The 227,421-nt window shown below is 56.8% G+C and carries 213 protein-coding genes, 1 tRNA gene, 1 other RNA gene, 20 pseudogenes and 1 other annotated feature (2 of these 236 only partly in view); of the genes and pseudogenes, 137 read left to right on the forward strand and 98 right to left on the reverse strand.

The genetic code is table 11. The features are described from left to right. The 5 genes from lon to ACJ69_RS00570 form a co-directional block, all read left to right on the forward strand. Positions 1-1,324, forward strand: the 3' portion of a protein-coding gene (gene lon / locus ACJ69_RS00550; RefSeq protein WP_023334706.1) for an endopeptidase La. 1,031 nt of this gene lie to the left of the window's left edge; 1,324 of the gene's 2,355 nt are visible here — the last part of the coding sequence; its start codon lies beyond the left edge, outside the window; the stop codon is at positions 1,322-1,324. Between the two features lie 210 nt (positions 1,325-1,534). Further along, positions 1,535-1,807 (forward strand): nucleoid-associated protein HU-beta, encoded by a 273-nt coding sequence (hupB, locus tag ACJ69_RS00555; RefSeq protein ID WP_002444653.1) that lies wholly within the window; start codon positions 1,535-1,537, stop codon positions 1,805-1,807. A gap of 212 nt (positions 1,808-2,019) precedes the next feature. Beyond that, positions 2,020-3,891 carry a peptidylprolyl isomerase gene (gene ppiD, locus ACJ69_RS00560; protein ID WP_033144773.1) on the forward strand — a complete coding sequence of 624 codons (1,872 nt, stop codon included), beginning with the start codon at positions 2,020-2,022 and terminating at the stop codon, positions 3,889-3,891. Positions 3,892-4,039: 148 nt separating this feature from the next. Continuing rightward, positions 4,040-4,420, forward strand: coding sequence for a helix-hairpin-helix domain-containing protein (locus ACJ69_RS00565; RefSeq protein WP_047648556.1), 381 nt, complete (start codon positions 4,040-4,042; stop codon positions 4,418-4,420). A gap of 99 nt (positions 4,421-4,519) precedes the next feature. After that, entirely contained in the window at positions 4,520-4,918 is a 399-nt protein-coding gene (locus ACJ69_RS00570; protein WP_024906822.1) for a YbgC/FadM family acyl-CoA thioesterase, read from the forward strand. Between the two features lie 60 nt (positions 4,919-4,978). On the opposite strand, the gene queC is transcribed toward ACJ69_RS00570, so the two are convergent. Then, positions 4,979-5,674, reverse strand: a complete 696-nt coding sequence (gene queC, locus ACJ69_RS00575) for a 7-cyano-7-deazaguanine synthase QueC (protein ID WP_029739901.1) — start codon at positions 5,672-5,674, stop codon at positions 4,979-4,981. A 66-nt stretch (positions 5,675-5,740) separates the two neighbouring features. Beyond that, on the reverse strand, positions 5,741-7,441 hold the full coding sequence (locus tag ACJ69_RS00580) for an SgrR family transcriptional regulator (protein ID WP_059346254.1): 1,701 nt from the start codon (positions 7,439-7,441) through the stop codon (positions 5,741-5,743). 101 nt (positions 7,442-7,542) lie between these two features. Between ACJ69_RS00580 and cof the strand changes: the two genes are divergently transcribed. Further along, positions 7,543-8,361, forward strand: a complete 819-nt coding sequence (gene cof, locus ACJ69_RS00585; protein ID WP_032661517.1) for an HMP-PP phosphatase — start codon at positions 7,543-7,545, stop codon at positions 8,359-8,361. Positions 8,362-8,401: 40 nt separating this feature from the next. Here the strand turns inward: cof and ACJ69_RS00590 are convergent, their stop codons facing one another. Continuing rightward, positions 8,402-9,451 (reverse strand): PLP-dependent cysteine synthase family protein, encoded by a 1,050-nt coding sequence (locus ACJ69_RS00590; RefSeq protein WP_220131464.1) that lies wholly within the window; start codon positions 9,449-9,451, stop codon positions 8,402-8,404. A 112-nt stretch (positions 9,452-9,563) separates the two neighbouring features. Here ACJ69_RS00590 and ACJ69_RS00595 point away from each other — a divergent pair, with 112 nt between their 5' ends. The 5 genes from ACJ69_RS00595 to amtB all read left to right on the forward strand — a co-directional run bounded on the left by ACJ69_RS00595 (position 9,564) and on the right by amtB (position 15,484). Next, positions 9,564-10,022 (forward strand): Lrp/AsnC family transcriptional regulator, encoded by a 459-nt coding sequence (locus tag ACJ69_RS00595; protein WP_023310581.1) that lies wholly within the window; start codon positions 9,564-9,566, stop codon positions 10,020-10,022. Positions 10,023-10,052: 30 nt separating this feature from the next. Then, positions 10,053-11,825, forward strand: coding sequence for a SmdA family multidrug ABC transporter permease/ATP-binding protein (locus ACJ69_RS00600; protein WP_059346256.1), 1,773 nt, complete (start codon positions 10,053-10,055; stop codon positions 11,823-11,825). Beyond that, positions 11,818-13,599: a SmdB family multidrug efflux ABC transporter permease/ATP-binding protein gene (locus tag ACJ69_RS00605; RefSeq protein WP_054829744.1), complete on the forward strand. Its 1,782-nt coding sequence runs from the start codon at positions 11,818-11,820 to the stop codon at positions 13,597-13,599. Before ACJ69_RS00600 ends, ACJ69_RS00605 begins: the two co-directional genes overlap by 8 nt. Before the next feature lie 221 nt (positions 13,600-13,820). Next, a complete protein-coding gene (gene glnK / locus ACJ69_RS00610; protein ID WP_008503304.1) occupies positions 13,821-14,159 on the forward strand; it encodes a P-II family nitrogen regulator in 339 nt (112 codons plus the stop codon). 35 nt (positions 14,160-14,194) lie between these two features. After that, complete coding sequence (gene amtB / locus ACJ69_RS00615; RefSeq protein WP_059346257.1) at positions 14,195-15,484, forward strand: ammonium transporter AmtB; 1,290 nt, start codon at positions 14,195-14,197, stop codon at positions 15,482-15,484. A 95-nt stretch (positions 15,485-15,579) separates the two neighbouring features. On the opposite strand, the gene tesB is transcribed toward amtB, so the two are convergent. After that, positions 15,580-16,440, reverse strand: coding sequence for an acyl-CoA thioesterase II (gene tesB / locus ACJ69_RS00620; RefSeq protein WP_059346258.1), 861 nt, complete (start codon positions 16,438-16,440; stop codon positions 15,580-15,582). A 200-nt stretch (positions 16,441-16,640) separates the two neighbouring features. On the opposite strand from tesB, the gene ACJ69_RS00625 reads away from it, so the two are divergent. Next, positions 16,641-17,168, forward strand: a complete 528-nt coding sequence (locus ACJ69_RS00625; RefSeq protein WP_029741632.1) for a YbaY family lipoprotein — start codon at positions 16,641-16,643, stop codon at positions 17,166-17,168. Positions 17,169-17,201: 33 nt separating this feature from the next. Here ACJ69_RS00625 and ACJ69_RS00630 read toward each other — a convergent pair whose 3' ends face one another. After that, positions 17,202-17,513, reverse strand: coding sequence for an MGMT family protein (locus ACJ69_RS00630; RefSeq protein ID WP_054829745.1), 312 nt, complete (start codon positions 17,511-17,513; stop codon positions 17,202-17,204). A 170-nt stretch (positions 17,514-17,683) separates the two neighbouring features. Between ACJ69_RS00630 and ffs the strand changes: the two genes are divergently transcribed. The 3 genes from ffs to ACJ69_RS00645 all read left to right on the forward strand — a co-directional run bounded on the left by ffs (position 17,684) and on the right by ACJ69_RS00645 (position 18,506). Beyond that, positions 17,684-17,780: signal recognition particle sRNA small type (gene ffs / locus ACJ69_RS00635), an RNA gene on the forward strand. A 262-nt stretch (positions 17,781-18,042) separates the two neighbouring features. After that, positions 18,043-18,294: a hypothetical protein gene (locus tag ACJ69_RS00640; protein WP_029741630.1), complete on the forward strand. Its 252-nt coding sequence runs from the start codon at positions 18,043-18,045 to the stop codon at positions 18,292-18,294. Beyond that, positions 18,291-18,506 (forward strand): hypothetical protein, encoded by a 216-nt coding sequence (locus tag ACJ69_RS00645; RefSeq protein WP_023310588.1) that lies wholly within the window; start codon positions 18,291-18,293, stop codon positions 18,504-18,506. Before ACJ69_RS00640 ends, ACJ69_RS00645 begins: the two co-directional genes overlap by 4 nt. 81 nt (positions 18,507-18,587) lie before the next feature. On the opposite strand, the gene yczR is transcribed toward ACJ69_RS00645, so the two are convergent. Continuing rightward, the gene (gene yczR, locus ACJ69_RS00650; protein WP_059346259.1) at positions 18,588-20,009 is read right to left on the reverse strand and encodes a MocR-like transcription factor YczR; all 1,422 of its coding nucleotides are present in this window, start codon (positions 20,007-20,009) and stop codon (positions 18,588-18,590) included. Positions 20,010-20,095: 86 nt separating this feature from the next. Here yczR and yczE point away from each other — a divergent pair, with 86 nt between their 5' ends. The 3 genes from yczE to ACJ69_RS00665 all read left to right on the forward strand — a co-directional run bounded on the left by yczE (position 20,096) and on the right by ACJ69_RS00665 (position 25,047). Further along, complete coding sequence (yczE, locus tag ACJ69_RS00655) at positions 20,096-20,707, forward strand: membrane protein YczE (RefSeq protein WP_029741628.1); 612 nt, start codon at positions 20,096-20,098, stop codon at positions 20,705-20,707. Positions 20,708-20,784: 77 nt separating this feature from the next. After that, complete coding sequence (locus ACJ69_RS00660; RefSeq protein WP_038417619.1) at positions 20,785-21,855, forward strand: LacI family DNA-binding transcriptional regulator; 1,071 nt, start codon at positions 20,785-20,787, stop codon at positions 21,853-21,855. A gap of 102 nt (positions 21,856-21,957) precedes the next feature. Further along, positions 21,958-25,047, forward strand: a complete 3,090-nt coding sequence (locus ACJ69_RS00665) for a beta-galactosidase (RefSeq protein ID WP_059346260.1) — start codon at positions 21,958-21,960, stop codon at positions 25,045-25,047. A 39-nt stretch (positions 25,048-25,086) separates the two neighbouring features. Here ACJ69_RS00665 and ACJ69_RS00670 read toward each other — a convergent pair whose 3' ends face one another. Further along, entirely contained in the window at positions 25,087-25,926 is an 840-nt protein-coding gene (locus tag ACJ69_RS00670; RefSeq protein WP_054829746.1) for a nickel/cobalt efflux protein RcnA, read from the reverse strand. A gap of 135 nt (positions 25,927-26,061) precedes the next feature. Here ACJ69_RS00670 and ACJ69_RS00675 point away from each other — a divergent pair, with 135 nt between their 5' ends. After that, positions 26,062-26,334: a metal-sensing transcriptional repressor gene (locus ACJ69_RS00675; protein WP_029741968.1), complete on the forward strand. Its 273-nt coding sequence runs from the start codon at positions 26,062-26,064 to the stop codon at positions 26,332-26,334. Here the strand turns inward: ACJ69_RS00675 and ACJ69_RS00680 are convergent. Continuing rightward, positions 26,327-27,892, reverse strand: a complete 1,566-nt coding sequence (locus ACJ69_RS00680; protein WP_059346261.1) for an EAL domain-containing protein — start codon at positions 27,890-27,892, stop codon at positions 26,327-26,329. The two genes, ACJ69_RS00675 and ACJ69_RS00680, sit on opposite strands and share 8 nt — an antisense overlap. A gap of 218 nt (positions 27,893-28,110) precedes the next feature. Between ACJ69_RS00680 and ACJ69_RS00685 the strand changes: the two genes are divergently transcribed. Further along, positions 28,111-28,371: a type B 50S ribosomal protein L31 gene (locus ACJ69_RS00685; RefSeq protein WP_010428154.1), complete on the forward strand. Its 261-nt coding sequence runs from the start codon at positions 28,111-28,113 to the stop codon at positions 28,369-28,371. 2 nt (positions 28,372-28,373) lie between these two features. Next, entirely contained in the window at positions 28,374-28,514 is a 141-nt protein-coding gene (gene ykgO / locus ACJ69_RS00690; RefSeq protein ID WP_003859006.1) for a type B 50S ribosomal protein L36, read from the forward strand. Here ykgO and ACJ69_RS00695 read toward each other — a convergent pair. Then, positions 28,511-29,221 (reverse strand): GNAT family N-acetyltransferase, encoded by a 711-nt coding sequence (locus ACJ69_RS00695; protein WP_059346262.1) that lies wholly within the window; start codon positions 29,219-29,221, stop codon positions 28,511-28,513. The two genes, ykgO and ACJ69_RS00695, sit on opposite strands and share 4 nt — an antisense overlap. 101 nt (positions 29,222-29,322) lie before the next feature. Between ACJ69_RS00695 and pdxR the strand changes: the two genes are divergently transcribed. Then, entirely contained in the window at positions 29,323-30,783 is a 1,461-nt protein-coding gene (gene pdxR / locus ACJ69_RS00700) for a MocR-like pyridoxine biosynthesis transcription factor PdxR (protein WP_059346263.1), read from the forward strand. On the opposite strand, the gene ACJ69_RS00705 is transcribed toward pdxR, so the two are convergent. From ACJ69_RS00705 to acrA, 6 genes are all read right to left on the reverse strand, one after another. Continuing rightward, positions 30,755-31,222, reverse strand: a complete 468-nt coding sequence (locus ACJ69_RS00705; protein ID WP_029741965.1) for a YlaC family protein — start codon at positions 31,220-31,222, stop codon at positions 30,755-30,757. The genes pdxR and ACJ69_RS00705 overlap by 29 nt on opposite strands. 117 nt (positions 31,223-31,339) lie before the next feature. Beyond that, positions 31,340-31,891 carry a maltose O-acetyltransferase gene (maa, locus tag ACJ69_RS00710; RefSeq protein WP_023310599.1) on the reverse strand — a complete coding sequence of 184 codons (552 nt, stop codon included), beginning with the start codon at positions 31,889-31,891 and terminating at the stop codon, positions 31,340-31,342. A gap of 205 nt (positions 31,892-32,096) precedes the next feature. Then, on the reverse strand, positions 32,097-32,315 hold the full coding sequence (locus tag ACJ69_RS00715) for an HHA domain-containing protein (protein ID WP_008499287.1): 219 nt from the start codon (positions 32,313-32,315) through the stop codon (positions 32,097-32,099). A 27-nt stretch (positions 32,316-32,342) separates the two neighbouring features. Then, entirely contained in the window at positions 32,343-32,717 is a 375-nt protein-coding gene (gene tomB / locus ACJ69_RS00720; RefSeq protein ID WP_008499288.1) for an Hha toxicity modulator TomB, read from the reverse strand. 510 nt (positions 32,718-33,227) lie between these two features. Beyond that, a complete protein-coding gene (gene acrB / locus ACJ69_RS00725; protein ID WP_029741964.1) occupies positions 33,228-36,374 on the reverse strand; it encodes a multidrug efflux RND transporter permease subunit AcrB in 3,147 nt (1,048 codons plus the stop codon). 22 nt (positions 36,375-36,396) lie between these two features. Further along, a complete protein-coding gene (gene acrA / locus ACJ69_RS00730; protein WP_029741963.1) occupies positions 36,397-37,590 on the reverse strand; it encodes a multidrug efflux RND transporter periplasmic adaptor subunit AcrA in 1,194 nt (397 codons plus the stop codon). A gap of 141 nt (positions 37,591-37,731) precedes the next feature. Between acrA and ACJ69_RS00735 the strand changes: the two are divergent. From ACJ69_RS00735 to mscK, 4 genes and pseudogenes are all read left to right on the forward strand, one after another. Beyond that, positions 37,732-38,010, forward strand: a pseudogene (locus ACJ69_RS00735) (TetR family transcriptional regulator); the annotation flags it as partial. A 69-nt stretch (positions 38,011-38,079) separates the two neighbouring features. After that, positions 38,080-39,060 carry an IS5-like element IS5 family transposase gene (locus ACJ69_RS00740; protein WP_059346264.1) on the forward strand — a complete coding sequence of 327 codons (981 nt, stop codon included), beginning with the start codon at positions 38,080-38,082 and terminating at the stop codon, positions 39,058-39,060. Positions 39,061-39,206: 146 nt separating this feature from the next. Continuing rightward, positions 39,207-39,584, forward strand: a pseudogene (locus tag ACJ69_RS00745) (multidrug efflux transporter transcriptional repressor AcrR); the annotation flags it as partial. Between the two features lie 113 nt (positions 39,585-39,697). Continuing rightward, positions 39,698-43,045 carry a mechanosensitive channel MscK gene (mscK, locus tag ACJ69_RS00750; RefSeq protein WP_059346265.1) on the forward strand — a complete coding sequence of 1,116 codons (3,348 nt, stop codon included), beginning with the start codon at positions 39,698-39,700 and terminating at the stop codon, positions 43,043-43,045. Between the two features lie 44 nt (positions 43,046-43,089). Here the strand turns inward: mscK and rsmS are convergent. Further along, a pseudogene (rsmS, locus tag ACJ69_RS00755) lies at positions 43,090-43,258 on the reverse strand (pleiotropic regulatory protein RsmS); the annotation flags it as partial. 14 nt (positions 43,259-43,272) lie between these two features. Continuing rightward, positions 43,273-43,800 (reverse strand): primosomal replication protein N'', encoded by a 528-nt coding sequence (priC, locus tag ACJ69_RS00760; RefSeq protein WP_033144793.1) that lies wholly within the window; start codon positions 43,798-43,800, stop codon positions 43,273-43,275. A gap of 50 nt (positions 43,801-43,850) precedes the next feature. Here priC and ACJ69_RS00765 point away from each other — a divergent pair, with 50 nt between their 5' ends. From ACJ69_RS00765 to ACJ69_RS00805, 9 genes and pseudogenes are all read left to right on the forward strand, one after another. Continuing rightward, positions 43,851-44,228 carry a DUF454 family protein gene (locus ACJ69_RS00765; RefSeq protein WP_029741960.1) on the forward strand — a complete coding sequence of 126 codons (378 nt, stop codon included), beginning with the start codon at positions 43,851-43,853 and terminating at the stop codon, positions 44,226-44,228. Between the two features lie 150 nt (positions 44,229-44,378). After that, positions 44,379-44,930 (forward strand): adenine phosphoribosyltransferase, encoded by a 552-nt coding sequence (gene apt, locus ACJ69_RS00770; RefSeq protein ID WP_000127359.1) that lies wholly within the window; start codon positions 44,379-44,381, stop codon positions 44,928-44,930. An 88-nt stretch (positions 44,931-45,018) separates the two neighbouring features. Next, positions 45,019-46,947, forward strand: coding sequence for a DNA polymerase III subunit gamma/tau (gene dnaX / locus ACJ69_RS00775; protein ID WP_059346266.1), 1,929 nt, complete (start codon positions 45,019-45,021; stop codon positions 46,945-46,947). Continuing rightward, positions 46,277-46,341 (forward strand) — a sequence feature (DnaX frameshifting element). (Overlaps the previous gene by 65 nt.) A 54-nt stretch (positions 46,948-47,001) precedes the next feature. Next, on the forward strand, positions 47,002-47,334 hold the full coding sequence (locus ACJ69_RS00780) for a YbaB/EbfC family nucleoid-associated protein (protein WP_003858972.1): 333 nt from the start codon (positions 47,002-47,004) through the stop codon (positions 47,332-47,334). After that, positions 47,334-47,939, forward strand: a complete 606-nt coding sequence (gene recR / locus ACJ69_RS00785) for a recombination mediator RecR (protein WP_059346267.1) — start codon at positions 47,334-47,336, stop codon at positions 47,937-47,939. The genes ACJ69_RS00780 and recR overlap by 1 nt, the downstream gene beginning before the upstream one ends. 110 nt (positions 47,940-48,049) lie before the next feature. After that, positions 48,050-49,923 (forward strand): annotated as a pseudogene (htpG, locus tag ACJ69_RS00790) (molecular chaperone HtpG). 194 nt (positions 49,924-50,117) lie between these two features. Continuing rightward, entirely contained in the window at positions 50,118-50,762 is a 645-nt protein-coding gene (gene adk / locus ACJ69_RS00795) for an adenylate kinase (protein WP_006809841.1), read from the forward strand. A gap of 124 nt (positions 50,763-50,886) precedes the next feature. Beyond that, positions 50,887-51,849 carry a ferrochelatase gene (gene hemH / locus ACJ69_RS00800; RefSeq protein ID WP_029741031.1) on the forward strand — a complete coding sequence of 321 codons (963 nt, stop codon included), beginning with the start codon at positions 50,887-50,889 and terminating at the stop codon, positions 51,847-51,849. A gap of 62 nt (positions 51,850-51,911) precedes the next feature. Beyond that, complete coding sequence (locus tag ACJ69_RS00805; protein ID WP_059346268.1) at positions 51,912-53,216, forward strand: inosine/guanosine kinase; 1,305 nt, start codon at positions 51,912-51,914, stop codon at positions 53,214-53,216. An 89-nt stretch (positions 53,217-53,305) separates the two neighbouring features. Here ACJ69_RS00805 and ybaL read toward each other — a convergent pair whose 3' ends face one another. Together ybaL and ACJ69_RS00815 are read right to left on the reverse strand one after the other, a co-directional pair. After that, positions 53,306-54,997 (reverse strand): YbaL family putative K(+) efflux transporter, encoded by a 1,692-nt coding sequence (gene ybaL / locus ACJ69_RS00810; protein ID WP_059346269.1) that lies wholly within the window; start codon positions 54,995-54,997, stop codon positions 53,306-53,308. Between the two features lie 228 nt (positions 54,998-55,225). Next, positions 55,226-56,434, reverse strand: coding sequence for an MFS transporter (locus ACJ69_RS00815; RefSeq protein ID WP_045887946.1), 1,209 nt, complete (start codon positions 56,432-56,434; stop codon positions 55,226-55,228). 169 nt (positions 56,435-56,603) lie between these two features. Here ACJ69_RS00815 and ACJ69_RS00820 point away from each other — a divergent pair. After that, a pseudogene (locus tag ACJ69_RS00820) lies at positions 56,604-57,122 on the forward strand (metallophosphoesterase); the annotation flags it as partial. Positions 57,123-57,261: 139 nt separating this feature from the next. Here ACJ69_RS00820 and ACJ69_RS23675 read toward each other — a convergent pair. Both ACJ69_RS23675 and ACJ69_RS23685 read right to left on the reverse strand, forming a co-directional pair. After that, on the reverse strand, positions 57,262-57,591 hold the full coding sequence (locus ACJ69_RS23675; protein WP_071886538.1) for a phage protein Gp27 family protein: 330 nt from the start codon (positions 57,589-57,591) through the stop codon (positions 57,262-57,264). A 1,635-nt stretch (positions 57,592-59,226) separates the two neighbouring features. Beyond that, positions 59,227-59,418 (reverse strand): toxin-antitoxin system HicB family antitoxin, encoded by a 192-nt coding sequence (locus tag ACJ69_RS23685; protein WP_032155344.1) that lies wholly within the window; start codon positions 59,416-59,418, stop codon positions 59,227-59,229. Positions 59,419-59,553: 135 nt separating this feature from the next. Here ACJ69_RS23685 and ACJ69_RS00830 point away from each other — a divergent pair, with 135 nt between their 5' ends. The 7 genes and pseudogenes from ACJ69_RS00830 to ushA all read left to right on the forward strand — a co-directional run. Beyond that, entirely contained in the window at positions 59,554-60,291 is a 738-nt protein-coding gene (locus ACJ69_RS00830) for a hypothetical protein (RefSeq protein ID WP_059346272.1), read from the forward strand. Further along, positions 60,288-60,563 (forward strand): hypothetical protein, encoded by a 276-nt coding sequence (locus ACJ69_RS00835; protein WP_054829839.1) that lies wholly within the window; start codon positions 60,288-60,290, stop codon positions 60,561-60,563. The genes ACJ69_RS00830 and ACJ69_RS00835 overlap by 4 nt, the downstream gene beginning before the upstream one ends. A gap of 249 nt (positions 60,564-60,812) precedes the next feature. Next, positions 60,813-61,340 carry a Mor transcription activator family protein gene (locus ACJ69_RS00840; protein ID WP_059346273.1) on the forward strand — a complete coding sequence of 176 codons (528 nt, stop codon included), beginning with the start codon at positions 60,813-60,815 and terminating at the stop codon, positions 61,338-61,340. Between the two features lies 1 nt (position 61,341). Beyond that, positions 61,342-61,956, forward strand: a complete 615-nt coding sequence (locus ACJ69_RS00845; RefSeq protein WP_054829838.1) for a hypothetical protein — start codon at positions 61,342-61,344, stop codon at positions 61,954-61,956. A 1-nt stretch (position 61,957) separates the two neighbouring features. Beyond that, positions 61,958-62,551 carry a hypothetical protein gene (locus ACJ69_RS00850; RefSeq protein WP_054829837.1) on the forward strand — a complete coding sequence of 198 codons (594 nt, stop codon included), beginning with the start codon at positions 61,958-61,960 and terminating at the stop codon, positions 62,549-62,551. 31 nt (positions 62,552-62,582) lie between these two features. Next, entirely contained in the window at positions 62,583-65,069 is a 2,487-nt protein-coding gene (locus ACJ69_RS00855; RefSeq protein ID WP_059346274.1) for a phage tail tape measure protein, read from the forward strand. A gap of 21 nt (positions 65,070-65,090) precedes the next feature. Then, a pseudogene (ushA, locus tag ACJ69_RS00860) lies at positions 65,091-66,296 on the forward strand (bifunctional UDP-sugar hydrolase/5'-nucleotidase UshA); the annotation flags it as partial. Positions 66,297-66,417: 121 nt separating this feature from the next. Here ushA and ybaK read toward each other — a convergent pair. From ybaK to copA, 3 genes are all read right to left on the reverse strand, one after another. Then, positions 66,418-66,897 (reverse strand): Cys-tRNA(Pro)/Cys-tRNA(Cys) deacylase YbaK, encoded by a 480-nt coding sequence (gene ybaK / locus ACJ69_RS00865; RefSeq protein WP_023343509.1) that lies wholly within the window; start codon positions 66,895-66,897, stop codon positions 66,418-66,420. A gap of 199 nt (positions 66,898-67,096) precedes the next feature. Continuing rightward, complete coding sequence (locus tag ACJ69_RS00870) at positions 67,097-67,891, reverse strand: TraB/GumN family protein (protein WP_054829836.1); 795 nt, start codon at positions 67,889-67,891, stop codon at positions 67,097-67,099. A gap of 50 nt (positions 67,892-67,941) precedes the next feature. Next, on the reverse strand, positions 67,942-70,440 hold the full coding sequence (gene copA / locus ACJ69_RS00875) for a copper-exporting P-type ATPase CopA (protein WP_059346275.1): 2,499 nt from the start codon (positions 70,438-70,440) through the stop codon (positions 67,942-67,944). A gap of 108 nt (positions 70,441-70,548) precedes the next feature. On the opposite strand from copA, the gene cueR reads away from it, so the two are divergent. Then, positions 70,549-70,959: a Cu(I)-responsive transcriptional regulator gene (gene cueR, locus ACJ69_RS00880; RefSeq protein WP_029741038.1), complete on the forward strand. Its 411-nt coding sequence runs from the start codon at positions 70,549-70,551 to the stop codon at positions 70,957-70,959. Here the strand turns inward: cueR and ACJ69_RS00885 are convergent. From ACJ69_RS00885 to ACJ69_RS00895, 3 genes are read right to left on the reverse strand one after another with little or no spacing between them, the layout of a single operon-like run. Further along, complete coding sequence (locus ACJ69_RS00885) at positions 70,956-71,408, reverse strand: NfeD family protein (RefSeq protein ID WP_023310619.1); 453 nt, start codon at positions 71,406-71,408, stop codon at positions 70,956-70,958. The two genes, cueR and ACJ69_RS00885, sit on opposite strands and share 4 nt — an antisense overlap. After that, on the reverse strand, positions 71,405-72,319 hold the full coding sequence (locus ACJ69_RS00890; RefSeq protein ID WP_023310620.1) for an SPFH domain-containing protein: 915 nt from the start codon (positions 72,317-72,319) through the stop codon (positions 71,405-71,407). The genes ACJ69_RS00885 and ACJ69_RS00890 overlap by 4 nt, the downstream gene beginning before the upstream one ends. Positions 72,320-72,363: 44 nt before the next feature. Next, a complete protein-coding gene (locus ACJ69_RS00895; protein ID WP_029741040.1) occupies positions 72,364-73,215 on the reverse strand; it encodes a hypothetical protein in 852 nt (283 codons plus the stop codon). A 143-nt stretch (positions 73,216-73,358) separates the two neighbouring features. Between ACJ69_RS00895 and fetA the strand changes: the two genes are divergently transcribed. Together fetA and fetB are read left to right on the forward strand one after the other, a co-directional pair. After that, a complete protein-coding gene (fetA, locus tag ACJ69_RS00900; RefSeq protein WP_059346276.1) occupies positions 73,359-74,030 on the forward strand; it encodes an iron efflux ABC transporter ATP-binding subunit FetA in 672 nt (223 codons plus the stop codon). Continuing rightward, entirely contained in the window at positions 73,972-74,805 is an 834-nt protein-coding gene (gene fetB / locus ACJ69_RS00905; RefSeq protein WP_233458396.1) for an iron efflux ABC transporter permease subunit FetB, read from the forward strand. Before fetA ends, fetB begins: the two co-directional genes overlap by 59 nt. A 49-nt stretch (positions 74,806-74,854) precedes the next feature. Here fetB and ACJ69_RS00910 read toward each other — a convergent pair whose 3' ends face one another. The 3 genes from ACJ69_RS00910 to tesA are packed head-to-tail and all read right to left on the reverse strand — an operon-like array spanning position 74,855 to position 77,193. Then, positions 74,855-75,709 (reverse strand): co-chaperone YbbN, encoded by an 855-nt coding sequence (locus ACJ69_RS00910; protein WP_023310624.1) that lies wholly within the window; start codon positions 75,707-75,709, stop codon positions 74,855-74,857. 58 nt (positions 75,710-75,767) lie between these two features. Beyond that, positions 75,768-76,538 (reverse strand): SDR family oxidoreductase, encoded by a 771-nt coding sequence (locus ACJ69_RS00915; RefSeq protein WP_014882827.1) that lies wholly within the window; start codon positions 76,536-76,538, stop codon positions 75,768-75,770. 28 nt (positions 76,539-76,566) lie between these two features. Then, positions 76,567-77,193: a multifunctional acyl-CoA thioesterase I/protease I/lysophospholipase L1 gene (gene tesA / locus ACJ69_RS00920; protein ID WP_133549871.1), complete on the reverse strand. Its 627-nt coding sequence runs from the start codon at positions 77,191-77,193 to the stop codon at positions 76,567-76,569. On the opposite strand from tesA, the gene ybbA reads away from it, so the two are divergent. The 3 genes from ybbA to ACJ69_RS00935 all read left to right on the forward strand — a co-directional run bounded on the left by ybbA (position 77,161) and on the right by ACJ69_RS00935 (position 81,587). Then, on the forward strand, positions 77,161-77,847 hold the full coding sequence (gene ybbA, locus ACJ69_RS00925) for a putative ABC transporter ATP-binding protein YbbA (RefSeq protein ID WP_054829843.1): 687 nt from the start codon (positions 77,161-77,163) through the stop codon (positions 77,845-77,847). The two genes, tesA and ybbA, sit on opposite strands and share 33 nt — an antisense overlap. Then, positions 77,844-80,258: a putative ABC transporter permease subunit YbbP gene (gene ybbP, locus ACJ69_RS00930; protein WP_059346277.1), complete on the forward strand. Its 2,415-nt coding sequence runs from the start codon at positions 77,844-77,846 to the stop codon at positions 80,256-80,258. Before ybbA ends, ybbP begins: the two co-directional genes overlap by 4 nt. Before the next feature lie 183 nt (positions 80,259-80,441). Next, positions 80,442-81,587, forward strand: coding sequence for a porin (locus tag ACJ69_RS00935; protein ID WP_023310628.1), 1,146 nt, complete (start codon positions 80,442-80,444; stop codon positions 81,585-81,587). Positions 81,588-81,710: 123 nt separating this feature from the next. Here ACJ69_RS00935 and mnmH read toward each other — a convergent pair whose 3' ends face one another. The 7 genes and pseudogenes from mnmH to ppiB all read right to left on the reverse strand — a co-directional run bounded on the left by mnmH (position 81,711) and on the right by ppiB (position 86,421). After that, positions 81,711-82,781, reverse strand: coding sequence for a tRNA 2-selenouridine(34) synthase MnmH (mnmH, locus tag ACJ69_RS00940; protein WP_059346278.1), 1,071 nt, complete (start codon positions 82,779-82,781; stop codon positions 81,711-81,713). An 84-nt stretch (positions 82,782-82,865) separates the two neighbouring features. Further along, positions 82,866-83,933 (reverse strand): 5-(carboxyamino)imidazole ribonucleotide synthase, encoded by a 1,068-nt coding sequence (gene purK, locus ACJ69_RS00945; RefSeq protein WP_059346279.1) that lies wholly within the window; start codon positions 83,931-83,933, stop codon positions 82,866-82,868. Continuing rightward, the gene (gene purE / locus ACJ69_RS00950) at positions 83,930-84,439 is read right to left on the reverse strand and encodes a 5-(carboxyamino)imidazole ribonucleotide mutase (protein WP_014882834.1); all 510 of its coding nucleotides are present in this window, start codon (positions 84,437-84,439) and stop codon (positions 83,930-83,932) included. The genes purK and purE overlap by 4 nt, the downstream gene beginning before the upstream one ends. A 161-nt stretch (positions 84,440-84,600) precedes the next feature. Then, positions 84,601-84,786, reverse strand: a complete 186-nt coding sequence (locus ACJ69_RS00955; RefSeq protein ID WP_029741050.1) for a hypothetical protein — start codon at positions 84,784-84,786, stop codon at positions 84,601-84,603. Between the two features lie 68 nt (positions 84,787-84,854). Further along, positions 84,855-85,064, reverse strand: a complete 210-nt coding sequence (locus ACJ69_RS00960) for a YdgH/BhsA/McbA-like domain containing protein (RefSeq protein WP_023310633.1) — start codon at positions 85,062-85,064, stop codon at positions 84,855-84,857. A 137-nt stretch (positions 85,065-85,201) separates the two neighbouring features. Beyond that, positions 85,202-85,923 (reverse strand): annotated as a pseudogene (gene lpxH, locus ACJ69_RS00965) (UDP-2,3-diacylglucosamine diphosphatase). 3 nt (positions 85,924-85,926) lie between these two features. Next, complete coding sequence (ppiB, locus tag ACJ69_RS00970) at positions 85,927-86,421, reverse strand: peptidylprolyl isomerase B (protein ID WP_023310635.1); 495 nt, start codon at positions 86,419-86,421, stop codon at positions 85,927-85,929. Positions 86,422-86,595: 174 nt separating this feature from the next. Here ppiB and cysS point away from each other — a divergent pair, with 174 nt between their 5' ends. Then, on the forward strand, positions 86,596-87,981 hold the full coding sequence (gene cysS / locus ACJ69_RS00975; protein ID WP_059346280.1) for a cysteine--tRNA ligase: 1,386 nt from the start codon (positions 86,596-86,598) through the stop codon (positions 87,979-87,981). Between the two features lie 90 nt (positions 87,982-88,071). Here the strand turns inward: cysS and ACJ69_RS00980 are convergent, their stop codons facing one another. From ACJ69_RS00980 to folD, 5 genes are all read right to left on the reverse strand, one after another. After that, positions 88,072-88,593 carry a metal-dependent hydrolase gene (locus ACJ69_RS00980; protein WP_059346281.1) on the reverse strand — a complete coding sequence of 174 codons (522 nt, stop codon included), beginning with the start codon at positions 88,591-88,593 and terminating at the stop codon, positions 88,072-88,074. 74 nt (positions 88,594-88,667) lie between these two features. Continuing rightward, positions 88,668-89,684, reverse strand: a complete 1,017-nt coding sequence (gene malI, locus ACJ69_RS00985; RefSeq protein WP_023310638.1) for a Mal regulon transcriptional regulator MalI — start codon at positions 89,682-89,684, stop codon at positions 88,668-88,670. A gap of 86 nt (positions 89,685-89,770) precedes the next feature. Beyond that, the gene (locus ACJ69_RS00990; RefSeq protein WP_059346282.1) at positions 89,771-91,270 is read right to left on the reverse strand and encodes a PTS transporter subunit EIIC; all 1,500 of its coding nucleotides are present in this window, start codon (positions 91,268-91,270) and stop codon (positions 89,771-89,773) included. A 233-nt stretch (positions 91,271-91,503) separates the two neighbouring features. Then, positions 91,504-91,716, reverse strand: coding sequence for a ribosome-associated protein YbcJ (gene ybcJ / locus ACJ69_RS00995; protein WP_023334767.1), 213 nt, complete (start codon positions 91,714-91,716; stop codon positions 91,504-91,506). A 1-nt stretch (position 91,717) separates the two neighbouring features. Next, positions 91,718-92,584 carry a bifunctional methylenetetrahydrofolate dehydrogenase/methenyltetrahydrofolate cyclohydrolase FolD gene (folD, locus tag ACJ69_RS01000; RefSeq protein ID WP_008499332.1) on the reverse strand — a complete coding sequence of 289 codons (867 nt, stop codon included), beginning with the start codon at positions 92,582-92,584 and terminating at the stop codon, positions 91,718-91,720. 310 nt (positions 92,585-92,894) lie between these two features. Here folD and fimA point away from each other — a divergent pair, with 310 nt between their 5' ends. The 6 genes and pseudogenes from fimA (at position 92,895) to sfmF (ending at position 98,914) form a co-directional block, all read left to right on the forward strand. After that, positions 92,895-93,458, forward strand: coding sequence for a type 1 fimbrial major subunit FimA (gene fimA / locus ACJ69_RS01005; protein WP_023310641.1), 564 nt, complete (start codon positions 92,895-92,897; stop codon positions 93,456-93,458). Positions 93,459-93,526: 68 nt separating this feature from the next. Continuing rightward, the gene (gene fimI, locus ACJ69_RS01010; RefSeq protein WP_023310642.1) at positions 93,527-94,072 is read left to right on the forward strand and encodes a type 1 fimbrial protein subunit FimI; all 546 of its coding nucleotides are present in this window, start codon (positions 93,527-93,529) and stop codon (positions 94,070-94,072) included. Positions 94,073-94,106: 34 nt separating this feature from the next. Further along, entirely contained in the window at positions 94,107-94,799 is a 693-nt protein-coding gene (fimC, locus tag ACJ69_RS01015; protein WP_023310643.1) for a type 1 fimbria chaperone FimC, read from the forward strand. Between the two features lie 14 nt (positions 94,800-94,813). Further along, a complete protein-coding gene (locus ACJ69_RS01020; RefSeq protein WP_059346283.1) occupies positions 94,814-97,375 on the forward strand; it encodes a fimbrial biogenesis usher protein in 2,562 nt (853 codons plus the stop codon). Beyond that, the gene (gene fimH, locus ACJ69_RS01025) at positions 97,368-98,375 is read left to right on the forward strand and encodes a type 1 fimbria D-mannose specific adhesin FimH (protein ID WP_029741057.1); all 1,008 of its coding nucleotides are present in this window, start codon (positions 97,368-97,370) and stop codon (positions 98,373-98,375) included. Before ACJ69_RS01020 ends, fimH begins: the two co-directional genes overlap by 8 nt. A 9-nt stretch (positions 98,376-98,384) precedes the next feature. Then, positions 98,385-98,914, forward strand: a pseudogene (sfmF, locus tag ACJ69_RS01030) (fimbria assembly protein). Positions 98,915-98,965: 51 nt separating this feature from the next. Here the strand turns inward: sfmF and fimZ are convergent. After that, positions 98,966-99,517 (reverse strand): annotated as a pseudogene (gene fimZ / locus ACJ69_RS01035) (fimbria biosynthesis transcriptional regulator FimZ); the annotation flags it as partial. A gap of 46 nt (positions 99,518-99,563) precedes the next feature. Here fimZ and ACJ69_RS01040 point away from each other — a divergent pair. Continuing rightward, positions 99,564-100,261 (forward strand): IS1-like element IS1A family transposase gene (locus ACJ69_RS01040; RefSeq protein WP_103215986.1). Its coding sequence is split into 2 segments (ribosomal slippage): positions 99,564-99,813 and positions 99,813-100,261, totalling 699 coding nucleotides; the frame shifts between segments, so codons are not numbered across the junction. An 11-nt stretch (positions 100,262-100,272) separates the two neighbouring features. On the opposite strand, the pseudogene ACJ69_RS25100 reads toward ACJ69_RS01040, so the two are convergent. The 3 genes and pseudogenes from ACJ69_RS25100 to ACJ69_RS01050 all read right to left on the reverse strand — a co-directional run. Then, positions 100,273-100,375 (reverse strand): annotated as a pseudogene (locus tag ACJ69_RS25100) (fimbria biosynthesis transcriptional regulator FimZ); the annotation flags it as partial. An 800-nt stretch (positions 100,376-101,175) separates the two neighbouring features. Beyond that, positions 101,176-101,904: a helix-turn-helix transcriptional regulator gene (locus ACJ69_RS01045; RefSeq protein WP_059346284.1), complete on the reverse strand. Its 729-nt coding sequence runs from the start codon at positions 101,902-101,904 to the stop codon at positions 101,176-101,178. 24 nt (positions 101,905-101,928) lie between these two features. Next, complete coding sequence (locus tag ACJ69_RS01050) at positions 101,929-102,627, reverse strand: EAL domain-containing protein (RefSeq protein WP_029741059.1); 699 nt, start codon at positions 102,625-102,627, stop codon at positions 101,929-101,931. A gap of 278 nt (positions 102,628-102,905) precedes the next feature. Between ACJ69_RS01050 and ACJ69_RS01055 the strand changes: the two genes are divergently transcribed. From ACJ69_RS01055 to pheP, 9 genes are all read left to right on the forward strand, one after another. Further along, positions 102,906-102,982, forward strand: a tRNA-Arg gene (locus ACJ69_RS01055). 195 nt (positions 102,983-103,177) lie between these two features. Continuing rightward, a protein-coding gene (locus ACJ69_RS01060; RefSeq protein ID WP_223274117.1) for an IS1 family transposase occupies positions 103,178-103,875 on the forward strand; the annotation gives its coding sequence in 2 pieces (ribosomal slippage) (positions 103,178-103,427 and positions 103,427-103,875; 699 coding nt in all). Positions 103,876-103,922: 47 nt separating this feature from the next. Beyond that, positions 103,923-104,690: a CPBP family intramembrane glutamic endopeptidase gene (locus ACJ69_RS01065; protein WP_232248414.1), complete on the forward strand. Its 768-nt coding sequence runs from the start codon at positions 103,923-103,925 to the stop codon at positions 104,688-104,690. 356 nt (positions 104,691-105,046) lie between these two features. Beyond that, positions 105,047-106,063 carry an iron ABC transporter substrate-binding protein gene (locus tag ACJ69_RS01070; RefSeq protein ID WP_029741061.1) on the forward strand — a complete coding sequence of 339 codons (1,017 nt, stop codon included), beginning with the start codon at positions 105,047-105,049 and terminating at the stop codon, positions 106,061-106,063. Between the two features lie 24 nt (positions 106,064-106,087). Continuing rightward, positions 106,088-107,662, forward strand: coding sequence for an ABC transporter permease (locus ACJ69_RS01075; protein WP_059346285.1), 1,575 nt, complete (start codon positions 106,088-106,090; stop codon positions 107,660-107,662). A 1-nt stretch (position 107,663) separates the two neighbouring features. Then, entirely contained in the window at positions 107,664-108,695 is a 1,032-nt protein-coding gene (locus ACJ69_RS01080; protein ID WP_054830358.1) for an ABC transporter ATP-binding protein, read from the forward strand. 149 nt (positions 108,696-108,844) lie between these two features. Next, on the forward strand, positions 108,845-109,120 hold the full coding sequence (yahO, locus tag ACJ69_RS01085) for a DUF1471 family periplasmic protein YahO (RefSeq protein ID WP_023310654.1): 276 nt from the start codon (positions 108,845-108,847) through the stop codon (positions 109,118-109,120). Between the two features lie 185 nt (positions 109,121-109,305). Next, a complete protein-coding gene (locus tag ACJ69_RS01090) occupies positions 109,306-111,489 on the forward strand; it encodes a TonB-dependent receptor (protein WP_059346286.1) in 2,184 nt (727 codons plus the stop codon). A gap of 103 nt (positions 111,490-111,592) precedes the next feature. Then, the gene (gene pheP, locus ACJ69_RS01095; RefSeq protein WP_029741065.1) at positions 111,593-112,981 is read left to right on the forward strand and encodes a phenylalanine transporter; all 1,389 of its coding nucleotides are present in this window, start codon (positions 111,593-111,595) and stop codon (positions 112,979-112,981) included. Positions 112,982-113,067: 86 nt separating this feature from the next. On the opposite strand, the gene ACJ69_RS01100 is transcribed toward pheP, so the two are convergent. Continuing rightward, positions 113,068-114,312: a mechanosensitive ion channel family protein gene (locus tag ACJ69_RS01100; RefSeq protein ID WP_059346287.1), complete on the reverse strand. Its 1,245-nt coding sequence runs from the start codon at positions 114,310-114,312 to the stop codon at positions 113,068-113,070. 65 nt (positions 114,313-114,377) lie between these two features. Further along, positions 114,378-115,814, reverse strand: a complete 1,437-nt coding sequence (locus ACJ69_RS01105) for an MFS transporter (RefSeq protein ID WP_059346288.1) — start codon at positions 115,812-115,814, stop codon at positions 114,378-114,380. 107 nt (positions 115,815-115,921) lie between these two features. On the opposite strand from ACJ69_RS01105, the gene ACJ69_RS01110 reads away from it, so the two are divergent. Then, positions 115,922-116,794, forward strand: a complete 873-nt coding sequence (locus ACJ69_RS01110) for a helix-turn-helix transcriptional regulator (RefSeq protein WP_059346289.1) — start codon at positions 115,922-115,924, stop codon at positions 116,792-116,794. 38 nt (positions 116,795-116,832) lie between these two features. Here ACJ69_RS01110 and ACJ69_RS01115 read toward each other — a convergent pair. Next, positions 116,833-118,092: pseudogene (locus ACJ69_RS01115) on the reverse strand (ShlB/FhaC/HecB family hemolysin secretion/activation protein); the annotation flags it as partial. Positions 118,093-118,148: 56 nt separating this feature from the next. Between ACJ69_RS01115 and ACJ69_RS01120 the strand changes: the two are divergent. Continuing rightward, positions 118,149-118,846 (forward strand): IS1 family transposase gene (locus tag ACJ69_RS01120; protein ID WP_223274117.1). Its coding sequence is split into 2 segments (ribosomal slippage): positions 118,149-118,398 and positions 118,398-118,846, totalling 699 coding nucleotides; the frame shifts between segments, so codons are not numbered across the junction. Positions 118,847-119,000: 154 nt separating this feature from the next. On the opposite strand, the gene nfsB is transcribed toward ACJ69_RS01120, so the two are convergent. The 3 genes from nfsB to ACJ69_RS01135 all read right to left on the reverse strand — a co-directional run bounded on the left by nfsB (position 119,001) and on the right by ACJ69_RS01135 (position 120,723). After that, complete coding sequence (nfsB, locus tag ACJ69_RS01125; RefSeq protein ID WP_024906901.1) at positions 119,001-119,654, reverse strand: oxygen-insensitive NAD(P)H nitroreductase; 654 nt, start codon at positions 119,652-119,654, stop codon at positions 119,001-119,003. Positions 119,655-119,774: 120 nt separating this feature from the next. After that, positions 119,775-120,143 carry an MmcQ/YjbR family DNA-binding protein gene (locus ACJ69_RS01130; protein ID WP_032662927.1) on the reverse strand — a complete coding sequence of 123 codons (369 nt, stop codon included), beginning with the start codon at positions 120,141-120,143 and terminating at the stop codon, positions 119,775-119,777. Next, complete coding sequence (locus tag ACJ69_RS01135) at positions 120,133-120,723, reverse strand: TetR/AcrR family transcriptional regulator (protein WP_039264021.1); 591 nt, start codon at positions 120,721-120,723, stop codon at positions 120,133-120,135. Before ACJ69_RS01135 ends, ACJ69_RS01130 begins: the two co-directional genes overlap by 11 nt. Positions 120,724-120,913: 190 nt before the next feature. On the opposite strand from ACJ69_RS01135, the gene ACJ69_RS01140 reads away from it, so the two are divergent. Together ACJ69_RS01140 and ACJ69_RS01145 are read left to right on the forward strand one after the other, a co-directional pair. Next, the gene (locus tag ACJ69_RS01140; protein WP_059346290.1) at positions 120,914-122,017 is read left to right on the forward strand and encodes an MBL fold metallo-hydrolase; all 1,104 of its coding nucleotides are present in this window, start codon (positions 120,914-120,916) and stop codon (positions 122,015-122,017) included. 32 nt (positions 122,018-122,049) lie between these two features. Continuing rightward, positions 122,050-122,391, forward strand: coding sequence for a RamA family antibiotic efflux transcriptional regulator (locus ACJ69_RS01145; protein ID WP_029741711.1), 342 nt, complete (start codon positions 122,050-122,052; stop codon positions 122,389-122,391). An 82-nt stretch (positions 122,392-122,473) separates the two neighbouring features. Here the strand turns inward: ACJ69_RS01145 and ACJ69_RS01150 are convergent, their stop codons facing one another. Next, positions 122,474-122,722, reverse strand: a complete 249-nt coding sequence (locus ACJ69_RS01150; RefSeq protein WP_013097677.1) for a DUF1158 domain-containing protein — start codon at positions 122,720-122,722, stop codon at positions 122,474-122,476. Between the two features lie 478 nt (positions 122,723-123,200). Between ACJ69_RS01150 and ACJ69_RS01155 the strand changes: the two genes are divergently transcribed. The 3 genes from ACJ69_RS01155 to ACJ69_RS01165 all read left to right on the forward strand — a co-directional run bounded on the left by ACJ69_RS01155 (position 123,201) and on the right by ACJ69_RS01165 (position 130,245). Continuing rightward, positions 123,201-125,909, forward strand: a complete 2,709-nt coding sequence (locus ACJ69_RS01155) for a cation-transporting P-type ATPase (protein WP_059346291.1) — start codon at positions 123,201-123,203, stop codon at positions 125,907-125,909. 107 nt (positions 125,910-126,016) lie between these two features. Next, complete coding sequence (locus tag ACJ69_RS01160) at positions 126,017-127,096, forward strand: efflux RND transporter periplasmic adaptor subunit (RefSeq protein WP_059346292.1); 1,080 nt, start codon at positions 126,017-126,019, stop codon at positions 127,094-127,096. Then, entirely contained in the window at positions 127,090-130,245 is a 3,156-nt protein-coding gene (locus tag ACJ69_RS01165; protein ID WP_059346293.1) for an efflux RND transporter permease subunit, read from the forward strand. The genes ACJ69_RS01160 and ACJ69_RS01165 overlap by 7 nt, the downstream gene beginning before the upstream one ends. Here the strand turns inward: ACJ69_RS01165 and ACJ69_RS01170 are convergent. Further along, the gene (locus ACJ69_RS01170; protein WP_029741715.1) at positions 130,175-131,296 is read right to left on the reverse strand and encodes a YbdK family carboxylate-amine ligase; all 1,122 of its coding nucleotides are present in this window, start codon (positions 131,294-131,296) and stop codon (positions 130,175-130,177) included. The genes ACJ69_RS01165 and ACJ69_RS01170 overlap by 71 nt on opposite strands. A 105-nt stretch (positions 131,297-131,401) precedes the next feature. Between ACJ69_RS01170 and ACJ69_RS01175 the strand changes: the two genes are divergently transcribed. Beyond that, positions 131,402-132,292 carry an oxidoreductase gene (locus ACJ69_RS01175; RefSeq protein ID WP_059346294.1) on the forward strand — a complete coding sequence of 297 codons (891 nt, stop codon included), beginning with the start codon at positions 131,402-131,404 and terminating at the stop codon, positions 132,290-132,292. Here ACJ69_RS01175 and ACJ69_RS01180 read toward each other — a convergent pair. After that, positions 132,289-133,083 (reverse strand): AraC family transcriptional regulator, encoded by a 795-nt coding sequence (locus ACJ69_RS01180; RefSeq protein ID WP_054830399.1) that lies wholly within the window; start codon positions 133,081-133,083, stop codon positions 132,289-132,291. The genes ACJ69_RS01175 and ACJ69_RS01180 overlap by 4 nt on opposite strands. A gap of 76 nt (positions 133,084-133,159) precedes the next feature. Between ACJ69_RS01180 and ACJ69_RS01185 the strand changes: the two genes are divergently transcribed. The 4 genes and pseudogenes from ACJ69_RS01185 to ACJ69_RS23710 all read left to right on the forward strand — a co-directional run. Beyond that, positions 133,160-135,142 carry an FUSC family protein gene (locus ACJ69_RS01185; protein ID WP_059346295.1) on the forward strand — a complete coding sequence of 661 codons (1,983 nt, stop codon included), beginning with the start codon at positions 133,160-133,162 and terminating at the stop codon, positions 135,140-135,142. After that, the gene (locus tag ACJ69_RS01190; protein WP_047650509.1) at positions 135,135-135,350 is read left to right on the forward strand and encodes a DUF1656 domain-containing protein; all 216 of its coding nucleotides are present in this window, start codon (positions 135,135-135,137) and stop codon (positions 135,348-135,350) included. The genes ACJ69_RS01185 and ACJ69_RS01190 overlap by 8 nt, the downstream gene beginning before the upstream one ends. Further along, a complete protein-coding gene (locus ACJ69_RS01195; RefSeq protein ID WP_059346296.1) occupies positions 135,347-136,225 on the forward strand; it encodes an efflux RND transporter periplasmic adaptor subunit in 879 nt (292 codons plus the stop codon). Before ACJ69_RS01190 ends, ACJ69_RS01195 begins: the two co-directional genes overlap by 4 nt. Before the next feature lie 174 nt (positions 136,226-136,399). Beyond that, positions 136,400-136,683 (forward strand): annotated as a pseudogene (locus ACJ69_RS23710) (hypothetical protein); the annotation flags it as partial. A 17-nt stretch (positions 136,684-136,700) separates the two neighbouring features. Here ACJ69_RS23710 and ACJ69_RS01200 read toward each other — a convergent pair. The 3 genes from ACJ69_RS01200 to ACJ69_RS01210 all read right to left on the reverse strand — a co-directional run bounded on the left by ACJ69_RS01200 (position 136,701) and on the right by ACJ69_RS01210 (position 139,484). Next, positions 136,701-137,684, reverse strand: a complete 984-nt coding sequence (locus ACJ69_RS01200) for an MAE_28990/MAE_18760 family HEPN-like nuclease (protein WP_059346297.1) — start codon at positions 137,682-137,684, stop codon at positions 136,701-136,703. Further along, entirely contained in the window at positions 137,684-138,841 is a 1,158-nt protein-coding gene (locus tag ACJ69_RS01205) for a GmrSD restriction endonuclease domain-containing protein (protein ID WP_059346298.1), read from the reverse strand. Before ACJ69_RS01205 ends, ACJ69_RS01200 begins: the two co-directional genes overlap by 1 nt. A gap of 187 nt (positions 138,842-139,028) precedes the next feature. Next, a complete protein-coding gene (locus ACJ69_RS01210; protein ID WP_059346299.1) occupies positions 139,029-139,484 on the reverse strand; it encodes a hypothetical protein in 456 nt (151 codons plus the stop codon). A gap of 645 nt (positions 139,485-140,129) precedes the next feature. On the opposite strand from ACJ69_RS01210, the gene cspE (ACJ69_RS01215) reads away from it, so the two are divergent. Further along, a complete protein-coding gene (gene cspE, locus ACJ69_RS01215) occupies positions 140,130-140,342 on the forward strand; it encodes a transcription antiterminator/RNA stability regulator CspE (RefSeq protein ID WP_022647355.1) in 213 nt (70 codons plus the stop codon). Between the two features lie 308 nt (positions 140,343-140,650). Here cspE (ACJ69_RS01215) and ACJ69_RS01220 read toward each other — a convergent pair whose 3' ends face one another. Further along, complete coding sequence (locus ACJ69_RS01220; RefSeq protein WP_054830359.1) at positions 140,651-141,241, reverse strand: hypothetical protein; 591 nt, start codon at positions 141,239-141,241, stop codon at positions 140,651-140,653. A gap of 205 nt (positions 141,242-141,446) precedes the next feature. Here ACJ69_RS01220 and ACJ69_RS01225 point away from each other — a divergent pair, with 205 nt between their 5' ends. Continuing rightward, positions 141,447-142,265 (forward strand): AraC family transcriptional regulator, encoded by an 819-nt coding sequence (locus tag ACJ69_RS01225; RefSeq protein WP_059346300.1) that lies wholly within the window; start codon positions 141,447-141,449, stop codon positions 142,263-142,265. A 75-nt stretch (positions 142,266-142,340) separates the two neighbouring features. After that, a complete protein-coding gene (locus ACJ69_RS01230; RefSeq protein ID WP_047648474.1) occupies positions 142,341-142,703 on the forward strand; it encodes a cupin domain-containing protein in 363 nt (120 codons plus the stop codon). Positions 142,704-142,777: 74 nt separating this feature from the next. On the opposite strand, the pseudogene ACJ69_RS01235 reads toward ACJ69_RS01230, so the two are convergent. Then, positions 142,778-143,580, reverse strand: a pseudogene (locus tag ACJ69_RS01235) (LysR substrate-binding domain-containing protein). Between the two features lie 105 nt (positions 143,581-143,685). On the opposite strand from ACJ69_RS01235, the gene budA reads away from it, so the two are divergent. The 4 genes and pseudogenes from budA to ACJ69_RS01255 all read left to right on the forward strand — a co-directional run bounded on the left by budA (position 143,686) and on the right by ACJ69_RS01255 (position 147,553). After that, on the forward strand, positions 143,686-144,465 hold the full coding sequence (budA, locus tag ACJ69_RS01240; protein ID WP_023310680.1) for an acetolactate decarboxylase: 780 nt from the start codon (positions 143,686-143,688) through the stop codon (positions 144,463-144,465). Between the two features lie 58 nt (positions 144,466-144,523). Continuing rightward, positions 144,524-146,157: pseudogene (gene alsS / locus ACJ69_RS01245) on the forward strand (acetolactate synthase AlsS). A gap of 20 nt (positions 146,158-146,177) precedes the next feature. After that, positions 146,178-146,948: a (S)-acetoin forming diacetyl reductase gene (locus tag ACJ69_RS01250; protein ID WP_024906954.1), complete on the forward strand. Its 771-nt coding sequence runs from the start codon at positions 146,178-146,180 to the stop codon at positions 146,946-146,948. Between the two features lie 131 nt (positions 146,949-147,079). Continuing rightward, complete coding sequence (locus ACJ69_RS01255) at positions 147,080-147,553, forward strand: cold-shock protein (RefSeq protein ID WP_023310683.1); 474 nt, start codon at positions 147,080-147,082, stop codon at positions 147,551-147,553. Between the two features lie 108 nt (positions 147,554-147,661). On the opposite strand, the gene ACJ69_RS01260 is transcribed toward ACJ69_RS01255, so the two are convergent. The 5 genes from ACJ69_RS01260 to ACJ69_RS01280 form a co-directional block, all read right to left on the reverse strand. Then, positions 147,662-148,366, reverse strand: coding sequence for an ABC transporter ATP-binding protein (locus tag ACJ69_RS01260; RefSeq protein ID WP_054830163.1), 705 nt, complete (start codon positions 148,364-148,366; stop codon positions 147,662-147,664). Beyond that, the gene (locus tag ACJ69_RS01265) at positions 148,353-149,189 is read right to left on the reverse strand and encodes an ABC transporter ATP-binding protein (protein WP_059346301.1); all 837 of its coding nucleotides are present in this window, start codon (positions 149,187-149,189) and stop codon (positions 148,353-148,355) included. The genes ACJ69_RS01260 and ACJ69_RS01265 overlap by 14 nt, the downstream gene beginning before the upstream one ends. After that, positions 149,182-150,015 carry an ABC transporter permease gene (locus tag ACJ69_RS01270; RefSeq protein ID WP_059346302.1) on the reverse strand — a complete coding sequence of 278 codons (834 nt, stop codon included), beginning with the start codon at positions 150,013-150,015 and terminating at the stop codon, positions 149,182-149,184. The genes ACJ69_RS01265 and ACJ69_RS01270 overlap by 8 nt, the downstream gene beginning before the upstream one ends. Further along, entirely contained in the window at positions 150,015-151,028 is a 1,014-nt protein-coding gene (locus ACJ69_RS01275) for an ABC transporter permease (protein ID WP_059346303.1), read from the reverse strand. Before ACJ69_RS01275 ends, ACJ69_RS01270 begins: the two co-directional genes overlap by 1 nt. Before the next feature lie 70 nt (positions 151,029-151,098). Next, positions 151,099-152,667: an ABC transporter substrate-binding protein gene (locus tag ACJ69_RS01280; RefSeq protein ID WP_059346304.1), complete on the reverse strand. Its 1,569-nt coding sequence runs from the start codon at positions 152,665-152,667 to the stop codon at positions 151,099-151,101. 201 nt (positions 152,668-152,868) lie between these two features. Here ACJ69_RS01280 and ACJ69_RS01285 point away from each other — a divergent pair, with 201 nt between their 5' ends. Beyond that, positions 152,869-153,567: a GNAT family N-acetyltransferase gene (locus ACJ69_RS01285; RefSeq protein ID WP_059346305.1), complete on the forward strand. Its 699-nt coding sequence runs from the start codon at positions 152,869-152,871 to the stop codon at positions 153,565-153,567. 33 nt (positions 153,568-153,600) lie between these two features. On the opposite strand, the gene ACJ69_RS01290 is transcribed toward ACJ69_RS01285, so the two are convergent. From ACJ69_RS01290 to betI, 8 genes are all read right to left on the reverse strand, one after another. After that, positions 153,601-155,295: a thiamine pyrophosphate-binding protein gene (locus ACJ69_RS01290; RefSeq protein ID WP_059346306.1), complete on the reverse strand. Its 1,695-nt coding sequence runs from the start codon at positions 155,293-155,295 to the stop codon at positions 153,601-153,603. Between the two features lie 33 nt (positions 155,296-155,328). Next, positions 155,329-156,069, reverse strand: a complete 741-nt coding sequence (locus ACJ69_RS01295; RefSeq protein ID WP_059346307.1) for an SDR family oxidoreductase — start codon at positions 156,067-156,069, stop codon at positions 155,329-155,331. A gap of 330 nt (positions 156,070-156,399) precedes the next feature. Further along, positions 156,400-157,047, reverse strand: a complete 648-nt coding sequence (locus ACJ69_RS01300; protein ID WP_059346308.1) for an anti-sigma factor — start codon at positions 157,045-157,047, stop codon at positions 156,400-156,402. Then, positions 157,044-157,598, reverse strand: a complete 555-nt coding sequence (locus ACJ69_RS01305) for an RNA polymerase sigma factor (RefSeq protein WP_059346309.1) — start codon at positions 157,596-157,598, stop codon at positions 157,044-157,046. The genes ACJ69_RS01300 and ACJ69_RS01305 overlap by 4 nt, the downstream gene beginning before the upstream one ends. 43 nt (positions 157,599-157,641) lie before the next feature. Beyond that, positions 157,642-158,205, reverse strand: coding sequence for a fasciclin domain-containing protein (locus tag ACJ69_RS01310; RefSeq protein ID WP_054830164.1), 564 nt, complete (start codon positions 158,203-158,205; stop codon positions 157,642-157,644). Positions 158,206-158,791: 586 nt separating this feature from the next. Next, entirely contained in the window at positions 158,792-160,456 is a 1,665-nt protein-coding gene (gene betA, locus ACJ69_RS01315) for a choline dehydrogenase (RefSeq protein ID WP_059346310.1), read from the reverse strand. A gap of 13 nt (positions 160,457-160,469) precedes the next feature. Next, the gene (betB, locus tag ACJ69_RS01320; RefSeq protein WP_059346311.1) at positions 160,470-161,942 is read right to left on the reverse strand and encodes a betaine-aldehyde dehydrogenase; all 1,473 of its coding nucleotides are present in this window, start codon (positions 161,940-161,942) and stop codon (positions 160,470-160,472) included. 13 nt (positions 161,943-161,955) lie between these two features. Continuing rightward, positions 161,956-162,543, reverse strand: a complete 588-nt coding sequence (gene betI / locus ACJ69_RS01325) for a transcriptional regulator BetI (RefSeq protein WP_059346312.1) — start codon at positions 162,541-162,543, stop codon at positions 161,956-161,958. Between the two features lie 128 nt (positions 162,544-162,671). Between betI and betT the strand changes: the two genes are divergently transcribed. Beyond that, complete coding sequence (gene betT, locus ACJ69_RS01330) at positions 162,672-164,705, forward strand: choline BCCT transporter BetT (RefSeq protein ID WP_029741651.1); 2,034 nt, start codon at positions 162,672-162,674, stop codon at positions 164,703-164,705. Positions 164,706-164,819: 114 nt separating this feature from the next. Here betT and entD read toward each other — a convergent pair whose 3' ends face one another. Together entD and ACJ69_RS01340 are read right to left on the reverse strand one after the other, a co-directional pair. Beyond that, complete coding sequence (gene entD, locus ACJ69_RS01335; protein ID WP_054830165.1) at positions 164,820-165,467, reverse strand: enterobactin synthase subunit EntD; 648 nt, start codon at positions 165,465-165,467, stop codon at positions 164,820-164,822. 85 nt (positions 165,468-165,552) lie between these two features. Next, the gene (locus ACJ69_RS01340) at positions 165,553-167,793 is read right to left on the reverse strand and encodes a TonB-dependent siderophore receptor (RefSeq protein WP_029742144.1); all 2,241 of its coding nucleotides are present in this window, start codon (positions 167,791-167,793) and stop codon (positions 165,553-165,555) included. Between the two features lie 146 nt (positions 167,794-167,939). Here ACJ69_RS01340 and fes point away from each other — a divergent pair, with 146 nt between their 5' ends. From fes to entF, 3 genes and pseudogenes are all read left to right on the forward strand, one after another. Next, positions 167,940-169,136, forward strand: a complete 1,197-nt coding sequence (gene fes / locus ACJ69_RS01345; RefSeq protein WP_059346313.1) for an enterochelin esterase — start codon at positions 167,940-167,942, stop codon at positions 169,134-169,136. Positions 169,137-169,146: 10 nt separating this feature from the next. Continuing rightward, positions 169,147-169,359 carry an MbtH family protein gene (locus ACJ69_RS01350; protein ID WP_032662857.1) on the forward strand — a complete coding sequence of 71 codons (213 nt, stop codon included), beginning with the start codon at positions 169,147-169,149 and terminating at the stop codon, positions 169,357-169,359. Further along, positions 169,356-173,212 (forward strand): annotated as a pseudogene (gene entF, locus ACJ69_RS01355) (enterobactin non-ribosomal peptide synthetase EntF). The gene ACJ69_RS01350 and the pseudogene entF overlap by 4 nt, the downstream one beginning before the upstream one ends. A 77-nt stretch (positions 173,213-173,289) precedes the next feature. On the opposite strand, the gene fepC reads toward entF, so the two are convergent. Genes fepC through fepD form a run of 3 tightly spaced genes read right to left on the reverse strand, consistent with a single transcriptional unit; the run spans position 173,290 to position 176,080 of the window. After that, positions 173,290-174,090: an iron-enterobactin ABC transporter ATP-binding protein gene (fepC, locus tag ACJ69_RS01360; RefSeq protein ID WP_059346314.1), complete on the reverse strand. Its 801-nt coding sequence runs from the start codon at positions 174,088-174,090 to the stop codon at positions 173,290-173,292. Then, the gene (fepG, locus tag ACJ69_RS01365) at positions 174,087-175,076 is read right to left on the reverse strand and encodes an iron-enterobactin ABC transporter permease (RefSeq protein WP_072196612.1); all 990 of its coding nucleotides are present in this window, start codon (positions 175,074-175,076) and stop codon (positions 174,087-174,089) included. Before fepG ends, fepC begins: the two co-directional genes overlap by 4 nt. Further along, positions 175,076-176,080, reverse strand: coding sequence for a Fe(3+)-siderophore ABC transporter permease (fepD, locus tag ACJ69_RS01370; protein ID WP_059346315.1), 1,005 nt, complete (start codon positions 176,078-176,080; stop codon positions 175,076-175,078). Before fepD ends, fepG begins: the two co-directional genes overlap by 1 nt. Before the next feature lie 108 nt (positions 176,081-176,188). Between fepD and entS the strand changes: the two genes are divergently transcribed. Next, positions 176,189-177,436, forward strand: a complete 1,248-nt coding sequence (gene entS / locus ACJ69_RS01375; protein WP_059346316.1) for an enterobactin transporter EntS — start codon at positions 176,189-176,191, stop codon at positions 177,434-177,436. 46 nt (positions 177,437-177,482) lie between these two features. Here the strand turns inward: entS and fepB are convergent, their stop codons facing one another. Beyond that, positions 177,483-178,442 (reverse strand): Fe2+-enterobactin ABC transporter substrate-binding protein, encoded by a 960-nt coding sequence (gene fepB / locus ACJ69_RS01380; protein WP_059346317.1) that lies wholly within the window; start codon positions 178,440-178,442, stop codon positions 177,483-177,485. A 188-nt stretch (positions 178,443-178,630) separates the two neighbouring features. On the opposite strand from fepB, the gene entC reads away from it, so the two are divergent. The 7 genes from entC (at position 178,631) to ACJ69_RS01415 (ending at position 186,007) form a co-directional block, all read left to right on the forward strand. After that, the gene (gene entC / locus ACJ69_RS01385) at positions 178,631-179,806 is read left to right on the forward strand and encodes an isochorismate synthase EntC (RefSeq protein WP_059346318.1); all 1,176 of its coding nucleotides are present in this window, start codon (positions 178,631-178,633) and stop codon (positions 179,804-179,806) included. 9 nt (positions 179,807-179,815) lie between these two features. Beyond that, the gene (gene entE, locus ACJ69_RS01390) at positions 179,816-181,426 is read left to right on the forward strand and encodes a (2,3-dihydroxybenzoyl)adenylate synthase EntE (protein WP_059346319.1); all 1,611 of its coding nucleotides are present in this window, start codon (positions 179,816-179,818) and stop codon (positions 181,424-181,426) included. Between the two features lie 10 nt (positions 181,427-181,436). Further along, a complete protein-coding gene (locus ACJ69_RS01395) occupies positions 181,437-182,291 on the forward strand; it encodes an isochorismatase (protein WP_054830386.1) in 855 nt (284 codons plus the stop codon). After that, complete coding sequence (entA, locus tag ACJ69_RS01400; protein WP_059346320.1) at positions 182,288-183,043, forward strand: 2,3-dihydro-2,3-dihydroxybenzoate dehydrogenase EntA; 756 nt, start codon at positions 182,288-182,290, stop codon at positions 183,041-183,043. Before ACJ69_RS01395 ends, entA begins: the two co-directional genes overlap by 4 nt. A gap of 1 nt (position 183,044) precedes the next feature. Continuing rightward, positions 183,045-183,458 (forward strand): proofreading thioesterase EntH, encoded by a 414-nt coding sequence (gene entH / locus ACJ69_RS01405; RefSeq protein WP_023310710.1) that lies wholly within the window; start codon positions 183,045-183,047, stop codon positions 183,456-183,458. A 149-nt stretch (positions 183,459-183,607) separates the two neighbouring features. Beyond that, positions 183,608-185,713, forward strand: coding sequence for a pyruvate/proton symporter CstA (gene cstA, locus ACJ69_RS01410; RefSeq protein ID WP_029740112.1), 2,106 nt, complete (start codon positions 183,608-183,610; stop codon positions 185,711-185,713). 96 nt (positions 185,714-185,809) lie between these two features. Then, the gene (locus ACJ69_RS01415) at positions 185,810-186,007 is read left to right on the forward strand and encodes a YbdD/YjiX family protein (RefSeq protein WP_006809671.1); all 198 of its coding nucleotides are present in this window, start codon (positions 185,810-185,812) and stop codon (positions 186,005-186,007) included. Here the strand turns inward: ACJ69_RS01415 and ACJ69_RS01420 are convergent. The 4 genes from ACJ69_RS01420 to ACJ69_RS01435 form a co-directional block, all read right to left on the reverse strand. After that, complete coding sequence (locus ACJ69_RS01420; RefSeq protein ID WP_032661025.1) at positions 186,004-186,408, reverse strand: helix-turn-helix domain-containing protein; 405 nt, start codon at positions 186,406-186,408, stop codon at positions 186,004-186,006. The genes ACJ69_RS01415 and ACJ69_RS01420 overlap by 4 nt on opposite strands. Then, positions 186,389-186,685 (reverse strand): type II toxin-antitoxin system RelE family toxin, encoded by a 297-nt coding sequence (locus ACJ69_RS01425; RefSeq protein WP_054830389.1) that lies wholly within the window; start codon positions 186,683-186,685, stop codon positions 186,389-186,391. Before ACJ69_RS01425 ends, ACJ69_RS01420 begins: the two co-directional genes overlap by 20 nt. Before the next feature lie 183 nt (positions 186,686-186,868). Then, entirely contained in the window at positions 186,869-187,612 is a 744-nt protein-coding gene (locus tag ACJ69_RS01430; protein WP_054830388.1) for an SDR family NAD(P)-dependent oxidoreductase, read from the reverse strand. Positions 187,613-187,669: 57 nt separating this feature from the next. Then, positions 187,670-188,758, reverse strand: a complete 1,089-nt coding sequence (locus ACJ69_RS01435) for an oxidoreductase (protein WP_059346321.1) — start codon at positions 188,756-188,758, stop codon at positions 187,670-187,672. A 159-nt stretch (positions 188,759-188,917) separates the two neighbouring features. On the opposite strand from ACJ69_RS01435, the gene ACJ69_RS01440 reads away from it, so the two are divergent. The 4 genes and pseudogenes from ACJ69_RS01440 (at position 188,918) to ACJ69_RS01455 (ending at position 193,826) form a co-directional block, all read left to right on the forward strand. Continuing rightward, on the forward strand, positions 188,918-190,420 hold the full coding sequence (locus ACJ69_RS01440; protein ID WP_059346322.1) for a sugar ABC transporter ATP-binding protein: 1,503 nt from the start codon (positions 188,918-188,920) through the stop codon (positions 190,418-190,420). Then, positions 190,417-191,411 (forward strand): annotated as a pseudogene (locus tag ACJ69_RS01445) (ABC transporter permease). Before ACJ69_RS01440 ends, ACJ69_RS01445 begins: the two are co-directional and overlap by 4 nt. 19 nt (positions 191,412-191,430) lie before the next feature. After that, on the forward strand, positions 191,431-192,495 hold the full coding sequence (locus ACJ69_RS01450) for a sugar ABC transporter substrate-binding protein (protein ID WP_023310718.1): 1,065 nt from the start codon (positions 191,431-191,433) through the stop codon (positions 192,493-192,495). Between the two features lie 89 nt (positions 192,496-192,584). Further along, a complete protein-coding gene (locus ACJ69_RS01455) occupies positions 192,585-193,826 on the forward strand; it encodes an LVIVD repeat-containing protein (RefSeq protein WP_181599700.1) in 1,242 nt (413 codons plus the stop codon). Positions 193,827-193,887: 61 nt separating this feature from the next. Here ACJ69_RS01455 and mtnK read toward each other — a convergent pair whose 3' ends face one another. Beyond that, positions 193,888-195,087 carry an S-methyl-5-thioribose kinase gene (mtnK, locus tag ACJ69_RS01460; RefSeq protein ID WP_059346324.1) on the reverse strand — a complete coding sequence of 400 codons (1,200 nt, stop codon included), beginning with the start codon at positions 195,085-195,087 and terminating at the stop codon, positions 193,888-193,890. A 104-nt stretch (positions 195,088-195,191) separates the two neighbouring features. Here mtnK and mtnA point away from each other — a divergent pair, with 104 nt between their 5' ends. Beyond that, positions 195,192-196,208 carry an S-methyl-5-thioribose-1-phosphate isomerase gene (gene mtnA / locus ACJ69_RS01465; protein WP_059346325.1) on the forward strand — a complete coding sequence of 339 codons (1,017 nt, stop codon included), beginning with the start codon at positions 195,192-195,194 and terminating at the stop codon, positions 196,206-196,208. 42 nt (positions 196,209-196,250) lie between these two features. Then, positions 196,251-196,721: an SRPBCC family protein gene (locus tag ACJ69_RS01470; protein ID WP_029740120.1), complete on the forward strand. Its 471-nt coding sequence runs from the start codon at positions 196,251-196,253 to the stop codon at positions 196,719-196,721. A gap of 59 nt (positions 196,722-196,780) precedes the next feature. Here the strand turns inward: ACJ69_RS01470 and ACJ69_RS01475 are convergent, their stop codons facing one another. From ACJ69_RS01475 to ACJ69_RS01485, 3 genes are read right to left on the reverse strand one after another with little or no spacing between them, the layout of a single operon-like run. Then, complete coding sequence (locus tag ACJ69_RS01475) at positions 196,781-197,323, reverse strand: 1,2-dihydroxy-3-keto-5-methylthiopentene dioxygenase (RefSeq protein WP_059346326.1); 543 nt, start codon at positions 197,321-197,323, stop codon at positions 196,781-196,783. After that, a complete protein-coding gene (mtnC, locus tag ACJ69_RS01480; protein WP_059346327.1) occupies positions 197,320-198,009 on the reverse strand; it encodes an acireductone synthase in 690 nt (229 codons plus the stop codon). The genes ACJ69_RS01475 and mtnC overlap by 4 nt, the downstream gene beginning before the upstream one ends. Next, on the reverse strand, positions 198,006-198,620 hold the full coding sequence (locus tag ACJ69_RS01485) for a methylthioribulose 1-phosphate dehydratase (RefSeq protein WP_054830255.1): 615 nt from the start codon (positions 198,618-198,620) through the stop codon (positions 198,006-198,008). Before ACJ69_RS01485 ends, mtnC begins: the two co-directional genes overlap by 4 nt. A gap of 122 nt (positions 198,621-198,742) precedes the next feature. On the opposite strand from ACJ69_RS01485, the gene ACJ69_RS01490 reads away from it, so the two are divergent. Then, the gene (locus tag ACJ69_RS01490; protein ID WP_054830254.1) at positions 198,743-199,903 is read left to right on the forward strand and encodes a pyridoxal phosphate-dependent aminotransferase; all 1,161 of its coding nucleotides are present in this window, start codon (positions 198,743-198,745) and stop codon (positions 199,901-199,903) included. Here the strand turns inward: ACJ69_RS01490 and ACJ69_RS25610 are convergent. Both ACJ69_RS25610 and citR read right to left on the reverse strand, forming a co-directional pair. Next, positions 199,904-200,020, reverse strand: a pseudogene (locus ACJ69_RS25610) (hypothetical protein); the annotation flags it as partial. Between the two features lie 153 nt (positions 200,021-200,173). Continuing rightward, positions 200,174-201,073 carry a DNA-binding transcriptional repressor CitR gene (citR, locus tag ACJ69_RS01495; protein ID WP_029740124.1) on the reverse strand — a complete coding sequence of 300 codons (900 nt, stop codon included), beginning with the start codon at positions 201,071-201,073 and terminating at the stop codon, positions 200,174-200,176. 623 nt (positions 201,074-201,696) lie between these two features. Here citR and ahpC point away from each other — a divergent pair. Both ahpC and ahpF read left to right on the forward strand, forming a co-directional pair. Continuing rightward, the gene (ahpC, locus tag ACJ69_RS01500) at positions 201,697-202,260 is read left to right on the forward strand and encodes an alkyl hydroperoxide reductase subunit C (protein ID WP_008501015.1); all 564 of its coding nucleotides are present in this window, start codon (positions 201,697-201,699) and stop codon (positions 202,258-202,260) included. 126 nt (positions 202,261-202,386) lie between these two features. Further along, entirely contained in the window at positions 202,387-203,952 is a 1,566-nt protein-coding gene (gene ahpF, locus ACJ69_RS01505; RefSeq protein ID WP_047648423.1) for an alkyl hydroperoxide reductase subunit F, read from the forward strand. 60 nt (positions 203,953-204,012) lie between these two features. Here the strand turns inward: ahpF and uspG are convergent, their stop codons facing one another. Continuing rightward, entirely contained in the window at positions 204,013-204,441 is a 429-nt protein-coding gene (gene uspG / locus ACJ69_RS01510) for a universal stress protein UspG (protein WP_023310731.1), read from the reverse strand. 180 nt (positions 204,442-204,621) lie between these two features. Between uspG and ACJ69_RS01515 the strand changes: the two genes are divergently transcribed. Further along, the gene (locus ACJ69_RS01515) at positions 204,622-205,860 is read left to right on the forward strand and encodes a zinc-dependent alcohol dehydrogenase (RefSeq protein ID WP_054830253.1); all 1,239 of its coding nucleotides are present in this window, start codon (positions 204,622-204,624) and stop codon (positions 205,858-205,860) included. Positions 205,861-205,868: 8 nt separating this feature from the next. Here the strand turns inward: ACJ69_RS01515 and yldA are convergent, their stop codons facing one another. Beyond that, positions 205,869-205,958: a small membrane protein YldA gene (gene yldA, locus ACJ69_RS25900; RefSeq protein WP_274518173.1), complete on the reverse strand. Its 90-nt coding sequence runs from the start codon at positions 205,956-205,958 to the stop codon at positions 205,869-205,871. Between the two features lie 139 nt (positions 205,959-206,097). Further along, entirely contained in the window at positions 206,098-206,508 is a 411-nt protein-coding gene (gene rnk, locus ACJ69_RS01520; RefSeq protein ID WP_023310734.1) for a nucleoside diphosphate kinase regulator, read from the reverse strand. A 267-nt stretch (positions 206,509-206,775) separates the two neighbouring features. Between rnk and ACJ69_RS01525 the strand changes: the two genes are divergently transcribed. Next, positions 206,776-207,393 (forward strand): flavin reductase family protein, encoded by a 618-nt coding sequence (locus ACJ69_RS01525; RefSeq protein WP_023310735.1) that lies wholly within the window; start codon positions 206,776-206,778, stop codon positions 207,391-207,393. Here the strand turns inward: ACJ69_RS01525 and rna are convergent. Beyond that, positions 207,387-208,196 carry a ribonuclease I gene (gene rna / locus ACJ69_RS01530; protein WP_054830252.1) on the reverse strand — a complete coding sequence of 270 codons (810 nt, stop codon included), beginning with the start codon at positions 208,194-208,196 and terminating at the stop codon, positions 207,387-207,389. The two genes, ACJ69_RS01525 and rna, sit on opposite strands and share 7 nt — an antisense overlap. Positions 208,197-208,290: 94 nt before the next feature. Next, positions 208,291-209,658: an anaerobic C4-dicarboxylate transporter DcuC gene (dcuC, locus tag ACJ69_RS01535; RefSeq protein WP_023310737.1), complete on the reverse strand. Its 1,368-nt coding sequence runs from the start codon at positions 209,656-209,658 to the stop codon at positions 208,291-208,293. 394 nt (positions 209,659-210,052) lie between these two features. On the opposite strand from dcuC, the pseudogene pagP (ACJ69_RS01540) reads away from it, so the two are divergent. The 4 genes and pseudogenes from pagP (ACJ69_RS01540) to cspE (ACJ69_RS01555) form a co-directional block, all read left to right on the forward strand. After that, a pseudogene (pagP, locus tag ACJ69_RS01540) lies at positions 210,053-210,415 on the forward strand (lipid IV(A) palmitoyltransferase PagP); the annotation flags it as partial. Between the two features lie 55 nt (positions 210,416-210,470). Continuing rightward, a protein-coding gene (locus tag ACJ69_RS01545) for an IS1-like element IS1A family transposase (RefSeq protein ID WP_103215986.1) occupies positions 210,471-211,168 on the forward strand; the annotation gives its coding sequence in 2 pieces (ribosomal slippage) (positions 210,471-210,720 and positions 210,720-211,168; 699 coding nt in all). Between the two features lie 15 nt (positions 211,169-211,183). Next, a pseudogene (gene pagP / locus ACJ69_RS01550) lies at positions 211,184-211,447 on the forward strand (lipid IV(A) palmitoyltransferase PagP); the annotation flags it as partial. Between the two features lie 190 nt (positions 211,448-211,637). Further along, entirely contained in the window at positions 211,638-211,847 is a 210-nt protein-coding gene (gene cspE / locus ACJ69_RS01555; RefSeq protein ID WP_002439184.1) for a transcription antiterminator/RNA stability regulator CspE, read from the forward strand. Positions 211,848-212,066: 219 nt separating this feature from the next. On the opposite strand, the gene crcB is transcribed toward cspE (ACJ69_RS01555), so the two are convergent. Continuing rightward, complete coding sequence (gene crcB / locus ACJ69_RS01560; RefSeq protein ID WP_023310740.1) at positions 212,067-212,450, reverse strand: fluoride efflux transporter CrcB; 384 nt, start codon at positions 212,448-212,450, stop codon at positions 212,067-212,069. Between the two features lie 67 nt (positions 212,451-212,517). Here crcB and ACJ69_RS01565 point away from each other — a divergent pair, with 67 nt between their 5' ends. Together ACJ69_RS01565 and tatE are read left to right on the forward strand one after the other, a co-directional pair. Continuing rightward, positions 212,518-213,306 (forward strand): deaminated glutathione amidase, encoded by a 789-nt coding sequence (locus ACJ69_RS01565; RefSeq protein ID WP_054829981.1) that lies wholly within the window; start codon positions 212,518-212,520, stop codon positions 213,304-213,306. A 125-nt stretch (positions 213,307-213,431) separates the two neighbouring features. Then, entirely contained in the window at positions 213,432-213,635 is a 204-nt protein-coding gene (gene tatE / locus ACJ69_RS01570) for a twin-arginine translocase subunit TatE (protein ID WP_023310742.1), read from the forward strand. Between the two features lie 81 nt (positions 213,636-213,716). Here the strand turns inward: tatE and lipA are convergent, their stop codons facing one another. The 3 genes and pseudogenes from lipA to ACJ69_RS01585 form a co-directional block, all read right to left on the reverse strand. Next, positions 213,717-214,682, reverse strand: coding sequence for a lipoyl synthase (gene lipA / locus ACJ69_RS01575; RefSeq protein ID WP_013097595.1), 966 nt, complete (start codon positions 214,680-214,682; stop codon positions 213,717-213,719). 207 nt (positions 214,683-214,889) lie between these two features. Then, a pseudogene (locus tag ACJ69_RS01580) lies at positions 214,890-215,153 on the reverse strand (YbeF family transcriptional regulator); the annotation flags it as partial. Positions 215,154-215,351: 198 nt separating this feature from the next. Continuing rightward, positions 215,352-216,122: an XRE family transcriptional regulator gene (locus ACJ69_RS01585; protein WP_023311691.1), complete on the reverse strand. Its 771-nt coding sequence runs from the start codon at positions 216,120-216,122 to the stop codon at positions 215,352-215,354. A gap of 134 nt (positions 216,123-216,256) precedes the next feature. Here ACJ69_RS01585 and ACJ69_RS23735 point away from each other — a divergent pair, with 134 nt between their 5' ends. The 22 genes from ACJ69_RS23735 to ACJ69_RS01685 all read left to right on the forward strand — a co-directional run. Continuing rightward, positions 216,257-216,514 carry a helix-turn-helix domain-containing protein gene (locus ACJ69_RS23735; protein WP_023311692.1) on the forward strand — a complete coding sequence of 86 codons (258 nt, stop codon included), beginning with the start codon at positions 216,257-216,259 and terminating at the stop codon, positions 216,512-216,514. Next, entirely contained in the window at positions 216,514-218,559 is a 2,046-nt protein-coding gene (locus tag ACJ69_RS01590; RefSeq protein WP_054829982.1) for a Mu transposase C-terminal domain-containing protein, read from the forward strand. The genes ACJ69_RS23735 and ACJ69_RS01590 overlap by 1 nt, the downstream gene beginning before the upstream one ends. 11 nt (positions 218,560-218,570) lie before the next feature. Continuing rightward, complete coding sequence (locus ACJ69_RS01595; protein WP_023311926.1) at positions 218,571-219,464, forward strand: AAA family ATPase; 894 nt, start codon at positions 218,571-218,573, stop codon at positions 219,462-219,464. Between the two features lie 10 nt (positions 219,465-219,474). Continuing rightward, on the forward strand, positions 219,475-219,765 hold the full coding sequence (locus tag ACJ69_RS01600) for a hypothetical protein (protein ID WP_049111779.1): 291 nt from the start codon (positions 219,475-219,477) through the stop codon (positions 219,763-219,765). A 12-nt stretch (positions 219,766-219,777) separates the two neighbouring features. After that, complete coding sequence (locus ACJ69_RS01605) at positions 219,778-219,984, forward strand: hypothetical protein (protein ID WP_048703759.1); 207 nt, start codon at positions 219,778-219,780, stop codon at positions 219,982-219,984. After that, positions 219,974-220,618 carry a DUF3164 family protein gene (locus tag ACJ69_RS01610; protein ID WP_049111782.1) on the forward strand — a complete coding sequence of 215 codons (645 nt, stop codon included), beginning with the start codon at positions 219,974-219,976 and terminating at the stop codon, positions 220,616-220,618. Before ACJ69_RS01605 ends, ACJ69_RS01610 begins: the two co-directional genes overlap by 11 nt. Position 220,619: 1 nt before the next feature. Continuing rightward, on the forward strand, positions 220,620-220,853 hold the full coding sequence (locus tag ACJ69_RS01615; protein ID WP_054829983.1) for an ANR family transcriptional regulator: 234 nt from the start codon (positions 220,620-220,622) through the stop codon (positions 220,851-220,853). Beyond that, complete coding sequence (locus tag ACJ69_RS01620; protein WP_032663812.1) at positions 220,843-221,034, forward strand: hypothetical protein; 192 nt, start codon at positions 220,843-220,845, stop codon at positions 221,032-221,034. The genes ACJ69_RS01615 and ACJ69_RS01620 overlap by 11 nt, the downstream gene beginning before the upstream one ends. Before the next feature lie 80 nt (positions 221,035-221,114). Next, positions 221,115-221,834, forward strand: coding sequence for a DUF2786 domain-containing protein (locus tag ACJ69_RS01625; RefSeq protein ID WP_054829984.1), 720 nt, complete (start codon positions 221,115-221,117; stop codon positions 221,832-221,834). Continuing rightward, the gene (locus ACJ69_RS01630; protein WP_024262653.1) at positions 221,831-222,292 is read left to right on the forward strand and encodes a hypothetical protein; all 462 of its coding nucleotides are present in this window, start codon (positions 221,831-221,833) and stop codon (positions 222,290-222,292) included. Before ACJ69_RS01625 ends, ACJ69_RS01630 begins: the two co-directional genes overlap by 4 nt. Continuing rightward, positions 222,289-222,423, forward strand: a complete 135-nt coding sequence (locus ACJ69_RS25880) for a hypothetical protein (RefSeq protein ID WP_255248709.1) — start codon at positions 222,289-222,291, stop codon at positions 222,421-222,423. Before ACJ69_RS01630 ends, ACJ69_RS25880 begins: the two co-directional genes overlap by 4 nt. Beyond that, positions 222,420-222,785 (forward strand): DUF4406 domain-containing protein, encoded by a 366-nt coding sequence (locus ACJ69_RS01635; RefSeq protein ID WP_054829986.1) that lies wholly within the window; start codon positions 222,420-222,422, stop codon positions 222,783-222,785. The genes ACJ69_RS25880 and ACJ69_RS01635 overlap by 4 nt, the downstream gene beginning before the upstream one ends. Before the next feature lie 385 nt (positions 222,786-223,170). Next, positions 223,171-223,386, forward strand: a complete 216-nt coding sequence (locus tag ACJ69_RS23740; RefSeq protein ID WP_071886540.1) for a hypothetical protein — start codon at positions 223,171-223,173, stop codon at positions 223,384-223,386. Positions 223,387-223,447: 61 nt separating this feature from the next. Then, positions 223,448-223,924, forward strand: coding sequence for a gp16 family protein (locus tag ACJ69_RS23745; protein WP_065944692.1), 477 nt, complete (start codon positions 223,448-223,450; stop codon positions 223,922-223,924). Continuing rightward, entirely contained in the window at positions 223,869-224,303 is a 435-nt protein-coding gene (locus ACJ69_RS01650; protein WP_059347798.1) for a Mor transcription activator family protein, read from the forward strand. Before ACJ69_RS23745 ends, ACJ69_RS01650 begins: the two co-directional genes overlap by 56 nt. Before the next feature lie 13 nt (positions 224,304-224,316). Beyond that, positions 224,317-224,817 (forward strand): hypothetical protein, encoded by a 501-nt coding sequence (locus ACJ69_RS01655; protein WP_059346328.1) that lies wholly within the window; start codon positions 224,317-224,319, stop codon positions 224,815-224,817. A 79-nt stretch (positions 224,818-224,896) separates the two neighbouring features. Beyond that, complete coding sequence (locus ACJ69_RS01660) at positions 224,897-225,541, forward strand: glycoside hydrolase family 19 protein (RefSeq protein ID WP_059346329.1); 645 nt, start codon at positions 224,897-224,899, stop codon at positions 225,539-225,541. Further along, a complete protein-coding gene (locus tag ACJ69_RS01665; RefSeq protein WP_049111794.1) occupies positions 225,538-225,801 on the forward strand; it encodes a DUF2644 domain-containing protein in 264 nt (87 codons plus the stop codon). Before ACJ69_RS01660 ends, ACJ69_RS01665 begins: the two co-directional genes overlap by 4 nt. Then, positions 225,767-226,399 (forward strand): hypothetical protein, encoded by a 633-nt coding sequence (locus tag ACJ69_RS01670; protein ID WP_059347799.1) that lies wholly within the window; start codon positions 225,767-225,769, stop codon positions 226,397-226,399. The genes ACJ69_RS01665 and ACJ69_RS01670 overlap by 35 nt, the downstream gene beginning before the upstream one ends. Before the next feature lie 8 nt (positions 226,400-226,407). Then, complete coding sequence (locus ACJ69_RS01675) at positions 226,408-226,650, forward strand: hypothetical protein (protein ID WP_000171281.1); 243 nt, start codon at positions 226,408-226,410, stop codon at positions 226,648-226,650. Further along, positions 226,647-226,931: a hypothetical protein gene (locus ACJ69_RS01680; protein WP_021567611.1), complete on the forward strand. Its 285-nt coding sequence runs from the start codon at positions 226,647-226,649 to the stop codon at positions 226,929-226,931. The genes ACJ69_RS01675 and ACJ69_RS01680 overlap by 4 nt, the downstream gene beginning before the upstream one ends. Before the next feature lies 1 nt (position 226,932). Continuing rightward, positions 226,933-227,421 carry the 5' portion of a DUF1804 family protein gene (locus tag ACJ69_RS01685; RefSeq protein WP_000941096.1) on the forward strand. The gene runs 12 nt beyond the window's last position, so the window shows 489 of its 501 coding nt (coding positions 1-489); it begins with the start codon at positions 226,933-226,935; its stop codon lies beyond the right edge, outside the window.

A 227,421-nucleotide genomic window follows, 5' to 3' on the forward strand; every position in this document is an offset into this window, starting at 1 on the left:
AAACAAAATTAAAGGCCCAATTCTGTGCCTGGTTGGACCGCCGGGGGTGGGTAAAACCTCTCTGGGTCAGTCCATCGCCAAAGCGACCGGACGTAAGTATATCCGTATGGCGCTGGGTGGCGTACGCGATGAAGCGGAAATCCGCGGTCACCGCCGTACCTACATTGGTTCTATGCCGGGTAAACTGATCCAGAAAATGGCGAAAGTGGGGGTTAAAAACCCGCTGTTCCTGCTCGATGAGATCGACAAGATGTCGTCGGACATGCGCGGTGACCCTGCGTCTGCACTGCTGGAAGTGCTTGATCCAGAACAGAACGTGGCGTTCAGCGATCACTACCTGGAAGTGGACTACGACCTGAGCGATGTGATGTTCGTGGCGACCTCCAACTCCATGAACATTCCGGCCCCGCTGCTGGACCGTATGGAAGTGATCCGTCTCTCCGGCTATACCGAAGATGAGAAGCTGAACATCGCTAAGCAGCACCTGCTGCCGAAACAGATTGAGCGTAACGCGCTGAAAGCCAACGAGCTGACCGTCGAGGACAGCGCGATTATCGGCATCATTCGCTACTACACCCGTGAAGCGGGCGTGCGTAGCCTTGAGCGTGAAATCTCTAAACTGTGTCGTAAAGCGGTGAAACAGCTGCTGCTGGATAAGAGCCTGAAACACATTGTAATTAACGGCGATAATCTGCATGCGTACCTGGGCGTCCAGCGCTTCGACTACGGTCGCGCGGATAACGAAAACCGCGTTGGCCAGGTGACCGGCCTCGCATGGACGGAAGTGGGCGGCGATCTGCTGACCATCGAAACCGCCTGTGTGCCGGGCAAAGGCAAGCTGACCTACACCGGCTCGCTGGGTGAAGTAATGCAGGAATCCATCCAGGCGGCGCTGACCGTGGTGCGCGCGCGCGCTGAGAAACTGGGTATCAATCCTGATTTCTACGAAAAACGCGACATCCACGTGCACGTTCCTGAAGGGGCGACGCCGAAAGATGGCCCAAGCGCGGGTATTGCCATGTGTACCGCTCTGGTTTCCTGCCTGACAGGTAACCCGGTGCGTGCCGATGTTGCTATGACCGGTGAAATCACGCTGCGTGGTCAGGTTCTGCCAATTGGTGGTTTAAAAGAAAAACTGCTGGCGGCACACCGCGGTGGGATCAAAACCGTATTGATCCCTTACGAAAACAAACGCGATCTGGAAGAGATTCCGGATAACGTGATTGCCGATCTACAGATCCATCCTGTGAAGCGAATTGAGGAAGTTCTCAGTCTCGCATTGCAGAATGAACCCTCCGGAATGCAGGTTGTAACCGCAAAATAGTGACCTCGCGCAAAGAGCGTCAATAAAAACAAGGCTGGTAAGTCATTTCGCACTTGCCAGCCTTTTTTTGTATAGCTAATTTAGATTGCTGATTAGGTCAGCCATCAACAACGGGTGTTGTAAGGTCATGGCAGGCCTGATATAACTGCTGCGCGGTCGCGTTGTGAAGGATTCAGGCGCGATATAAATTATAAAGAGAGGAAGAGAACAGTGAATAAATCTCAACTGATTGACAAAATTGCTGCTGGTGCTGATATTTCTAAAGCTGCAGCTGGACGTGCGTTAGATGCCTTAATTGCTTCTGTTACTGAATCTCTGCAGGCTGGGGACGACGTTGCACTGGTAGGCTTCGGTACTTTTGCTGTTAAAGAGCGTGCTGCCCGTACTGGCCGCAACCCTCAGACCGGTAAAGAGATCACCATTGCTGCTGCTAAAGTGCCGGGTTTCCGTGCAGGTAAAGCGCTGAAAGACGCAGTAAACTGATTGCTTTCCCGTTTCAGGGAAGCCGGAAAGTACAAGGGCGCATCATTTGATGTGCCTTTTTTGTTTGTCCAGACCTGATTTGTGCGAGTTTATGCGAGTTGTGGGCTGACAATCGCCCCGTTTTCTTGTCACAATACGCCTTCACGCGCGACGGGCAGGATTTTCCGTCAGCGTCAGGTAACCAGTCACCTACAGCGGAGTGTTGTTACACCATGATGGACAGCTTACGCACGGCTGCTAACAGTCTCGTGCTCAAGATTATTTTCGGTATCATTATCGTGTCGTTCATATTGACCGGCGTGAGCAGTTACCTTATTGGCGGTGGCGCAAACTACGCCGCAAAAGTGAATGGCCAGGAAATCAGCCGTGGTCAGTTCGAGAACGCTTTTGCCGGTGAACGTAACCGTATGCAGCAACAGCTGGGCGACCAATTCTCTGAACTGGCGGCGAACGAAGGGTACATGAAGACCCTGCGCCAACAGACACTGAACCGTCTTATCGACGAAGCGCTGCTTGATCAGTATGCCAAAAAACTGGGCCTTGGCATCAGTGATGAGCAGGTGAAAAAAGCCATCTTCTCCACGCAAGCCTTCCAGTCTAACGGTAAATTCGACAATGCGCGTTACAACAGCATCGTCAATCAGATGGGGATGACGGCCGATCAGTACGCTCAGGCGCTGCGTAACCAGCTGACCACCCAGCAGCTCATCAATGCCGTCGTTGGCACCGATTTCATGCTCAAAGGTGAAACGGACGAACTGGCCGCGCTGGTGGCGCAGCAGCGTGTTGTACGCGAAGCGACCATTGATGTGAACGCCCTGGCGGCGAAACAGCAGGTGAGCGATGCTGACGTTAACGCTTACTACGAGCAGAACAAGAATTCCTTTGTTTCTCCAGAGCAGTTCCGCGTGAGCTATATCAAGCTGGATGCGGCCGCGCTGCAGGAAACCGCGTCTGATGCTGAAATCCAGTCTTACTACGATCAGCATCAGGATCAGTTCACTCAGCCGCAGCGTAACCGCTACAGCGTGATTCAGACGAAAACCGAGGCCGATGCTAAAGCGGCGCTGGATGAGCTGAACAAAGGCGCTGATTTCGCGACCGTTGCGAAAGCGAAATCCACCGACATTATCTCTGCGAAAAACGGCGGTGATATGGGCTGGCTGGAAGACGCGACCACCCCTGACGAGCTGAAAAATGCCGGTCTGAAAGAGAAAGGTCAGCTTTCAGGCGTCATTAAGTCTTCCGTTGGTTTCCTGGTCGTGCGTCTGGACGACATCACCGCGGCGAAAACCAAGCCGCTGGCTGACGTTCGCGATGATATCGCGGCGAAAGTGAAACAGGAAAAAGCGCTGGATGCCTATTACGCGCTGCAGCAGAAGGTGAGCGATGCTGCCAGCAACGATAACGAATCTCTGGCAGGTGCAGAGCAGGCGGCGGGCGTGAAGGCGGTTGAGACGGGCTGGTTTGGTCGTGACAACCTTCCGGAAGAGCTGAACTTCAAACCGGTTTCTGATGCCATCTTCAACGGTGGTCTGGTGGGTGAGAACGGTACGCCGGGCAGTAACTCTGACATCATTACCGTCGACGGCGATCGTGCGTTTGTGTTGCGCGTCAGCGAACACAAGCCAGAAGCGGTCAAACCGCTGGCGGAAGTGAAGGATCAGGTTGTCGCTCAGGTTAAGCACAACAAAGCGGAACAGCAGGCGAAACTGGATGCTGAGAAGATTCTGTCTGACCTGAAAGCGGGTAAAGAAGATGCGCTGAAAGCGGCTGGCCTGAGCTTCGGTGAAGCGAAAACGCTGAGCCGTACCGGCCAGGACCCAATCAGCCAGGCCGCGTTTGGTTTGACTCTGCCTGCGAAGGACAAGCCAAGCTTCGGTACCACCACCGATACGCAGGGTAACGTCGTTCTGCTGGCGCTGGATGAAGTGAAAGCCGGTACCCTGCCAGAAGCGCAGAAGAAAGCGATGGTTCAGGGGATTACCCAGAACAATGCTCAGATTGCCTTCGAAGCCATGATGAGCAACCTGCGTAAAGAAGCCAAAATCAAGCTGGGTGATGTGATGACTCAGCAGCAGTAATTACGTGTCTGCTCGCAGTTTTTCGTAACGCTCTGCAAAAACTAAAGGCCGCTTTCGCGGCCTTTTCCATTTCTGCAATCTGCTGTTTGTGCCGGTTTTAACTGGCGGATATCGTGACGTGGCTGTCAACAAACAAGGAGATAACAGCATGAAATGTGGAATCAAAGCACTGTTAATTACGCTGGCTATTGCCACCACCGGGATGAGTGCGGGTGCGATGGCGTCAGCCCCCGCCGCCAAAACACAAGCTACCCAGAGCAAGTCCGACGCGGCAGCGCCGGTGCAAGGGCAAACCAAAGCGACAGACGCCGGTAAAAGTGCGGATGATGACGGTACGCGGGTCAGTATCAATTCGGCCTCAGCGGAAGATCTCGCCCGCGCGATGAATGGCGTGGGCCTGAAAAAAGCGCAGGCCATCGTCAGCTACCGCGAAGAGTATGGTCCTTTCAAAACGGTCGACGATCTCAAGCAGGTGCCGGGCATGGGCAGCGCGCTGGTTGAGCGCAACCTCTCACACCTGACGTTGTAATTACGCAATTTCTTGCACTGCGGCAAAATTTTGCCAGGATAAAGAGGTCATACCAGTTATGACCTCTCTTCCTACAATAACAGTAAAGGCTATTGCGCTATGCAGACAAAAATCAAAGTACGCGGTTTTCATCTCGACGTTTATCAGCATGTGAACAACGCTCGCTATCTTGAGTTTCTTGAAGAAGCGCGCTGGGACGGGCTGGAAAACAGCGAAAGCTTTCAGTGGCTGACCGCGCACAACATCGCGTTCGTGGTCGTCAATATCAACATCAACTACCGACGTCCGGCCGTGCTGGGTGATGTGCTCACGGTCACCAGCCAGGTGCAACAGATCAATGGCAAAAGCGGGGTGTTAAGCCAGGTGGTGACGCTCGATCCAGAAGGGCAGGTGGTGGCAGATGCGCTGATCACGTTTGTCTGTATCGATCTGAAAACGCAGAAAGCGCTACCGCTGGAAGGGGAATTGCGGGAAAAGCTGGAGTTGATGATCGCGTAAGACATGTCAAGGCGTACTCGTGCTGTCGATACCTGTTTGCGACAGCACGGTCAAGTAGCCCTATTTAAGCCCGGTTTTTTTCTGCATCGCGGCCATTACGCCGATTTTATCGGCGAGATAATGGTTCAGCCCGTTAGCGCGAAGATTACAGGCCGCGCACTGGCCGCAACCGTCGCCTTTGATACCGTTATAGCAGGTGAGCGTTTCGCTGCGAACAAGGTCCAGCTTGCCCCAGTAGTCCGCCAGCGCCCAGGTTTCGGCTTTATCCAGCCACATGAGCGGGGTTTCAAACCGCGTCTCTTTCGCCATCCCCAGATTAACGGCGTGGTTTAACGCCTTCACGAACTCATCACGACAGTCCGGGTAGCCGGAGAAGTCGGTCTCGCACACGCCCGTGATCACCGCTTCGGCCTTTACCTGGTAGGCGTAGATCGCCGTCAGGGTCAGGAAGAGGATATTACGGCCCGGCACGAAGGTGTTTGGAATGCCGCTGGCATCGGGTTCGTAGTCAGGTACCGGGATACTGTCGCGGGTGAGGCTGCTCACGGCCAGTTCATTTAACAGCGTAACGTCCAGCACCTTGTGCGCGCGTGCGCCCAGTTTCAGGGCTAGTTCACGAGCAACGTCGATTTCAGCGCGATGACGCTGACCATAATCGAAAGTGACACAGTGAACTTCATCGTACTGATGAAGGGCCTGAACCAGGCAGGTAGTAGAGTCTTGTCCTCCGCTGAACACGACGACGGCACGTTTCATAAATCATCTCGACTGTTACGATAAAAACGTTATGTTACCGTCTGACCACGACGGCGACCAGCTTCTTCACGATTTAGGCGCGGGCAGCCAGGCTTCGGTAAAGTCAAACCAGCCGCGGGTGTTGAGGCGTATACCATTCACGCCAGGCGGAGCACTAATTTGGTATTGATAATTAAAGAGTGGCGTCAGCACCGCACTCTCCATTAGCCGGTTGAAGATGGCTTGCAGCCCCGCGTGTCTATCCCGAGCCTCGGCCTGAGTCTGTACCGCATCCAGCGTGGCTTGCAGATGAGCGTAAGCCGGAGCGCTAAGAACGTGCGGCCAGAGGGCATCGCAGCGCAGCCACTGTTCAAGCGTATATTCCGGCGCTTCGCCAATTAGCCTGTCCCCCATCATGATGTCTGCATCGGCAAGCTCCAGGCATCCGTCCCACGTCTTGGCGTCGTGAAAGATGACGGTCAGTTCACACCCCTGTAGCGCCAGGTATGCCTTCAACTGGCTGGCCATGGTGTGAAGCTCAACAGGGAGATGGTAAACCAGCGTCAACGCCTCAGGGAGGGTTACGTCCGATAGATCAGGCCATTCGGGGATTGTCCAGTCGGGAAGCAGTTCCTGGGTGGGCGTGATGAGCCCTTCGTTTAGCGGAAGTGTGTGGAGAAGCCTGGAGAGATGAATGATATTGATAAGCCGTTTTGCCTGGATCTCACTCAGGCGCGCGCTCTGTTTTAGCGTGAGGTAACAGAACCCCAGGCTGGTGCTGCTGCTTACCAGCCGCAGACTTTCCAGCTCGTCAGCCTCGCCGATCGCGATTTGCACCGGGTGGCGACAGCTGGTGCCCAGGCTGTAATCAAAAAGCTGGGGAGTGATCCAGTATTCGATGGCTTTGAGCAGCGGATGGCTCAGATGATACTGCTCATGGCTTTCCAGACGAACCAGGTCGGGCTCAAAGCCGGCCAGCCGAAACGGGCCACTGCCAACCGCAGGATGGTCGGGATGCGCCAGACGGCTACAGTAGGTTGCCAGCCTGTGCGGCAGCCAGTAGTCCGGTTGATGCAGCGTAAACGTCAGACACTGTGGATGCGTTGTTTCAATGCATAAGACGCTCTGAAACAGAGTGCGCAGGGCAGGAAGCGTCAACAGCGCTGTCAGACTTCGCTGGAGTTGCGCCGTTTCTATTTTATCGCCGTTATGCCAGTGCAGGGTGGAGCGAATGTAGAAATGCCAGCGCAGGCCGTCATCAGAGACATCCCAGTGATGCGCCAGATCGCCCGCGGGTTCACTGCTGTTACCGTTAAAACGCGTCAGGCCTGAGAAGACCTGTCCCGCCAGATGCTGCTCTGCCCGGCCCGGTAAAAACCCCGGCTGAAACGGCTCCAGCGAGCGATAGTAGGGAATGCGCAGCGTCGGCGTGTCGTTTTGCCACTGCCCGCCCAAAAAAGGATGCAGTAATGACCGCAGCGCTTCAGGGGCAAGCTGGGCCAGTTCCAGCGCGTTATGCTGCTGCCCGCTTTTCAGCGCCTCTTCCATCATCGCATTGCGCAGTGACTCCGGGGCGACATGGAACGTTAGCTCACCGCGCTTACCGCGGCCAGACTGCGCTCGCCAGCTGAGCCAGCCCGCCTCCTGAGCCTGGCGCAGCAGGGTTCGGACATGCCGCTCGCTGCAAAAACAGCGGGCGGCAAGCTCGCTGATGGTGACCTGTTGCGTTGCACCCAGGGAAGGCTGCCAGAGGCGGTGATACTGGTTGAGTCGATTGAGCTGGCGCATAAGAAACCCGGAACAATAATTATCATCTATTCACTATTACTTCCGTATATCTCACACGATACTGATGCACAAGTTAACCGCATCACATTTCGGGAGTAATCATGGCTCGGCTCGCTGCATTTGATATGGACGGTACGCTGTTAATGCCGGATCACCGTTTAGGGGAAAAAACCCTGAACACGCTGAAGCGCCTGCACGAGCGTAATGTCACCCTGACGTTTGCCACCGGACGTCATGTGCTGGAGATGCGCCATTTGCTGGGGGCGTTTTCCCTCGACGCCTTTCTGATCACCGGCAACGGGACGCGAATTCACTCCGTAGAAGGCGATGTGCTGCACCGACAGGATCTCAACCCGGAAGTGGCGGATATCGTGCTGCACAGCACCTGGGACACGCAGGCCAGTATCCACGTCTTTAACGATCGGGGCTGGTTTACCGGAAGCGAAATCCCGGAATTATTGCACGCGCATGTTTACAGCGGCTTTAAATACCAGCTTATCGATCTGCGTCGGATCCCCGCCCATGCGGTAACTAAGATCTGCTTCTGCGGCGATCACGACGATCTGTGCCGCTTAAGGATTCAACTGAATGAGGCGCTGGGCGACCGGGCGCACCTGACCTTCTCGGCGGTGGATTGTCTGGAAGTGCTGCCGGTGGGCTGTAACAAAGGCTCCGCTCTGGCGGTGCTGAGCGACCACCTGGGCTTAACGCTGCAGGAGTGTATGGCGTTTGGTGACGCCATGAACGACCGCGAAATGCTGGGTAGCGTAGGTCGCGGTCTGATCATGGGGAATGCGATGGCGCAGCTGAAAGCAGAACTTCCCCATCTGCCGGTTATTGGCCACTGCCGCAATGAAGCAGTGTCCCATTTTTTGACACATTGGCTGGACAACAACAACCTCCCGTATTCCCCCGAATAGTGAGACCCTTCCAGCAAGCCAGACTTAGGTCTGGCTTTTTTTATTTCACAAGCTGTGCAATCTGCGCTTTCCACGGGGCGATATCGCCGATGTTGGCCTGCACCCACTCCGCGTTGTAGTAGGTATCGAGATAACGCTCGCCGCTGTCGCACAGCAGCGTGACGATGGAGCCGGTGCGGCCCTCTTCGCGCATACGGGCGGCAAGCTGCAGTGCGCCCCACATATTGGTGCCCGTCGATGCACCCACTTTGCGCCCCAGCTGCGTTTCCAGCCAGTGCGCCGTTGCCACGCTTGCAGCATCCGGCACGCGCATCATCTCATCCACGACGTCGGGGATGAAAGAGGGCTCCACGCGCGGGCGGCCAATCCCTTCAATTTTACTGCCTACCGGGCTGCGCAGACCGGCATCGCGGTTTTGCCAGTAGTCGAGGAACACGGAGTTCTGCGGGTCAACCACCATCAGTTGGGTATCGTAGCCCTGACAGCGGATATAGCGTCCAATCGTGGCTGACGTGCCGCCGGTACCGGCGCTCATGACGATATAGGACGGAACCGGATGCGGTTCGTGGGTCATCTGGCGGAAAATACTGTCGGCAATGTTGTTATTGCCGCGCCAGTCCGTCGCGCGCTCGGCGAAGGTGAACTGGTCCATATAGTGGCCGTTCAGCTCACGGGCCAGCATTTCAGAGGCGGCGTAGATTTCGCAGGCGCTTTCCACAAAGTGGCAGTGACCGCCGTAAAATTCGATCTGCTCGATTTTGCGTTTTGCGGTGCAGGACGGCATCACCGCGATAAACGGCAGGCCCAGCAGGCGGGCAAAATAGGCTTCGGACACCGCCGTTGAACCGGATGAAGATTCTATGATGGTGGTGCCTTCTTTGATCCAGCCGTTACATAAACCGTATAAAAACAGCGAGCGCGCCAGGCGATGCTTCAGGCTACCGGTGGGATGGGTGCTTTCATCTTTCAGATAGAGCTGAATGCCGTCAAATCCGGGCAGGGAAAGGCGAATCAGGTGCGTATCCGCCGAGCGCTGATAGTCGGCATTGATTTCGCTGATCGCATGTTTAACCCAGGTGCTATTCATCATCGTTATCCGTTTGTCATTTTGTGCCTAGGATAGCGAAAAGCACAGAAAAAATTGTTGCTATCTGGCCTTTAAAATAGAATGAAGAGAGAAAAATTTTCTCTGTGAGGTGGGTATGCTAGATAAAATTGACCGCAAGCTCCTTTCATTGCTGCAAAATGACTGTACCCTCTCTTTGCAGGCGCTGGCAGATGCCGTTAATCTGACCACCACCCCGTGCTGGAAGCGCCTAAAGAAGCTGGAAGATGACGGCATTCTTCTGGGGCGCGTCGCGCTGTTAGATCCCGAAAAACTGGGGCTTGGGCTGACGGCATTTGTGCTGATAAAAACCCAGCATCACAGCAGCGAGTGGTATTGCCGCTTCGTTACTCAGGTGTCTGAGATGCCCGAGGTGCTCGGTTTCTGGCGTATGGCCGGAGAGTATGATTACCTGATGCGCGTCCAGGTGGCCGACATGAAGCGCTATGATGATTTCTACAAGCGGCTGGTGAACAGCGTACCGGGTTTGTCGGACGTCACCTCAAGCTTCGCCATGGAACAGATTAAATACACCACAGCATTACCTATTGAATAACTTCGTAAAATACCTTCAGGAACAAACCGCGTGCGATTATTTGCCCAACTAAGCTGGTACTTTCGTCGGGAGTGGCAACGCTACCTCGGCGCAGTATTCCTGCTTATTATCATTGCCATCCTGCAGCTGATCCCGCCGAAAGTGGTGGGGTACGTCGTGGATGGCGTCACCGAACAGCATTACACCACCGCACGGGTGTTGATGTGGGTCGGCACGCTGGTGCTGACGGCCGTCATTGTTTATCTGCTGCGCTACGTCTGGCGCGTGCTGCTGTTTGGCGCGTCCTATCAGCTGGCCGTTGAGCTGCGTGAAGATTTTTACCGCCAGCTGAGCCGACAGCATCCCGAATTTTATCTGCGTCATCGCACCGGGGATCTCATCGCCCGCGCGACAAACGACGTCGATCGCGTGGTCTTTGCCGCCGGGGAAGGGGTGCTGACGCTGGTGGACTCGCTGGTGATGGGCTGTGCGGTGCTGATCGTGATGTCCACGCAGATCAGCTGGCAGCTGACCCTGCTCGCTCTGCTGCCGATGCCGATCATGGCGCTGGCGATCAATCGCTATGGCGAACAGCTGCACGAGCGCTTTAAGCTGGCGCAGGCGGCGTTTTCATCTCTGAACGATCGCACCCAGGAGAGCATGACCAGCATCCGCATGATCAAAGCGTTTGGTCTGGAAGACCGGCAGTCTGCGCTGTTTGCCGCCGATGCGGCAGACACGGGGGCGAAAAACATGCGCGTCGCGCGTATCGACGCCCGTTTTGACCCGACGATTTATATCGCAATCGGCATGGCAAATATGCTGGCCATTGGCGGCGGAAGCTGGATGGTGGTGCAGGGCACGCTTACCCTGGGGCAATTGACCAGCTTTGCGATGTATCTGGGTCTCATGATCTGGCCGATGCTGGCGCTGGCCTGGATGTTTAACATCGTGGAGCGCGGCAGCGCCGCCTACAGCCGCATTCGCGCCATGCTGGCCGAAGCGCCGGTGGTCATCGACGGTAGCGAGGCCGTACCGGAAGGGCGCGGCGTCATGACCGTCGACGTCCGCAAGTTTGTCTATCCGCATACGGAGCATCCGGTGCTGGAGAACGTCAGCTTTACCCTGCAGCCAGGGCAAATGCTGGGCATCTGCGGCCCGACGGGATCCGGCAAAAGTACCGTGCTCTCTCTGCTTCAGCGCCACTTTGACGTCACCGAGGGCGATATCCGCTTCCACGATATTCCCCTGACCAGACTGCTGCTGGACGAGTGGCGCGGTCGCCTGGCGGTCGTCAGCCAGACGCCGTTTTTATTTTCGGACACGGTGGCAAACAACATTGCCCTCGGACGTCCTGCGGCAACGCAGGACGAGATTGAACATGTGGCGCGTTTGGCCAGCGTACATGATGACATTTTGCGTCTGCCGCAGGGCTACGAAACGGAAGTCGGGGAGCGCGGCGTCATGCTGTCCGGCGGGCAAAAGCAGCGTATCTCGATTGCCCGCGCGCTGCTGCTGAACGCTGAAATTCTGATCCTGGATGATGCGCTTTCCGCCGTGGACGGCCGTACCGAGCATCAGATCCTGCATAACCTGCGCCAGTGGGGCGACGGACGCACGGTGATAATCAGCGCCCACCGTTTGTCGGCGCTCACCGAAGCCAGCGAAATTGTGGTCTTACAGCACGGGCACATTGCCCAGCGCGGGCAGCATGAAACGCTTGCCGAGCAGCCGGGCTGGTATCGCGATATTTACCGCTATCAACAGCTTGAGGCGGCGCTGGACGATACACCGGAGCAGAATGAGGAGGCCGCCAATGCGTAAGATTGGAACGATGTGGCCGACGCTCAAACGTCTGCTGGCCTACGGCTCGCCGTGGCGTAAACCGCTCTCCGTGGCCGTGCTTTTACTCTGGATTGCGGCGATTGCTGAAGTGAGCGGTCCGCTGCTCATCAGCTATTTTATCGACAACATGGTCGCCAAAAGCTATCTGCCGCTGGGGCTGGTGGCGGGCTTAGGCGTGGCCTACGTTGGCCTTCAGCTGACGGCAGCAGGGCTGCACTATGCGCAGTCGCTGCTGTTTAACCGTGCAGCCGTGGGCGTTGTTCAGCAGCTGCGTACGGATGTGATGGACGCGGCGCTTCGCCAGCCGCTCAGCGAATTTGATATCCAGCCGGTCGGGCAGGTGATTTCACGCGTGACCAACGATACCGAGGTGATCCGCGATCTGTACGTCACCGTGGTGGCAACCGTACTGCGCAGCGCGGCGCTGATTGGCGCGATGCTGGTGGCGATGTTCAGCCTCGACTGGCGCATGGCGCTGGTGGCGATCACCATTTTCCCGGCGGTGCTGATTGTCATGGTCATTTACCAGCGCTACAGCACGCCGATTGTGCGTCGGGTGCGCGCGTATCTGGCCGACATCAACGATGGCTTCAACGAAGTGATCAACGGCATGAGCGTCATCCAGCAGTTCCGCCAGCAGGCGCGCTTTGGCGAACGCATGGGTGAAGCCAGCCGTTCGCACTACATGGCGCGCATGCAGACGCTGCGCCTCGACGGTTTCCTGCTGCGTCCGCTGCTCAGCCTTTTCTCTGCGCTGGTGCTTTGCGGGCTGCTGATGCTCTTCGGGCTAAGCTCAAACGGTACGATTGAAGTGGGCGTGCTGTACGCCTTTATCAGCTATCTCGGGCGTCTTAACGAGCCGTTGATCGAGCTCACCACCCAGCAATCGATGCTGCAGCAGGCGGTAGTTGCCGGTGAACGCGTGTTTGAGCTGATGGACAGGCCGCGCCAGGCCTACGGCAATGACGAGCGGCCTCTGCAAAGCGGGAGTATCGCCTTTGATAACGTCTCGTTTGCCTATCGCGAAGACCGGCTGGTGCTGCAGGACATCACGCTTGACGTTCCGTCGCGCGGTTTCGTGGCGCTGGTGGGGCATACCGGCAGCGGTAAGAGCACGCTTGCCAGCCTGTTGATGGGCTATTACCCGGTCACGCACGGCGAAATCCGCCTCGACGGGCGCCCGCTCGCGTCTCTCAGCCACACCGTGTTGCGTAAAGGCGTCGCGATGGTGCAGCAGGATCCGGTCGTGCTGGCCGATACCTTCTACGCCAACGTGACCCTGGGGCGAGACTACTCCCAGGAGCAGGTGTGGGACGTGCTGGAGAAAGTGCAGCTGGCAGAGCTGGCGCGCGGGTTTAGCGATGGGATCAATACCAAACTGGGCGAGCAGGGGAACAATCTCTCCGTCGGGCAAAAGCAGCTCCTGGCGCTGGCGCGGGTGCTGATTGAAACGCCGCAGATTCTGATTCTGGATGAAGCCACGGCCAGTATTGACTCCGGCACCGAGCAGGCCATCCAGCAGGCGCTGGCCGCGGTACGCGACCATACCACGCTGGTGGTGATTGCCCACCGTCTTTCCACCATCGTCGAGGCCGATACCATTCTGGTGCTACATCGCGGACAGGCCGTTGAACGCGGTACGCACCGTGAACTGCTGGAAGCAAAAGAGCGCTACTGGCAGATGTACCAGCTGCAGCTGGCGGGCGAAGAGCTGGCGGCCAGCGTACGTGATGAAGAGTCGCTTAGCGCCTGATGCACTAAAATGAGGCGTCGCGCTAACAGTCATTCCTGTTGGTGCAAAACTGAAACGCACCCTGCACCGGCATGGTGCGTTTTTTTTCACCTGCGCGTTTAACAGAACCGTGTAACGCTCATCGCACCGTTGTTCCCCCCTCGTTTTCATTTCTGGCACACCCCTTGCAATACCTTCTGCGTAAGCTACGGCCATTACCGAATTCTGACTGGAGGGGATCTATGAAGCTGGTTACGGTTGTAATCAAACCATTCAAACTCGAAGACGTGCGTGAAGCGTTGTCTTCAATGGGTATTCAGGGACTGACTGTCACCGAAGTGAAAGGCTTTGGTCGTCAGAAGGGTCATGCCGAGCTTTATCGCGGGGCGGAATACAGCGTTAACTTCCTGCCAAAAGTAAAAATTGATGTCGCGATTGCTGACGATCAGCTTGATGAAGTCATTGATGTCATTAGCAAAGCGGCCTATACCGGCAAAATTGGCGACGGCAAAATTTTCGTTGCCGAACTGCAGCGCGTCATTCGCATTCGTACCGGCGAATCTGACGAAGCGGCTCTGTAAGTAACTCCTGGCACACAGTGATAGGGATCGAGAAAATGAAGATAGCAACACTCAAAACGGGTCTGGGTTCGCTGGCACTGCTGCCGGGCCTGGCGCTGGCTGCTACCCCTGCGGTGGTCGACAAAGCCGATAACGCCTTTATGATGATCAGCACCGCGCTGGTGCTGTTCATGTCAATTCCGGGCATTGCGCTGTTCTACGGCGGCCTGATCCGTGGCAAAAACGTTCTCTCCATGCTGACGCAGGTTGCCGTGACGTTCGCACTGGTCTGCGTGCTGTGGGTGGTTTACGGTTACTCGCTGGCGTTCGGCACGGGCAATGCGTTCTTTGGTAACTTCGACTGGGTGATGCTGAAAAATATTGAGCTGACCGCGCTGATGGGCAGTTTCTATCAGTACATTCACGTTGCGTTCCAGGGCTCCTTCGCCTGTATTACCGTCGGGCTGATTGTGGGCGCGCTCGCCGAGCGTATTCGTTTCTCTGCCGTGCTGATCTTCGTGGTGGTCTGGATGACGCTCTCCTATGTGCCGATTGCGCATATGGTCTGGGGTGGCGGTCTGCTGGCAACGCACGGCGCGCTGGACTTCGCGGGCGGTACCGTTGTACACATCAACGCCGCGGTAGCGGGTCTGGTGGGTGCCTACCTGATTGGCAAACGTGTGGGCTTCGGTAAAGAAGCGTTCAAACCGCACAACCTGCCGATGGTGTTTACCGGTACGGCTATCCTCTACTTTGGCTGGTTTGGCTTCAACGCCGGCTCGGCAAGTGCAGCAAACGAAATCGCCGCGCTGGCCTTCGTGAACACCGTTGTGGCCACGGCGGGTGCAATCCTCTCCTGGGTGTTTGGCGAGTGGGCGGTACGCGGTAAACCGTCACTGCTGGGTGCCTGTTCGGGTGCCATTGCCGGTCTGGTTGGCATTACGCCAGCGTGTGGTTATGTCGGCGTAGGCGGCGCGCTGCTGGTCGGCCTGGTGTCTGGTCTGGCGGGTCTGTGGGGCGTGACCGCACTGAAACGTGTGCTGCGCCTTGACGACCCATGCGATGTGTTTGGCGTGCACGGCGTGTGCGGCATCGTCGGCTGTATCATGACCGGTATCTTTGCTGCCAAATCGCTCGGTGGCGTGGGCTACGCAGAAGGCGTGACCATGGTTCATCAGGTGCTTGTGCAGCTGGAAAGTATTGCTATCACCGTTGTCTGGTCTGCCGTAGTCGCTTTCATTGGCTATAAGCTGGCGGATATGACGGTTGGTCTGCGCGTACCGGAAGAGCAGGAGCGCGAAGGTCTGGACGTCAACAGCCACGGCGAGAATGCGTATAACGCATAATAAACAGCAAAACGGCAACTTCGGTTGCCGTTTTTAATGTGTATTCCCTCTCCCGGAGGGAGAGGGGCAGGGTGAGGGCATCAGGCCGTACACAATCACCCGCGATTACGCATTACCCCTTCCTGCACCGTAGAAGCGACCAGCACGCCGTCCTGAGTATAAAACTCCCCGCGCACAAACCCGCGCGCGCTTGACGCTGACGTACTCTCCACGCTGTAAAGCAGCCACTCATTCATGTTGAACGGACGGTGGAACCACATGGAGTGATCGATCGTCGCGACCTGCATCCCTTTTTCAAGGAACCCGACGCCGTGCGGCTGCAGCGCCACCGGCAGGAAGTTGAAATCTGACGCATACCCCAGCAGGTACTGATGCACGCGGAAATCTTCCGGCACGGTCCCGTTAGCCCGGATCCAGACCTGGCGCTTCGGTTCGGCGGGGTGGCCTTTCATCGGGTTGTGGAACTCAACCGGGCGGATCTCCAGCGGCTTATCGCAGAGAAACTTCTCTTTGACCTGCGGCGGAAGCAGATGCGCCAGCGCGCGAGCGATATCGGTCTCTGATTTTAGATCGTCTGGCGCGGGTGCTGACGGCATCACTTTTTGATGCTCGTAGCCCGGTTCCGGCGCCTGGAAAGAGGCGGTCATGTAAAAGATCGGCTTGCCGCTCTGAATGGCCGCAACGCGGCGAGCGCTGAAGCTGTTGCCGTCTCTCAGGACTTCCACGTCATACACAATCGGTTTTGCGCTATCGCCAGGGCGTAAGAAATAGCTGTGGAATGAATGCACCAGACGGTCTGCCGGGACAGTCTCCTTTGCTGCGTACAGTGCCTGTCCGACGACTTGCCCCCCGAAAACCTGACGTAAGCCGAGATCTTCGCTCTGTCCGCGAAAGAGTCCTTCCTCAATTTTTTCCAGATTTAGTAACGTCAGCAGATTGTTCAGTGCCTGACTCATAGTTGTCCTCAATAAACGCCGTAGCGAAAGATAGGCAGAGTATAACGCAGAAATGAAAGTGGTCCGATGGGTAGAATAATCTGAATATCGGCACGTTTTCAGGCATAAATCGGTGATCTGTGCCACACTTGGATACGTTATGTGATTGAAACGACATCGGATGGGATCGATCCCGCTGGTGCATTGATAAGGAGACTTCAATGAAACTCGTGCCCATGCTAAGTGGTGTAGCTATTGCGGTGGCGTTGTCCGCCTGTGCCGGTAAGAGTGCCCAGGTGCCGGTACCAGCAGCAGACCCGAACGGGATTAATACCCTTTCGCAGCAATCCATTCAGCAGCCTAATGTTTCCGGTACCATCTGGATTAAACAGAAAGTTGCGCTGCCGCCGGATGCGGTATTAACAGTAACGCTGTCTGATGCTTCTCTGGCTGACGCGCCGTCGAAAGTCGTGGCTCAGCGCGCCGTTCGTACTGAAGGCAAGCAGGCGCCGTTTAGCTTCGTATTGCCGTATAACCCGTCGGACGTGCAGCCTAACGCCCGTATCCTGCTGAGCGCAGCGGTAACCATCAACGGCAAGCTGGTCTTTATCACCGATACGGTCCAGGAAGCGATCAACAACGGCGGGACCAAAGTCGACCTGAACCTGGTGCCGGTACAGCAGACCGAAGTGCCGGTCGCACCGCAAACCAATCAGCCGTCCCTGCCAACCCCGCCGACTCAGATGTAATTTCTGCATTTCCCCTCTCCTCCGGGAGAGGGGTCAATACACCCAGAGAAATTTCTGCAAATCGATCTGACCCGATCCTGACACCTGCACACCCTCTGAAAGTAACGCCTGACGCTGACGCTGGAGATCCGGCCCGGTGAGCGAAATGGCGCCATGACGATTCACCACCCGATGCCAGGGCAGCGTACTGCCTTCCGGCAGCCGTTTCAGGACGCCGCCAACCTGTCGCGCCGCGCGCGGGGAACCGGCCAGACGCGCGACATCACCATAGGTGGTGACGTAGCCTTCCGGGATTGAGGCCACGATTTGCCATACGCGCTGTGGAAAGGAGTCGTGTTCGTCCATACCTTTACCTGTGGAGAGTGTTTGGAAAGCTATGGTAAACGAAGATCTTCTTGATTGCTGCGCCTCATTGCGCAAGAAACCAGCATCCGGTTGCTGGTCGCTTGCAATTGGGCTTTAGCACAGGGATAATGCGCCAGCGCGTTGGTTATCAACGCTCTCAATGGGGGCTCTGTTGGTTCTCCCGCAACGCTACTCTGTTCACCAGGTCAGGTCCGGAAGGAAGCAGCCAGGGCAGACGACGTGTGTGCCGGGATGTAGCTGGCAGGGCCCCCACCCATTTCTGGCCCTCATAAAATCTCCCTGCTTCACCTCTCCACTTAAACCGCTATCCCACAATAAAATTACGCCTATATCGTGTAATATATATTTCATTGCATTGAAATATTATTGTCATAAACCTGTAATAATAGACTGTCATTTTATAATTGGACGGTTATTTTCTTCCATAACTCGAAAAAATATATATCTGGATAACATTGTTAACTTCGTGTATTAAATAAAGTACTTGTTCCGAAGGGAAGTGACAAACATGGCTACAGCTGTATTAAACGTTAAGATTGATGACGCGCTAAAAGAAAGGCTTCGCCATTATGCAGAAGTCAATAACGAGAATTTAAGCGTGACGACAGAGAAACTGCTGCTGCTGGCATTCGAAGCAGTAGAAGAGGCGGGAGTATCGGAAGAGGATATTGATAATCAGCATACGGAAGAAGAGAGTGTTTCTCCATTTACTCCTAAAGAAATCAAGGCTCTACGTAAAATTCTGAAGAAGAGAAAATGAAACAACAACTGTCAACCGCCAGTGACTACAACGAGGCCTGCGATCTGTTGCGTTCAGGCTACGTGAAGCATGTACGTCTTGGCTGGAATGTTGGAAGCGATGAGTTCTTTCGAATTGCGTCTGACTGGTGTGATACCGGTGCAAAAATTAAGAAAGACGGTGATAACTTCGTTATTTCACTAAAAGGCTTTCCTATTCCTCCTCAGCATTAAACCCTGACCAGTGAAAACTGCTGACTGCATATGTTACAGTCAGCAGTTTTTATTTTATGATCTGCTTCAAATATTTTAATATTAGATCACGCTGCGTTTTAACGATGGCACGTTTTTATTCAGGGCGAGCCATAACGGTTTGATCCTCAGCAACGCCTGCTCAAGCTCTGTCGATTCCAGCGAGAAGGGCATACGTAAATAGCGGTCAAACGCCCCTGATAAACCAAATCGCGTCCCGGTTCCCAGGTTAATCCCGATTATTTCTGCCCGCGCTGCAAGCTGTGTCGCCAGCATGCCCGGAAGCTCTATCCAGTAAGAGAGCCCGCCTTCCGCCTCGTGGAATTTCCACTCCGGGAAATGTTCGCGCAGCAGGTCACCGCATCGATCGCGCCGTTCCGCAAGCATCTTCCGGCGTGCGGGCAGAAACGTCTCGCTGTTGTTAATGAGCCACTGCATTGCCAGCTGTTCGAGCAGCGGCGAGCCTAAATCCAGGGTATCCCGCGTCTGGGCAAGCGTGGCGATGATGCGCGATGAGGCGCGGATCCAGCCGAGACGCAGCCCGCCCCAGAAGCTTTTTCCGGCTGAGCCTAAGGTGATGACGGTGGCCTGCGGGTTAAAGGCGGCCAGCGGCGGCGGGGGAGGCGCATCAAACCAGAGATCCACCATTGTTTCATCTACCACCAGCGCCGTGCGGGTTTGGGCTGCGATATCCGTGATGGCCTGACGGGTGGCGATATCCATACAGCGCCCGGTCGGATTATGAAAATCTGGCATCAGGTAGGCCAGGCGCGGCGCCGTCTGGGCAAGCGTTGCCGCGAAGCCATCCGTATCCCAGCCGGTTTCCGGCAGCGACACCCCGACTGGCCGACACTGCGCCCCCTGAATGGCGGCAATCGCCAGCGGATAGGTGGGGTGATCGACCACGACGCGGTCCCCCGGCCCGGTCATCATCCGCAGCACCAGCGCTAAGCCGCTGACGGCGCCATTGACCACCATCACTTCGTCTGCGCGGGTGGGAAGACCCCGCGCGGTATAGCGCGCAGCGATGGCCTCCCGCAGCGTCGGCAGCCCAAGCTGATCGTAGCCCGTCAGCGAGAGATGCGGAGTAATGGCCGTGAGCGCATGGGCATAAGCCTGATGGATCTCCGGCCCGGCATTCAGGGCGGCAGTGGAGAGATCCAGTGCGGCGCTCGCCGCGGAAAGGGTCGGAACGGCGCGCGTGTCAGGGAGAATGACCCGCGACCCGCTGCCGTGGCGGCTTTCAAGGTACCCTTCTTCACGCAGGTGGGCGAGCGCGCTGCTGACGGTGGTTCGGCTCACGTCCAGCGCCGTGGCCAGCTCACGCTCGCCCGGCAGCCGGGTATTCAGTGCCAGACGTCCATCAAGGATTAACAGACGCAGCGCGTCGGCCAGCTGTCGCCAGAGCGGGGTGCGGGATGAGGCTTGCTGCCAGTGGCCTAAAAGGCGTACCAGAGACTGGCTTCCGAAGCGACGTGATGACATATGCAGTCCACTATTTGAAAACTGGACATTAATCATAGTGCCATTTTAGGTCAGGATGAAAGCCTGGTTCACTGGAGAAGATAAAAATGGTACGTCGTCTGCTACAACTCTATGTCGGTTTAGGACTGTATGGTCTTTCCACCGCGATGTTTATTCGTTCCGATTTGGGTGTCGATCCCTGGGATGTATTTCACCTTGGGGTGGGGATGCAGCTGGGGATGACTATCGGGACGGTGATCATTTTAGTCGGCGCTGCGGTACTGCTGCTGTGGATCCCGCTGCGCCAGATGCCGGGCCTTGGCACGATCAGCAACGTGATTTGTATCGGTCTGGCGGCGGACGCCAGCATGGCGCTTATCCCGGAACTGGATTCGCTAGCTGTTCGAATCGCTTTCCTGGTGTCGGGCATCGTGATGAACGCGATTGCGACAAGCATGTACATCGGAGCCGGTTTCGGGCCAGGCCCGCGCGACGGTCTGATGACCGGCATTCACGCCCGGCTGGGGTGGTCCATTCGCAGCGTGCGTACCTCAATTGAGGTGTCCGTTCTGCTGATTGGGTGCGTGCTTGGCGGCACGTTTGGGGTGGGAACCGTACTGTATGCTCTGACCATTGGCCCGCTTATCCAGCTCTGTCTGCCCTGGTTTCGCCAGAAGCCACGCATTGCCGAAATACCGCAGCCGGAGCGGGTTGTTTAATTTTGCGAAGCGCTCACATGTTTTAACGGCGTCGCTGTGCCAGAATAGACGCTTCGAAAATCGCGATGCCAGAAAGCATGAAAGCAATCACTCTCTATGATGTCGCCCTCCTTGCGGGGGTTTCTTATCAGACCGTTTCCCGCGTCATTAACGACGCGGAACATGTGTCTGCCCGCACGCGAGAAAAGGTGCAGCAGGCGATGGCGGAGCTGCACTACGTTCCTAACCTTCGGGCGCAGCAGCTGGCGGGAAAACGCACCCGTACGCTGGGCCTCATCACCACCGACCTGGCCCTGCACGCGCCTTCGCAAATTGTGTCGGCGGTCAAATCGCGTGCGGCGGAACAGGGGGCGAGCGTCCTGATTTCCATGGTGGAGCAACCCCAGCAGTGTCAGGCCGCGCTTCAGACGCTGCTGGCACAGCGGGTGGACGCGCTGCTGGTGAATGTGCCGCTTGACGATCCGCTCGCCGAAGAGCTCGGGGCGCTGGCGTCACCCGTCCCGGTGCTGTTCCTCGATGTGGCGCCCTCAGCGCGGGTAAACAGCCTCGTGTTTAACGCGGAGCAGGGGGCGCGTCTGGGCGTTGAGCATCTGCTTTCACTGGAGCATCGGAATATTGCCCTGTTGAGCGGGCCGGAGAGCTCGGTCTCTGCACGGGCGCGCCTGGCAGGCTGGAAAGCGACGCTGGCGCAGGCGGGTCTTAACGCGGCGGCTGTGGCCTACGGTGACTGGAGCGCGGCCAGCGGTTACGAGAAGGGACACGTGCTGCTGTCGGGTGCGGTATTACCGGACGCGATTCTGGTGGCGAACGATCAGATGGCGCTCGGGGTGATGCGCGCCTGCGCGGAAAAAGGGATTGCGATCCCTGGTCAGCTTTCGGTAGTCGGGTTTGACGATACGGCCGACAGCGCCTGGTTTTCCCCGCCGCTGACGACCATTCGTCAGGCGTTTCGCGAGGCGGGCGAACGCAGCGTGGAGTGGCTGCTGGCGTCTTCCGGGGGCGAAGCGTGCCGGCAGGTTCAGCTGCCGGTGACGCTGGTTACTCGTCATTCCAGCGCGCGGCGCAACCCTAAGCAGGCCGAACGCGAGGATCTGGCGCAGCAGCTCAGAAGTCTGGCACTCCTTGCCGAGCAGATTGCCCGCAAATAAAACTTTGTGATCGGACTCGCTACCCCGCGATTGAACGCTTTACCGTTGCCGGGTGCCAGGGCATGTTAACCAAAATTGTGAGCGCTTCGCAAAGAGGTTACTATGTCCACCACTTCACCGCTGACCCTCAGCGCCATTCTGGCCCGTCGGGACTGGGAAAATCCGGGCGTCACCCAGTGGAACCGCCTGGCCTCACACGCGCCGTTGCACAGCTGGCGCAATGAGTCCTCGGCAAGAGAGGACGCCGGATCCGCCAGCAGGAACGTTCTCAACGGGCTATGGCGGTTTAGCTACTTTACCGCGCCGGAGCGGGTTCCTCAGGCATGGGTAACCGAAGATTGCGCGGATGCCGTTGCGATGCCCGTGCCGTCTAACTGGCAGATGCAGGGTTTCGACACGCCGATCTATACCAATGTCACCTATCCTATCCCCGTTAACCCGCCTTTCGTGCCGCAGGAAAACCCGACCGGTTGTTACTCGCTCACATTTGAGGTGGATGACGCCTGGCTTCAGAGCGGCCAGACCCGCATCATCTTCGACGGCGTGAACTCGGCGTTCCATCTCTGGTGCAACGGTCAGTGGATGGGCTATTCCCAGGACAGCCGGTTGCCCGCCGAATTTGACCTCTCAGGGGCATTACGCCCCGGGCAGAACCGCCTTGCGGTCATGGTATTGCGCTGGTGCGACGGCAGCTATCTGGAAGATCAGGACATGTGGCGCATGAGCGGCATCTTCCGCGATGTGACCTTGCTGCATAAACCCGAGACGCAGATTGCCGATTATCACGTCGTGACGGATCTGAATGCGGAGCTGGACCGCGCGTTGCTGAAGGTTGATGTCACGCTGGCAGGCGCTGGCTTTGCGGACTGCGAGGTGGCCTTTACCCTGTGGCGCAATGGGGAAAAATGCGCCAGCGTCTCCCGGCGTCCAGGATCTGCCATCGTCGACGAGCGCGGCAGCTGGGCAGAGCGCTTAACGGCGGCGCTCCCCGTTGACCAGCCCGCGCTCTGGAGCGCTGAAACGCCGGAGCTGTATCGCCTGACGATTGCGCTTCTTAACCCGCAGGGTGAGGTGCTGGAGGTTGAGGCGTGCGACGTGGGCTTCCGCCGCGTTGACATCAGCAATGGGCTGCTGAAGCTCAACGGTAAACCGCTGCTGATCCGCGGGGTTAACCGGCACGAGCATCACCCGGAAAACGGGCAGGTGATGGACGAAGCGACCATGCGCCGCGATATCGAAATCATGAAGCAGCACAACTTCAACGCCGTGCGCTGCTCGCACTACCCTAACCATCCGCTGTGGTATCGGCTTTGCGACCGATACGGGCTGTACGTCGTTGATGAAGCCAATATCGAAACGCACGGCATGGTGCCGATGAGCCGCCTTGCTGACGATCCGCGCTGGCTGCCCGCCATGAGCGAGCGCGTGACCCGCATGGTGCAGCGCGATCGTAATCACCCATCGATTATCATCTGGTCGCTGGGCAATGAGTCGGGCCACGGCGCGAATCACGATGCGCTGTACCGCTGGCTGAAAACCACCGATCCTACGCGTCCGGTGCAGTATGAAGGCGGCGGCGCGAACACGGCGGCGACCGATATTGTCTGTCCGATGTACGCCCGGGTCGATCGGGATCAGCCCTTCCCGGCGGTGCCTAAATGGTCAATCAAGAAATGGATCGGCATGCCGGACGAAACGCGCCCGCTGATCCTCTGCGAATACGCTCACGCGATGGGAAATAGCTTCGGCGGGTTTGCGAAATACTGGGAAGCGTTTCGCAGCCATCCTCGCCTGCAGGGCGGGTTTGTCTGGGACTGGGTCGATCAGGCCCTGACGAAACGGGACAACGATGGCAATACGTTCTGGGCCTACGGCGGAGATTTTGGCGATAAGCCGAACGATCGGCAGTTTTGTCTTAACGGGCTGGTGTTCCCCGATCGCACGCCGCACCCGGCGCTGTACGAGGCGCAGCGCGCCCAGCAGTTCTTTACCTTTACGCGGGTCAGCACCTCTCCGCTGGTGATTGAGGTGCAAAGCGGCTACCTGTTCCGCCACACCGATAACGAAGTGCTGAACTGGACGGTTGCCCGGGACGGGGAAGTGCTGGCCGCGGGCGAGGTGACGCTGGCGATGGCGCCTGAAGGCAACCAGCGTCTGGAGATTGACCTGCCGGCGCTGAAAGCCGGGCCGGGTGAGGTCTGGCTGAACGTTGAGGTACGCCAGCCGCGGGCAACGCCGTGGTCTCCGGCTGACCATCGCTGCGCGTGGGAGCAGTGGCCGCTTCCGGCTCCCCTCTTTATTGCTCCGCCAGCCCCGGCGGGCGAGCCGCCGGTGTTAACGCAAAGCGATCTCCACCTGGAGATCGTCCATCGTCAACAGCGCTGGCAGTTCGATCGCGCAACCGGAAACCTGTCCCAATGGTGGCGAAACGGCGTTGAAACGCTCCTTTCACCTCTGACGGATAACGTCAGCCGCGCGCCGCTGGATAACGACATTGGCGTGAGTGAAGCGACGCAGATCGATCCGAACGCCTGGGTTGAACGCTGGAAAGCGGCGGGCATGTACGATCTCACCTCGCGCGTTCTGCACTGTGAGGCACAGCAGCACGCAGGCGACGTGGTGGTCACAACCCAGCACGTGCTTGAGTATCGCGGCAAAGCCCTGTTCATGAGCCGTAAAGTCTGGCGGGTGGACGATATGGGCGTTCTGCATGGTGACATTCAGATTGATGTTGCGTCTGATATCCCTGAGCCCGCGCGCCTTGGCCTGAGGGTTCATCTCGCCGAAACGCCGGAAAACGTTCACTGGCTGGGTCTGGGGCCGCATGAAAACTACCCGGACAGAAAGCTGGCGGCGCAGCAGGGGCGCTGGACGTTACCTCTCGAGGCCATGCACACGCCGTATATCTTCCCGACGGAAAATGGTTTGCGCTGCGATACCCGGGAACTTGTGGTGGGAACGCATCAGCTGAACGGCCGTTTCCATTTCTCGGTGAGCCGCTATAGCCAGCAGCAGCTGCGTGAGACCACCCATCATCACCTGCTGCGGGAAGAGCCGGGATGCTGGCTCAACCTCGATGCGTTCCATATGGGCGTGGGTGGCGACGACTCCTGGAGCCCCAGCGTCTCGCCGGAGTTCATCCTGCAGACACGTCAGCTTCGCTATACCTTCAGCTGGCAGCAGAACCCTTAGCTGACCATGAAGATGCGGCCACAGAGCGTGGCCGCAGTCTTACGCCAGAATGCCGCTCAGGCCATGCAGGCTCATGTAAATCCCTACTACGGTAATCAGCGCAGCGGAGATCCACGGCGCTTTACGGGATAATTCGCTAAACCCGGGCCAGCGTTTGGTCGCGTGCCTGAGGCTTAAGGCGGCAATCGCGCCGGAAGCGACCAGCGTTAACGCCAGACCAATACTGAAGCTGAACACCAGCATCGCGCCGAGGGCGAAATGCTTCAGCTGCAGGCAGATCAGCAGCACGGTGATGGACGCCGGACAGGGGATAAGCCCGCCGGTCAGGCCAAACATTACGATCTGTCCGGTGGTGACATTTTGACCGCTGAAGCGCCGGTTAATATCCTGCGCGTGAGCGCGCTGGTGGGCGTCCTGCCACTCTTCTTCAACCAGCGAGTGTTCGTGGTGATGATGATCATGATGGTGGTCATGGTCATGGTCATGGTCATGGTGGTCGTGGTGGTGATCATGGTCGTGATGATGATGATCGTGCGGCTGGCTCTCTTTCCAGGTTCGCCACGCCATCCACAGGGCGATCGCAACGATCAGCACCCCGGAGATCAGCTGGAACCAGGGTTCGGACGTGTGTGCATCCCAGCCCCGACCAAACCATAATCCCGCCATCGCAACGAGCCAGACCACCGCCGTATGGGAGAGCGTGGCCGCCAGGCCGAGCAGCACCGCCTGTTTCAGCGTGCCGCGGATGGCCACAATAAAGGCGGCCATCATTGTTTTTGAATGGCCCGGCTCCAGGCCATGTAGCGCACCGAGCAGGATAGCGCTGGGAACAAACAGCCAGGCATTGCCCTGCTGAAGGAGTGAAGCAAAATCGGTCATTGGAAATTCCGGAGTGGAAAGCGTGCGGAGATACTACTCCCCCCCAGTAGCTCGATACTACCCCCCCAGTAGAAAAATACTCAGGGGGAGTAGAGCGTGATATGCTTTAAAAGCCAAAAAATAAGGGATACAGAGATGTCACATACCGTTCGCGACAAGAAGATGTTACTGACTCGCCTGAAGAAAATTCAGGGGCAGAGCACCGCGCTGGAAAAAATGCTCAACAGCGATCACGAATGCGCCGAAGTGTTACAGCAGCTGGCGGCGATCCGTGGAGCGGTCAATGGCATGATGATGCAGGTGATCGAAGGGCATTTAACCGATCATGTGGTGAAAGAGCCTGAAGAAGCGCAGCGTGAAGCCGATCTTGACGTGGTGTTGCGGGTGATGAAATCCTATCTTAAGTAGCGTGCGTGCCGAGGTTATTTTCTGCCCAAAGAATAAATTCCGTCTTTGGCAGCGCTTTACTGTAAAACCATCCCTGACCGTACTGCACGCCGTGGCGGTGCAGCCAGGCGAGTTGCCCTGCGGTTTCGACGCCCTCCGCTACCATCGCCAGCTTCAGCGACTTGGCTATTTCAATGATGTGCGGCGTCACGTTTGGATACTCCAGCGCATCCACGAACGATTTATCAATTTTTAGCGTGTCGACATCCAGATCCTGCAGATAGCTCAGGCTGGAATAGCCCGTGCCAAAATCATCAATATAGACAGGGTGGCCCGAACGACGGAATGCGGCGATAGCCGGTGCGCTAATTTTGGGATCGGCAAAGCCCCGCTCGGTGAGCTCAAGGGCGATTTGTCGGGGATGGATTTGCCACTTATTCAGGAGCTGACTCAGCAGAGGCGGCAGGATGCCGGAGGTTAAATCGGCAGGCGCGAGGTTGATGGAGATATGCTGATCCGGATAGCGTTGCAGCCAGTGGCCCATATCTTCAAACACCTTTTCGATGACGAGCTGAGTCAGCTGCGAGATGAGCCCCGTTTGCTCGGCAAGGGGGACAAAAATATCCGGCGAGAGGCAGCTTCCGTCCGGCTGGGGCCAGCGCGTCAGCGCCTCGGCGCCCACAATTTTTCCGCTACAGAGCGCCACGATGGGCTGATAGTGGACTACAAAATCCCGGCTGTTAATGGCGTCAAGCAGGCGATTGCGCGGCGACTGGATACGCCGCAGGATCCGCAGGACAAACAGTGCGGCGAGCAGGCTTATCAACATGCCGAACGGTAACCAGAAAAGAAGCTGCCGGTGCCAGGTTTCAGCGAGCGGTTTGAGCGTTGCCCATGCGACGACGGTAAATCCAAGCTCAGGTACAGACTTCATGACGTACATTGAACCGTTGTACTGCACGCTTTTCACACCCCGCTCCTGAACCATGTCGCGGATGTGAGAGTCGAGCTTGCTGCTGCTGGCGAATATGCGGTGCGTTGCGCTTCCTACCAGGGCGGCATCAATCGCTATCTCGCCGAAAGGGATCACGTCCACCAGCGAGGCAGGATCGATCATGACAAGGTAGTGGCCTTTTCCCAGCACCGTCATGTAGCGGTTAAACCCAAGATCGTTTTGCGTGGTCAGCCACGCGCTGTAACCATCTTCGGTAATGCGCATCGGAGGAGGGAAAGGGGACGCATGACTGGTTTGCTCCAGGGAGGAGCAGAGCGGTCGAAGGTTGTCGATATAAATCACTTCCTGGACATATCGCCACGAGAAAGCGACCCGGCGCATTTCCCTCAATTGCAAGGGGCTACACGGCACTCCCTCAAAGGCCTGCAGGTGATCGAGCGCTTCTTTTGCCTGATCCACAACCCTGTCGGTGCGTACCAGCACGCGGGAGGCATAGTTATCCAGCGCATCGGCAAATTTATCTTCCGCCTGGCGGTGGGCCAGCCAGATGCTCAGGCAAATGGGGACCAGCACAGAAAAGATAAGTACGCCAGTCACCAGACTGACCAGATGTCGGGTTTTCATGCTGTCGTGTCCTTCCTCGTATACCCGTTCCTGGGCATTGAGTTCCCTGCCTGAAGAGAAAGATTTTACCGCGAAATGATATAGTTATAGCACGTGGTTGGCATGGTTTTCATTTTATCTCAGGCGACCAGAAAATATCGTCAGAAGAGAGGGGTTGTTTTTTCAACCTCGCCTGGATATTATTTTGTTATGTTATAACAAAACATAAAGGATTTACGATGAAACCCGATATCCACCCAGCCTATCGTACCGTGGTATTCCACGACACCAGCGCTAATGAATACTTTAAAGTCGGCTCAACCATTAAAACCGACCGCGAAATTGAACTCGACGGTGAGACATATCCTTACATCACCATCGAGGTTTCTTCAAAATCGCACCCGTTTTATACCGGTAAGCAAAAAACGTTCTCTACGGACGGCAGCGCAGCACGCTTCCGCAAGCGTTTTGGCGGTTTTCTCAATGCGAAGCGGGGCTAACCATGCAGGTACTTAACTCATTACGCAGTGCAAAGCAGCGCCACCCGGATTGCCAGATAGTCAAACGCAAGGGACGCTTATACGTGATTTGCAAATCTAATCCGCGCTTTAAGGCGGTTCAGGGACGTAAAAAAAGACGCTAAACGCGCGTTTCTCGCCAGCTTTCCAGGGATCTTTTCTGTTTGCCATCGGCAGTAAAATTGTCGGTGGCAAGCCAGCTTTCAAAGGCGTTAGCCAGCGCCGGCCACTCTTTATCGAGAATCGAAAACCAGTCGGTATCCCGGTTACGGCCTTTTATGACCAGCGCCTGACGAAAGTGCCCCTCAAACTGAAAGCCCAGACGCAGCGCCGCTTTGCGGGAAGGCTCGTTCAGGCTATTGCACTTCCATTCATAACGCCGGTACCCCAGGGTATCGAACACGTACCGCATCAGCAGATACTGCGCTTCTGTCGACCCTGGCGTGCGGCTTAACAGAGGAGAGAAGTGAACGTGCCCCACTTCCACGACGCCGTTTTTAGGATCGATCCGCATCAGGGACAGCGTCCCGACGGGGGACTGGGTCCGGTTATCCATAACGGTAAAGTGGATGGGATCGGATAACTCACTCACGCTCGCCACCCAGTCGGCAAACTCCTCTGCGGTGGCATCGGGTTCACGCAGCAGCCACGTCCAGCTGCGGGTATCTTCGGCCAGGGAATAGGCGGAGAACAACGCATGGGCATGCTCCACGCGCAGCGGCTCAAGCCGACAATAGTGACCCTGAAGGACCACTCGGGACGGGTGCTGACGAGGCTGCCAGTCGATAAGGGCTTCACCTACGGGCTGCCCAAACGCATTGAATGTATTCATCTTTATTTCCGTGACGTTGAAAAGATCTCCAGATTAGTGAATTGCTGGTTCCTTAAAAAGAACCACCAAGCTATGTTTTTCTGGTACCACAAGGAGGGAAGATGAATATACCGGGTGATGAGCTTTACGCTTTGCTCCATGCTGCGCTGAAAAAGCGTGGGCAAGAGACGCTCCAGCGCGCGCTCTATCTCGCTTTGCGGGAGGCCATTCTGGGCGGAAGGCTTCGGTCCGGCAGCCAGCTGCCCGGTTCGCGAACGCTGGCGCAGCAGATCTCGGTTTCCCGAAACACCGTCAATGCGGCGCTGGACCAGCTCACGCTCGAAGGCTATTTGCTGCGTAACCGTCAGGGTACGCGGGTGGGGCAATTCGCTCATCGTACGATTACCCGGGCATTGCCGGATCCTGACGTCAGGCTGACAAAACGGGTCGCCCTGCTGCCCGCGCCTGTGCAGCGCGACACCCCGGTGATGGCGTTTACGCCGGGAACGCCTGCCATTAACTATTTCCCCTTGCCGCTGTGGCGGCGATTGTACGATCGCGTCCTGCGCGAGGAGGGGAGTGCCCTGTTAGGCTATGGCGACCCGGCCGGCGAGCCGTCGCTGCGGGCCGCGATTGCCCGGCATCTCGCCCTGTCCCGCGGTATCGACTGCGACGCCAGCCAGATAGTGATAACCGAAGGAGCGCTTGAGGGCGTCAATCTCTGCACGATGCTGTTAAGCGAGCCTGGCGATGTCGTCTGGGTAGAAAACCCCGGCTATAGCGGGGCAAAGAGTGCGTTTGTTAAAACCGGCCTGGCAATGACGGGAATACCGGTAGATGACGAGGGAATGTGCTGGGAAGGGCTGGATGCGCCCGCTCCTTCACTGATTTTTACCTCACCTTCGCATCAGTTCCCTTACGGGAGCGTGCTCAGCGCGCGGCGGCGGCTGGCGCTGCTGGAGCTGGCCCGGCAGCACAACGCGTGGATCATTGAAGACGATTACGACAGCGAGTTCCGCTATGCCGGTGAGCCCGTACCGGCGATGCTGGGAATGGTCAACAATGCCCCTGTTGTGTATCTGGGGACGTTCAGTAAAACGCTGTTTCCATCGCTCAGAATGGGGTTCATGGTGTTACCGCCAGCTCTGGCGAAAGCGGCTCGCCCGGCCATCGGCTCGCTGTTGCGCGGAGGGCATCGTGCGGAGCAGCGTACCCTGGCGCTGTTTATTGAAGAAGGTCATTACGCCCGTCATCTTGCCGCCATGCGTCGGCTCTACCGTAAGCGCTACCGCCAGCTGCGGGAGGTGCTGGGCGCAGAGCTGCATTCTCCGCACCGCATTCTGGCAGGCGAAGGGGGAATGCATCTGGCGCTGGCGATAGACGGTATTGACGACCAGAGGCTGGTGGAGCAGGCGAGGGCGTTTCAGCTGGCACCCGCTGCGCTGAGCGGGTACTACCTGGAGGCGAAGCAGGGGCAAACCGGTCTGGTTTTAGGTTACGGCAATACCTCTGCTTCTCAGTTTGCGCCGGGGATCCGACGTCTGCAGACGTTAATTACGCAGCAGCAGGGCGGGAAAGGGTAAAGACATCATAGAAAGAGAGCTGACCTTTGGTGGAGACCATTTTCTGCAGCTTCTCTTTTTGCCCGGCTTCAACCGCCGGAGAGTGCATAATGTTTTCGATCAGCTCTTCTGGCACGTAACGCGTGTTGTACCATTCGCCGTTGTAGCAGACCCGGAAATCGAGCACGTCGATATCTTCGTAACGGTAGCGCGGATTCACGTCGAAAAAGAAAAAGGCGTTAAAGACGACAAACAGTACAACCAGCAGCCAGACGGAGTCCACCAGCGTTTCGGATGTCAGCATCACAACAAGCGTCGCCAGCCAGGCGGCATACATGGCGACAAACAGTCCAGGATGTTTGCGAATAAAGCTAATGCTAAAGCGCGGGCGATTGTCGCGCTTTTCGCGGAGGTTGAGATCGTCGATGGTGGCGGTAAGCAGGCGCTGTATCTCGGTCATTATTTGCCTTCATGAGAGTTGACAATACAGGGTGTCTGCCAATTTTAGGGGAGCCATCAGGCTGAAAAAAGTAACAGTCTGGCCCTAAAAGACCATAACAGTTGGCTCCCCGTAACCTCACAGCGTTTTGATGATTTTTGCCGGGTTGCCGCCAACGACGACGTTAGCCGGGACGTCTTTCGTCACGACGGCGCCGGAGGCCACCACCACATTATCACCAATGGTGACGCCGGGGTTAATGACCGCCCGGCCACCAATCCAGACGTTATTGCCAATATTGACGGGTTTTCCAAACTCCACGCCGCTGTTTCGTTCCTCCGCATCCAGGGGATGGGTAGCCGTATAAATATGAACACCCGGCGCGAGCATGCAGTTATCGCCAATATGGACAGGGCAGACATCCAGCATCACGCAGTCGAAGTTAGCGTAAAAGTTTTTGCCCAGATAAATGTTATATCCATAGTCGCAGCGGAAGCTCGGCTCTATATAAGCGCCTGCGCTTTGTCCAAGAAGTTCAGCCAGAATGTTCTGTCGTTCTGTTTTTTCATCAGGCGCGGTGTGGTTATAGCGGTAAACCAGATGGCGGGCCCGCAGTCGGTCAGCCCGTAACGTCTCATCGCCGGGGCGGTAATGTTCACCGGCAATCATTTTCTGTTTTTCTAAGCTCATTGGAAACCTCTCTGGATGTGATTACCGAAGGGTAATCGGAACAGGCCAGAAGGGGAACGTTCCCGAAAAGCCGATGTGACTGGCGTCACAACATTGCTGCTGATGAACACGTTTTACACGGAGACCTGGCTTACGCACAGGGAGCATAACGGGATAGGTAAATACTCAGAACGAGGCGTAGAACTCTACAGACACCCTTCAAAGATTAACGGACAAATTTCCACACAGAAGTAGGGATTTTGTCATACAGTTTATTCATTGTCAGTTCAGCAAGACGATGGTCAGCGGCTGAATAAAATACCGCCAGTTCATTATCAGAAAGCTCATATTTATTCTTTTCAATGACGCGCTCAAGCGTGTCAATTGACTGACAACGTCGTAAGCGCATCAAATAATCGATTTTTGTGAGTGGTTTATCAGACATAAATTCACCTTAGTAATTGTAATAATTTTAACAGGAAAGACTCACCGGGTTAGCTCTGCTCACGTTGACGAAACAGCGGAATAGCCGATTTCCCGATTTACGCCATTTTTGCAAATCCTGAGCGTTAATGCCGTAACTGCTGAACAACATAAAGGTGTCGTCCAGGTATTCATCAATTTGCTCAATGAGCTTATTATCTTCATTGTACTTAATTTTATAATTAAGTGCGAAGGTTGCGATATGCTCTATCAGCTCATTCAACTGTAAATTGATGGCAGACGTTGGGTCGTTTACCCAGCCATGGTTACTTTCATCAAGATTGGCAAGGCAGTCATGGTACAAGGATTCGCAGAGAAATTTCAACTGCGCGATATCATGCCTTTTTGGCGAGTACTCGTCCATAGCGCATCCCCTTCTGAGTGATTTCTTACTCACCGAACATCATTGTCGGGATGGATACAACTGACTTAGCTACATGAGTGCTGTGTTCCTGATAACCTAACTATAAGCCACTCCTTCCTGGATTTCACCGCGCTATTACGAAAAATTACAAATAAAACCGCAGGCTGGGAGCGTGCAAGCAAATGGTCATCCTGGACTCAACGTTTTTATCCAAATTAACGATGGGGTTTTATCGCTTCCTTACGTTTCATCGGCTTAGCAAAAATGATGAGAAAAGTTCAGATTCAGACTTATCTTTGTAAGAACTTCTTATTAGGAATATTCCTAATACCTTAAGCGGGGAAATGAAATTAAAAAAATCCTGAATTCACCGATTAAGTTATCAGTTAATTATGATATGTCTATTTAAGATGGCAGAAAATAAATAGAACCACAATAAGCGTAATTTATGATTTTTTCTGAAAATGAAAAAGGCCGCTAATGCGGCCTTTTTATCATGTGAAACCGGTATCAGTGAGGTTCTACCGAATGACTGTGTTCAACATCTTCATTCTTTCGGCTAAAGCGGCGGCGAACCACCACGAAGAACACCGGTACGAAGAAGATAGCCAGTACGGTCGCGGTAACCATACCGCCCATCACGCCTGTACCTACTGCGTTCTGCGCGCCGGAGCCTGCACCGGAGCTGATAACCAGCGGCAGTACGCCGAGGATAAATGCCAGCGACGTCATCAGGATTGGGCGCAGACGCATACGAACCGCTTCAAGCGTCGCCTCAATAAGGCCTTTGCCTTCTTTCTCCATCAGATCTTTGGCGAATTCAACGATAAGTATCGCGTTCTTCGCCGACAAGCCAATGGTTGTCAGCAGGCCTACCTGGAAGTAAACGTCGTTGGTCAGTCCACGGAACGTTGCCGCAAGCAGCGCACCGATAACCCCGAGTGGAACCACCAGCATAACGGAGAACGGAATCGACCAGCTCTCGTACAGTGCCGCCAGACACAGGAAGACCACAATCAGTGAAATGGCGTACAGAGCAGGGGCCTGGTTACCGGACAGACGTTCCTGATAGGACATACCGGTCCAGTCGTAGCCGATACCCGCAGGCAGTTTGCTTGCCAGTTCTTCCATCAGGTTCATGGCTTCACCGGTGCTTCGGCCCGGAGCAGCCTGACCCAGGATCTCCATCGATGGCAGACCGTTATAGCGTTCCAGACGCGGTGAACCGTATTCCCAGCGTGAGGTTGAGAACGCCGAGAACGGAACCATCTGACCATTGCTGCCGCGCACGAACCAGCTGTTGATATCGTTCGGCAACATACGGTACTGCGCCTCGGACATCACGTAGACTTTCTTCACACGACCGCGGTCGATGAAGTCGTTAACGTAGCTACCGCCCCAGGCAGCGCCCAGCGTGGTGTTGATGTCACTGATGGATACGCCCAGCGCCTGAGCTTTCTCCTGGTCGATATCGATCTTGTACTGCGGCGTATCTTCCAGGCCGTTTGGACGCACGCCAACCAGCAGGTCAGGGTGTTTAGCGACTTCACCAAACAGCTGGTTACGCGCCTGCGTCAGTTTTTCGTGACCCAGACCGCCCTGGTCAATCAGCTGGAAGTCGAAGCCGGTTGCGGTACCCAGTTCAACAATCGCTGGCAGGTTAAAGGCGAAGACCATCGCATCTTTAATCTGCGAGAAGGTGCCCATTGCACGGCCGGTGATGGCTTCAACCTTGTTCTTTTCGCCCGGACGTTCAGACCAGTCTTTCAGAGAAACGAAGGCAATACCGGTGTTCTGACCACGACCCGCAAAGCCAAAGCCGTTAACCGCAAACACGGACTCAACGTTGTCTTTCTCTTTGGTGAGATAGTAGTCGGTCACTTCATCCAGCACTTTCTGGGTACGCTCTTGCGAGGCACCTGCCGGAAGCTGTGCCATCGTCAGGAACACGCCCTGGTCTTCATCTGGCAGGAACGAGCTTGGCAGACGAACGAACAGGAAGGCCATGCCCACCACGATGATGATATAGAGCAGCAGGTAACGACCGGTGCTGCGCAGGATGTTGCCCACGCTGTCGGTGTAGTGGTGCGTGCTCTTATCGAACATGCGGTTAAACCAGCCGAAGAACCCTTTATGCTCGCCGTGACCGCCTTTCTGAATCGGCTTCAGCATGGTGGCACACAGGGCAGGGGTCAGGATCAACGCTACCAGCACCGACAGCGCCATCGCGGAAACGATGGTAATGGAGAACTGACGGTAAATCGCACCGGTTGAGCCCCCGAAGAAGGCCATCGGGATAAATACCGCAGACAGCACCATCGCGATACCGACCAGCGCGCCCTGGATTTGACCCATTGATTTACGGGTCGCTTCCTTCGGCGGCAGACCTTCCTCCGCCATCACACGCTCGACGTTCTCGACCACGACGATGGCGTCATCCACCAGCAGGCCGATGGCGAGCACCATCCCGAACATCGTCAGGGTGTTTATCGAGTAGCCAAATATCGACAGGATCGCAAAGGTACCGAGCAATACCACCGGCACGGCAATCGTTGGGATAAGCGTCGCGCGGAAGTTTTGCAGGAACAGGTACATCACCAGGAAGACCAGGATGATCGCCTCAACCAGCGTCTTAACCACTTCATGAATCGAGATTTTGACGAACGGCGTGGTGTCGTACGGGTAAACGATTTTCAGACCTGACGGGAAGAACGGTTCCATCTTCTTCAGCTCTGCGCGGATCGCCGTGGCGGTGTCCAGGGCGTTAGCGCCTGTCGCCAGTTTGATACCCAGACCGGAAGCCGGTTTACCGTTAAACTTCGCGATGATGTCGTAGTTCTCACCGCCCAGCTCAACTTTCGCCACGTCGCGCAGGCGAACCTGCGAACCGTCCTGATTCACTTTCAGCAGAATTTTGCTGAACTCATCGGCAGAGGTCAGACGGGTCTGCGCGATGATCGAGGCGTTAAGCTGCTGGCCTTTCACCGGCGGTGTACCGCCTAACTGACCGGCCGCTACCTGGGCGTTCTGCGCTTTAATTGCGCTGATCACGTCAACCGGGGTCAGCTGGAAGTTGTTCAGCTTGTTCGGATCCATCCAGATACGCATCGCGTACTGAGAACCGAACAGCTGCACGTCACCCACACCGGAAGTACGGCTGATGGCGTCCTTCATGTTGGCGCCCACGTAGTCGGAAATATCCTCCTGCGTCATGGTGCCGTTGGTGTTGATAACGCCGACAACCATCAGGAAGCTACTGGACGATTTCTCGACGCTCACACCCTGCTGTTGTACTTCCTGCGGCAGCAAAGGCATTGCCAGCTGCAGTTTGTTCTGCACCTGAACCTGCGCAATGTCCGCATCCGTACCTGACTGGAAGGTCAGGGTGATCTGCACCGTACCGGTGGAGTCACTGTTTGAGGACATGTACATCAGGTTATCGATACCGTTCATGTTCTGTTCGATAACCTGGGTGACGGTGTCCTGCACCGTTTTCGCATCAGCCCCCGGGTAGGTTGCGGAAATTGTCACCGCCGGTGGCGCAATCGTTGGATATTGCGCGACAGGCAGCTTCAGGATCGCAAGTCCCCCGGCCAGCATGATGATAATGGCGATCACCCACGCAAATATGGGGCGATCGATAAAGAAATTAGGCATGTCTTAACGGCTCCTGTTTAAGTTAAGACTTGGTTTGTTCTGACTGGCCAGCGGCCGAAGCTTGTTGTTTATCGTCAGATTTCACTTCCTGTGCTTTAACCTGCGCGCCAGGACGAACTTTTTGCAAACCAGTAACAATCACGCGATCGCCATCTTTCAGACCTTCCGTCACCAGCCATTTATCGCCAATCGCCTGGGTGGCGGTGATATTGCGCGTTTCGACTTTGTCATCAGCCCCAACAACCAGCGCGCTCGCATCGCCGCGAGGCGTACGGGTCACACCCTGCTGTGGAACCAGAAGTGCGGTTGGATTCGTTCCTTCTTCCAGACGCGCGCGAACGAACATACCTGGCAGCAGATTTTTGTCAGGGTTCGGGAAAATCGCACGTAAGGTGATGGAACCGGTAGTCTGGTCGACCGTCACGTCAGAGAATTCCAGGGTACCTTCCTGCGGGAACTTAATACCGTCGTTGGTAATCAGCTCCACCTTGGCTTTACCGTTTTCCTGTTTCAGGGTGCCGTTAGCCAGCTCCTGTTTAAGGCGCAGGAAATCGTTGCTGGACTGCGTTACGTCAACGTAGATCGGATCGAGCTGCTGCACGGTTGCCAGCGCATTGGTCTGACCGTTCTGCACCAGCGCCCCTTCCGTGACGGAAGACTTACCAATACGACCGCTGATAGGGGAGGTCACTTTGGTATAGGCCAGGTTAATGCGCGCGGTTTCGACGGCCGCTTTGGCTGCCACCACGGCCGCGTTAGCCTGCTGTGCATCGGCCAGAGCGGTATCGTAATCCTGTTGGCTGATGTACTTAGTGCCGAGCAGCTTTTGATAGCGGTTCAACGTCAGCTGAGCAATTTTGGCCGCGGCTTGTGCTTTTGCCAGGTCGCCTTTCGCACTTTCATAAGAGGCCTGATAGGTTGCTGGATCAATCTGATACAGAGACTCGCCGGCTTTCACATCACCACCTTCGGTGAAGTTACGCTTCAGGATAATGCCGCTGACCTGAGGACGCACTTCCGCAATGCGGTAAGCATTGGTACGGCCTGGTAATTCGGTGGTGATTTGTAGAGGTTCAGATTTGAGCGTCACGACGCCTACTTCTGGCGCCTGCTGAGCTCCTTGTTGAGCTGGTTTGTCGTCACATCCTGTTAGCGCTAAGCTGCCTGAGAGCATCAGAACGACCGCCAGAGGCGTTAACCCTCTGTTTTTGTTCATATGTAAACCTCGAGTGTCCGATTTCAAATTGATCAAGGGTCCTGAGTCTAAAAACCCATTGCTGCGTTTATATTATCGTCATGCTATGGTACATACATTCACAAATGTATGTAAATCTGACTCCTGTAAATTCACCCACCTATGGCACGAAAAACTAAACAACAAGCGCTGGAAACCCGACAACACATTCTGGATGTGGCAATACGTTTGTTCTCGCAGCAGGGTGTTTCATCCACCTCGCTGGCGCAGATTGCTCAGGCTGCCGGTGTGACGCGAGGAGCGATTTACTGGCATTTTAAAGATAAGTCAGATCTGTTCAGTGAAATCTGGGAGCTTTCAGAGTCCAGCATTAGCGATCTCGAGAGTGAGTATCGGGCAAAATTCCCTGACGATCCACTCTCAGTATTGAGAGAAATATTAGGGAAGGTGCGAACAAGTCCCTGATATGAGATCATGTTTGTCATCTGGAGCCATGGAACAGGGTTCATCATGAGTCATCAACTTACCTTCGCCGACAGTGAATTCAGCAGTAAGCGCCGTCAGACCAGAAAAGAGATTTTCTTGTCCCGCATGGAGCAGATTCTGCCATGGCAAAACATGGTGGAAGTCATCGAGCCGTTTTACCCCAAGGCTGGTAATGGCCGGCGACCTTATCCGCTGGAAACCATGCTACGCATTCACTGCATGCAGCATTGGTACAACCTGAGCGATGGCGCGATGGAAGATGCTCTGTACGAAATCGCCTCCATGCGTCTGTTTGCCCGGTTATCCCTGGATAGCGCCTTGCCGGACCGCACCACCATCATGAATTTCCGCAACCTGCTGGAGCAGCATCAACTGGCCCGCCAATTGTTCAAGACCATCAATCGCTGGCTGGCCGAAGCAGGCGTCATGATGACTCAAGGCACCTTGGTCGATGCCACCATCATTGAGGCACCCAGCTCGACCAAGAACAAAGAGCAGCAACGCGATCCGGAGATGCATCAGACCAAGAAAGGCAATCAGTGGCACTTTGGCATGAAGGCCCACATTGGTGTCGATGCCAAGAGTGGCCTGACCCACAGCCTAGTCACCACCGCGGCCAACGAGCATGACCTCAATCAGCTGGGTAATCTGCTGCATGGAGAGGAGCAATTTGTCTCAGCCGATGCCGGCTACCAAGGGGCGCCACAGCGCGAGGAGCTGGCCGAGGTGGATGTGGACTGGCTGATCGCCGAGCGCCCCGGCAAGGTAAGAACCTTGAAACAGCATCCACGCAAGAACAAAACGGCCATCAACATCGAATACATGAAAGCCAGCATCCGGGCCAAGGTGGAGCACCCATTTCGCATCATCAAGCGACAGTTCGGCTTCGTGAAAGCCAGATACAAGGGGTTGCTGAAAAACGATAACCAACTGGCGATGTTATTCACGCTGGCCAACCTGTTTCGGGCGGACCAAATGATACGTCAGTGGGAGAGATCTCACTAAAAACTGGGGATAACACCTTAAATGGCGAAGAAACGGTCTAAATAGGCTGATTCAAGGCATTTACGGGAGAAAAAATCGGCTCAAACATGAAGAAATGAAATGACTGAGTCAGCCGAGAAGAATTTCCCCGCTTATTCGCACCTTCCTTAGTATATATCCTTGAAGCAACGGTAGTTGAAGAACGTCGCAGATTAATGATGGAGATTATTTTTCATAAATGCGAGTTCGTGGGCGAGATGGCGGTGGTGCAGCAGGCACAACGCAGCCTTAGCCTGGAGAGCTATGATCGTATTGAACAGAACCTGAACCTGTGTATGCAGGCAAAACTATTACCGGCCAATCTCTTGACCCGACGGGCGGCAATCCTGATGCGCAGCTACATTTCCGGTCTGATGGAAAACTGGCTTTTCGCGCCGCAATCCTTTGACCTCAAAGAGGAAGCCCGCAGCTACGTGGCGATTTTACTGGAAATGCTACAGCTCTGCCCCACGCTGCGCAGCGACGCGCCTTCGCTAACGGCCTGATCCCTTTCCAGGATTTATCTCAGAGGATAACGTTCGCGCTATTCTGCTTTCAGCGAGCGTGATATTCTTCACGCCGGACTATTTTCGGTCATCTTCTGACATCATTCACAACTATGCTGCCCATCAATCGCTCGCAACATCCTGTTTTTGCATTGCTCTTTGCGATGCTGTTTTTCTTCGCCACGGCGCCGCTGACCTGGGCCCGCGCCGATAACAGCAATGATATTCCCTCGCGCGGCGATGTTCAGTCGCAGCTCGACACGCTGAACAAACAAAAAGATCTCTCCCCTCAGGATAAACTCGTCCAGCAGGACCTGACGGAAACGCTGGAAACGCTGGATAAAATTGAACGCATCAAAGCGGAAACCGTCCAGCTTCGTCAGAAGGTGGCGCAGGCGCCTGAAAACATGCGTAAGGCCACCGACGCGCTGAATGCCCTCAGCGATGTGGATAACGACGACGAGACGCGCAAGACGCTCTCGACGCTCTCCTTACGCCAGCTGGAGTCTCGCGTCGCGCAACTGCTCGACGACCTGCAAACCGCGCAGTCCGACCTCGCGACCTATAACAGCCAGCTTGTCTCGCTGCAGACCCAGCCCGAGCGCGTGCAAAACGCGATGTACGCCGCGTCTCAGCAGCTGCAGCAGATCCGCAACCGTCTGAACGGCACGACGGTCGGCGAAGGCACGCTGCGCCCGACGCAGCAAACCCTGCTGCTGGTTCAGCAGACCTTGCTCAATGCGCAAATCGAACAGCAGCGTAAAAGCCTTGAAGGGAATACGGTGCTGCAGGACACGCTTCAGAAACAGCGTGATTACGTCACCGCGAATATTAATCGCCTGGAACACCAGCTTCAGCTGTTGCAGGAGGCGGTAAACAGCAAACGCCTGACCCTGACGGAAAAAACCGCCCAGGAGGCCGTATCGCCTGACGAAACCGCCCGAATTCAGGCGAATCCGTTGGTGAAACAGGAGCTCGAGGCCAACCACCAGCTTAGCCAGCGCCTGATACTGGCGACGGAAAACGGCAACTCGCTGGTTCAGCAAAATATCAAAGTGAAGAACTGGCTGGATCGCGCGCTGCAGGCTGAGCGCAACATCAAAGAGCAGATTGCGGTTCTGAAGGGTAGCCTCCTGCTGTCGCGTATTCTCTACCAGCAGCAGCAGACGCTCCCGTCCGCCGATGAGCTGGAGGACATGACCAACCGCATTGCGGATTTACGTCTGGAACAGTTTGACGTCAACCAGCAGCGCGATGCCCTTTTCCAGAGCGATACCTTTGTCGCCAAAATTGAAGAGGGGCATTCCAGCGACGTGAACCCGGAAGTGCACGACGCGCTGCTCCAGGTCGTGGATATGCGTCGCGAGCTGCTGGACCAGCTCAACAAACAGCTGGGCAACCAGCTGATGATGGCCATTAACCTGCAAATCAACCAGCAGCAGCTGGTGAGCGTCTCGAAAAGTCTGCAGGAGATCCTGACCCAGCAGATTTTCTGGGTGAACAGCAACAAGCCGATGGACTGGGACTGGGTCAAATCCTTCCCGGAGACGCTGAAAACGCAGATTAAGAGCATGAAGATCACCGTAAACTGGGAGAAAGCCTGGCCTGCGGTGACGATTGCCCTGCTGGCGGGATTACCGCTGCTGCTGATTGCCGGCCTGATCCGCTGGCGTCTGGGCTGGCTGAAAAAATATCAGGCGAAGCTGGCCTCCGAAGTGGGGCAGCTGCGCAACGATAGCCAGCTCCATACGCCAAAAGCGATTCTCATCGATCTCATCCGCGCCCTGCCGGTGTGCCTGATTATTCTGGCCGTGGGCCTGATTCTGCTCACCATGCAGCTCAACGTCAGCGACCTGCTGTGGGCGTTCAGTAAAAAACTGGCGCTGTTCTGGCTGGTGTTTGGCGTGTGCTGGAAGGTGCTGGAAAAAGACGGCGTGGCGGTGCGTCATTTCAACATGCCTGCGCAGCTGACCAGCCACTGGCGTCGTCAGATTGTGCGCATCAGCCTGGCGCTCCTTCCGCTCCACTTCTGGTCGGTTGTCTCTGAGCTTTCTCCGCTGCATCTGATGGATGACGTGCTGGGCCAGCTGGTCATCCTGCTGAACCTGCTGCTGATCGCGATCCTGATGTGGCCGATGTGCCGCGACAGCTGGCGTGATAAAGAGTCCCACAATATTCGCCTGGCCACCGTGACGGTGCTGGCGATCATTCCTCTGGCGCTGATGGTGCTGACGGCAACGGGCTACTTCTACACCACGCTGCGCCTGTCCGGGCGCTGGATTGAAACGGTCTATCTGGTGATCGTCTGGAACCTGCTCTATCAGACCGTGCTGCGCGGCCTGAGCGTGGCGGCCCGCCGCATCGCCTATCGCCGTGCCATCGCGCGTCGTCAGCATCAGGTGAAAGAAGGAGCCGAAGGCGCGGAACCGCAGGAAGAGCCGACCATCGCCCTGGAGCAGGTTAACCAGCAGACGCTGCGCATCACCATGCTGGTGATGATCGCCCTGTTTGCGGTGATGTTCTGGGCTATCTGGTCCGATCTTATTACCGTTTTCGCCTATCTCGACAGTATTACCCTCTGGCAATACAACGGTACCGAAGCGGGCGCGGCGGTCATGAAAAGCGTGACCATGGGCAGCCTGCTGTTTGCGCTGGTGTCGTCGGTGGTGGCCTGGGCGCTGATTCGCAACCTGCCAGGCCTGCTCGAAGTGCTGCTCCTGTCACGTCTGAATCTTCGCCAGGGGGCGTCCTACGCCATTACCACGATCCTCAACTACGTGATCATTATTGTTGGGGCGATGACGGTCTTTGGCTCGCTTGGCGTCTCGTGGGATAAACTGCAGTGGCTGGCGGCCGCTCTCTCGGTCGGTCTTGGTTTTGGCCTGCAGGAGATCTTCGGTAACTTTGTGTCCGGCCTGATCATCCTGTTCGAACGTCCGGTACGAATCGGCGATACCGTCACCATCGGCACCTTCTCCGGTACGGTCAGCAAGATCCGTATTCGTGCCACCACCATCACCGACTTCGATCGCAAAGAGGTGATCATCCCGAACAAAGCGTTCGTGACCGAGCGCCTGATCAACTGGTCGCTCTCGGATACGGTAACGCGCGTGGTGATCCGCCTGGGCGTAGCCTATGGATCGGATCTGGAGAAGGTGAAAGAGGTACTGCTCAAGGCGGCGTCAGAACATCCGAAAGTGATGCACGATCCGGCTCCGGCGGTCTTCTTCACCACCTTTGGGCCGAGCACGCTGGATCACGAGCTGCGTTTATACGTGCGCGAGCTGCGTGACCGCAGCTACACGGTGGATGAGCTTAACCGCTCTATCGATCGTCTGTGCCGTGAAAACGATATTAATATCGCCTTCAACCAGCTTGAGGTTCACCTGCGCAACGAGAAGGGTGATGAGCATACGGAATTGAAGCGCGACATCAAGGGTGACGATCCGACTCCGGCGTAATCTATTATTTTCCCTCTGCCCTCAGGGGCGAGGGAACGATTTCCCCCCTCTCCCTCAGGGAGAGGGCCGGGGTGAGGGTAATTTACCTTCAAAATCCCGCCGCACAATCTCCAGTGCCTTAAGCACCGTTTCGGCGGGGATCTCATGATTCTCCAGCAGCATAATCAAATCGACGGCCAGCTTGACCTCATCGGGTGCATTTTCCAGTGACATGGGTGTGGCTCCTGTTAACGGGTCAAACGTTCAATGACGCGCTCAATCTCATCCCGCGCCTGACGGCAGCGGACGATGCGTCCTTCCAGCGCGCTAATCTCGCGCATCAATAGCTGCTGCTCTTCCAGCGTTTCGCTGTTGTTCAGCCGCGTCTCGCGCTCGCGCTTCATCTCAAACAGCCGGCGCTCAAACTCCTGGTTCTCCAGCCGCTTGCGCTGCCATTTACCGAGCCCCGGCGAGGCGCTGTCCCAGGCGCGCAGCGGCCAGGCGGCGATTTCGCGATGCAGAGCGGTGATCTGTTCAGTGAGATGCTCCGCAAGCCACGCCACCTGTTCCTGCTGTTCACTCTCAACCGCATGGCGAAGCTCGTCGAGGTTCGTCTGCGCTTCCGCCAGGTAATCCTGAATGACGGTGCTGCGGGTACGAAAAAGCTGCCGGTCAAAGCGCGGTTTCAGCGTGGCGTGCCCCATTAGCGGTGTAGCCTGCTCCCGCAGAGCAATCAGCTGATTTTGCAGCCTCTCAAGAAGCAGTGCTGTTTTCAAGGCGCTCTCCAGTGGTAAAGTAGCCGTTCAGTTTGATAACGATTCGCATTATGAAGCGTACTATTTTAATCATCATTGGCTGGCTCGCGGTAGTGCTTGGCACGCTGGGTGTGTTTTTACCCTTGCTGCCGACCACCCCGTTTATCCTGCTGGCGGCCTGGTGCTTCGCCCGCTCGTCGCCGCGTTTTCACCACTGGCTGCTCTATCGTTCATGGTTTGGCGGCTATCTGCGGCACTGGCAAAAACACCGGGCCATGCCGCCCGGCGCGAAGCCGCGCGCGATCGCGGTGATCCTCATCACCTTCGCTATTTCATTATGGCTGGTGAAAATGATGTGGGTACGCATTCTGCTGCTGGCGATCCTCTCCTGCCTGCTTATCTTCATGTGGCGGATCCCCGTGGTTGATGAAAAGCAACAAAAGCACTGAAGCCTCATCATGGCTGTTGCAATTATCACGCGCAGCCAGTAAATTCGACCGTTTTCGAGCACAGGTGCGCCTGGTCAAAGGTTAAACAATTGTTGCCTTGGCCGACTCGTTGCGCGCTGTGAGTAACACTGTTTCATTTAGGCAAAACCGATGACCGCAACTGCACAGCAGCTTGAATATCTGAAAAACAGCATCAAAAGCATCCAGGACTATCCAAAGCCTGGCATTCTTTTCCGTGATGTCACCAGCTTGCTGGAAGACCCGAAAGCGTACGCGCTCAGCATTGAACTGCTGGTCGAGCGTTATAAAAACGCCGGGATCACCAAAGTAGTAGGTACCGAAGCCCGTGGCTTCCTGTTTGGCGCACCGGTTGCGCTGGCAATGGGCGTGGGTTTTGTGCCGGTGCGTAAGCCGCGCAAACTGCCGCGTGAAACCATTGCTGAGAGCTATGAGCTGGAGTACGGCACCGATCAGCTGGAGATCCACGTGGATGCGATCAAACCTGGCGACAAAGTGCTGGTGGTGGACGATCTGCTGGCAACCGGCGGTACCATTGAAGCGACCGTGAAGCTGATCCGTCGTCTGGGTGGTGAAGTGACCGACGCGGCATTCATCATCAACCTGTTCGATCTCGGCGGTGAACAGCGCCTCGAAAAACAGGGCATTACCAGCTATAGCCTGGTGCCTTTCCCGGGTCATTAATCCCGGTTTTCACAACCTCGCTCAATGGGTGAGGTTGTGATAGCATTCCCCTCCATAAATTCACCTTCCAGCGTTGCAGAGCCTGCCCATGAGTTATCAGGTGTTAGCCCGTAAATGGCGACCACAAACCTTTGCTGACGTTGTCGGTCAGGAACATGTGCTGACGGCCCTGGCGAACGGCTTGTCGCTAGGTCGCATCCATCACGCCTATCTTTTCTCCGGCACCCGCGGCGTCGGTAAGACCTCTATTGCCCGCTTGCTGGCAAAAGGTCTTAACTGCGAAACCGGGATCACCGCCACGCCGTGCGGCGTGTGTGATAACTGCCGGGAGATCGAGCAGGGGCGTTTTGTCGATCTGATCGAGATCGACGCCGCCTCGCGCACCAAAGTGGAAGATACCCGCGATCTGCTCGATAACGTGCAGTACGCCCCGGCGCGCGGCCGCTTCAAGGTCTACCTGATCGATGAAGTGCACATGCTGTCGCGCCATAGCTTTAACGCCCTGCTGAAAACGCTGGAAGAGCCGCCCGCGCACGTGAAGTTCCTGCTGGCGACCACCGATCCGCAAAAGCTGCCGGTCACGATCCTGTCGCGCTGCCTGCAGTTCCACCTGAAGGCGCTGGACGTTGAGCAGATCCGCGCTCAGCTTGAGCACATTCTTGATGAAGAGAAGATCGTTCACGAGCCGCGCGCCCTGCAGCTGCTGGCCCGCGCGGCGGACGGCAGCCTGCGTGATGCGCTCAGCCTGACCGACCAGGCGATTGCCAGCGGTGACGGCAAGCTCTCCACCGAGGCGGTCAGCACCATGCTCGGCACGCTGGATGACGATCAGGCGCTGTCGCTTATCGAAGCGATGATTGCCGCCAACGGCGAACGCGTGATGTCGCAGGTGAATGCCGCCGCTGCCCGGGGTATTGAATGGGAAGGGCTGCTGGTTGAGATGCTCAGCCTGCTGCACCGCGTGGCAATGCTGCAGCTTTCTCCGTCCGCCATCGGTGCGGATATGGCCGCTATCGAACAGCGGATGCGTGAACTTGCCCGCACCGTGCCGCCTGCCGACGTGCAGCTGTATTACCAGACGCTGCTGATTGGCCGCAAAGAGTTACCGTTCGCGCCGGACCCCAGAATGGGCGTTGAAATGACGCTGCTGCGCGCGCTGGCGTTCCACCCGCGCATGCCATTGCCGGAGCCGGAAGCGCCGCGGCAGTCTTTCGCGCCGGTCGCCCCTACGGCGGTGATGTCGCCGCAGCAGGTGCCACCGCAGCCGACACCGCCGCCACAGCAGAACGTGCCGCTGTCGGATGCCACCAGTTCGGTGCTTGCCGCACGCAGCCAGCTGCAGCGTGCGCAGGGAGTAACCAAACCAAAAAAGAGTGAACCGGCAGCGCCAGGAAGAGCGCGGCCGGTGAACAACGCCGCGCTTGAACGACTGGCCTCGGTAACGGAGCGCGTACAGTCGCGTCCTGCACCGTCCGCGCTCGAGCAGAAAGCCCCGGTGAAAGAAGAGGCTTACCGCTGGAAGGCAACCACCATCACCGAAGAGGTGAAGGAAGAGGTCGCCACGCCGAAAGCGCTGAAAAAGGCGCTGGAGCATGAGAAAACGCCGGAGCTTTCCGCGAAGCTTGCCGAAGAGTCCATAGTGCGCGACGCCTGGGCCGCCGAGGTCAGCAAACTTCAGCTGCCTAAGCTGGTGGAGCAGGTCGCGCTGAATGCCTGGAAAGAGCAGGACGGCAATCAGGTGCGTTTGCACCTGCGTCCGGGTCAGCGGCACCTCAATTCCCCTGGCGCGCAAAAGGCGCTGGCCGAGGCGCTCACCGCATTACAGGGCGCGCCGGTTGAATTGACTATCATTGAAGATGATAATCCGGCAGTGCGAACGCCGCTCGAGTGGCGCCAGGCCATTTATGAAGAAAAGCTCGCGCAGGCGCGCGAGGCGATTATTGCGGATAACAACATTCAGACCCTGCGCCGGTTCTTCGACGCCGATCTGGATGAAGAGAGTATTCGCCCCATTTGATCGTGAGTCTGACTTACGGTTGTAATCCTTAAACGTGAAAGAAGAGAGAAGCCTATGTTTGGTGGAAAAGGCGGTCTGGGTGGCCTGATGAAGCAGGCTCAGCAGATGCAGGAAAAAATGCAGAAGATGCAGGAAGAGATCGCTCAGCTGGAAGTCACGGGTGAGTCCGGTGCCGGTCTGGTCAAAGTGACCATCAACGGTGCGCACAACTGCCGTCGCGTGGAAATCGACCCGAGCCTGCTCGAAGACGACAAAGAGATGCTGGAAGATCTGGTTGCAGCCGCGTTTAACGATGCCGCTCGCCGTATCGACGAAACTCAGAAAGAGAAAATGGCCTCTGTATCCAGCGGTATGCAGCTGCCGCCTGGCTTCAAGATGCCATTCTGATGCAAACCAGTCCGCTGCTCACGCAGTTAATGGAAGCACTGCGCTGCCTGCCGGGCGTTGGCCCGAAGTCGGCGCAGCGCATGGCGTTTACGCTATTGCAGCGCGACCGCAGCGGCGGGATGCGCCTGGCGCAGGCTTTAACCCGCGCCATGTCAGAAATTGGTCACTGTGCGGATTGCCGCACCTTTACCGAGCAGGACGTGTGTAACATCTGTACGAACCCGCGTCGTCAGGAAAACGGTCAGATTTGCGTGGTGGAGAGTCCTGCGGACATCTACGCCATCGAACAAACCGGGCAGTTTTCCGGCCGCTACTTCGTGCTGATGGGACATCTCTCCCCGCTGGACGGCATTGGCCCGGATGATATCGGTCTTGACCGCCTTGAACAGCGTCTTGAGTCCGAAACCATCAAAGAGGTGATCCTCGCCACCAACCCAACGGTGGAAGGGGAGGCAACCGCCAACTACATCGCCGAACTGTGCTCGCAGTACGGCGTTGACGCCAGCCGCATCGCCCACGGCGTGCCGGTGGGCGGCGAGCTGGAAATGGTCGACGGCACCACGCTGTCGCACTCTCTGGCCGGTCGTCACAAGATTGTTTTCTGACCAAACGGAGGCTGCGCGCGCGGCCTCCGCTTGAAAATTTCCCCCCTTATCCCCATCTCTCACTCAACGTTTTAAAACCCCGTTAAATGGCATTGTTGAGGTCGACTTAGATGAAAGGACAAGAAACCCGTGGTTTCCAGTCAGAAGTAAAACAGCTTCTGCACCTGATGATCCATTCCCTGTATTCCAACAAAGAAATTTTCCTGCGTGAGCTGATTTCCAACGCCTCGGACGCGGCGGACAAGCTGCGCTTCCGCGCGCTGTCCAACCGGACCTGTACGAAGGCGACGGCGAGCTGCGCGTGCGCGTCTCGTTCAATAAAGAGAACCGCACCCTGACCATCGCCGATAACGGCATCGGGATGAACCGCGATGAGGTGATCGACCACCTCGGCACCATCGCCAAATCCGGCACCAAAGCGTTCCTCGAGTCCATGGGCTCTGACCAGGCGAAAGACAGCCAGCTCATCGGCCAGTTCGGCGTGGGCTTCTACTCGGCGTTTATCGTGGCCGACAAAGTTACCGTCCGTACCCGTGCGGCAGGCGACAGCGCCGAGAACGGCGTGCTGTGGGAATCCAAAGGGGAAGGCGAATACACCGTTGATGACATCACCAAGGCGGATCGCGGCACCGAAATCACCCTGCACCTGCGCGAAGGGGAAGATGATTTCCTGAACGACTGGCGCGTGCGCTCCATCATCAGCAAATATTCCGATCACATCGCCCTGCCGGTAGAGATTGAAAAACAGGAAGAGAAAGACGGCGAAACCGTGGTTTCCTGGGAGAAGATCAACAAGGCGCAGGCGCTGTGGACGCGCAACAAGTCTGAAATTAAAGACGACGAATACAACGAGTTCTACAAGCACATCGCCCACGACTTTACCGACCCGCTGACCTGGAGCCACAACCGCGTGGAAGGTAAGCAGGAGTACACCAGCCTGCTGTACATCCCGGCACAGGCGCCGTGGGACATGTGGAACCGCGATCACAAGCACGGCCTGAAGCTGTACGTGCAGCGCGTGTTCATCATGGACGACGCCGAGCAGTTCATGCCGAACTACCTGCGCTTCGTGCGCGGTCTGATAGATTCTAACGATCTGCCGCTGAACGTCTCGCGTGAAATTCTGCAGGACAGCACCGTCACCCGTAACCTGCGCAACGCCCTGACCAAACGTGCGCTGCAGATGCTGGAAAAACTGGCGAAAGACGATGCTGAAAAATATCAGACCTTCTGGAAACAGTTCGGCCTGGTGCTGAAAGAAGGCCCGGCAGAAGACACCGCGAACGTTGAAACCATCGCCAAACTGCTGCGCTTCGCCTCTACGCACACCGACTCCTCCGCGCAGACCGTGTCGCTGGAAGAGTACGTCTCCCGCATGAAAGAAGGGCAGGAGAAGATCTACTACATCACCGCCGACAGCTACGCGGCGGCGAAGAGCAGCCCGCACCTGGAGCTGCTGCGCAAGAAAGGCATCGAAGTGCTGCTGCTTTCTGACCGCATCGACGAGTGGATGATGAACTACCTGACCGAGTTCGACGGTAAGGCGTTCCAGTCCGTAGCCAAAGCGGACGAATCCATCGACAAGCTGGCGGATGAAGTGGACGAAAGCGCGAAAGAAGCCGAGAAGGCGCTGGAGCCGTTCGTTGAGCGCGTGAAAACCCTGCTGGGCGAGCGCGTGAAAGAGGTGCGCTTCACGCACCGTCTGACCGACACCCCGGCGATTGTCACCACCGATGTGGACGAAATGAGCACCCAGATGGCGAAGCTGTTCGCTGCGGCGGGCCAGGCGATGCCGGAAGTGAAATATATCTTTGAGCTTAATCCGGATCATCCTCTGGTGAAACGCGCGGCGGATACCCAGGACGACGCCCGCTTTGCCGAGTGGGTTGAGCTGCTGCTGGATCAGTCCCTGCTGGCCGAGCGCGGCACGCTGGAAGATCCTAACCTGTTCATTAAACGTGTGAATGCGCTGCTGCTGGCGTAATTGACCACGCCTCCCCTGGTCTTCTCCCTCTCCCGTGGGAGAGGGCCGGGGTGAGGGCACCAGACCCCACCCTCCCAAATAATCTCCCCCCGTTAACCGTTTCAGCCTTCCCGCCTTCCTTGAGCGATGCCCGTTCTGGTGGTATTGTTTAGCGCTTTTGAAAAATTGAAACGACTTTTGAGGGGATTTTCGCAATGCGTATTATTCTGCTTGGCGCTCCGGGCGCGGGTAAAGGAACTCAGGCTCAGTTCATCATGGAGAAATACGGTATTCCGCAAATCTCCACCGGTGACATGCTGCGCGCCGCTGTAAAATCTGGCTCCGAGCTGGGTAAACAAGCGAAAGACATCATGGACGCAGGCAAGCTGGTAACCGACGAGCTGGTTATTGCTCTGGTCAAAGAGCGCATTGCTCAGGAAGACTGCCGTAACGGTTTCCTGCTGGACGGCTTCCCACGCACCATTCCTCAGGCTGACGCCATGAAAGAAGCGGGCATCAACGTGGACTACGTTCTGGAGTTCGACGTGCCGGACGAGCTGATCGTTGACCGTATCGTTGGCCGTCGCGTACACGCTGCTTCTGGCCGCGTTTACCACATCAAATTCAACCCACCTAAGGTTGAAGGCAAAGACGACGTGACCGGAGAAGAGCTGACCACCCGTAAAGACGATCAGGAAGAGACCGTGCGTAAACGCCTGGTGGAATACCATCAGATGACCGCACCGCTGATCGGCTACTACACCAAAGAAGCGCAGGCGGGTAACACCAAATACGCGAAAGTTGACGGCACCAAAGCCGTGGCTGACGTACGTGCAGAGCTGGAAAAAATCCTCGGCTAATCGCGCGCCTCTCACCCGGGCTCCCGGGTGAGAAATATTCTCATCTTACCTATTACAGCAATGGGTTTCGTTTAAACGCATTTCCGCTACAATTGACAACCTATCAAATGGTTAAGAGGCGTGAATGAGTCAGGCGAAAACCGGCATCCTGCTTGCCAATCTGGGCACTCCAGAAGCACCTACATCAGACGCGGTAAAACGCTACCTGCGACAATTTTTAAGCGACACGCGCGTCGTGGATTTCCCGAGACTGCTGTGGTGGCCGCTGCTGCGTGGCGTCATTCTGCCGATTCGTTCTCCGCGCGTCGCCAAACTCTATCAGTCCGTCTGGATGGAAGAGGGCTCGCCGCTGATGGTTTACAGCCGTCGCCAGGAAAAAGCGCTGGCCGCCCGCCTGCCGGATATGCCCGTCGCGCTCGGCATGAGCTACGGAAAACCGTCCCTGAAAAGCGCGGTGGAATCACTGCTGGCGCAGGGCGTGGACCATATCGTCGTGCTGGCGCTCTACCCGCAGTATTCCTGCTCGACGGTGGCCGCCGTCTGGGACGAGCTGGCCCGCATTCTGGCGACCCGCCGCCGCATTCCGGGCGTGACCTTTATTCGCGACTACGCGGATAACGATCTCTACATCCAGGCGCTTGCCAACAGCGCGCGCGCGTCGTTTGAAAAGCACGGCGAGCCGGATCTGCTGCTCCTTTCCTATCACGGGATCCCGCAGCGTTTCGCCAATGAAGGGGATGATTATCCGCAGCGCTGCCGCGATACCACGCGCGAGCTGGTTTCCGCCCTTGGCCTGCCGCCGGAGAAGGTGATGATGACCTTCCAGTCGCGCTTTGGCCGCGAGCCGTGGCTGACGCCGTACACTGATGAAACCCTCAAAATGCTGGGCGAGAAGGGCGTGAAGCACATTCAGGTGATGTCGCCGGGCTTCTCGGCCGATTGTCTGGAAACGCTGGAGGAGATCGCGGTGCAAAACCGGGAATTTTTCCTTGAGGCTGGCGGCGAAAAGTACGAGTACATTCCGGCGCTTAACGACTCGCCTGAGCATATCGACATGATGGTCTCGCTGGTAACGAACAGCCGCTGATCGCACTCCGGGCCGGGTTTGTGCTACCATTCCCGGCCCATATTCTTCGTACAGTTCAGACCATGAAATTTCCCGGTAAACGCAAATCCAAACACTACTTCCCCGTCAATGCCCGCGATCCGCTCCTGCAGCAAATCCAGCCAGAAAACGAAACCAGCGCGGCATGGGTCGTCGGTATCGATCAGACGCTGGTGGACATTGAAGCGAAAGTGGATGATGCGTTTGTCGCCCGTTACGGTCTGAGCGCCGGTCACTCGCTGGTGATTGAGGACGACGTTGCCGAAGCGCTGTACCAGGAGCTGGTGCGCGAAAACCTGATTACCCATCAGTTCGCCGGTGGCACCATCGGCAATACCATGCATAACTACTCCGTGCTGGCCGACGACCGCTCGGTGCTGCTCGGCGTGATGTGCAGCAATATCGAAATCGGTGGCTATGCCTACCGCTATCTCTGCAACACCTCCAGCCGTACCGATCTGAACTACCTTCAGGGCGTCGACGGGCCTATTGGCCGCTGCTTTACGCTGATTAGCGATTCCGGCGAGCGTACTTTTGCCATCAGCCCGGGTCATATGAACAAGCTGCGCGCCGAGAGTATTCCGGAAGAGGTGATTGCGGGCGCCTCGGCGCTGGTGCTGACTTCCTACCTGGTGCGCTGTAAGCCGGGCGAGCCGATGCCGGAAGCGACCATGAAGGCGATCGAGTACGCGAAGAAATACAACGTGCCGGTCGTTCTGACGCTGGGAACAAAATTCGTTATCGCCGATAACCCGGAATGGTGGCAGGCCTTCCTGAAAGAGCACGTCTCGATTCTGGCAATGAACGAAGAAGAGGCCGAAGCGCTGACCGGCGAAAGCGATCCGCTGCTGGCGTCTGACAAAGCGCTGGACTGGGTGGATCTGGTGCTCTGCACCGCCGGCCCGGTTGGGCTGTACATGGCGGGCTTCACGGAAGAAGAGAGCAAGCGCAAAACCCAGCACCCGCTGCTGCCCGGTGCGATTGCCGAGTTCAACCAGTACGAGTTCAGCCGCGGCATGCGCTACAAAGACTGCGTGAATCCGCTGCGTATCTACTCTCATATCGCGCCATACATGGGCGGGCCGGAGAAGATCATGAACACCAACGGTGCGGGCGATGGCGCGCTGGCCGCGCTGCTGCACGACATCACCGCGAACGCCTACCACAAAACCAACGTGCCGAACTCCAGCAAGCATAAGTTCAGCTGGCTGACCTATTCCTCGCTGGCGCAGGTGTGTAAATATGCCAACCGCGTGAGCTATCAGGTGCTGAACCAGCATTCTCCGCGCTTAACGCGCGGTCTGCCTGAAAGAGAAGACAGCCTCGAAGAGGCTTATTGGGACAGGTAAAAGAAAACCCTCACCCTAACCCTCTCCCCATAGGGGAGAGGGAACTTGAACACCCTCTCCCCTATGGGGAGAGGGCTGGGGTGAGGGGATCAGACCGCACCAAACTTACCCGTCACAGCCTCTTCAAGCGGCGGATTCTCCAGCAGCGTCAGCATCGTATTCGCAATCTCGCGCTCGCCCATCACCACCTTATTTGCACCGCGCTCGGTAATGTACTCCACCTCGTCGTCATAGTGCGCCCGGGCGATAATCTCAATCGTTGGGCACTTCTCGCGCGCGGAAGCCACAATCTCGCCCGCTTCATAGCCGTTAGGTATGGTCAGCAGCAGCCAGCGCGCGCAGTCCAGATGCGCCAGATTCATGATCTCTTCGTTTGCCGCATTGCCCAGCACCGCACGAATACCGCGCTCGCGCAGCTCGTCGACGCGGGTGCGTGAGGTCTCAATCACCACCAGCGGAATGCCCTGCGCCATCAGCTTCTCACCGAGCAGACTGCCCACGCGGCCAAAGCCGACCAGCAGGGCGTGATTGCAAATATCGACCGGAATCTGCTTCTCTTCTTCGATGGCCTCTTCGAGCGTCTGTTCTTCCAGCGTTTCGGTTTTATCGAGGTATTTTTCCAGCAGGGCAAACAGCACCGGGTTCAGCATAATCGACAGAATCGCCCCCGCCAGCACCAGGTTTTGCCCCGCCTGCGGCAGCAGGTTCAGGGCCATGCCCAGACCGGCCAGAATAAAGGCGAACTCACCGATCTGCGCCAGGCTGGCGGCGATGGTCAACGCCGTCCGCGGGGAGTGGCCGAACATCCGCACCAGGAAGAAGGCGGCAAGCGACTTGCCAAAGATGATGATCGCCAGCGTGCCCAGCACGGCCAGCGGTTGATGAATCAGGACCATCGGGTCAAACAGCATTCCGACGGAGACGAAGAACAGCACGGCGAAGGCATCGCGCAGCGGCAGAGTGTCGTGCGCCGCGCGGTGGCTCAGCTCGGATTCGTTCAGTACCATCCCGGCGAAGAACGCGCCCAGGGCAAAGGAGACATCAAACAGCTCAACGGCACCAAAAGCGATACCCAGCGCCAGCGCCAGCACGGAGAGGGTAAACAGCTCGCGTGAGCCGGTTGCCGCGCTGCGGGACATGATCCACGGCACAAGACGGCGGCCCACCAGCATCATGATGGCGATAAACGCCACCACCTTACCGATGGTGATGCTCATATCCAGCGCCAGCGAGGCAAAGCCAACGTTGTCTTTTTCCATCATCCCGGCGACGGCTGGCAGCAGCACCAGCGTCAGGACCATCACCAGATCTTCAACGATCAGCCAGCCTATCGCGATTTGCCCGCGCTGGCTGTCTATCAGCTGTCTCTCTTCAAGCGCGCGCAGCAGCACCACGGTACTGGCGGTTGAGAGACACAGCCCAAAAACGATACCGGTCATTAACGACCAGCCCAGCACCGCCGAAAGCGCCATCCCCAGCAGCGTCGCCACCCCTATCTGGGCGATCGCTCCCGGTATGGCAATCGACTTTACCGCCATCAAATCCTTCAGGGAGAAGTGCAGGCCGACGCCAAACATCAGCAGAATCACGCCCAATTCCGCCAGCTCAGGGGCCAGTTTGGTATCCGCTACGAAGCCTGGCGTAAACGGTCCCGCCAGTACACCCGCTAACAGATAGCCGACAAGAGGAGAAATACGAAGCTTATTGGCAATCATGCCGAGGATAAAAGCGAGCACAAGTCCACCAACAATGGTGGTGATAAGCGGTGTGGCGTGGTGCATTCCGTCTCCTTTCGTTGTGGGTGTTCCTTTTTGGCGAAAACCAAAAACCGAGTAATAGTTTATGACAATTTTTACCCTTATGTTTATGAATAATTGTTGAAGTTTGAATAAAACAGCAATATGCCCGTAAAAAAGCGCAAATTGATAAATTCAGCGAGGGGATGAAGAAGAAACCCTTATGGCATCAGGGTATCAGGTAGCCAAAGTAAAACTTTGGCTACCCGTAATTCAGGCTTTATGACGGTTATCAGGCAGGAATATGGTTAACATCCCAAGAAGCGGCAGGAAAGCGCAGATTTTATAAACCAGGAAGATGCTGGTGTGATCCGCCACCATCCCTAACACCGCCGCGCCAAGCCCTCCCATGCCGAAGGCGAAACCGAAAAAGAGCCCGGAAACCATACCGATACGGCCAGGCAGCAGCTCCTGGGCATAGACCAGAATGGCGGAAAAGGCGGATGCGAGAATAAAACCAATGATCACGGTTAAAATCCCCGTCCATTCAAGGCTGGCGTACGGCAAAATAAGGGTAAACGGCGCCACGCCGAGGATAGAGCCCCAAATGACATATTTACGCCCAATCTTATCACCCACAGGCCCGCCAATAACCGTACCGGCCGCAACGGCAAACAGGAAGGCAAACAGGTGGATTTGCGCATTCTGTACCGATAATCCGAATTTTTGCATCAGATAAAAGGTGTAATAGCTGCTGATGCTCGCCATATAGAAGTATTTCGAGAAAATCAGTACCAGCAGCACAGAGACGGCCAGAATAACCTTATTGCGCGGCAGGGGATTGATAACCTTCGCTTTAGGTTTCCCTTTATTCACGCGATGCTGAGCGGCATACCAGCGGCTGATCTGCGCCAGCACGATGATCGCCAGCAGCGCGGCCAGTACAAACCATGCCACGTTGCCTTTGCCGTAAGGGGCAATAATCACCGCGGCCAGCAGCGGGCCCAGAGAGCTACCAAAGTTACCGCCTACCTGGAACAGCGACTGCGCCAGACCGTGACGTCCCCCGGAGGCCATGCGCGCCACGCGAGAAGACTCCGGATGGAAAACGGACGAGCCGGTGCCCACCAGCGCGGCGGCAATCAGCACGGCTTCAAAGCTCCCCGCCATGGCCAGCAGTACCAGCCCGCTTAGGGTGAAGCACATGCCTATCGGCAGCGACCACGGCATCGGGTATTTATCCGTCCAGTAGCCCACCACCGGCTGCAGCAGTGAGGAAGCCAGCTGGAAGGTCAGGGTGATCATCCCGATCTGCACGAAAGTTAACGAAAACTCGGACTGCAGCAGCGGATAAATGGCCAGAATCAACGACTGGATCATATCGTTGAGCAGGTGCGAGAGACTGATTGCGCCTAAGACTTTAAAGGAGGTGCGCGAAGCCGGTGCGCCCGGAACGGGCTGGGTTGATTCACTGATTGCCATAGAGAGAAGTACCACGTCTTTAGTTATTAGTTATGCAGGGTGTAATTATTATCCGACTAACATACCCGCCCGGGACATTTGAAGAAAGTCGCAATTCTGAAAACTTATTTGTCTATTCTTGTTAGTCACTGTAATTTTTGCCTTTGTCTATTGGTCAGGGAGAGAGAAGATGAAGTTAATGAAGCGGGGCGTCGCGCTGGCGCTCATCGCCGCATGGGGCCTGGTAAGCCTGCCCGCGCAGGCGTATGAAAAAGACAAAACCTATAAAATCACCATTCTGCATACCAACGATCACCACGGTCATTTCTGGCGCAGCGAATACGGCGAATATGGCCTGTCGGCACAAAAAACGCTGGTGGACGGCATTCGCAAAGAGGTAGCGGCCCAGGGTGGCAGCGTGCTGCTGCTGTCGGGGGGTGATATCAATACCGGCGTGCCGGAATCCGATTTACAGGACGCGGAACCTGATTTTCGCGGCATGAACCTGATTGGCTACGACGCGATGGCCGTGGGTAACCACGAGTTCGATAATCCGCTGACCGTGCTGCGTCAGCAGGAAAAATGGGCCAAATTCCCCTTCCTCTCCGCCAATATTTACCAGAAAAGCACCGGCGAACGCCTGTTTAAGCCCTGGGCGCTGTTTAAGCGTCAGGATCTGAAGATTGCGGTCATCGGCTTAACCACCGACTGATTAGACGTGAGATAAATAGACGGGGGGTCGTAAGATAAATGGGAAGTTGTGGTACGTGATGGAACGTTGTGGAACGGAACGAGTGAAAATCACTTACACTATCTGAAAAATAAGAGGGGGCATTTCCCCTCTGCTATCAAAATCCAAATAACGCCCATTTTAGTATTGCATCAGCGTCATTTTTCAAACTTCCAAGGTCTTTCTGTGGTGATAAGACTGCGGCGACATTTAATGCTGTAAGCCGTAAATGGGATTGGTGGAACTTACTCACTTCCTGTAGGCTGAGTATCTCATTTTTATGTGCCACCGCATATCGTTGTAGCGCTGATTTAGAAACAGTAAATCCTTTATCAGCAAGCCATGAAGACAACCACTCATAGCAAGTAAAGTTTGTCCGCAATAACTCAGCGTGAAGCTCAGCACGAACATTCTCCGGGAGCTTATCGATATTACTTGGTCTTGCCATTGTCGCCCACCCCGTCTAGTAAAAAGCTCATTTTTTCACACACCAGCGCTTTGAAAACCTTCGCACGCTTTTTTAAACTCGCTAGCGCTACAATCTACGAGCATCGTTGCATCTATCATTAGCTCTGCCTCACGCAGAACCCGTCGAGCCTGCCCTACTGGTAGCCCGTTAAGATGGTGCTTGATGAGAGTCAGTGCGGCTCTGGTGATGTCGGTATGGCTTAATTCGATACTGCTGTAATTTTCGTCTGGCATTTTAATAACCTTTATGTTGGATAACCCGGTAAAAATCATTAACCAGAACAGTAATAACTAATTCTAAAACGCTTTAATCATCACGACAGGCCCAGAAATAAAAGAGATTCGAGCCGTCAGTGAGACCTTAAATCCGGCGTTGCCGCCACAGCCTGCTTTAAATGAATGGCAGTTCGGCGGCGACGCGACTCAGAAATGTTAAAGGCCACCGGGGGTGAGCCGGTGGCCTTACTTACGTTTCCTGACCGCTTATGGTAAGCAGGCCAGAATCAACTCAATAAAGGCAACAATCGCCTTAAGAGCGATGACAGCGATTTGAAGAAATCCCTTCATCCGTTTGCTCCAATACAGGAGCGCGGCACCATCGTTAAAGCCCTTCCACTGCCTGGTTAACGGTGTTGCATTGTTAGTGGATGCGTGACGCGCTCAGGTTGAGGCACTGGAGCGGCACCACCCGTAATCCAGCCAGGGCTTGAACACGTTTCACATGCCTGCGTTGTGTCAGAACGCGACACCCACTAACGCCGTGATTATAAGGGTATCAGCAATGTAATCAAAGGACTGGAGTAAATAACGGACAAAAAAAAGCCCAACTGGTGAGGTCAGGCTTTTTTCTTTGGGTGCTTAAGGTGATGAACCGCTGTTCAAGGTAATTAGCCTCAACCTGAGCGCGTCACGCATCCACTAACAGGGATAAGTGTACTAACTTGGAACAGATGATGCAAACTTCATTAGCTTATTTAAGCCTCAGCAGGCATCTGTAAGCCTCATACCATCCGGTGAAACGGATTTTAGTTCCTAGCTTCTCAAAGGCGCAGACGTCTGCGCCTTTGAAACAGTCACAGAACAACACAATCTATATCACTCTTTCGTGCCAAAACGGCAGGCGCTTGCCGTTTTGGGGATGATTCCCAGCGCTGGGACATTTGTGATTCGAGACCATCAATCAAATGCGGTATTTGCAAATCTGCCAACGTTGGCAGATCTAGATTGTAAAAAAGCCACAGAACCGCTCAGCGCTGAGCGGTTTAGATGCTACGTTTAAAACCGACAGAGATGTTGGATTCACAGTTAAAGCTGCGTAAGTTTGCTACTCAAGATTTGCTGTTTGGGGTGGCGACAGCACTTTTATTTGTGTTCAGAATTGACACCGAGCGGGAGCGGTCAACGTTGTCCGCTTTGAACGCTGGATCACTTCCTCTCAAAAGCGCAAGCGCCTGCGCTTTTATCGGAGTAACGTACCATTCAAAGTTGAGCGTTTTAGGGTAAGCATGTTGTTTTTTACTGATGGAAAGCGGACAGCGCTGTCCGCTTTAGTGAGTGCATCCGCTCTCTTAGCCATAAAAGCGAAAACGTTTTCGCTTTTTATACCTGATTAGCCCTACCCTTTTGGAGAAATACCTCTCCTGCGTAGTTCATCTCGTGCAATGCCTTTGAGCCAATTGGCCAAACTTACACCATCTTTAAGAGCTTCTTTATCAAGCTGTTCCCTAAGTTCAGGTGTAATACGTATTTGGAAGGTTGGGGAACGCCCTGCGGAATTTTTAGGCGTGTTATCTTTTACTCTTGACATGATACGTACCATTGTTTAGATTGAAATCAATGGTACGTACATTACATTAAGTAGATGTAAAACCGCAAGCGGCAGGACATGATAGGTTCAGTATCACATCCTGCCTGACCACCATTGTTATTGAGGATAACAATCATGGGTATCAACAAGTCTAACCGTTCAGGCATCGCAAGCCAAGTTGATGTACTTCGCGAAAAAATTTTAGATGCTGTACTCCTTTTGCCAACCCCGACTGAAACTTTAGTGCATCGTGGTAAAGATATGCTGGCACTTAAGGAAGCAACAAAAACAAATGAGGAATTTGCAAAGGCGCTTTCAGTGGGGGGAATTAAAAAACGTGAAGCCTATAATGCTATGCGCGTTGCACTGGTATTTGGCGTAACCAATACTCCCCGCGCCGCAATTGTCAAAACGGGTATCGGTAAAACGAAGTTAATCCTGCTTGCCCGTCTGGATGAAGAAAAATTGGATCTCCTTGCCTGCGGTGGGGCGTACAACGATTGCACGCTTGATGATATTCTTCGCATGAGCGCCAGAGAGTTGCAGCGCGTAATTCAATCTGGCGAAGATATTATTTGCGAAAGAACACTAACCAATAAACAGGATATCCCGTCTTTGCATGTTGAGGATAAATCCGACAAAGAGACAGATATAAAGCAATCAGGTAAAAATGAAGAAAATAAAAAACAATATTGCCGTGAATTACTCAAGGTGGCTTTACGTTATTCAGACGAGAGCGAACTTACCGCAATAACAAAATTCATTGAACATATGATTGCCTGTGCGTTGGCTGGTAAATACAGTCCGGGGCTGAATGCTGCCAGTTATGAAGTTTATAATAAATTTGCCATTAGCCGGAGGGCTGCAAAATGAAAACTACTGCTAATTTCAGAGCCTGCCCTCATGAGTCACAGGGAACGTCTTACGATGTTCTGTTTGTTAATGTGGATGCCCCGAGTACAGAAATATGGGAAGCCGCTTTTAGCCGCCTTGAGGCCGTTCGTCGCCTGAATGATGAACTTGCCGCTGCTGTTGATGATAAATCAACGCAGACCCCCTTAGCGGTTGTTAACAGTATTCTGCTATCTGACGCAATGGCGATGGTCAGCCTGATAGGAGATCGCCTTAACCAGAACGACAAGTAGTAGTCAAGCAAAAATAGCCTTTCGCTTTAGCCCCTCCTGTGAGGGGCTTCTTCATATCTAAAGTACATTAAAAAACATCCCCGCCCCAAAGCCATATTCTTAATCCACGTTAGTAACCCGCGCTTAAATGCTCTGTAAGCCGTTTTGAGGTGTTACTGGTGTATATTCCAGTTTGTTACCAGTGAGACACCTTATAAAGCTTTATAAAGGCTTTTTTGCGCACATCTTTACCGTTACCGGGGTGTGATTATGATTACAAGAGAGGGATTGTACGCTTCATCTGATACTTTGGGGGCAATGGGCGACGCTATCGAAGCGCTTTTAATAGACGGGGGGAATTCACAGCAACAGTCCTGCGGTGCAGCTAATAGTATTGTTGTAGGTATCTCGGACAGGCTTGGTGGTTGTCAGGGGTATATGCCGGAGTACCGTGAAAGAGCGCCTAAAGCTGTTTGCTTCCTGAATGAACTGACTGAATCTATTGAGCAGGCATTAGAAACCATACCTTACTTTTGTTCGCAGGCCGAAATACTCTCTCCCGCTATCACTGAGTGTCTCAGAAAAACGTTTTCCGGGGTGAATATTTATATCCCTATGGGGGCATCAAAGAATACCTTCGACAGGAATGCAAAAGTACTGGCTGATTTCTATCAGGGTACTTCTATCTTTGAATTATCTAAAAAACACAAGCGTTCCATTCAGTGCATTTATCAGATTATTGCCGCCGAACGTAAGAAAAACAAAGCGCAGCGCGATATGAAACAAGGGCAAATTTAAAATGACAGATATCAATATTGGTAACTGGAGAACTATTGAGATATTCAGGGCGGGGACGCATACCGCGATGGAAGGTCAGGAGATCAGCTTTTCCGATGAGGATATCGACAGCATAGCTGCGGCCTATAATGGCTATCATCGCGCGGGTTATGGTGCGCCGCTGTGTCTGGGGCATCCTGCCAGTAACGGCCCGGCCTATGGTGAAACAGCCGGGTTGATAAGCAAAAATGGCAGACTTTTCGCGCTGGTTAAGCCTGATAACAGGTTGCTGGATATGGTTCAGTCAGGTCTATATAAAAAAGTGTCTGCCGCTTTCTACAAGCCGGGAGAAGCGCGTAACCCGGCCGGAACTGGTGCCTGGTATCTTCGCCATATTGGTTTTCTCGGCGCACAGCCGCCAGCCGTAAAGGGGCTTGAGCAGGTGGAGTTTATGGAAAGCGCTTACCCGGTTTGTTTTGGTCACAATGAATCACACGTTTATTTCTCAGAGTTCGACGGCATAGCCGACAGCCAGAGGGCAGCGCAGCACCTTTTAGTAAAGGATGTGAGCGAAGCCTGCAACGTCTCCTATTCCGAAGCGCTCACCCTCACCACACCTTTTATCTGGAGTTATTAAAATGAAACCTGTTATTTCCCTCATTGAAGCACTGAACGCCGTTAAAAATAATCTTGCCTCCCTGAATGAGCAGAAAGAAAAGCTCTCTCGTCGCATTGGTGATATTAATGGCGAAATAACCGCATTACAGGATATGCCGTTATCACTTAATGATTACTGTTCCTTTATTCCTGAATATATTGAGCGATTCGGGCAGGAAGAATACCGGTCATTCAAGCATGCTCTTTGCAACGGTTCCGGCAGTGAAGGAAACGCCGAACGCTGGGGCAATCTTGAGAGTGAGAACGGCGATATTTCCGGCCTGTTCCGTCTGGTGGGGCTGGGTGGAAACATCTCCCCGGCTGATACCGGGATGGCGGTTATGCGCAAGCTCTGCTTTTTCTTCCCGGATGTAGTCGCCAACCGACTAACCGAAGCACTTGAGAAGGATAAAAGCGTGGCATGGGGTAATGACAAACTTCCCTCACTGGCAGAGCGCCGTAAGACCGTGGCGGCACTGGTCAGCGAACGCACCGGGCTTGAAAGTGAACTGGCAGCCGTCAGCGAAGAAATTGCCGGGATTACCGGAATCAGCGGCCTGTCCCTGACTGAATGACGCCCACCGAACCACTCAACCGGAGTGAACCATGAGCAATAATTTTTCTGTTGGTGTGATGATTGGCGGCATTGTCGGGAGCAGCTTCCGTTCCGCCGTCAGCGGTACACGGCGGGCGCTGGATTCTCTCGGCGACACATCGCGCCGACTGACGGAGCAGCAAAGCAGCCTGTCACGCGCCATGCAGCGTTACGGTCAGGTAGGTTCTGGCGTAGCCTCACGTCTGAACAATGACCTGCAACGGGTCGGCAGAACGCTGGAGCAACTCAACCGCCAGCAGTCCCGCCTGTCGGCAGCGTCTGCCACAACCGATGCTCTGAGAGCCAACCGGATGGCGCTTTATGGTCAGGGGATTGAGACGTGGGCGCAGGCCAAAGCCGCTTACAGCCTCGTTTCCCCGGCGATTCAGCAGTCAGCCTCGTTCGACGACAAGATGATTGATATGTCAATCACGGCGAAATATGACGATAAAACCCGCGCCAGTCTGGGGCAGCAAATCCGTGACTGGTCGCTAAAATACAACCAGTACCAGAGCGACTTACAGGAGGCAGTCGGTTCGCTTATCAGTGACAATATCGACAGCGTGTCCGAAATTGGCAGCTTCATGCCCAATATAGCCCGCGCCGCTACTGCCACACGCACCACAGGGACGGAATGGGCGAAGGTTGCCGCCGTCTGGAAAAACTCGATGGATGGCAGCGCTAAAGAGTTTGCCAAAGTACAGAACATCATGGCCTTTGCAGGCGACCAGGGGTCTTTTGAAATCCCTGACCAGGTGAAATGGATGCCATCTCTTGCCCCGATGATGCGCGGTATTGCCGAAGGTAAAGAGGCGATGGCGGAAATCGGAGCGAGTTTACAGATAGCCCGAATTGGTGCCGGGTCATCTGACGAGGCTGGTAACAACTTCCGTAACTTCCTCACCAAGATTTTTGCCCGCGACACGCAGAAACAGTTTGCCGATATCGGGATTGACCTTCAGGGGTCACTCATGGCTTATAAATCTGCTGGCGTCTCACCCATTGAGGGCATGATAAGCGTCATGGGCAGGTATCTGGAGGCCAAAAGCCCGGAAGCGCTGGCAGGCTTCAAGAAAGCAATGAAAATCAAGGACGATAACTCCCGCGACCTTGCGTTACAGGAACTGGCGAAGAATTTCGGTCTGGGTGAGATGTTCGCCGATATGCAGGTCATGGCGTTTGTCCGTCCGATGCTCGCCAACATGGACAAATACCGCGAAATCAGGGCTGGCGCACTTAAGGCGGCGGATAAAGACCTGCTGGCCTCATCCTACACGGAGCGGCTGAAATCGCCACTGGAGGCGACCAAAGCGCTGATGGTCAGCACCCGCGAACTGTCCATTACCCTTGGCAGTCAACTGTCTCCCTCGTTCGTGTCAATGACGCAGCAACTGATTCCGCTGATTCATTCCACCGGGCAATGGATAGCGCAACATCCCGGCATTGTTCAGGGTGTGGCAAAAACCGTGGGCGTACTGCTGGGGCTGAAAATCGCCACTGTCGGGCTGAAACTCGGCCTGAATCTGCTGGTATCACCGTTCGCCGGGTTGTGGAAAAACGCCGTACTGCTGCGCACTAACTGGCTGTTGCTCAAAACCGACCTGAGCGACGGCGGCAAGCTGCGCTGGCTGGCTACCGGATTCAGTACAGTGGCGAAGGGAGCCGGAATGCTGGGTAAAGCGCTGGCGGGAGGTCTGTTCAGGGGTGTAATGGTCGTCGCAAAAGCGTTTCTCTGGTTTGGTCGGGCGCTGTTAATGAACCCCATAGGCATTGCGATAACCATCATCGCCGGGGGCGCGTACCTGATTTACCGCAACTGGGGCGCGATAAGTCGATGGTTCTCGCAGCGATGGGAGGAAGTGAAAACCGCCTTTAATGGCGGCGTTCTCGGCGTGAGTAAGCTAATCCTGAACTGGTCGCCGCTGGGGCTGTTCTACAAGGCGTTTGCGGGGGTAATGAAGTGGTTTAACATCGACCTTCCCGGCCAGTTTACAGAGTTTGGCGGTCATCTGATTGATGGACTGGTGAACGGTATCAAAAACAAGTGGGAGTCACTCAAAAGTACCGTCACCGAAATGGGTGACAGCGTCGGCGGCTGGTTCAAGGAAAAGCTGGGGATTCACTCCCCAAGCCGTGTATTTATGGGCTTCGGGTCGAATATCTCACAGGGTGCCGCTATCGGTCTCCAGAGGACTATCCCACTTGCAGCACTCGCAGGGCAGCGACTGGCAGAGGAAATGATACCGGAGATTCCCCGCCTTCCTCCACCGGAAATTATGAGAGCAGGGTATTCGGGACAAGGAGCGGGAATTACAGCCAGAGGCACCAGAGGGGGAACATCTGGCGGCGGGATTAACGTAGTTAACCATATCTACATTGATGGCAAGAACAAGGCACCAGCGCCGGATGTGGCTAATGCGCTTAAGCTATCCATTCCTGAACTGGAAAGAGCACTGGAAACTCTCCTTGCCCGTAAGCGCCGGGTTGCTTATGACTGATAATCTGTAATTCCTTTGCCGTATATGAAAAGCCGCACCGGGTCATTTATCTCACGGATTGCGGCTTTTTTATCGCGCGGTGGATCAACCGACGACACGGCGAAAATTGGTAATCCCGAGTTCTTTACCGATATCGAATTCCGCAAACCGGCAGACGAAGCGAAGCTGGTGATTCAGGAGCTGCAGCAAAACGAAAAGCCGGACGTGATTATCGCCACCACGCATATGGGGCACTACGACAACGGCGAGCACGGCTCTAACGCGCCCGGCGACGTGGAAATGGCGCGCAGCCTGCCCGCGGGCTCGCTGGCAATGATTGTGGGCGGTCACTCACAGGATCCGGTGTGCATGGCCTCGGAGAACAAAAAGCAGGTGGACTACGTGCCGGGCACGCCGTGCGCGCCGGACCGTCAGAACGGTATCTGGATTGTTCAGGCGCACGAGTGGGGCAAATACGTCGGCCGGGCGGATTTCGAGTTCCGTAACGGCGAGATGAAGCTGGTCCATTATCAGCTCATCCCGGTCAACCTGAAGAAGAAAGTCACCTACCCGGACGGGAAAAGTGAGCGCGTACTTTACACGCCAGAGATCGCAGAAAATCAGCAGATGCTCTCCCTGCTGACGCCGTTCCAGAACAAAGGCAAGGCGCAGCTGGACGTGAAAATCGGCACGCTGAACGGTCGTCTGGAGGGGGACCGCAGTAAAGTTCGCTTCGTGCAGACCAACATGGGCCACCTGGTGCTGGCGGCGCAAATGGCGCGTACCGGCGCTGATTTTGGCGTAATGAGCGGTGGCGGCATTCGTGATTCCATCGAAGGTGGAAACATTACCTATAAAGACGTCCTGAAGGTGCAGCCGTTCGGCAACCTGGTGGTCTATGCGGACATGAGCGGGAAAGAGGTGATTGAGTACCTGACCGCCGTGGCGCAGATGAAGCCGGATTCCGGGGCCTATCCGCAGTTTGCTAACGTCAGCTTCGTCGCGAAAGACGGCAAGCTTAACGACCTGAAGATCAAAGGCGAACCGGTTGACCCGGCTAAGACTTACCGTCTGGCGACGTTAAGCTTTAACGCCACCGGCGGCGACGGCTATCCGCATATTGATAACAAACCGGGATACGTGAATACCGGCTTTATCGATGCGGAAGTGCTGAAGCAGTTTATCGAGCAGAATTCGCCGATTGACGTGAATGCCTACGAGCCGAAAGGTGAGGTGAGCTGGCAGTAGTGGTGTGCGGCCTGATGCCCTCACCCCAACCCTCTCCCGGTGGGAGAGGGCGCGAACACAAAAAACGGTAACGCCTGTTACCGTTTTGTTTTTACCTCGCAGCCGCCACCGGGCAATTTTCTCAATCCCGGCGCGCAATATCCGCAAACTTCGCGTCCAGCATTTTCGCCAGGTCGCCCGCCGCCAGCTCGATATCCAGCCCGCGTTTACCGCCGGATATAAATATGGTGTCAAACTCCTGTGAAGGCGCATCGATCAGCGTCGGCAGGCGTTTTTTCTGCCCGAGCGGACTGATCCCGCCCACCAGATAGCCCGTGGTGCGCTGCGCCACCATCGGATCCGCCATATCCACCTTCTTCGCCCCCAGGGCTTTGGCGACTTTCTTCAGATCCAGCTGTCCCGCGACCGGGGTAACCGCGACGGCGAGGTGTTTCATATCGCCATTCACCGCCACCAGCAGCGTTTTGTAAACCTGGTCCGCGTTCAGGCCCAGCTTGCGCACCACTTCATCACCAAAGTTAGTTTCATTCGGATCGTGATCGTAAGTGTGGATCCGGAAAGAAATGTTGTTTTTTTCGAGTAATTTAACGGCGGGAGTCATAGCTATCCTTCTTACGACAGACAAATCATGCCATCAGCATACGCCTGACGTTTGTCTAAAAAATAGCACCATCTTGCGCAATAGTATTGGCAGTGATGGTCACTTTGAGCGACAATCGGCTCAACCGAAGGTCTCCTTCGGCATAATAAAAACGATGAAATTCCTCTTTGACGGGCCAATAGAAATATTGGCCATTTTTTTATTTCAACAGTGACGGCAAATTCCCTTCTCCGTACAAATGTAACGCCCCAACCGCCACCACGTAATGCCCCGCGGGCAAAGCATGCAGCGTCTGTCGCCAGGCTTTGTTGCGCGCATTCATCAGCACATCATACAGCGATTCGCTGAACGTCGATGGTAACGCCAGCTTACCGTCCTCAGGCGGCGCGTCCAGCCACCAGCCAATCATGGTCTGCAGCAGGCGCGCGTTGGTGTGCCAGTGGGTCAACGTATCATCCAGCAGCATCAGGCCGTCGTCGGGAAGCTGCCGCAGAAGCGCAATCTGGCTGTCCGTCCCTTCCAGCTCGATGACGGGCAGGCTGCGCGCCCTTGCCGCGTTCAGCAGCTGGTAATCAATGCCGTAGTCACCGCGCAGCCCCAGACGCTGCGCCTGCGTGGCCTGCAGCACCATCGCAATTTGCCAGAGCGGCAGGGTGTCAATCATGGAGAGCGACACGCCGGTTTCATCCGCGACGCGCGTCAGTTCGGCAAGCCGGACATCATCCAGACGTTCCGCCAGGGTGAGATCGCTCTCGAGCCCGGCAAACGGTGACTCCTGACCCGAAATGTCCGCCTCAACGACCAGCGCGTCGGCGCGTTTCAGCAGTTTTATCAGGCCGGGTGGCAGGGGAGACATATCCTGCGTACCCATATGAATACTGCCGACCAGGTGCAGGTGCTGCCCGCCGGGGAGAGAGATATCCAGACCGGGCCAGGCGTAACGGCGAGGAAAGAGGGCGCGAAACGATGCTTTTATACGATTAAACAGACCCATACGCGCTCCATGAATGGAAAGGTTCATGCTAGCGCGTACGGGTACAAGGTTCAATCCTTCGGTTTAAAGCGCAGCAGACGGTTGGCGTTGCTCACCACGGTAATGGAGGAGAGCGCCATCGCCGCGCCCGCGACCACCGGGTTAAGCAGCGTGCCGGTCAGCGGCCACAGAATACCGGCCGCGATTGGGATACCGAGGGTGTTATAGACGAACGCTCCCAGCAGGTTCTGCTTCATGTTGCGCAGCGTGGCTTTTGAAATGGCCAGCGCGTCGGCAACGCCCATCAGGCTATGGCGCATCAGCGTAATGGCGGCGGTTTCGATGGCGACATCGCTCCCGCCGCCCATGGCAATCCCCACGTCCGCCTGGGCCAGCGCCGGGGCATCGTTGATGCCGTCGCCGACCATCGCCACCTGACGGCCCTGACTTTGCAGTTTCTTGATGGCGTCCGCTTTACCGTCCGGCAGTACGCCTGCAATGACCTCATCAATTCCGGCTTCTTTCGCGATGGCGTTTGCCGTTGTCGGATTGTCCCCGGTCAGCATCACCAGACGGTAGCCCGCACTGTGCAGACGCTGCAGGGCGTCCACGCTATCCTGGCGAAGCGGATCGCGCACGGCCAGCAGCGCGGCGGCTTTGCCATCCACCGCCAGCAGAACCGGCGTAGCGCCCTGAGACGCCTGCGCCTTCAGCTCGCTTTCCAGCGCGGCGGTATCAATACCGTTTTCATTGAGCAATGCCTGGTTGCCCAGCAGCAGCGCGTGGCCTTCTGCTTCACCGCTGACGCCGAGCCCGCGCAGGGTGCGGAAATTGCTGACCTGCGGCAGGGCAGAAGCATTCGCTTTATCGAGAATGGCGCGCGCCAGCGGATGGCTGGATCCTTGCTCCAGCGCGGCGGCGAGACGCAGCGCCTCCTCTTGCGCAATGCCTGCGGTAGTGACGGCCACCACCTGCGGTTTGCCTTCGGTCAGCGTGCCGGTTTTATCAAACACCAGCGTGTCGAGAGTGCTGGCCCGCTGCAGCGCGTCCGCATCCCGCACCAGTACGCCAAATTCGGCCGCGCGGCCTACTCCGGAGATAATCGACATCGGCGTCGCCAGGCCAAGGGCGCAAGGACAGGCGATGATCAGCACCGTGGTGGCGATCACCAGGGTGTAAACAATCTGCGGTGCGGGGCCGAAGAAATACCAGATAGCCGCGCTTAGAAGGGCAATGCCGACCACCACCGGCACAAAAATGGCCGAGATTCTGTCGGCAAGCTGGCCAATTTCCGGCTTGCTGCTCTGGGCCTGGCGCACCATGCGGATGATACGCGACAGCGTCGTGTGGCTGCCGACGGCGCTGGCGGTAAACAGCACGCTGCCGTCCTGCACCACCGTACCGGCATGAACGGCGTCGCCGTCTGATTTCTGCTGAGGGATAGGCTCGCCGGTCAGCATCGCTTCATCCAGCCAGGCTTCGCCCTGGGTTATCTTACCGTCAACGGGAACGCGATCGCCCGTCGTCAGGCGCAGCGTCATGCCGGGCTGAACTTCCGCCAGCGGGACGCTTCTCTCCCCCTCGTCCGTGACCACGCGGGCCGTCGGCGGGGTTAAATCAAGCAATCTTTCCAGCGCTTTCGAGGAGCGCTGGCGGGCGCGGGCTTCCAGCATGTGGCCCAGGTTAATCAGGCCGATAATCATCGCGCTCGCTTCATAGTAGAGATGGCGCGCCTCCATCGGGAACCACTGGGGCCAGACGTTCACGCTCATAGAATAGAGCCACGCCGCGCCGGTACCGAGCGCCACCAGCGTATCCATCGTCGCGGTGCGGTTTTTCAGGCTCTTCCAGGCGCTAGTGTAAAAATGCCCGCCTGCAAACACCATCACCGCAAGAGTAATCAGACCAATCACCAGCCACAGCGTGCGGTTGTCGTCGGTGACCATCATGTTGTCACCCATCATCCCCCACACCATCACCGGAATACCCACCAGCAGGGCGACAATCGCCTGCCAGCGGAAGCGATTCATGGTGGCGATAGCCGTTTCCTGCTGGCGCTCGCGGCGCTCGGCATCATCTTCGATAGCCTCCGCCCCGTAGCCCGCTTTCTCAACGGCCTGCACTAAATCTGCGGCGGAGGCACTGCCCATCACCAGCGCAGTACGCTCCGCAAGATTGACCCGTGCCTGCGCGACGCCCGGTACGGCCTGCAAGGCGTTTTGTACCCGGGAGACGCAGCTGGCGCAGCTCATGCCGTTGATCAGCAGCTGTTGGCTGTCGTCAATATCATCAGCTGCCGGAAGCTCAGGAGTGGCCGCTGTCAGCGCTTCCGACGGGGATGATGACTCTGCCAGCGGTTTAGCCTTTGGGTGGCTTAACTCCGCCCCGTAACCGGCCTGCTTAATGGTATCGATCAGCGCATCCGCGCTGGCGCTGCCGGTGACGGCGGCATGATCGATAGTCACGTCAGCGCTTTCAACGTCAGGGCGCTGTTCCAGGCTTTCTTTAACGCGTTTGACGCAGTGGCCGCATGAGAGGCCGTCCAGCGTCAGGTCGATAGTGTGAGACATAACAAAACTCCCGTATAATGAACTGGTCAGTAGTTGACCGGAGTAACGCTTTTCGCTAACTGTTATGAAGGTTAAACCTTCCATCAAGGGGAAGGTCAAGGGGGAAATGTGAATATCAGTGACGTGGCAAAAAAAACCGGCTTAACCAGCAAGGCAATCCGCTTTTATGAAGAGAAGGGGCTGGTGACGCCACCGCTGCGCAGCGAAAACGGCTACCGCAGCTATACGAAACTGCATATTGATGAGCTAACGCTACTGCGCCAGGCAAGGCAGGTCGGGTTTAACCTGGAAGAGTGCGGCGAGCTGGTTAACCTGTTTAACGATCCGAAGCGTCACAGCGCCGACGTGAAAAAACGCACGCTGGAAAAAGTGGCCGAGATCGAACGCCACATCATCGAGCTGCAGGCGATGCGTGAACAGCTGCTGCAGCTCGCGGAATCCTGTCCGGGGGATGACGGCGCCGACTGCCCGATTATCGATAACCTTGCAGGCTGCTGTCATCGTAAGGCTTCTGCCTAACAGGCCTTCACCCGCAGGGTAATGCCTTCCACAGCAATGACCTCAACCCGCGTGCCGGCGCTGAGGTCGTCGTCGGCGACCACCGGCCACGAGCTGTCGCCCACGCGCATATGCCCGCGCCCGTTCACCAGCGCGGTGTCGAGCGTAAAACGCTTGCCGACAATCTGCTGCCCGCGCTGGTTAAGGTGCGCGTCCAGCGGCTTCTGCTCATTAACCCGCCGGTTTAGCCAGCGCCACCACAGCCAGGCGGCCACCAGCGTGAGCACGGCAAATAGCGCACCCTGCCACGCCCAGTCCAGAGGAAGGATCCAGACCAGAAGGCCCGTAATGACGGCGGCAACACCGCTCCAGAGCAGGTAGCCGTTGCCGCCCAGCATCTCCGCCGCCAGCAATAAGCCGCCGAGGCTTAGCCAGAAGGCATGAGGATGTGCAGCGATCAGCTCAATCATTTTTTACGCTCGTTTCCGCTGTCTTTAATCAGTTCGGCAATACCGGCGATAGAGCCCATCAGGCTGCTGGCCTCCAGCGGCATCATCACCACTTTGCTGTTGTTCGCCGATCCGATCTGTTTTAGCGCGTCGGTATATTTTTGCGCGACAAAGTAGTTCACGGCCTGGATATCACCGGCGGCAATCGCCTCGGACACCATCTGAGTGGCGCGGGCTTCCGCCTCGGCCGAACGTTCACGCGCTTCCGCCTGTAAGAATGCGGACTGACGATCGCCTTCCGCTTTCAGGATCTGCGACTGTTTTTCCCCTTCCGCTTTGAGGATCTCCGCCTGACGCACCCCTTCGGCTTCCAGAATGTAGGCGCGCTTGGTTCGCTCGGCCTTCATCTGGGCGTTCATGGAGGCGATCAGCTCCGCCGGCGGACGCACGTCGCGGATCTCGATACGGGTGACCTTGATCCCCCACGGGTTGGTTGCCTCATCGACAATATGCAGCAGGCGGGTATTGATGCTGTCGCGCTGGGAAAGCATTTCGTCCAGCTCCATCGAGCCGAGCACAGTACGGATGTTGGTCATCGTCAGGTTGACGATCGCCAGCTCCAGGTTGCTGACCTCATACGCCGCTTTCGGCGCGTCAATCACCTGAATAAAGCAGACGGCGTCGATGGTGACGTTGGCGTTATCCTTGGAGATGATCTCCTGAGACGGAATGTCCAGCACCTGTTCCATCATGTTGATCTTGCGACCGATTCTGTCCATGAACGGGACGATCAGGCTTAAGCCCGGCTGGAGGGTGTTGGTGTAGCGACCGAAACGCTCGACGGTCCACTGATAACCCTGAGGGACAATTTTGACGCCTGCGCCCACAATAACCAGCGCAACGAAAATAAGGACAGGAACAACGATAAGCATAAAAACCTCCTGTTTTGCATGCTGTGATGAGTGAAAGTGTGTGTTTATTGCTCGTAAGTATAGGTAAAGTCAGAGATGAATCCATCACCCGCTTCGGCAATGGCTTTGGATAATCCCTGGTAGTACTTCTCCAGCCCCAGCGCTTCGATACGCTGGATCTGTTCGCGGATAGGGGCGCAGAACAGAACGGCATTCCCCGCTTCAACGCGCTTGTTATTAGGGGGAAGGTCGCCCGCGATGGCCTTGAACCACGTTCTGATACCCTGCTTTAAATTATGCGGCGCTTTTGTCAGGTTATCCATGCCCGTCAGAACCTGCAGGGTAGGGAACTCATCGGCCAGCACGGCGGTTTTCATGCGCGCAAAGAACTGGCTGAACAATTCAAACGATCCCAGATCGGTCACGCGCGGTTTGGTGGTTTTACCGTTCTTATTGCCGATTTTACCCGCTTTCGACGCTGCGGCCGGAACCGCATTCACCTTTTCCAGCTCCAGCCCGAATAACAAATTACAGTGCGCGCGGCGCTCTTTCAGCGGGTAGGACATTAGCACGTCAATGAATTGGGTGGCCTTTACATCCGCAAGATCGTGGTTGATAAGCCACTGGGTACGAGAAAATTCAGCCGGAGAGACGAACCAGTCGGGTACTTCATTGAAACGTTTTGATTTTCCCTTGCCGTCAAATTCCAGGAAGTGTGTCCCGTTGTCGAAGGCGAAATAGCAATTTTTGAAACTGCCGATCGTGGTGTTCACGATGAGCGCCTTCTTAACAAAATCCACCACCTCTGCACCGATGACAAAACGCGTGAGTTCCGAAGATTTGATGACTTCCATTAATGTTTCGACATCAGGAACACCAGGCTTCAGGGAAGGAAACTCATAAAAGATATGTGCCATGCTGCTTACTTCCTGTAGTGATGGTGGAGACAAATGACAAACAAAAAGTTTAACACTTGCTTTAGCGTGAGGCTATTCGCTCTGTGCGCACGAAAGGATTATGCTACAGGCGGTTATTACACGAAGCGGTTAACGGAAGCGTAATGAACGATAAAAAAGAACTATTACATCTCAGGGATATTGGATTTCGTGTTGGAGAAAACATTATTCTTCAGCACGTCGGGTTTAGCCTGTCGCCGGGCGAGTTTAAACTCATCACGGGCCCCTCAGGCTGCGGTAAAAGCACGCTGCTGAAAATTGTGGCCTCACTCCTCAGCCCGACGGAGGGCACCCTTCTGTTTGAAGGACAGGATATCGCGTCGCTTTCCCCGGAAAACTATCGCCAGCAGGTCTCCTACTGCGTGCAAACCCCCGCGCTTTTTGGCGATACGGTTTATGACAACCTGATTTTCCCGTGGCAAATCCGCAATAAAACGCCGGAGCCGGAAAAGTTTATCAGCGATCTGGCCCGCTTTGGCCTGGCGCAGGAGACGTTAACCAAATCTATCACCGCGCTGTCGGGCGGAGAAAAGCAGCGCGTCTCGCTGATCCGCAACCTGCAGTTTTTACCGAAAGTGCTTTTGCTGGACGAAATTACCAGCGCGCTCGATGACGTCAACAAGCGCAACGTTAACGAGATTATTCATCGCTACGCCCGGGAGCAGAATATTGCCGTGCTGTGGGTGACGCACGATGCTAATGAAATAACCCATTCGGATGACGTCATTACGCTTCAGCCGCACGGCGGGAAAATGCAGGAGGCTAACCGTGGGTGAGCATAACATTACCAATGAATCACTGGCGTTTTCGATGGTGCTGGTGCTGATTGCGATTGTGGTCAGCTACCGGGAAAAGCTGGGGCTGGAAAAAGATATTGTGTGGAGTATCTGCCGCGCGGTGGTTCAGCTCATCATCGTCGGCTATGTGCTGAAGTATATTTTCAACGTCAACCACGCGGTGCTGACGCTGCTGATGGTGCTCTTTATCTGTTTCAACGCGGCGTGGAATGCGAAAAAACGCAGTAAATACATTGATAAGGCGTTTATCTCGTCGTTTATCGCCATTACCACCGGGACGGCGCTCACGCTGGCTGTACTGGTGCTCTCCGGCTCGATTGCCTTTACGCCGATGCAGGTTATCCCCATCTCCGGCATGATTGCGGGGAACGCCATGGTGGCCGTTGGGCTGTGTTATAACAATCTCGGCCAGCGCTTCAGCAGTGAACAGCAGCAGCTACAGGAGAAATTAAGCCTGGGAGCGACGCCTAAAGTGGCCTCGGCGCGGCTGATTCGTGAGAGCATTCGTTCATCGCTGATCCCAACGGTAGATTCAGCCAAAACGGTGGGGCTGGTGAGCCTGCCGGGCATGATGTCGGGGCTGATTTTTGCCGGTATCGATCCGGTAAAAGCGATTAAGTATCAGATCATGGTGACGTTTATGCTGCTTTCCACGGCAAGCCTGTCAACCATCATTGCCTGCTACCTGACCTATCGGAAGTTCTACAACGCGCGCCACCAGCTGGTGGTGACGCAGTTAAAGAAAACGGGTTAAGCCTGTTTTGTAGGCCCGGTAAGCGTTAGCGCCACCGGGCATTTTTTTGTTAGTAGAGCAACGCGTACAGCTGACGACGATACTTCGACGCCAGCGCGTCTCCGGTGCCCAGCGCGGCCAGAATTTCCTGGAACATCTTACGCGCCTGACCGTCTGCGGCGGCCAGATCTTTTTGCAGGTGGCTAAACAGCAGCTCCAGCGCCTCTTCGTTACGCCCCACCTGGTGCAGCTGCAGCGCCAGCTGGCTTGCCAGCGCGGCATCGGCCGGGTTATCGGCGACCTGCTGCTGCAGCTGCTGAATTTCTGGGGTGTCCGCGGCCTGTTTCAGCAGCTCAATCTGCGCGACCAGACCCTGATAGCGGGTGTCCTGATCCTGCAGCGGAACCGTTTTGAGTACGGCTTCCGCGTCTTCTGAACGGTGCAGGGCGATCTGCGTTTCCGCCAGCAGCAGGCCAATCTGGCTGTTCTGATTCGACAGCTGCCACGCCTCTTTGAGCAGCGGTAGCGCCTCGTCGTATTTACCTTCCTGCATCAGCGCCATGCCTTCCTGCGCTTTCAGCTCTTCTTCGCGCGGCAGCACTTTATCCAGCAGGGCGCGAATCGCCTCTTCCGGCTGCGGCCCCTGGAAGCCATCAACGGGCTGGCCGTTCTGGAACAGATAGACGGTAGGAATGGCGCGCAGACCAAACTGAGACGCCACCATCGGCTCGGCGTCGCAGTCCAGCTTGGCGAGAATGAACTGACCGTTGTACTGGGCAGCAAGGCTTTCCAGCACCGGCGTCAGCTGCAGGCAGTGTTGGCTGCGTTCAGACCAGAAGTAGAACAGGACCGGTTTGGTCATCGACTGTTCAAGGGTCTGTTGCAGGTTAGCTTCTGTAATATTGACGATATTCTGTACGGACATGCGGCTTTCTCTTTTGTCGGTTTGTTCTTTACATGGGGATGAGCGTCGTCGCTTCAACTCAACCGTGCAAAATTTTGTCCATCATCCGGCCCGGCAGCAGGCGTTTTAACCAGCCTACGGCGTGGGTGACCAGCGTTACCGGATAGCGCATTTTGGGATGTTCGCTCTCAAAAGCATGGCGCACTTTGGCTACCACCGCCTCTGGCCCGAGGGTAAAACGTGCGGCAATGCCGGGGTTCTCGACCGGTTTATCCGCCTGGGTCTGGTTCACGTTTTCGGTAAAGCGGGTGCGGATCGGGCCGGGTTCAATCAGGCTGACCTTGATGCCGCTGTGGCGTAGCTCCATGCGCAGGGCGTCGGACCAGGCCTCCAGCGCATATTTGCTGGCGGCGTAGGCGCCGCGGCCCGGGGTGGAAATCAGCCCCATCACTGACGATGTCATCACGATGCGCCCTTCACCGTGGGGCAGCATCGCGGGGAGCAGACGCATGGTGAGCTGATGCACGCCGAAGAAGTTGGTCGAAAACTGTTTCTCCAGCGTTTCGCGGGAGAGCGTATCCAGCGGACCATACACGCCGTAGCCGGCATTGTTAAAGAGCCCATAGAGACGATTGTCGGTCAGCGCGATCACTTCATCGGCGGCGCGTTCAACGCTCTCCGGCGAGTCCATATCCAGCAGCACGCCGGTAAAGCCCAGCCCGTTCATGCGTTCGACATCGTCGGGTTTGCGACAGGCCGCCAGCACCCGAAACCCCTGGCGCTTCAGTTCGAGCGCGCTTTCCAGGCCGATTCCACTGGAACATCCTGTAATTAAGACCGATTTTTGCATAACTTTACCTGTCAGGATCTCCGCTTAATCAGGAGTCATGTTTAACTAAAGGAGCCAGCCGCGTTGCCATCCAGTCGGCAATAAACGGCTGAGCATCGCGATTGGGGTGGATCCCGTCGTCTTGCATCCACTGGGGTTTGAGATAGACCTCTTCCATGAAAAATGGCAGCAGCGGAATATCAAACTCTTTGGCAAGCTTAGGGTAGATCGCGCTAAAGGCTTCATTATACCGACGACCGTAGTTGGCGGGCAGGCGAATTTGCATCAGCAGCGGCTGGGCGTTTGCCGCTTTGATATCCTGCAAAATGGTGCGCAGCGTTTGCTCGGTTTGCTGAGGCTGAAAACCGCGCAATCCATCGTTACCGCCAAGTTCCACCAGCACCCAGCGCGGCTGGTGCTGTTTGAGCAGCGCAGGCAGGCGCGACAGGCCCTGCTGCGAGGTATCACCGCTGATGCTGGCGTTGATTACCGGCGTCTTGCTCTGCCATTTGTCATTGAGCAGGGCGGGCCAGGCCGCGCTGGCCGCCATGCGATAGCCTGCGCTGAGGCTGTCGCCGAGAACCAGTAACGTGTCCGCTGCCGCCGCGCGGAAGGTCATCAGAATCAAAAACAGGAAGGGCAAATGCCAGCGGAAAACAGTGTTGAAGTTCATCATCTTAAGAAGTCCGTCGGTCAGGGGGAACACGAGCTTTCCATCCTTACTGGAGTTGAACTCGTTGTCAAACGCGCTGAAACCATCGCGCTGATTGGCGAATCCGGCTCCGGCAAATCCACGCTGCTGGCGATTTTGGCCGGTCTGGACGACGGCAGCAGCGGCGAGGTCCACCTTGTCGGGCACCCGCTGCACCAGCTTGATGAAGAGGCGCGGGCCGCGCTGCGCGCGCGTCACGTTGGTTTTGTTTTTCAGTCCTTTATGCTGATTCCCACCCTGAACGCGCTGGAAAACGTCGAACTCCCGGCGCTGTTGCGCGGTGAAAACAGCCGTGAAAGCCGCACGCATGCGAAGGCGCTGCTGGAACAGCTCGGTCTGGGGAAACGTCTCTACCATCTTCCCGCGCAGCTTTCCGGCGGCGAGCAGCAGCGCGTGGCGCTGGCGCGGGCGTTTAACGGTCGACCCGAAGTCCTGTTTGCCGATGAGCCCACCGGTAACCTTGACCGTAAAACCGGCGACAAAATTGCCGACCTGCTGTTTTCGCTCAACCGCGAGCACGGCACCACGCTGATCCTCGTGACCCACGATCCTCAGCTCGCCGCCCGCTGCGACCGTCGCCTGCGTCTGGTCAACGGTATTCTTCAGGAGGAGGCATGATTACCCGCTGGTTCTGGCGCGAGTGGCGTTCCCCCTCGCTGCTGATCGTCTGGCTGGCGCTCAGCCTGGCGCTGGCCTGCGTGCTGGCGCTCGGCAGCGTCAGCGACCGCATGGAAAAAGGGCTCAGCCAGCAGAGCCGGGAGTTTATGGCGGGGGACAGGACGCTGCAAAGCTCCCGCCCGGTGCCGTCGGGCTGGATTGACGAAGCGCGCAAAGAAGGGCTGAAGGTGGGGGAGCAGATAACCTTCCAGACCATGACCTTTGCGGGCGACACGCCGCAGCTCGCCAGCGTGAAGGCCGTCGATGATATCTACCCGATGTACGGCGAATTGCAGACCAACCCGCCCGGGCTGAAGCCGAAGCCCGGCACGGTGCTGCTGGCATCACGTCTGATGGCGCTTCTGAACCTGAAACCCGGCGACAGTATCGACGTCGGCGACGCCACGCTGAAAATCGCCGGGGAAGTGGTCCAGGAACCCGACTCCGGCTTTAATCCCTTCCAGCTCGCGCCGCGCCTGCTGATGAATACTGCGGATGTCGCGGCAACCCATGCCGTTCAGCCGGGCAGTCGCGTCACCTGGCGCTATAAGTTTGGCGGCACGCCAGCCCAGCTTGACGCGTACGAAAAATGGCTTCTGCCGCAGCTGAAATCAGAGCACCGCTGGTACGGGCTGGAACAGGACGAAGGGGCGCTCGGCAAATCTCTCGAGCGTTCTCAGCAGTTCCTGCTGCTTTCGGCGCTGTTAACCCTGCTGCTGGCCATTGCGGCGGTTGCCGTGGCGATGGGCCACTACTGCCGCAGCCGTTACGACCTGGTGGCGATCCTCAAAACCCTTGGGGCGGGCAGGGCGCAGCTGCGCAAGCTTATTGTCGGCCAGTGGCTGATGCTGCTGATTCTGTCCGCGCTGACCGGCGGAATAATGGGGCTGCTGTTTGAAAAACTGCTGATGGTGATGCTGAAACCGGTGCTCCCGGCCGCCTTGCCGCCGGCCAGCCTCTGGCCGTGGCTATGGGCAATCGGCGCGATGACGGTGATTTCGCTGCTGGTAGGGCTACGCCCGTACCGCCTGCTGCTCGCGACGCAGCCGCTGCGCGTGCTTCGCAACGATGTGGTAGCGAACGTCTGGCCGCTGAAGTTCTACCTTCCGGTGATTATTGCCGTAGCGGTGGGGCTGCTGGCGTGGCTGATGGGGGGCAGCACGCTGCTGTGGGCGGTACTGGCCGGGGCGGTTGTGCTGGCGCTGCTGTGCGGCGTGCTGGGCTGGATACTGCTCAACGTCCTGAAGCGGCTGACGGTGAAATCCCTGCCTGTGCGCCTGGCGGTCAACCGCCTGCTGCATCAGCCCTGGTCAACGCTCAGCCAGCTGTCGGCGTTTTCGCTGTCGTTTATGCTGCTGGCGCTGCTGTTAGTGCTGCGCGGCGATCTGCTGGATCGCTGGCAGCAGCAGCTTCCCCCGGAAAGCCCGAACTATTTCCTGATCAACATTGCCCCTGAGCAGGTCACGCCGCTGAAGGGCTTCCTGTCGGAGCATCACATTATTCCTGAATCGTTCTATCCCATCGTGCGCGCGCGTCTGACGCAGATCAACGGTCAGCCAACGGAGGGGAATAAGGACGAGTCGCTGAACCGCGAGCTGAACCTGACCTGGCAGGAAAAACGCCCTGACCATAACCCGATAACCGCCGGCACCTGGCCGCCGAAAGCGGGGGAAGTCTCGATGGAAGAGGGGCTGGCGACGCGGCTGAACGTGAAGCTCGGGGACAGCGTCACCTTTACCGGCGATACCCAGGATTTTACCGCGAAAGTCACCAGCCTGCGTAAAGTGGACTGGGAAAGCCTGCGGCCAAACTTCTTCTTTATCTTCCCGCCGGGCGCGCTGGACGGGCAGCCGCAGAGCTGGCTGACCAGCTTCCGCTGGGAAAACGGCAACGGCATGCTGACCCAGCTCAACCGGGAGTTTCCGACGGTCAGCCTGCTGGATATCGGGGCGATCCTGAAGCAGGTAGGGCAGGTGCTGGAGCAGGTGAGCCGCGCGCTGGAGGTCATGGTGGTGCTGGTGACGATCTGCGGCGTGCTGTTGCTGCTGGCTCAGGTGCAGGTGGGGATGCGCCAGCGCCATCAGGAGCTGGTGGTCTACCGCACGCTGGGGGCCGGAAAGCGGTTGCTGCGGATGACGCTCTGGAGCGAGTTTGCGCTGCTGGGGCTGGTGGCGGGTCTGGTGGCGGCCATTGGCGCGGAAACGGCGCTGGCGGTGCTGCAGGCAAAGGTCTTTGACTTCCCGTGGGAGCCTGACTGGCGTCTCTGGTTGATCCTGCCTTTCAGCGGCGCGGTGCTGCTTTCTCTTTGCGGAGGCTGGCTCGGCACGCGGCTGTTAAAGGGGAAAGCCCTGTTCCGTCAGTTTGCAAGTTGATTTAGAACCGTGATAGTTGCGCGCCGGTTTTTAATGCCGGTGCGCAGTATTAAAATAGCACAAAGTGATAATACCCACTCATTTAGTAGCACAAAACATTAAAAACCCGACCACACGGCCCGATTATTTCCAGTTAATATTCACCCGCTAAATATTTAGCAGCGTGTCTATTAAGGAAAAATAATGACTATAAAAAAATCAGCGCTGGCGGCAACGATCGGCGCGGCAGTGGCATTGACTACCTTCGCTTCTCAGGCGGAAATCACCGTTCTTAAGCAGGATCCTCAGGCGGGTAACCCGCTGAGCCGTCTGAACTTCACCGTTGGCGGCAGTATTCGTCCTCAGTTCCAGAACATGACCGGCGACGACGGTAAAAACAGCTACAAGCGTAACGGCTTTGACGGCGGCACCCGTTTCCGTTTCGCGGCTGATTACTACCTGTTTGATGACATCAGCTGGATCAGCTACTACGAGCTGGGTGTCAATATTCCTGCGCAGTTTAACTGGGATCACCACTACGCCGACGGCGCACACGACACCACTCGTCGTATGCTCTACACCGGTCTGAAGAGCGATACCTGGGGTACGCTGACCTTCGGTCAACAGAACAGCGTTTACTATGATGTGGTGGGCGCGAAAACCGATATCTGGGACTACGACATGATCGGTCAGGCTCCGGGTAACGGGATCAACGGCGATTACGACGGTTCTTACCGTTCACGCCAGATGCTGAAATATAAGAAAACCGTGGGCGATGCCGACATCTACGCATCTTACCTGTTTGAAGACAGCGAATACCTGCCGGGCAACGGCCTGCGCTACAAGCGTAAAGGCGGCGGTTCACTGGGTCTGGATTACCACCTGACTACCGATCTGACCTGGGGCGCCGCGTGGAACTACACCCGCGCGGACATGCGTAACCCGGACAACGGCGACAGCAAAACCTACGACCAGAACATTCTCGGTACCGCGCTGAGCTGGACCCCGGACAACTGGACCTTCTCCGCAGGCGGCGGCTGGTACCAGAACTTCCTGACCACCAAAAAAGTGTCTGTTAACGACTACTTCGCCGGTGATGCATGGGGTATTGAATACTTTGCGGGCTACAAGTTCCCAATCGGCCAGTACGCGGTTAAATCCATCCAGCCTTACTTCATGGGTGACCGTATTGAGTACGTGAACGGCCGTAACTACCAGCGCATCGACAACGGCGTGGGTATCAGCTTCCAGCTGGATTACGGTTTCCGCGTGGATTACGAACACGTGTTCACGTCCAGCACCGACAACCTGGGCGACATGAACCTGGTGCGTCTGCGTTACGACTTCTAAGTCGTCTTGTAGGGTGCGGCCTGATGCCCTCACCCTGACCCTCTCCCACGGGGAGAGGGAACAAACATTAAAAACGGCAACCCTGGTTGCCGTTTTGCTTTTACCTCGCCACCCGGCTTTGTTTTAGCGATTAAGCCAGTCAGCGACCTCGCCATACGTCCCGCGATACACAATCTTCTCCGCCTTTTTCTCCAGCTGATAGCCGTACATCGGGTCGTAATAGTCCTTCAGCAGCGGCGCAAGCCAGCTGAAGTGCGCCTCTGTGCTGCCGGAGCGTTGCTGTTCCAGCAGCGCGGAATCTAACAGCGCGGTGAATTCTGCATACCGCTGCAGCCCCAGACGGCGGCGAATGGCGAACAGGCCGTGATGCAGATACTCGCTGTACTCCTTCCAGCCCGCGTCTTCACCGTAGGCAGCAGAAAAATCCGCCCACATGTGATCGAAATACTCTTCGCGCAGGCGCTCAAGGCGGACGTCAAACGGGTCTTCGACGACAACGATAGGGGCTTCAACCATGCGGTCGCGCAGACACTCCGGCAGGTGGTTGGAGCCAATCATCCGCCCCTCGTCTTCCAGCACCCAGCGCGCGGCGTCTTTTTTCAGGAGCTCAGCCGCAAGGTGATTTTCAAAGCTGGCCTGGGAAAGCTGCGGCGTGAGCGTGCGGCCAAACGACGAACCGCGGTGGTGCGCCAGCCCTTCCAGATCGATACCCTGCGCGTGCTGCTTCACCAGCAGGGTTTTGCCGTTTCCGGTACAGCCGCCGATGAGCACCATCGGCTTTTGTGACTGCTCGATGGTCACCTGAATCGCCGTCTGACGCAGGGCCTTATAGCCGCCGCGGATCAGCGGGTAGTCGATGCCCGCCTCTTTCAGCCAGGCCTGCGAGATATGCGAGCGCTGGCCGCCGCGCGCGCAGCAGAGAAAGCCCTCAGGATGGGTAAGGCTGGCTTCCCGCCAGGCGTTGATGCGTGCCTCACGCGTCTCGCCGCTCACCAGACTGTGGCCGAGCGCCAGCGCGGCGTCGGGCCCCTGGCGTTTATAGCAGGTGCCGACGGCGGCGCGCTCGTCGTCGTTCATTAAGGGCAGGTTGACCGCCGCAGGCATCGCGCCCTGGGCAAATTCGATCGGCGCGCGAACGTCGATTAAAGGGGTATCAGACGCGAGGATCGCGCGATAGTCCGTTCCATCGTTCATGGTTATTCCAGAAGAAAACTCAGCAGCAATGGGCGGGGATTGTACGCCGGGGAAGGGGAAGATCAACTCCCCGGCGCAGATGTCTTACTTGAGCTTTGACTGTGCCCAGACAATACCGCTCGCATATTCCGGCGGCAGGAGCGGGATCATGGCTTCCAGGGTGGCGCTCAGGCGGCCCGTGTCGCTGTCGTTCAGGTTCAGGTGACCGACCTTACGACCCGCGCGGACCTCTTTGTCATACCAGTGCAGATGCACGAGCGGCAGCTTCAGCCAGTCGTAGTTCAGATCGGTGCCGATCAGGTTGATCATCACCGACGGGCTGTTCACCACCGGCTGCGGCAGCGGCAGGTCGGCGATCGCGCGCAGGTGCAGCTCGAACTGGCTGATGGACGCGCCGTTTTGCGTCCAGTGCCCGCTGTTGTGCACGCGCGGCGCAAGTTCGTTGATCAGCAGACCGGACGGGGTGATAAAGCACTCCATCGCCATGACGCCCACATACCCGAGTTCGTGCATGATGGCAGAGAGCATATCTTCCGCCTGCGCCTGCTGGTCAGCATTGGCGTGCGGGAAGGCGACGCTGGTGCGCAGAATGCCGTCCTGATGCAGGTTATGCGTCAGCGGATAAAAGACGGTATGCCCGTCGTGCCCGCGCGCGCCAACCAGCGACACTTCGCCGCTGAAGTTAATGCCTTGCTCAACGATGCACTCGCCGTAGCAGTCGTCCGGCAGTTCTGCCGTTTCATCTGCACGCAGGCGCCACTGGCCGCGGCCGTCGTAACCGCCCACGCGGCGCTTCACGATTGCCAGCTCGCCCAGCATCGCGAAAACGTCATTCCACTCGCTTTTATCGGACAGGAGCTGCCACGGCGCGGTCGGCAGACCGAGCTTGTCGAACAGCTGCTTTTGCGTCAGACGGTCGGCGATGATCGGGAACACGTCGCGGTTAACGAAGGCGTTATGACGCGCCAGCTCGCGGGTCAGAGCCGTTTCCGGCCAGCGTTCGATCTCGGCGGTGATCACGCTCTGGTGGAACGGTACGGCTTCCGGTTCGGCGTCCAGCCCGACGGGCCAGACGGTAATACCCAGCGGCTCACCGGCCTGACGCAGCATGCGGCCTAGCTGGCCGTTACCGAGGACGCAAACCTGCTTCATGCCGCACCCCGCGGGTCCGGATTGTCCAGCACCTCGTCGGTCTGGGCTTTACGCCACTCCGCCAGACGCTGGTGTAATGCTTTATCGTGCGTCGCAAGAATTTGCGCCGCCAGCAGGGCGGCATTCGCAGCACCCGCTTTACCAATCGCCAGCGTGCCGACAGGAATACCGCGCGGCATCTGGACGATGGAGTAGAGGCTATCCACACCGCTTAACGCGGCGCTTTGGACCGGAACGCCCAGTACCGGCACCAGGGTTTTGGCGGCAATCATGCCTGGCAGATGTGCTGCGCCGCCCGCACCGGCAATGATCACCTCATAACCGTTCTCTTCGGCGCTTTCGGCGAAGCTGAACAGTTTGTCCGGTGTACGGTGCGCGGAGACCACTTCAACGTGGTGCGGAACATTCAGGATTTCAAAGATTTCGGCGGCGAACTGCATGGTAGCCCAGTCGCTTTTGGACCCCATCACGATGGCGACACGCGCCGGATTATTGCGGGAAGACATGCGTCTTAAAACTCCTGTGGTGCGAAACACACTGCTTTCGAGGGCACAGAGAATAGCATGTTATACGGGCAAGGAAAACGGTTGCGCGGTTAAAAGGCGAGCAGTTATGGCGAGAAAGAGATAACAAAAAAGACCGCACGATGGCGGTCTTTTATGTGATGTTACTGAAGATCCCCTGCGGACAGGTTCTCGTTGTCAAACGCGCGGCTGACATCGATATGATTCACCATGCTGGTGTCGGCATTCGAGCCTGATTTTGGCACGGAGAAGCGATTCTCCGCGGCCTGTGCGCCAGTGGACACCACGACTGCCAGCAGCAGGGTACTTACGATGCTGATGTTTTTCATTCTCTGTTCCTTCCTCATCGTATTGTCGCTGCTGCACGTCTTAGCTGGCGGCACGGCAATCAGGATTTTTATTTAGTCAGTTCTGCGGTCATGTACACGCGGTTGTTGACCTTCGCGCTCGTGATTTTATAAGAGGCATTCTGCTCGGCGGCCTGCGCGGCAATTTTCGCTTCTGCGCGGTCAAGGGTAGAGGCGGTTGCGCTCACGCTTTGAGCGAAAGAACCGAAAGAAACCAGGGAAAGAGCGGCAACTGCAACGAAAGTTTTGATAGATTTCATGGTCGTATTCCTTAAGTTTTTTATCTGGGATAGGGCGTGTTGCCCTGATGTGATAAATAATAGGCCGACCACGGGCTGATTAAAATCGAAACAATTTGCCGATATTGTTCAAAAAAATAGAATGATAGTGTGAGGGGTTAGAACGGAAACGCGATCAGCTCCACGCCCTCTGGCGAGACTTTGACCATGGAGCCTTCGGTGTGCCAGGCACCCAACACCACGCGATGGGCCGGTTCGCCGTTGGCGATAAGGGAATGGACGTCAGGACGATGCGTATGACCGTGGATCAACCACTGAACACCATGCTTTTCCATCACGCTCGCCACGGCCTGCGGGTTCACGTCCATGATGGTCATGGATTTGCTGCTGTTGGCGGCTTTACTGCCCGCGCGCATTCTGGCGGCGATGCGGTTGCGGATAAACAGCGGCAGCGCAAGGAACACCTTTTGGATCCACGGGTGTGGACTTTGGCGCGAAACGCCAGGTAGCCGGTATCGTCGGTGCAGAGCGTGTCGCCGTGCATGATCAGAACCCTGCGGCCATAGAGGTCGAGCACCTGCTCTTCCGGCAGCAGCGTCATGCCGCTTTCGCGGGCGTAGCGCTTGCCGATCAGGAAATCACGGTTGCCGTGAATGAAGTAGCAGGGGACGCCGGAATCCACGAGCGCGCGAATGGCGGCGGCCATTTCACGGTGCAGCGGGTTAGGGTCGTCGTCGCCAATCCAGGCTTCAAAGAGATCGCCCAGGATGTACAGCGCATCGGCGCTTTTCGCTTCACCGCGTAAAAAACGCAGAAAACCGGCGGTTATCGCCGGTTCTTCTGTTTGCAGATGCAGATCCGCAATAAAGAGTGTCGCCACGAATTACTCGCTGACGGTCACGCTTGTAATCACAACGTCTTCTTTAGGAACGTCCTGGTGCATACCGCTGCGGCCAGTAGCGACGGCTTTGATCTTGTCAACCACGTCCATACCTTCAACCACTTCTGCGAATACGCAGTAGCCCCAACCCTGCAGGCTTTCGCCGGAGAAGTTCAGGAAGTCGTTGTCCGCCACGTTGATGAAGAACTGCGCGGTGGCAGAGTGTGGCGCCTGAGTACGGGCCATTGCCAGCGTACCGCGGGTGTTTTTCAGACCGTTGTTCGCTTCGTTTTTAATCGCTTCTTTGGTCTCTTTCTGGTTCATGCCAGGTTCGAAACCGCCGCCCTGGATCATAAAGCCGTTGATCACGCGGTGGAAAATGGTGTTGTTGTAGAAACCTTCGCGGCAGTAGTCCAGGAAGTTTTTAACTGTTTCAGGCGCTTTGTCATCAAAGGTTTTGATTACGATATCGCCATGATTAGTGTGGAAAGTAACCATTTTTGCATCCTGTTCCGTTATTGTGGTACGTCGACCCGCGTTCGGGTCATCTACAGGGGCTTGTTATAGCATAACCACAGGATGCGATCACCTTGCATTGTGTGCTGCTTCGGGTTTGAATTACGGGTAGAATAGCCGGTTTTCAACCACACACGTGTTTACATGGAATCTTCGATGTTAAAAATCTTTAATACAATGACGCGCCAGAAAGAGGAATTTAAACCTATCCATGCCGGGGACGTCGGCATGTACGTGTGTGGTATTACGGTTTACGATCTCTGTCACATTGGCCATGGCCGTACCTTTGTCGCTTTTGACGTGGTGTCACGCTACCTGCGTTTTCTGGGCTACACCCTGAAATACGTGCGTAATATCACCGACATCGACGACAAAATCATCAAGCGCGCTAATGAAAACGGCGAAAGCTTCGTTGCGCTGGTCGATCGCATGATCGTCGAAATGCACAAAGATTTCGACGCCCTGAATATTCAGCGCCCGGACAGCGAGCCGCGCGCGACCCACCATATTCACGAAATCATCGAGATCACCGAAAAGCTGATCGCACGCGGTCATGCCTACGTTGCGGACAACGGTGACGTGATGTTCTCGGTGCCGACGGACCCAACCTACGGTTCGCTTTCCCGTCAGGATCTGGACCAGCTTCAGGCCGGCGCGCGCGTTGACGTGGTTGACGTGAAGCGTAACCCGATGGACTTCGTGCTGTGGAAAATGTCCAAAGAGGGCGAGCCAAGCTGGCCATCACCGTGGGGCGAAGGCCGTCCGGGCTGGCACATTGAATGTTCCGCGATGAACTGCAAGCAGCTGGGCAAGCACTTCGACATTCACGGCGGCGGTTCTGATCTGATGTTCCCGCACCACGAAAACGAAATCGCGCAGTCCACCTGCGCCCACGGCGGCGAGTACGTGAACTACTGGATGCACTCCGGCATGGTAATGGTTGACCGCGAGAAGATGTCTAAATCGCTGGGTAACTTCTTCACCGTGCGCGACGTGCTGAAGTATTACGATGCGGAAACCGTGCGCTATTTCCTGATGTCCGGCCACTATCGCAGCCAGCTGAACTACAGCGAAGAGAACCTGAAACAGGCGCGCTCTGCGCTGGAGCGTCTGTATACCGCGCTGCGCGGTACCGACAGGTCTGTTCCTGCTGCAGGCGGCGAAGCGTTTGAAGCCCGCTTCGTTGAGGTGATGAACGACGACTTCAACACCCCGGAAGCGTACTCCGTGCTGTTCGACATGGCGCGCGAAGTGAACCGCCTGAAGTCAGAAGATATGGCCGCGGCGAATGCGCTGGCGTCCCATCTGCGTAAGCTCTCCTCCGTGCTCGGCCTGCTGGAGCAGGATCCGGACGCGTTCCTGCAGAGCGGTGCGCAGGCGGACGACGGTGAAGTGGCGGAAATTGAAGCGTTGATCAAAGCGCGTCTGGAAGCGCGTCAGGCAAAAGACTGGGCGGCGGCAGATGCGGCGCGTAACCGTCTGACCGAGATGGGCATCATTCTGGAAGATGGCCCGCAGGGGACGACCTGGCGTCGTAAGTAAGTCTGTAACGCCCGGTGGCGCTTCGCTTACCGGGCCTACAAAAGCACGACCGTAGGCCGGGTAAGGCGTAGCCGCCACCCGGCTTTTCTTTTATCTCCGTTTCCACCACAACAACCCCATCAGCACTGCCCCCGGCAGCCACACCCACAGCAGTTCTGACACGATCACCTGATGCCCGTACGGCGTGGTATAGCGCGATAGCGCAAACGGCGCGACCTTAATGACCTGCCACGGCGCAAAGAAGCGTTCATCTGACCACGGCCACAGCCAGCCGACGCCTTTTCCGCCCGTGGTAATCGAATCCAGCAGGCTGTGCGACAGCAAAGACACGGTTAAAAACAGCCAGCACCGCGTCAGGCTGGCCCGGAACCATCGTCGGCCGATCAGCACGCAGAGTATCGGCACTACAAACGCGAACAGCAGGGAGTGGGTAAAGCCGCGATGGCCGAAAACATTGCCGTACGCGACGCCGAACTTGAACGCCAGCACGTCGGCATCCGGCAGCATGGCGAGGACAATCCCGGCAAACAGCAGGCGGGGAGGAATCACTTTGGTTCCCAGGCCTAAGCCCAGACAAAGCGGAACAGCGGCGTGTGTAATAACGGTAGGCATTGCGATTATCCATGGCAAATCATGGAAATATAGCAGCAATCCCGCACCAGCAGACCCGCGTCAAATTCTTATTTTTACGCCGACTCGCGCGCGATAAGCTGTCCGGAAAGCGTAATGCGCTGGGTTTGCAGCGTCGGCTCCTTCAGCGTACGAATAATCAGCCCGGCAGCCTGGCGCCCGGTCTCTTCGCTGGCGGACGAGACGTAGGTAAAGGACGGCGAGGTGAGGTTAACGTGGAGCATATCTTCGAAACCGACCAGCGCGACCTGCTGCGTCAGAAACACATCTTTACCCACCGTTCGTCCAACCTGATGAATACCGGAGATGGAGCCGATCATGGCATCCGGAGAGTGGCAGAGCAGGGCGGTGATGGTGTTGTTTTTTTCCAGCAGCTGGCGGGTGGCGAAACCCGCAGCCAGGGTGTCATCGCTGCAGGCCGGAGAATATTCATCGCGCCAGACCAGCCCGTTCTGCGTCATCGCGCTGCGAAAACCGAGCAGGCGCTGTTCGCGAATAAGGCAGCCTTCACGTCCGCCAATGTAGGCGATATTGCGATGGCCGCGCTCGATAAGATAACGCACCGCCAGATTTGCCGCCTGACGGTTATCGCGCATCACCAGATTGCATTTTTCATCCAGCAGCGACTGCGAGACCACCACCAGCGGCAGCGGGCAGCGGCGAATCTGTTCCGGCAGGGTAGACGTGCGGGTATCGGAGGCCAGATAGATAACCCCGGCGACGCCCTGCTGCTTAAACGACAGCAGACAGCGCTCAAGATGGTCATGGTCGTTCTGGGGCTGGCCGAGAAAAACCATATACCCCTGTTTTTCAAGATCCTGGACGATGCTCGCCATCACCTTGATGGAGAAACTGTCGCTAAAGTCACGGAGGATCAGGCCAATCAGATTGGACGTATTGGCGCGGAGATTGGCAGCGGCAACGTTATGAACATAGCCCAGCGTATTGATGGCAGCGTTGACCTTCTCGATCGTTGCCTCTGAGATTTTCCCTTTCTGGCGCAAAACCAGCGAGACGGTTGAGACCGACACGCCCGCGTGCTTTGCGACATCAATAATGCTGACTTTCTTCAAAACCGCTCCCTGAAATTCACCGATTATCAGTCAGATACGACAATGCGTCTCCCAGACTACAGGAGACGCGTCGTTCAGGCATCTTATTATTTGCCGATCATGGTGGACATGGTCTGGGCGATAAACTGTGCTCTGGCACCGAAAATCACCTGAATACCGTTGTCGCCGACGAAGACCACGCCGCGCGCGCCGAGTCCGTTCAGGCCATCCTTATCGACCACCTCGCTTTTTGCCACTTCCAGGCGAAGGCGGGTGATACAGGCGCCGACGGAGTCGATGTTGTGCGCCCCGCCCAGCAGGGTGATGATCTCGGTCGCGAGTTCTGAATCAGACTTATCATCCGCGTTGGCGGTCACTTCAGTGCGGCCCGGCGTTTTCACGTCGAAACGACGGATCACAAAGCGGAACGTGAAGTAATAAATCAGGCCCATTGGAATGCCGATGATAATCGCATTCAGGAAGTTGGTCTTGTAGCCGTTAAATGACGGCAGGATCCCGAATGACAGATAGTCGATAAAGCCTGCGGAGAAGGACTTGGCGATATGCGCATGCAGCAGATACATGGTCATGTAGGCCAGGCCCGCCATGATGGCGTTAAAGATGTACAGAATCGGCGCCACGAAGATAAAGGTAAACTCGACCGGTTCGGTGATCCCCGTCAGGAAGCAGGTCAGCGCCGCAGAGAACAGAATACCGGCCGCGATTTTCTTATTCTTCGTATGGGCTTCGTGATACATCGCCAGGCACGCGGCGGGCAGCGCGAACAGCATCAGCGGGAATTCGCCCTGCATGAATTTACCGGCATTCTGGTAGGTGTCGCTGCTGAAGGACTTCACTCCTTCTTCCAGCATCTTGAACCAGATGGTCTGGTCGCCGTGGATCACCTGTCCTGCCTGGGTGGTGTAATCCCCGAACGAATACCAGAAGGACGGATACCAGATGTGGTGCAGGCCGAGCGGGATCAGCGCGCGCTCTACCAGACCGAAGATAAAGGTCGATGCCGCCTGATTATCGCCGTTAACCACCACGGAGAGCGCGTCGATACCGGCCTGGATATGCTGCCACACGTACGGCAGCAGCAGCCCCATCAGGAACGACAGAAACGCCGTTGCAATGGCCACGAAGCGCTTGCCGGAGAAAAAGCCCAGGAACTCCGGCAGCTGCATGGTGTGGAAGCGGTTATAGCACCAGGCCGCGAGAATACCGCAGATCAGGCCGCCGAAGACGCCCATCTGCAGCGTCGGGATGCCGACGACCATGGCGTATTTCCCGCCCTGGGAGGCCATTTCCGGCGTGATGCTCAGCACGGTGCTGATGGTGATATTCGTGACAAACACCGACACCGCCGCAGACAGCGCCGCGATGCCGGATTCTGACGCCAGACCCACGGCGGAGCCAATGGCAAACAGCATCGGCAGGTTATCAAAGATAACCCCGCCCGCGTTCATCATCAGCGGCAGATGGAACTTATCGCCGAAGGCCAGCAGCAGGCCCGCAGCGGGAAGCAGTGAAATTGGCAGCATTAAGGCGCGACCAATCATCGATAACTTAGACAGCGATTTAACAAACCCTGATATCAGACTCATGCTGATTTCCCCCGAGTAGCGCTTTTTGGCGCTGTTATTGTAAGTAGAACGTTTTAGTAGAACGTTCTACTTATCGTGGGCAAAGAGTGAAAAACGCGCAACAGAATTTTCATGTTTCAACAGATGAAATAGTGATTATTTGAAGTTGATCGATAAATAACCGTGATGGGTGTGAGGGGATTTTATATCCCCTCTCCCTGTGGGAGAGGGTTAGGGTAAGGGCATAAAACGGCTCAGGCCGTAACGGTTACGCTCTGCCCTTCAAAGCTCACGGTCTGACCCGCGACAATCTTGCAGCGCTTGCGCGTTTCTACCACGCCGTCGACTTTTACCAGCCCGTCGGCGATAACGATTTTCGCCTGCGCGCCGCTTTCGCTCCAGCCTTCCAGCTTCAGCAGATCGCACAGCTCAACGTGCGGGTGTTTACCTAATGAAAAAGTCGCCATCTTACGCGTCCTCTACGTCATGATATTCTTCGCACGCCTGCAGCGTGTTCTGAATCAGCGTTGCTACGGTCATCGGGCCTACGCCGCCCGGTACGGGGGTGATGTAAGACGCGCGCGCGGCGGCATCTTCGTACACCACGTCGCCGACCACTTTGCCGTTTTCCAGACGGTTAATCCCGACGTCCACGACAATCGCGCCCTCTTTGATCCACTCGCCCGGAATAAAGCCCGGCTTGCCGACCGCGACGATCAGCAGATCGGCGTTCTCGACGTGGTGACGCAGGTTTTTGGTGAAGCGGTGGGTCACGGTGGTGGTGCAGCCCGCCAGCAGCAGCTCCATGCTCATCGGGCGGCCCACGATGTTGGACGCACCGATAACCACGGCGTTCAGACCGTAGGTGTCGATGTTATAGCGCTCCAGCAGCGTTACAATGCCGCGCGGCGTACACGGGCGCAGACGCGGCGCGCGCTGGCACAGGCGGCCAACGTTGTACGGATGGAAACCGTCCACGTCTTTATCCGGTGCAATACGCTCCAGCACCTTCACGTTGTCGATACCCGCCGGCAGCGGCAGCTGAACCAGAATACCGTCGATCTCTTTATCGGCATTCAGAGTGTCAATAAGTTCCAGCAGCTCTGCTTCGCTGGTGGTTTCCGGCAAATCGTAAGAGCGGGAGACGAAGCCCACCTCTTCACACGCTTTGCGCTTGCTGCCGACATAAATCTGCGATGCCGGGTTGCTGCCAACCAGCACAACGGCCAGCCCGGGGGCGCGTTTTCCGGCAGCTTTACGCGCCTTCACTTTTTCCGCGACCTCAGAGCGCACCTGCTGCGCAATCGTTTTACCGTCAATAATCTTTGCTGCCATCAGAGAGAAGATTCCGTCTGTAACGTTTGAAAGGGGGGATGGCGTGTATTTTGTCAGAAGCGAGCGTCGCTGTCAGTCACCCTTTACGCGTTTTTATCAGTGAGACGCAAAAACCCTTCTTAGGGGATGGTCAATTTCTTAGGCGGTATTAGGATGTGACCTGGCGAAATGGCAGCGTTTTGACATATTTAAAAAACGCGTCCTGAGCTACTTTGTCTCCTCCGAAATAAGCTTTCAATTACTCAATTGAACGTATTTCTTATTCCCGATTATTCGCGGGAAGGGTTATTTACATTTTAAAGGAATAGACATGAAACTCAGCAACATTGCTTCTACTGTTATTGCTACTTTGGCCCTGGTTGCAGGTGCCGCAAATGCAGCAGATCCTGCTGCGCCGGTTTCCGTTAATGGCGGTACCGTACATTTTAAAGGTGAGCTGGTTAATGCGGCTTGTTCAGTAAATACTGATTCTTCCGAGCAGACCGTTAATCTGGGCCAGTATCGTACCGCGAAATTTACCAAAGTGGGCGATACCACCTCTAATATTCCATTCAATATCGAACTGAATGATTGCGATCCGCTGGTTGCCAAAACTGCTGCTGTTGCGTTCACCGGTCAGATCGACCCAACCGACAAAACCCTGCTGGCCGTGACCTCCGGTAACAACGACAACACCGCGAAAGGCGTGGGTATTGAGATCCTCGACAGCAAATCCAGCGTTCTGACCCCAGACGGTGCGACCTTCTCTGCTGCGCAGACGCTGATCGAAGGGACCAACACCCTGAAGTTCACCGCACGTTACAAATCAACGGCTGCCACCACTGAGCCAGGCCAGGCGAACGCTGACGCCACCTTCGTAATGAAATACGAGTAATTCCTCCGCACAGGGATGTTCAGGCCTCACGGACGAGGCCCGTCATACGCAAATGCCAGGAACGAAGGATGACAAGGACTGGAACACTACTGCTGTTAACGCTTGCGATGGCTTGTCCGGCATCGGCGCATACCGTGGTGATCGAAGGTGGCAAGGTTCATCTCCGGGGTGAACTGGTGAACGGCGGCTGCGCCGTGGCGCCCGACAGCCAGAATATGCGCATCGACATGGGGCAGTACCGAACCAACTCATTTTCCGGTGTGGGCAGTTTTTCCACGGTTAACGTGCCTTTTACCGTGCGGCTGCTGGACTGCAGCGTTGATGTTTCGCGCACTGTGGGGATCCAGTTTCAGGGCGTGACGCCCGCAGAAGATCCGCAGGTCTTTCTGGCGACATCGCGGCCGGGTGAAACACCTGTCAGCAGCGGCGTGGGGCTGGCGCTCTTTGACGAACAGCAGCGTCAGATTATCCCAAACGCCACGGCCGTCAGCTGGCTGCCGATCGATACCCGCGAGCTCGCGTTCCATTTTAGCGCCCGCTATCGGGCTATTTCCGAACACCTCGAGCCAGGCAAAATTCAGTCGGATGTCTGGTTTACGTTGATTTATCCATAACACCTGCGAACTCATTATTAAAGGTACGGTTGTGATGAATACCCTAATTAAACCAGGACTTTTTTTATCGTTTATTTTGATGATGGTTTCTGCCTGCGCAAATGCTTCCGGCGGTATTGCGCTGGGGGCCACGCGCGTTATTTATCCCGCAGAGGCAAAGCAAACGTCGCTGGCGATCACCAACAGCAACAAACAGGAACGCTATTTAATTAACGCGTGGATCGAAAATGCGAGCGGGCAAAAAGAAAAAACCTTTGCTGTCACTCCGCCCTTGTTTGTCAGCGAGCCGAACAGTGAAAACACGCTGCGTATTATTTACGCCGGGCCGGCGCTGCCAGCCGATCGCGAATCGCTTTTTTACATGAACGTGAAGGCGATCCCATCGGTGAACAAAGCGAAAACGGAAAACAATAACGTGCTGCAGCTGGCGATCCTCTCACGCATCAAGCTGTTTGTGCGCCCGAACAACCTGGCGATGCAGCCGGAAGAGGCGCTTTCCCAGCTGCGGTTTGAGCGCGCGGGCAGCCATCTCAAAGTCAGCAACGCTTCCCCGTATTACATCACCCTCGTCAATCTGAAGATGGGCGGGCAGACGCTGGAAAACCTGATGGTTGCGCCGAAAAGCTCGGCACAGCAGGTGCTGCCAGCCGGTGCCAGCGGCACGCTTTCCTGGCAGAGCGTGAATGACTACGGTGCTATCACCCCGGCGCGTAGCGTTAACCTGTGAGCAGAGTCAGGGCGATGAAAAACCACCAGGGACGTTACTGCCCGGTTGCACTGGCGCTGATGGCTGCGCTCTGGCCGCAGGCTGGCTGGAGCGAAAGTTATTTCAACCCGGCCTTTTTGTCCGACGACGCCGCCAGCGTGGCGGATTTGTCGCGTTTTGAACAAGGACACCAGCAGGCACCCGGCGTTTATCGCGTGGATATCTGGCGTAACGATGAGTTTATCGGTACCCAGGACGTGCGTTTCGAGCAGGCCGAGAACACGCCGCCGGTAGCGGGCGGTTTATCGGCCTGCATTACGCGCGCGATGCTTGATCGCTTTGGCGTCAACGTCGCGGCGTTTCCCGAGCTGGCTAAGGTACAGGGCGACACCTGCGTTCCGTTGACCACGGCCATACCCGGCAGCGAAACGGCTTTCAACTTTGCCTCACAGCGTCTGGACGTCAGCCTGCCTCAGGTGGCGTTGCAAAACAGCGCCCGGGGCTACATTCCGCCCGAACAGTGGGATGAAGGCATTCCCGCCGCGCTGGTGAACTACAGCTTCACCGGTAACCGGGGAAGCGAAGACGACAGCTATTACCTCAACCTGCAAAGCGGGTTGAACTATGGCGCCTGGCGTTTACGTAACAACGGCGCATGGCGGTACACGCAGAATAACGGGCAGCGGCACAGCGAGTGGCAGAATATTGGCACCTGGGCGCAGCGCACCGTCATCCCGCTTAAAAGCGAACTGGTGCTGGGCGACAGCAATACCGGGAATGACGTCTTCGACAGCATGGGTTTTCGCGGCGGACGGCTTTTCTCGTCTGACAGCATGTACCCGGACAGCCTGCAGGGCTACGCGCCGACCGTGCGCGGGATCGCCCGTACGCCCGCCAAAGTGGTGGTTCGCCAGAACGGCTACGTTATCTATCAAAGCTACGTCCAGCCGGGCGCATTTGCCATTACCGATCTTAACCCGACCTCCTCAAGCGGTGACCTGGAAGTCACGGTCGAAGAGAAAGACGGCACCCAGCAGCGCTATACCGTGCCGTACTCCACCGTCCCGCTCCTGCAGCGCGAAGGTCGCTGGAAGTACGACCTCGTCGCGGGGGATTACCGCAGCGGGAACAGCGATCAGGACACACCGTTCTTCACCCAGGGCACCCTGGTTACCGGTCTTGCCAACGGTTACACGCTCTACGGCGGTACGCAGCTGGCGTCACGCTATACCGCGGTGGCCGTCGGGGCCGGGAAAAACCTGGGCGACTGGGGCGCGGTCTCGCTTGATATCACCCATGCCCGCAGCCAGCTTGCGGACGACAGCAAGCATGAAGGGCAGTCTCTGCGCTTCCTCTACGCGAAATCTCTTAACGGCTTCGGCACTAACTTCCAGCTGCTGGGCTATCGCTACTCCACAAAAGGGTTTTACACCCTCGACGATGTGGCCTGGCGCTCAATGGAAGGCTATCAGTATGCCGATAGCCAGAACGATAACGATGTGCCGGACGTGCAGAGCTATCACAACCTGACGTGGAATAAAAAAGGCCGCTTCCAGCTCAACGTTTCTCAGTCGCTGGGTGACTACGGCTCGGTCTATATCTCCGGCAGCGAGCAGACCTACTGGGGAACAGACGAGACGAACCTCTGGTACCAGCTGGGCTACGCGGGTGGCGTGAAGGGGATCAACTACTCCGTCTCGTGGTCGTGGAACAAATCCGTTGGGATAGACGGCACCGATCGGATCGCGTCGTTTAACGTCTCCGTGCCGTTCAGCCTCTTTACCCGTCAGGGCTATCGCCGGGACAGCGCGATTGACCGCGCCTACGCTACGGCATCCGCCAGTCGAAACAGCGATGGCGACACAAGCTGGCAAACCGGCGTCAGCGGAACGCTGTTGGAGGACCGCAACCTGAACTACAGCGTGACCCAGGGACACGCCAGCACCAACGGCTCAAGCGGAAGCGCCAGCGCCAACTGGCAGGCGACCTACGGCACGCTGGGCGTGGGCTACAACTATTCCCGCGATCAGCACGATCTCAACTGGCAGCTCTCCGGCGGGGTGGTCGGCCACGCCGACGGCGTGACCTTCAGCCAGCCGCTGGGCGACACCAACGTGCTGATCAAAGCGCCGGGGGCATCGGGCGTCAGTATTGAAAACCAGACCGGCGTGAAAACCGACTGGCGAGGCTACGCGGTCATGCCGTATGCCACCGTCTATCGCTACAACCGCGTGGCGCTGGATACCAACACCATGAGCAACAACACCGATATCGAAAACAACGTGAGCAGCGTGGTGCCGACCAAAGGCGCGCTGGTACGCGCCAGCTTTGATACCCGCATTGGCGTGCGCGCCCTGCTGACGGTGATGCGCGGCAACCAGCCGGTGCCGTTCGGCGCGGTGGTGCGTGAGACCAAAAGCGGCGTCACCAGCATGGTGGGGGATGACGGACAAATATACCTGAGTGGGCTGCCGCTGGAAGGCGAACTGCTGATCCAGTGGGGCGACGGGGCGCAGTCCCAGTGTCGCGCACCTTACAGCTTGTCTGAACAGAGCCTGCAACAGGCAATCACACTTAAGGGGATCGGCTGTGATTAAAACTCAACTCTTTGCCTTGTCGCTGCTGGCGCTACTGCCCGCGACAAACGCATTAGCGACCGTGTGCGTCAATGAAAAAGGCGTGCCGACGGAAGTGCATTACGACCTGACGGATAAATTCAACAGCTCGAATAACCAGATTGGGCAGGTCGTGACGCTCAGCGAGAAATCGCAGTGGGTAGGGGTGAATGCCGTCTGCCCGAAGGGCACGACCGGGAATACCACCAAGCGCAGCTATGTGACCGATTATCCGGTAACGGGGACCAGCGATGGCTACCAGTATCTGAAGCTTAATGACTATCTGGACGGGGCGATGAAAATTACGGACAGCTTTGCTGGCGTATTTTATCCGCCAAAAAGCTATATCCAGATGGGGAGCCATCCTAACGTCTCCAAAAACAAACCGTTTGGCGTTCAGGACTCCAGCCTGGTCTTCCGTCTTAAGGTGACCCGGCGTTTTATCAACATGGTGGTGATCCCGCGTGCCACCATGTTCCGCGTTTACGTCACCACTACCTCTTCCGATCCGCTCACCACGCCGGTCTATACCATTAGCTACAGCGGAACCATTCAGGTGCCGCAAAGCTGCGCCATCAATGCCGGTAACGTGGTGGAGTTTGATTTCGGCGACATCGGCGCCTCCTTGTTCAGCAAGGCGGGCGTGGGTAACAAGCCGGAGGGGGTCTCATCGCAAAGCAAAACCATCGCCATCAAATGCACCAACGTGGAGGCGAACGCCATGCTGACGATGCGCGTCGAGGCGGAAAAAGTCTCTGATAACGTGCTGGTATCGGATAACCCGGATGTGGGGTTCATCATCGCCAACGAGAGCGGGGCGCCGCTGACGCCCAACAACCTGACGAGCAAAATTCCGTTCCGTCTCGACGACAGCGCGCAGGCGCAGGTGGGGATCCGGGTCTGGCCGGTGAGCGTGACGGGCAATAAGCCGGCGGAAGGGCGCTTCACCTCGCGCGGGTATTTGCGCGTGGATTACGACTAAGGAGCCGATATGCGAAACGGGATCCGTTTTCTCACCGTAGCGCTCTTTGCGCTTTGCACCCAGGCTCAGGCGGACACCGCGTTGGGCGAGATTAACATTCGGCTCTACGGCAATATCGTCGATTTTACCTGCGTTGCCGAGGGCAGCGACAGCGACAAGGCCGTCCCGCTGGGCACCTGGCCCACGAAACAGCTCAGCACCACCGGAAGCCGCACGCAGCCTATGCCGTTTACGCTGAAGCTGACCGGCTGACCGGCTGCCCGCCGGGCGCGGCGTCCATTACGTTTTCGGGTAAAGCTGATGGGAGCAATAGCGGCTTGCTGGCGCTGAATGACGCCAGTACTGCAAGCCATGTCGCCGTTGAGATCAGGGATGCGGATAAAACGCGCCTGGCGCTTCAGCAGGCCAGCCAGCCGGTCTCGGTTGACGCACAGGGAAATGCGACGCTGTCGTTTTATGCCAATTATATTGCCACTGCCGATAACCCTCAGCCCGGACGGGCTGATGCGGATGCCACATTCATGATTAATTATAATTAGCACTGACCGCACTCCCTGCAGCTCAGATAAGCTGCAGGGAGTGAATTCAGGTTATAGCAGCTCGTGAGCTTTGGCGTAATCAATTAATTCCACGATGCTTTGCACACCCAGCTTGGAATAAATATTGGATTTATGCGCGCTAATGGTCTTGTTGCTTAATAGTAGCTGTTCAGCTATTTCCTTGTTGGATAATCCATTCGCCAGATACCGTAATACCGTGACCTCGCGATTCGATAATGGCATATCTACTGCCATCCCTTTCCCGGAACCCAAATGGTTTATAAAGTTCAACGTCTCCGACGGGAAAAAGGAATAGCCCATCAGAATCATTTCTACGGCGTTGTAGATCTCACCCAAATCTTTTCGTTTACTGACGAAGCCATTTGCCCCGGCGCGAATGGCGCGACCTGCGTAAAACAACTCTGATTTAGACGAGAGGAACAGAACCTTAATGTTTTTGTTTAAGTTCCTGATTCTCTTTAGTAAAGAGAAGGCATCCGTGCCCGTGAGTTCAATGTCAAGGATCACCAGATCGATAGGGTGATTGCGGATACAGTCAAGGACTTCATGGCTATCGCCAGACTTGAGCTTGACGGTGATGCTGCCAACTTACTGATTTAGTGTATGATGGTGTTTTTGAGGTGCTCCAGTGGCTTCTGTTTCTATCAGCTGTCCCTCCTGTTCAGCTACTGACGGGGTGGTGCGTAACGGTAAAAGTACTGCCGGACATCAGCGCTATCTCTGCTCTCACTGCCGTAAAACATGGCAGTTACAGTTCACATACACCGCCTCTCAACCCGGTACGCACCAGAAAATCATTGATATGGCCATGAATGGCGTTGGATGCCGGGCAACCGCCCGCATTATGGGCGTTGGCCTCAACACGATTTTACGTCACTTAAAAAACTCAGGCCGCAGTCGGTAACCTCGCGCATACAGCCGGGCAGTGACGTCATCGTCTGCGCGGAAATGGACGAACAGTGGGGCTACGTCGGGGCTAAATCGCGCCAGCGCTGGCTGTTTTACGCGTATGACAGGCTCCGGAAGACGGTTGTTGCGCACGTATTCGGTGAACGCACTATGGCGACGCTGGGGCGTCTTATGAGCCTGCTGTCACCCTTTGACGTGGTGATATGGATGACGGATGGCTGGCCGCTGTATGAATCCCGCCTGAAGGGAAAGCTGCACGTAATCAGCAAGCGATATACGCAGCGAATTGAGCGGCATAACCTGAATCTGAGGCAGCACCTGGCACGGCTGGGACGGAAGTCGCTGTCGTTCTCAAAATCGGTGGAGCTGCATGATAAAGTCATCGGGCATTATCTGAACATAAAACACTATCAATAATTTGGAGTCATTACCGAGCTTGACTGCGATATTCTTATTTTTCTGTAGCAGGACCTCTATCGACATTCTGACGATAGGATGTTCGTCCATAATGATAACGGATGCCGGTTTCATTTTTAATGCCTCAGATTGTTAAAAGCGTTATACAGAGTTTGGTAAAACTCTCGAAATGCCGGAAGGATATAATGTGCAGATCCCTGTACCGTAGTATTTCCCTGGGAAGAGCGAAAGCATCCTTGTTTACGTAATGAAAAGAACTATGCCTCAGCGCGGTCATCTCATTAGGCTGGTGTTGGCAAAAAGGTTTTTCTTATTCAGATTTGATACGCATCTTATTATACAGGGTAAGTTTTTTCCGAAAACCCTGTAAATTAATATGAGGGTATTGGTTTGTATTATCTTCTGGATATGAATCGCTATTTTTTTAAAAATAGCGGAAATATCCTGTTATCCCATTTACTGCATATTTTCATCTTTATGTAATAACAAAAAATAACAGATATCGCTGTATGTTGATTAATTGTTAACAAAAATACGCCTGTTTTTAAGTTGTGAACCCGCAAAGATGAGGTTAAAAATTGCCCTCGCAGGCCGTCAGACCTTCATCCGAAAGTGCTTACGTTGACCAGGACAACGGCGTCTGATGCACAGGAGAACATGCTACCCGCTTCGCTTTTTACTCCTGGCTGTTGTCGCTAAGCTGCTTGTTTTTACATCATTATCATCTTGTTAACGCCTTCTGCATTCACTTAACGGATGGAGGAAAGTGCTGCCGTTCCGTTAATCTGTGGCATTTCACAAGGTTCACGCCCATAAATTAGGAATAGTTATAATTTCGAGTTTATTGTTAAAAATTAACATTTTTGCAACGCGAGTGGTAAGTAATTTCCTAAACCGGTTTAGGAAATAAGGGGTTAGGAGGTGAGTGAAAACGTGCAGTCTGAGAGGTTATTAAGAAGATGGAGCAATTCCTGGCGATGGCTTAGCCCCAGCTTTAGGAGAATGCAGCTGAGACGATAGATAATGCGGCTATAGGGGCGATTCTGCATAAGGGCAATCTGACGCAATGTCTTGCCCCGGGAAAGCTCCTGCAGGATGGGCCATTCGTTGCGCGAGAACCAGTCTTTCTCGGTACCCAGCGGAGGTAGGGTATCCAACAGGCTGTGCTGGAGCGCAGTGGCGTTCAGCTGACGTTCGAGCACATGAAAGGGACCCGCCGCTTTGCAGAAGAGGCGGGTGTCGTAATTATCGGCCCGGACCAACAGCCAGGGCGTCAGGAACGGAGGAAACAGGCTATGTCGTCTCAACTGATCCAGTTTCTCCAGAAGCCCCGTGGATCGGCTTTCAATATCCACGACCAGACGGGCTGAAGGCCACTGGGTCTGAGCGATAAGGGCGTCGTCCAGCGTGGCGTAGTCGCAGCAGCTGCTCAGGGGAAACTGCCCGTTGAGAAAACCGGTGCGCAGGTAGTGATCCTCCGTCACCAGAAGGATAAACGGGGCGTCGGTTTTGCGGGGCTGGCTGATAGACTGGCTCAAAAATTCGAGCCGGTCGAAAAAGGGGGGAGCAAAAGGTGAGCGCGTAAATCCCAGTGCATCACTTCCTGTACGCCGCCGCCGGTAACGGCGCACTGTCATTCGCATGGTCTCCCTCCTGGAAATGGCTTTTTAATCCTCCGGCCATGTCCAGGACGGCCAGTAATATCCCTGGCCGAGGTCTGCGCCTGCCTGCAGTGCCCAGGTACGATCGCGTTCAGTCTCAATACCTTCAATAAGCACTTTCCCGGCAAGCTGAAAGCAAAGGGAAACCAGTTGCCTCAGCGCAGGGGTGTCGCGTAAACGCCAGAATGCTTCCTTATCTATTTTGATGCCGCTTAACGGGAGTCGGCAGGATAAAAACGACTGCACTGTGACGTCATCCACGTCATCAAGCCAGATTGCGTGTCCCTGTCTGCTAAGTTGCCGCAAATTTTGAACGACATGCTGCTTCTCGACGAGGGTCAGCGCTAAAAAGGACGCGAGATCGACAATCTCAATATTGAGCGACACGTCTGGCAACCGGATAAGTCGCTGAAAAGAGGCTGTCTCTGTCAGGACGGTTATCGGCAGATTAATAAAAAGATTATGACCGTGCGGCGCATTTTTTAACGCGGCAAGCTGCGCTTCAAGCAGCGCTATCGACCAGTCTGCGGACCGTTCGCAAAAAAAGTCCTCGCTGTGCCGCGTGTCGGACAGAACGCTTAGTACCTCCACGCCAACCTGGCGCAAGGAGGAAAGGGCGACGATGGGCTCAAGCTTAATGCCGACGATGTCCTGAGAAATGTACTGTAACCGGGGGGGCGTATCGATCAGGTTTTGCGCTGTCACTCCATTGTCCTGTTGTCTGCCAGCCTCCAGGCGGCCGGGATACCTGACTCTAGTGTGACGAGCTGACGTTCAGGAAAACAGCAGGCGTTACTTAAATGCAACTAAGCCTTTTCGCAGCGCCAAATTTTACGGTGAAACAGGGCGAAATGTTGAGAAAATAGCCGTATTTACAATCGGCTAGCGGTAATTGCCGTGGAAAACGGAAAAGGCATTGACTCACCTGCCATTGACCGTATAATTCTTCGCGTTTCACCACCGCGAAGTACACGCATATCAGTGCGCCCTTAGCTCAGTTGGATAGAGCAACGGCCTTCTAAGCCGTAGGTCGTAGGTTCGAATCCTACAGGGCGTACCATTTCATTTCATAGAGTACGCCTCCTTCACATCCTCTAATTTCCGTTGTGGGACATATTTGGGACATCGCCCCTAACATTTACCGGTCAAGAAGGACATTTATGTGGTATCTACTCGCAACTTCGCTTGCCGCACTTTCCCGGTAATGGTGCCAACTTACTGATTTAGTGTATGATGGTGTTTTTGAGGTGCTCCAGTGGCTTCTGTTTCTATCAGCTGTCCCTCCTGTTCAGCTACTGAAGGCGTGGTGCGTAACGGTAAAAGTACTGCCGGACATCAGCGCTATCTCTGCTCTCACTGCCGTAAAACATGGCAGCTACAGTTCACTTACACCGCTTCTCAACCCGGTACGCATCAGAAAATCATTGATATGGCCATGAATGGCGTCGGATGTCGCGCCAGTGCACGCATTATGGGCGTTGGCCTCAACACGATTTTACGACACTTAAAAAACTCAGGCCGCAGTCGGTAAACTCACGCATACAACCGGGCAGTGACGTCATTGTTTGCGCGGAAATGGACGAACAGTGGGGTTACGTCGGCGCTAAATCACGCCAGCGCTGGTTGTTTTACGCGTATGACAGGATACGGAGGACGGTTGTGGCGCACGTATTCGGTGAACGCACGTTGGCCACGCTGGAGCGTCTTCTGGGCCTGCTGTCGGCCTTTGAGGTCGTGGTATGGATGACGGATGGCTGGCCGCTGTATGAATCACGCCTGAAGGGAGAACTGCACGTTATCAGCAAGCGATATACGCAGCGCATTGAGCGGCATAACCTGAATCTGAGGCAGCATCTGGCAAGGCTGGGCAGGAAGTCACTGTCGTTCTCAAAATCGGTGGAGCTGCATGACAAAGTCATCGGGCATTATCTGAACATAAAACACTATCAGTAAGTTGGAGTCATTACCCACTTTCCCTTAATAAAAGCCTCGCTTATCTAATGCTGGGATTAACGGCATTTCTCGGCTGGAAACAGGGCATTCTTGACGCCCCGGCGCTGCTGGTTATTGCATCAATCGTTGTTGGCTGGTCTGCTGTTGAATGGCTACGTAATAAAAATAATAAATATACATATCTGGTCGAAGGCCTGTGTGTGGTCATCGCCGTTGCCCTGGTTTTGCATGTGATCCCGGGCTTCCATAACCCCAAAGTGCTGGATGCTGTCGTCGTTGGTCCGCAAAGCATACCGTTCAGTATGTACTTTAATATGGACAAGGCAGTGGTGCCTTTCTTTTTAATTACGTGCATGCCAACGTTATTCGTAGCAAAGCCCCTCTATCAAGCTGGCAAGGTCGGTTGGGGAATATTGGTTCTTGCGATACCCGCGCTGTTACTTCTGGCTGTTGCGTTGGGCGGACTTAGAATTGAGCCGCATGCGCCAGAATGGTTCGCTCAATTTGCCCTTGCGAATATTTTCTTCGTCTCTTTGGCCGAGGAAGCCTTGTTCAGAGGCTACCTACAGCAACGCTTGTCCCGGGTTATTCATCCTGTTGTCGCGCTATTGATTGCCTCAGTCATCTTTGGGCTGATGCATTATAGCGGCGGTTTACTACTGATCATTTTTGCCAGCCTCTCCGGCATTATTTACGGCCTGGCGTGGATGTGGAGCGGTAAGCTCTGGGTTGCAACGTTATTCCATTTTGGCCTGAACTGCGTGCATTTATTGCTCTTCACCTATCCGATGTATGCCCCCCACGCTGCGATGTGATGCGTTTTTAAATAGTCGCCTAATAATTTGGCTACCTCTGAATAAACATAAAAAGCCCCGAAATATCGGGGCTTTTTTATATATGCCGGGCGCGTAAATAACAAATTTCACTTCGCGGGAGAATGAATAGAAGGCTAATGAATTTCATTGCTGTCAGACTTAAGGTTTTCTTAATCTAAATATTATCTCAGATTAAAATCTGGTTTTTTATTTTTACAAACTCCGCAATAAAGAAATTTTACACTTTTACTCCTAAACTGGATTGATACTAATTATCATTAGCGTTGTTGTATGCTTTAATCCTGTCCCACAAAGCTATGAGTCGTTAATCCCGTTGGTCTATTAAGGATATGTTCATGAATTCTCGCCTGCTGTCCTGCTTCTCGCTTGCCTTGTTGTCTTCATCACTTTTCCTTTCTACACAATCGGTTGCGGCCGATAACAACGAAGGCATCGTTGTTTATAACGCGCAGCACGAAAACCTGGTGAAGTCGTGGGTTGACGGTTTTACTAAAGAAACCGGCATTAAGGTCACTCTGCGTAATGGTGATGACAGCGAGCTGGGTAACCAGCTGGTTCAGGAAGGCAGCGCGTCACCGGCAGACGTGTTCCTGACGGAGAACTCGCCGTCAATGGTGCTGGTGGATAACGCCAACCTGTTTGCGCCGCTGGATGCAGACACCCTGAAGCAGGTACCGGCAGAATATCGTCCGGCGCACGGTCGCTGGATCGGCATCGCGGCCCGCAGCACGGTATTTGTGTATAACCCGGAAAAACTGAACGAACAGCAGCTGCCTAAATCGCTGATGGATCTGGCTAAGCCCGAGTGGAAAGGCCGCTGGGCGGCATCACCGTCAGGTGCGGATTTCCAGGCCATCGTGAGCGCGATGCTGGCGCTGAAAGGCGAGAAGGCCACGCTGGAATGGCTCAAGGCGATGAAAGCCAATTTCGTTGCCTATAAAGGCAACAGCACCGTGATGAAAGCGGTCAATGCCGGTCAGATTGATGGCGGCGTGATTTATCACTACTACCGTTTTGTCGATCAGTCCAAAACCGGTGAAAACAGCAAAAACACCCAGCTCTACTACTTCAAACATCAGGATCCGGGCGCGTTTGTGAGCCTCTCTGGCGGCGGCGTGCTGGCATCCAGCAAGCACAAAGCGCAGGCGCAGGCCTTCATCAAATACATTACCGGTAAAGAAGGCCAGGAAAGCCTGCGTACCAACAACGCCTTTGAATATGCAGTGGGCGTGAACGCAGCCTCAAACCCGAAACTGGTCCCGCTGAAAGATCTTGATGCACCGAAAGTTGAACCTTCAACGCTTAACAGTAAAAAAGTTATCGAGCTGATGACGCAAGCCGGCCTGCTGTGATCCTGAGAGTAAAGTGAACGTCTTATGTCTGGTCTGAGTCTCGACATCGGAAAAAACAGAGTGCAGGAGCCTGCCCGCAGGCGTCCTGCACTGCCGATGGTTGCGTTAGCTGTGTTGTTTTCATTAATGGCGCTTCTGCCTTTGGGTTTTATCATTGCCATTGGCATTGAGACCGGCTGGGAAACCATTAAGGCGCTGGTGTTTCGCCCGCGTGTTGCTGAGCTGCTCAGCAACACGCTGTGGCTGACGGCTTTAGCGGTTCCGCTGTGTATCGTGACGGGAGTGGCAATCGCCTGGCTCACGGAGCGCACGCAGCTTGCCGGGCGAGGGATCTGGTCCGCACTGGCGGTCGCCCCGCTGGCGATCCCCGCGTTTGTGCAAAGCTATGCCTGGGTGAGCGTTGTCCCGTCCATGCACGGGCTCTCCGCGGGCGTGTTCCTCTCGGTTCTTGCCTACTATCCGTTTATCTATATGCCGGTTGCGGCGGTGCTGCGTCGCCTTGACCCGACGCTTGAAGATGTCGCCGCTTCGCTGGGTACACCGCCGTGGTGGGTCTTTTTCCGCGTGGTGCTGCCCCAGCTCAAGCTGGCTATCTGCGGCGGCGCGCTGCTGGTGGCGCTGCACCTGCTGGCGGAATATGGCCTGTACGTGATGATCCGCTTTGATACCTTCACCACGGCAATTTATGACCAGTTCCAGTCTACCTTCAGCGGCCCGGCGGCGAACATGCTGGCGGGCGTGCTGGCCTTGTGCTGTCTGGCCATATTAATACTGGAAGGCGTGACGCGCGGAAAAGCACGCTACGCGCGCATTGGCGCCGGGGCCGCGCGCGAGCAGAAACGCTGGCCGCTGAAGCCTGCGGCTGCCGCGCTGGGCCAGCTGTTTTTCATCGTGCTGATCGTGCTGGCGCTGGGCGTGCCGCTAATTGTCATGTGTCGCTGGATTTGGCTCGGCGGCGTGCAAAACTGGATGAGCGCCGATCTCTGGCATTCGCTGCGCCAGACGCTGATGCTCGGCGTGGGCGGTGCGCTTCTGACGACCGCGTGCGTGATCCCCATCGCGTGGCTGGGAATTCGCTATCCGCACCGCATCTTCCGGATGCTGGAAGGGTGCATCTATATCACCAGTTCGCTGCCGGGCATCGTCACGGCGCTGGCGCTGGTCACCGTCACCATTCATTACGCCCGTCCCATTTACCAGACGGAAATTACCCTGTTCCTGGCCTACCTGCTGATGTTTATGCCCCGCGCGCTCATCAACCTGCGGGCGGGGATTGCGCAGGCGCCGGTTGAGCTGGAAAACGTGGCGCGCAGCCTGGGCAGCACGCCCGCGAAGGCGCTCTGGAGCGTCACGATGCGGCTGGCCGCGCCGGGTGCGGCGGCAGGGGCCGCGCTGGTTTTCCTCGGCGTCAGCAACGAGTTAACCGCCACGCTGTTGCTCTCTCCGCTGGGCACGCGCACGCTGTCCACCGGATTCTGGGCGCTGACCAGTGAAATTGACTATGTTGCCGCCGCGCCTTACGCGATGCTGATGATCCTGATTTCACTCCCGCTGACCGCCATTCTCTATATGCAGTCGAAAAAAATTGCAGGGCTATGACATGCTTGAATTAACCGCCATTTCTAAATCGTTTTCTGATGTGCAGGTGCTCGACAGCTTAAACCTGAGCGTGGCGCCGGGGAGCAGGACGGCGATTGTCGGGCCGTCCGGGTCGGGGAAAACCACGCTGCTGCGTATTCTTGCCGGGTTCGAAACGCCTGACACCGGGCGCATTGTCATGCAGGGGAGAACGCTGTTCGATGAAAACAGTTTTGTTCCCGCCCACCTGCGCCGGATCGGTTTTGTGCCTCAGGAGGGCGCGCTGTTCCCGCACCTCAACGTGGCGGACAACATTGCCTGGGGGCTGGACGGCACCCGCCACGAAAAGCGCCAGCGCGTTGAGGCGCTGATGGAGATGGTTTCTCTGGACAGGCAGCTCGCGACGCACTGGCCCCACGAGATTTCCGGCGGACAGCAGCAACGCGTGGCGCTTGCCCGTGCGCTGGCCCAGCGACCTTCACTGATGCTTCTGGATGAACCGTTCTCGGCCCTGGATACCGGCCTGCGCGCCATGACGCGTAAGGCAACGGCCGATCTGCTGGCCGAAGCGGGCGTGGCCTCGATTCTGGTCACCCACGATCAGAACGAAGCGTTGTCCTTTGCCACGCAGGTTGCCGTCATGCGCTCCGGACGCTTCACCCAGGTCGGCACGCCTTATGACGTCTACACCCGTCCCGTTGACGAAGAGACGGCGCTATTTCTTGGCGATGCCGTGATCCTGCCTGCTCGGCTCGCTGCCGGGTATGCGGTGTGCGCGCTGGGCGAAGTGCCGACGGACAACGCGCATGCGACAGGAGAGGGCAGGGTAATGATGCGGCCTGAACAATTACGCGTGACGGCATGTGCAGCGCATGAAAGCCCGATCTCGATTCTTGATGTGGACTTCACCGGCCAGCTGTCGACGCTCACCCTGGGATTAGCCGGACAGCAGCAGCCGGTGATTCTGAAGACCGTAAGCCAGCCAGGATGGAACCCGGGCACGGCGGTACGCGTTGATATTGCTGGCACCGCGCGGGTATTCGAATATTCTTAATACTCGTTAGTAATTTCATGCAACGGGTTGTTATAAAAGAATTTTCCTGAACGTATGGCAATTCCTGAGATTCTCTACCATGCTCATAAAACCTCACCACACTGCGTGAGGTTTTTCGTAGTTGCTGATTAATCTCAAGGAAAAAGGTTATGAAAAAGACGACTGCTATTTTGTTGGGAACGGCGTTACTGTTTACAACCAATGCTTTTGCTGCACAGCTGCTCACTAAAAGCGAGTTCAAGAAAGTTGCATCTCAATATAAAAAAATCGGTACGGTAAACACCTCGAATGAAGTATCGGTTGATGATGCAAAAAAAGAACTGATTGAGAAAGCCGATAAGAAAGGCGCGGATGTCCTGGTGCTCACGTCAGGGAACACCAACAATAAAATTCACGGTACGGCCAATATCTACAAGAAAAAATAACGTCATTGCAGCCACCCCCGAAGCGGGGTGGCCGTTCCCCCTCTTTTCTCGCCAAACCTCCTCATGAACGCGGTTACGCTTGCCAACGCATAGATAATGCGTATAGTTCTCATTTGCATTGCATTCAACATATTCTAAGGCCCGACAACGGGTCATTTTTGCGCGCACTTTAAAATGAGTTAACGATGAACAACACCATCATGCACAAGACGCTGCTGGCGCTCGCCGTTGGCGCGGCGACACATTCCGCCTTCGCGGCGGACGATCAAAAAGAGGACACCCTCGTTGTCCAGGCTGCACCAGCCAGCGATTTCAAACCCGGCGGCGACCAGCTGGTACCTGCCTTTCTTGACGGACAGGTGGCGAACGGCGGGCGCATGGGGATGCTGGGCCAGCAAAACGCCATGGACGTGCCGTTCAACATCATCAGCTACACCTCGAAGCTGGTGGAAGATCAGCAGGCGAAAACCATTGCCGATGTCGTCGCGAACGACGCGGGCGTGCAGTTCGTTCAGGGGTACGGCAACAGCGCGGAGACCTACCGCATCCGTGGCCTGAAGTTCGACGGCGACGACATGACATTTGGCGGCCTGTCCGGCGTGCTGCCGCGCCAGGTGGTGGATACCCAGATGGTTGACCGCATCGAGATCTTCAAAGGGGCCAACTCGCTGATGAACGGCGCGGCAAGCTCCGGCGTGGGCGGGATGATCAACCTTGAGCCAAAACACGCGGGCGAACTCCCGCAGGCGAAAGTCGGCGTGGACTACACCTCGGATTCCCAGATTGGCACCACGCTGGATGCGGGCCGTCGCTATGGCGACAGCGACCAGTTCGGCGCGCGGGTGAACCTGGTCCATCGCGAAGGGGAAACCGGCATTGCGAACGATCGCCGCCGCACCACGCTGCTCTCTACCGGCCTGGATTACGCTGGCGACCGCTTCCGCACCTCGCTGGATCTCGGCTATCAGAAGAAAACCTTCCACGGCAGCCCGACCAGCGTCAATATTTCCGCGGTGGACTTCGTGCCCGAGCCGCCGAAAAACGATCGCAACTTCTCGCAGAAGTGGGCCTACAGCAACATCGAAAACGAATTTGGGATGTGGCGCAGCGAGTACGACATCACCGACGGCTGGACGGCCTATACCGGTCTGGGCGCGCAGCACGCGCATGAGGAAGGGATCTACAGCGCGCCGAAGCTGGTGGATAAAAGCGGCAAGGCAACGGTCAGCCGTCTTGATACCAACCGCATCAGCGATTCCGTCAGCGGCATGGCGGGCGTTCGCGGGAACTTCACTACGGGATTCGTCTCGCACAAGGTCAACGTTGGCTATTCGGCGATGACAAAGAACGAAAAAATCGCGTGGAAAATGTCGGCGACGAAGGATAATCCGACCACCAACATCTATCACAATACCGGCGTCGATATGCCGGACAGCACCAACCTCAACGGTTCCGGCGGAAAGTACAGCGATCCGCTGACCAGCGGGCGCACCCGTACCCAGGGCTGGCTGCTGAGCGATACGCTGGGCGTGCTGGACGACAAGCTGCTCTTCACCGCAGGCGCGCGCCATCAGAAGGTGGTCGTTCGCGGGTATAACAAAGTCACCGGTGCGGAAAACGCGGCGGACGGCTTCGACGGCAGCCGCTGGATGCCCACCTACGGCGTGGTCTACAAGCCGTGGGAGGCGATCTCCCTCTATGCAAACCACACCGAAGCGCTGCAGCCGGGCAAAACCGCGCCTAACACCGCCACCAACTATGGCCAGAGCACCGGTATCGTTCACTCTAAGCAGAACGAAGTGGGCGTGAAGGCCGACTTCGGCCGCGTGGGCGGATCGCTTGCGCTGTTTGAGATCAAAATGCCGTCGGCGATCCTCGACGACAGCGGCCACTACGGCCTGGACGCCGAGCAGCGAAACCGTGGCGTTGAGCTGAACGTCTTCGGCGAGCCCGCGCTGGGGATGCGCCTGAACGCCAGCGCCACCTGGCTGCAGGCCGAGCTGACCAAAACCAAAAATGGTGTGAATCAGGGCAACGATGCGATCGGTATTCCAAACTTTTACGCGGTAGTGGGCGCAGAGTACGACATCAAGCCGGTTGACGGCCTGACCGCGACCGCCCGCGTGAACCATTCCGGCGTGCAGTACGCTGATCTGGCAAACACCAAAAAGCTGGACAGCTACACCACGCTGGATCTGGGGATGCGCTATCGCTTCGCGGTAAACCACAATGAAAACCAGATGACGGTTCGCGCGGGCATCGACAACGTGACCAATGAAAACTACTGGGCCAGCGTGGACGACTCCGGTACCTATATTACGCAGGGCGAACCGCGCACCTTTAAGGTCTCGGTTGGCTACGCGTTTTAAGCGTTCCATCTCGTTATCCGGGGCAGGGATGCCCCAATCCCTTGCTACCTCCAGCATGAAGTGTTAAAACGTGCCCCTTCTAAAAAAGAGACAGGGGTAGGACGTGAAAGACGCGTCATCCGCTTCAGGCCATGGTAGCGCTGAAGCCTCGTCGGATCAGAATCCGACGCTGCAACGTGGTTTGCAAAATCGACATATTCAGTTAATTGCCCTTGGCGGCGCGATCGGTACCGGACTGTTTCTCGGCATCGGCCCCGCTATTCAGATGGCTGGCCCGGCGGTTCTGCTGGGTTACGGTATCGCCGGGATTATCGCCTTCCTGATCATGCGCCAGCTTGGCGAGATGGTCGTTGAAGAGCCGGTTTCAGGCTCCTTCGCGCACTTTGCTTATAAATACTGGGGCCCGTTTGCAGGCTTCCTGTCCGGCTGGAACTACTGGGTTATGTTCGTGCTGGTGGGAATGGCGGAGCTGACCGCCGCAGGCATTTACATGCAGTACTGGCTGCCGGACGTGCCGACGTGGATCTGGGCGGCGGCCTTCTTCATCATTATTAACGCCGTTAACCTCGTCAACGTGCGCCTGTATGGCGAAACGGAGTTCTGGTTTGCGCTGATCAAGGTGCTGGCGATTATCGGGATGATCGGCTTTGGCCTGTGGCTGCTGTTCTCCGGCCACGGCGGCGAGCGGGCCACTATCGACAACCTGTGGCAGCACGGCGGCTTCCTGGCGACCGGCTGGAAAGGGCTGATTCTCTCCCTGGCAGTGATCATGTTCTCCTTCGGTGGACTCGAGCTGATTGGCATTACCGCTGCGGAAGCGCGCGACCCGCATAAAAGCATTCCCAAAGCGGTCAACCAGGTCGTGTACCGGATTCTGCTGTTCTATATCGGCTCGCTGGTGGTGCTGCTGGCGCTCTATCCGTGGGTGGAAGTGAAGTCCGACAGCAGTCCGTTCGTGATGATTTTCCATGACATGAACAGTAACCTGGTGGCCTCGGCGCTGAACTTCGTTATTCTGGTGGCGTCTCTGTCGGTCTATAACAGCGGCGTTTACTCCAACAGCCGCATGCTGTTCGGCCTCTCCGTGCAGGGCAACGCGCCGAAGTTCCTCACCCGCGTCAGCCGTCGCGGCGTGCCGGTGAATTCCTTGTTCCTTTCCGGCGCTATCACCTCGCTGGTGGTGCTGATTAACTATCTGCTGCCGAAAGAGGCCTTTGGCCTGCTGATGGCGCTGGTTGTCGCCACGCTGCTGCTGAACTGGATCATGATTTGCCTGGCGCACCTGCGCTTTCGCGCCGCGATGCGCCGCAAGGGACGCGAGACGCAGTTCAAAGCGCTGCTTTATCCGGCGGGGAACTACATCTGTATCGCGTTCCTGGGGCTGATTCTGGTGCTGATGTGCACCATGGATGAAATGCGCCTTTCGGCGATGCTGCTGCCGGTATGGGTTATCTTCCTGTTTGTAGCGTTTAAGCTTTCCCGCAAAAAGTAGCGCGGTTTTCGCCCTCTCCCTGCGGGAGAGGGCCGGGGTGAGGGCACCAGACCGCACTTGCCTTCGCGCCCGGTGTCCGAAACAGATTATCTGGCGATAACGCCCGCCAGGGATCGAATATCGTTCCCGGTCGGGGACTGGTGAATACGCAGCCCAAATTCATCCACCACCGCGAAAATATGGTCGAAGATGTCGGCCTGAATCTCTTCATATTCTGCCCAGACCACCGTATTGATGAAGGCATATATTTCAATCGGCAAACCATTCGCATCAGGCGCTAGCTGGCGCACCATCAGCGTCATATCTTTGCGAATACGCGGATGGTTGCGCAGATATTCATTCAGGTAGGCGCGGAAGGTGCCAATATTGGTCATCTTACGCAGGTTTAATACCGACTCCCCTTCACCGTTCTTCTGATTCCACAGGTTAATTTCCTCATGTCGCGCGGCCAGATAGGGCTTCAGCAGCTTCGCCTGAATAAGTTTTTGCTGCTCCTGCTCGTCGAGAAAATGAATGCTGGTGGTATCAATATTCAGGCTGCGCTTAATGCGTCGCCCGCCGGAGGCAGACATGCCGCTCCAGTTGATAAAGGCGTCAGAGACCAGGGCCCACGTCGGAATGGTCGTAATCGTATTATCGAAGTTGCGTACTTTCACGGTTGTCAGGCCGATGTCCGTCACCGTGCCGTTGGCACCGTATTTCGGCATCTCCAGCCAGTCGCCGAGCTTGAGCATGTCGTTGGCGGAGAGCTGAATCCCCGCCACCAGTCCGAGTATCGGGTCTTTAAACACCAGCATCAGCACGGCGGCCATGGCGCCGAGACCGCTTATCAGAATCGCCGGAGACTGGCCGATCAGCAGGGAGATAATCAATATCCCCACCAGGATGGCGCTCACCAGCTTGATGCCCTGGAAGATCCCCTTCAGCGGCAGCTGTGAAGCGGTGGCCATTTTCTGCGACAGATTAAAAATCACGTCCAGCAGCGAGAAGAAGGAGAGCAGGGCATACACCATGACCCACAGCTTTGCACATGTCGTGAGAATTTCCGCCGCTTCGCTGCCTTTTTGCAGCCACAGTACCGCCTGGACGTTGACGATTATCCCCTGAAGGGTGAAGGCCAGACGGTGAAATAATTTATTCTGGGTGATGATCTGCAGCCACAAATGGCTGCTGGCCTGCGCACGTTTTTCGAAAGCGCGAAGCACCACTTTGTGCAGAATAAAATGAACGATAATGGCGGTAAGAAAAATAATACCAAAGATAATCACTAAAGAGGTGGTGTGATTAATTTCAATGCCTAACTCTTCAATCTGAGCAATTAATTCCTGCATAACGTCTCCTGTATTGATGCAGCCCCATAATGGCGGCTGCGGATCTATTATGCAAATTCACGGGCTTATTTGGTGGCCTGGCAGACCTTTACCATCGGCAGGCACAGGCGATGGCGGATGCGCAGCGTCGCCAGGGCAAGCACCACCATCATCGCCGTTTCCACCATCAGGAAGACGTTCACCGCCTGGGTGTAATCCCCGTGATGGTTCTGCAGCGCGTGGAGCAAAATCGCGCCAAAAATGGCCGGGCCAAGCCCCAGCGCGGCCTGCTGCAGCGTGCTGAGAATGGCGCTCGCGGCCCCCGCGTCGTCAGGCTGAATATCGCGCATCCCGATGCGGTAGAAGCTGTTCACGATCAGCGCCTGCCCGTAGCCGACCAGCCCGGTTGCGGGTGCCAGCGTCAGGGCGGTATTCTCCATTCCCCAGACGCGGAACGTGGCGATCAGCGCCAGCAGGCCGGCAATCTGGATCGCCAGACCGGTCAGCAGAATGGTACTGGTGCTGTAGCGAGCAATCAGCCGCGGCGCGAACCACGCCGAAATAAAGTAAGTTACGCCCAGCGCGATAAAACTGTTTCCCGACTGCCACGGTGCCATCCCCAGACCGGTTTGCATGGTCAGCGCCATACAGAACATAAACCCGGACCAGACGCTGAAAAAGAGCATCGCAATCAGTATGCCAAAGCGAACGCTGCGAAGCTGCAGCAGGCGCGGCGGGATCAGCGGGTGGGCGTTCTCACGCTCCTTTTTGCGCGCATTCAGCGCCGTCAGCCAGCCCAGCGGAATAATGGCGACAAGCATAACCTTCAGCGGCCACGACCAGTGCCACTGGGGGCCGAGCGCCATCGGGAACAGCAGGCAGCAAAGAATGATCGCCAGCAGCACGGTTCCGGTCCAGTCGATGCGTGATGGCGTCTCGCGACGGGTTTCGGGTACGAAATGGCGACTCAGCGCCAGCACCACCAGACAGATCGGCACGTTGATGAAGAAGGCGTTACGCCAGCCCAGCCCGGCGATATCCGCCGACACCAGCCAGCCGCCGCCCATTTGCCCGACGATAAACGCAATCCCACCGATGCCGCCAAACAGGCTGATGGCTTTAGCGTGCGCCGTACCTTTCAGCGTCACGTGCAGGGTGGCAAGAATTTGCGGCACGATCAGTGCGGCTCCCGCCCCCTGAACGATGCGCGCGGCCAGTAGCTGTTCAATGTTCCCCGCCATCCCGCAGAGCAGCGAGGCCAGGCCAAAGCTCGCGACGCCCCACATGAACAGACGCCGACGGCCAAAGTTATCCCCCAGCTTGCTGCCGAGCGCGAGGCAGACGGCGAAGGCCACGCCGTAGAGGGCGACTATCAGCTCCAGCTCGGTGGCGGTGGCGTTCAGCGAGTGGGTGATGGCGTCCAGCGCCACGTTGGTGATTGAGGTATCAATCATCGGCAGCATCTGGCCGGTTAGCAGCAATATCAGGCCAGCGCGGCCCGGTGAAACAACTGACGTATTCATGGTAACTCCATTGCGTCATTCATCAGATGGTCGTAGCATCAACCATCTGATAAACGGGTACCAGTTCTTGCTTATACTGGTACTGGCACTACCATGCAGGGGGATTTATGGCCTTGATGTCTGAACCCGTCGTCTCACTTCAGGATGACACCCGAAAACAGCTGGGGGCATTTTTACGCGCACGACGTGAAAGCCTCGATCCGCAGCGTCTCGGCCTGCCGCGCAGCGGTCGCCGCCGCACGCCGGGCCTGCGCCGGGAAGAGGTGGCGATGCTCGCTGACGTGGGCGTGACCTGGTACACGTGGCTGGAGCAGGGCAGGGACGTCAATCCGTCGAGCGCGGTGATGGCCGCTGTGGCAAAAGCGCTACAGTGCACCCCGACCGAGGCCCGACACCTGTTTGTGTTAGCCGGGTTGCCGCCGGGTGAAGCGCCGCAGGCGGTCTGCTGCGAGGGCATCAGCGAGGGCACGCGGCGCCTGCTGGATACGCTTATGCCTAAACCCGCCAGCATTCAGAAACCGAATTTCGACATCGTGGCGTGGAACGACAGCTTCGGGCACCTGATGGGCGTCGATTTCAATGAAATCCCGCCGGAAGACCGCAACTGTATTTACCTGTTCCTTACCCACCCGGCGTGGCGCGCGCGTCTCGGCAGACGTGACGATGTGCTGCCCACATTTGTCTCCTATTTCCGCGCGGCGATGGCCGAGCATCGGGGTGACCCGCTGTGGGAGGCCAAGCTGGCGCGCTTCTTTGCGGTGTCCGAAGAGTTCAAAACCCTGTGGCACCAGCGCAACGACGTGCGCGGCGTGGAGAACCAGCTCAAGCTGTTTACCCATCCCGAGCTGGGGGATTTTACGCTGCAGCAGATGTACTGGTACTCCGCGCCGCGAAACGGGTCGCGGCTTCTGGTGTATCTGCCGGTGGATGAGGCGGGGGAGCGAGCGATGGAATGGCTGGCAGAAAAAAGCCGAACGTAATACTCATCGCCCGAAAGTGCTAATTTTTCACTCTGCCCTCAGTACTGCCATTGCACCGAAAATCCAAGCGTGACGGGACTGGTATGCATCTCATCCGGTTTTGCCAGAGGCACACCCGCAAAAAGGTCATAACCCAGATGGCCTTTTACCCCACGTACGCCTGCGACCGCACCGGCAATGTGCTCCCCGCTCCAGTAATCATTTTCTGAGCCGCTGACTTCGCCATAGTCTGCGCCAATATACGGCTGCATTCCCCATACCGGCAGATTCAGATTGATATCATTACGCAGATACCAGCCTTTGTCGGCATACAATGAGGACTCTCCGTCAAAGCCGCGCACCGTCCAGCGGTTGCCGATGGTGAACTTATCGGGCTGGGTCAGCCTGTCCGGAGTGGTCTGTTGCTTGAAATGCGGCTCATAGCTGAGGGCGAACTTGCCCAGCTTGAACGGGAAAGTACCGTCTGCACTCAGCGTAATGATGCGCGCCTGTGCGTCGGCGCTGCCCACCATCTCTTCGGCATCGGCTTCTTCACCAAACCAGGGTGCGGCATGTTGATAACCGAGGCTTGCCGTAAGCTGGCCGAATGGAAGATAGGCTAAATGCTCCAGGCTAAGCTGCCAGCTGCTGGTGTCCCGGTGCTGAACCTCCACTTCCACGTCGTTAAGATCGTAGCGGGAATCACGCTTAATCCCTTTAAAGCCCAGCGTGGTTTTCTGGCTCGCGCTGCGGTAAACCACACGGTTAAGCGCGGCGGTCATTAACTTTTCATCGCTACTGTACCGGTAGTGAAAATCACCGCTATGGATAGTCTGCGTCGTTCTGTACTGGCTGGCATAAAGTTCCAGCGCCCAGTATCCCCAGGGAACGGAGTAAAACGCCGAGCTATTATCGTTACGCTTGCCGTTTTCATTTTTGAAACCACCGCCATACGCTGCATAAAACATATCGTTGAGCGAGGTGGGGTTATCCAGATATAGCGCCAGACCCCCCTGATACCGTCCGGTATATTTACTACCGGAATCATCAAACCAGCTGCCCAGTCGCCAGGCTTTACGCTTGTCGCGCTTGATCTCTACGCGGGTATCGCCAGGATTTTCCCCCGGCATCAGACGAATACTCGCCTGCGAACCGGGAATACGCTGCAGGTTTTCCAGCCCCTGTTCCAGACCGCGTAAATCGAGGAGATCGCCCGGTGCTTGCGGGACGTTATTCCAGCGATGAACGGGGAGCCCGCTTTGATCCTGAATAATGACATCACTGACGCGTCCAGGCAGGATTTGCAGGGTTAGCGTTCCCGGTAATGGTGCCAACTTACTGATTTAGTGTATGATGGTGTTTTTGAGGTGCTCCAGTGGCTTCTGTTTCTATCAGCTGTCCCTCCTGTTCAGCTACTGAAGGCGTGGTGCGTAACGGTAAAAGTACTGCCGGACATCAGCGCTATCTCTGCTCTCACTGCCGTAAAACATGGCAGCTACAGTTCACTTACACCGCTTCTCAACCCGGTACGCATCAGAAAATCATTGATATGGCCATGAATGGCGTCGGATGTCGCGCCAGTGCACGCATTATGGGCGTTGGCCTCAACACGATTTTACGACACTTAAAAAACTCAGGCCGCAGTCGGTAAACTCACGCATACAACCGGGCAGTGACGTCATTGTTTGCGCGGAAATGGACGAACAGTGGGGTTACGTCGGCGCTAAATCACGCCAGCGCTGGTTGTTTTACGCGTATGACAGGATACGGAGGACGGTTGTGGCGCACGTATTCGGTGAACGCACGTTGGCCACGCTGGAGCGTCTTCTGGGCCTGCTGTCGGCCTTTGAGGTCGTGGTATGGATGACGGATGGCTGGCCGCTGTATGAATCACGCCTGAAGGGAGAACTGCACGTTATCAGCAAGCGATATACGCAGCGCATTGAGCGGCATAACCTGAATCTGAGGCAGCATCTGGCAAGGCTGGGCAGGAAGTCACTGTCGTTCTCAAAATCGGTGGAGCTGCATGACAAAGTCATCGGGCATTATCTGAACATAAAACACTATCAGTAAGTTGGAGTCATTACCAAAAATTGTATGCGAAATTTCTGATGTGAGTATTTCTGTGCTGTTACAAATTATTTGCCTGCTAACGGATGCATCTATACACAACGGGAGTATACGGTAGTGAAAACAGGCACGCCGGAACCCAGCGTGCCACAAAGGATCAGCACTCAGTTACAATCGTGCTCAGGGGCAGGCGAGACTTCGGCAGCGTGGCGTTGAAATCTTCCACGCTGTGGTGCCCAACCGGTACCACCACCAGGCTGGTAAAGCCTTTCTCTTTCAGGCCAAATTCTTCGTCGAGAATGGCGGCGTCGAAACCTTCAATCGGTACCGCGTCCAGGCCCATCGCGCCCACGCCCAGCAGGAAGTTACCGACGTTCAGGTAAACCTGCTTCGCCATCCACTGGTCGTCATCTTTCAGATCCACGCGGTGCATGTCGGCGAAGTAGGTGCGGCCCTTATGGTTTGCGGCTTTGGCTTCCGGCGTGTTGAAACGGCCATCGGCCTCTTCCTGATCCACGACGCGCTCCAGCCAGGCGTCATCCATCGCGGTTTTCGCGCAGAACACCACCACGTGGGACGCATCCAGCATTTTGCGTTCGTTGAACACATAGGTGCCCGCGGCGGATTTTGCCACGCGCGCTTTTCCTTCCTCGGTGCTGGCTACAATGAAGTGCCACGGCTGGGAGTTGGTGCTGGACGGGCTGTACTGCAGCAGGGTTTTGATTTTTTCCGCTTCTTCCGCGGTCAGTTTTTTGCTTGCGTCGAACGCCTTGGTAGAGTGGCGTTTCAGGGCGACAGAAATGATATCCATAACAACTCCTGGTGATGAAATTCGCCCGCTCGCGGGCGCGAAAGGAATGCAGATTACAGCGGGACGCGGAAAAAGATAAGTGCAATTCGAGCGCTTAATCTGTTCGTCTCAGACGAACAATCAGACCGGCCGGATCCACTTCTGGTCTTTTTTCGGCAGCTTATCCACCACCAGATTCCACGAATCATTAATGAGGTCGGTAACCAGTTCCGGCGTCACGTCGTCAGTGCCGTAAAGGGAAATCCAGTGCTTTTTACTCAGATGGTAACCCGGCTCTATCCCGCGATAGATCTGCTGATTTAACAGTGATTTCTCCGGGTCTGACTTCAGGCTGACGTGCGGTCGCCCGTGCGCGACCGCGACGATCATGAAAATCTTTCCGCCCACTTTAAACACATCAAACTCCGGCCCAAACGGCCAGCAGTGTTCGGTGAAGGGCAACTCAAGGGCCACGCGCATTGCGTGCTCCTGCAAGGATTTACTGTCCATCGCTCTCTTCCTGGGCCAGCCCGCGCCACATCACTTCAAAACCGAGCGCTTTAAAATCAACGGCGCGGGAAGGGTCGCGAGTGGCAAATTCCATCGTGGATTCGGCCAGCGATAAGAAAAGCGCATCGCCAAACGTTTTAAATTCATCTGACATAAACACCTGACGCACCGAGCGGCGGCACAGTTCATGGAGTTCCGGGAACATCTCTTTCACCGCCTGTTCCGTTTCGGCGCTCAGCTTTTCACTGACGCCGATCTGGCGGATAGCCGCATGAGAAACGGGGTTACGAATACCCCAGTCCACGTAGCTGTTCCAGATATTGCGGGTATGTTCTTTGGGCAGCGTGATGGTGCGATCGAGGTTTGCCAGCATGGCCTGGCAGAGATCCTGCTTCAGGTGCAGATAGAGGGCATTCAGCAGATCGTCTTTAGTGGGAAAGTAGCGAAACAGGGTCCCTTCGGCGACGCCCGCGTTACGGGCGATTAACGACGTTGAGGCGGCAATACCTGACTGTGCAAATGCCACCGTTGCGGCTTCCAGTAAGGCCTGTTTTTTATCTTCACTCTTCGGACGTGCCACTAAATTTTTCCCCCTGTCAATTATAAAAACCCTGATTGAAACACGTGCTTTGACACGCTGCAACGCGGAATGTCAAAGATCGAAAACGTCTTGACGACTTTATCATCATATCTATAATGAGTGCTTACTCACTCATAATCAAGTTTACCCCGCGCAAACTATCGGATGGGGCGCGTTTTCGGGTCTGGATATGAAAAAACCTCTCTTCATCTGCGTGGTGTTAATCATGATTATTGCTTCAGCTGCGAGTTTACCGTTTGTACTGAATGCCGGATTTGGTCAGCCACCGCAGGGTGAGCAGCTCACCGAAGTGGAGGCCTCCCCTCAGTATCGCGAGGGGAAATTCCACAATACGCTGCCGACGCCGGGTTATAACGGCGACAAAAACATGCTGGTCGCGACGTGGGATTTTCTGATCAAAAAAACCGAAAACGCGCGCCCGGCCCAGCCGCTGCCGCTGGTGAAAACCGATCTTGCGAGCCTGCCGCTGGAGCAGGACACCCTGGTGTGGCTCGGTCACTCCTCGTGGTACCTGCAGCTCGCGGGCAAACGCATCCTGATTGACCCGGTGCTCAGCAACTATGCCGCGCCGTTCTCGTTTCTGAATAAAGCCTTTGCCGGGGAGTACCCGTGGCGCGCTGAAAGCATGCCGGAAATCGACCTGCTGATAATCTCGCACGATCACTACGATCATCTGGATTACGCCACCATCAGGGCGCTACTGCCGAAGGTGAAGCGCGTGGTGACGCCGCTGGGCGTGGGATCCCATCTGCGCTACTGGGGGATGAAGCCTGAGATTATTGACGAGCGCGACTGGAACCAGTCGGTACGCATCAGCGATGAACTGACGGTGCATGTTCTGCCGGCGCGCCACTTCTCCGGGCGCGGCATCAAGCGCGATCGAACCCTGTGGGGCAGCTTTATGTTCGTCACGCCAGAGCAGAAGGTTTATTACAGCGGGGACTCCGGCTACGGCCCGCACTTTAAGGCCATCGGCGAGCAGTTTGATGGCGTGGATGTCGCCATCATGGAAAACGGCCAGTACGACCAGGACTGGAAGTACATCCACATGCTGCCGGAGGAAACGGCGCAGGCCTCTGTGGATCTGAACGCGAAAGCCGTAGTGCCCGGGCATAACGGACGCTTCGTGCTGGCGAAACATACGTGGAACGATCCGCTGATCCAGCTGGCTAAAGCCAGCAAGGATAAAAACTATCGGCTATTGACACCGGCGCTGGGCGAGCCCGTCCGGGTGAATGACGCCACGCAAACCTTTCGCGCGTGGTGGGAATAATGTTTAAGCGAGAAGCAGAGGGGGACAGCAGCATGACCATTTCCGCTCAAGTCATCGACACTATCGTCGAATGGATCGACGACAATCTGCACCAGCCATTACGTATAGAAGAGATTGCCCGCCACGCGGGCTACTCGAAGTGGCACCTGCAGCGGTTGTTTATGCAGTACAAAGGGGAGAGTCTGGGGCGTTATATCCGTGAGCGCAAGCTGCTGCTGGCGGCGCGCGATCTGCGTGAGTCCGACGCTCGGGTCTACGACATCTGCCTGCGTTACGGGTTTGACTCGCAGCAGACGTTTACCCGTATCTTCACCCGGACGTTCAACCAGCCGCCTGGTGCGTACCGCAAGGAGAACCACAGTCAGGCGCACTGAGCTGTTTTCCGCCCTGGCGGGTCTGGAAAATTGCCATCACAGGCCGGGTAAGGCGAAGTCGCCACCCGGTTTTTTTATTGGCTTACGAGGCCAGTGAAAACCAGCGGCGCCAGACGAAACGCAGGACGAAGAATTCGATGGCACCCAGCAGTAAAAACCACACGCAGAACAGAATGGTGTAAAGCTGGTTCAGATCGACCATGTGAAAGGTCTGAACCAGCTTCTGCGCCAGCACCAGACCCAGCGACGGCGCGGGTAACAGCAGGCAGGAGAGCAGGGCCAGCAATAAAATGCCGCCTGCCGTAAGCAGCGATTCTAGCGGGTGTTTCATCGTAATGTTAATCGTCAGTTAAAAATGTCATTGTCCGGCATCCTGTAACGTAAAGCAATATCAGCGATTCAGACGTTATTGAATAAAACGAGGATATTATTTAGCGGATAAATAACAAAATACGACCCGGCATTTATATTAATATCGCGTTATGTAAATAAACGTCTTTATCAGGAAAATAATTTTACAAATGTATAGGTGCTATAACCAATTAACGTGGCAATAACAATGGCTGCGACAATGTATAACGCCAGGCGTCGTCCGCGATAAATACCAAACATGGTTCCCCCTCGTTTAATGTTGGTTTAGAAATATTTTGTAAAAATCAGGTCATCGAAATAGTTTTAATCAGTTTTGAATAACCGAGAAGTCATTATATTGCGTTAGATCAATTTTACCCGCAAGACTTAAAAATGAATTTATTTAAGCCAGAAAGGAATTCAGGCTTCTGTTCACCGGATATTGAAGGAAAAATACGATGACCGAAAAAAAATTGTCCCCAAACGTGCCGCCTTCCGGCGGGCTGGCATACCAGCAGACCGTAGAGCAGGTGCTTACCCACACGCAGAGCCAGGCCAGCGGTCTGGATCGTGCAGAGGCGCAGGCGCGTCTGCAAAAATCAGGTCCGAACGCGCTGCCGGAGAAAAAAGGCAAACCCGCCTGGCTGCGTTTTCTGGCCCATTTTAATGATGTGCTGATTTATGTCCTGCTGGCCGCCGCCGTATTAACGGCAATAATGGGCCACTGGGTTGATACGCTGGTTATTCTGGGCGTGGCGGTAATCAATGCCTTAATTGGCCATATTCAGGAAAGCAACGCGGAAAAATCCCTGAAGAGTATTCGCAATATGCTCTCCAGCGAGGCGCGCGTTATTCGTAACGGCACTCACGAAACTATACCCACAACTGAAATAGTCCCGGGCGATATTATTGTATTACGCGCGGGAGATCGTATTCCGGCGGATATGCGTTTAATCGAAGCGCATAATTTACGCGTGGAAGAGGCGATTCTGACCGGTGAATCTACCGTGGTGGATAAACACATTAATCCGCTGAACGGCGAACTGCCGCTGGGCGATCGCACCAATATGGTCTTTTCCGGGACGACCGTAAGCGCGGGCGGCGGCGTAGGTGTGGTCACCGCGACCGGTAAGGATACGGAGCTTGGCCACATCAACCAGATGATGGCGGGCATCGAAAAGCACCGCACGCCGCTGCTGGTGCAGATGGACAAGCTGGGTAAAGCGATCTTCGCCATTATCCTGGCGATGATGGCCGCGCTGTTCGTCTTCAGCCTGGTGTTCCGCGAGATCCCGATGGGCGAGCTGCTGCTCTCCCTGATTAGCCTGGCGGTGGCCTCCGTGCCGGAAGGTCTGCCGGCGATTATCTCCATCATCCTCTCGCTGGGCGTGCAGGCGATGGCGCGCAAGCGGGCAATTATCCGCAAGCTGCCGACGGTTGAAACCCTGGGCGCGATGACCGTGGTCTGCTCGGATAAAACCGGCACCCTGACCATGAACGAGATGACGGTCAAAGCCATTATCACCGCTGACGCCTGCTACCGCGTGGACGGCAACAGCTACGAGCCGGTCGGCAACATCTACCTGGAAGGCAGCGATGAGCCGGTCCACATCCAGCCGGGCACCGTGCTGGAGCAGTACCTGCGCACCATCGACCTGTGTAACGACAGCCAGCTGATTCAGGACGAGCGCGGCCTGTGGGGCATCACCGGTGGCCCAACCGAGGGCGCGCTGAAGGTGCTGGCGGCGAAGGCCAGCCTTGAGCCGGTCATGACCACGCTGGTTAACAAGATCCCGTTCGACTCGCAGTACAAGTACATGAGCACCCACTACCAGATTGGCGGTGAGGAGCAGATCCTGATCACCGGCGCGCCGGACGTCATTTTCGCCCTGTGCGCCGAGCAGCAGACCCGCAACGGTGCGGAAGTCTTCAACCGCGCGTACTGGGAAAGCGAGATGGAGCGCTATGCGCGTCAGGGGCTGCGCATGGTGGCCGCGGCATTTAAGCCAGCGAACGGCGAGCAGGCGCTGACCCACGACGACCTGAGCAACGGCCTGATCTTCCTCGGCATCGCCGGGATGATGGATCCACCGCGTCCGGAAGCCATTGATGCGATTAACGCCTGCCAGCAGGCGGGGATCCGCGTGAAGATGATCACCGGGGATCACCCGCAGACGGCGATGAGCATCGGCCAGATGCTGGGGATCACCAACAGCGAGCAGGCGGTCACCGGCTACGAGCTGGAGAAAATGGACGACGCCGCGCTGGCGGAAGCCGCGGTGAAGTATGACATCTTCGCCCGTACCAGCCCGGAGCATAAGCTGCGCCTGGTGAAAGCGCTGCAGGACAAAGGCGAAATCGTCGGCATGACCGGTGACGGCGTGAACGATGCCCCGGCGCTGCGTCAGGCTGACGTCGGCATCGCGATGGGCATCAAGGGCACGGAAGTGACCAAAGAGGCGGCGGACATGGTCCTGACGGACGATAACTTCGCCACCATCGCCAGCGCGGTGAAAGAGGGGCGTCGCGTTTACGATAACCTGAAGAAGACCATCCTGTTCATCATGCCGACCAACCTCGCGCAGGGGCTGCTGATTGTGATTGCGCTGCTGGCGGGGAACATCATTCCGCTGACGCCGGTGCTGATCCTGTGGATGAACATGGCCACCTCCGCCACGCTCTCCTTCGGCCTGGCCTTTGAGGCCGCCGAGCGCAACATCATGCGCCGTCCGCCGCGTCAGACCGGGCAGCACGTGATGGACGCCTACGCCGTGTGGCGCGTGGCCTTCGTTGGCACCATGATTGCCATCGCCGCCTTTGCGCTGGAAGCCTGGCTGGCCCCGCGCGGCCACAGCGCGGAGTTCATCCGCACCGTGCTGCTGCAGATGCTGGTCTGCGCCCAGTGGGTGTACATGATTAACTGCCGCAACACCGAAGGGTTCTCCCTGAACCGCGGCCTGCTGGCGAACAAAGGGATCTGGCTGGTGACGGGCGTGCTGTTCCTGCTCCAGGCGGCGATTATCTACCTGCCGTTGATGCAGATGCTGTTCGGCACCGAAGCGCTGCCGCTGCGCTACTGGTTTGTGACCCTGGCGGTAGCGGGCGTGATGTTCTTCGTCGTCGAAATCGAGAAGCGACTGACCCGCAGGTTCCGTAAGGCTGCATAACCTTTTGCCCTCACCCTAACCCTCTCCCATGGGGAGAGGGGACTCTGACCTCCCTCTCCCTGTGGGAGAGGGCCGGGGTGAGGGGAACACATCTGAGGTACCTCTTAATGAAACTCCCACTCCTGTTCGCGCTCCTCGCCTGCACCCTGCAACCCGTATTCGCTGCCGCCATCCCCGTTCGTGTCGCCACCGTGGAGCAGACCGCCCACGCCGCCGAGCGCCAGATCCCGGGCCGCATCGAAGCCATCCACACCGTTGAGCTGCGCGCGCGTACCGAAGGCGCGATCGCCAAAATCCACTTCCGCGACGGGCAGTACGTGAAAAAAGGCGATGTGCTGTTTGAGCTGGACGACGCCGAGCCGCGCGCCGCCCTGCGTCTGGCGCAGGCCGAGGTAAGAAGCGCCGAAGCCACGCTGCGTCAGGCGCAGCAGCAGCTTTCCCGCTTTGAAAGCCTGGGCAGCAGCAACGCCATCAGCCGTCACGACGTGGACAACGCCCGCATGCAAAGGGACGTGGCGAGCGCCGCGCTGGAGCAGGCCAAAGCCCGGCTCGAAACCCGTAATGTCACCCTGAACTACACCCGCATTACCTCGCCGATCGACGGTCGCGTGGGGCACAGCCAGTTCCACGTCGGCAGCCTGGTCAACCCTGCCAGCGGCGTGCTGGTGGAGGTGGTGCAGCTCGATCCCATTCGCATCGCCTTTGCGCTGGAAGAGGGCGCATTTGCCACCAAAGCCGGACAGCATGCGGATATCAGCGCCATGAAGCAGGCCTGGCAGGCGTTCATTGACAGCAACGGCCAGCGCGTCATCGGCGAGCTGACGTCCGTGGACAACCGCATCGATCCGCGCACCGCCAGCGTGATGCTGCGCGCCGAGTTTGCTAACCCGCGCCATCAGCTGCTGCCCGGCGGCAGCGTGAACGTGACGCTACGCCCGGCCAGCGAGCAGCCGGTTCTGACCCTGCCCGCCGCGGCGGTCCAGCAGAACGGCGACGGGTTCTTTGCCTGGGTGGTTAACGCCGACGGCAAAGCCGAAATGCGGCCGCTGAAGGTCGCCGGACAGATCGGCCAGCAGTTCCGGATTACCTCCGGCGTGAAGCCCGGTGAGCGAGCGATTACTGACGGCGCGCAGCGCGTGCAGCCCGGCGCGGCCGTCCAGATACTGAATAAGGAGCCATCATGCTGACGTTTTTCATCAAACGCCCGCGCTTCGCGATGGTGATTGCGCTGGTCATCACCCTGCTGGGGGCCATTGCGCTGAGAATTATCCCGGTGGAGCAGTACCCGCAGATCGCGCCGCCGGTGGTGAATGTGTCTGCCAGCTGGCCGGGCGCCAGCTCGGCTGACGTGGCGGAGGCTATCGCCACGCCGCTGGAGACCCAGCTGAACGGCGTGGATCACATGCTCTACATGGAGTCCACCAGCTCGGACGAAGGCTCGTATAGCCTGAACATCACCTTCGCGGCGGGCACCGATCCGGACCTCGCCGCCATCGACGTGCAGAACCGCGTCTCGCAGGCCGTGGCGCAGCTCCCGACCGAAGCGCAGCAAAACGGCGTGCAGGTGCGCAAGCGTGCCACCAACCTGATGATGGGGGTAAGTCTTTACTCACCGGAAAACACCCACACGCCGCTGTTTGTGAGTAACTACGCCAGCACCCAGGTGCGCGAGGCGCTGTCGCGTCTGCCGGGCGTCGGGCAGGTGCAGATGTTTGGCGCGCGCGACTACAGCATGCGCATCTGGCTGCGTCCGGACCGCATGAACGCCCTGAACGTCACCACCGACGACGTGGCGCAGGCGCTGCGCGAACAGAACGTGCAGGGGGCGGCAGGCCAGGTCGGCACGCCGCCGGTGTTTAACGGCCAGCAGCAGACCCTCACCATCAACGGCCTGGGGCGCTTAAGCCAGGCCGAAGACTTTGCCGACATCATCATCCGCGCGGGCGAGATGGGCCAGCTGGTGCGCCTGAAGGACGTCGCCACCATCGAGCTCGGCTCGCGCAGCTACAGCTCCGGCGCGCGGCTGAACGGGCACGACTCCGCCTACCTCGGCATCTATCCGACGCCGTCCGCCAACGCCCTGCGCGTGGCCGACGCGGTGCGTGCGGAGCTGGATCGCCTCTCGACGCGCTTCCCGGACGATCTGGTCTACGAGGTGAAATTCGACACCACCTCCTTTGTTGCCGCCACCATTAAGGAGATCGGCGTCTCGCTGGCGCTCACCCTGCTGGCGGTGGTGGTCGTGGTGTCCCTGTTCCTGCAAAGCTGGCGCGCGACGCTGATTGTCGCGCTCGCTATTCCAGTATCGCTGGTGGGCACCTTCGCGGTGCTCTACACGCTCGGCTACTCCGCCAACACGCTCAGCCTGTTCGCCATTATTCTGGCGCTGACCATGGTGGTGGATGACGCCATCGTGGTGGTTGAGAGCGTCGAAACGCTGATGGCGGAAGGGCAGAGCCGCACGGCGGCGACCGCGCTGGCGCTGCGCCAGATTGCCGGGCCGGTCATCGCGACGACGCTGGTGCTGCTGGCGGTGTTTGTGCCGGTAGCGCTCCTGCCGGGGATTGTCGGCGAGCTGTACCGCCAGTTTGCGGTGACGCTCTCGACGGCCGTCACGCTCTCGAGCCTCGTGGCGCTGACCCTGACGCCCGCCCTGTGCGCGATGCTCCTGCGTCCGCGCCCGGCAAAGCCCGCAGCGATTTTCCGTGGGTTCAACCGGGGGCTGGAGGCCACGCGTGGCGTCTACACCCGCATCGTGACTGTCTTCAACCTTCGCCCGTGGCTGGCGCTGCTGGCCACCGCAGGCGCGGCGGCCGTGGTGGCGTTCAGCTTTACGTCGATGCCAAAAGGCTTCCTGCCGCAGGAGGATCAGGGCTACTTCTTCGCCAGCGTTCAGCTGCCGGAGGCGGCCTCGCTGGAGCGCACCGAAGCGGTGATGACCACGGCGCGCGAACTCATCGCTAAAAATCCGGCGGTGGAGGACGTGATTCAGGTCTCCGGGTTTAACATTCTCAACGGCACCAGCGCCTCCAACGGCGGGTTTATCTCCATCATGCTGAAGGACTGGAGCGAGCGTCCGCCGCTGGACGAGGTGATGGGTACCCTGCAGCGCCAGCTGCTGGCCCTGCCGGAAGCGACCATCATGACCTTCGCGCCGCCGACGCTGCCGGGGCTGGGCAACGCCTCCGGCTTCGACCTGCGCATCCAGGCGCAGGCGGGGCAGAGCCCGGCGGAGCTGGAGCGCGTGACGCGTGAGGTGCTGGCGAAAGCCAACCAGCACCCGCAGCTGAGCCGCGTGTTCACCACCTGGAGCAGCAACGTGCCGCAGCTGACGCTGACCGTTGACCGCGAGCGCGCCGCGCGCCTCGACGTGCCGGTGTCGCGCATCTTCAGCAGCCTGCAAACCGCCTTTGGCGGCACGCGCGCCGGGGATTTCAGCGTCAACAACCGCGTCTACCACGTGGTGATGCAGAACGAGATGCAGTGGCGCGAGCGCGCCGAGCAGATCGGCGAGCTGTTCGTGCGCAGCAACAGCGGCGAGCGGGTGCGCCTGAGCAACCTCGTCACCATTACGCCGAGCGTCGGCGCACCGTTCCTGCAGCAGTACAACCAGTTCCCGTCGGTGTCGGTGAGCGGCTCGGCGGCGGCTGGGGTGAGCAGCAGCACCGCGATGGCGGCGATGGGCGAAATTCTGGCGGAAAACCTGCCAGCCGGGTACGACTACGCCTGGAGCGGCATGTCGTATCAGGAGCAGCAGACCGGCAATCAGGCGATATGGATCGTGCTGGCGGCGGTGGTGATGGCGTGGCTGTTCCTCGTAGCCCAGTACGAGAGCTGGACGCTCCCGGCGAGCGTGATGTTCTCGGTGCTGTTCGCCATCGGCGGGGCGCTGGTCTGGCTGTGGATGGCGGGCTACGCCAACGACGTGTACGTGCAGATAGGCCTGGTGCTATTGATAGCCCTTGCCGCCAAGAACGCAATTCTTATCGTGGAGTTTGCCCGCGCGCGGCGCATGGACGGAATGGCGATTGTCGATGCCGCGCGGGAAGGGGCCTCGCGCCGCTTCCGCGCGGTGATGATGACCGCCGTGTCGTTCATTATCGGCGTCCTGCCGATGATGCTGGCGACCGGGGCGGGTGCCCAGAGCCGCCGCATCATCGGCACCACGGTGTTCAGCGGCATGCTGGTGGCGACCGTGGTAGGGATCCTGTTTATCCCGGCGCTGTTCGTGCTGTTCCAGCGCCTGCGCGAGTGGGGCCACGGCCTTACGGACTCGTCGCCCACAGCTCGCAGTGCTTCTGAACCAGAGAAATCAGCGAGCCGCCGTCGGCGATAAACTCCCGCATGCGCTGCGCCTCGCTCTTGCCCTGCTTTAACAGCAGGGCAATTTCATTGATTGCGCTCGTCGCGCCGAGCTTCTCGGCCGACGGCGCAACCTGCTCCAGCAGCCAGGCGATATCTTCCGCCACGGTTTTGTGCTCGCCGGTGTGCACGTCCGTCAGGATCCCCTCCAGCCCGTAGCGACAGGCCTGAAAGCGGTTAAAGCGGTACAGCAGAAAATCTTTTTCCTGATGCTTATAGGGCCGCGCGGTCAGCAGCCAGTGCGACGTCGCCTGAATAAGCCCGGCGATGTTAATGGCGTGGCCGAGCGTCAGCGGCGTATCCATCACCCGCACTTCGACGGTGCCGAAGTGCGGGCTGGGGCGAATGTCCCAGTGCAGATCCTTAATGCTGTCGATCATGCTGGTGGAACTCAGGCGGCGGAACAGCCCCTCGAACTCCTGCCAGCTGTTGACCCACGGCATCTGGCCGTTATCCGGAAATCCCGAGAAGATGTTGAGCCGCGACGAGGAGAACTTCGTGTCCGTGCCCTGCATATACGGCGAGGCGGCCGCCAGGGCGATAAAGTGCGGCACGAAGCGCGACAGGCCGTGCAGCAGGTAAATCGCGTCGTCCCCGGTCCGGCAGCCGACGTGCACGTGCTGGCCGAATACCGTCGCCTGCAAAATCAGGTAGCCAAAGCGCTCCAGCGTGACGTTATAGCGCTCGTCGTCGCACACCTCCTGCCGCTGCCACTTCTGGAACGGGTGCGTCCCGCCGCCGCAGATCTGGATATGCTGCTCCGCCGCCGCGCGCAGGATGCTCTGCTGCATCACCGAGAACTGCGCCGCCGCCTGGTCGATGTTCTGGCACACGCCGGTGGCGATTTCGAGCATGCTTTCGGTGATGTCGTGTTTGACCTCGCCGCCTTTGATGTCGTCTTTGACGGCGGCGATGAGCGCGGAGGAGTCCTGGCTCAGATCGTAGCCCGGCGGGTTAACCACCTGCAGTTCGAGTTCGATGCCGAGGGTGAAAGGTTCAGAGGACTTAAAATCAGGTAAAGGCATGGCGCACTCCGTTGTCTGTTGTGTGTTGAGTATAGACAACGGGTGTGGCGCGCTCGTCTCAGGGTGGTATAACTGATAGCAGGCTTAGCAAAAGGGGAGTGATTCATGTCTGACTATCCAACCATTGCGCTGATTGGACCGGGTGCGATTGGGACCACCATTGCCGCGGTGCTGCATGACGTTGGCCGCACGCCGCTGCTGTGCGGACGCACCGCGCACCCGGAATTGCGCCTGCGCCACGACGAGGGTGAAACGGTTGTGCCCGGCCCGGTATTGACCGATCCGGCCGTCATCACGCGCCCCGTCGATCTCGTTTTTGTGGCGGTAAAAACGACGCAAAATGCCGACAGCGCCGGATGGCTGCGGGCCCTGTGCGATGAAAACACCGTGATCTGCGCGCTGCAAAACGGCGTGGAGCAAAAAGCCCAGCTTGAGCCGTGGGTTAACGGCGCAGCGGTGCTGCCGTCGGTGGTGTGGTTCCCGGCCCAGCGCGAGCCGGATGCTTCCGTCTGGCTGCGGGCGAAGCCGCGCCTGACGCTGCCGGACGTGCAGCAGGCGCAGCGGGTGGTGGAGGCGCTTCGCGATACGCGCTGCGCGGTTGAGCTCTCAACAGATTTCGCCACCGTCGCCTGGCGCAAGCTGCTGCAAAACGCGGTCGCCGGGCTGATGGTGCTTTCTAACCGCCGCGCCGGGATGTTCAGGCGGGAGGATATCAGCGAGCTTTCGCTGGCCTACCTGCGCGAGGGGCTTGCCGTCGCCCGCGCCGAAGGAGCGAAGCTGGACGATGGCGTGGCGCAGGAGATCCTGGCGAACTTCCAGCGTGCACCTGAGGACCTGGGCACCTCGATCCTTGCCGACCGTCAGGCCGATCGCCCGATGGAGTGGGATATTCGCAACGGGGTTATCCAGCGCTACGGCCACAAACACGGTATTGCGGTGCCCATCAGCGACGTGGTGGTGCCGCTGCTGGCGGCGGGGAGCGAGGGGCCGGGCTAACGGCCGCTGTTTTTCCGTTCGGCAAAGTAGTGGGCGGGCGTGCTGCCCATCGCTTTTCGGAACATGGTGATAAACGCATTCACCGATTCGTACCCGAGCGTTGCCGCCACGTTCTGGACGGGCACGCCGCTTGCCAGCTCCCGCAGGGCAATAATCAAATGCAGCTGCTGGCGCCATCGCCCGAAGCTCAGCCCGGTCTCGCGCTGCATCAGCCGGGCAAAGGAGCGCTCGCTGAGGGCGAGCCGTTTCGCCCAGTCCTTAAGGGTGCTTCTGTCCTCAGGTCGGCTAACCAGCGCGTCCGCCATGGCGCGAATTTTCGGATCGGTCGAGACCGGCAGGCTCAGCTTCTGCTGCGGCATGCTGGCGAGCTCGTCAAGCGTGACACGGGTCAATCTGGCGACGTGGCCGTCGGGGGGATAATCCACGCCTTCGCGCGTCAGACGATCGACCAGCTCCTTAATCAACGGCGAGATCGCCAGGGTGCAGCATCTCTCCGGCAGCGCCGCCGCGCCGGGCTCAATAAACAGATAGTTAAGATGCGCGTTCCAGGTCGCTTTGGCGCTGTGCGGGATCCCGCCGGGGATCCAGACGGCGCAGTCCGGCGGCACGATCCAGATATCATTCTCCGCGTAACAGCTGACCGCACCGTATCGGGCAATAATCAGCTGCCCCTTGCGGTGGGTATGCACCGGCACTTCCGCGGCGTAGTCCACGAAGTCCAGATGACGCGCCACCGCCGGGCTGGCGGTAGAGTCGGGGTCATACAGCGTAGTTGCAGGTTGAGGCTTCACGATTCTGGCAATATTTAGGTATTTTTTGACAGAATAGAGTATTTAAGCGGGTCTGCAAGCCGGTAATAATCCCGGCATGAAAAACATCCTATCTCATCCCGTGCATCTCCCCGCCGCGCTGCGCAACGATGCGGGCGCGCTGATCTACGCCGCTAAGAGTTTTGCCGCGGCGATGCTGGCTTATTACCTCGCGCTGTCGATCGGCCTTGAGCGTCCCTCGTGGGCCATTATTACGGTTTACATCGTGTCGCAGACCTCGGTCGGAGCATCGCTGAGCAGAAGCCTCTACCGGCTGGCCGGTACCGTGGCGGGTGCCAGCGCGACCGTTGTGATTGTGCCTGCCTTCGCGAATACGTCAGTCCTGTGCAGCGCGGTGCTGACGGGCTGGATCGTATTCTGTCTGTGGCTCTCCCTGCTGGAACGCACGCCCCGGGCGTACGCCTTTGTGCTGGCAGGCTATACCGCGAGCCTGATTGGTTTTCCGGCGGTGTCCGATCCCGGCGGCATCTTTAACGTCGCAATCGTTCGCGTGCTGGAGATCGCGATTGGGATTTTCTGCGCGGCGCTGATCCACCGCTACGTGCTGCCCGCGCGCGTATCAGGGCTGTTCAACGCTAAATTATCCCAGACGTTACAGGCCGCGCGCGATCGGGTGGCTGACACCTTAGCGGGTAAACCCGATGCGGCTTCCGGCCCCCTGCATCTGGCCCTGGCGCTGCAGTTCCTGCAGGGCATCAGCCACCATATTCCGTATGATTTTGCCCTCTCAGCCCCGGTGCGGCAGGCCAGAAAAGCGATCCACGATCGGCTGGCGCGGCTGGTCATCGTCAACTGTGAACTGCACGATCGCCTGCCAGCGATCGAAACCCTGCCCGCCGACGCGCAGGCGTTGCTGGAGGACGTTCAGGCCTGGCTTGCCGCTGAAGGCGCGGGTGCCAGCAGCACGGCAGAGGCGCTGCGACTCCGCTGTGCGCTTCTCATCGATCGGTTTGCCGTGCAGGCACAGTCGTTTGACGACGCGCTGCAGGTCAGTTTTATCCGCTACCTCTCGGAGGCTATCGCGCTTCTGCAGCAGTGCGAGCGTCTTTCCGGGGCCATACTCCACGCCAAACCCGTGTTTGGGGAGGTGCAAACCCGCGCGGCGAAAGGCTACGTTTTCCATCGCGATCCTCTTACTGCCGCCCGCACGGCGCTGGGGGCTTTCGGCATCATCCTGAGCGGCTGTCTGGTCTGGATCTTCTCGGCGTGGCCGGATGGCGGTACGGCGGTTTCGATACTCGGCGTCTGCTGCACGCTGTTTGGCAGCTTCGACACTCCGGCGCCGCACATCGTGAAATACATCATTGGCTCATTCTGGGGCGTGGTCATTAGCCTGTTCTACAGCTTTGCGCTGCTGCCGCTGGTGAGCGATTTCCCGGTGCTGGTGGCGGTGCTTGCCCCTGCGTATCTGCTGGCCGGGTCGCTTCAGGCGCGCCCGCCCACCACGTTTATGGCGATGGGCATCACCCTGACCCTGCCCATTCTGTGCGAGCTGGGGGCGCACTACAGCGGAGACTTCGCCGTTGCGGCCAACACCGCCATCGCGCTATTTGCCGCGACCGGCTTTGCCGTCATCAGCATGAGCCTGCTGCAAACCGTGCAGGCGGACGGCGCCATCGCGCGTCTGCTGAACCTCTGCCAGCGCGACATTCGCCGCAGCGTGAAGGGCGCGCTGCGGGTTGATGAAACGCACTGGACAAACCTGATGATGGACCGAACCGCCCTGTTGCTGCCGCGTTTACAGCGCAGCGCGCGCGCGCCGGAGCAGGCGCTCGAGCGGCTTTTACACGCGCTGCGTCTGGGGCTGGCGGTCATGCATTTACGCCGCAGTGACGCGCCGTCCGGCAGTGAGGTTGACGCGCTTTTTCAGCAGATAAACGCCGCAGACCGCCACGCCTTACGCGAACGCATCGTCACCCTTATCGAACGCCATCTGCCTGCGGCAGATGAACATACGCGCCAGTTGGTCTTCAGGCTGGCGGATCTGCACTGCGCATTACGGGGGCCAGACCATGGTTAACGATCTCAATATCGGCGGCGTTTTTATTCCGGGGCTGCTGACGGTCGCCCTCGCGGCGCTGGTCTGCACGCTGGGCCTCGTCGCGCTTTTCTCTCTCAGCAGGCTCTACCGGCGCTTGCCGTTTCGCCCGCTGATGGATGTTTCAACCTGGATTGTCACCTTTTTCCTGCTGATGCAGGGCCTGACCGCGTTGGGGTTATTGTCATGAAATCACTGCTCTCTTTACTGGCTCGCTATGCGCTGACGCTGAGCGTCGTCGCGGCGGCCACGCTTCTGGCGTTTATGATGTGGAAACACTACGCGCAAACGCCGTGGACCCGCGACGGCCGCGTGCGGGCGGACGTGGTGCAGATTGCGCCGGACGTCTCCGGGCCGGTCATCAGCGTGGCCGTGGGGGACAATCAGTGGGTGAACCGGGGCGATGTGCTTTACACCATCGATCCGCGCTGGCTTAAGCTGGCGGTGGTCAGCGCGCAGGCGGACGTCGAGTCGAAACGCCATGAGATGCTGATGCGCCAGGACGCGGCCCATCGCCGTACCCTGATTAAAAACGCCATCTCGAGCGAGGATTTGCAGCAAACCGGCAGCGCGGCAAACGTCGCGGCGGCCAATTATCACGGCGCGCTGGCCGCGCTGGATCTTGCAGAGCTGAATCTGGCGCACGCCACCGTGCGCGCGCCGGTCTCGGGATACGTCACGCACCTGCGGCTTCGCCCCGGAGACTACGCGACGGCGGGGGAGACAAAGGTCGCCATCGTCGATGCGCACAGCTTCTGGGTGGTAGGGTACTTTGAGGAGACCAAGCTGCGCCATATTCGCGTCGGGGATGCCGCGCAGGTGGTGCTGATGGGGTACGAGCCTGTCATCACGGGGCACGTGGAGAGCATCGGGCATGGGATTGGGGACAGCAACGACGAAACGGGCGGGCTGGGCCTGCCCGACGTCGAGCCCACCTTCAGCTGGGTGCGGCTTGCGCAGCGCGTGCCGGTGCGCATTCATATCGACAGGTTGCCGGAGGGCGTTGAGCTGGTGGCGGGGCTGTCGGCGAGCGTGGCGGTGGGGGATAGGGAGGGTGGGGGATAAAAGTGAATATGAATGTCTGCTTTGTGCCAGAAGCGGACGTTGCTCATGAAGCAGCAAACCTGCGCGTATTGGTCATTAATGCAGTTGATGTTTTATTGTAATGAGTGATCGCCCTCAGGTTGAGGGGAGACTCTCATTTATAGCCAAGTATTCACTTTGGGTGGGTAAGAACAGTTCAGCTATTCGCCGGAGATCCGCAAAGCCATCTACACCACAAACGCTAACAAATCGCTGAAGAGTGTGATTCTAGCCGCGATTAAGAAACACAAAGTGTTTCCGACAGATAACTCGGTACGAAAGGTTATTTATCCGGCGATCAAGAATGCGTCGAAAAAATGTAGTATGCCCATCCAGAACTGCGGCTTGCGATGAGTCGTTTTATTATCGAGTTTGGTGACCGCCTGAGCGATCACCTTGAACGAGTAGGCAGTTATACAGGATTACTGACAGGCTCATGACTTCGCCTTGTTTTCGCTTACAAAAAAATATGTATGTTAGTTTTTTTCTTAGGAAGTCTATCGCACTTTATTCCTATTTCCACATTATTATCCAATGCTGAAAATACCGCATCCACGTCGTCGTCATTTAATTTTACAGTACTGAATTTTTGCGTGTAAAAGTTAAAAGAATCTTCAAACACATAATTCACACTCAAGCTAATGAGCGATTTTTCATTAACTTTAGCCACAGATGCCCCAGCCCTGTTAAATACCTCAGTTATATTACCAATCTTGAGCGTTTTTCCAGCCATTTGTAAAAGCATAAAAATCTCCCTTTCAACAAAGGACGTAATGCTGCTAACTAATAAAAATATTAACTCACAGTGCCGTTGGAGTATGCTCTGACTACCTATTTGCTCAGGCACACCATGTGAGGAATCATTTCTAACTTCAATGAAATTATTAAGCTCTGACTCGAGCTGTTCCTTAATCCTTTCCTCACTGTCATATAAACCATACTCTTTTGCAGACATAATTAGCCAAGTTTCAAGACCAGTCAAACCTAGCCGGCTAAAAAGCTCGAATAAGACATTAGGTCTTAAATTATTATCATGCCTTATCAAGGCCTCTGCTATAAATTGATAATTAGAGACTCTTTCATTAATAGCTCTATGATATTTCTCTATTAAATCCTCATGATTGAGAGAGCTAAATCTAGGCTGATCTATTCTACTTAAAACATGAGAGAAGCCAATCCTATACTCCCTCTTCAGACCAGGAGATAAATCCGCAAAGGTTTTATTTTCTGACAAATAATCCAAATAGGTCGAAAGTGTTTTTTCTATAAAGTGTTCAAAAATTGCGTATAGACGAGTTACGGCCGTAGCGTACGCGTATTGTCTTATTTTTGTCACTTTAATTGGTGATACTTTTGTCAGTCCGGAATAAATATCATTAAAAACATCCAAAACAACTATGATATCTTTTTCTGTATTATCCTTGATAACTTCGAGCATCATTAGCTTCCAATTACATTAATCAGTATTTGTCGAAAATCATTTACTCTTAATTCAATATCTTTCTTAGTGCTAGCACGCCCTGTAAAAGATGAAACACCTTTAGCATCGAAAAGATCTATTGTCTGTTTTAATATTGACTCTTTGTTATTAATTATCAAATCGTAGTTATCTAATCGCTCGCTAAATGCAACCATCACTGCATCATAAACTCCTTTCACTGGACGACCGTAAAACTCGCCATTCTTATACAACTTAAATATATCATCACCATAGATACTATAAGCTAACATTTGTGTTTTCAGAAATATATCTTTCAATACGTCAACGTCGTTATGCGTAAATTCTTTCGTACGTATCAAATATAAATCTAAAAAACCCTGAATCCCATATTTAAAATGCTGCAAATGTCTTAAGGCAAAAAATCTCAAGATAACCTCAAGATCTTCCATTTTTTTATAAAAAGATTCTTCATAAATTTTAGATTTGTGATTTTTCTCCTCCTCTTCCGTAAAAATAGGAAGTCCCCATATTTTCCTAAAAAGATCATCTCTTGCAAGTATGAAAAGCATGTCATTCACCAATCCCTTACTTAAAGAATTTCTTATTTCCTGCCTTTCCAGGCGTACTCCGCCTGTGTTCAATCTTTCAAAAACCAATTGGCGTAAAAATATTGCATCTTCTTCATCCGGAGCTGACTCTTTTAATAAGACGATTGAAGAAATGGAACGACGATCAAGGCCTGATTTAATTTTATTGGGTAGATCAGAATAATACATACCATTCAGTTCAGGCCACAAATCCAATCCAGTTAATTTAAATCGATTGTTGTAATAATCAGAAATGGCTGTGATTCGCTGCTGACCATCCATTACCTCATAAGCCCCAAAAGATTTCTCGTATAAAAACACCGGTGGCACAGGAATATTTATTATGAAAGACTCAATAAGTTTCGATTGTCTTTCCTCATCCCAGCGAGATCTTCTTTGGTAAAATGGTCTGATTTCCATGTAATTTTGCCGATCAAGCGCCTGAACGAAATTTGGCAACTTCTCATTATTCGTCTCAGTTACAATTCTATGCTCTCCTCGCTCATATTTTTCATTTATTTCACTCGCATTCATTCTTGTAGGTCTATCCTTAGGTTCAACATCCCACATTGATAGTTCTGACCTGCTCCCCGTTGATTAATACATTGCAATTTTAGTAAGGCCATTATCACTTCTTAGAACAGTTATCAACTTCAGCTCTTCGCTCTTAACGGACATTCAACAAACAACGTTGTCCTTTGCGTAAGGTCGAAATCCTGCTTCTACCCAGCAGGATTCCGGCCACCTATTACCCGCCTCAATGTGCCGAAATATAAGGCTCCTTCACAAACTCCGCCAGCAGCCAGACCATATCATGCAGCAGCCCGGTGAGTTCTTTCGCCACGCTCACAGGCAACGTCCCTCCCATTACCGCAAGCGTTAACGCTACGGCATAGTCCACCTGCAGCGTCGTCTCCTGCCAGCAGTCCGGTACGCAGGAGGTCATCTTTTCCCCCGCAATCAACTGTTCAACCAGATGCGAAGGCAGCTCGGCATCGCAGCACTCCCGCAGCCGCTTCAGCGCAGCCAGCAATCGCGTACAGAGCGTGGCAAACGTCACTGCGTCGTCAGTTTCCACCAGCACGCTTACATACGCAGTGCAGGCGTCGGCCAGCTCGAAAAGATCCGCGGAATCGGAAATTGAAGTGCTGATGAGGTGATGAACTGCGCTTTCCTCAGAGAGCGCGTAAGAAAATCCAGGGGTAGTCGCCATTTAGCATCCTCTTTGTCTAAAAAAACGTCATGTTATGCTAACGGGTTCCTACGCCCGGTTACGGATGTGTCGCAACGCAGGCACTTTACGGCGGCGAAAAAGGGAAGGAAAGGGATAACCCTGAGTTACATAAGGTTGCTTGAAAGTTTGCGAGGCGGCTTCCAGAAGGGCATTGCCGGGTGGCGGCTACGCCTTACCCGGCCTACAAAACTGCCAACCAACCTACCCGCGACACGAACCGTAGGCCCGCGCAAGCGCAGCGCCGCCGGGCACAGTTTGCACCGCTGTTACTCCTTATGCAGACCTTTTCATTTTGAGTAACCTTTCTACTCACGTCTGCGTCGCCAGGGAAGATGTCCCTCCCGCCGAACCGATGTCTGGCACCGCGAGCAGCCATCCGGGCGTTTAAATGGTTAAAATAAATAATAATAATCATTGCGCAATAAATTTCGCTGTGTCTTAATAGCGTCATCGGTTTGGAATACAGACCTTATGAAAGCAGTTTTAGTAAAGCAGTCCTCAGTTCAGGTGTTATCCATAGATACTCCTTCTTCGTGAGCCTCCTCCTAAGTGCCAAATAAGTAACTCTCGAAATACAGGCCATCATCGCCGCGTTTAAGTGGCTCATAAATTAAGGATTTATCTATGTCTAATAAAATGACTGGTTTAGTAAAATGGTTCAACGCAGATAAAGGTTTTGGCTTTATCACCCCTGACGACGGCAGCAAAGATGTATTCGTACACTTCTCAGCTATTCAGAGCGACAATTTCAAAACGCTTGATGAAGGTCAGAAAGTTTCCTTTACCATTGAGAATGGCGCAAAAGGTCCTGCAGCTGGAAATGTTTCTCCACTGTAACCCGCGCTAAATATCAGTGTGGCGTACGATAGCGATGAAGACAATAGTCCGAGCAGTTAAGCTGTACTGATAAAAATTAACCCGCACCTGTGCGGGTTTTTTATTTTAAAGGGTAATGGTGCCTGAGTTTTATATGGCAGCCTGCCCATATTCCCTTCAAATTAAGCCTCAAAATCCGCTTCACCGTTCGCGAGCGTTCAAAACGCCGTCAGCAGCATTTACAGCAAATGCGCCGAGTATGAGCAAAAGTGTGAAAACTCGTATAGTCATCAAAACCTCCAGTGTTCAGGGCATTTCACAGGAATCCCTCACTTCTGATTTTCAACATGCGACCTGACAGCCTCCAGCGTCCTTTTACGGATCCAGCCGCTCCCTGCCCGTATTGCCAGCCAGTAGGCCGCCATTTTGAGTTGAGTACGTTTGTCCGGACAATAGACGAAGGTCTCAGTACAGAGTTCATGTTGACCTGGCGCCAGTTCCGCTACCTGGTAGCGCAGCAACAGTTTTGCGCTGCCCGGCGCGGAGGGTGCCTGAAAAGCAATCGCGTCGGGCGCGTTTTCCAGACCGAAATCTATCCGCCAGAATTGCCCTCTTAAGCCATAGCAGAGCTCGGATGCTGAGCTTTTCAACAGAGTAAAACTGTGCAGCCCAAAGTTGCCCGTCGAGTTAGCCTGCTGATTGTGCAGAAATTTCTGCGGTAATTTCCGCAAAGACATCAGCCGCCGAATTACGGGGTCTTGCTGGACGTCAAAGCTTGCAATCAACGGCAGAATATTTTCAGGCCTGGAAGTGTGAATGACCGCTCGATGTTTCTCATGGAACTGAAACTGGGGTAAAAAAGCAGGAACATCCCGCCAGAGAGCAAGTGCTTTGCGGGTAACGAATCCGGGGTTTAGCATTTCACTTCCTTGTCATCCTTTGCACTCTGTCAGAGTAACAGATGGCATGCTGCAGACAATTACCAGGAAAACGTAGTACTGAAGCGTGCATCAATAAAACAGCAAAGTCCTGGATCCGACCCCGCGTTGCCTGCAACGACTTTCCAAACCGCACCCGATGCGTTTATGGTGTTGTTTCACCCTTGCAGGGCATCAGGTGTCATATATGTCGAAGGCAAAAGCCAACAAAGACTGGGTCAGACTGGCGCAACAACCCGGGAAAATAGAGCGCATAGAGGCGTATTTCAGCGGGCATGGCTATGAACCGCATCGTCACGACACTTACGCCATAGGCCGGACCTTATCCGGGGTGCAGAGTTTTCACTATCGGGGAAGTAAACAACATAGCCTGCCGGGCGGGACAATGGTCCTGCACCCTGACGAAATACATGACGGAGAGGCGGGAACGAACGACGGATTCCAGTATCGGATGCTGTATATCGATCCGGCGCTCATTCAAAAAATCCTGGGCGGAAAGCCTTTGCCGTTTATTCCTGGCGGGATTTCATCCGATCCCCGGCTTTTTGCAGCGACCGAACCGCTGTTAAAAGCGCCGGAAGAATCTTTCGATACGCTGGAAGAAGACGATGCGCTCTACGATCTCGCCCACACGCTGGCCGTCGTCGGAGGACAACGTTTTCGCCGAAACCTGGTGGATTATCAATCAGCAGAACGCGCGCGCGAATATATACACACTGAATTCATTCACAACATTAAGCTGGATACCTTATCCGCCGTCAGTGGCAGAGATCGCTGTAGCCTGAGCCAGGATTTCCGTGCGCTTTATGGAACGAGTCCTTATCGATACGTGACCATGCGTCGACTTGAATACTGTCGACGCCTGATTCAGGCGGGCCTGTCGCTTGCTGAGGCTGCCGCTACTGCGGGGTTTTCAGATCAAAGTCACATGACTCGTCAGTTCATCAAAACGTTGGGTATGTCGCCGGGGCGCTGGCAAAAATTCATCAAAGGTCATCCTGCCTGATTTGCACGATCGTTCAAGACCGGCACTTCGGCCTTATTCTATCCTGGACGCTTCTCAACCATAGGAAGTGTCACAATGTATAGTCCTGTTAATTTAGACAATAAATTCTCTCTCTTCGACGCGCACTGGCAGCCGAAAGTCATCGCCCAGATGAATGACTATCAGTTTAAAATCGTCAAAATATCGGGTGATTTTATATGGCACGCGCACCCTGAAACCGATGAGGCATTCATCGTGGTCGAGGGCGTGTTACGTATTGATTTTCGTGACGGACATGTGCTCGTCAATCCAGGAGAAATGTACGTTGTGCCGAAAGGCGTTGAACATAAAACGTCTGCTGAATCAACGGTAAAAATGATGATGATAGAACCTTGTGGGGTCCTGAATACCGGACACGAAGGCGGGGAGCGCACCGCAGAGAACGACGTCTGGATTTGACGACGGGGGCTATGTTGCCGGGTGGCGTCTGCGCCTTACCCGGCCTACAAAAAACCATACCCCCTGTATTGCCGCTACCCCTCGCTCATCATCATCAAAAACCGCTTCACCGTCCGCGAGCGTTCAAAGCGCCGCCAGCAGAGCGCGATATCGGTATAAAGCTCCGGCGAGCTCAGCGCGTGATAGGTGACATTCGGCGGTGAAATGGCCGCCATGGATTTGGGCACCAGCGCGAACCCGCCGCCCGCGGAAACCATGCTCAGGGAGGAGGAAAGCTGCGACGACTGTAGCGCGTGCTGCACGTCAATCCCGGCCCGCTCGCAGCAGCCGTGAACCCGGTCGTACAGCCCCGGCGCGACCTCCTGCGGGAACAGCACCACCGGCGTATCCCGAAGCTGCTCTAACGCCAGTGATTCGCACGCCGCCAGCGGATGATCGCGATGCAGCGCCACCACCATCGGCTCCCGGTCGAGGATTTTTAACTCGAACGCCTTGCTGCTCTCGCACGGCAGGCGCACGAAGGCAATATCCAGTTCACCCTCCGCCAGCATCGTCGTCAGCGACGACATATTGGCTTCCACCTGGTGATGCCAATCGACAGATTGCCGTTCAGCCCGCGCGCGATGCCGCGGGCCTTCTCCAGCGCGGCGTCGCTCAGCGCCAGGATCTTGCAGGCGTCCTCGTAGAAGGCTTCTCCCGCTTCGGTCAGCTCCACGCCCCGCGTCAGGCGTCTGAACAGCGGCGTGCCCACTTCCTCTTCGAGCCGTTTGATCTGCTGACTCAGAGGAGGCTGTGAAATACCCAGCGCTTCGGCCGCCCTGGTGAAGTGTCGCTCGCGTGCAACCGCGACAAAATACCGCAGATAACGAAGTTCCATATCTAAAACGTCTCAAACCAGCATGGTTTCTATATTGGAACTCTCTGCTGAATCGGGTCAACATTTATTTAACCTTTCTAAATAAAGTTGAAGAGGACGAGCACGATGATGCATTCATCTGCCTGCGACTGTGAGGCCAGCCTGTGCGAGACCCTGCGGGGATTCTCCGCCCAGCATCCTGACAGCGTGATCTATCAGACATCGCTAATGAGCGCCCTGCTAAGCGGCGTGTACGAAGGAGAGACCACCATCGCCGATCTGCTGGCACACGGTGATTTTGGTCTGGGTACCTTCAACGAGCTGGACGGTGAAATGATTGCCTTCAGCAGCCAGGTGTACCAGCTGCGCGCCGACGGCAGCGCCCGGGCCGCGAAGCCGGAGCAGAAAACGCCGTTCGCGGTGATGACCTGGTTCCAGCCGCAGTACCGCAAAACCTTCGATGCACCGGTCAGCCGTCAGCAGATCCACGACGTCATCGACCAGCAGATCCCCTCCGACAACCTGTTCTGCGCGCTGCGCATCGACGGCAACTTCCGCCACGCCCACACCCGCACGGTACCGCGCCAGAAGCCGCCGTACCGCGCGATGACCGACGTGCTGGACGACCAGCCGGTGTTCCGCTTTAACCAGCGCGAAGGGGTGCTGGTCGGGTTCCGCACGCCGCAGCATATGCAGGGCATTAACGTGGCCGGCTATCACGAGCATTTCATCACCGACGACCGTCAGGGCGGGGGCCATCTGCTCGACTACCAGCTGGAGAGCGGCGTGCTCACCTTCGGTGAAATTCACAAGCTGATGATTGACCTGCCCGCCGACAGCGCGTTCTTACAGGCCAACCTTCACCCCAGCAATCTTGATGCAGCGATCCGTTCCGTCGAAAACTAACAGGAGAACTACCGTGAACAGTGAGAAACAGTCACGTCAGTGGGCGCACGGCGCCGATATGGTTGTCGGCCAGCTGGAAGCGCAGGGCGTGAAGCAGGTGTTCGGGATCCCGGGTGCGAAAATCGACAAGGTCTTTGACTCCCTGCTGGACTCCTCCATTGAGATTATCCCGGTACGCCACGAGGCCAACGCGGCGTTTATGGCGGCGGCGGTCGGGCGTCTGACCGGCAAGGCCGGGGTCGCGCTGGTCACCTCCGGGCCGGGCTGTTCCAACCTGATCACCGGCATCGCCACCGCCAACAGCGAAGGCGACCCGGTAGTGGCGCTGGGCGGGGCGGTGAAGCGGGCGGATAAAGCGAAGCTGGTGCACCAGAGCATGGACACCGTTGCCATGTTCAGCCCTGTCACCAAATACGCCGTGGAGGTCAGTTCGTCGGACGCGATTGCCGAGGTGGTTTCCAATGCGTTTCGCGCCGCCGAGCACGGCAGGCCGGGGGCGCGTTCGTCAGCCTGCCGCAGGATATTGTCGACCAGCCCGCGACGGGCGCGATTTTACCCGCCAGCGGCCCCGCGCTGATGGGCCCGGCACCGGAATCCGCCATCAACGACGTGGCGAAGCTTATCGAAAAGGCCAAAAATCCGGTCATCTTACTCGGCCTGATGGCCAGCCAGCCCGCGAACAGCGCCGCGCTGCGCAAGCTGCTGGAGAAAAGCCGTATTCCGGTGACCAGCACCTATCAGGCAGCCGGGGCGGTAAATCAGGAGCACTTCACCCGCTTCGCCGGACGCGTCGGTCTGTTCAATAACCAGGCGGGCGACCGGCTGCTGCATCTGGCGGATCTGATTATCTGCATCGGCTACAGCCCGGTGGAGTACGAGCCGTCCATGTGGAACAGCGGCGACGCGACGCTGGTGCACATCGATGTGCTGCCCGCCTATGAAGAGCGTAACTACGTGCCGGATCTGGAGCTGGTGGGGGACATCGCCGAAACGCTGAACCTGCTCGCTAACCGCATCGACCGTAAGCTCGAGCTGAGCCAGCGAGCCTCCGAAATTCTGGTCGATCGCCAGCATCAGCGCGATCTGCTCGACCGCCGCGGCGCCTCGCTCAACCAGTTTGCCCTGCACCCGCTGCGCATCGTGCGCGCCATGCAGGACATTGTGAATAACGACGTGACGCTCACCGTCGACATGGGCAGCTTCCACATCTGGATCGCCCGCTACCTCTACAGCTTCCGGGCGCGTCAGGTGATGATCTCCAACGGTCAGCAGACCATGGGCGTTGCGCTGCCGTGGGCGATTGGCGCGTGGCTGGTGAATCCGGGCCGCAAGGTGGTATCGGTCTCCGGCGACGGCGGCTTCCTACAGTCGAGCATGGAGCTGGAAACCGCGGTGCGCCTCAACGCCAACGTGCTGCACATCATCTGGGTGGATAACGCCTACAACATGGTGGCGATTCAGGAAGAGAAAAAATACCAGCGCCTTTCCGGCGTCGAGTTCGGCCCGGTCGATTTCAAAGCGTATGCCGACGCCTTCGGTGCGAAAGGCTTTGCCGTGGAGAGCGCCGAAGCGCTTGAGCCGACGCTGCGTGCGGCGATGGATGTGGATGGCCCGGCCGTGGTGGCCATTCCCGTCGACTACAGCGATAACCCGCTGCTGATGGGCCAGCTCCATCTCAGCCAGATTTTGTGACTCACGATAAGGACAGAGAAATGCAAAAAGTTGCTCTCGTAACAGGCTCAGGCCAGGGGATTGGTAAAGCGATCGCGCTTCGACTGGTGAAAGACGGCTTTGCCGTCGCCATCGCCGACTATAACGTTGAGACGGCAAGAGCCGTCGCCGATGAAATCATCCGTAACGGCGGCAACGCCGTCGCCGTGAAGGTCGATGTCTCTGACCGCGAACAGGTATTTGCGGCGGTTGAGAAAGCGCGCACCGCGCTGGGCGGCTTTAACGTTATCGTGAATAACGCCGGGATTGCGCCGTCTACCCCCATCGAATCCATCACGCCGGACATTGTCGACAAGGTTTACAACATCAATGTGAAAGGGGTGATCTGGGGGATCCAGGCCGCGATTGACGCCTTCCGCAAAGAGGGGCACGGCGGCAAGATCATCAACGCCTGCTCCCAGGCGGGCCACACCGGCAACCCTGAACTGGCGGTCTACAGTTCCAGCAAGTTCGCGGTGCGCGGCTTAACCCAGACCGCGGCACGGGATCTCGCGCCGCTGGGGATCACCGTTAACGCCTACTGCCCTGGCATCGTCAAAACGCCGATGTGGGCGGAAATCGACCGTCAGGTCTCCGAGGCGGCGGGTAAACCGCTCGGCTACGGGACTGAAACCTTTGCCAAACGCATTACGCTTGGCCGTCTGTCCGAGCCGGAAGACGTGGCCGCCTGCGTTTCATACCTGGCAGGCCCGGATTCCGACTACATGACCGGCCAGTCGCTCTTAATTGATGGTGGAATGGTGTTTAATTAAATTCTAATAAGCTCTGACATGAGTTTTCCCCTGCACCCGTGCAGGGGCTTTTTTTTGTCTCCTCCGTCATTGTGCATTACACTGCGCGCTGCAAAACTTTAGTCATTACGATCTGACAGGCGGTAACAGCGATGAACGGTACAATCACAACGTGGTTTAAAGATAAAGGCTTTGGATTTATCAAAGATGAAAACGGCGACAACCGCTATTTTCATGTGATTAAGGTCGCGAACCCCGATCTGATTAAGAAAGATGCCGCGGTGACCTTTGAGCCGACCACCAACAACAAAGGCCTTTCCGCCTATGCGGTGAAGGTGATCCCCGAAAGCAAACATCTCTTTATTGCGGGCGAGCGCGTGAAGCTCTCCTCGATCAAATCCTTCGTGGTGTTTAACGAAGAAGAGCCGGCTGATACCAAAATCGACAAAGAGAACGCGGTGCTGTCGGTGGGGCTGCTGATGAACAGCATCAAGCCGAAATCCGAGAAAAAGCCGGGCGAAATGCGCACGGTGAAGAAGCTGGCGATCACCACCTTCCAGAATACGACGCTGATCTTCACCGAAGATGAGATCGACATTGATGCCACGGTGAAGCTGCTTAAGTAACGTTTTGCCGGGTGGCGGCGATGCCTTACCCGGCCTACGAAAAACCATCAACGCGGCACGAAACGTAGGCCCGGTAAGCGCAGCGCCACCGGGCATCGCCGCGCGCGCTTACCCCATCCGGTGCTCGCCCCGCAACATCGCCTCGCGGTCAAACACCCTCTGGATCTCCCCGTGAGCCATAAACGCCGCCCGGTCGGACATATGCGCAATCACGTCCGCATCGTGGCTCACCAGCAGGTAGGTCATGCCGTGCTCGGCTTTCAGGCGATTGAGCAGGTTCAGGATCTCCGCTTGCACCGACATATCCAGCGCCGAGGTCGGCTCGTCCAGCAGCAGAAGCTGCGGGCGCAGCAGCAGCGCGCGGGCAATCGCCACGCGCTGGCGCTGTCCGCCGGAAAGCTGATGCGGATAACGCTTGCCCGCCTCAGCGGAAAGCCCCACCTGCTGCAGCGCATCCGCCACTTTCTCCGCAATCTGCGTTTCGCCGTGGATGTTTAACGGCTCCGACAGCGTGCGCGCAACGGTGTGGTTCGGGTGCAGCGACGCCCACGGATCCTGAAACACCATCTGCACGTTGCGGCGAAGCTCGCCTTCAAAACGTAGCCCAGGCCGAAGCGCGTCTCCCAGGAGCGAAATGCGGCCGTTCCACTCGCGCTGCAGCCCCGCCAGCACGCGCAGAATAGTCGATTTCCCGCATCCGGATTCGCCGATCAGGCTGAAGGTTTCGCCTTTCTCGATGGCAAAGCTGGCGGCGGACACCGCCGTTTTCTCCCCGAAGCTCACCTGGAGAGCGTTAACCTCAACGAGCGTCATTATCGGCCTCCTTCCACGGCTGCGTGCGGTCCAGCGTCGGCAGCATCTGGCCGAACGTTTCCGCATTGGGTCGGCAGGTCCACAGGGTGCGGGTGTACGGGTGCGTCGCCTGGGGCAGCCGGTTCGCCGCCATCTCATCGACCTTCTCGCCCTGGTACATCACCAGCACGCGGTCACAGTGTTCCGCCACCAGCGGCAGATCGTGGCTGATTAACAGCATCGCCATCTGGCGCTCTTCGCTCTGCTGCACCAGCAGTTCGAGGATCTGGTTGCGCAGGCGGGCGTCCAGCGCGGAGGTGGGTTCGTCGGCAATCAGCACCTGCGGGTTGTTGATCAGCGCAATGGCAATCATCACCCGCTGGCCCATGCCGCCGGAGAGTTCGCCGGGGTAGCGCGTGAGGACATGTTCGTTGAGCCCGACGGCGCGGATAATGTCGTGAATGCGCGCCAGGCGCTCGGCGCGGGGCAGGCGCTGATGCAGGGTCAGCGCCTCATCAAGCTGAGCGGCGACGTTTTGCACCGGATTCAGCGCGTAGCGCGGGTCCTGCAGGACCATCGCAATCCCGTTACCGCGCAGCGCCTGCCAGCGGCGGGTGCTCAGGGTCAGCAGGTCGTTGTCGAGCACGTTAAGCCGGTTCGCGCTCACGATGCCGGGCTTACGCACCAGCCCCATCAGGGCGCGGGCGGACATCGATTTGCCCGAGCCGGATTCCCCCACCAGCGCCAGCCGCTCGTTGCCCAGCGTGAAGCTCAGGCTGTTGACCACGCGCGCGGCGGGGTAGTCGATATTCAGCGCATCGACGATGACGCGTTGTTCAGTCATGCTGTGGCTCCAGTACGTCGCGCAGGCCATCGCCCAGCAGGTTAAAGGCCAGGCTGGCAAACAGAATCGCACCACCCGGAACGGCGGCAATCCACCACTGGTCGAAAATGACCTGCATGCCGTCGGCAATCATCGCGCCCCATTCGGCCATTGGAGGGCGTGCGCCAAGGCCGAGGAAGCCCAGACCGGCAGCCGCCAGAATAATCCCCGCCAGATCCAGCGCCAGACGCACAATCGCGGACGGCAGGCACAGGGGCAGAATATGCCCGACCAGCAGGCGCGGGCCGCGAATGCCCATCATCTCGGCGGCGGCGAGATAGTCGCTGTGGCGCAGGCGCTGAATTTCACTCCGCGCCTGCCGCGCGTAGGCGGGCCAGGTGGTTAAGGCCAGCGCCAGCGCGCCGTTAACCAGCCCCGGGCCAAGCATCGCCACAAACGCGAAGGCGAGGATCAGGCGCGGCATCGACATCACCACGTCGGTAAAGCGCATCAGGATGCGCTCCATCCAGCCGCCATAGTAGCCGGACAAAATCCCCACCAGCAGCCCGGCGGGCAGGGTGATTACGGTGACTAACGCCACCAGCCCGAGCGCCGGACGGGTGCCGTAAATCAGGCGCGAAAGCAGGTCGCGCCCGTAGCTGTCGGTGCCCAGCCAGTGCTGGCTGTTCGGTGCCTGCAGGCGCGCGGCGGCGTCCTGCCAGTTCGGGTCAAGCGGCGCTAGCCACGGCGCGAACAGGGCGATAGCTACCAGCAGCGCGATGGCAATCAGCCCGCAAAACGCGGCGGGGGAGCGGCGCAGGCGGCGTAAGAAAAGATAAAACGGCATCAGCGCACCCTGGGATCGGTCGCCCGCACGAGCAGGTCGGTAAGGTTATTGATCAGCACAAAGCAGACGCCAATCAGCAGCGTGCCGCCCATGACGGCGGTGGTGTCTCCGGCGAACAGGGCGGTGGTGAGGTAGCGCCCGATTCCCGGCCAGGAGAAGACGGTTTCGGTCAGTACCGCGCCTTCCAGCATGCTGGTGTAGGCCAGCGCGATCACCGTCAGCAGGGTGCCGCGAATGTTCGGCAGCACGTGGCGCAGCAGGATGGCTATCTCCCCGGCGCCCTTGGCGCGGGCAAGCAGGATGTACTCTTTGTTCATTTCGCTCAGGCAGGCGGAACGCGTCAGGCGCGTGATGCTCGCCAGCGAGTAATAGGCCAGCAGCAGCACCGGCAGCACCAGGTGGCTGAGGGCGTTGCGGAACGCCTCGCGATCGCCGGAAAGCCAGGTATCCACCAGCGCAAAGCCGGTGCGCGGCTCGACGGTAAACTGCCAGATATCATCCAGCCTGCCGGGACCCGCGCTCCACTGCAGCTTCGCGTAGAACAGGGCCAGCATCAGCAGGCCGAGCCAGAAAATGGGCACCGAGTTGCCGAGCAGGGTGAGGGTTCTGATGGCGAGATCGAGCGGTGAACCGGCGTAGCGGGCGCACAGCACCCCGGCAATCACGCCGAGCACGGCGCCGATGATTAAGGCCAGCGTCGCCAGCTCCAGCGTGGCGGGGAACGCGTGCAGCAGGTCCTGCAGCACCGGCTGCCCGGTGGCGGTGGCCGTGCCTAAATCACCGTGGGCAAGATTTTGCAGGTAGTGCCAGAACTGCACGGGCAGGGGGCGATCCAGCCCAAGCTGGTGGCGAACCTGATCGTAGGTTGACTGGCTGGCGTGATCGCCCACGATCTGCAGCACGCGATCGACAGGTGAAAACGCCGACAGCGCAAACGTGACGAGCAGCAGCCCGAGGAGCGTGAGCAGCAGGGTCAGCAGACCCTGGAGCACGCGGGTGGAAAGATGTGGCATGGGAAAACATTATCCTGAAAATATGCACGGACGACCCCCTCTCCCTCTGGGAGAGGGAGAAGGAGAAGGGCTACTTCGTTACGCGATCGTACCAGACCATATCCGCGTTCAGCCCCTGCTGATACCCCTTCACGTTATCGCGCACCACGATCTGGGTTTTACCCTGATCGACGAACACGTACGGCGAACTCTGCTGCAGCTGCTCCTGCATCGTCTTATACAGATCCAGACGCTTCGCCGGATCCGGCTCGGCTACCGCCGCCAGCGTGGCTTTGTTCAGCTCCGGGATTTTCCAGCCGTTCAGCCCGGCCACGGTGCTGGATTTGCCGTCGTTCCACGCAAAGGCGCTGGCGTTAGAGTGCGCGTCGAAATAGTCCGGGATCCACAGACGGATCGCCGCCTGATGCTGCTTCGCGCGCACGCGGGCATAGACCTGGCTCCCGGCGGCAGGCAGCAGATCGACCTTCACGCCGCCCTGAGCAAAGCTCGCCTGCATGGACTGGGCGATGGTGATAAACGGCGGCTTGTTCTCCACGTCCAGCGTGAAGTGCGCGTCTTTAATGCCCGCTTTGGCGAGAATGGCTTTCGCTTTTGCCGGGTCAAACTTAAACGGGTTGTCTTCCAGCGCGCCCGGCAGCCCGACCGGCAGGAAGCTCTGGTGAACAAAGTACTGGCCTTTCAGCAGGTTTTTGGTGATACCCTCATAGTCCACCAGCCAGCGCGAGGCTTCCCAGAACGCCGGGTTGTTCAGCAGCGGGTTGGCGCTGTTGCCGGTGTTAAACACCAGGTAATTTTGCTCGGCGGACGGAATGCTCAGCACCTTAACGCCCGGCTTGTCGTCCAGGGCGCTTATCTGATCTGCACCGAGATCGCGCGCCACGTCCGCATCACCCTGCTGGATCAGCAGTCGGCGCGAAGCCGGGTCGGGGACGTTTTTAATGATGATGCTTTTGAGCTTCGGCGCACCGCCGGGGGCGGAGTCGTTGGCTTCCAGCACGATAGCCTGATGCGGCTGATAGACGCGCATTTTGAACGCTCCGCTGCCCGCCGAGTGCATTTTCAGCCAGGCGTTACCAAAGTCATTATCCTTCACGTTTGCCGCGACCTGCTTTTCATCGACGATGGAGGCAATCGGCGTGGAGAGAATATTCAGCGCCACCGACGGGCTAACGTCCGCCGTCCAGTGAAGCTGGAGGGTATGGTCGTCCACCTTTTTCAGCTGGCTGGCGATGTTGCTCGCGTCCCAGCCCAGCACGTTCAGGATGAATGCCGGGGATTTGTTCAGCGTCACGGCGCGGGTGTAAGAGAAAATCACGTCTTCCGGGCGCAGCGGGTTGCCGGAGGCGAATCTGGCATCGGGCTTAAGTTTGATCGTCAGCGTTTTTGCTGCCGCGTCCGCTTCCCAGCTTTCTGCCAAAATTGGGGTGATTTTTTCCGGGTTATCGCGGTCCGGCTGTACCAGGCGCTGATACAGGCTAGGCACGGTCTGGATGCTGGAAAGCTCGTTGGCTTCGGCCGGGTCGAGGCTCACGATGTCATCAAGCCCCTGGGCAACAACCAGCGTGTTGGGCGGAGTAGCGGCGTGGACAGCGCCTGAGAGCGCAGCCAGCACCAGTAACGGCAACAGTTTTTTCGTCATAGCGATCCCTGAGAAGAATATATTGTGATTGTTTTATGCTCCGCTACGTTAGGTCGACTCTTAAATTCCGCAAAGTCGAAATTCAGCTTTGCTTATATCTTGCGGGAATATCGCATGCGCTCGGGCTATTAAAATACGCTGCTTTTCGCCCGCTTTTTAACCTGCTATAACAAACTCCTTACCTTTCAGGGAGTCACCGCCGTGCCCGAAATCAATCAACATGGTCAAACCGTTAACGATATCGTTCCAGACTGGAGAGGCGCGCGCGTATTAACCCGCACGCCGCTGTTCGGCCAGTATTGCCGCCTGGAGCCGCTGGATGACGATCGCCACGCGGCCGATCTCTATGAGGCCTACGCGCTGGGCGACGACAGCGACTGGACGTGGCTTGCCAGCACGCAGCCAGCGAGCGTGGAAGCCACCGCGCACTGGATCGTGGCTAAGGTTATGGACGATGAGCTGGTGCCGTTTGCCGTCATTGATTTACGCACCGAACGCGCGGTGGGGCTGGTGAGCTATATGGCTAACGAGCGGCTGCTGGGGTCGGTGGAGATCGGGCACGTGACCTGGTCGCGCAAGATGAAAGGAACCCGGATGGGTACCGAAACGGTGTGGCTGCTGCTGAAAAATGCGTTTGAGCACGGCTACCGGCGCGTCGAGTGGAAGTGCGATTCCATGAACATTGCGTCACGCAATGCGGCGGAGCGGCTGGGATTTGTCTGGGAAGGACGCCTGCGCCAGAAGCTGGTGCGCAAAGGGCGCAACCGCGACAGCGATATGCTTTCTATTATTGACGGCGAATGGCCGCAAAGAGACGCCGAGCTGCGCGCCTGGCTGGCGGCGGAGAATTTTGACGGGGAAGGGCGGCAGATTAAGCGGCTTGAGGCGTTTCGGTTATAAGTGTTTTATGTAGGGTACATCTGAAACGGTCGATCAATCTGCGGAAATGGCAATTTCAATCAAATTGGTTTTTCCGGACTGTAGCCCCTGCGTCACCGCCGTGGCGATATCCGCGGCCTGGGTCACCTGGCAGCAGCGGATACCCATCGCGGCGCCCAGCGACTGGAAATCAATTCGCGGGTTAATCAGATCCATCCCGATAAAACGACCCAGCTTTGTCGAACTGTAGCCCGGCTGTCCTTTCATGAAGTTTTTCAGGATGTTGTACTCCAGGTTATTCATCACGATAAAGGTGACGGGCAGATTTTCGTGCGCCGCCGTCCAGAGCGCCTGCGGCGAGTACAGGGAGGCGCCGTCGCCAACCAGACACACAACCGGCTCGCGCCCCAGCCCCAGCGAGTGACCGACTGCTGCAGGCATTCCCCAGCCCAGACCGCCGCCGCGCATAAAGTAATAGCGCGGGTGCTGCTGGTCGGAGATAAACCGGCGAACGTGTCTGGCCGTTGCAATCGCTTCGTCGACAATCGTTATGCCAGGCGGAACGGACTTTATCACCTCGTAGGCCGCGACCATCGGCGAAATCGCCGGGCGCAGCCGCTCGGCTGCCAGGCGCTCTTCCTGCAGTTGCCACTCTTTTTCACGTTCTGCGCGTGCCGCTTTGAGCAGCCGCTGATGCGTCAATTTGCTTGCCACCCGGCGTTGCTCAAGCTTCGGCAACAGTTCCTTCAGGGAGAGTTTTATATCCCCCATCACCGAGAGGCGGGTGGCGTAGGTGCGTCCCAGCTCGTTCATATCCGCCGAGAGCTGATACACCGCGCAGGTTTCCGGAATGGCCTCGCCCTCGCTATACAAAATGGTAATCAGGCTTCTGCCGCCGATGATAAACACCGCATCGTAGGCATTAACGACGCTGGCGATTTCATTTGCGGTGGTGGGCATATTGCCGCGCCAGAGCGCGTGCTGCGTGGGGAAGGGCAAATTCAACGGCCAGGAGGAGCCGTAGACGTGGGCACCGAGCGCTTCCGCAAGCTGGACAATCTCCTGCGTCGAGCCGCTGGAGTGAACTTCATCCCCCGCCACAATCATGATCCTGCCGGGCGTAACCTGGCTCAACTCTTCGGCCAGTTCGTCCAGCGAGCCCGCCACGGTGTGGTAGTTCACTTTAGAGGCCGTTTGTATCCCGGCGTCGCTCAGCTCTTCCATCACGTTCATTGGCAGGGATAGCAGCACCGGACCCGCGGGAGGGTAGCTGGCGGCGTGAAAGGCGCGGCGCACAAGAACCGGGAGCTGATCGGCGCTGGTGACCTCCTGCGCCCATTTCACCACCGGCGATCCAATGGAGACAATGTCATCGTACAGGAGCGGGTCGCGCACGTAGTGCCGCGTGTCCTGTTGCCCGACGGTGACAACCAGCGGCGTTTTCATGATCCGCGAATTAATGAGATTCCCCATGCCGTGCCCAAGACCGCTGGCGGTATGCAAATTGATAAAACCGGTCTTGCCGGAGGCTTTCGCGTAGCCGTCTGCAATGGCGACCACGCTGCTCTCCTGGAGTGCCAGAATATAGTGAATATTTTCATGGCGAAGAAGGGCATCAATGAGCGGGAGTTCGGTGGTTCCGGGGTTGCCAAAAATATATTCCACACCTTCACTCTCCAGCACTTCAAGGAGAATATCGGCACCCGATCGCATATTTAAATCTGATATGGACGTTAATGATTTAATCATAATGACACCTCATTCAGCGTTATTTAACTCATGCTAAAATTCTTCCTGCGTAGGACGGACAATTATTTCATTTACATCAACGTCGCCAGGCTGTTCGATAGCAAATAATACGGCTCTGGCAATCGACTCTGCCGGAATAGCCTGCTTATAAAATTCATGCAGGAACTGTTTGCTCGGGGCATCAGAGCTGCCAAACTGCAGCTCGCTTTCAACGGCGCCGGGGGAAATAAGGGTCGTCCGAACGGTTTTCCCCGCTTCCTGACGTAAGCCTTCACTCAGGGCGCGGACGGCGAATTTCGTGGCGCTGTACACCACGCCGCCGGGGGCAAGGACCTTGATACCCGCCACGGAGGCCACGTTAATAAAGTGTCCGCTCCCCTGGCGCTGGAATACCGGGAATGCCGCTGCGATACCGTACAGCACGCCTTTGATATTGGTATCGATCATCCGGTCCCACTCATCGGTTTTCAGCTCGCTGAGGGGGGCAATCGCCATAAAGCCCGCGTTGTTGATCAGCACGTCGACGCGCTGGTACGCGACGACGGCAGCGTCAATCGCGCGCTGAACCTCCTCCTGTCGGGTCACGTCCGCCTTCACGGCAATCGCCCGGCCGCCCTGCTGAATAATGCGATCCACCAGGGCGTTAATTCTCTCCAGACGACGGGCAACCAGCACCAGAGAGAAAGGTTTATTTGCCAGATGAAGGGCAATGGCCTCACCAATACCGCTGCTGGCACCGGTGATAACAACAACTTTGTTTGCACTATTATTCATGATCTTATCTCACTGTTGTGTGATTCAAAAAAAATAAAATGCAGAGAAGGATTAAAGAATGATGACGAATTCTTTAACCCTTTTTAAAAATATATTGTATATATCGAATTAAATAGCATTCGATTTAAACTTAATGGAGTTGCAGGGAGAGTGTCAATAAAGTTTCAAATAATAAAATTGATTGCGGTGCTAATATTTAATTCTTATATGTAACAGTCAATATTATGTACAGGATTGAGTATTGAAAAATCTCTCTTTTCTTATCACGCGGGCGTAAAGCCGGGGAAGGCAGATTAAGAGGCGCGCGGCCCTGCGAACAAGGCCGGAGGATTAAATCTTGCCGCTGTACAGCACGGGGCCGGTGGGTTGACCGGTGGGTGATCCCCCCTCAGGTTCAAGGCTTATGGCTATCATCGCGTCAGGGGTAAGGGTGTTGTTCCTGAGGGCAACATGAGTCGGTATATCACTTTGCAGCAGCCCAAGGGATATCGGGGCCTTCCCGGCAGGAATAAGCCAAAGCTGCAGGCTGTTTTGCGCCGCGACAGCGTTCGGTCTGAGAGGGGTGATGCTCAGATACTGGCGGCTACTGTCCGCACTGACGATCCATTGCCCGTGCTGTTGGGCATCGTTGAGCACCATCAGCGGTGCGAGTTCCGGCGTGCGGGTGGAATACCACGCTACCGCGCTAACGGCGGCGATGCCGGCCGCGACCATCCAGCCGAGATAAGGCCGGCTTTGGCGCAAAGGCTTCTTAGGCGGCAGATCGAGGGCGATCCGCTTCCACACCGTCTCGGGTGGGTTAACGGGCGCGAGATGACTGTCGAGCGTGCAGAACGTCTCCTGCCAGTACGCCACGCGGGCGGCCAGACCGGGCTCAGCGGCAAGTCTTTTCTGGAACTGAAGCCGCGCCCCTCCGCGCAGGGTACCGAGGGCATACTCCGCAGCCAGCATGTCATCGCATTTTTCGCTGTCATTCATAGGCCCACGCACTCCCGAAGATGATCCATCGCGCGGCGGATCCAGCTTTTTACCGAGCCCACGGGCTGCTGGAGCCAGTCGGCAATGTCGCTGTGGGACATGCCCTGATAGTAGGCGAGCGTAATGCTCTGGCGCTGTTCATGACTCAAATGATCCAGACAGTGCCTGAGCCGTGCTGCCTGCGCGTCGTCGTGCCAGTTGTTTTGCTCATCGTTTTCGCTCAGCAGACTCTCTTCGGAATACGACTCCTCGCGGGCGGCAGCCCGGGTTTGCCCGCTGCGCAGCCAGTCAACACAGCGGTTGCGAACAATATGCGTAAGCCAGGTCATCGGAGAGCTCAGGGCGGCGTTATAGGTTTCGGCTTTACTCCAGACGGTGACAAAACAGTCGTGAAGGATCTCTTCTGCCCAGGCGCGATGATGAAGCATGCGCAGCGCGACGGCAAACAGGTGAGGCGATGTGAGTCGGTAAAGTTGTTCAAATGCGCGGCGATCGCCGTTAGCGATCGCCTGCATTAATTTCAACTGCTGTTGAGCCTGCGCGTTATCCATGTTTTTCCCGGAAGGCAACGTCACACTTCCGAAGTATAGACAACTACTTAGGCATCAGGACGGTATCAATCACATCGATCACGCCATTTTTCTGATGGACGTCATAGGTACTGATATTCGCCACGTTACCTTTGCCATCCTTGAGCTGAATGTTGTGCGGGCCGTTACTCATGATCCACAGCGGTTGACCGTTAACGGTTTTCAGCTCCGCGTGGCCGCCGTCCTGTTTAATTTTCTGCTCCAGCGCTTTCATATCGTAATTACCCGCAACCACGTGATAGGTCAGGATACTGGTGAGCAGCGCTTTATTTTCCGGCTTCACCAGATTGTCCACCGTACCCGCAGGTAATTTTGCAAATGCCGCATCGGTGGGCGCAAAAACGGTGAAGGGCCCTTTGCTCTGCAGCGTATCCACCAGCCCGGCCGCTTTCACCGCCGCCACCAGCGTGGTGTGATCTTTTGAGTTCACGGCGTTTTCAACAATGTTTTTGCCAGGGAACATTTCCGCTCCGCCCACCATTACGGAGCCAGACGTCATGGCCGCTGATGCGCCTGCGCAGAAGAATAAAGCGCTGGATACGAATGCAACACTGAGTAGCTTTTTCATCATTTATCCTCGGATTAAGGAGCAAAGGCGTTGCTCACATACTCACATACGAGGGCAGGGGGGAAACTGGATGCAGGCAAATGAAAATAAATTTTTGGGGGGGTAGGTTAATCCCCTATGGGGCTGAGGGGGCCCCACAAAGTAATGCCAGCACGGAACAGTCCCCTCGCCCCTCCGGGGAGAGGGTTAGGGTGAGGGGAACATACAGCTGTGGTGGTCATTCCGTTCACTTTATGTTCCTTGCTACTCTGTAACCCCGTAACCGGTGAACGTGCCAGGGTGGCTCAGTCGCCACCACCCTGGCGACCCGGGCTCCCGGCGGTAAATCGCCGCTTCGCGGTGCCCTCGGCGTATTCCTTCCGGCTTATCGGGGACGGGCGGAGGTAACGTCCCTGTAAAGCCCGCCCTCTCGGCGCATCCATGCGCCTCGCCCCGGCCGGAAGGCAAACGCCTCAGCGATTTACAGCCGGACCAGGGCATCGCTGAAAGGCTTCAGTCGTTCTTAAACAACATTATTGCTGCTGCTTAAAAATTACTGGGGATCCCTCAGCCTATGGGGAGAGGGCCAGTGTAAGGAGAAATATTTTCAGCGTCGAACCGGCGCCCCGTTCGCCACATAATACGCCGCGGTGCTCTTCGCCAGCGGCTCGCGCCCGCGGATTGCGTCGGCAATTTTTTCGCCAATCATAATAGTGGTGGCGTTCAGGTTGCCGGTGATGATCTGCGGCATGATCGACGCATCCACCACGCGCAGCCCTTCAAGCCCGTGAACGCGGCCTTCGCCGTCGACCACCGCCATCTCGTCGTAACCCATCTTGCAGGTGCCGCACGGGTGGAAGGCCGTTTCGGCGTGGTTACGCACGAATTCGTCCAGCTGCTCGTCGGTCTGGCATTCGATACCCGGGCTGATTTCGCGACCGCGATATTTGTCCAGCGCGGGCTGGTGCATGATCTCACGCGTGATGCGGATCGCGTCGCGGAACTCCTGCCAGTCCTGCTCGTGGGACATATAGTTGAACAGAATCGCCGGATGCTGGTGCGGATCGCGGGACTTGATGCGCACGTGGCCGCGGCTCGGGGAGCGCATGGAGCCGACGTGGCACTGGAAGCCGTGCTCTTTTACCGCGTTCGAACCGTTGTAGTTAATCGCTACCGGCAGGAAGTGGTACTGAATGTTCGGCCATTCGAACTCTTCGCGGCTGCGGATAAAACCGCCCGCTTCGAAGTGGTTGCTCGCGCCCACGCCGGTGCCGCCAAACAGCCACTCGGCGCCAATCTTCGGCTGGTTCCACCACTGCAGGGCAGGGTAGAGGGAGACCGGCTCTTTGCATTCGTACTGGAGGTACATCTCCAGGTGATCCTGCAGGTTTTCGCCCACGCCGGGCAGGTCGTGCACCAGCGGGATATCGAACTGCTTCAGCAGCTCCGCGTTGCCCACGCCGGAGCGCTGGAGGATCTGCGGGGAGGCAATCGCGCCCGCACACAGCAGCACCTCTTTATTCGCCGTCGCTCTGGACGGGATAGTGCTTTCGCCCTCCAGCCACTCGACGCCCACCGCGCGCTTGCCGTCAAAAATAATATGATCGGTCATGGCGTGGGTGCGGATGGTCAGGTTCGGACGCTGCTTTGCCTGGTCCAGATAGCCGCGCGCGGTGCTGGCGCGTCGGCCCTGCGGCGTGACCGTGCGGTCCATCGGGCCGAAGCCTTCCTGCTGATAGCCGTTGAGATCGTCTGTGCGCGGGTAGCCCGCCTGCACGCCCGCCTCCACCATCGCCTCAAACAGCGGGTTCACGCCCGGTTTCGAGGTGGTGACGCTCACCGGACCGTCGCCGCCGTGATAGTCGTTCGGCCCCACGTCGCGCGTCTCTGCCTTGCGATAGTAGGGCAGGCAGTTGAGGTAGCTCCAGTGCTCAAGGCCAGATTCTTTCGCCCAGTTGTCGAGATCCATCGCGTTACCGCGGATGTAGCACATGCCGTTGATCAGCGACGAGCCGCCCAGCCCTTTGCCGCGTCCGCACTCCATGCGGCGGTTGTTCATGTAAGGCTCTGGCTCGGTTTCATACGCCCAGTTGTAGCGCTTGCCCTGCAGCGGAAACGCCAGCGCGGCGGGCATCTGGGTGCGGAAGTCAAAGCGGTAGTCCGGCCCGCCCGCCTCAAGCAGCAGGACGGTAGTATTCGGATCTTCAGTCAGTCGCGTTGCCAGCACGTTGCCGGCAGAGCCGGCCCCGATAATGATGTAGTCAAATTGCAAATAAACCTCCCGGTTAAAATATGGACTGGAATTTACCCATCTCAACCTGGATGGACTTCACCTGGGTGTAGCTCTGCAGCGTCATCACGCCGTTCTCGCGGCCAATACCGGAGTGTTTGTAACCGCCGACCGGCATCTCTGCGGCGGATTCACCCCAGGTGTTGATCCAGCAGATGCCCGCTTCGAGCTGATGAATGGCGCCGTGCGCGCGGTTCAGGTCGGCAGTGACGATGCCCGCCGCCAGACCGTAGTCGGTGTCGTTGGCGCGGCGAATGGCTTCTTCATCGGATTCATAGGTGAGGATGGACATCACCGGGCCGAAGATCTCTTCGCGCACGATGGTCATCTCGTCGGTGCAGTCGGTGAACACGGTCGGGGCGACCCACGCGCCGTTGTCGAAGCCTTCGCCCCTCAGCGCGTCGCCGCCGCACAGCACGCGCGCGCCTTCCTCTTTGCCTTTGGCGATGTAGCGCAGCACGCTGTCGCGGTGCGGGAAGCTGACCATCGGGCCGAAGTTGGTGCGTTCATCGAACAGATCGCCCGCGCGGATGCGGCCCACGCGCTCGACGATTTTCTGCTCAAACGCGGCCTTGAATTTCGCGGGCACGAACACGCGGGTGCCGTTGGTGCACACCTGGCCGGAGCTGAAGAAGTTCGCCATCATGGCGATGTCTGCCGCGAGATCCAGATCGGCGTCGTCGAAAATAATCAGCGGGGATTTACCGCCCAGCTCCATCGTCACCTCTTTCAGGGACGAGGCCGCCGAGTTGGCCATCACCTTTTTGCCGCTGGCGACGCCGCCGGTGAAGGAGACTTTCGCGATGCCCGGATGCTCGGTCAGGTACTGGCCGGTCTCCGCGCCCACGCCCGGCAGGACGTTAAATACGCCGTCCGGCACGCCCGCTTCGGTGTAGATTTCTGCGAGCTTCAGGGCGGTGAGCGGCGTCACTTCGCTCGGCTTGAAGATCATTGCGTTGCCCGCCGCCAGCGCCGGGGCGGATTTCCACAGGGCGATCTGGATCGGGTAGTTCCACGCCCCGATGCCCGCCACCACGCCCAGCGGCTCGCGGCGGGTGTAGACGAACGAGGTGTCGCGCAGCGGGATCTGGCTGCCTTCCAGCGCCGGGATCAGCCCCGCGTAGTACTCCAGCACGTCCGCGCCGGTGACGATATCGACGGTGGAGGTTTCGGAATACGCTTTACCGGTGTCGAGGGTTTCCAGCTTCGCCAGCTCATCGTTGCGCTCGCGCAGGATATCGACGGCGCGACGCAGAACGCGCGAGCGCTCCATGGCGGTCATCGCCGCCCAGATTTTTTGCCCGCGTTTTGCGCTTTCGACGGCGCGGTCCACGTCTTCGCGTCCGGCGGCCTGTACGCTCGCCAGGACTTCACCGTTGGCCGGGTTGATGGTCTCGAAGGTGCGACCGCTGGTGGCGGAGGTATAACCACCATTGATATAAAGCTGCTGTTCTGCCATTCGGGACATAATTTCTCCTCGGTTATTCGGTCGGTAAATGCTGGCTGATAAAGTGGCTGGTAAGCGACTGCGCCAGGGTTTTATCCAGCGGCTTGCCGCTCAGCGCGGCGCGCAGCCACAGCCCGTCGATCAGGGCCGCCAGGCCGTAGCCCGCCTCTTCGGCCTGTTCTCGCGGCAGCTCACGGCGGAACTCGTACACCAGGTTCGACAGCAGACGACGGCTGCTCACCTGCTGCAGGCGGTACAGCATCGGCTGGTGCATACTGCTCGCCCAGAAGGCCAGCCAGGCCTTCATTGCCGCACTGCTGGTCTGGGTTTCATCAAAATTGCCGCCGACAATTGCCTGCAGGCGCTGCTCCGCGCTGGCGTTCGGCAGGGCGCGTAAGCGGCTCAAAACCGCGTCGCGCAGCTGGCCGGTGATGTCGCGCATGGTCGCTTCCAGCAGACCGTTTTTGTCTTTGAAGTAGTGACTGATGATCCCCGTGGAAACGCCCGCCCGACGGGCGATCTGCGCGATCGTCGCGTCGTGCATTCCCACTTCATTTATTGCTTCCAGCGTGGCGTCGATAAGCTGCCTGCGCCGGATCGGCTGCATCCCCACTTTGGGCATTTTTGCCACTCCATTCATCAGCGTTGGTAATACATTAAAGCGGTTTTTGATTGGACGTTCAATATAAAATGTGTCTTAATTGTTGCGGATTTGGATTTTAATAGTTACAAAAACAGTGGGGATACTGGATGACAGACCTTTCACAAGACAGAGAAAAAGACAAAATCAACCCGGTCGTTTTTTATACGTCCGCCGGGCTGATTTTGTTGTTTTCCCTGACGACCATCTTCTTTCGTGATTTTTCTGCCGAGTGGATTGGGCGCACCCTGAACTGGGTGTCGAAGACCTTCGGCTGGTACTATCTGCTGGCCGCGACGCTCTATATCGTCTTCGTGGTCTGCATTGCCTGCTCGCGCTTCGGCTCGGTGAAGCTCGGGCCTGAGCAGTCCAAGCCCGAGTTCAGCCTGCTGAGCTGGGCCGCGATGCTGTTTGCCGCGGGCATCGGCATCGATCTGATGTTCTTCTCCGTGGCGGAACCGGTCACGCAGTATATGCAGCCGCCGGAAGGGGCGGGGCAGACGATGGAGGCCGCGCGCCAGGCGATGGTCTGGACGCTGTTCCACTACGGCCTGACGGGCTGGTCGATGTACGCCCTGATGGGCATGGCGCTCGGATACTTTAGCTATCGTTATAATTTGCCCCTCACCATCCGCTCCGCGCTGTATCCGATTTTCGGTAAAAAAATTAACGGCCCGATTGGCCACAGCGTCGATATCGCGGCGGTGATCGGCACCATCTTCGGTATTGCGACGACGCTCGGGATTGGCGTGGTGCAGCTCAACTACGGGCTGAGCGTGCTGTTTGATATCCCGGATTCGATGGCGGCCAAAGCGGCGCTGATTGCGCTCTCCGTCATTATCGCCACCATCTCGGTGACGTCGGGCGTGGATAAAGGCATCCGCGTGCTGTCCGAGCTGAACGTGGCGCTGGCGCTGGGCCTGATCCTGTTCGTGCTGTTTATGGGCGACACCTCGTTCCTGCTCAATGCCTTAGTGCTCAACGTAGGCGACTACGTCAACCGCTTTATGGGCATGACGCTGAACAGCTTCGCCTTCGACCGTCCGGTGGAGTGGATGAACAACTGGACGCTGTTCTTCTGGGCGTGGTGGGTGGCGTGGTCGCCGTTTGTCGGCCTGTTCCTGGCGCGTATTTCACGTGGCCGCACCATCCGCCAGTTTGTGATGGGCACGCTGATTATCCCGTTCACCTTTACCCTGCTGTGGCTGTCGATTTTCGGCAACAGCGCGCTGCATGAGATCATCCACGGCAATGCAACCTTCGCGCAGGAAGCGATGGCGCACCCGGAGCGCGGCTTCTACAGCCTGCTGGCGCAGTACCCGGCGTTCACCTTTAGCGCCTCCGTGGCGACTATCACCGGCCTGCTGTTCTACGTCACCTCGGCAGATTCCGGCGCGCTGGTGCTGGGCAACTTCACCTCGAAGCTGAAGGACATCAACAGCGACGCGCCGAACTGGCTGCGCATCTTCTGGTCCGTCGCCATCGGCCTGCTGACGCTCGGCATGCTGATGACCAACGGCATCTCGGCGCTGCAGAACACCACGGTGATCATGGGCCTGCCGTTCAGCTTCGTCATCTTCTTCGTGATGGCCGGGCTGTATAAATCGCTTAAGGTGGAAGACTACCGCCGCGTCAGCGCCAGCCGCGACACCGCGCCGCGTCCGATGGGCGCGCAGGACAGGCTGAGCTGGAAGAAACGCCTCTCGCGCCTGATGAACTACCCGGGCACGCGCTACACCAAACAGATGATGGAGACGGTCTGCTTCCCGGCAATGGAAGAGGTGGCGCAGGAGCTGAAGCTGCGCGGTGCGTACGTGGAGCTGAAAAATCTGCCGCCGGAGGAGGGCGAGACCCTGGGGCACCTGGACCTGCTGGTGCACATGGGCGACGAGCAGAACTTTGTCTATCAGATCTGGCCGCAGCAGTATTCGGTGCCCGGTTTTACCTACCGGGCGCGCAGCGGGAAATCGACCTACTACCGGCTTGAGACCTTCCTGCTGGAAGGGAGCCAGGGAAATGATTTAATGGACTACAGCAAGGAGCAGGTGATTACGGACATTCTGGACCAGTATGAACGGCACCTGAACTTTATCCATCTGCACAGGGAAGCGCCGGGGAATAGCGTGATGTTCCCGGATGTTTGAGATTTGAGCTGAATAACCTATAAAGGCATCGCCGTCGCCCTCAAGCCGGGTGGCGGCGATGCCTTACCCGGCCTACAAAACCGGTTTACCGCAGGCCTGATAAGCGCAGCGCCATCAGGCATTTAGCAGTGTCCACACGTTCCCGTTATCATGTTGCCAGACGAGGGTGAAGCGTTTACCCTCAGGATATTGTCCAGCCGGGCGCGAAAGCGCCAGCGTGATTGTTTTTTCCGTTACCTCTGTGACTCTCGCACACTCAAAACTCATGTAAATCTTCACCTGCGGGAAGAGGGCTTTAAACAAACTCTCTTTTGCGCTAAAAGCGAGCGTCAATGCCAGCGCAAAAGGGTAGCCCGAGTGCGTCAGGCACATCGCTTCCTGCGCATCAACGATGCCGTCCTGGATTTCGCGGGCTTCGTGGTCTGGAAGAATGGCTTCGCAATCAATACCTACGAGCGCATCTTGATGACGGACGACAACCGCCATCGCCTGCGTGCCGCTGTGGGTAATGCTGCCCGAAACCCCTTCCGCCCAGAGCGGTTCGCCGCTGGGGCCGATGCCTGGAACGATGCGATCGGGTAAGGCATGCGCGGTGGCGATGCGTCCGGCAAGATGCTCGGCCTTACGTTTGCGCCCGGCGTTTGAAAGCTCAGCGTGGTGAGGGAGCCAGAGGAGATCGGCGTCGGTGAAGGTGGTGGGATCGAAGGTGACGTGGTGGACGATGTGGCCGGCAAGAGAAAATGTGCTGTGGATGGTGTGCATGGTTTTCCTCTATCAGCAAATAGTGCGGCCTGATGCCCTCACCCCGGCCCTCTCCCACAGGGAGAGGGGGGAGTTACTGCCTGTATCAGAAACGCGTATTCACGCTCATGTACCAGGTGCGACCCGGTTCATTATACGTATACGCACCCGCACCGTACATATACGCACCTGTGGTTGCATTTCCGGTCGTCTGGGCATTACCCGCGCGCCACTGGCGCTTGTCGAAGACGTTGTCCACGCCGCCGGTCAGGCTGACGTTTTTGGTCATGTCCCACGTCGCGCTCAGGCCAACGATGCTGTACGGGCTGACTTCGTCTTTCTCAGACCCGGTCACAGGCTGACCTTTGTAGTTGTACTTCTTCGGCTGCTGCTTGCCGTACCAGGTAAAGGTCGACTGGAGCGACACGTCCTGATGAACCTGCCAGCTCAGGGTTGAGTTCAGCGTGTACTCCGGAATGATCGACAGACGGTCGCCGGTCTCCTTGTTCTTGCTCTGCAGCATGTAGGTGATGTTGTTGGTCCAGTTGATCGTGTCGCTGACCGGCACGTTCAGGGAGCCTTCCAGCCCTTCGACCACCGCCTTCGGCACGTTTTCCCACTGGTAAATATCGGTAGTGACTTTACCGGTGGACGTCTGGCCAATCGGCGCGTAGCCCGCTTCGATCTTGTTGCGATAGTCGTTGCGGAACCAGGTCACGCCCGCCAGCCAGCCGTCGCGTTTCCACTCCAGACCAATCTCTTTGTTGATGCTGGTTTCCGCTTTCAGGTCGTCGTTGCCCATCATGTAGCAGCCCACGCCGTCGGAGCTGGCGTAGCAGCCCTGGCCTTTGCTGTAGAGCAGGTAGTTCGGGTTGGTCTGGTACAGGCTCGGCGCTTTGTAGGCGCGCGCGATCCCCATCTTCAGCGTAAAGTCATCGCCCAGACCCTGCGACAGGTTGAGCGACGGGCTCCAGTTGTTGCCGACGATGGTGTGATGGTCGAAGCGCAGCGCCGGGGTAAGCATGGTGCTGTCGGTCAGCTCCATGTTGTTTTCCGCGAACAGGGAGAAAATCTCCGCCGAGGTGTACGGGCTTCGATCGTCGCTCATGCCCGGAATGGTGCCGCCCTGCTGGGTTTGCGTAAAGGAGGTCGAGTCCTTCATGCGCTGCTGGTTCCACTCGGTTCCCAGGGTCAGGTTCTGGTTGACGAGGAAATCAATCGGCAGGTTGATTTCACTGTGCAGCATTACGTCGGCCAGGTCGGTGTCGGTGAATTTATTGCTATTGAACAGGCCTTCCAGCCCGCCCGCCAGCCCTTCGCCCAGGCGGGAGTTGCGGGTGTGTTCGTACTGCGCCCAGCTGCTGGTGGTGATGCCGTTATCCCAGCCGCCGTTCCAGGTCACCGCGAAATTCTGACGATAAATACGGTTAGTTTCTTTACCGTAGTTTTTCTTCACCAGCGCGTTGTCGTTATTGGTGTTCTGCGTGTCGCCCGCGTAGAGGTTGTTCTGGCGGCTGTAGCCCGCTTCGAACTCCAGGGACTGCATGGGCGCGAAGTCCCAGCGCACCACGCCGTTGATGTCTTTGTTTTCCACGCCCTCGCGGCCAGCCGGCAGGGTGTTGGCGTAGGCACCGGTACGATCGGACTGGTGACCCTGGTTGATGTCCCACGCGTCGGCCTGGGTTTTATCGAGGTTACCGAACATGCGGAAGCTGAAGTCGCCGCCCAGTGGGCCGCTCAGGCTGAAGTTGGTGCGTTTGGTGGAACCTTCATCTTTATGTTCAGGCGCGTTCAGGTAGGTGTTCCAGGAGCCGTGCCACTGGTCGTCGAATTTTTTGGTGATGATGTTCACCACGCCGCCTGCCGCACCGTTGCCGTAGCGCGCGGCGGCCGGACCGCGGATCACTTCGATGCGCTCGATCATCTCCGGCGGCACCCAGCCGGTATCGCCGCGGGTGTCGCGCTCGCCGCGCCAGCCCAGACGAATAGAGTTGCGGCTGGTGACCGGCTTGCCGTCGATCAGGATCAGGGTGTTTTCCGGCCCCATGCCGCGAATGTCAATCTGACGGTTGTTCCCGCGCTGGCCGCTGGTGGAGTTTCCGGTCAGGTTAACGCCCGGCATGGTGCGGATGATTTCCGCCACGTCGCGCGCGGGCGGATTTTTGCGGATCTCGTCGGCGGTGATGGTCGATACGCCCGGCGCCTGTAAATTCTGCTCGGCGGCGGTGATCACCATCGTATCTTCGTGCTGCGCAGAGTCGGTTTTGTCGTCTGCCACAGCGGGCAGCGCGACACCATAAATCCCTAAATTGACCAGCAAGGCCAGAGAGTGAATCTTCTTATTCATTGTACGTCCCGCTTTTATGGTTATTTAATGAGCGCGCTTCCCACAGCGCGGGCATTACGCTATTGCAAATGCAAATAGTTATCAATAATATTATCAATAAAATTTGTCCTGAAACAAAAAAGTCTGTTAAACATGGGGTTATAAGGGTGACGACGTTAACAACCGGAAGTGAAGCGTGGTGGCAGTCGAAAAACGGACCTGAATGGGAACGTCTGAAGGAGAACTGTCGCGTCACCTTCTGGTGGCGTGATCCGGCAGGCACGCAGAAAACCTCATCGGTCAAACGCGTCTGGCTCTACGTTACCGGCGTGACCGATCACCATCAAAATGCCCGCCCGCAGTCCCTCGAACGCATCCCGGATACCGATGTCTGGCAGTGGCAGGGCGAGTTCAGCCCCGAGTGGCGCGGGAGCTACTGTTTTATCCCTTCTGTAAATGAAAACGATTTTGCCGATACCGTGTTTGAAGGCGAGCTGCCGGACCGTCTGGCGCTGCGCGAAGGCTGGCGCAAGCTGCTGCCGCACGCGGTTTCCGACCCGCTGAATCCGCAGAGCTGGCGCGGCGGGCGTGGTCATGCCGTCTCGGCGCTTGAGATGCCGGACGCGCCCGTTCAGCCCGGCTGGGATCGTCCCGATACGCCGTATCAGCCGCCGGTCTGCATTGAGTGGAACAGCGAGCGTCTGAACAACCGTCGGCGCGTGTGGATTTTTACCTCCGGGGATGACGGCCCCGAGCGCCCGCTGGCGGTGCTGCTCGACGGGCAGTTCTGGGCCGAAAGCATGCCCGTCTGGCCTGCGCTGGCGTCGCTCACCACCGAGTGCAAACTGCCCTCTGCGGTCTATGTATTGATCGATGCGATCGACATGGAACATCGCAGCCGCGAATTGCCCTGTAATCCCGATTTCTGGCTGGCGGTACAGGAAGAACTTCTCCCTCTTGTAAAACATCTCGCGCCCTTCAGCGACCGCGCCGATCGTACCGTGGTGGCGGGCCAGAGCTTTGGCGGCCTCTCTTCGCTTTATGCTGGCCTCAACTGGCCGCAGCGGTTTGGCTGCGTGCTGAGCCAGTCCGGCTCGTACTGGTGGCCGCACCGCGGTGGGCAGCAGGAAGGGCGCCTCATCGAACAGCTCAGAGCCGGTGAGCTGGCCGCGAGCGGGCTGCGTATCGTCCTTGAGGCCGGGCGCAACGAGCCGCTGATTTTCAATGCCAATCAGGCGATTTATGCCGAACTACACGCGCAGCAGGTTACCTGGCGTCAGGTTGACGGCGGACACGATGCGCTTTGCTGGCGCGGTGGGCTGACGCAGGGGCTGATGACCCTCTGGCAGCCGTTCATTCAATAACGGAGTCTGTATGGAATTCAGCAATCCTTTCGATAATCCGCAGGGACAGTTCGCCATTTTGCAAAACGACCAGGGGCAGTACAGCCTGTGGCCGCAGCAGTGCGAACTGCCGGCGGGGTGGCGCGTAGTGTGCGAAGCGCAGTCTCAGGAGGCGTGCCAGCAGTGGCTGGCCGGGCACTGGCGCACGCTTGAACCGTCCCATTTTGCGGAGGGGAGCGCATGAACCGTCTTCCTCTCGTCGCCGCCCAGCCGGGTATCTGGATGGCGGAACAGCTTTCTTCCCTGCCAAACGCCTGGAGCGTGGCGCACTACACCGAACTGAAAGGCGATATCGACGCGCCGCTGCTGGCAAAAGCCATCGCTGAGGGCATGACGCAGGCCGATACCCTGCGGATGCGTTTTGCCGAGGAGAACGGCGAGGTGTGGCAGTGGGTGGATGACACCTACGTTCTGCCGGAACCGTCCATCGTTCGCGTTACCTCTCACGACGCCGCCGTGGCGCTGATGGAGGCCGATCTCAACCAAAACCTGCGCGTCGACAGCGGTCAGCCGCTGGCGTTTCACCAGCTGATTCAGGTGGGAGAAAGCCACTGGTACTGGTATCAGCGCTATCACCATCTGGTGGTGGATGGCTTCAGCTTCCCGGCTATAACCCGCCAGATCGCCGCGATTTACGCCGCGTGGAAAAAGGGTGAACCGACGCCCGCATTCCCGTTTACGCCGTTTGCCGAGGTGGTGGACGAGTATCAGCGTTATCGCGACAGCGAGGCGTACGCACGCGACGGTGCGTTCTGGGCGGAGCAGCGCAGGCAGCTTCCTTCTCCGGTCTCGCTCTCTTCCGCGCCGCTGCCGGGACGCGCCGCTACTACCGATATCCTTCGCCTGAAAATTGCCGCCGACGGCCGTGCCTTCAGCCAGCTTGCACAGGCGGCAGGGCAGGCGCAGCGCACCGATCTGGCGCTTGCGCTGGTGGCGCTGTGGCTGGGCCGCCTCACCGGACGGCTGGACTACGCCGCCGGGTTTATCTTTATGCGCCGCATGGGCTCCGCCGCGCTGACCGCGACCGGGCCGGTGCTCAACGTCCTGCCGCTGGGGGTGAATATCAACCCGCAGGAGAGCCTGCCGGAGCTGGCGCTGCGCCTGGCCAATCAGCTGAAAAAAATGCGCCGCCATCAGCGCTACGACGCCGAGCAGATCGTGCGCGACAGCGGGCGTGCCGCAGGCGATGAAGCCCTGTTTGGCCCGGTGCTGAACGTCAAGGTGTTCGACTATCAGCTGGATATCGACGGCGTGGAGGCCATCACCCACACGCTGGCAACCGGCCCGGTGAACGACCTTGAGCTGGCGCTGTTCCCGGACGAGCAGGGCGGGCTGAGCATTGAGATCCTCGCCAATAAACAGCGTTACGACGAAGCGACGCTTTCCCGTCACGTCGCGCGTCTGAACGCGATGCTGATGCAGTTTGCGGCTAACCCGGACCTGCGCTGTGGCGACGTGGAAACCGTTTCAGAGCAGGAATATCAGCAGCTGGCGCGCATCAACGATACCGGGCTGGCGCTGCCGTCCACCACGCTGGCGGATCTGGTGGCGGAGCAGGCGAGCAAAACGCCGGACGCCCCCGCGCTGGCAGATGCAAACGTCGAATTGAACTATCGGCAGATGCGCGAGCAGGTGGTCGCGCTGGCAAACCTGCTGCGCGAGCGCGGCGTGGAGCCGGGCGACAGCGTGGCGGTGGCACTCCCGCGCTCGGTGTTCCTGACGCTGGCGCTGCACGGCATCGTCGAGGCCGGTGCCGCGTGGCTGCCGCTGGATACCGGCTACCCGGACGACCGCCTGCGGATGATGCTCGAAGACGCGAAGCCGTCCCTGCTCATTACCACCGACGAGCAGCTCCCGCGCTTTAGCGATCTGTCGATTACGGCGTTTAGTTACAACACACTTTTACCGGCTGCGGGTACTGAACCGCTGCGGCTGGCGACGCCGGAGCAGACGGCGTACATCATCTTTACCTCCGGTTCGACGGGCCGCCCGAAAGGGGTGATGGTCGGCCATACCGCCATCGTTAACCGCCTGAAGTGGATGCAGGACCATTACCCGCTGGACGCGACGGACGTGGTGGCGCAGAAAACGCCGTGCAGCTTTGACGTGTCGGTGTGGGAGTTCTGGTGGCCGTTTATCGCCGGGGCGAAGCTGGTGATGGCCGAGCCGGACGCGCACCGCGATCCGCAGGCGATGCAGAGCTTCTTCGCACGGTACGGCGTGACCACTACCCACTTCGTGCCGTCGATGCTGGCGGCCTTTGTCGCCTCGCTGACGCCGGAAAACGCGGCATGCTGCAAAACCCTAAAGCAGGTTTTCTGCAGCGGCGAAGCGCTGCCGACCGAGCTGTGCCGCGAGTGGGAACAGCTGACTCAGGCGCCGCTGCACAACCTCTATGGCCCAACCGAAGCGGCGGTAGACGTGAGCTGGTATCCGGCGTTTGGCCCCGAGCTGGCGGCGGTGGAAGGCAACAGCGTGCCGATTGGCTTCCCGGTGTGGAACACGGGGCTGCGCATTCTGGACGCGATGATGCGCCCGGTGCCGTTCGGCGTGGCGGGCGATCTGTATCTCACCGGCATTCAGCTGGCGCAGGGGTATCTGGGCCGTCCGGACCTCACCGCCAGCCGCTTTATTGCCGACCCTTTTGCCCCGGCGAGCGGATGTACCGCACCGGTGACGTTGCCCGCTGGCTGGACAACGGCGCGGTGGAATATCTCGGCCGCAGCGACGATCAGCTAAAAATTCGCGGCCAGCGCATCGAGCTTGGCGAGATCGACCGGGCGATGCTGTCGCTGCCGGACGTGGCCCAGGCCGTGGCGCACGCCTGCGTGTTCAACCAGGCGGCGGCAACCGGCGGCGATGCCCGCCAGCTGGTGGGGTATGTGGTTTCCGAATCCGGCTTACCGCTGGACCGCGACGCGCTGCTGGAATCGCTCAAAGCCCAGCTGCCGCCGCACATGGTGCCGGTGGTGCTGCTGCAAATTAGCGCGCTGCCGCTCAGCGCGAACGGCAAGCTCGACCGCAAGGCGCTGCCGCTGCCGGAGCTGACCAGCAAAACCTCCGGTCGCGCGCCGGAGACGGAAACCGAAGCCGCCGTCGCGCAGGCGTTTGCCGCGCTGCTGGGCTGCGAGGTCAACGACATTGAGGCCGACTTCTTTGCCCTCGGCGGACACTCGCTGCTGGCGATGCGCCTGGCGGCACAGCTTAGCCGCGCGTTCGAGCGCAGGGTTACGCCGGGGCAGATTATGGTCGCCTCCACTGTGAGTAAGCTCAGCGCGCTGCTGGACTCGCAGATGAGCGACGAGCAGGCGCAGAGGCTGGGGTATGAAACACTTCTTCCGCTGCGCGAAAGCGACGGCCCTACGCTGTTCTGTTTCCATCCGGCGTCCGGCTTTGCCTGGCAGTTTAGCGTCCTGGCGCGCTATCTCAGCCCGCGCTGGTCCATCGTCGGCATTCAGTCGCCGCGCCCGGACGGGCCGATGCAGCAGCGTGCGGATCTGGATGGAGTGATTGAGCATCATCTGGCTACGCTGCGTCAGCAGCAGCCGCAGGGGCCGTATTATCTGTTCGGCTATTCCCTCGGCGGTACGCTGGCACAGGGCATTGCCGCCCGTCTGCGCGAGCTGAATGAAGAGGTGGCCTTCCTCGGCCTGCTGGACACCTGGCCGCCGGAAACCCAGAGCTGGGCGGAGAAAGAGGCCAACGGCCTCGACCCGGAGGTGCTGGCGGAAATCGAGCGCGAGCGTCAGGCGTTTATCGCCGCCCAGCAGGGTCAGGGCTCCAGCGAGCTGTTTAACGCTATCGAGGGCAACTACGCCGACGCGGTGAGGCTGCTCACCACGGCGCGCAGCGCGCGCTTTGACGGCAAAGCGACGCTGTTTGTCGCCGAGCGCACGCGAACGATGGATCCGCAGGTCGCCTGGGCGCCGTGGGTGGCGGAGCTTGAGGTGTACAGCCAGGACTGCGCCCACGTGGATATCATTTCACCGCAGGCGTTTGAGAAGATAGGGCCGGTGTTGAGGGAGATATTGGGGTAACGTCAAAAGCGCCTCTCCCACAGGGCGAGGGGAGGGGGTGCTCCCTCTCCCTGTGGGAGAGGGCCGGGGTGAGGGCATCAGCCCGCACGCTTCCCCAGCGGCACCACCAGCGGCGTACCCGCCACCGGATCGTCAATAATCATGCAGCGCATGCCGTAGATCCGCTCGATCAGCTCCGGCGTCACAATCTCCTTCGGCGCACCCTGCGCCACGATCTCACCGTCGCGAAGCGCAATCAGATGCGTCGCATAGCGGCACGCCTGGTTTAAGTCGTGCAGCACCGCCGCCAGGGTATACCCCTGAGTGCGGTTCAGCTCGCTCAGCAGCTCCAGCAGGTCAATCTGATGGCTGATGTCGAGCCAGGTTGTCGGCTCGTCCAGCAGCATGATCGACGTTTCCTGTGCCAGCACCATCGCGATCCACGCCCGCTGACGCTGCCCGCCGGAGAGGGTGTCCACGCTCTGCTGGGCAAGATCGGTGATGCCCGTCGCCAGCATCGCGCGGTTCACCGCCTCGTCATCCTCTTTACGCCAGCGGGTAAACAGCGGCTGATGCGGGTAGCGCCCGCGCGAGACCAGCTCCTGCACCGTGATGTCTCCCGGCGTGGTGGCGTTTTGCGCCAGCAGACCGATGCGTCTGGCCACCTCTTTGCTGGCGAAGCGCTGGATCTGCTCCCCGTCGAGGAACACGCTGCCTTCAGCCGGCGTCATCAGGCGGCTCAGGGTGCGCAGCAGGGTCGATTTGCCGCAGCCGTTCGGGCCGATAATCGCGGTGAAATGGCCGTCCGGAATGGCGACGGATAAGTCACGGGCAATGATTTTTTTGCCGTAGCAGAGGGTTAAGTTTTCGCCGCGCAAGCGGGGGGTTGAATCAGTCATTTCCTGCGTGACTCCTGAACGAGCAAGACGATGAGGTAAATCCCGCCGAGGCTGACGGTCACCACGCCCACCGGCAGTTGATAAGGCATAAACAGCCGCTGGGCGCAGAGATCGGCGGCCAGTAGCAGGAGCGCGCCGCACAGCGCCGCCTGAGTTAATCCCCAGCGCGCCGTGCCGCTAAGTCGCCGGGCGATGTGCGGTGCCACGAGGGCGATAAACGAGATTGGCCCGGCAATCGCGGTGGAGGCGGCGGTCAGCAGTACGGCGACCAGCATCAGCATCAGGCGCGAGCGCTCGACGCCCACGCCCAGCGCGCAGGCGCTGTCGTCGCCCATCTCCAGCAGACGCATGCGCCGCACCAGCAGCAGCGCGCCGATAAACATCAGCAAAATCAGCGGCGCGGCGGGCCAGGTTTTGCCCCACGTCAGGCCGTTGAGCGATCCGGCGTACCACAGCCCGGCGGAGAGCGCGGTTTCCAGCGAGGCCTGCAGTAAAAGCCAGGTGTTAAAGGCCATCAGCATGGCGCGGATGCCGATCCCGATGATGATCAGGCGAAAGGTGTCGATACCGTTGCGCCAGGCCAGCGCCCAGATCAGTAATGACGTCAGAATGCCGCCCGCCATCGCCGTAAAGGTAATGGCCGTCAGGTGCTGACCAAATAGCACCATCGCCACCAGCACGCCGCTCCAGGCCCCGGTGTTAAGGCCCATCACGTCCGGGCTGCCGAGCGGGTTGCGCATCAGCGACTGGAATATCGCACCGCTCACGCCGAGCGCCGCGCCGACCAGAATCGCCATCGCCACGCGCGGCAGTCGCCACTCCGTCACCACCATGGTGATGTTGCGCGGCGCGCTGCCGAGCAGGGCGTTGAATACCTGAGTAAAGTCGAGCGTCACCGCGCCGCTGCGCAGGCTCCAGACAGCCAGCAGCAGAATGACGATAGTCAGCAGGCATACGCTGGTGAGTAAACGACGGGACGGGGCCATCATGCGTCACCTCCGCGTTTACGGCGTACCAGGAAAATCAGCACCGGCGCGCCGATAAAGGCGCTGACCACCGAGACGCGCAGCTCGCCGGGCACCAGCAGGCGGCCCAGCACGTCGGCAAACAGCAGCAGGGCAGGGGTCGCCAGCAGGGTCACCGGCAGCGACCAGCGGTGATCCGCCCCCACCAGCCAGCGCGCCATGTGCGGCATCATCAGGCCGATAAAGGCGATCGGACCGACCACGGCGGTCGCGCTGCCGCACAGAATCGTGATGGCCAGAAGTCCAGTCAGCTGCGTGCGCGCCACGCGGTTGCCGAGGGCGGTCGCGGTGTCGCTGCCGAGGCTCAGGCTGTTGAGCGACCGGCTTAAAAACAGCGCCACGGCGGCGGCGATAATGACCGGGATCGCCACCACTTTTAGGGTTTCGAGGGTGCGGATATCCAGCGAGCCGGCCTGCCAGAAGCGCAGCTGGTCGTAGACGTCCGGGTTGAGCAGGGCGATGCCGTTGGACAAGCCCTCCAGCACCGCCGCGAGCGCCACGCCCGCAAGCGTCAGGCGTACCGGGCTCAGCTGCCCGCCGCCCTGGCTGCCGGTAAAGGCGACCACCAGCGAGGCGGCCAGCGCGCCGCAGAAGGCCATCACCAGCTGTTCGGAGGGCGAGGTCAACCCGAACAGCGCCGCGCCGAGCACGATGGCAAAGCTGGCGCCGGAGTTAACGCCGAGAATACCGGGATCCGCCAGCGGGTTACGGGTAAGGGTTTGCATCAGGGCACCGGCAAGGCCGAGCGCGCCACCGGACAGCAGTCCGGCAAGCGTGCGGGGCAGTCGGGCGTCGAGCACGATGACGCAGTCGGCGCTCTGGCAGGTGCCGGAGAGCGCATCAACGATAACGGACGCGGGCAGCGGCTTCGCGCCGACCAGCAGGCTGAGTGCAGTCGCAAGGATCAACAGCAGCAATAAAACGGGCACGGCAACGGCGCGCACCGCGGAAGAGGAAAACGACATAGCAACATCCATGATTTGATAATGATAGTGATTATCGTTATCTATCTTATTTGGCTATGTTAGCATGTGCGCCCATGGAATGGGTAGAAATAGACTCAAGGCTTTGTCATGAATCAAAAATCCTGGCTGCTCAACCTCAGCCTGCTGAAAACGCACCCGGCGTATCGCGCCGTTTTTATCGCTCGCTTTATCTCCATTTTGTCCCTCGGGCTGCTCGGCGTGGCCGTGCCGGTCCAGATCCAGACCATGACGCACTCCAGCTGGCTGGTGGGGTTATCCGTCACCTTAACCGGCGGGGCGATGTTCATCGGCCTGATGGTCGGCGGCGTGCTGGCGGACCGCTACGAGCGTAAAAAGCTGATCCTGCTGGCGCGCGGCACCTGCGGCGTGGGCTTTATTGGGCTGTGTCTGAACGCGATGCTGCCGGAGCCGTCGCTGCTCGCGATTTATGCCCTGGGGCTGTGGGACGGTTTCTTCGCCTCGCTGGGCGTGACGGCGCTGCTGGCGGCGACGCCCGCGCTGGTCGGGCGCGAGAACCTGATGCAGGCGGGGGCGATCACCATGCTCACCGTGCGTCTGGGCTCGGTGATTTCGCCGATGGTGGGCGGCCTGCTGCTGGCGACCGGCAACGTGGCCTGGAACTACGGGCTTGCGGCGGCGGGAACCTTTATCACCACGCTGACGCTGCTGCGCCTGCCGCTGCTGCCGCCTCCGCCGCAGCCGCGCGAGCATCCGCTGAAATCGCTGATGGCCGCGATTCGTTTCCTGTTCAGCAACCCGCTGATTGGCGGGATTGCGCTGCTCGGCGGCCTGCTGACCATGGCGAGCGCCGTGCGCGTGCTCTACCCGGCATTAGCGGGAGAGTGGCAGATGAGCGCCTCGGAGATTGGCATTCTCTACGCCGCCATTCCGCTCGGCGCGGCGTGCGGGGCGCTGACCAGCGGCAACCTGGCGCAGAGCGCGCGTCCGGGGTTGATTATGCTGCTTGCCACGCTGGCCTCGTTTATCGCCATTGGGTTCTTCAGCCTGATGCCGGTGTGGGCGCTGGGCGCGTTGTGCCTGGTGATTTTCGGCTGGCTGAGCGCCATCAGTTCGCTGCTGCAGTACACCCTGATCCAGACCCAGACGCCGGAAGGGATGCTCGGGCGCATTAACGGCCTGTGGACGGCGCAGAACGTCACGGGGGATGCGATTGGTGCGGCGATCCTCGGCGGGCTGGGGGCGATGATGACTCCGGTGGCCTCGGCGAGCTGCGGCGGGTTTGTACTGGCAATTATTGGCGTGATTTTGTTAGTGGCGCTGGTGGAATTGCGGCGGTTCAGGCAGGAGAGTGTGTTGAACGACGGTGCGGCCTGATGCCCTCACCCCGACCCTCTCCCACAGGGAGAGGGAGGGAAAATGCCTACTTAAACAACGCATTCAATCTGTTTAATACTAACATTGCGCTGTAATAATCCAGGCGGAACGTCTCCGTTCCCAATGCCCAGACCCGTTTGTTTTTCACCGACGGCAGATGCGCCAGCAGCGGGTTGGCGTAAATCGCATCCACGTCTTTCTGGTCGCCGGCAAACACAAACAGCCCTTCGCCGTTTAGCCCCGTCGACAGGTTTTCACCGCCCAGCTGAATAATGTCGTGGCGTTTGCCCTGGCTTTTAGAGGTCTGCAGCCCGGCGGGCAGATCGGCCAGCGTAAAGCCCAGCTGGTGCAGCAGCTGGCCCTGCGCGGATTCCGCGGTCCACAGGTTGGCGCTGTGCGCGGCGGCGGTGTAGACGATGGCGTTCACCGGCTGCGGCGGCAGCTTCATCTGCTGTTTCACCTGCGCGAGCTGTTTATCAAACGCGGTAATGCGCTCTGCGGCCTGTTTTTCCTGCCCGGTTATTGTGCCCAGCTGCGTCAGCAGTTCCTGCCAGCTCCTGTCGTCGTAGTTGATGATAAGCGTTGGGGCGATGGCGGAGAGCTGATCGTACAGCGCCAGCGCGGAATCCCCGCCGGTAGCGCCGATCAAAATCAGATCCGGCATTTGCGCGGCGACCGCTTCGGCGCTCGGCTCGCCGATGTACAGCCGCGCAACCTTGCGCTGTTTCGCAATATCACCCCACTGGCGCAAAAAGCCCTGCGCATCCGCCACGCGGTTGTTCGGCGTGGTGGCGCCGCTGGCGACGACCGGTGCGTCAATCGCCAGCAGGGAGCCGGTTAAGGTCACGCTGGTGGAGACAATGCGCGTCGGTTTGCTCTCAAGCGTGTGAACGCCTCGGCTGTCGGTCACCTGACGCGGCCAGTCAGCGGCAGCGGATGAGGCAAGTCCTAAAACAAAAAGTCCAGATAAAAGCAGGGTATTACGGAATAGGGCAAGGAATCTCACAGCGCGACATCCTGTTTTTGTTGAAGATAATGCTTCTCATTTTCATGTTTGCCGCGAAGGGATGCAAGCTTTTGTCGCATAAGTTATTTGTCCGACGGTTGACAGCGAAGCGATGTGGGATTAGGTTAGCCGACGAAAATATAAATGATAATCATTATTGCTTCTTTTATCATTTTGAGGAGGATGATATGGACACGTCCCTGGCTGAGGAAGTTCAGCACACCGCGACCACGCTGCAATCAGACAGCTTTTTCTTTATGTCGCCTTACCGCAGTTTTACTACCTCAGGCTGTTTTGCCCGCTTCTCTGAACCCGCCGTCGGCGGCGACGATCCGGCGGGGCACTTCCAGCAAAAATTAGCCCAGGCTTTCCAGAATGCGAAAGCTAACGGTATCGCTCATCCGGTGATGGTAGGGGCTATTCCGTTCGATACCCGCAAGCCATCTTCTCTGTTTATTCCGCAGCGCTGGCAGACCTTTTCCCGCCCGTCACGTCAGCAGTCCGCACGCTATTTTTCCGGTTCGCAGGCGCTGAAGGTGGAACAACGCACCGAGATCCCGCCGCAGCCCGTGTTCGAAGAGATGGTCGCTCGCGCCGCGTCGCTTACCGCCACGCCGCAGGTAAACAAGGTGGTGCTGTCGCGCCTGATTGATATCGCGACCGACAAAAACATGGACAGCGGCGCGCTGATGGAGCGGCTGATCGCCCAGAACCCGGCGAGCTTTAATTTCCACGTGCCGCTGGAAGACGGCGGCGTGCTGCTCGGCGCCAGCCCCGAACTGCTGCTGCGCAAAGAGGGCGCGCACTTTAGCTCGCTGCCGCTGGCAGGCTCGGCGCGTCGTCAGCCGGACGACGTATTGGATCGCGAAGCGGGCAATAAGCTGCTGGCCTCCGAAAAGGACCGTCACGAGCACGACCTGGTGACTCAGGCAATGAAGGCCATTCTGGCACCGCGCAGCCACCACCTGAGCATGCCGTCTTCGCCGCAGCTCATCACCACGCCGACGCTGTGGCATCTGGCGACGCCGGTTGAAGGTGACGCGCGTGAAAATGAAAACGCCCTGACGCTGGCCTGCCTGCTGCACCCGACCCCGGCGCTGAGCGGCTTCCCACATGAGGCGGCGAAAGAGCTGATCGCCGAGCTGGAGCCGTTCGACCGCGAGCTGTTCGGCGGCATCGTCGGCTGGTGCGACAGCGAGGGCAACGGCGAGTGGGTGGTGACCATCCGCTGCGCGCGTCTGCAAAAAAATACCGTTCGCCTGTTTGCCGGCGCGGGCATTGTGCCTGCCTCTTCGCCGGTGGGCGAGTGGCGCGAAACGGGCGTGAAGCTCTCCACCATGCTCAACGTGTTTGGTTTGCACTAAGGAAGACTCATGACCATCCCTTTTACCCGCTGGCCTGAGGAATTCGCCCGCCGCTACCGCGAAAAAGGCTACTGGCAGGATCTGCCGCTGACCCACATCCTGACGGATCGCGCGGACAGCGATGCCGTGGCGATTATCGACGACGAGCGGCACATCACCTACCGCGCGTTTAATCAGGCGGTGAACAACCTGGCGTCTGCCCTTAAGGCACGCGGGCTGCAGCGCGGCGAGACGGCGCTGGTGCAGCTCGGCAACGTGGCCGAGTTCTACATCACCTTCTTCGCGCTGCTGCAAATCGGCGTCGCGCCGGTGAACGCGCTCTTTAGCCATCAGCGCAGCGAGCTGAACGCCTACGCGGAGCAGATCAAACCCGCCGTGCTGATTGCCGATCGCGACCACGCGCTGTTTGCGGGCGATGATTTTCTTAACACCTTTGTGGATGCGCACCGCTCGGTTCGCGTCGTGCTGCTGCGCGGCGATAGGGACGAACACGCCCTGGAAGCGGCGATTGCGCGTCCGGCGGACAACTTCATCCCGAACCCGACGCCCGCCGACGAAGTGGCGTTTTTCCAGCTTTCCGGCGGCAGCACCGGCACGCCGAAGCTGATCCCGCGCACGCACAACGATTATGACTACAGCATTCGCCGCAGCAACGAGATCTGCGGCATCACCGCCGAAACGCGCTACCTGAACGCGCTGCCCGCGGCGCATAACTACGCCATGAGCTCGCCGGGATCGTTAGGCGTCTTCACCGCGGGCGGGTGCGTAGTGCTGGCGAACGATCCAAGCGCCACGCTCTGCTTCCCGCTGATTGAACGGCATCAGATTAACGTCACCTCGCTGGTTCCTCCGGCGGTGAGCCTCTGGCTGCAGGCGATTGCCGACGGCGCGGGGAACGCGCAGCTTAAATCCCTCAGGCTGCTGCAGGTGGGGGGCGCACGCCTCTCCGCCACGCTTGCGGCGCGCATTCCGGCGGAAATCGGCTGCCAGCTTCAGCAGGTGTTCGGCATGGCGGAAGGGCTGGTGAACTACACCGCGCTCGACGACTTGCCGGAGCGCATCATCAACACTCAGGGCCGCCCGATGTGCCCGGACGACGAAGTGTGGGTGGCGGACGAGCACGGCAACCCGCTGCCGCGCGGCGAAGTCGGGCGTCTGATGACGCGCGGGCCGTATACCTTCCGCGGCTATTTCAACAGCCCGGAACACAACGCCAGCGCTTTTGACGCCGACGGCTTTTACTGTTCCGGCGATCTGATCGCCATCGACGAGCAGGGCTACATCACCGTGCAGGGGCGAGAGAAAGATCAGATCAACCGCGGCGGCGAGAAGATTGCCGCCGAAGAGATTGAAAACCTGCTGCTGCGCCACGAGGCGGTGATCCACGCCGCGCTGGTGAGCATGGAGGACAGCCTGCTGGGCGAAAAAAGCTGCGCGTATCTGGTGGTGAAACAGCCTCTGCGCGCGGTTGAAGTGCGCCGCTTCCTGCGCGAGCAGGGCGTTGCCGAATTCAAGCTGCCGGACCGCGTGGAGAGCGTGGATGTGCTCCCGCTGACGCCGGTCGGTAAAGTCGATAAGAAACAGTTGCGCCTGTGGCTTGCTGAACGCGCCCGGGGCTGAGGAACAGAGTATGGCCATTCCAAAATTAACCGCTTACGCGCTGCCGACCGCCGCAGAGCTGCCGACCAGTAAAGTGAACTGGGCGTTTGAGCCGGAGCGCGCGGCGCTGTTGATCCACGATATGCAGGAGTATTTCCTGAACTTCTGGGGCGAAAACAGCGCGATGATGCAGCAGGTGGTGGCGAATATTGCCAGACTGCGCGCTTACTGCAAAGCGCACAATATTCCCGTCTACTACACCGCCCAGCCGAAAGAGCAGAGCGACGAAGACCGCGCCCTGCTGAACGACATGTGGGGGCCGGGCCTGACCCGCTCGCCGGAGCAGCAGCGTATCGTCGCTGAACTGACCCCGGACGAAGCGGACACGGTGCTGGTAAAGTGGCGCTACAGCGCGTTTCACCGCTCGCCGCTGGAGCAGATGCTGAAAGAAACGGGCCGCAACCAGCTGCTGATTACCGGCGTGTACGCCCACATCGGCTGCATGACCACCGCCACCGATGCCTTTATGCGCGACATTAAGCCGTTCTTTATTGCCGACGCGCTGGCGGATTTCACCCGCGACGAGCACCTGATGTCGCTGAACTACGTGGCCGGACGCTCGGGCCGCGTGGTAATGACCGACGAGCTGCTGCCGTTCGTTCCGGCGACCAAAGCCGCGCTGCGTGAGCTGATCCTGCCGCTGCTGGACGAGTCCGACGAGCCGATGGATGACGAAAACCTGATCGACTACGGCCTGGACTCGGTGCGCATGATGGCGCTGGCCGCCCGCTGGCGCAAAGTCCACGGCGATATCGACTTCGTGATGCTGGCAAAAAATCCCACAATCGACGCCTGGTGGGCGCTGCTTTCCCGCGAGGTGAAGTGATGGCTCTGGATTTCACCGGTAAAACCGTCTGGGTAACGGGCGCGGGTAAGGGGATTGGCTACGCGACGGCGCTGGCGTTTGTGGAGGCGGGCGCGCAGGTGACCGGCTTCGATCTGGCGTTTCCGCTGGGTGATTATCCGTTCGCCACTGAAACCCTGGACGTGGCGAACGCCGCGCAGGTGCATGAAGTGTGCGGGCGCGCGCTGGCGTCGCTTGAACGGCTGGACGTGCTGGTCAACGCGGCGGGCGTTCTGCGCATGGGGGCGACGGACCAGCTTTCGCAGGAGGACTGGCAGCAGACCTTCGCGGTCAACGTCGGCGGCGCGTTCAACTTGCTCCAGCAGACGATGGGCCTGTTCCGCCGTCAGCAGGGCGGGGCGATAGTCACCGTGGCGTCCGACGCGGCGCACACGCCGCGCATCGGCATGAGCGCCTACGGTGCGTCGAAGGCGGCGCTGAAAAGCCTGGCCCTGACCGTCGGGCTGGAGCTGGCGGGCAGCGGCGTGCGCTGTAACCTGGTGTCGCCGGGCTCAACGGATACCGATATGCAGCGCATCCTGTGGAAAAGCGACGACGCGGAGCAACAGCGTATTCGCGGCTTTGGCGAGCAGTTTAAGCTCGGCATTCCGCTGGGCAAAATCGCTCGTCCGCAGGAGATAGCCAGCACGGTGCTGTTCCTTGCATCCGATGCCGCCAGCCATATCACCCTGCAGGATATCGTGGTGGACGGCGGCTCCACGCTGGGGGCGTAAGATGATCTGGAAACGTCATTTACCGCTCGAGGAGCTGAACGCGACCAGCCTGAATACGCTGGTAGCGCATCTCGGTATCGTCTATACCCGCCTCGGCGACGACACGCTGGAAGCGGAGATGCCGGTGGATGCGCGCACCCATCAGCCGTTTGGCCTGCTGCACGGCGGCGCTTCGGCGGCGCTGGCGGAAACGCTGGGATCGATGGCCGGTTTTCTGATGACCCGCGACGGGCAGAGCGTGGTGGGGACGGAGCTTAACGCCACGCACCATCGTGCGGTCTCTCACGGCAAAGTGCGCGGGGTATGCCAGCCGCTGCATCTGGGGCGTTCGAGCCAGAGCTGGGAGATTGTGGTATTCGACGAGCAGGGGCGGCGGTGCTGCACCTGTCGGTTGAGCACGATGGTGTTGGGCTAAGCCAGGCAGATCAAAGTGATCGGCTTAACACTGTGGTGTAAATCTCTGGTTCGACCACGCATTATTGCGTTTCAAAGTTGTTAAATTTTTCCGGTTGTTCTAGAAACAAAATGTAACATCTCACTGTTTCACAACAACGGACAACAACTATGAACAACTCAGGGAAATACCTTATATGGGCAGGGCTCTCCGTTGTGGGAGCCTTTGCCCTGGGCTATATCGCCCTCAACCGGGGGGAACAGATCAATGCGCTCTGGATCGTCGTCGCCTCCGTCTGCATTTATCTGATCGCGTACCGTTTTTATGGCCGCTATATCGCGAAGAACGTTCTGGGCGTTGACGCTACGCGCATGACGCCTGCCGTCCGCCATAACGACGGGCTGGACTACGTGCCGACCGACAAAAAAGTGCTGTTCGGTCACCATTTTGCGGCGATTGCCGGAGCGGGGCCGCTGGTAGGGCCGGTGCTGGCGGCGCAGATGGGCTACCTGCCGGGGATGATCTGGATCCTCGCGGGCGTGGTGCTGGCGGGCGCGGTGCAGGACTTTATGGTGCTGTTCGTCTCGACCCGCCGCGACGGGCGTTCGCTGGGTGAGCTGGTGAAAGAGGAGATGGGGGCAACCGCTGGGGTGATTGCGCTGGTGGCGACCTTTATGATCATGGTGATCATCCTCGCGGTGCTGGCGATGATCGTGGTGAAAGCGCTGACCCACAGCCCGTGGGGGACCTATACCGTTGCCTTCACCATTCCGCTGGCGCTGTTTATGGGGATTTATATTCGCTACCTGCGCCCCGGCCGCATTGGTGAGGTGTCGGTAATTGGCCTGGTGTTCCTGGTGTTCGCCATTATCTCCGGCGGCTGGGTGGCGGAAAGCCCGACCTGGGCGCCGTTCTTCGACTTTACCGGCGTCCAGCTGACCTGGATGCTGGTGGGCTACGGCTTTGTGGCGGCGGTGCTGCCGGTATGGCTGCTGCTGGCTCCGCGTGACTATCTCTCTACGTTCCTGAAAATCGGCACCATCGTCGGGCTGGCGATCGGCATTCTGATTATGCGCCCGACCCTGACCATGCCTGCGTTAACCAAATTCATCGACGGTACCGGCCCGGTCTGGACCGGTAACCTGTTCCCGTTCCTGTTTATCACCATCGCCTGCGGCGCGGTGTCCGGCTTCCACGCGCTGATCGCTTCCGGAACCACGCCGAAGATGCTGGCGAATGAAAATCAGGCCTGCCTGATCGGCTACGGCGGCATGCTGATGGAATCCTTTGTCGCCATCATGGCGCTGGTCTCTGCCTGCATCATCGACCCGGGCGTGTATTTCGCGATGAACAGCCCGATGGCGGTACTGGCACCGGCTGGCACCGTTGACGTGGTGGCGTCCGCCGCGCAGGTGGTGAGCGGTTGGGGCTTTGCAATTACCCCTGATACGTTGACGAGCATCGCCAGTGAAGTGGGCGAGCAGTCGATTATCTCCCGTGCGGGCGGGGCGCCGACGCTGGCGGTCGGCATGGCGTATATTCTTCACGGCGCGCTGGGCGGGCTGATGGACGTGTCGTTCTGGTATCACTTCGCCATCCTGTTCGAGGCGCTGTTTATCCTGACGGCGGTGGATGCGGGAACCCGTGCGGCGCGCTTTATGCTGCAGGACCTGCTTGGCGTGATCTCTCCGAACCTGAAGCGTACCGATTCGCTCCCGGCGAACCTGCTGGCAACGGCGCTGTGCGTGCTGGCGTGGGGCTACTTCCTGCATCAGGGCGTGGTCGATCCGCTGGGCGGAATTAACACCCTGTGGCCGCTGTTTGGTATCGCCAACCAGATGCTGGCAGGTATGGCGCTGATGCTCTGCGCGGTGGTGCTGTTCAAGATGAAGCGCCAGCGTTACGCGTGGGTTGCACTGGTGCCAACCGCGTGGCTGCTGATCTGTACCCTGACGGCGGGCTGGCAGAAGGCCTTCAGCCCGGACAACAAGGTGGGCTTCCTGGCGATTGCCAACAAGTTCCAGGCGATGATCGACAGCGGTAAGATCCCGGCGCAGTACACGGAGTCCCAGCTGTCTCAGCTGGTGTTTAACAACCGTCTGGACGCCGGGCTGACTATCTTCTTTATGGTGGTGGTCGTGGTGCTGGCGTTGTATTCTCTCAAGACCGCGCTGGCTGCGTTGAAAAACGATAAGCCAACGGCGAAAGAGACGCCGTACGAGCCGATGCCTGAAAACCTGGAAGAGATTGTGACCCAGGCGAAAGGGGCGCACTAACCTGTGTGCCGGGTGGCGGCTTCGCCTTACCCGGCACACATTTCTTCTCCGGCCTTTCCCTTCGGGAGAGAGCCGGAAACAAACGAGAAACTGATTATGTTCGACACCCTTTCCAAAGCAGGTAAGTACCTGGGCCAGGCCGCCAAAATGATGATTGGCGTGCCGGACTACGACAATTACGTCGAGCATATGCGCGTCAACCATCCGGACCAGACGCCCATGACCTACGAAGAATTTTTCCGCGACCGCCAGGACGCCCGCTACGGCGGCAAGGGTGGGGCGAAGTGCTGTTAACCCTCTTTCGGTAAATAGAGGCTGATCTGTTCCTGCTTGCAGCCGTAGATAGCAGCCAGCTTTTCACGGGTGCGCTTTTGCGGACGGGAGTCCAGCGCTTCCAGTTGTGACACGGCGGACTGGGTGATGCCGAGTTTCTCAGCTACCTCCTGCTGGGACATGCCGCGCAGGATACGCCACGCGGCCTGCAGGCTGACGTTCTCGTTATGCATGACGTCGCATACTTCACCAGGTAATCCTACGTCATCATAACAATCGTGTTCGACTTCAATATCCTCTAGATCATCATCGGTTTCGTCGTCGATTTCTGCCATCTGTAAGCACATACGAAAGTATTCATCATAGGGAATAACGACGTACTGCGCTTTTCCGTCATCGTCCTTAATTAGCTGAACAGCCATAGGGGGCTTTCTCCTCGTGAAGGTAGGTCGTTGATGTTCTGCGCTTGACGGCCAAAACATAACAATGGTTATCGGGATCGTCCCGAAGTGTAATCAGAATGCGGTAATCGCCAACGCGTAGCCGGAATTGATTTTCTATCGCCGATATTTTTTTGATATCGGGCCGGGGAGCTGAGCGATCGTCCAGCTCAGCAAGTTTTGCTTTGATTCTTCGCTGATATCGGCCATCGATTTTGAAAAACTCTTTCTTTGCATTCTTTGACCAGACAATCTTCATCCGTACCTCCACTGTACGCCCACACAAAGTATAAGGGAATAATAAGGCTATTAGATAAATTCCGAATTTCTAATGGGGTACTGTAGAGCGGGGAAATAACCGGAGAAAGCGGCAAAACGCGAACCGTCGAGGGCGCTCGGAAACGCCTCTGCCGGACGACAGAGGCTTGCAGGGAGATTGCGATCAGGCGTTCAAACCGCCGTCCACGTCCAGACCGGTACCGGAGATCTGACCGGCAGCCGGGCTAGCAAGAAACGTGACCGCCGCCGCGACGTCTTCCGGCTGGCCGTAATGGCCCAGGGCAATAAGCTGACGCTGAGAGTCAGCCTGTTCCCCGTCTTCCGGGTTCATATCGCTGTTGGTAGGGCCGGGGTGCACCAGGTTAACGGTAATGCCGCGCGGCCCTAAATCACGGGCCAGCCCGCGGGTGAGGGAGTTCAGCGCCGATTTGGTCATCGAGTAAACGGCAATGCCCGGCATAGCCACGCGGTTTGCCAGACAGCTGCCGATGTTGATAATGCGTCCGCCGTCGGACATGTGCACCAGCGCTTCCTGAATGGCGATCACCACGCCGCGAATATTGACGTTGATTAGGGCGTCAATGTCCGCCAGCGTCATGGACTCCAGCGGGCCGCCGCGCGCGATCCCGGCGTTGTTGACCAGAATGTCCAGCCCGCCAAGAGAACGCGCCGCATGGGTGACGGCATCCTGAATCGCCTGCGCGCTGGCGCTGTCGGCCTGAACGGCTTCGCTGTGTCGTCCCAGCGCCTTAATCTCATCGGCGACCGCCTGGGCTTTATCGGCAGATTTTTCATACGTAATAATCACATCCGCACCGGCGCGCGCCAGCGACAGGGCAATCGCACGACCCAACCCGCGGCTGGCACCGGTAACCAGCGCCTTTTTACCTGTTAAATCGATCTGCATGATGACCTCGTTACGAGAGTGGTAAGAATCATCATTAGGTATAGCCTGTCGGGGCGATTAACGGCTGAAGGATTCCACTTTCTCAAACGCGGCGCGCAGAACGTCAGGCGTTAACGCAACCGGTAAATAGTGAATCGACTCCACCGGGCGCAGGGTGTGGGCTATGACCTTATCCAGCTCGTCGCGGTTATTGATGTCGACGTCCAGCTCGCGAAGCGTGGTCGGCAGGTTAAAACGCTGGTAAGCCGTCACCAGCTGCGCCAGCACGTCGTCCTGGCCGAGCAGGGCGCTTTGCACCAGAATGCCGAAGGCCACCTTGGTACCGTGCAGGTATTTTTCCGTCTGCGGCAGCACGGTTAAGCCGTTGTGTACCGCATGCGCCGCCGCCACGCGGGTATAGCGCTCGCCCAGGCCGCCGACCATCCCGCCACCGGCGATAATCGCATCCACCACGTCCCGGAAGGCCTGCGTCTGTTCGCCGCGCTGCTGGTCGGCCAGCGCCTCTTCGCTGCGCGACAGCAGCACGTCGCGGATCGCCAGCGCGCCGTTAATGCCCAGCCGCACGGTCAGCGGCAGGTTCTCCGGATCAGGTGCCAACACCACTGCTTCGTACCACTTCGCCAGCGTATCGCCGATGCCCGCCAGCAGATATTCCGCCGGAGCGTTAAGGACGATCTGCGGCTCCACCAGCACCAGGAAGTTGGCGTCGTCGAAGATCTCAAAATGCAGCGCCTGACCGGCATCGTTGTACCAGACGGAGAGCGGGGTCCACGCCGCACAGGTGGCGGCAATGGTGGGGATGCCCACAAACGGCACCCCTAAGCGGCGCGCCACGGCCTTGACGGTATCCATCACCGCGCCGCCGCCGACGCCAATCACCACGCTGGCGTTGCTGCCGGATTCATTCACCAGATGGGTGACGTCGCGCTCGCTGCAGTGGCCTTTAAACAGCAGGCGTTTCGCCCCTGGCGCGTTAAAGCTCGCCGGCAGGAAAGGGCGCGCGCCTTCGATAGCGCGCTCGCCGTAGATCCACACCGCGCGGGAAAGCTGTTCCGGGGTAAAGAAGTTATCCAGATGCGCAAGGCTCCCTGGATGAGAGAAGTAGTTCGCCGGGCCAGGCACGACGCGGATATCGGTGTTGCTCATGATGGTGTCCTTTTTTAGCAAGCGCTAACCCGATGTTATGTCTGGACATCCGGATGGCTAATAATATTTCGCTTTAACTTATGCCTTTTCCGTCGTTGTCAGTCAACCAGAGCTGTGAAAAATTCGATAAATCAGAAGAGTAATGAAGGATTTACGCGGATGGTTTCCAGTCGCCTTGAGATGCGCGGTATCAGCCTGGCCTTTTCCGGCTTTCAGGCGCTGTCGCGCGTGGACTTTACCTTAACCGGCGGATCCGTACACGCGCTGACCGGCGCCAACGGCGCGGGGAAATCGACGCTGATGGCGGTGCTGTGCGGGACGCACGACCACTATGAGGGCGAGATCAGCATTAACAACCAGCCGGTGAGCATCCGTGAACCGCTTGACGCCAAACGGCTGGGGATCCACCTCGTACAGCAGGAGGTGGACGTGGCGCTGATCCCGGGGTTAAGCATCGCCGAAAACATCATGCTCGACCAGCTGGCGCAGCCGGGGCATCGCTTCAGCTGGCGCGCGATCCGCCAGCAGGCGAGACAGGCGCTGGCGCAGCTCGACGTGACGCTGGACGTTCGCCGTTCCATCGACGGCTGTTCGCTGGCTGAAAAGCAGCAGATTTTGCTGGCGCGGGCCCTGTCCCACCACTGCCGTTTTTTGATTCTTGATGAGCCCACCGCGCCGCTGGACGCGCATGAGAGCGAGCGCCTGTTTAGGGTAGTGAGACGTTTAAAGCAGCAGGGCATCGGCGTGGTGTTTATCTCTCACCGCATTCACGAGCTGAAGGCCATCTGCGACACCTTAACGGTGCTGCGCGACGGCAAGCTGATCGAGTCCGGCCCGATGGCCGATCTTAGCGGCGAAGCGATCGTCGAGAAGATGCTCGGCCACGTGCTGAGCGATATCTATCCGCCCGCGCGACCGCCGCACGGCGACGAAACGCTGCTGCGCGTTGAGGGGCTTCACGATGACGCGCTGCTGAAAGATATCTCCCTGCACCTGCGCAAAGGCGAAATTCTCGGGATTGCCGGGCTGGCGGGGGCGGGGAAAACCGAACTCTGCAAGGCGCTGTTTGGCGCCACCAAAAGCCGCGTGGCGCGCGGCGAGCTGAATCATCAATCCTGGCAGCCGCGCGATCCGGCCGACTCCGTGCTGCGCGGTCTGGCGCTGGTGCCGGAGGAGCGCCGCAAAGAGGGCATTTTTATCGACGAGCCGGTGAGCATGAACCTTGCAGTGAGCGCCGATAACAGCTTTTCGCGCTGGAGCCTGTTTGGCCATCGTCAGGCGTGGCGCTGGGCGGAAGAGGTGATTGCCCGCGTCGGCGTGCGCACGCGCGGGCCGGGGCAGGTGCTGCGCCGCTTATCCGGCGGCAACCAGCAGAAGGTCGCCATCGGTAAATGGCTGCGCAATGACGCCCGCGTGCTGATATTCGACGAGCCAACCAAAGGCGTGGACGTGAAGGCCAAAACCGATCTGTTCCAGCTGATTGATGGCCTGGCGCGCGAGGGCAAAGGGGTGATTTACGCCTCGGGCGAATTTGCCGAGCTGGTCGGGCTGTGCGACCGCATCTGCGTCCTGTGGGACGGGCGCATCGTGGCGGAAATCGCCGGGGCCGAGGCTCGAGAAGAGACACTACTTTATTATTCAACCGGAGGAACGGCGTCGTGAGCAAGGCCCTTTCAGTGAACGCGGCGGCGTCTGGCCGCCAGCAGATTTTCGATTTTCTCTACAGGTGGGGCATGCTGTTAACCGTCGTCGCGCTGGTGGCCGTCTTTGGCCTGGCGTCGGACAGCTTCCTCGATCCGAACAACATCATCAACATTCTGCGCTCGATTGCCATCGTGACGGTGATTGCTATTGGCGTGTCGATATCATTGACCATCGGCGGGTTCGATCTCTCTGTCGGATCCACCGCCTCGCTGGCGAACGCGCTGGTGATTTCCCTTTTCGTCTGGCACGGCTTTGGTACCACCGAGTCGATTCTGATCACCCTCGCGCTCTGCACGCTGGTGGGTTTGTTTAACGCTTTTCTGATCGTCATCCTGCGTATTCCGGACATGCTCGCGACGCTTGCCAGCCTGTTCGTCATTCAGGGCGTGGCGATGACCTACAGCTACGGCGGGTCGATTACCGAGAACATGGTGCTGCCGAGCGGCGACATGGCGGAAGGCACTATTCCGGCGGCGTTCAGCCTGCTGGGGCAGGTGCCGACCATCGTGATCGTCATGCTGGTGGTGACCGTGCTGGCGCAGCTGGGCCTCTCGCTGACCACTCACGGGCGCCGGATGTACGCCATCGGCGGCAACCCGAAGCCGCGCGTCTCTCCGGCATTCGCACCACGCGCTACAAGGTGGCGGCCTACGTGATTGCCTCGCTGCTGGCGGGACTGGGCGGGATTTTGCTGGCGTCGCGCATCGGTTCGTCGCAGGTGAATGCGGGCGGCGGATACCTGATGGATGCGGTGGCGGCGGCGTGGATTGGCTTCTCCCTGGCAGGCTCCGGCAAGCCGAACGCGCTGGGAACCCTGGTCGGGGCGGTCATTCTCGGCGTGCTGTCGAACGGGCTGGTGATGCTCTCCGTGCCGTACTACGCCATGGACATTATAAAAGGGCTGGTGCTCGCGGTAGCGCTGGCGATTACCTACATACAAAAACGCTGACAACACAACGGGATAAAAAATGAAAAAGATTGCACTCTCTTTGGTGGCACTTGGGTTGCTCACTGCTCTGCCAGGCTTCGCGGCTACGCCCGCGCCGCTTCCGGCTGCCATTGCGAACCATGACGGCCCGATCCGCATCGCGGTGATCCGTAACCTTGGCTCAGACGACAACACCACGCAGTTTATTGCTGGCGCAATTCAGGAAGGGAAAAAGCTCGGCTTTAAGGTCAGCACCTTTTTAAGCAACGGGGATGACGCCAAATTCCAGGACTTCGTTAACCAGGCGATCAGCCAGAAATATGACGGGATTATTCTCTCTCAGGGGCGCGATCCGTACTCCACCGCGCTGGTGAAGAAAGCGGTGGATGCCGGGATCAAAGTATCCGTCTTTGATACGGCGGTTAACGGCGAGATCCCTGGCGTGACCGTTACCCAGCAGGACGATGCCTCCCTGACGAACCTCTCCTTCGGCCAGCTGGCGAAAGATTTCAACGGAAAGGCCAATATCGTCAAGCTGTGGGTGGCGGGCTTCCCGCCGATGGAGCGTCGTCAGGCGGCCTATAAAGAGCTGCAAAAGCAGTATCCGGACATCAAAGAGCTGGAGTCCATCGGCGCCGTCTCCTCTGACGTGCAGGGTGATACCGCCAACAAGGTGGGGGCGATCCTCGCGAAATACCCGAAAGGCAAAATCGACGCCATCTGGGGCACCTGGGACGCCTTCAGCCAGGGCGCGTATAAGGCGCTGAAAGAGAACGGCCGCACTGAGATCAAGCTCTACAGCATTGACATCTCCAACCAGGATCTGCAGCTGATGCGCGAGCCGGGCAGCGCGTGGAAGGTGAGCGTGGCGGTGGATCCGAAGCTGATTGGCGCGACGAACGTGCGCCTGGTGGCGAACAAGATTGCCGGGGAAGCAACGCCTGCAACCTACGATTTCAAAGCGGCGGCCATTCCACAGGCGCTGCTGACCGCCCAGCCGGGCCCGGTGAACGTGGCGTCTCTGGGGAAAATCATTCCGGGCTGGGGCCAGACGGAAGATTTTATCGCGCCGTGGTTTGCGACGCTGGAAGCGAAAAACAAGTAAAACCAGGCCGGGTGGCGTCAGGTGCGGCCTGATGCCCTCACCCCGGCCCTCTCCCACAGGGAGAGGGGGAAAACCCAAAGGAGCTAACGGTGACGCAAGTACCCCTTCCAGAATACAGCCGCAATATGCGGCTGATTGGCCATAGCGACCAGGGCGGTCGCCCGGACGGCGTGCAGCTGATGGTGCATCGCGGTTTCGCCTATATCGGCCACATGGTGTCGCAGGGCTTTTCGATTGTCGACGTGCGCGACCCGAAGAACCCGAAAGCGGCGGGCTACGTGCCCGCGCCGCCCGGCACCTGGAACGTGCACCTGCAGGCGCATGATGACCTGCTGCTGGTGATTAACGCCCGGGATCTGTTTGCCGATGCCCGCTTTGCCGACGAGAAGATCTACTACACCCGCCAGGTGGGGGAGACCGTCAGCGACGTGCAGGACAAAGGCTGGAGCGCCGGGCTGCGGGTGTTTGATATCTCCACGCCCGACAGGCCGAGCGAAATCGGCTTTCTGTCGCTGAGCGGCATCGGCATTCACCGCATCTGGTACGTCGGCGGCCGCTGGGCCTACGTGTCGGCGCTTATCGACGGCTTTACCGACTATATCTTCCTGACCATCGACCTGGCGGACCCGCGCAAGCCTGAAGTGGCGGGGCGCTGGTGGCTGCCGGGGATGAACCAGGCGGAAGGGGAGACGCCGAACTGGCCGGAAGGGAAACGCTACGCGCTGCACCACGCGATTATCGCGGGCGATACCGCCTACGGCAGCTGGCGCGACGGCGGCCTGACGCTGCTGGACGTGAAGGACCGCACCCGGCCGAAGCTGATTAGCCACCGCAACTGGAGCCCGCCGTTTGGCGGCGGGACGCACACCGCGCTGCCGCTGCCGGACCGCGATCTGCTGGTAGTTCTGGACGAAGCGGTGCTGGATAACCAGCAGGACGGCGAAAAGTTGATCTGGCTGTTTGATATCCGCGAGCCGTCGAACCCGGTGAGCATCTCGACCTTCCCGCAGCCGGATGAAACCGACTACGTGGCGAAAGGGGCGCATTTTGGCCCGCATAACCTGCACGAGAACCGGCCGGGGAGTTTCGTCAGCTCGACGCTGATTTTTGCGACGTATCAGAACGCGGGCGTGCGTGCGTATGACATTTCCAATCCGTATCGACCGGTGGAAACCGGTGCGCTGGTGCCCGCCGCGCCGGAGAGAATGATGGACACGCGGCCAAATCGTCCGCGGGTGATCCAGTCGTGCGACGTGTTTGTGGATGCGCAGGGGATTATTTACAGCACGGACTATAACGGCGGGCTGTCGGTGATTGAGTATTTGGGGTAAGTGCGGTTTTATGCCCTCACCCGGCCCTCTCCCACAGGGAGAGGGAGAAAACCAAATGTAATCAGCTGTACTGCCGCACTCGTGCCACCAGATCTTCCGCGCTGTCGATGCGGTCGGCAATGACAATCAGCGCTTTACCAAGCGTTATGGCGTGGCGCAGGCACTCGTGGCGCATCGCCTCGTCCTGAATGGTGTCGATATCCGCGACGTGGGAAAGCCCGACGCTGCGGCGAATGAGCTCGGTGCCGCAGAAGCCGATGGCGTCATGCCAGACCTTTTTCAGGAACGCGGAGGCATAGCCCGGCGCGCCGAGCGCGGCGTCGCGCGTTTTCTCGTTTGCCAGCGCCTGGAAGCGTTCCGCGAAGGTGTTCCACAGCTCCTGAATATCGGTCAGGCGCTGCTCGCGCGCGGCGGCGGCATCGCGAATGCCCAGGTGCCCCGGCAGGCCGCAGAAGTTCAGCAGCAGGTTGCCGATGGCGGTACCGACGTCAAAGCCAATCGGGCCAAAGTAGCCGAACTCGGCGTCGATGGCCTTCAGGCTGCCGTCGGCCACAAAAATCGAGCCGCTGTGAATATCGCCGTGCAGGAGCGCTTCGGCGTGCGAGAAGAAGCGGTGCTTCAGGGAGGCCACGGCAATTTTAAGCTGAGCGTCGTCGCGCAGGGCTGCGACGTCATTTTCCAGCTCTGCCGGGTAGCTGTTGCGCTCGTGGATCTGGTACGGATCGTTGAAGAACAGATCTTCGGTGATCTCGCACATCTCCGGGTTGATGAATTTCGCCACCTGCGCTTTTTTCTCGTGCGGCTGCAGGTAGAAATCGCTGGTGTGGAACAGCGCGTGCGCGAGGTATTCGCCCAGCTGCTGCGCCGCCTGCGGGTAGTAAATGTTGTTGATCAGCTCGCCGCGCCAGATGCGATGGCTGGAGAGATCTTCCATCACCATCACCGCCAGCTCCGGGTCAAAGTGGTGGATTTTCACGGTGTGCTGCGGGCTGTGCTGGTAGTGCTCGACCAGGGTTTGCGCTTCAAGACGGGCGCGGTCCAGCGTCAGCGGCCAGGACTCGCCGACGCAGCGCACGTAGGGCAGCGCCTGCTTAACGACGATGCGGCTCACGCCCGCGCCGTCGAAAATTTTAAATACCAGATTGAGGTTGCCGTCGCCTACTTCCTGCGCCTCTACCAGCGATGAAGGATCGTCAAGTCCGCCAAACCGCCTGGCATACTCCACGGCGTCCTGAGCGGTAAAGGTACGGTATTGCGACATGGCCTGCTCCTCACGAGTTTTCTAATTAAGACATGTAGACGTCTATACATCTGGATTTCATCCTGACACAATGTGCTACAACAACGCAACAGGGAATTAACGACATGCAGACATTACAGACGACCAGCCTGCGGGTGGCGGATAATCAGCTCTATATTCTCGATCAGCAGGCGCTTCCGCAGGAGAAACGCTGGCTGGATGCCTCGACGGTCGAGGCGCTGGTCGGGCATATCCACGCCCTGCGCGTACGCGGCGCGCCGCTGATTGGTCTCTCTGCAAGCCTGCTGCTGGCGCTGCTGGCGGAAAACGGCAAAAGCCAAGACGAGCTGGCGGCGGCGCTGGAAACCCTGCGCGCGTCCCGCCCGACGGCGGTGAACCTGATGAACAATCTCGACCGCATGAAGATTGCGCTGTGGCAGGAAGAGTATGTTCCGGCGCTGGTGGCCGAAGCGCTGCGCCTGATTGACGAAGACAAACGTCTTTGCGACGCGATTGCCAAAGCCGGCAGCGCGCTGGTGAAGCCCGGCAGCCGTCTGCTGACCCACTGCAACACCGGTGGGCTGGCAACGGCGGGCGTTGGCACCGCGCTGGGCGTGATTGCCCGCGCGCATCAGGAGGGCAACGTCAGCAGCGTCTGGGTGGATGAAACCCGTCCGCTGCTGCAGGGCGGCAGATTAACCGCATGGGAGCTGGGCGAGCTGGGCGTGCCGTATCGGCTGATTACCGATTCCATGGCCGCCAGCCTGATGGCAAAAGGGCAGGTAGACGCCGTGTGGGTGGGCGCAGACCGTATTGCCGCCAACGGCGACGTGGCGAACAAGATCGGCACCTATTCTCTGGCGGTGCTGGCGAAATTCCACGGCATTCCGTTCTACGTTGCCGCCCCGCAAACGACCCTCGATCCGGACTGCCCGAACGGTGACGCGATCCCGATTGAGCAGCGCGCCGCCAGCGAGGTGACGGGCGTGGCCGGAAGCTTTGGCGCGGTGCAGTGGGCGCCGGAAAACGCGCAGGTCTATAACCCGGCGTTTGACGTTACGCCTGCCTCACTCATTAGCGGCTGGGTGCTGGACACGGGCGTGGTCACGCCGGAAGCGGTGGCAAACGGGAAATTCGCCTGAGTCCGGCTATCCTTTAAGGGGTTCCCTTAAGAGGACAATATCGTGACGCTCGATCCTGAAACTGACTTAAAACTGGAGCGCGTGGTGGACGCACCGCGCGACCTGCTGTGGCTGTGCTGGACCACGCCGGAACACATCAAAAACTTCTTCATTCCTGCTCCCCATAAGGTGACCGAATGCGACCTCGACCTGCGCGTGGGCGGGCGGTTCAACACCGTGTTTGATGTGGACGGTCAGCGGATGGATAACCGGGGCGTATTTCTTGAAATCGACCCGGGTAAAAAGCTGGTCTTTACCGACGGCTATACCGAAGGCTGGAAACCGGCCGAGAAGCCGTTTATGACGGCGATCCTGCTGCTGGAAGATGTGGGTGAGGGCAAGACCCGCTACACGGCGATTGCGCGTCATCCAACGAAGGAAATCCGCGAGCAGCATGAACAGATGGGCTTCCACGAAGGGTGGGGGATTGTGCTGGATCAGCTGGTGGGGTATGTGAAAGGACTGAAGCGTTGAAGCTCGAGCGGCCTGATGCCCTCACCCCGGCCCTCTCCCACAGGGAGAGGGAGAAAAGATTATGCTAACCGTGGATACGCATCCGCGATGGCATCGCCCGTAAACTGGGCCACCCAGCCTTCCGGATTGTCGAAAATACGAATGGCGGTAAAGTTCGGCTCGGAGCCCATATCAAACCAGTGCGGCGTGCCCGCGGGAACGGAAATCAGATCGTTTTTCTCACACAGCACCTGATACACCTCATCGCCAATGTGCAGGCAGAACAGCCCTGCGCCTTCCACGAAAAAGCGCACTTCGTCTTCGCCGTGGGTATGTTCGTTCAGGAACTTCGCGCGCAGCGCCTCTTTCTGCGGGTTGTCGGCGCGCAGGCTGATCACGTCCCAGCTCTGATAGCCTTTCTCCGCCACCAGCTTGTCGATCGCATGCTGATACGCCTCGATCACGGCTTCGGGCGCGGGATCGTGGCCTAAATCGTGATCCGCAGCCCAGCGTTCAAACCGCACGCCTTTAGCGTTGAGCTGCTGGGCGATCTCGGCGGCGTCGGTGCTGTGCCACTGGTGTTGACTGGCATCTTTATCGGAATAAATGGTCAATGCGCTCATGAAGGGATCTGCTCCGGATTAATCTCGTCAAACTGGTGGACCTGATGGTGATGGCTTGCGCCGTCATCATCACCGCGAATCAGCTGCAGGGTGCGAAAACCTGCCTGTTCAGCCGCGTCCAGCTCCTGATGAATATCGGACAGGAACAGGATCTGCGACGGGGCGATGCCCGTTTGTGCCGCAATATTCTGATAAGACTGCACTTCGCGCTTGGCGCCGATGTGGGTATCAAAATAGCCGCTGAACAGATGAGTAATATCACCTTCGTCGCTGTAGCCAAATAACAGTTTCTGCGCGGCGACGGAGCCAGAGGAATAAACATAGAGATCAATCCCTTGCGCTTTCCACTTTTCCAGCGCAGGCAGTACGTCCGGATAGAGGTGGCCGGTAAAGTCGCCGTTCACGTAGCCGTCATGCCAGATGATCCCCTGCAGGGCTTTGAGCGCCGTGGATTTGCGGTCCTCATCCATAAAGGCAAAAAGGGCCTCGATAAGCTCGCTGACGCTGGCGTGCGGGTTACCGATTTCATCACGCAGGTTGTCCAGAATGGATTTGACCGGCTCGGCGTACTGCTGCGCGGTCACGAAGGCCGCCAGCCGCTCACGCGCGTAGTGGAACAAAACATCATGGACAAAACGGATATCGCTGGTGGTCCCTTCAATATCCGTCACAATCGCGCGAATCATACTCTCTCCAGTTGTCGTAAACGCATTTCGCATTCAAATAAGAATTCTAGTCCTTCCAGATGACGGCGGGCCTCGGCCACGTCGCGTCCCCAGCAGGTTAAGCCATGACCGCGCAGAAGAAAACCATAATTAAGCGGGCGTTCCTGTGCGTAATGGGCGATTCGGGAAGCGAGGGCGTCAATATCCTGGTCGTTATCAAAGACCGGGATAGCCACCGTATCCAGATGCGTGGTCTGCCCGGAGAGGGACTTTTGCATCTCAAAGCCGCTGATGTTGAGCTCGGCTTCTTTGACCAGACGCGACAGCACCGTGGCGTTGACGGTATGAACGTGCAGGACGGCGTTGGCTTCCGGGAACAGGCGATAAATCAGCGTGTGAAGACCGGTCTCCGCCGACGGCCTGCGGCCAGACGGCGCCCGGTTGGTGGCGATTTCAACCTGCAGAAAATCCTCCGTTGTCAGGCTGCCTTTGTCTTTGCCAGATTCGCTGAGCCAGCAGAGGCGTTCGTCCTGGCGCACCGACATATTGCCGCCGGTGGCGGGGGCCCAGCCTTTGGCGCCAATCCAGCTGCAGGCGTCGACAAGATGTGTGAGTTGCAGGTTGTCTGTCATTTCCTTTTACCCTCGCGGCCAGGAATATTCATATGGTTTAGACGTCTAAGCGTCTTGATTGCCAAAGACTAACATCGTGTTATAGTGGCAGCAACATAAGTATTACAAGCAGGCACGACACAATGAGCAATAACGCATTGATTCCGCAGAGTAAACTTCCCAATCTCGGTACTACCATCTTTACGCAGATGAGCGCTCTGGCGCAGCAGCACAACGCCATTAACCTTTCTCAGGGCTTTCCGGATTTCGATGGCCCGGCGTACCTACAGGAGCGTCTGGCGTACCACGTGGCGCAGGGGGCGAATCAGTATGCGCCGATGACGGGCGTGCAGGTGCTGCGGGAAGCCATTGCGGATAAAACGGCGGAGCTGTACGGCCATAAGCCCGATGCGAACACCGACATTACGGTGACGGCAGGGGCGACCGAAGCGCTCTATGCGGCCATCACCGCGCTGGTGCGTGCGGGCGATGAAGTCATCTGCTTTGATCCGAGCTACGACAGCTATGCGCCTGCGGTTGAGCTCTCCGGCGGCGTGGTGAAACGCGTGGCGCTTCAGCCGCCGCATTTTCGCCCTGACTGGCAGGCGTTTGCCGCGCTGCTGAGCGACAAAACCCGCCTGGTGATCCTGAATACCCCGCACAACCCGTCGGCGACGGTGTGGCAAACGGCCGATTTCGCCGCGCTCTGGCACGCGATTGCGGAACGTGAAATTTACGTGCTGAGCGATGAGGTCTACGAGCACATCTGCTTTGCAGAAGAAGGACACGCCAGCGTGCTGGCCCATCCACAGCTTCGCGAGCGCGCTATCGCCGTCTCGTCATTCGGTAAGACTTACCACATGACCGGCTGGAAAGTGGGCTACTGCGTTGCACCGGCCGCCATCAGCGCCGAGTTGCGCAAGGTGCATCAGTACCTGACCTTTGCCGTGAACACGCCGGCTCAGCTGGCGCTGGCGGATATGCTGCGTGCCGAGCCGGAGCACTATCGCGAGCTGCCGCACTTCTATCGTGAACGTCGGGATCTGTTTGTGACAGCGCTAAGCAAAAGCCGTCTGGAAATTTTGCCCTCAGAAGGGACCTATTTTCTGCTCGCCGACTACAGCGCGATATCGGATCTGGACGACGTGAGTTTCTGCCAGTGGCTGACGAAAGAGGTGGGCGTGGCCGCCATTCCGCTGTCGGTGTTCTGCGCCGATCCTTTCCCGCATAAGCTGATTCGTCTTTGCTTTGCGAAGCAGGAATCGACTCTGCTGGCGGCGGCAGAGCGTCTGAACACGCTCTGATTATTTCATCGTCCAGGCTTCTGAGTCACGGCGGTCTGCAAACAGCTCCAGCAGACCGTTGATTTGCCTGAGGCGCAAGACTTCATCGCCGTCCATTCCCAGCGCCTGGCTTATTCTCATCCTGCGGAATAAATACCAGACTGTAGCGCCAATATTAAAGAGAGGATGATATCAGGCAATAATTAAGTGGATATATGCCGCTTAATTCTATAACGGTGATGCCTTTTTAAAGACGTGGTTCTCATTTTGTGCGAGAACCACAGCAATATCTTACGGTAAGGATATCTCTTCAATAAAACTCGCGAATGCCGAGCTATTGAGCGCGGAACGGTTGTACATCATGTAAATATCAATACTGGGGAATTGAATATCTGTTTCCACTTTGCGCAGGTTGAGGGCTGGTCCATATTTTTCGAAGGCCGGCATAGGCACTAATCCTATGAGGTCGGATGAACCGATCATCGACAGAAGGGATATAAAAGAGTCGCTACGATAGACGATATTTCTTTTGGTTAACAGGCTTTCGGCCTTTTCCTGATAGTCTTTGAAGCTGTTCTCGTCGTTCAGGTAGGCGGTGAAGTTTTCATTTAGAATCTCTTCACGCGTGGGATTTTCGCTGAGGCGGGGATGGCCCTCCCGACAAACGAGAACGAAAGGAAGCTTATGGTAGAGGCTACAGGCGACGGAATGACTGTTAGAGGACGAAAACGAAAATATCAGGTCGGCTCTTCTGTAGGCTAAGAGATCTTCCGCTGAATCAGATGAAAGAAAAACATCATGTAATTCAATTGAATAATTATGGTTATCCATGAGCAGTTTTATAGGGTCAAGCGTTGCTTTCGTACTCATAAAATGCGGGCAGTAAATGACAAAATTCTTCTTTAACCCGCTGCTGTGCATGATATTGATAGTCTGCTCCAGCTGGTTCAGGTTCTGTTCCAGATGATGATGCAAATTGACGCCGACGGTCGTGGGCGTGATCCCTTTACCGGAACGGATAAACAGAGGATCGTTGAGTTGTCCTCTCAGACGTTGCAGTGACTGGCTCACGGCAGAGGGTGTGATATACAGCGTCTCGGCGGCTTTACTGATACTAAGGTGCTGGTAAATGCACTCGAAAATGACTAACAGATTAAGATCGAATTTTTTAAGGTCATACAGGTTTGCCATGTTTCGTCCTGAGGGTGCTGCGTTTGCTGTGGTTATCATATAACTGATAACAATAGTTTGAGGCTAACCATTTATAATTCTTTCGGTTAATTCTCTTAGTTTTAAATTAAAACTACCTTAATATATCACGGTGGCAGATTATTGAAATAGCGCTTCAAAGGTGAGGAGGATAATTTTATCTTAAAAGAGGGAGTGATCGTATTAAATGACAATTGTCATTTATATATTGTGATAGTTTTATAATAAAAATAAATTTATAACGCTACGGAATGGTATTCGACACAACCTATCACAGCCATAGGCAGGAATGCCTCTCTTATGGATTGCTCAATCCCTGCGCGGGTGGTGTAATCAAAAGGCTGTTACCGCCTTGATATAGAGGGTTGTAGAGCGCAACGCAACGCCAGTTTCGGCTGGCACTGAATGTACCTGCGGGGAATTCAGGTATCAGGGCCGCCCGTTGAGGCGGCCTTTTTACTTTCAGGCTTTCCTGTAAAAGGTTCACCTTGTTGTCTTGTCGACGTTGTAAGGTTTGGCTGATTGATTTGATAAAGCATACGCATTAGCCCCGATGAATAAAGTTGGTTACCTTACATCTCAACGAAAACACGGAGGAAGTACAGATGTCTTTGATTAATACCAAAATTAAACCTTTCAAAAACCAGGCGTTCAAAAACGGTGAGTTCATCGAAGTTACCGAGAAAGATACCGAAGGCCGCTGGAGCGTCTTCTTCTTCTATCCGGCTGACTTTACCTTCGTTTGCCCGACTGAACTGGGTGACGTTGCAGACCATTACGACGAACTGCAGAAGCTGGGCGTAGACGTTTACTCTGTCTCTACCGATACCCACTTCACCCACAAAGCATGGCACAGCAGCTCTGAAACCATCGCGAAAATCAAATACGCGATGATCGGCGACCCGACTGGCGCCCTGACCCGTAACTTCGACAACATGCGTGAAGATGAAGGCCTGGCAGACCGCGCCACCTTCGTTGTTGACCCGCAGGGCATTATCCAGGCTATCGAAGTTACCGCTGAAGGTATCGGCCGTGATGCTTCTGACCTGCTGCGTAAAGTGAAAGCTGCTCAATACGTGGCTTCTCACCCAGGCGAAGTATGCCCGGCGAAATGGAAAGAAGGCGAAGCGACTCTGGCTCCATCCTTAGATCTGGTTGGTAAAATCTAAGTTTTGCCCATCCGGCAATCAATGGGCGCCCCGCGCCCATTTTATTCCAGCACCATGATGCAAGTTGCATTCAGGCCGCCCGTATAAGGCAGCTTGCATGATGACGTCTTAAGAGAGGGAAGAACAATGCTCGACACTAATATGAAAACCCAGCTCAAGGCCTACCTTGAGAAACTGACCAAACCCGTTGAGCTGATTGCTACGCTTGACGACAGCGCCAAATCGGCAGAGATCAAGGAACTGCTGGCGGAGATCGCCGAGCTGTCGCCGAAAGTGACCTTCAAAGAAGACAACGCGCTGCCGGTCCGTAAGCCCTCCTTCCTGATTACCAACCCAGGATCCGATCGGGGACCGCGCTTTGCCGGTTCTCCGCTGGGTCACGAATTTACCTCACTGGTGCTGGCGCTGCTGTGGACCGGTGGTCACCCGTCAAAAGAAGCGCAGGCGCTGCTGGAGCAGATCCGCGATATCGACGGTGATTTCGAATTTGAAACCTATTACTCGCTCTCCTGCCACAACTGCCCGGACGTGGTGCAGGCGCTGAACCTGATGTCGGTCCTGAACCCGCGCATCAAGCACACGGCGATTGACGGCGGTACCTTCCAGAATGAAATCACCGATCGCAACGTGATGGGCGTTCCGGCGGTCTACATGAACGGCAAAGAGTTCGGCCAGGGCCGTATGACGCTGACCGAAATCGTAGCCAAAGTGGATACCGGTGCTGAAAAACGTGCGGCGGAAGAGCTGAACAAACGCGATGCCTACGACGTGCTGATCGTCGGTTCCGGCCCTGCGGGCGCGGCGGCAGCGGTGTACTCCGCGCGTAAAGGTATTCGTACCGGCCTGATGGGCGAACGCTTTGGCGGCCAGGTGCTCGATACCGTGGACATCGAAAACTACATTTCCGTGCCGAAGACCGAAGGCCAGAAGCTTGCGGGGGCGCTGAAGGCGCACGTCAGCGACTATGACGTAGACGTGATCGACAGCCAGAGCGCCAGCAAGCTGGTTCCGGCAGCGGTCGAGGGTGGTTTACACCAGATTGAAACCGCGTCCGGCGCGGTGCTGAAAGCGCGCAGCATCATCATTGCCACCGGTGCGAAATGGCGCAACATGAACGTTCCGGGCGAAGATCAGTACCGTACCAAAGGCGTGACCTACTGTCCGCACTGCGACGGCCCGCTGTTTAAAGGTAAACGCGTGGCGGTGATCGGCGGCGGTAACTCCGGCGTGGAAGCGGCTATCGACCTGGCGGGGATTGTTGAGCACGTTACCCTTCTGGAGTTCGCTCCAGAGATGAAGGCCGACCAGGTTCTGCAGGATAAAGTTCGCAGCCTGAAAAACGTCGACATCGTACTGAACGCGCAGACCACGGAAGTGAAGGGCGACGGCAGCAAAGTGACCGGACTGGAATACCGCGACCGCGTGAGCGGCGACGTGCACAGCGTTCAGCTGTCAGGGATCTTCGTGCAGATTGGTCTGCTGCCAAACACCACCTGGCTGGAAGGCGCGATTGAGCGCAACCGCATGGGCGAAATCATCATCGATGCGAAATGTGAAACCAGCGTGAAAGGCGTATTTGCGGCGGGCGACTGCACCACCGTGCCGTACAAACAGATCATCATCGCCACGGGCGAAGGGGCGAAGGCGTCTCTGAGTTCGTTTGACTATCTGATTCGCACCAAAACCGCATAATAGAAGAAAGTAAGGCTACACCTGCAATAGCGAGAGGCCACCGAAAGGTGGCCTCTTTTTTTATCTTACGACCATCACCGGTATGTGGGTGTGGCGGATCACGCTGGAGGCGTTAGAGCCCAGCAGATGCGTGGTAATGGAAGGGTTGCGCGAACCGATGACCACCACGTCTGCTTTCAGCTCGTTCGCCAGTTCGTTTACCGCATCGCGTACGCTGCCGAATCTGACGTGCGTTTTGATCCGTGAAGGGTCGATGCTGAAGTGGCTGACCATGGTTTGCAGGCGAGTTTCCGCTTCATGCTGCAAATGCTCCTCGAAGCGACGCACGTCGGCGGCAAAGCGGTGCAGGCTCAGGCTGGCGGAGCCCGGCAGTACGTGCAAAAGATGGATGACACCGTCCTGCTGCGCCAGGAACTCCGCATGGCGTACGGCCTTGTCGCTCAGCTCCATCTCAAAAACATCAACCGGCATAATAATTCTCTGATACATACCCGTTTCTCCTTGTTTATAAACGCTGAACTCATTTAACCATAAAATATTAGTGGTTTCTGTAAGCGCCCCGTCAGTTTTCTTATCTCGCCAGGATAAATCTCAAAAGGCCCATATTCCGGGGCAGCCCTTGAGGGGTAGCTACCCTTATACACTTACCTGGAACCTTTCGGAGGTCGCATGAAAGCACTTACGTATCACGGTCCGCACCATGTTCGCGTCGAGAATGTCCCCGATCCCATTATCGAACAGCCCGACGATATCATTCTGCGCGTCACGGCCACGGCGATCTGCGGCTCCGATTTGCATCTCTATCGCGGAAAGATCCCGAAGGTGCAGCACGGCGACATTTTTGGCCATGAATTTATGGGGGAAATCGTCGAGTGCGGCGCAGAGGTGAAGAATTTGCAAAAAGGCGATCGCGTGGTGATCCCCTTTGTCATTGCCTGCGGAGACTGTTTCTTCTGCCGTATGCAGCAATACGCGGCCTGTGAGAATACCAATGCCGGTCAGGGCGCCGCGCTGAACAAAAAGCAAATTCCCGCGCCGGCCGCGCTCTTTGGCTACAGCCATCTCTACGGCGGCGTGCCGGGGGGACAAGCAGAATATGTCCGCGTGCCAAAAGGCAACGTCGGGCCGTTTAAGGTCCCGCAACTCCTCTCCGATGATAAGGCGCTGTTCCTTTCCGATATTTTGCCCACGGCCTGGCAGGCGGCAAAAAATGCGCAGATTGAAAAAGGCTCAAGCGTTGCGGTTTTCGGCGCCGGGCCGGTGGGGCTACTGACTATTGCCTGCGCGCGGCTGTTAGGGGCTGAGCAGATCTTTGTTATCGATCACCACCCGTACCGTTTGCGATTTGCCGAGGCGCGTTACGGCGCAATCCCCATCAACTTTGATGATGATAACGACGCAGCGGAAAAAATCATCGAGCAAACCGCTGGCCAGCGCGGCGTTGACGCCGTGATTGATGCGGTAGGGTTTGAAGCGAAAGGCAGCACCACCGAAACGATCCTCAGCAATCTTAAAATTGAAGGTAGCAGCGGCAAAGCGCTGCGGCAGTGCATTGCTGCCGTTCGACGCGGTGGCGTGGTTAGCGTACCCGGCGTGTACGCCGGGTTTATTCATGGCTTCCTGTTTGGCGATGCCTTTGATAAGGGGCTGACGTTTAAGATGGGCCAGACGCACGTCCATGCCTGGCTGGGCGAGCTGCTACCGCTGATCGAAAAGGGGCTGCTTACGCCGGAAGAGATCGTGACCCATTATCTTCCCCTTGCTGATGCGGAACGCGCCTATAAGGTATTCGAAAAACGGGAGGAGGAGTGCCGGAAGGTGATTCTGGTCCCTGGTGCAGAAACGCCCGAGGCCGCAGAGCAGAAAGTTAAGGGCCTGGTGAATGCTTTCCCCGGTGGGGTTGCATAAATACTCGCCTAGCTGTGGCGTTCAAGATAAAGCACGGCCATGACGATAATCGCCGCAATAATCAGAAAAATAAGTGTGATAGCCAGTATCTCACTCATGACCGTCCCCACGGCACCAAAACAGATTAAGCGTGGATTAAGGGCTTTTTGCGCGATATAAGAAAATGGGGTGAATTTACGGAAAGAGGATGCGGCTGCATCCTCTGTGCAAAGCGGGTGGGCGCTTGTTCAGAAGTGGTTAACGCAGGTAATCGCCCGCGGCTTCTGGCTGGTAGAGCAACGCCAGCACTTCAAGATGGGCAGAGGCGCCGCCCGGCAATTCCCAGTGGATGGTATCGCCCGTGCGCAGGCCCAGCAGTGCGGCACCTACAGGCGCAAGAACAGAAAGCTGGGCGCTGCTGTCGGTCATCTGAGCCGGATAAACCAGCGTGCGGGTCAGCTCTTCACCGGTGGTGAGGTTGCGGAATTTTACCTGGCTGTTCATGGTGACCACGTCATGCGGCATCGTCTCAGGCGTGCACATCTGCGCCCGGTCGAGCTCCTCATTCAGGGCGTCGGCCACGGGAAGTGAGGCAAACTCTGCTTTTTCCAGCAGCCTGTCGATACGTTCTGCGTCGAGCTCGTTGATGATAATTGTAGGTCTGGACATTTTTACTCCATGTCGTTAATGCTGCGCGTAACGCAGAAACCAATCCAAAAGAAAACCCTCGCCGTCTGGCAGCGAGGGTTTAACTCTCCCGATGATACTGGCTGAGCGCGCAAGTTTGAAGTGATGAAGGTCACATTCATGGTCCATATGAATTTTCGCTGAAATTTATTCAGTCTTCATTCCGGGCAGAATACGTTACGCTGAGTGTCCTGAACCCGGGCGTTGCGCGAAGCGCAATTCGCGTCAGCCCACCAACGAGAGAGAATTATGTATTTCTACCAACCGTCTCAGGGTCACGGCCTGCCGCACGATCCGCTGAACGCCATTATTGGTCCACGTCCGATCGGCTGGATCTCCTCATGCGATAAGGCCGGTCAGCTCAACCTCGCACCGTATAGCTTCTTTAACTGCTTTAACTATCGCCCGCCGATCATCGGCTTTTCCAGCAACGGCTGGAAGGACAGCGTGCGTAATATTACCGAAACAAAGGAATTTGTCTGGAACCTGGCGACGCGCGATCTCGCGCAGGCGATGAACCAAACCTCAGCAATGCTTCCCCACGACCGGGATGAATTTAGCTTTGCCGGGCTAACGCCAGCGGCGAGCCAACTGGTCAATGCGCCCCGCGTCGCCGAAAGCCCGGTGAACTTTGAGTGCCGCCTGTCGCAGTGCATTCAGCTTACCGGTGCCGACGGCACGCCGGTCGATACGTGGCTGGTGCTGGGGGAGGTGGTCGGTATCCATATTGCCGAAACGCTGCTGGAAGAGGGGATATACCAGACGGCTAAAGCGCAGCCCATCCTGCGTGCGGGTGGGCCGACGGCGTATTATGGCATCAGTGATGAAAACCGGTTTGATATGGTGCGCCCGGGCGCGGATCAGTAACCGGCTTTATCAATCACGAACTGTTTTCCGCAGTTACCCGGATGTGGCTGCGGTGCAAATGACGCCGATGAAAGCGGGTTGTTAATGGTGTCCGCCTTAAGCGAAATCTGCATCTCGGTCAGATACGCCGGATTGCCGTTGCAGGTCAGCTTGATCGCTTTGATGTTCTCCTTGCCCCAGCTTTTGGCAACGGCACTGTCAAAGTCGCTGCGATTGACGGTTTTCCCGTAGTTATCGGCGAGGAATTTACCGACCGCGCTGTTTTTAACTTCCTGATTCATCCGCACCATCGTGCCGAAATAGGCATCTGGATCGAAACCAAAGCAGACGCCATGTTTGGCATATTCGTAACGTTCCAGGCAGGAATTACCGCCCGCACCCGGCATGACGTCGTTGAGCTTAGCGGCAGCGGAAAGCGAGAGTCCGGTTTCGGCGGCATCGCATTTGCGGCTGGCCTTCACTTCCGGCATGTTCGGAATGGGGCGGGTGGCGCAGCCAAAACGCATCCATCGACGTTCATCCACGCCGCGTGCGGCAATAGATTTTGGCAGGCCAGGCCATAGACCGTGGACGGTCAGAAAATCGGCTTTATTATCGCGCTCTTTTTGCAGGCGACATTCGTCAGGTTCATTGCGGTTACGCTCGACCATGCTCTGGCAAAACCCGGTTTGCCAGGACAGAGCCAGCACATAGCGATCGAAATCGCCATACTGTGTTGCCTTCAGCGGTTCCGCCTGTGCGGAGAAGAGACAGAGAGAAAGCGCCATTGCGCCAGACGGGATGACGATATCCTTCCTGAACATATGATTTCCTGATCGAATGAGCACGATTTATTTCTGGAAGTTATTAAAGCACAAAAAGCGCCCGGAGGCGCTTTTTGGATATCCATAATTTAGCTTAGGCCGCGCCGGGTACCAGCACTTCCGTGGCGATAATCACGATAATCAGGCCAACTATAACGGGCACTGAAGTGCGTTTGACGACTTCGAATGGCGAGATTTTCGCCATCCCGGCAACGGCGACAACCACACCCGATACCGGCGAAATGGTACGGCCGAGGTTTGACGCCTGCAGCATGGGAATGGAAAGGTAGGCCGGGTTAATACCGGAGGAGTGAGCCAGTTTCGGGATCATCTCAACGAAAGCGTAGAAAGGCGCATTACCGGAACCGGTGGTCATCGCCGCAAGCATGGTGAGCACCACCAGGACCAGCATCAGGATAATACTGGCCGAGCCGAATGAGGTGGCGATAGAAATCAGGCTCTGGATAAAGCCGATCGTGCTCAGACCCTGGGCAAAAACGCCCGCGGCAACCAGCAGGATCACCACGCCAGCGAAGGCATCCGCCATACCGCGATACGCAACTTCCAGACCCGAGAAGACTTTTTGCGTGTTAAAACCGCGCACAAACTCCAGCACGGCGGCCAGCAGCATACAGATGACCAGAATGGTGATGATGTGCAGCTGTGGACCCCATTTGCCGTCAAAAATCAGCACTCCGACGATCGGGGTGAACGGCAGAATGGCATAGAACGCAGGAGCGGTCGTGGTGATTTCACTCACGTCCATCATTTCATGGCTGATGTTTTCTTTCTTATCGAGATAGCGCTGCCAGAAGAAATGCGCGATCCCCATGCCCACGATGGCAACAATCGAGATCGGTAACGTGGTTTTAAAGGCGAAGTCGATGAGAGACATCTCCGCCGCCTTTGCCGCCAGCACAACGTCACCGGAGGTCGGGGAGAGAATAATCGCTGCCGGAGACGCGCAAATTGCCGCGGCCGCGCCACGGCTGATGCCGACATTCACCATGACCGGGAACAGCGTCGCCATGAGCAGTACGCCAAGTCCGGTAGCTGACGAAACGGCCAGCGACATGAGGCAGGCGAGGAAATAGGCCGCGACCATCAGCAGGTACGGCGAGTTGATGTATTGCAGGGGTTTGGAGGCAAGCTTAACGACCATGTCGTTGGCGCCGATGTGGGTCATGTAGGCTGCAAAACCGCACAGCATCATGATCATCATACCCAGGTCACCGCCGCGGCTCATGAGCAATATTTTAATGTATTCAACGATATCTGTAGCAGTGTAACCGGTGCTGGTCGCGCTGGCAGGTAACACCTGGTGCCCCATTATTGCGCTGATAATCAGCAGCGTTAAACCGCCGACAAATAATACGCCCGTGGCCGAGTAGCCTTTAATGATGTAGCGTGCGACGCCGACAATGACGACGACTCCAATAAGGAGTTCGAATAACGTAAGCATGATTTCCCCTGTATCTCTGCTGCTATGGAGCACAAAAAATCAATAAAAAAAAGAAGGATGAAAATGTGCCGAATAATTGGCCTGTTCTTGCTGATTAAAATCAATAAACAGACGACTAGAGAACTGAAAAACCGTGTTTTTGCCATGGCCCATACATTTATGTCATGCGGCCCTTGACCGTCAGAAATAGCGCAACACTTCCCTTTAATGATAACAAATTGTTAATGTTTTGTGTTGTTTTGCATGTCACTGATTAACAAGGCTTAATGGAAAAAGTCACACCCCTTGTGGGCTTATTTGCACGTATCTCTCACTTTCTTTAAGAATATTCCCGGAAAAAGCCCGAATAATTAGGAATAACGCCGATGCCGTTAAGCCTTGATTCAACTATTTTATGGTAAACTTTGCCTCGAATACTAAGAATGGTAATTGCATTGTGATCGTACGTAATACATTTTTCTCTATTTTGTTGTTTATTTTTGGGCAGTTAACGTTTTCTTCTGTTGCACAGGCAGAAGGCAACGCGGCGGATAAAGGCTGGTTCTCCACCTTTACGGATAATGTTTCCCAGACCTGGACGGCACCTGAACATTACGATCTCTATGTTCCGGCAATAACGTGGCATGCGCGTTTTGCTTATGACAAAGAGAAAACCGATAAATACAACGAGCGTCCGTGGGGCGCGGGTTTTGGCCAGTCGCGCTGGGATGAAAAGGGAAACTGGCATGGCATCTATCTGATGGCCTTCAAAGACTCGGGTGATGCTGCCAACTTACTGATTTAGTGTATGATGGTGTTTTTGAGGTGCTCCAGTGGCTTCTGTTTCTATCAGCTGTCCCTCCTGTTCAGCTACTGACGGGGTGGTGCGTAACGGTAAAAGTACTGCCGGACATCAGCGCTATCTCTGCTCTCACTGCCGTAAAACATGGCAGTTACAGTTCACATACACCGCCTCTCAACCCGGTACGCACCAGAAAATCATTGATATGGCCATGAATGGCGTTGGATGCCGGGCAACCGCCCGCATTATGGGCGTTGGCCTCAACACGATTTTACGTCACTTAAAAAACTCAGGCCGCAGTCGGTAACCTCGCGCATACAGCCGGGCAGTGACGTCATCGTCTGCGCGGAAATGGACGAACAGTGGGGCTACGTCGGGGCTAAATCGCGCCAGCGCTGGCTGTTTTACGCGTATGACAGGCTCCGGAAGACGGTTGTTGCGCACGTATTCGGTGAACGCACTATGGCGACGCTGGGGCGTCTTATGAGCCTGCTGTCACCCTTTGACGTGGTGATATGGATGACGGATGGCTGGCCGCTGTATGAATCCCGCCTGAAGGGAAAGCTGCACGTAATCAGCAAGCGATATACGCAGCGAATTGAGCGGCATAACCTGAATCTGAGGCAGCACCTGGCACGGCTGGGACGGAAGTCGCTGTCGTTCTCAAAATCGGTGGAGCTGCATGATAAAGTCATCGGGCATTATCTGAACATAAAACACTATCAATAATTTGGAGTCATTACCAAAGACTCGTTTAATAAATGGGAGCCGATTGGGGGGTATGGTTGGGAGAAAACCTGGCGTCCGCTATCGGACGAGAACTTCCACGTCGGTTTGGGCTATACCGCCGGGGTCACTGCACGTGACAACTGGAACTACATTCCGATCCCGGTCCTGCTGCCTTTAGCCTCAATTGGCTATGGTCCCGCAACGTTCCAGATGACCTACATCCCGGGTACGTACAACAACGGTAACGTTTACTTCGCCTGGATGCGTTTTCAGTTTTAACTGACAAAACGTTACATGCTGGTGATAAAACTCGCAGGTGTTGATTCATAAGCGATAAAAATCTGTCAGTGAAAATTAACGCGACTTTAGTCACTTTTTATCAAAGATCCGCTGGACAAAAGGTCCCACAATTGATGTACTGATAACCGACATAGCATTTGTGTCGTTTTTTAATGTAAAGGTAATTTTGATGTCTAAGATTAAAGGTAACGTTAAGTGGTTTAATGAGTCCAAAGGATTCGGTTTCATTACTCCTGAAGATGGCAGCAAAGACGTGTTCGTACACTTCTCTGCAATCCAGTCTAATGGTTTCAAAACTCTGGCTGAAGGTCAGCGTGTAGAGTTCGAAATCACTAACGGTGCCAAAGGCCCTTCTGCTGCTAACGTAATCGCTCTGTAATTCAGACGCGTCAGCAAGAATTTCAAAACCCGCTCACTGAGCGGGTTTTTTTCGTTTTGAATCAGCCAAGCAGATACATTTTCAGGAAGCTGGCTACGATCAGCACGCTCAACAACACCATTCCTGCGCTCATCAGACTCTGTTTCATTCTGTCACCCTCGTTCAGTACTGCATCCAGAGTGACAGAGAAAAATTAAGCCAACATTAACGGTTCGGCTGTTAATGCGCGCTTGCGGAAGAAAATAGCCAAAATGCGATCCCCGTCATCGCAAACGAGCCGAACATATTGATCGCCATATTCATCAGCGCCCAGCCGATACGGCCTTCCTGAAAGAGAAATACCGTTTCCGCAGAAAAGGTTGAGAAGGTGGTTAATCCACCGCAGAATCCGGTGGTAATCAATACCTTCCACATTGGGTCGATGTGCGTCATTCGGTTAAACCAGGCCAGCCCCATGCCGATGATAAAGGCGCCAATCAGGTTTGCGGCAAGTGTCCCCATAGGAATCGCCTGATGCAGGGGGTTAAACCGCATACTCAGAAACCATCGCGCAACGCTACCCGTTCCCCCACCAATAAAAACGGCTAAAAGTAGTTGTAACACGCTAAATACCTGCTATTTGATGTGTAAGAGTAGCGAGTTTAACGCCGTTTATGATGAGGGGACAAATATGTATGTAGCGGTAGGGCAATTTGTGGTCACGCCTGACTGGCGTGAAAATGCGCTCACGTGCGTCGAACTGATGATGCAGGCCCGGCAGAAAGGCGCGTCGCTGCTGGTTCTCCCCGAGGCGCTGCTGGCCAGGGATGATAATGACCCGGATTTATCCGTGAAGTCCGCGCAGCCGCTGGACGGCGAATTTTTGCAGCTGCTGCTTGCCCAGAGCGCGGGCAATACGATGACGACGATTTTAACGATCCATATACCCTCAACGCCGGGTCGGGCAGTCAATACGCTGGTGGCGATTCGTAACGGGACCATCGTCGCACGCTACGCCAAGCTTCATCTCTATGATGCGTTCAGCATTCAGGAGTCGCGTCGCGTTGACCCCGGAGACGGTATCCCCCCGCTGCTGGAGATTGACGGATTTAAGATCGGGCTGATGACGTGCTATGACCTGCGTTTCCCCGAGCTGGCGCTGCATCTGGCGCTACAGGGGGCGGACGTACTGGTGCTGCCTGCCGCGTGGGTCAGAGGGCCGTTAAAAGAGCACCACTGGGCAACGCTACTTGCGGCGCGCGCGCTGGATACAACCTGCTATGTCGTTGCCGCAGGGGAATGTGGCACGAAAAACATCGGGCAAAGCAGGGTGGTTGATCCGCTGGGGGTGACGATCGCCGCCGCCGCTGAAGCCCCGCATTTGCTGGTGGCGGAGATAAACTTAGAGAGAATTGCGCTTGCGCGTCAGCAATTACCCGTTCTTCGCAATCGTCGGTTTGCGCCACCGCAATTATTGTGATGTTTTTTTCAACAATGCTTGATTCACCTTGTTACAGATTGCTATTGTGTGCACGCGCTAAATGACCGTTAATACAGTCAGGTTTTGGCGCTGAATGCAGCCTGTTTTAAGTAAAGAAGGTATCTATGGGTGAGATTAGTATTACCAAACTGCTGGTGGTTGCCGCACTGGTCGTCCTGCTGTTTGGTACCAAGAAGTTACGCACGCTGGGTGGTGACCTGGGGGCTGCCATCAAAGGCTTTAAGAAAGCGATGAACGATGATGATGCAGCGGCGAAGAAAAGCGCCGAGGATGACGTCCCGGCAGACAAGCTTTCTCACAAAGAGTGACAGCAACGCCTGAGGGCTTGCGAAAAAAAACCGGCTCAAGAGGCCGGTTTTTTTGTATTACTGTAAATGAATATTACAGCATTATTTAACTTCTTCGCCTTTAGCCTGCATATCGGCATGGTATGAGGAGCGAACGAATGGGCCGCAGGCAGCATGGGTAAAGCCCATCGCCATCGCTTCGGCTTTCATTTCATCGAATTCGTCCGGGCTCACGTAGCGCTGTACCGGCAGGTGGTGGCGGCTTGGCTGCAGATATTGTCCCAGGGTCAACATGGTCACACCGTGGCGGCGAAGATCGCGCATCACCTCGATGATTTCATCATTGGTTTCACCCAGGCCCACCATCAGACCAGACTTGGTCGGAATATGCGGATGCGCTTCTTTGAAACGCTCCAGCAGTTTCAGGGACCAGTTATAGTCAGCGCCAGGACGGACCTGACGGTAAAGACGCGGCACGTTCTCCAGGTTGTGGTTAAACACATCTGGCGGCGTTGCGGTCAGGATATCCAGCGCGCGGTCCATACGGCCGCGGAAGTCAGGGACCAGCGTCTCGATTTTAATGTTAGGGCTTTTCTCGCGAATGGCCGTAATGCAGTCGGCGAAGTGCTGAGCACCGCCGTCACGCAGGTCGTCACGGTCAACTGACGTGATAACCACATAACGCAGCGCCATGTCGGCGATGGTCTGCGCCAGTTTCTGGGGTTCGTTAGCATCAGGCGCGACTGGACGGCCATGAGCAACATCGCAGAACGGGCAGCGGCGGGTGCAGATAGCACCCAGAATCATAAACGTCGCGGTACCGTGATTGAAACATTCAGCAAGGTTCGGGCAAGAGGCTTCTTCACAGACGGAGTGAAGGCCATTCTTGCGCATCGCCGCTTTGATCCCCTGGATACGCGAAGAGTCGGCCGGAAGTTTGATTTTCATCCATTCCGGTTTTCTTAACAGCGCCTCGCGCTCTGTAGCCACGTTTTTAACCGGGATAAGGGCCATTTTATCGGCATCGCGGTATTTAACACCGCGTTCCATCACAATGGGTTTACTCATAGCGTGCGTGTTCCAGTTGCGAATATCGAAGGAAAGCGTTTCAATTCAAGGGAATGTCGTATTTATCAACTATTTTTGAACGAACGACAGGCAGTATATCATTGAAACGGTCGTTAAAGCAGCCTGCCAGATCGCCAATTTGTAAAATAGTTGTTGTTTTGTGCCTTTTGCCCTGCGGGTTGCAGGGACTTGTGCTGGCTAAACCTGTCAGAAGGCCTGACGGATAATGCGGATGACGTTTTCCAGGACCGGATCGCGCAAACTCAGCTTGTTGTAATGCAGTGAAATCTCGATAGATTCCGCATTAAGCTGACTGAGCGGGATGCTTTCCAGCGGCCAGCATTTTTGTAGCAGGCTGTACAGGCGTGATGGCATAACGCACAGCATGTCGCTGCTGCCGATCAGGGATGCGGTGGTAAACATATTGTAACTGCTGAAGCTGATCTGACGTTCCGGGAAAATTTCATCAATGTGTGGGGAGGTGATCGTTTCTGCATGGTGGTTATGTGGGGGAAGAAAGGCGCTGAGGTCATGAATGACGGGGGTTGCGAGGCGCGGTGAGGATTCCGCACAGCTCGACAGAAAATGATAGATTATGAGAAATAATGCGCTAACTTTTGCACTGGTTTGAGAGCAATGAGATCGGTATTAAACATGTTTTAAAAACTGTTAAATGACCCGCCCATACCAGACCACTTTGCCAACAATACAAAAATCCGATGGGACATTGTTAAGGTCAATGTTGAACGGCTTGTAAACCGGGTTTGTGCTCGTAACAATGAGTTGTGCTCCTGGCAAGCGCTGCACTCGTTTTACGATTAATTGTCCATCGAGTCGCAATACATAGATTCCCTCTCTAGGTTCCCGATCACCATGATTTACAAGGATGATATCTTTGTCGTTCAGGACGCCTTCCATCGAGTCGCCTTGCACGCTGATAACAGACAGCTGTTTGGGATCAGCCTTTAAATGATTAACCACCCAATAACGTCTAAATGATACCGTGAACATAGGCGTTTCATCATCATTCCAAGCACCGTAGCCCGCAGACGCAGTCACGTTATAGCGCGGCACAAAAATGAACTCTTCTAAATCAACTTCATTTCCATGCACATCATTTATGGCTGTACTTGGTGGAGTTGCTGGCCTTGAAATTAAATTGGTACCAGTACTGCTCTGCTCACCCGTAGCAAGCCATTCGATACTCACTCCAGCTGTACGGGCCAGCACAACTAAGTTGTCCAGTGTCGGTTGTGTGTGGCCAGCAAAGTACTTATGCATCGCCCCATAACTAATTCCGCAATCAGCCGCAAATTGACGGATGCTCTTGCCGTCTATCGCTTTCCGCAACCTGTCGCTAAAAGTGGTTCCTTTTTGATTATCACTTAAAGGAACTTTTGGGCCGTTTTCGTTCTGCGGATCCTTTTCTGTATAACTCATTGATTCCTCCAGTGTTAGATGCATGTTCGCGATAGTTGTCATTTGAGTCACAAAAGGAACCAATAAAAGCTTGTAATTTTCCTTTTAGTGATCAACACTACTATTACAGTGTGTAAGACAGATGAGTTATTACTATGTATAAACGAGTAGAATCTCAGAAAACATCAACAAATGGAATCACTTCTTGTGATTGGCATCGTGCTGACATCATTGCCGAGTTACGTAAGAAAGGGACCACCCTGGCTGGTTTATCCCGTAACGCTGGTTTAAATGCCCGCACTCTCAATAACGCTTTAGACCGTAAATACCCTAAGGGTGAGCGCATTATTGCTTCCGCAATAGGCGTTGAACCGTCGGTTATCTGGCCTTCAAGATATTGTGAGGTGCTGTGATGTGGTCGACGGTATCTGAGTTAGCTGGATGTGCTGGTGTACCAGCAACAGAGAGAGGTTGTCGGAAATTTTTGGACAATCTTGCATCCAAGAATCCATCAATGAGAAGAAAACGCACTGGTACAAAAGCGTTTGAATACCACATTGATTCGTTACCGATTGTGACTCAGGAAGAATTAAAGAACCGTTATTACAAAGAAATATTATCAACTCAACAGGTAAGTACAAAAGAAACCAAAACCAGTTCGAATATAGGTTCATCTGATAACGGTAAACTTGCTCTGATTCGCCAGTGCCCGGCTCTTCTTGAGCGTGAAGTGGGCTCTCTGACTGATAAACAGAAAGAGATCGCCGATGCTCGTGCTGTTCTGGCAATGGAAGTGGAGAAACTGCGCGATGCCGGGATGTCCCGTACCGCAGCGGTTAACTACATCTCTATCGAGTCTCGTAAAGGTACACTGCCTGCACATCTGCTTAAGGCTGCTGAGATGGCCAATGCCCGCAAAGGCTCCAGCCGTGCCGGTGTTGGTACCCGTAGCCTCCAGGAATGGCTGACCATTTTTGAATCCACAAAGCCAGGCGTTGAGCGTATGGCCATGCTGGCCCCTGGCCATCTTAAAGCGAAGAAGCCTGAGCAGATTACCTGGCTCCCGGCGTTCCTTGCTCACTGGCGTAACCGCAAAGGCCCAAGCCTGCGCGAGGCATACCGGGATTTCCAGGAGGAATGGTCTGTTATCTATGCTGACCAGCCTGCAATGGCTGCTGCATGTCCCTCTTATGATGCCGTTCGTCGGGCCATGGAGAAGCTGCCACGTCGCGAGAAAGCTCGTGGCCGCGTAAGTGGCTCTGCTGCGCTGGCTTATGAATGCTTCCAGAAGCGTGACTGGTCCCTTATGCCGGTTAATGGCTGCTGGATTGCGGATGGTAAATCTCTTGAGATGAAAGTGGCACACCCTGACCATGGTCGCCCGTTCACTCCTGAGCTGACGTTAATTATTGATGGCCGGACACGCTTTATTACGGGCTGGAGCCTGGCACTTTCAGAAAGCGTTATTGCTGTTGCTGATGCCTACCGTTACGCCATGCGTCATTTCGGAAAACCGTTATTTGTGTATTCCGATAACGGCGGCGGTGAAACAAACAAAACGCTTGATGCCGATGTGACGGGTATTTTCAGCCGCCTTGGTATTGAGCACCCGACCAGTATTCCGGGACGTCCTCAGTCTCGCGGCATCATCGAACGGCTTAACAAGGGTGTTCCCCGCCGTGTGGCCATGCAGTTCGATACGTTCAGCGGCGACAGTGCTGATCGGGAGCATGCCCGCATCACGTCGCGTGCAATCCAGTCAGCCATCAAGGCGCAGGAGAACGGACGGGAGCTGACACCTGTACAGCGTAATGCCCTGGGTAAATTGCCCTCCTGGCAGCAGCTGCTTGACGCAATCGCCAGCGAAGTTGACGCATACAACAACACGCATGAACACCGCGAACTTCCAAAACGTAACGGGCGTCACATGACTCCGGCTGCCTATCGTCGGGCCGTTCTTGAAGCTGAAGGTGACGATATTGAATATCTGACTGATGTTGAGCTGCGTGAAGCCTTTATGCCGGAGATGGTGCGTACCGCTCAGCGTGGCTGGTTGCGTCTGTTTAACAACGACTACTTCTCTGAAGAATTGATCCAGGTGGATAGCGAAGAGGTTCGCGTGGCTTTCGATATTCACGATCCCTCTTCCGTTATCGTTCGCCGGATGGATGGTACCTACGTCTGTACTGCGATCTGGAACGGTAATAAACGTGCAGCAATACCGGTGAGCGCAATGGATGTGGCAGTTGAGAAACGCCGCCAGCGCCGCCTCAACCGTATTGAAGACAAACGCCAGGAAATTGAGGCAGAGGGCCGCTCTGTATTACCGGGCCAGCGCTTCGACGATCTGGGGAGCTTTATCCCGGCTGAATTCAGCCGGATTACGGAAGAAGAACATTATTTCTTCCTCGAAACCGACCGTGAAGAATATCTGAAAAAAACCGGTAATACCCGGTAAGTGAGAGACATATGAGCCTACAAACAGAACTGAATGAACTTATGTCCCGCAAGGGTTACAGCCAGACACAGGTGGCCCGCGCTTTTGGTAAAAGCCCGGCAGTGGTTAATCAGTACCTGCAGGGAAAATATCAGGGTGATGTGGACAGCATCGACGAGCTGGCTCGCAGCTTCATTGCCCGCGAAGCCGACAAGGAAAAATCGCGTCGCATCACGCCGCGCTATATCCCCACAGTGACCTCCCGCAAGGGGATCGAGGTCATTCGCCTGGCGCACCTGGATGGTGAGATTAACGTTCTCTATGGCGCTGCTGGCCTGGGTAAAACCATGATTTTGCGTGAATACGCGTCCAGGCATCGTGATGCGCTGCTGATAGAGGCCGACCCCGGCTATACCGCCCGTGTTGTGCTCGAAGAGCTGTGTGGGCTGCTTGGCCTCAGCAAACGCGGCAACATGCATGAACTCAGCGAAGCCTGCATTGCTGCCCTGCGTGATTCAGGTCGCCTCCTGATGGTCGATGAGGCTGAGAACCTTCCATACCGTGCGCTGGAAACACTGCGCCGCATCCACGACAAAGCCGGTATCGGTGTCGTTCTGGCCGGGATGCCTCGCCTCATTATCAACCTTAAAGGCAAGCGCGGTGAGTATCAGCAGCTTTTCAGCCGCGTGGGTCTGGCGCTCAACATCGGCGAATCCCTGCCGCAGGCCGATATCAGCGATATCGCGATCAGTATGCTGCCGGATGCTGAGAACCCTGACGTATCTGAGGCGCTATTCCGGGCGAGCAACGGAAACGCCAGACGTCTTTTCAAACTGGTGCGCGGTGTCAGCCGTCACAGCGATATCAGTGGCCATGCAGTCAGCGCAGGCGCTGTCCGCAAGTTCGCAGAAATGCTCATTAACTGAGGATTTAACCATGACCAGAACATCAGGAAACACCGACAACGCAGGCGTTATCTCTGCGTTGATCCGGGCAGAAACGCTGATTTTATTTCTGTCAGCACAGGGAGTTCAGGTGAAAAGTGTATCCCTGCGCAACACACAGCCGGTCATTCGTATCGTGCGCCATGCATGGTGCGAGCGGATGAAAAAAGAGGGTCTGGCTCGGTTTGATATCACAGGCAATGACCGCCACGTGCGCTTTCGCCAGGGCGTTTATCAGGATGAAAGTGGATGTCGGGTGGTCTGGTCTGAATCACTTCATTAAGCAGAGGGATATATGGCAAAGATTGTTATTGAAATAAAAGACAAATCTCGCGGTTTTGAAGTCGGTTGCAGGGTTATCCCTGATGACGGCGACAGCGATATCGTCAGCAAAGTGGCTGACAAAGTGGGTAAAGGTCTGGCTGGTCATGTGCTGGCAAAGGTTAACGAAGCAGTTAAGAAAGTAGCGCGTCAATTTAAGGAGAGTAAAAATGTCCACTGAAAACAAGCAATTCACTGAAAAAACAGCGCCAGAGGGTTACTGGATTGACGCCAAGGGCGTACTGACCCCTGTCAGTCTGATTAAAGATACCGACCAGATGCGTGACGATCTGGTGCGTAGCATCGTCGAAAAAGCGACAGCCCTGAGTGCTGCACTGGCAGAGTTCAAGCTTAGCGGCTTTTCCGATATCGGAGCCTTCGTTGATATCTCCGCCAGTCAGTACGGCGTCAACCTGGGCGGTAAAAAAGGTAACGTCACGCTCTACAGCTATGATGGCCGCTATAAGGTTCAGCGTGCCATGCAGGACCGTATCGCATTTGACGAGCGCCTGCAGGCTGCTAAATCGCTGATTGATGAATGTCTGGCAGACTGGACCGAGAATGCCCGCCCGGAGATTCGCGCCATCATCACCCGTGCATTCCAGACGGAAAAAGAAGGTGAAGTGAATACCGGCGCTGTACTTGCCCTGCGCCGCCTCGATATTACAGACGTTCGCTGGGTCAAGGCGATGGAGGCTATCGGCGAGGCCGTTCAGGTTGTCGGAAGCCGCTCTTATATCCGTGTTTATGAGCGCGTTGGTGAAAGCGATCAGTATCGCGCAATTCCTCTCGATATCGCTGGCGTGGGGGTGTGAGATGGCCATTCTGTTTGATCGTGCTAAAGCGGGCAAGCCTTGCAGCCCATTCATGTCGTATGCAACCAGCGCTGTCATTGCCGAACAGAACGGCGAGTTTCAGCGGGCGGCGGATTCATGGAAGCTGGCATTCAGTCTGGCAAAACTGGAGGTGAACTCAATTTATGCGGCTTCGCGTATGGAATTCTGCCGCCACGCTGCGCATCGCGGATGGGGAGTACCGTATGAAAGCTAAAGAATTCAATGCCCTTTACCCTAAAGGCAGTTCATTTATCTATCAGCCAGCCACAGGTTTACGCGGTGGCCGTGTAGTCAGAACGGTAGATGTGGCAAATGACCTTTATAAGGTCACGGTCGTGGAAATAAATCAGGAGCCATATTTCGCGAATATTAAATCGCTGAAACCCGTGAACTGATTTTAACCGTAATTTAAATCACTTTTAAAAATGGCGTAAACCCGCAGGGGCTGGCTTACGCCAAATTCAGGAGTTGAACAATGGAAAATAAAGAGAAATATATCCAGAGAATTAAAAAACTGCTCGCGATGGCGCGTAATAACTCCAGCGTCGAAGAAGCAGCACTTGCCCTCCGCCGCGCTCAGTGTCTGATGGAAACCCACAAGCTGACTGAGGCTGATGCTGATTTGATGGATATCAATGAAGCTTCTACCCAGAAGGCCCCCTCTCATGCTGAGAAGATGCCGGAATATATGGCAATACTGGCAGAGATGGTCGCCCGCGTTTTTGGCGTGAAGTTTTACACCAGCCATGGCACTGAGCAGTGGGGCAAGCCAGCAAAACGCACCATACACTATTACGGCCCCGACGAACGCCCTCAGATAGCGGCATATTCATTCGAAGTCCTGGGTAAGCAACTGGCGAAAGCCCGCCGAGATTACCTCTCCACATTACGCAAGAACATCAAACAGGCCACAAAAGTTGCCCGCGCCGATACCTTCTGCTCCGCCTGGGTCAACGGTGCTTATGCCGTTGTCAGTGATTTCGCCGTCACGGAGGCGGAGACAACTCTGATGGAGTGCTACCGCAGCAGGAAATTAAGTGAAGGAATGAAAAAGCTGGAGCCGCGTAAACCCGGCAAAGCCAGGGGAACGGATAAGGCGGAAAACGAGGGGTATCTGGCTGGCCGCAATGCGCAGCTGCATCACGCGGTAAGCAGTTCAGCTAATAAATGCGAACAGATCGGAGTAACAAAATGAAAACCTCGCCTCAACTGGAAACATCACCAGTCAGAGAACTGGTGCGAGCTGGCCACGAACTCGCAGCAGCAATGGATGCTGATACCCCCTTAATCGAGATCGCAAAGCTGGTCAGCCGACTGGCTACAGAGCTTGATGTCCAGCTCGCTCGGGCAAACGCGCTGGTTAAACCATTGCCGTATGGTGGAGGGCGTGCAATCGCCATCAAGCACCCCAAACGCCTTTATGAGTGGCACGGAGCAACCGTTGTTCTTAAGCGAGAAACAGCAAATGGCTGGGCTAAATTGCCCGCTGGCACGGAGGGAACAATCAAAACGTTGAAAGGTTCTAGACGGGGCCTGGAGTTTGTTAGTAACCCGTGTCGGTGCTGTGGCGTGCAGGTCAGTATCAACGGTATGCGCCCGGAGCATTTCGAACTGCTGGAATTGGTGAAAGGCAATACAGGAGAAGACAAGTGAAATATCTGTTTTATGCCATTGCATTAGTGCTGGCCATCTATTTCATGGCGACTGGCGATGATATTCGATCTGATATCTACACTGCCGCTGTATTCGTAATGTCTTACGTAGAGCTGAGGAAGGCAGCATGAGCGAACTACCGCGTAAACCTGTCGTTTTCATAGCAGGGCCGATGACCGGTTATCACAACTTTAACCGTGATGAATTCAACGCTGAGGCTCGCATCCTGGAAGAACGCGGCTTTACCGTTCTCAATCCGGCCATTCTTCCTGACGGCTTGCAGCATGAGCAGTACCTGCAAATTACATTGTCCATGCTTGAGCAGGCTGATGGTGTTTTCCTCCTGAACGGGTGGGAAAAGAGTACCGGCGCTACCAGAGAGTTTGATCGCGCCTGTGAGCTGGGCCTGCTGTTCCTTTACCAGAGCTGGGAAAGTGTGTCGATTGCGATCCACCGTAAGCTTCACCCATTAGCGGAGGTGAGTTATGCATAGCGTAACGGGCTGCCAGTTTCAGGATAACGGAAACCGCCGAGTCTGGTTCTTCCGCGATAACAGCCAGGTTGTTGAGTTGTTGTCGGTACCTCTTAAGCTGCGATTCAACTATTACGATGCGAGTAACCGCAACGTTCGTAACAAGGGGACTCAGGCTGATATGAGAAAGGCGATTGAGTCTTTCAAGAAACTTAGGGGTATTCAGTGATGGATATAGCTTTGGTCCTCATATTTCTGGCGATGTATTTAACTCTTGGCTGGTGTTGGGCATGCATCCTGGTCCGATTAGTGGGATTAGCTAATTTATCCTGCCAGAATTGCTGGTTTGCCTTTCTCTTATGGCCTTTGAGTATTATCGCGACCGATGCGAACCTGGAGGAAAACGATGAGACATCTCCTGAGAAATCTGACAGCAAAGACCTTTAACCAGCGCTTCCCTATTGGCTCACAGTTCCATTATTACCTGACGCCAGGTGTATCGGAGCGGGAAACTGTAATAACCCGCTCAGCAGCCTGGCATATGCGCAATGGTCGTCTGGTTGTCAGGGTCGAAGGGAAAATCGGTGGCATATCAGTCAGCAAAATGGAACCTTTAAAGTAAGTCATTACAGCAGGCACTTCACAAAGTGCCTGCGATAATGGCAACCAACAGGAGAAATATTATGTCCACGCCAGCAAAACGAGGCCTTATCGGGGCTATTAAAGCGGGTCAGGCATATTTAGGATGGGATGATGTTACTTACCGCAGCGTGTTATCTCGCTTATGCAACGGTAAAACATCATCCACTAAATGCACCCTCGACGAACTTCAGGCAGTCAGGGAATATATGCATGATAAAGGCTTTCCTCGCTACTCTGCAAAGCACGGTCGACGTCCAAAGGTTGCCAATACGCGCGAGTCAATTCTTGCTAAAATTCATGCATTACTTGCAGATGCAAAACGTCCGTGGAATTATGCCGAGAAAATGTGCGATCATATGTTCCACGTCAAATACATCGAGTGGTTGACGACAGAACAGTTAACCAAACTCATGCAGGCTCTCAGCATTGATGCGAGTCGGCGAAAAAAGCGGGAGCGTAATAATGAATCTGGAACAGGTAACGGAGCTGCTGCCATCAGCAGTGATACAAATAGCTGACCTGATAGGCTTCCCGGCGACCGAGCAGCTTCTTTCTGCTTTTGGTGGCACCACGTTCCCGATAGGTAAAGGCCTCCGCGCTATGGGGGCCAGCCGCGCAGCCCTCCTGCGCGATACTATCGGCGATGATAAAACCCAATTACTCATCAAGAATTTTGGCGGAGAAGTTCTCTATTTACCCCGCTGTGATCGTGCCCTTCGCGAATTACGTAACCGTCGCTTTCTTGCTGAGTTCGCCGAAGCGCGTGAGCAGGGTTCCTCCTCTCTTATGGCCATGACCTTTCTTTGCCCTAAGTATGGATTCAGCGATCGTTTTGGATGGCAGTTACTAAGCCAGCACAGACAAAACACATCAATCAATCAACAAGAACTTTTTTAAAAAGGTAATATACATGGAGTTTTTAATTGCTTTAATTATATTCGGTGCTTCTGTTGCTGTTTACAAAGATGCTATCACCAATAACATTGCAAGACCTGCCCGTTGGGGGATTGGTTCAGCATTCATATTCTTCATTGTCATTCCATTGTATCTATTTAAAAGAAAAAAATTAATCGGAAGTGCATTATCAGAGTCGGATGATGCCAGTAGTGTTCAAGGAGGAAAAAATGTTAGCCCTTTATCAGTTTATGTCCTGATGTTCATTTTCGCATTTATTGCCCCAGTGATTAATTTTTACAAAGGTGATTTACCTGGCTGTGATTCATCCGATGTCCATTCTGTTCTTACCGAGTTGCTGAATGGAGAAAAATTCTCTGAACCTGCGCAAATGAGTTATGACCGGGTTAATGCGGTCAGACATTGTAACTTGACGGTTTCTGATAGAGTGTTTTCATATACAGTGAAATGGTACAGTGAAGAAAAAGATCAGTTTGTTGTACAGTTTGACAACTAATTCCACTGAACCCCTTCACCTGATTATTCACCTAACCCGATGAAATACTGACGCCATCCCTTTTTAACCGGATGGCGTTATGCTTTTAACACTCCCACAATTTCAGCGAGCCGCAGGCCTTTCGCCAGTAATGGCGCAACGCTGGTTTGAACCATTCAGTAAAGCCACCGCTGAATTCGAAATTAATACATCAGCCCGACTTGCCGCCTTTATTGCTCAAACCGGCCATGAGAGCGCGGGTTTCAGTCGGCTCAGTGAAAATCTCTATTACTCAGATGCTGAGCGCGTGGCGCGTATTTTCCGCAGCGACTTCGATCTCAATAAGAATCGTATTATCGAGCCGAGCGAGGTTGAATTTGCCCGCCGCTATACCCGTAACCCTGAAAAAATGGCCAATTATGTTTACGCAAATCAGGGTGGTAACGGTAATGAAGCGTCAGGCGATGGCTGGCGCTTTCGCGGACGTGGCCTGATTCAGATTACCCTGCGCAATAATTACCGCCTTTGCGGTAAGGCGCTGGGCCTCGACCTCATCGCGAATCCCGATTTGTTACTGGAGTATCTCAACGCAGCCCGCAGCGCTGCCTGGTACTGGAAGGCAAATGGCTGCAACGAGCTGGCGGACAAAGGCGATTTTCTGGCTGTCACCCGCCGTATAAACCCTCCGGCTGAAGGTCAGGCTGACCGCGTGGCGCGGCTGAATGTCGCTAAGGCGGCGCTATGAAAATATCTCTGCGCGATCTGGTGACGAACCCGGCCACCGGTCGTCTCTCAACGTCAGACACCATCGTTTTTCTGGCCTTCCTGGTCAGTTCATTCGTACTGGTCTGGCTCACCGTTACCCGCCCCGAAACACCTGGTGAGCTGTATCTCACCTATCTGGGCGCATGGGTGGCGCAGAGCCAGGCATCAAAACATATGTCCATCAAACGAGCCAGAGAGGTGCGCGATGTGGGAAGCAGCCAAGAAAATCCTGAGGGTTAGCTGGAAACCGCTGCTCGTCGTCGTGGTTCTGACAGGCAGCGGGATATGGTTCGGCACCTTCATCACAGCCAACAAGCTGGACGCTCAGGCGCTGGCCTTCAGCCAGGAGAAGCAACGCCTGACTGATGGTTTCAGTGAAAAAGAACGGCAGTGGGATCAGGAGCGGCTCAGTGCTGCGAATCAGTATGCCGCTGATCTGAAGGCTGCTCTTGATAAGCAGAACGCCTGGCAGCAGAAAGCGGATGCGCTGACGCGCGAGCTGGCTGAAAAGCAAAAGAAACATGACGAGACTGTTCGCGATCTTAAAAGGAGGCTCGACGATGCACTTGATAAAGATGGTCCTGGTTATACCGGCATTGGTCCTGGTGGCCTGCAGCTCTTCCGTGAAGCCTTCGGCTACCCCGGAGCAGAAGGCCTCCCCGCTGATCAGCATCTGCCAGCCACCGCCAGAGGCACTTCTGGTCATTCCGGTCAGGCCACAGGCACCGGTGGCGGACTCTCCCCCACTGGAATAGTGTCGTTTTCAGCGGAATACGGCGCATGGTGCCAGCTCCTTGAGGGCAGGCTGCAGGCAATAAATGAGTATTACAGGAAGTGAAGAACATTATGACTCTTGATATGGCCTTTCAGATTGCGCTGGCGCTGGCTGCAACCTTTGGCACCATCTGGATACGTCGTCTGCAAAAAGACATCACCGACCTGGAAAAGGCGGTTGATCGCATCCGGGATGAATACCAGCGACGTGAGGATGCCAAAAGTAATTACACCGCAATGATGGATGCGATGAGGGAGCTGCGAGCGGCTATCGAGCGCATTGATAACAAACTGGACAGGAAACAGGACAAATGAAAGCCAGACATAAGCGCCGTACCCGCCGCGCGACAATCAGCCAGAGCGAGCAGGAAACGCTGAGCCGGATTTCCGCTCAACTCGACCGCCTGCAGGCCCCCGTCAGCCCGGACATTCTGGGCGGGATTAATGACAAGCTGAGCCGGATTGATGTTCGCCTCACTACCATCAGCGACGATGCTGCTCGCCGTGGTGCGTCTGCCGGTGCGATTACGGGTGGAATTGCAGGCGGTGTCATCACGGTGGCGATTCTGCTCATTCGCGCAAAACTGGAGCTGTGATATGGCGCATCCGCAGGAAACACGGGAAAAACTGCGACGATCTTATATCTTCGGCCAGATGTCGCTTGAAATCGCCTCCGCTCAGGCTGGCGTGGCATTTGCGACAGCTCGCCGCTGGAAGAAGGAAGCACAGGATGCAGGCGATGACTGGGATAAGTTACGCGCCGCTCACCTTATGGCTGGTAATGGGCTTGAAGAGATTGGCCGCGCCATTCTCACCGGGTTAATGACCCAGTATCAGACCACGCTGGAACTGCTTACAACCGAGTCTCAGCTCCCTCCAGGAGAGCGCGTCGAGCTTCTGGCAAGCCTTGCCGATGCATTTAACAAAGCCGTCGCAGCCAACAAGAAAATACTGCCGGAGGTGAGTCAGCTGGCGGTGGCGCTGGATGTTATTCAGAAGCTCAGCGCGTTTGTCGCAGAGCACTATCCGAAGCACCTGGCGGCATTCGTTGAGATCCTTGAACCTTTCGGCAAGGAAATGGAGCAA

This window comes from Enterobacter asburiae (genome assembly GCF_001521715.1).
In the GTDB taxonomy this organism is placed as follows: Bacteria; Pseudomonadota; Gammaproteobacteria; order Enterobacterales; family Enterobacteriaceae; genus Enterobacter; species Enterobacter asburiae.

Coding starts and splice junctions, on each gene's coding strand:
- ACJ69_RS01615 (WP_054829983.1), top strand. CDS start 220,620: ATGGCCATTCTGTTTGATCGTGCTAAAGCGGGCAAGCCTTGCAGCCCA.
- ACJ69_RS00935 (WP_023310628.1), top strand. CDS start 80,442: ATGACTATAAAAAAATCAGCGCTGGCGGCAACGATCGGCGCGGCAGTG.
- fetA (WP_059346276.1), top strand. CDS start 73,359: ATGAACGATAAAAAAGAACTATTACATCTCAGGGATATTGGATTTCGT.
- ACJ69_RS01290 (WP_059346306.1), bottom strand. CDS start 155,295: ATGATTAAATCATTAACGTCCATATCAGATTTAAATATGCGATCGGGT.
- entD (WP_054830165.1), bottom strand. CDS start 165,467: ATGCACACCATCCACAGCACATTTTCTCTTGCCGGCCACATCGTCCAC.
- ACJ69_RS00685 (WP_010428154.1), top strand. CDS start 28,111: ATGAAACCCGATATCCACCCAGCCTATCGTACCGTGGTATTCCACGAC.
- ACJ69_RS01130 (WP_032662927.1), bottom strand. CDS start 120,143: ATGGACAGTAAATCCTTGCAGGAGCACGCAATGCGCGTGGCCCTTGAG.
- mtnC (WP_059346327.1), bottom strand. CDS start 198,009: ATGATTCGCGCGATTGTGACGGATATTGAAGGGACCACCAGCGATATC.
- rnk (WP_023310734.1), bottom strand. CDS start 206,508: ATGTCCAGACCTACAATTATCATCAACGAGCTCGACGCAGAACGTATC.
- entS (WP_059346316.1), top strand. CDS start 176,189: ATGAATCAAAAATCCTGGCTGCTCAACCTCAGCCTGCTGAAAACGCAC.
- ACJ69_RS01185 (WP_059346295.1), top strand. CDS start 133,160: ATGAAAAACATCCTATCTCATCCCGTGCATCTCCCCGCCGCGCTGCGC.
- ACJ69_RS00780 (WP_003858972.1), top strand. CDS start 47,002: ATGTTTGGTGGAAAAGGCGGTCTGGGTGGCCTGATGAAGCAGGCTCAG.
- entH (WP_023310710.1), top strand. CDS start 183,045: ATGATCTGGAAACGTCATTTACCGCTCGAGGAGCTGAACGCGACCAGC.
- ACJ69_RS01425 (WP_054830389.1), bottom strand. CDS start 186,685: ATGAAGATTGTCTGGTCAAAGAATGCAAAGAAAGAGTTTTTCAAAATC.
- ACJ69_RS01045 (WP_059346284.1), bottom strand. CDS start 101,904: ATGCGAATGACAGTGCGCCGTTACCGGCGGCGGCGTACAGGAAGTGAT.
- ACJ69_RS00670 (WP_054829746.1), bottom strand. CDS start 25,926: ATGACCGATTTTGCTTCACTCCTTCAGCAGGGCAATGCCTGGCTGTTT.
- glnK (WP_008503304.1), top strand. CDS start 13,821: ATGAAGCTGGTTACGGTTGTAATCAAACCATTCAAACTCGAAGACGTG.
- ACJ69_RS01295 (WP_059346307.1), bottom strand. CDS start 156,069: ATGAATAATAGTGCAAACAAAGTTGTTGTTATCACCGGTGCCAGCAGC.
- copA (WP_059346275.1), bottom strand. CDS start 70,440: ATGTCTCACACTATCGACCTGACGCTGGACGGCCTCTCATGCGGCCAC.
- ACJ69_RS00835 (WP_054829839.1), top strand. CDS start 60,288: ATGAAAACTACTGCTAATTTCAGAGCCTGCCCTCATGAGTCACAGGGA.
- ACJ69_RS01630 (WP_024262653.1), top strand. CDS start 221,831: ATGAAAACCTCGCCTCAACTGGAAACATCACCAGTCAGAGAACTGGTG.
- ACJ69_RS01080 (WP_054830358.1), top strand. CDS start 107,664: ATGCTTGAATTAACCGCCATTTCTAAATCGTTTTCTGATGTGCAGGTG.
- cof (WP_032661517.1), top strand. CDS start 7,543: ATGGCTCGGCTCGCTGCATTTGATATGGACGGTACGCTGTTAATGCCG.
- acrB (WP_029741964.1), bottom strand. CDS start 36,374: ATGCCTAATTTCTTTATCGATCGCCCCATATTTGCGTGGGTGATCGCC.
- yczE (WP_029741628.1), top strand. CDS start 20,096: ATGGTACGTCGTCTGCTACAACTCTATGTCGGTTTAGGACTGTATGGT.
- ACJ69_RS01490 (WP_054830254.1), top strand. CDS start 198,743: ATGAGCAATAACGCATTGATTCCGCAGAGTAAACTTCCCAATCTCGGT.
- ACJ69_RS01565 (WP_054829981.1), top strand. CDS start 212,518: ATGTATGTAGCGGTAGGGCAATTTGTGGTCACGCCTGACTGGCGTGAA.
- tatE (WP_023310742.1), top strand. CDS start 213,432: ATGGGTGAGATTAGTATTACCAAACTGCTGGTGGTTGCCGCACTGGTC.
- ACJ69_RS00990 (WP_059346282.1), bottom strand. CDS start 91,270: ATGAGTCTGATATCAGGGTTTGTTAAATCGCTGTCTAAGTTATCGATG.
- yldA (WP_274518173.1), bottom strand. CDS start 205,958: ATGAGTGAGATACTGGCTATCACACTTATTTTTCTGATTATTGCGGCG.
- ACJ69_RS01275 (WP_059346303.1), bottom strand. CDS start 151,028: ATGCCACATCTTTCCACCCGCGTGCTCCAGGGTCTGCTGACCCTGCTG.
- ACJ69_RS00980 (WP_059346281.1), bottom strand. CDS start 88,593: ATGCCTACCGTTATTACACACGCCGCTGTTCCGCTTTGTCTGGGCTTA.
- ACJ69_RS01590 (WP_054829982.1), top strand. CDS start 216,514: ATGTGGTCGACGGTATCTGAGTTAGCTGGATGTGCTGGTGTACCAGCA.
- ACJ69_RS00890 (WP_023310620.1), bottom strand. CDS start 72,319: ATGCTTATCGTTGTTCCTGTCCTTATTTTCGTTGCGCTGGTTATTGTG.
- ACJ69_RS01660 (WP_059346329.1), top strand. CDS start 224,897: ATGCTTTTAACACTCCCACAATTTCAGCGAGCCGCAGGCCTTTCGCCA.
- dcuC (WP_023310737.1), bottom strand. CDS start 209,658: ATGCTTACGTTATTCGAACTCCTTATTGGAGTCGTCGTCATTGTCGGC.
- rna (WP_054830252.1), bottom strand. CDS start 208,196: ATGTTCAGGAAGGATATCGTCATCCCGTCTGGCGCAATGGCGCTTTCT.
- cstA (WP_029740112.1), top strand. CDS start 183,608: ATGAACAACTCAGGGAAATACCTTATATGGGCAGGGCTCTCCGTTGTG.
- ACJ69_RS01150 (WP_013097677.1), bottom strand. CDS start 122,722: ATGAAACACCCGCTAGAATCGCTGCTTACGGCAGGCGGCATTTTATTG.
- ACJ69_RS01170 (WP_029741715.1), bottom strand. CDS start 131,296: ATGCCTTTACCTGATTTTAAGTCCTCTGAACCTTTCACCCTCGGCATC.
- ACJ69_RS00660 (WP_038417619.1), top strand. CDS start 20,785: ATGAAAGCAATCACTCTCTATGATGTCGCCCTCCTTGCGGGGGTTTCT.
- ACJ69_RS01280 (WP_059346304.1), bottom strand. CDS start 152,667: ATGACGAAAAAACTGTTGCCGTTACTGGTGCTGGCTGCGCTCTCAGGC.
- ACJ69_RS00855 (WP_059346274.1), top strand. CDS start 62,583: ATGAGCAATAATTTTTCTGTTGGTGTGATGATTGGCGGCATTGTCGGG.
- ACJ69_RS00850 (WP_054829837.1), top strand. CDS start 61,958: ATGAAACCTGTTATTTCCCTCATTGAAGCACTGAACGCCGTTAAAAAT.
- ACJ69_RS00910 (WP_023310624.1), bottom strand. CDS start 75,709: ATGTCCGTACAGAATATCGTCAATATTACAGAAGCTAACCTGCAACAG.
- ACJ69_RS01100 (WP_059346287.1), bottom strand. CDS start 114,312: ATGCAGGAATTAATTGCTCAGATTGAAGAGTTAGGCATTGAAATTAAT.
- mtnK (WP_059346324.1), bottom strand. CDS start 195,087: ATGTCGCAATACCGTACCTTTACCGCTCAGGACGCCGTGGAGTATGCC.
- ACJ69_RS23675 (WP_071886538.1), bottom strand. CDS start 57,591: ATGGCAAGACCAAGTAATATCGATAAGCTCCCGGAGAATGTTCGTGCT.
- entE (WP_059346319.1), top strand. CDS start 179,816: ATGACCATCCCTTTTACCCGCTGGCCTGAGGAATTCGCCCGCCGCTAC.
- ACJ69_RS00595 (WP_023310581.1), top strand. CDS start 9,564: ATGCTAGATAAAATTGACCGCAAGCTCCTTTCATTGCTGCAAAATGAC.
- ACJ69_RS01155 (WP_059346291.1), top strand. CDS start 123,201: ATGACCGAAAAAAAATTGTCCCCAAACGTGCCGCCTTCCGGCGGGCTG.
- ACJ69_RS01255 (WP_023310683.1), top strand. CDS start 147,080: ATGAACGGTACAATCACAACGTGGTTTAAAGATAAAGGCTTTGGATTT.
- ybaK (WP_023343509.1), bottom strand. CDS start 66,897: ATGACTCCCGCCGTTAAATTACTCGAAAAAAACAACATTTCTTTCCGG.
- ACJ69_RS01160 (WP_059346292.1), top strand. CDS start 126,017: ATGAAACTCCCACTCCTGTTCGCGCTCCTCGCCTGCACCCTGCAACCC.
- cysS (WP_059346280.1), top strand. CDS start 86,596: ATGTTAAAAATCTTTAATACAATGACGCGCCAGAAAGAGGAATTTAAA.
- ahpC (WP_008501015.1), top strand. CDS start 201,697: ATGTCTTTGATTAATACCAAAATTAAACCTTTCAAAAACCAGGCGTTC.
- ACJ69_RS01620 (WP_032663812.1), top strand. CDS start 220,843: ATGAAAGCTAAAGAATTCAATGCCCTTTACCCTAAAGGCAGTTCATTT.
- ACJ69_RS00625 (WP_029741632.1), top strand. CDS start 16,641: ATGAAACTCGTGCCCATGCTAAGTGGTGTAGCTATTGCGGTGGCGTTG.
- ACJ69_RS00805 (WP_059346268.1), top strand. CDS start 51,912: ATGAAATTTCCCGGTAAACGCAAATCCAAACACTACTTCCCCGTCAAT.
- ACJ69_RS00960 (WP_023310633.1), bottom strand. CDS start 85,064: ATGAAATCTATCAAAACTTTCGTTGCAGTTGCCGCTCTTTCCCTGGTT.
- ACJ69_RS01020 (WP_059346283.1), top strand. CDS start 94,814: ATGAAAAACCACCAGGGACGTTACTGCCCGGTTGCACTGGCGCTGATG.
- cspE (WP_002439184.1), top strand. CDS start 211,638: ATGTCTAAGATTAAAGGTAACGTTAAGTGGTTTAATGAGTCCAAAGGA.
- ACJ69_RS00870 (WP_054829836.1), bottom strand. CDS start 67,891: ATGGGTCTGTTTAATCGTATAAAAGCATCGTTTCGCGCCCTCTTTCCT.
- fepD (WP_059346315.1), bottom strand. CDS start 176,080: ATGTCGTTTTCCTCTTCCGCGGTGCGCGCCGTTGCCGTGCCCGTTTTA.
- pdxR (WP_059346263.1), top strand. CDS start 29,323: ATGAATATACCGGGTGATGAGCTTTACGCTTTGCTCCATGCTGCGCTG.
- ppiD (WP_033144773.1), top strand. CDS start 2,020: ATGATGGACAGCTTACGCACGGCTGCTAACAGTCTCGTGCTCAAGATT.
- citR (WP_029740124.1), bottom strand. CDS start 201,073: ATGGCAAACCTGTATGACCTTAAAAAATTCGATCTTAATCTGTTAGTC.
- ACJ69_RS01525 (WP_023310735.1), top strand. CDS start 206,776: ATGTATTTCTACCAACCGTCTCAGGGTCACGGCCTGCCGCACGATCCG.
- ykgO (WP_003859006.1), top strand. CDS start 28,374: ATGCAGGTACTTAACTCATTACGCAGTGCAAAGCAGCGCCACCCGGAT.
- ACJ69_RS01430 (WP_054830388.1), bottom strand. CDS start 187,612: ATGCAGATCGATTTAACAGGTAAAAAGGCGCTGGTTACCGGTGCCAGC.
- fetB (WP_233458396.1), top strand. CDS start 73,972: ATGACGTCATTACGCTTCAGCCGCACGGCGGGAAAATGCAGGAGGCTA.
- ACJ69_RS00675 (WP_029741968.1), top strand. CDS start 26,062: ATGTCACATACCGTTCGCGACAAGAAGATGTTACTGACTCGCCTGAAG.
- ACJ69_RS01310 (WP_054830164.1), bottom strand. CDS start 158,205: ATGAAAAAGCTACTCAGTGTTGCATTCGTATCCAGCGCTTTATTCTTC.
- ACJ69_RS01075 (WP_059346285.1), top strand. CDS start 106,088: ATGTCTGGTCTGAGTCTCGACATCGGAAAAAACAGAGTGCAGGAGCCT.
- ACJ69_RS00680 (WP_059346261.1), bottom strand. CDS start 27,892: ATGAAAACCCGACATCTGGTCAGTCTGGTGACTGGCGTACTTATCTTT.
- ybaL (WP_059346269.1), bottom strand. CDS start 54,997: ATGCACCACGCCACACCGCTTATCACCACCATTGTTGGTGGACTTGTG.
- ACJ69_RS01220 (WP_054830359.1), bottom strand. CDS start 141,241: ATGCTAAACCCCGGATTCGTTACCCGCAAAGCACTTGCTCTCTGGCGG.
- ACJ69_RS23745 (WP_065944692.1), top strand. CDS start 223,448: ATGTCCACGCCAGCAAAACGAGGCCTTATCGGGGCTATTAAAGCGGGT.
- ACJ69_RS01105 (WP_059346288.1), bottom strand. CDS start 115,814: ATGAATACGTCAGTTGTTTCACCGGGCCGCGCTGGCCTGATATTGCTG.
- ppiB (WP_023310635.1), bottom strand. CDS start 86,421: ATGGTTACTTTCCACACTAATCATGGCGATATCGTAATCAAAACCTTT.
- ACJ69_RS01225 (WP_059346300.1), top strand. CDS start 141,447: ATGTCGAAGGCAAAAGCCAACAAAGACTGGGTCAGACTGGCGCAACAA.
- purE (WP_014882834.1), bottom strand. CDS start 84,439: ATGTCTTCCCGCAATAATCCGGCGCGTGTCGCCATCGTGATGGGGTCC.
- lipA (WP_013097595.1), bottom strand. CDS start 214,682: ATGAGTAAACCCATTGTGATGGAACGCGGTGTTAAATACCGCGATGCC.
- hemH (WP_029741031.1), top strand. CDS start 50,887: ATGAGTCAGGCGAAAACCGGCATCCTGCTTGCCAATCTGGGCACTCCA.
- ACJ69_RS01175 (WP_059346294.1), top strand. CDS start 131,402: ATGTCTGACTATCCAACCATTGCGCTGATTGGACCGGGTGCGATTGGG.
- ACJ69_RS00605 (WP_054829744.1), top strand. CDS start 11,818: ATGCGTAAGATTGGAACGATGTGGCCGACGCTCAAACGTCTGCTGGCC.
- ACJ69_RS01205 (WP_059346298.1), bottom strand. CDS start 138,841: ATGTGGGATGTTGAACCTAAGGATAGACCTACAAGAATGAATGCGAGT.
- ACJ69_RS00590 (WP_220131464.1), bottom strand. CDS start 9,451: ATGATGAATAGCACCTGGGTTAAACATGCGATCAGCGAAATCAATGCC.
- ACJ69_RS01415 (WP_006809671.1), top strand. CDS start 185,810: ATGTTCGACACCCTTTCCAAAGCAGGTAAGTACCTGGGCCAGGCCGCC.
- tesB (WP_059346258.1), bottom strand. CDS start 16,440: ATGAGTCAGGCACTGAACAATCTGCTGACGTTACTAAATCTGGAAAAA.
- ybbA (WP_054829843.1), top strand. CDS start 77,161: ATGCCAGCGGAAAACAGTGTTGAAGTTCATCATCTTAAGAAGTCCGTC.
- ACJ69_RS01350 (WP_032662857.1), top strand. CDS start 169,147: ATGGAATTCAGCAATCCTTTCGATAATCCGCAGGGACAGTTCGCCATT.
- ACJ69_RS01610 (WP_049111782.1), top strand. CDS start 219,974: ATGTCCACTGAAAACAAGCAATTCACTGAAAAAACAGCGCCAGAGGGT.
- fimA (WP_023310641.1), top strand. CDS start 92,895: ATGAAACTCAGCAACATTGCTTCTACTGTTATTGCTACTTTGGCCCTG.
- fepG (WP_072196612.1), bottom strand. CDS start 175,076: ATGGCCCCGTCCCGTCGTTTACTCACCAGCGTATGCCTGCTGACTATC.
- ACJ69_RS01070 (WP_029741061.1), top strand. CDS start 105,047: ATGAATTCTCGCCTGCTGTCCTGCTTCTCGCTTGCCTTGTTGTCTTCA.
- ACJ69_RS00640 (WP_029741630.1), top strand. CDS start 18,043: ATGGCTACAGCTGTATTAAACGTTAAGATTGATGACGCGCTAAAAGAA.
- tomB (WP_008499288.1), bottom strand. CDS start 32,717: ATGGACGAGTACTCGCCAAAAAGGCATGATATCGCGCAGTTGAAATTT.
- ACJ69_RS01635 (WP_054829986.1), top strand. CDS start 222,420: ATGAGCGAACTACCGCGTAAACCTGTCGTTTTCATAGCAGGGCCGATG.
- ahpF (WP_047648423.1), top strand. CDS start 202,387: ATGCTCGACACTAATATGAAAACCCAGCTCAAGGCCTACCTTGAGAAA.
- ACJ69_RS01665 (WP_049111794.1), top strand. CDS start 225,538: ATGAAAATATCTCTGCGCGATCTGGTGACGAACCCGGCCACCGGTCGT.
- fimI (WP_023310642.1), top strand. CDS start 93,527: ATGACAAGGACTGGAACACTACTGCTGTTAACGCTTGCGATGGCTTGT.
- ACJ69_RS00580 (WP_059346254.1), bottom strand. CDS start 7,441: ATGCGCCAGCTCAATCGACTCAACCAGTATCACCGCCTCTGGCAGCCT.
- acrA (WP_029741963.1), bottom strand. CDS start 37,590: ATGAACAAAAACAGAGGGTTAACGCCTCTGGCGGTCGTTCTGATGCTC.
- ACJ69_RS00630 (WP_054829745.1), bottom strand. CDS start 17,513: ATGGACGAACACGACTCCTTTCCACAGCGCGTATGGCAAATCGTGGCC.
- dnaX (WP_059346266.1), top strand. CDS start 45,019: ATGAGTTATCAGGTGTTAGCCCGTAAATGGCGACCACAAACCTTTGCT.
- ACJ69_RS01065 (WP_232248414.1), top strand. CDS start 103,923: ATGCTGGGATTAACGGCATTTCTCGGCTGGAAACAGGGCATTCTTGAC.
- ACJ69_RS23735 (WP_023311692.1), top strand. CDS start 216,257: ATGTATAAACGAGTAGAATCTCAGAAAACATCAACAAATGGAATCACT.
- ACJ69_RS01485 (WP_054830255.1), bottom strand. CDS start 198,620: ATGACAGACAACCTGCAACTCACACATCTTGTCGACGCCTGCAGCTGG.
- ACJ69_RS00815 (WP_045887946.1), bottom strand. CDS start 56,434: ATGGCAATCAGTGAATCAACCCAGCCCGTTCCGGGCGCACCGGCTTCG.
- maa (WP_023310599.1), bottom strand. CDS start 31,891: ATGAGCTTAGAAAAACAGAAAATGATTGCCGGTGAACATTACCGCCCC.
- fepC (WP_059346314.1), bottom strand. CDS start 174,090: ATGACTGATTCAACCCCCCGCTTGCGCGGCGAAAACTTAACCCTCTGC.
- ACJ69_RS00665 (WP_059346260.1), top strand. CDS start 21,958: ATGTCCACCACTTCACCGCTGACCCTCAGCGCCATTCTGGCCCGTCGG.
- budA (WP_023310680.1), top strand. CDS start 143,686: ATGATGCATTCATCTGCCTGCGACTGTGAGGCCAGCCTGTGCGAGACC.
- entC (WP_059346318.1), top strand. CDS start 178,631: ATGGACACGTCCCTGGCTGAGGAAGTTCAGCACACCGCGACCACGCTG.
- ACJ69_RS00840 (WP_059346273.1), top strand. CDS start 60,813: ATGATTACAAGAGAGGGATTGTACGCTTCATCTGATACTTTGGGGGCA.
- mscK (WP_059346265.1), top strand. CDS start 39,698: ATGCTGCCCATCAATCGCTCGCAACATCCTGTTTTTGCATTGCTCTTT.
- nfsB (WP_024906901.1), bottom strand. CDS start 119,654: ATGGATATCATTTCTGTCGCCCTGAAACGCCACTCTACCAAGGCGTTC.
- ACJ69_RS00645 (WP_023310588.1), top strand. CDS start 18,291: ATGAAACAACAACTGTCAACCGCCAGTGACTACAACGAGGCCTGCGAT.
- ACJ69_RS00565 (WP_047648556.1), top strand. CDS start 4,040: ATGAAATGTGGAATCAAAGCACTGTTAATTACGCTGGCTATTGCCACC.
- ACJ69_RS01440 (WP_059346322.1), top strand. CDS start 188,918: ATGGTTTCCAGTCGCCTTGAGATGCGCGGTATCAGCCTGGCCTTTTCC.
- ACJ69_RS01140 (WP_059346290.1), top strand. CDS start 120,914: ATGAAAAAACCTCTCTTCATCTGCGTGGTGTTAATCATGATTATTGCT.
- mnmH (WP_059346278.1), bottom strand. CDS start 82,781: ATGAACGATGGAACGGACTATCGCGCGATCCTCGCGTCTGATACCCCT.
- ACJ69_RS01265 (WP_059346301.1), bottom strand. CDS start 149,189: ATGACTGAACAACGCGTCATCGTCGATGCGCTGAATATCGACTACCCC.
- ACJ69_RS23740 (WP_071886540.1), top strand. CDS start 223,171: ATGAGACATCTCCTGAGAAATCTGACAGCAAAGACCTTTAACCAGCGC.
- fimC (WP_023310643.1), top strand. CDS start 94,107: ATGAATACCCTAATTAAACCAGGACTTTTTTTATCGTTTATTTTGATG.
- folD (WP_008499332.1), bottom strand. CDS start 92,584: ATGGCAGCAAAGATTATTGACGGTAAAACGATTGCGCAGCAGGTGCGC.
- ACJ69_RS00845 (WP_054829838.1), top strand. CDS start 61,342: ATGACAGATATCAATATTGGTAACTGGAGAACTATTGAGATATTCAGG.
- ACJ69_RS01450 (WP_023310718.1), top strand. CDS start 191,431: ATGAAAAAGATTGCACTCTCTTTGGTGGCACTTGGGTTGCTCACTGCT.
- ACJ69_RS01110 (WP_059346289.1), top strand. CDS start 115,922: ATGGCCTTGATGTCTGAACCCGTCGTCTCACTTCAGGATGACACCCGA.
- ACJ69_RS01230 (WP_047648474.1), top strand. CDS start 142,341: ATGTATAGTCCTGTTAATTTAGACAATAAATTCTCTCTCTTCGACGCG.
- ACJ69_RS00740 (WP_059346264.1), top strand. CDS start 38,080: ATGAGTCATCAACTTACCTTCGCCGACAGTGAATTCAGCAGTAAGCGC.
- betT (WP_029741651.1), top strand. CDS start 162,672: ATGACAGACCTTTCACAAGACAGAGAAAAAGACAAAATCAACCCGGTC.
- betB (WP_059346311.1), bottom strand. CDS start 161,942: ATGTCCCGAATGGCAGAACAGCAGCTTTATATCAATGGTGGTTATACC.
- recR (WP_059346267.1), top strand. CDS start 47,334: ATGCAAACCAGTCCGCTGCTCACGCAGTTAATGGAAGCACTGCGCTGC.
- ACJ69_RS01650 (WP_059347798.1), top strand. CDS start 223,869: ATGAATCTGGAACAGGTAACGGAGCTGCTGCCATCAGCAGTGATACAA.
- ACJ69_RS01200 (WP_059346297.1), bottom strand. CDS start 137,684: ATGATGCTCGAAGTTATCAAGGATAATACAGAAAAAGATATCATAGTT.
- adk (WP_006809841.1), top strand. CDS start 50,118: ATGCGTATTATTCTGCTTGGCGCTCCGGGCGCGGGTAAAGGAACTCAG.
- ACJ69_RS01475 (WP_059346326.1), bottom strand. CDS start 197,323: ATGAGCGCATTGACCATTTATTCCGATAAAGATGCCAGTCAACACCAG.
- ACJ69_RS01515 (WP_054830253.1), top strand. CDS start 204,622: ATGAAAGCACTTACGTATCACGGTCCGCACCATGTTCGCGTCGAGAAT.
- ACJ69_RS01625 (WP_054829984.1), top strand. CDS start 221,115: ATGGAAAATAAAGAGAAATATATCCAGAGAATTAAAAAACTGCTCGCG.
- amtB (WP_059346257.1), top strand. CDS start 14,195: ATGAAGATAGCAACACTCAAAACGGGTCTGGGTTCGCTGGCACTGCTG.
- ACJ69_RS01090 (WP_059346286.1), top strand. CDS start 109,306: ATGAACAACACCATCATGCACAAGACGCTGCTGGCGCTCGCCGTTGGC.
- queC (WP_029739901.1), bottom strand. CDS start 5,674: ATGAAACGTGCCGTCGTCGTGTTCAGCGGAGGACAAGACTCTACTACC.
- ACJ69_RS00830 (WP_059346272.1), top strand. CDS start 59,554: ATGGGTATCAACAAGTCTAACCGTTCAGGCATCGCAAGCCAAGTTGAT.
- ACJ69_RS01605 (WP_048703759.1), top strand. CDS start 219,778: ATGGCAAAGATTGTTATTGAAATAAAAGACAAATCTCGCGGTTTTGAA.
- ACJ69_RS01595 (WP_023311926.1), top strand. CDS start 218,571: ATGAGCCTACAAACAGAACTGAATGAACTTATGTCCCGCAAGGGTTAC.
- ACJ69_RS01190 (WP_047650509.1), top strand. CDS start 135,135: ATGGTTAACGATCTCAATATCGGCGGCGTTTTTATTCCGGGGCTGCTG.
- ACJ69_RS01655 (WP_059346328.1), top strand. CDS start 224,317: ATGGAGTTTTTAATTGCTTTAATTATATTCGGTGCTTCTGTTGCTGTT.
- ACJ69_RS01680 (WP_021567611.1), top strand. CDS start 226,647: ATGAAAGCCAGACATAAGCGCCGTACCCGCCGCGCGACAATCAGCCAG.
- ACJ69_RS00705 (WP_029741965.1), bottom strand. CDS start 31,222: ATGACCGAGATACAGCGCCTGCTTACCGCCACCATCGACGATCTCAAC.
- betI (WP_059346312.1), bottom strand. CDS start 162,543: ATGCCCAAAGTGGGGATGCAGCCGATCCGGCGCAGGCAGCTTATCGAC.
- ybcJ (WP_023334767.1), bottom strand. CDS start 91,716: ATGGCGACTTTTTCATTAGGTAAACACCCGCACGTTGAGCTGTGCGAT.
- ACJ69_RS00765 (WP_029741960.1), top strand. CDS start 43,851: ATGAAGCGTACTATTTTAATCATCATTGGCTGGCTCGCGGTAGTGCTT.
- ACJ69_RS00885 (WP_023310619.1), bottom strand. CDS start 71,408: ATGATTGAGCTGATCGCTGCACATCCTCATGCCTTCTGGCTAAGCCTC.
- yczR (WP_059346259.1), bottom strand. CDS start 20,009: ATGTCATCACGTCGCTTCGGAAGCCAGTCTCTGGTACGCCTTTTAGGC.
- ACJ69_RS00955 (WP_029741050.1), bottom strand. CDS start 84,786: ATGAAAAACATCAGCATCGTAAGTACCCTGCTGCTGGCAGTCGTGGTG.
- ACJ69_RS00915 (WP_014882827.1), bottom strand. CDS start 76,538: ATGCAAAAATCGGTCTTAATTACAGGATGTTCCAGTGGAATCGGCCTG.
- cspE (WP_022647355.1), top strand. CDS start 140,130: ATGTCTAATAAAATGACTGGTTTAGTAAAATGGTTCAACGCAGATAAA.
- uspG (WP_023310731.1), bottom strand. CDS start 204,441: ATGTATCAGAGAATTATTATGCCGGTTGATGTTTTTGAGATGGAGCTG.
- ACJ69_RS01195 (WP_059346296.1), top strand. CDS start 135,347: ATGAAATCACTGCTCTCTTTACTGGCTCGCTATGCGCTGACGCTGAGC.
- ACJ69_RS23685 (WP_032155344.1), bottom strand. CDS start 59,418: ATGTCAAGAGTAAAAGATAACACGCCTAAAAATTCCGCAGGGCGTTCC.
- ACJ69_RS01395 (WP_054830386.1), top strand. CDS start 181,437: ATGGCCATTCCAAAATTAACCGCTTACGCGCTGCCGACCGCCGCAGAG.
- ACJ69_RS00695 (WP_059346262.1), bottom strand. CDS start 29,221: ATGAATACATTCAATGCGTTTGGGCAGCCCGTAGGTGAAGCCCTTATC.
- ACJ69_RS01305 (WP_059346309.1), bottom strand. CDS start 157,598: ATGGATAACGCGCAGGCTCAACAGCAGTTGAAATTAATGCAGGCGATC.
- ACJ69_RS00570 (WP_024906822.1), top strand. CDS start 4,520: ATGCAGACAAAAATCAAAGTACGCGGTTTTCATCTCGACGTTTATCAG.
- ACJ69_RS01270 (WP_059346302.1), bottom strand. CDS start 150,015: ATGCCGTTTTATCTTTTCTTACGCCGCCTGCGCCGCTCCCCCGCCGCG.
- ACJ69_RS00715 (WP_008499287.1), bottom strand. CDS start 32,315: ATGTCTGATAAACCACTCACAAAAATCGATTATTTGATGCGCTTACGA.
- yahO (WP_023310654.1), top strand. CDS start 108,845: ATGAAAAAGACGACTGCTATTTTGTTGGGAACGGCGTTACTGTTTACA.
- ACJ69_RS01300 (WP_059346308.1), bottom strand. CDS start 157,047: ATGAATGACAGCGAAAAATGCGATGACATGCTGGCTGCGGAGTATGCC.
- apt (WP_000127359.1), top strand. CDS start 44,379: ATGACCGCAACTGCACAGCAGCTTGAATATCTGAAAAACAGCATCAAA.
- ACJ69_RS01210 (WP_059346299.1), bottom strand. CDS start 139,484: ATGGCGACTACCCCTGGATTTTCTTACGCGCTCTCTGAGGAAAGCGCA.
- ACJ69_RS01260 (WP_054830163.1), bottom strand. CDS start 148,366: ATGACGCTCGTTGAGGTTAACGCTCTCCAGGTGAGCTTCGGGGAGAAA.
- ACJ69_RS01165 (WP_059346293.1), top strand. CDS start 127,090: ATGCTGACGTTTTTCATCAAACGCCCGCGCTTCGCGATGGTGATTGCG.
- ACJ69_RS01585 (WP_023311691.1), bottom strand. CDS start 216,122: ATGAGTTATACAGAAAAGGATCCGCAGAACGAAAACGGCCCAAAAGTT.
- ACJ69_RS01670 (WP_059347799.1), top strand. CDS start 225,767: ATGTGGGAAGCAGCCAAGAAAATCCTGAGGGTTAGCTGGAAACCGCTG.
- ACJ69_RS01145 (WP_029741711.1), top strand. CDS start 122,050: ATGACCATTTCCGCTCAAGTCATCGACACTATCGTCGAATGGATCGAC.
- tesA (WP_133549871.1), bottom strand. CDS start 77,193: ATGATGAACTTCAACACTGTTTTCCGCTGGCATTTGCCCTTCCTGTTT.
- ACJ69_RS01420 (WP_032661025.1), bottom strand. CDS start 186,408: ATGGCTGTTCAGCTAATTAAGGACGATGACGGAAAAGCGCAGTACGTC.
- ACJ69_RS01250 (WP_024906954.1), top strand. CDS start 146,178: ATGCAAAAAGTTGCTCTCGTAACAGGCTCAGGCCAGGGGATTGGTAAA.
- ybbP (WP_059346277.1), top strand. CDS start 77,844: ATGATTACCCGCTGGTTCTGGCGCGAGTGGCGTTCCCCCTCGCTGCTG.
- purK (WP_059346279.1), bottom strand. CDS start 83,933: ATGAAGCAGGTTTGCGTCCTCGGTAACGGCCAGCTAGGCCGCATGCTG.
- ACJ69_RS01675 (WP_000171281.1), top strand. CDS start 226,408: ATGACTCTTGATATGGCCTTTCAGATTGCGCTGGCGCTGGCTGCAACC.
- ACJ69_RS01340 (WP_029742144.1), bottom strand. CDS start 167,793: ATGAATAAGAAGATTCACTCTCTGGCCTTGCTGGTCAATTTAGGGATT.
- ACJ69_RS01435 (WP_059346321.1), bottom strand. CDS start 188,758: ATGAGCAACACCGATATCCGCGTCGTGCCTGGCCCGGCGAACTACTTC.
- ACJ69_RS01600 (WP_049111779.1), top strand. CDS start 219,475: ATGACCAGAACATCAGGAAACACCGACAACGCAGGCGTTATCTCTGCG.
- mtnA (WP_059346325.1), top strand. CDS start 195,192: ATGCAGACATTACAGACGACCAGCCTGCGGGTGGCGGATAATCAGCTC.
- ACJ69_RS00895 (WP_029741040.1), bottom strand. CDS start 73,215: ATGGCACATATCTTTTATGAGTTTCCTTCCCTGAAGCCTGGTGTTCCT.